Below are 227,698 nucleotides of genomic sequence, written 5' to 3' on the forward strand. Positions count from 1 at the left end.
CGCCCCTTCTGCGCAGCAAGCGAGAGCACGTCCCGACGTGCCACGCGCGCAAGCACGGCCAGCGGTGCGCAGCACCGACCGACGGCGCGGCTTAGCCGCGACGCCTCTTCTGCGCAGCAAGCGAGAGCACGTCCCGACGTGCCACGCGCGCAAGCACGGCCAGCAGTGCGCAGCACCGTCTGACGGCGCGGCTTAGCCGCGACGCCCCTTCTGTTTTCCTGAACGTATTCTGGTAGCCGCGAAGCATCTCGCTCGCGGAGCCCCCCCCAGCTCCCCCCCCAGCCCAGGAGAGAAGTAGAGCACCAACCACAAACCTGTCCTACGCCCCCCACATCGTGCATACCGACACCGATGCCAGCCACAGCGCCGATCCCCGCAAACACCCCCCTGACGTCGGCCGTCCGCGCCCCTATGTGGAGACCGATGGAACGCCTCCACTTCCTCCACTTCGATGCCGCCCGTGGCTGATTCGTTCGACCTTGGCGAGCCGCCCCAGCCGGTGAAGGCGGAGGCGTACCGCGTCCTGGCGCGCAAGTACCGGCCGCAGACGTTCGCGGAGCTGATCGGCCAGGACGCGATGGTCACCACGCTGGGCAACGCCATCGCGCGCGACCGGCTGGCGCATGCGTTCCTGATGACCGGCGTTCGCGGGGTCGGCAAAACCTCGACCGCTCGCCTGATCGCGAAGGCGCTGAATTGCATCGGACCGGACGGGCAGGGCGGCCCGACGATCGACCCGTGCGGCGTCTGCGAACCGTGTCGCGCCATTGCCGAGGGCCGGCATATCGACGTGATCGAGATGGACGCCGCCAGCCACACCGGCGTCGACGACGTGCGCGAGATCATCGACGCGTCGCGCTATGCCGCCGTTTCCGCGCGCTTCAAGATCTACATCGTGGACGAGGTCCACATGCTCTCCAAGAACGCCTTCAACGCACTGTTGAAGACGCTGGAGGAGCCGCCCGCGCACGTGAAGTTCCTGTTCGCGACGACCGAGGTGAACAAGGTCCCGATCACCGTCCTGTCTCGCTGCCAGCGATTCGACCTGCGCCGCATCCCTGCCGATAAGCTCGCGAAGCATTTCGCGGAGGTCTGCGAGAAGGAAGGCGTCGCTGCCGAATCGGAGGCGCTGGCGCTGATCGCGCGCGCGGCGGAGGGTTCCGCGCGCGACGGCCTGTCGATCCTCGATCAAGCGATCGCGCATGCTGGGCTGGAGGGTGGTGGCGTCACCGCCGATGCCGTCCGCCAGATGCTCGGGCTGTCGGATCGCGGCGCGGTGCGCGACCTGTTCGCGATGCTGCTGGCGGGCGACTCGGCCGGTGCGCTCGGCTCGCTGCGTCGCCAGTACGATTACGGCGTCGATCCCGTCGCGGTGCTGCGCGCGCTGCTGGAAACGGTGCACGGCGTGACGCTGTCCAAGGTTGGCGGCACCGACGATCTCGCGCAGGCGGTGGAGGAACGCGCCGCGCGCACGGACTGGGCCGCGAACCTGTCTTTCCCGGCACTGCACAGGCTGTGGCAGTTGCTGCTCAAGGGCCATGACGAGGTCGCGCATGCGGCGCTGCCGATCGAGGCGGCGGAGATGGCGCTGCTGCGCGTCATCCACGCCTCCAGCCTGCCCGATCCGGGCGAACTCGCCCGCCGTCTGGCCGGAGCACCCGAGGCTGCCCCGACGCAGGCTCCTGCACCGGTGCCGGCCGCGCCGCCGCCACCGGCATCGTTGGTGCCCGCCGACTTCGCCGCGCTGGTCGACGCGCTGGACGGGGGCGGCCAACTCGCGCTGGCGGCGCGATTGCGGCACGGCGCGCGGCTGGTCCGCTATGCGCCGCCGGAGATCGTCTTCAGCGGCTCACGGCCGATCGCCACCGACACGCTGGCGGAACTCGCCGCCGCGCTGAAGTGTATGACGAAACAGGTGTGGAAGCTGTCGCTGGACGATGTCCCCGGCGAGCCCACGCTGAACGAGCGCCAGCTCGCGGCCGACGCGGCGGAGCGGCAGGCGATGCTCGACACCCCGCTCGTCCGCGCCGCGCTGGCCGCGTTTCCGGGCGCCGAACTCGAATGGCCCAACCAACGGAGCACCGCATGAAGAACATCGACGAAATCCTGGCGATGGCCGCCAACGTCCAGCAGGAACTCGAAAAGGCGCAGGCGAACCTCGATACCATCGAGGTCGAGGGTGCGTCGGGTGGCGGTCTGGTCAAGGTCAAGGCATCGGCCAAGGGCCGGATCATCGGCATCGCCATCGACGATTCGCTGATGCAGCCGTCCGAGAAGGGCATGCTGGAGGATCTGCTCGCCGCTGCGTTCAACGACGCGCGGGCAAAGGCCGATGCGGTTTCCGGCACCGAAATGTCGAAGATGACCAGCGGTTTGCCCCTGCCGCCGGGTTTCAAGCTGCCGTTCTGATCCCGCGTTCCGACCCAAAACGGGGCGGTCGTTACGCTACGGGAACAGCCTGTGCGGGTGCGGCGTTGGAGGCCGCACCAGTAACAGGGAGAGTATCATGGCAGACGAACGCATTGTGAGCAGCGACGCGGCACCTCACACGACCGTCATCGAACGGCGCGGCGGCGGTGGCACCGCGATGATCGCGGTCGTGTTGCTGATCGCCGTCCTGATCGGCGGTTTCTATCTGTTCAGCCGCCAGGGCGCGCAGAACAGCAAGGACGCCGCAATCACCTCTGCGGCGAAGAGCGTCGGCGGCGCGGCCGACAAGGTCGGCGACGCGGTCGGGTCGGGCAAGGAATAAGGAGAAGAGGGAGCGGCCGACGCCGCTCCCTCCGAACCCGTCAGGCGAAGGCGATCTTCGCCGACCGACGACGCAGCGCTCCGCCGGCGAGGCCGACACCGGCGATCATCATTGCCCAGCTGGCCGGCTCCGGCACGCCCGGCGTCGGCGTGAACGTCGTGATGACGAACTGCGAACCGTCCGTGCCCAGCGCCTGGAAAACGCCCAGGCCACGCAGGCCGTTGCTGAAGTCGGCATAACCGGTCGACCCGATCAGCTCGTTGCCGAACACTGTCGCCTGGCTCGGGCTGTCGACATCGATATCCCACACGAACGACTCACCGACGGCAAAATTCGAGAAGGTGAACGCCAGGCTGGTCGCGCCGTCGGCGAACGACGACGGCCCGGTATAGCCCGTCGTCGCGGCACTGCCGCCAGCCGGGTTGAACGCCACCGAATTGTCGAAGCCGAAGCCGCCATTGACCGTGTCGAAGCCGAACGGCGAGATCAGGCTGATGCCGAAACCCACGACGGTTTCGCCGCCGGTCGAGGTGTTGCTGATCGTGAACGGCTGCGAGAACGTGTCGCCGACGATCTGGAACGTCAGACCGCCATCCGCAGCGGCCGGCGATGCCGCAGCGACGGCGGCAAAAAACAACATAGATGAAAGTGTCGTACGCATGATGATTTCCCCTGTTCGAGTCGCAAAGCAACTCGCAAGGACCGGTACTCCTCAATTGCGACATAACGAAGTACTATTTCGTTGCGGATGCAGACCTCATCGAGTCTAGGGGCGAAGGCAAGAGTCCATGCCATTGCGCCGCACCACACCGATATAGCGGCTCAAAACATTTCCGTGCCGCCGCACGAATCCTCTCGGAGAAATCGCGGCACGCTTCTTCGGCAGCGGTAATACCGCAGCAATTCTCGCTGCTTCTGTCGGTGACAGTTTTGTGGCGTCGTGCCCGAAATACCGGATCGCCCCGGCATTCGCGCCATAGGTTCCGATGCCGGTTTCGGCGATGTTCAGATACACTTCCATGATCCGCCGCTTGCCCCACAGCGTTTCGATCAGCACGGTGAAATAGGCCTCCAGCGCCTTGCGGATATAACCGCCGCCCTGAAACAGGAACGCATTCTTGGCGGTCTGCTGGCTGATCGTCGAACCGCCGCGGATGCGTCCGCCCTGTGCGTTGCGCCATGCCGCATTGGCGATCGCGCCGAAGTCGAAGCCGTGATGCGCGCAGAAGCCGGAATCCTCGCCCGCAATCGCCGCCCGCGCCATGTCGGGGTCCATCTCCGACAGCGCCATCCAGTCCTTCGTGACGCTGCGCCCGCCAACGACATCGCCCAGCATCGTGAAGGTGAAGGGCGGCGGCACGAACCGGTACACGCCGACCCAAAGGACGGACACCGCGACGAAGATCAGTGTGGCCTTCAGCAGCCAGCGCAGGACGATAAACATCGCCGCTCCTTAGGATGCGGCGCTGCTATCCGCCAACTATGGCGTCTGCCGCGGCGATACCGGTCGCATAGGCACCGTGCGCGGTGGAGAAGTCGGCCGTCGAACATGCTTCGCCCGCGAAGAAGATGCGATCCTCGACGAATTCGGCCAACACCGCCCGCTCGCCGGCCCGCCCGACGCGGGCATGGCTGTAGCTGCCGCCGATCCACGCCTCCCGCCGCCAGCGCGTTGCGGCGAGCGGCGTCAAGCGCCTTCGCCAGCCGCTGCCGAGCAAAGCGACCAGTTCGTCCACCGCGAACGCCGTCGCGGCCTGCTCGTCCTCCAGCGCCTCCGCACAGGGGCCGCCGAAGAAGCTCTCGATCACCGGCCAGCCGAACGGCGACAGCCGGTGGCTCGCTGTGCAGGCGCGGTGCGGATTGCCGATCAGGTGCGCATTCGCCGGCCATTCCGGGCCGTCCACCGCCAGGATGACCTTGTCCGCCAGTCCCAGCGGCAGCGCAGCGGCGGCGTGATGCTTCGCGGGTAGGGGAGGGTCGAACACCAGCCGTTCCTCGGCCAGTACCGTCGTCGGAACGCAGACGACGACGCGGTCCGCCTCGATCGTCCCGTCGGGCGTTTCCAGCTTCAGAACGCGCCCGCGTCGGTCGATCCGCGTGACCGGGGTATTCAGCCGCACGGGCACGGCACCCGCATGATCGACGATCAGCGTCCCATACCCCTCGCGCACGGTCCAGTTGTCGTCGGTGGCGGCGTCTTCATACGCCGCCCAGTCGTGCAACGACACGTCCTTCAGCGCCGCGCCATTGGCATAGCCGGAGATCGCGTCGATCATCGTTCGGGCAGGATCGTCGGCAGCGATAAAGTCCGATAGCGGCCTGTCGGGGCCTCCCAGCGCCGTATGCGCGGCGGCCTCCCAACGCTGCCACGCCTCGCCGAACGCTCGCTGCTCGTCCGGCGGATAGCCGAGGTCGCGCCACTGCACGCCCCAGTTCGGTGAAGACCGGTCTACTGTGAAACCGGCCGCGTCGGCGATGCCCGTCCACGGATTGCGCGTCGCCGAATGCAGCCAGCCACACCCAAGGTCCAGGGTCATTCCACCGAAGCGCGCACTTCGGGCCCGTCCGCCGAGCTGCGCCCGCGCCTCGACGATCAGGACGTCCCCACCGGCATCGTGTAGCCGCCGCGCCGCGCCGATGCCCGCGGCACCGCCCCCGACGACGACAATCCGCACGTCGGGGGCCGCCCTTCAGGCCGCGAGCAGCCGCTTCTCGCCAGCGATCCGCATCATCGCTTTCTGGAGCTTCTCGAACGCGCGCACCTCGATCTGCCGCACGCGCTCGCGGCTGACGCCATAGACCTGTGACAGCTCTTCCAGCGTCTTCGGGTCGTCAGTCAGGCGACGCTCGGTCAGGATATGCTTCTCACGGTCGTTCAGATCGTCCATCGCCGATACCAGCATGTCATGGCGGACATCCGCCTCCTGCTGGTCGGCGACGACCTTGTCCTGCAACGGCGCGTCGTCCTGCAGCCAGTCCTGCCACTGACCCTCGCCATCCTCGCGCATCGGCACGTTGAGCGACGTGTCGCCGCCCATCGCCATGCGCCGGTTCATGCTGACCACGTCGCTTTCGGCCACGCCGAGATCGGTCGCGATCTTCGTGACGTCCTCCGGCTTCAGATCGCCGTCCTCGAACGCGTCGAGTTTGGACTTCATCCGGCGCAGGTTGAAGAACAGCTTCTTCTGCGCCGCGGTGGTGCCCATCTTCACCAGGCTCCACGACCGCAGGATATATTCCTGGATCGAGGCGCGGATCCACCACATCGCATAGGTGGCGAGGCGGAAGCCGCGATCGGGCTCGAACTTCTTCACGCCCTGCATCAGGCCGATATTGCCCTCGGAGATCAGCTCCGACGTGGGCAAGCCATAGCCGCGATAACCCATGGCGATCTTCGCCACGAGGCGCAGATGGCTGGTCACGAGCTGCGCCGCCGCCTCCGTGTCGCCATGCTCCTGAAACCGTTTGGCGAGCATATACTCCTGCTCCGGCTGGAGCAGCGGAAACTTGCGAATCTCGGCGAGATAGCGGTTGAGGCTCTGCTCCCCGCCCAGAGCAGGAATCGTCGCCGGGACGTTGCTGCCTTTTGCCATGATTGCATTCCCTTTCGTCGAAGGACGTGTCCGCCGCATCGCAGCGCGAAACGTCTGGTCTATACGTGGAGCTGGGTGAACAGTTCCTGCATATCGGGCGGCATGGCGCTGTCGAACGCCAGTCGTGAACGGCTGATCGGATGGATGAACCCCAGGTGCGCGGCGTGCAAGGCCTGCCGCCGGAACCCCAGCGTTTCCAGCAAGGTCCGGATCGTGCCCTTGGCCTTGCCGTACACCGGGTCGCCGAGCAGTGCGTGGCCGATCGACGCCATGTGCACGCGAACCTGATGCGTCCGCCCGGTTTCCAGCCGACATTCGACCAGCGCCGCGCCGCTCAGTGGCTCCATCGTCGTGTAATGCGTCACCGCCCGCTTGCCGTTCGCGACGATCGCGATCTTCTTGCGGTTCTGCGGACTTCGCGCGAGCGGGGCATCCACGGTTCCCGCCGCAGGGCGTGGGATACCACCGGTGATCGCACGGTAGCGACGATCGATGCTGTGGTCGGCGAACTGCTTCGCCAGCCCCTCGTGCGCGCGGTCGGTCTTGGCCGCGATCATCAGGCCGGACGTATCCTTGTCGATCCGGTGAACGATGCCTGGCCGCGCCACGCCGCCGATTCCCGACAGCGATCCGTGACAATGATGCAGCAGCGCGTTGACCAGCGTGCCGTCGAGGTTGCCGGCCGCCGGATGCACGACCAATCCCGCCGGCTTGTTGACGACGATCAGATGCTCGTCCTCATACGCGACGACGAGCGGAATATCCTGCGCTTCGTTATGCGCCGGTGTCGGGTCGGGGACCGCCACCGCGAACAGCGCCCCCGCGCTCGCCCGTTTCGCCGGATCGCGCGCCAGCAGCCCTTCGTGGGACACCGATCCACCCGCGATCAGCACCTTCAGCCGCTCCCGCGACAGCGTCGGCACCGCGTCGGCCAGCGCGCGATCCAGCCGCCAACCATCCGCCGCCGGTGCGATCCTCGCTTCGATGATGGAAACCCCCCGGTTCATGTCGTAGCGAGATATGAATGGAGGTCCGGATTTCAAGCGAATTACTCGATCGAATCGTCATCGAAACGATCGAATCGCCCCATCGCGAGGTGTGCGGCCTGCTGCTGGGCGAGGGCGACCACATCGACGCCGTGCAGTCCTGCCGTAATGTCGCCGCCGATCCGGCAACCCGGTTCGAGATCGATCCCGCGCAACTGCTCGCCGCGCATCGTGCGGCGCGGGCGGGGGGGCCTGCGATCGTCGGCCACTATCACTCGCACCCGACCGGCGTCGCGGCACCGTCGCGACAGGATGCGCGCGATGCCGCCCCCGACGGATCATTGTGGCTGATCGCCGCGGGCAGCACCGTCACCGCATGGCGCGCCGGCGTCGATGGAGAGGTTCACCACCGTTTCACGCCTGTCGTCTTGCGCGTCGCGACGCGGGGCGGCATCAGGGCCCACGGTAATTAGGGAAGACAGCATGACCATCAGCCCGGTCGATTTCGCGAGCCTGCTCTGTTCGCGCCTGTGCCACGACCTGCTGTCGCCGGTCGGCGCGCTCAACAACGGGCTGGAGCTGCTCGCGGACGAAACCGATCCCGCGATGCGAGAGCGTTGTATGGAGCTGCTGGCGGAGAGCGCACGGACATCGGCCAACAAGCTCAAGTTCTTCCGGCTGGCGTTCGGCGCAGCCGGCGGCTTCGGCGATGCCGTCGACCCGCGCGAGGCCAAGAACGCGATCGAGGGACTGCTGAGCGATGCCAAGCGCACCACGCTCGGCTGGATGGTCGAACTCGACACGATGCCGAAGCCGGCGGTGAAGGTCCTGCTCAACCTCGCGCTGATCGCCAACGAAGCGCTGGTCCGCGGCGGCACGCTGGATGTGGGCGCGGAGGAGAATGCCGGCCAGCTTGAGATCGTCGTGAAGATCGAGGGACCGCGAATCATCCTCGACCCCGAACTGCGCCGGATGCTGACCAACGGGCTCGGCGAGGAGCCGGTCGCGGCCCGCACCGCCGCCGCTTTCCTGGTCAACACGCTCGCCCACGAATCGGGCGGGGCGGTGCTGGTGTCGGAGCCGGCGGAGAATGTCATGATCTTCGGCGCGGCGATGCGGGCGCGCTGACAACGAATTCCGGAGCTCCTCCAGCGCACTAGCGCCGGGTAAAGTCCGTATTAACGCATTTCGGGCACACCGGGGGTCGAGCAAACCCCGGGAGCCTCATGGACGACCTGCTGCAAGAATTCATCGCCGAGACGCGCGAGACGCTGGAAGCGCTCTCGGGCGAGATCGTGCTGTGGGAAGCGCAGCCGGCGGATCGCGCGCGACTGGATGCGATCTTTCGCTTCGTCCACACCGTGAAGGGCAGTTGCGGCTTCCTCGACCTGCCGCGCCTCGGCCGGCTCGCCCACTCGGCGGAGGATGTGCTGGCCGCCGTTCGTGACGGCAAGCGCACGCCCGACACCGCGCTCGTCAACGCCGTCCTCGCGATCGTCGACCGGATCGGCGAGCTGACGGAGGCGATCGCGGCGGGCGTTCCGCTCGACGACACCACCGAAGACCTGCTGATCGCCGCGCTGGCGGAGGACGCCGCGCCCCGCAAGCCTGCCACGCCCCCCGCGCCTCAGGGGCAAACGATCGCCGGCACGCCGCAGTCCCGGATCGCGAATCGCAGCGTGCGGCTGGGCGTCGAGCTGCTCGACCGGATGATGGCGGGCATGTCCGAAATGGTGCTGGCCCGCAACGAATTGGCCCGCCGCCTGCGCGACGCCGCGCCCGATCCCCGTGTCGAAGGAGCGCTGGAACGACTGTCGCTGACCGTCGCGGAGATGCGCGACACGATCACCCGGACGCGCATGCAACGGATCGAGGCGCTGTTCTCCGCCATCCCGCGCATGGTCCGCGATACCGCCGCGCCACTGGGTAAGCAGGTGACGCTCGCGATCGAGGGCTCGGACGTCGAACTCGATCGCGAGATGATCGAGTTGCTGCGCGATCCGCTCGTCCACATCATCCGCAACTCTGTCGATCACGGCATCGAACTGCCGTCGGAACGTCGACTAGCGGGGAAGAAGGAGAATGGGCGGCTCGTCGTCTCCGCGCGCCAGTCGGGCAACCGCATCCTGATCGAAATCGCCGACGACGGCCGCGGCATCGACGTGGCCCGCGTCGTCGCCAAGGCGGTGAAGAGCGGCCTGTACACCGAGAACGACGTCGCGCGCATGGACGAGGTTCAGCGGCTGGAGTTGATCTACTGTCCCGGCCTGTCGAGCCGCGACACCGTCACCGCGACATCGGGTCGCGGCGTCGGCATGGATGTGGTCCGCGCCAATATCGAACAGATCGGCGGGCGGATCGCGCTGCGCAACACCCCCGGTCGCGGGCTGATCATCACGCTTCAGGTGCCGCTGACGCTCACGATCATCCCGACGATCGTCGTCGCGGTCGGGGCGCAGCGGTTCGCGCTGCCGCGACAGTCGGTGGAGGAGATCGTGTCGCTGAACGGGGGTGCGGTCCGCATCGATCCGCTCGGCGACGCGCGCGTCGCGACCGTCCGCGGCCAGCGCCTGCCGCTCGTCGCGCTGGGCGATCTGCTCGACATCCCGACCGAGGACCCCCGCGTCCTCGTCATCATGGCGACCCGCGAGGGCAATTTCGCGATGGCGATCGACGCCGTGCTCGACACCGAGGAACTGGTGGTAAAGCCGGCCGCGCCTGCGGTGATGGCCAGCGGCCTCTATGCCGGCCAGACGCTGCCCGACAGCGGCCTGCCGCTGTTGCTGCTCGACAGTGGCGGGATCGCCGCCGTCGCCGGCCTGCGGTTCGCACCGACGATGAACGACGCCGCGGACGCGGTGCACGCGGTCGAGGAAGCGGGTATCACCGCCCTGCTGTTCGACGATCTCGACGGCGCCCGCCGGGCGATCGCGCTCGGCGTGGTCGATCGCGTCGAAACCGCGCCCTTCGCGCTGATCCGCACCACCGGTGGCCGTCGCCATCTGACGGTCGAGGGCGGTGTCATCCCGCTGATCGCGGTCGCGGAGCCGACCGGAGGGGAGGGGGTCGCGGTGCTGCGGTTGACCGATGGGTTCGCCGAAATCGGCTATGCCATTGCCGAACCGCACGAAATCGTCACGCTGCCCGCTGCGATCGCACCAGCGCGCGATCGGCCCGGCATCGTCGGCGTTGCTGTGATCGACGGCGAGCAGATCGAGTTGATCGACCCGCATGCTCTGTTCGCGGGCGAGGCCCCGGTTTCGACGGAACGCCCGCTCTGCCTGCTGCGCTGCGACGGCAGCGGCTGGATGGACACGTTCCTGCGGCCGGTGCTGGAGGCGTCGGGCTACCGCTGCGCCTTATGGTCGGACGGCAACCCGAATCAGCCCGGCGCGATCACGCTGACGATGGACGATTGTCCTGCGGACGTGCCGCTCGACGCAGTACTGACTCTCCGTCGTCAAGTCGCCGCGACACCGGGCAGCACGAGCATCTACCGCTATGACCGGACCGCGCTGATCGCGGCGTTGGAATCGCGCCTGACCCGTGCGGGTGGCAGCAAGAGGAATGCGGCATGAGCGAGTTGTTCCTGATCGCGCACGTCGCCGGTCGCGCCATCGCGATCGACGCCGACCAGGTCGCCTCCGTCGTCGACATCGGCCAGGTGGTGTCGGTGCCCCGCGCGTCCGGCGTCGTGCGCGGCCTCGCCGCCCTGCGCAGCCGGGTCGTCACCGTCATCGATACCCAGGCCGCGCTCGGCCACGGAGCGGCGGGTACGCCCGGTCGTGCCGTGATCGCCTGCTTCGACGGGCATTTCTACGCGTTCCTCGTCGATGCGCTGGAGGATGTCGCGCCGTTCGAGCGTACGCACCTGTCGTCGGGCATGGCGCTCGATCACGGCTGGGGCAGCTGTGCGGCCGGGGTGATCGAGCGCGACGGCGAGCCGCTGCTGATCGTCGACCTCGTCCGCCTCGTGCCGATGCCGATCGCTGCCTGAACGTCCCTAACACCGTCCTCACGCGCGATTAATCCAGCGCTTACGCTTTGCTGTCATACCGTCATTCGAGTTTGCGGAAGGCCTATCTCCCATGAAAACCTGTCTAGTTGTCGACGATTCGAAGGTGATCCGAAAGGTCGCCCGTCATATTCTCGAGACGCTCGATTTTCAGGTCAGCGAAGCGTGCGATGGTCGCGAGGCGCTCGACGCCTGCAACGCGTCGCCGCCCGACGTGATCCTGCTCGACTGGAACATGCCCGTGATGAGCGGCATGGATTTCCTGCGTGCGCTGCGCGAGTCGAACGTGCCGACACGGCCCAAGGTCGTGTTCTGCACCACCGAGAACGGCATGGCGTACATCCGCGCTGCGATCGAGGCCGGTGCCGACGAATACGTCATGAAGCCGTTCGATCGCGACACGATCGAAAGCAAGCTGCAGATCGTCGGCCTCGCCTGATTCCTGCGGCGCGCGCGTCATGGCCTCCGTCCTCCCCCACGTCGTCGACGACACCCGGCGAGTCCTGATCGTCGACGATTCGGTCGTCGCGCGGGCGGTGATCGGCGGCTTGATCGCCTCCGGCCCGCGGTTCGCGGTGGCGGGAGCGGTGGGAACGGTCGCGGCGGCGCTTGCCTTCCTGGCCGATCAGTCGGTCGACGTCATCCTGCTCGATATTCAGCTTCCGGGCGTCGACGGACTGACGGCGCTTCCCGACCTGCTCGCCGCCTCCGACGGCGCGAAGATCGTCGTGGTGTCGTCCTCGGCGGGGGACGGGGCGGCCGACACGATCCGGGCGCTGGCGCTCGGTGCGGCCGACACGCTGGAAAAGCCCACCACCAGCGGCATGTCCGCCCGATTCGGTGCGGCGCTGAACGAGCGGCTGGAGCGGCTGTTCGATACGCCGGCTCCGCGTCTGCCGCTCCCGTGGCCGACCCCGTCACCGGCGATACCCGCCGCGCGGCCCGGCGTCGGCGACGACTTCGACCTCGTCGCGATCGGTGCCTCCACCGGCGGTATCCATGCGCTCGGCCAGTTGCTGAAGGCGCTGCCCGCCAGCTTGCAGCTACCGATCCTCGTCACGCAGCATCTGCCGGCATCGTTCATGCCCTATTTCGCCGCGCAGCTCGCCGTGCTGGCCGACCGACCCTGCGACGTCGCGACGGAGCGGCTCCGTATCCGGCCTGGCCGGATCGTCGTCGCGCCCGGCGACGGCCATATGCGCTGCGTCGCGCTGGGCGAGGGGCAGGCGGCGGTTCGCCTGTCGACGGAACCCGCCGTCAGCCATTGCATGCCGTCCGTCGACCCGATGCTGGCGTCGCTGGCGGACATCTACGGCCCGCGCCTGCTCGCGGTCGTGCTGAGCGGCATGGGCCGCGACGGTGCGGAGGGCGCACGCCGGGTCCGCGATGCGGGCGGGTGCGTCGTCGTGCAGGATCAAGCCACGTCGGTCGTGTGGGGCATGCCCGGCGCGGTCGCGGCGCAGGGCATCGCCCACGCCATCCTTCCCCCCGACGAGATCGGCAAGCTGATCGGTACGAGGCGTCGCGTATGATCGAATCCCACCTCGCTATCGCCAATCCGGCGGTACACCCCGGCGCCAGCGGGGCCGGCGCCAGTGCCGGCACGCTGACCGTGCTCGCCCGCCTGCTGGAGGCCCGCACCGGCCAGCAGATTGCCAGTTCGCGCGCCTGGCGCCTCGACGTGGCGCTCAAGCCGCTGTTGCGCGACCGCGAGATCGATACGCTCGATCAGCTCGTCGACACGTTGCTCGACGGCAGCGATCACGGGCTCGGCGACCGCATCATCGATGCGCTCGTCAACGGAGAAAGCTCGTTCTTCCGCGATCAGCCGGTGTTCGACACCATCGCACAGGCCTTGACCGCCATCGCCCCGGATCACCGCGGCCGTGTCTGGAGCGCAGGATGCGCGACCGGGCAGGAGCCGCTATCGCTGGCGATGATGTTCGCCGAGGCTGCGGGTGAAGGATCGCCGCCCGAACTCGTTGCGACTGACGTGTCGGAGGCGGCGCTCGCCCGCGCCCGGAGCGGTCGCTACAATCAGTTCGAGATCCAGCGCGGCCTGCCGGTGCGCCGCATGATGCGCTGGTTCGACAGCGACGGAACGGACTGGACCGCCAAGCCCGAGCTGACCCGGCTGATCCAGTATCGCCAGTCCAACCTCGTGACCGATCCCGCTCCCGGCGGCCGGTTCGACATCATCCTGTGCCGCAATGTCCTGTTCTACCTCGCGGCCGGTGCGAAGGCGAAGGTGTTCGCCAGCCTCGCGGCGGCACTGCGGCCGGGTGGGCTGCTGGTCCTCGGCGCGGGCGAGACGGTGATCGGCCAGACCGACCTGTTCATGCCCAGCACGCGCTATCGCGGTTTCTACGAACACACGGATACGAAGCGCCGCATCAAGGGCTGATCCGTCCGGAGGCTTGCCCGCGATCCCGCTTTGCGCCAACGCTGCTCCCCGATCCGCGGAGCGCAGCCTTTGAACATCATCGACACGCCGTCGCCCAATTTCGACGACCGCACGGCGCCGATCTCGATGCTGGTGCTGCACTATACGGGCATGCAGACCGCCGAGGCCGCGATCGACCGGCTGCGCGACCCGGCCGCCAAGGTATCCTGCCACTATCTCGTCGCCGAGGACGGGACGATCCTGCGCATGGTCGGCGAGGAGTGCCGCGCCTGGCATGCCGGCCGCTCGCACTGGCGCGAGATCGATGATTGCAACGACGCCAGCATCGGCATCGAGATCGTCAATCCCGGCCACGACTGGGGCTATCGGCCTTTCCCGAACGAGCAGATAGATGCGTTGATCCCGCTCGTCGCGGACATCGTCAAACGGCACAAGATCACGCGCGGCAACGTCGTCGGGCATTCCGACATTGCACCCGCCCGAAAACGCGATCCGGGCGAGCTGTTCCCGTGGCACAGCCTCGCGCGGCTACGCCTGGCGCTACCGCGCCCGACGAAGAACCTGCTCGACCCGCAATGGACGGAGGCCGGCTTCTGCCTCGCGCTCGAACGCTTCGGCTACGACGTGTCGGACCGGATGGCGGCGATCATGGCCTTCCAGCGCCGTTTCCGCCCGGAACTGGTCGATGGCGAGATCGACGCGGAATGCCGCATGATCCTGCTCGCATTGCTGCTTCCCAAACCGCAGGGCGACGAGTAGGGCCGCGCCAGCGCCAGAGGGTCGGGCGGCCGCGGCTTCTCCTTTATGGGGGAAGGCGAGGAAAGTCCGGGCTCCATGGAACGACGGTGCCGGGTAACGCCCGGCGGGGGCGACCCCAGGGACAGTGCCACAGAGAGCAGACCGCCTAATCCTTTCGGGGACGAAGCCTTCGGGCGGGCAAGGGTGAAAGGGTGCGGCAAGAGCGCACCGCGCGACCGGTAACGGAAGCGGCATGGTAAACCCCACCGGGAGCAAGATCGAATAGGGACGGCATATGGGCCTCGTTCCGGCTCGTCGTCCGGGTTGATTGCTGGAGGCGGCGCGCAAGCGTCGTCGTAGAGGAATGGTCGCCTATCCCGCTCGCGCGGGTGGACAGAACCCGGCTTACAGACCCTCTGGCGCGATCCCTCCGCACGCGGCATGACCCCGTTCGACGGTTTGGGGGAAGCGCGATGCGGACGGGTTTGACGATGGTGGCCGGTGCGATGCTGGCCACGGCGGCGGTCGCGCAACAGCCGCCCGCGACCACAGTGCAGCAGGATTTCGTCGCCGCTATCGCACTGGACGAAGCCGCAAATTACACTGGTGCCCTCGCGGCGTGGACCGCGCTGGAGGCGAAGACCAAGCCCGGATCGCGCAGCCGTGCCATCGTCATGGCCCGCAAGGCCGATTCGCTCTACCGCCTGTTTCGCTACGACGAGGCGGCCGCGGCGGCCAAGGCCAGCCTCGCCGGCCTGCCGGTTGACGACGCGACATTGCGCGACGATCTGCGCCGGACGTGGTTCATCGTCGGCACGATCGCCGCGAGCACGCTCGATTATGCCGGCGCGGTACCGGCCTTCGCGAAGGCGGAAACTTTCGCGGACACGCCCGGCGGCAAGCTCGGGCCTCTGCTCGCGCTGGTGGACGCTCAGACGTTTGTCGATCCCGCCGCCGCGACCGCATCGCTGGCGCGCGCGGAGACGGTGCTGGCATCCGCTAACTTCGACGCGGATACCCGCGGGTTCGTCGGGCGGCGGCGAACGGTGCTGCTGTTGAACACCGGCGATCTCGCAGGCGCGAAGACCAGCGCTATGGCGACCGTCAAGGCGCTGGGCGGGCTGACCGAAAAGACGAGCGGTCTGGATGCGCAAGCCCGGTCCGATGCGGCGCTGACCCTGATCCTCAACGGCCAGCCCGACAGTGCGCGCGAATATATGGCGATGACCGGTGCAGGTCGCCTCGCCAAGGGGCGGTTCGATCCCGGAGCGCAGATGCAGTCGCCGGATTGCGGCGGAGAGGCCGGCCTGAAGCCGTCGGACGTTGCGGTCGTCGAATTCAACATCGCGCCGGAGGGGCGCGTCACCGGCGTGGCGCCGATCTATGCGGCTGGCGGTGGCCGCGTCGCGCTGGAATTCGCGCGCGCCGTTCAGGGTTGGTCGTGGTCCCCCGCCGAGATGGCTGAAATCCCCGCCTTCTTCCGCTCGAACGTCCGGGTCGAGATGCGCTGCTCGACCACGTTCGAGCGCCCCTCGATCGGCGACGGGCTCGATGCCGGTCTCGAACAATGGCTGACCGAAAAGCGCGTTGCAGTTCCGGCGACACCGGGCGGCGGCGATGCACAGGCGCTTCCGGCACAACGGGCTGCGCTCACGACGGCGGAATCCGGCGGACCGACGTCGCTCGCCACGCTGGCCGCGCTGTACCGCCTCGCCAACAACCGGGCGGTCGGCCGGGAGGAGCGTGCCAAGCTGTATGCGCGCGCCTTCACGATCGCCGTCACCAATGACGCACCCGTCGAACCGCGACTGGCACTCGACCTGCCCGCCCGCACCGAGGCGCTGGTCGATCGCTGGAAGCCCGAGGCGTATCGCCGCGCTGTTCAGCCTATGCTGTCCGAAGCGCCGTACGCCGCCGATCCCCAGGCGCGTGCCGCGATCCGGCTGACGCTCGCCGACGACGCTCGCCCGGGCCGCGCGACCGACGCGCAGACGCTGGTGCTGCTCCGTCAGGTCGCCGACGATGCCGCGCTGAAACCGAACGATCCGCTCCGGGTCGGTGCACTCGTCCGCATCGCCTCGATCGAGGAGCGCAACGGGCGGGCGGATGTCGCCCGCGCATCCTTCGCGTCGTCGGGTCTGACGGCCGACCAGTGCGCCATCCTCGACGCGCCGCCGAAGATGCTGCGCTCCGCCGGCGCGGAAGCCTTTCCGATGGAGGCCTTACGCTGGGGGTTCGAAGGTTGGACGCTGGTCCAGTTCGACATCGCAGCGGACGGCTCGACGAAAGCGACCCGCACGCTGCTCAGCTATCCGCCCTTCATCTTCTCCAAGGCGGGCAGCGACCTGATCGTCGGTGCGAAGTTCGCGAAGACCTATCGCCCCGACGGCGGTCTGGGATGTGGCGGCAGTACGAGGCGGATCGTGTTCGGCCTGCCCAAATGACGCGGGCGGCGTAGCGCCCGGACCGCGGCGCGACCGAGCCTACACCAGTGCCAATCGACATTCAGTGACTGGAGTGCATGTCGCCGTCACGCATCGTCGCCCTGAAATTGTTCGGTGACTATCCCTTATAGACATGTACCGATCATGTGTCCCTGCGAAGGCGGGGACCCAGTACCGGGCTCCCGCCTTCGCGGGAGAACGTGGGATGCCGCGCCGGCGCCTGTCCCTGTCCCTGTCCTAAGGATAAGTACTGACGTGTTCCGGGGTCCACCCCGCGCCGAAACTCGGAGTTGCATTCACTATTCGCGTCGTAAGCCGCCCGGTGGAACCCCGGAACACGTCCGGGGTGGCAACGATGTGCTGAATGTCGATCGGTCCTGCGTGCTGGCTCACACCAGAACGGTCGCCGGCCTACCCACCTCGTCCAGCTTGGTATGCCGGTCGATCTCCATCAGCGGCTTCAGCAGGCCGTCGCGGATGTCGTAGACCCAGCCGTGCAGCGTCAGGTCGCGCCCCGCCGCAAAGGCGTTCCGGATCGTGTCGATGCGCGCCAGATGCAGCAACTGGTCGCGCACGTTCATCTCCACCAGCCGGTCCACCCGCTGCGCCTCCGGCAGCGTGTCGAGCTCGTCCGCGTGATCGCGCGCCACGTCGCGGGCATTCTCCAGCCAGGTCTCGAGCGCACCCGTAACACCGCCGTGCAGCGCATCGTGGATGCCGGTACAGCCGTGATGCCCGCAGATGACGATGTTGGGCACCTGCAACACATCGACCGCATATTGCAGGACCGACAACAGGTTCAGATCGTCGTCATGGACCAGATTGCCGATGTTGCGGTGGATATACATCCGTCCGGGCAGCGACTGCGTCTTCTGTTCCGGGCTGACGCGGCTGTCCGAACAGCCGATCCACAGGAATTGCGGCTTCTGCCCCGCCACCTGCCGCGTGAAGAACTCCGGGTTCTCATCGGTCAGCTCGTTCGCCCAGGCCTTGTTGGCGAGCAGCAGCTGCTTGGATTCCCTCATGAATACAGGACCTCTGACACGGGGGCGTTGATCTTTCTCACCGTCCGGCCGGCAACGTCGCCGCGGACCGTGATGTGGATGTTGCGGAAGCTGGCGTTCTTGATGAACGCATTGATGACGTCGATATTGTCGAGATCGACATAATTCGTCGATGTCAGGTCGATCATCAGATTGGCACCGTCCGGCACCTTGGCCAGATCCTTCTGCAATTCGTACTTGTGGATGAAGTACAGGTTGCGCCGTGCCCTAACGAGCCAGTCGTCGCCGTCGTTCGCGACGGTGATCGCGGTGCGGAAATTGCGCGCGATGACGAAGCCGAACCCGACGACCATGCCGATCAGGATCCCCTCCAGCAGGTCGGTGAACAGGATCGCGACGACGGTCACGACCAGCGGCACGAACTGGGTATAGCCCTGCTTCCAGCGTTCGGCGAACAGTTTGGGTTTGGCCAGTTTGTACCCCGTCGCGATCAGCACGGCAGCCAGCGCGGACAGCGGGATCAGGTTCAGCATTGTCGGGATCAGCGCCACCGACAGCAGAAGCCATGTGCCGTGCAGCAGCGTCGACAGCTTGCTCTCCGCGCCCGAATCGACGTTGGCGGAGGAGCGGACGATCACCGACGTGACCGGCAGGCCGCCGATCAGGCCAGACACGATATTGCCGCCGCCCTGCGCCATCAGCTCCCAGTTCTTGTCGGTCGTGCGGCGCTTCGGATCGATCTCGTCCACCGCCTTCACGCTCAACAGCGACTCGAGGCTGGCGACGATCGCCAGCGTACCTGCCGCCATCCACACCGCGCCGTTGCCGATCTGGCCGAAGTCCGGGAAGCTGAACAGCGCGATGAACTCGGACGCGTTCGCCGCCTGCGGCACCTGCACCAGATGCTTGGTACCGAGCTGCCACTCCGGCTTCACCGCACCCAGCAGCATGTTGCCCAGCACGCCGATCAGCACGACGACCAGCGGCCCCGGCACGAAGCGGAGCGGACCCTCTTTCGGCCTCGCGCCGTCCCACCAGAACAGGAAGGCAAGGCTGACCGCGGCGATCAGCACCGCGCCGGGCGTGATCGCTCCGCTCAGGCTGTCGACGATGCGCGTGAAGGTGTTGATGCCGTCACCCGTCGAGAATTCGAAAATGCCTTCCGCTTCCGCGTCATAGCCGACCGCGTGAGGCACCTGCTTCAGGATCAGGATCAGCCCTATCGCCGCCAGCATGCCGGTGATGACCGACGACGGCACGAACTCGGCCAGGATGCCCGCCTTGGTGAAGGAGAAGGCGAGCTGGAGGATACCCGCCAGCAACACCGCCAGCGTAAACGCCTGAAACGTCGGCAGGCTCTCGATCGCGCCGAGCACGATGACGGTCAGGCCGGCAGCGGGGCCGCTGACCGACAGCGGCGACTTCGACAGCGATCCGACGACGATACCGCCGACGATGCCCGCGATCAGCCCGGCGAACAGCGGCGCGCCGGACGCCAGCGCGACACCGAGACACAGGGGCAGCGCGACGAGAAAGACGACGATCGATGCCGGGATATCCGCGCGGGCCGTGGAGAGCAGGGAAGGCCGGGCAGGGGGTGCGCCGGTATGAAGGTCTGTGGACGGCACCGATGTTCCTGTTCGCTAGGGTGTCAGGACTATGTCCGGATTGGACATGAAGCTAACATGACGTCGGCGTCATAAAGATAGCACCAGTGAGATCAACCGCCCTTTGCACGAGACGAGTTGCTGCGGCGCAGCAGCTTTGCGGGCGCAGGAGCAGCAGACTGGCAAGCCAGAGGTTGCGCCGGTCCGAAGGCGGCCTATGTCGGTCGTTCATGGCTTACCGCCCGACACGATCGAACGACTGGGGATTTCCACGCTGGCGCGGCTACGGCTCCGGCCGCGATGCGAAGCCGGTGCGGCTCTGCGACCGGCACGGGTGCGAGGAGCCGGGCGATTGCCCCGCGCCCAAGTCTCCCAACAACCCCGAACGGTGGTATTTCTGCCGCGAGCACGCTGCCGAGTACAATCGCGGCTGGGACTATTTTCAGGGCCTGTCCGCCGAGGAAGCCGCCGAGCGCGAGGCGGAGGAGTCGCGCGGGGCGGCCGGCTACGAACGGTCGCGCCATTATGCTTGGAGCGGTCCCGGCGACGGCACCCGCTCACGCGACGAACTGCGCGCGCTGGCGGCGCTGGGTCTGGATGACGAGGCGACGTTCGACGACATCCGCGCGGCGTGGCGTCGGATGGCCAAGGAGAACCACCCCGACGTGCGCCCCGGCGATCCCGACGCCGCCGTGCGCTTCCAGGCCGTGCAGGCCGCCTACGAAGTACTTCGCTCCGCCGAGGAACGGCGCAGCCCGGCGTGAAGGTCGCGAAAAGCGACTGGCAGGGCGTCATCCTCGTCTGCGGCAAATGCAGCCGCAAGGTCGATGGCGGCTTCGGGCCCAAGGGCCGCACCCCGCTCGCCAAGCTGTTGCGCAAGCTCGCGGGCAAGGGGCGCAAGGCCCGCGCGGGCGTGGTCGAAAGCCGCTGCCTGAAACTCTGCCCCAAGAACGCCGTCACCGTTGTCGACTCGCGCCGTCCCGGCGAATGGCTGGTGATCGCCCCCGGCGAACCGATCGACGAACTGGCGGCGAGGGTAGGGCTGGGCTGAAGCGTCCGCGCCTCAGGCTAAACCACGCCGCACCACCCCGGCGAAGACCGGGGTCCGGTTGCGGCATCCGGCGTGAGTCTCATCACCTTCGCTGAAGCTGAACCCTGGCGTTCACCGGGGAGGGCAAATGAATACCAGCACGGACCGGTCTCAACCGTACCGCGCCGCCGTCTCCCGGATCAGCGCGATCATGTTCGGAATGCCCTGCGTCCGGTTCGAACTCAGCTGGTTCTTCAGATCGAACGGCGCAAGCTCGCCCTCGATATCCGTCGACAGTATTTCCCCGGCGGGCCGGTCCTGCACCGTCAGAAGCACCAGAGCGATGATGCCCTTGGTGATCGCCGCGTTCGAATCCGCCAGAAAGTGCAGCCGGCCCGACTCCGGTGCCACCGGGTAGACCCACACCGCCGCGGAACACCCCTTCACCAGCGTCGTATCGGTCTTCAGCGCCGCCGGCATCTCTTCCAGTTCGCGGCCCAGATCGATCAGCAGGCGGTACCGATCGTCGGGTTCGAGAAACTCATATTCTTCGCGGACATCGCTGAGGCTGGTCATCCCCGCCGCCTAGCCCTCCCGCCGACCCCGTACAACTACAGGTCGACGCCGGCCGCGATCGCCTCCAGCTTCTTGATGCGTTCGCGCAGGTCGGCGATCTCGATCCGTGCGCCGGCGGTCGGCACCGGAGCATCGCCCGGCATGCGGTCCAGTTCGCTGGCCTTCAGCGCCAGCCAGCCGCGCCAGCCGGCAAGGCCGCCGAGAACGACCATGCCCGTGCCCGCCAGTGCGGAGAGCGAGAGGGTGACGGTGACGAAGGGATCGACCATGATGGCACTCCTTTCAACGGTCGCGCAGCCGTTCGATCTCACGATCGAGACCGATGCTGCCATGATTGTCGGTGACGACGCGCTCCAGCACGGACACGCGCTCCTTCAGTTGCCGGATTTCGTCCGTCGCGGCCCTCAGCGCCTCGATGCTCTGCGGGTCGGACCCCGGCGTCCGGGCATGCGCCGCGTGGCGACCCGACAGGACTTTACCGATGGTGGCGATCAGGACGATCAGGACGACCATCGCATAAGGTGACATGTCGTATATCCTCAGTTCAGCGGCGACTTGGTCGGGGCGGGATCGCGCAAGTCCTCGATCTGGTCGGCCAGGGCGGTGCCCCGGTCGGTCACGATCCGCTCCAGCACGCGGATGCGCTCTTCCAACCGATCGTTCTTCGAGGCGTTCAGCGCGGCCTGCTCGTTCAGCGTCGTGGCCAGCCGCTCCTTGTGCCTGAGCCACGTTTTGAAGATCTCCAGTCCGATCCCGAGGATCACCGGCAGGCCGATCACCACGAAGGCGATCGCGAACACGGTGAAGCCGTTGATCATGAAAAAGTCGGTCATGCCTCGATCCTCAATCGCTCGATTTCACGGGCGGTGCGGGTGCCGGGATCGGTGGCGATCTGCTCCATGACGGCGATCCGCTCCTGCAAGCGGTCGATCTGCTGCGACCGGCGCTCGTTCTCGTTGTCGAGCAGCTCGACGCCGCGACGTGCCACCAGATCGGGTGCGGTCATCGCCTGCTTCACCTTGCGGCGGCCGTACCACTGGACCGCCAGCGTGATGACGGCGCCGACGAGCATGAAAAACACATGATCGGGTCCCATTGGTCTTCCCCTATTGTCGTTGGTGCGCGCCCTAGCGATCCCGCAGCGCGTCGATCTCGCGGGCAGTCCGCTCGGCGGGGTCGGTGGCGATGCGCTCCAGCACCGCGATCCGCTCTTCCAGCCGGCTGACCTGCCCGGTCAGCTTCTCGTTCTCGTTGGTCAGCAGCATGATCTTGCGATCGTCGTCGATGTCGCCATCGGTATGATGACCCGTCATCCAGTTCATGCCGCCGTGCCGCTTGTGCCGGCGCCCGCCGAACCCGCCCCAGTCGTTGGTCGGTTCGTAGCCATGCTTGGCGCGGATCCAGTTGTTCACGATCCAGCCGCCCGTCGATATCGCGATGATCGCGAGGACGAAGAAAGGTCCACCCCAGTCCATCGTATCTCTCCCCTGTTGAGCCGGCGCCTAGCGCAGCCGCTCGATCTCGTCGGCCAGCGCGGTGTTGCGGCTGGTGAAGTGGGTCTCCATGTCGGCCAGCCGGCGGTCGATATCGCGCAGCTTGCTGCGGACTTCGGCACTCGACCGCTTCGGGTTGCTGCGCACGCCCTGCCAGAACTTGGCGTCCTCGCGGGTTTCGTACAGGCCGATCGGCTTCGCCTCGGCGACCCACGCGATCACCCAATAGGCCATGATGAGCCACCATTGTTGGGCCACGACGGTGAGGGCGGCGAGTCCGAGGCGGACCCAGAGCGCTTCGACCCCCGTGTAATCGGCGATCCCGGCGCATACGCCCTTGTACTTGGCATTCTGCTTGTCGAGGTAGAAACGGGTACGGGCAGCCATGTCACATGCTCCGGTTGGAGTTGCGGTCGGTGGTGTAGCGTGACGACGGCAGCGGCTGCGTCGCCTGCGGGGCGTTCAGGCCCGGCTTCCAGTCGGGGTTGTCCGCTGCGACGATGCGCTCGACGGTCTGCACCCGTTCCTCCAGCCGGCGGGCGAGATTGTACATCTCGTCCAGCATCTGTTCGTCCTCGGTCGTGATCTTGGGGGCCTGCTTCCACTTCGTCACATAGTGCATGATGAGCCAGGGCAGGCCGACCAGCGCGCACAGGATCGCGACCAATCCTTCGATATCCATCTCAACCCTCCCGGTTGGTGTTGCCGCCGGAGTTGCCGGACAGCCGCAGCTTCAGCGCGGCCAGTTCGGCATCCACCTTGTCGCTCTGGCGCAACTCGTTGATCTCTTCGTCCAGCGTCTTCGACACGCCCAGACCCATCGCTTCCGCGCGGCCCTCGGCCTCGTCGGCGCGGCGTTCCAGTTCGCCGAAGCGGCTGAACGCCTCCTGCGTCTTCGGCCCGGCATACATATCGCGCATGCGGAAACGGTTGTTCGCCGTCTCCAGCCGTGTCTGGATGTTGGACTGCTTGTTCCGCGCCTCGCGCAGGCGGCCCTGCAATTTGGCGATGTCCTCTTCCGACGCGCGCAGCGCATCGTCGAGCACCTGAACCTCGGCGCGCAGCTGGTCGGCCATATCGGCCGCCTTCTGCCGCTCGACCAGAGCGGCTTTCGCCAGGTCCTCGCGGTCCTTGCTCAGCGCGAGTTCGGCCTTCTCGGTCCAGTTGGCCTGAAGGCCGTCGAGCTTCGAAATGTGGCGACGCATCTCCTTTTGATCGGCGATCGTCCGGGCGGCAGAGGCGCGCACCTCGACCAGCGTTTCCTCCATTTCGAGGATGATCATGCGGATCATCTTCGCCGGGTCTTCGGCCTTCTCCAGAAGGTCGGCGAAGTTGGCGGCGACGATGTCGCGGGTTCGGGAAAAGATGCCCATCGAATACTCCTGAGGGACGCGGAAGGCGTTCATCCCCTTATGCCATGAAGCGGACGGTGTGTGCGACCGCAGACTTGCCCGCGCCGTTCGCCGTTGCGCTGGCGGGGCCCACCGCGGACAGAACGCAGGTGGCGCTCATCACGACAGTCAGGGCGAGCGCTGCAAACTTCTGGAACATGATGATCTCCGTTTTCGAACCTGTGGACCACCGTATCGGCGGTATGTCAGGGTCATTGCAGCCTCCGTGCCAATTTCGAAAATGGCGGATTTCCGCCGCTTACCCGATAAATCGTCGGCCATCTGGCGTTCAGAACTTGCCAAGTGTCGGGATTTTGCGCCAACCATCGGCTATGGAGCGAACCAGTCAGGTTATCGGCCAATCGGGGGCCTTTCTCGACGCGCTCGAACGCGCCAGCCGCGCCGCCGCGCTCGACCGTCCGGTGCTCGTCATCGGCGAGCGCGGGACGGGCAAGGAACTCGTGGCGGAGCGTCTTCACCGACTCAGCCCGCGCTGGGATCAGCCGCTCGTCGTGATGAATTGCGCTGCCCTCCCGGAGACGCTGATCGAAGCCGAGTTGTTCGGTCATGAGGCAGGCGCCTTCACCGGGGCGACCAAGGCGCGGACGGGCCGGTTCGAGGAAGCGGACGGCGGCACGCTGTTCCTCGACGAACTCGGCACGCTGTCGATGGGCGCGCAGGAACGCCTGCTGCGCGCGGTCGAATATGGCGAGATCACGCGGATCGGGTCCTCGCGTCCATTGCGGGTCGATGTACGCATCGTCGCGGCGACCAACGAGCATCTGCCCGACAAGGTCGACGCTCATGAATTCCGCGCCGATCTGCTCGACCGGCTGTCGTTCGAGGTCGTGACGCTCCCGCCGCTGCGCAGTCGGCAGAGCGACATCATGGTCCTTGCCGACCATTTCGCGCGCCGCATGGCCGCCGAACTCGGCTGGGACCGCTGGGTCGGGTTTGGCCCTGCCGCGACGGAGCAGCTCACCAAGTATCGCTGGCCCGGCAACGTCCGTGAATTGCGCAACGTCGTCGAGCGCGCCGTCTATCGCTGGGATGCGGATGGCCCGGTCGATCACATCGACATCGATCCCTTCGCCTCGCCCTATCGCCCGCAAGGCCGGGGCGGCGCGACCGTGGCGCCGCCCGCGAAATCGACCGCCCCGGCCGCCGCCGAGGGTCAGGACGAGGAAGTCGTGGCTTGCAATGTTGGACCATCCGACTTCAAGAGCAGGGTGGCCTTGTTCGAACGCGACCTGCTCAGCCGCGCGCTGGCGGAGAACCGCTTCAACCAGCGTCAGACTGCGGAGGCCTTGGGCCTCTCCTACGACCAGTTGCGCCACGCCTTGCGGCGGCACGACCTGATCGGTGCGACCGGGTAGCGAACTTGTGGAGCGGACACGCGTTATGGGCCTAACCTTAGCCTAACCTTCCGCAGCTTTTCCCAATGTTTTCAATGGAGACGTACATGGCCTTCGAATTGCCCCCGCTGCCTTACGACTATGACGCGCTGGAGCCGACCATCTCCAAGGAGACGATGACGGTCCACCACGACAAGCACCACAAGGCCTACACCGACAAGCTCAATGAGGGCGTCGAGAAGGACGCGTCGCTCGCCGGCAAGTCGATCGAGGACATCCTCGCCACCGTGTCGAGCCAGCCACCGCTGATCCGCAACAATGGCGGCGGCTATTGGAACCACGACTTCTTCTGGAAGACGATGAAGAAGGGCGGCGGCACGCCGTCCGGCAAGCTCGCCGAGGCGATCGATCGCGATTTCGGTGGCGTCGACAAGCTGAAGGAAGAGTTCAACACCAAGGGCGTGGGCCAGTTCGGCTCGGGCTGGGCATGGCTGATCGCCGACGACAGCGGCAAGCTGAAGATTACCTCCACCCCCAATCAGGACAATCCCCTGATGGACGTGGTGCAGGACCGCGGCACGCCCCTGCTCGGCAACGACGTGTGGGAGCACGCCTACTATCTGACCTACAAGAATGATCGCGCCGCCTATCTGAAGGCGTGGTGGGACGTGGTCGACTGGGACACCGTCGGCCAGCGCTACGACGCAGTGGCGTGACCCTGCTCCCCTCCCGCATCGGGAGGGGACCGGACCCGAAAAGAAGCGGCCACGGGCGAGATGCTCGTGGCCGCTTCTTCGTGGGGCGACGATCGGTGGTTGTTGGACCTAGCGCTGGATCAGGTGATTGCGGATCAGCGTCTTCAGCGCCTCCTCCGCACCGATGGTGTCGGCGTGCGAGGTTTGCAGCCATTCGCGCTCCAGCGTCGGCAGGTCCCGCGTGCCGTCCAACAGCATCAGGAACGCGCGCGCCGCCACGTCGTCCAACTTCAACATGCTGTGATCCAGCGTGACGACCACCTCCTGGCTACCCCTCACCATCGCCCGTGCCAGCGGACTGGCGCATGGCTCTGCCGACGCCGTCGCCGCAGCAGCCGGTGCGCTATGCGTCATGATGGCACCGGCCTTGTAGAGTTCGACCAGCGCCAGCAGCCGTTCGTCATCGTCGGCGGCGATATGGTCGGCGATACGAACGTAAGCAGGCAATCCCGCCGCTGCCGCCGCGATCACCGCGGAGACCTGATCGTCGCCCACGGTGAACCCACCCTTCGGCATCTCGAAGCGACCCTGTCCGATGGGTATCGCTTCGGTGCTCACCCACAGGCCATGCACCGCCGCGCTGTCCAGCCGACGTGCCGGACCCGCCTCCGTTCGCACGAACATCGACTGCGCGAAGAACCGCTGAAGCTCATAGTCCAGCGCCTGCGCCCGCCGGACGATCGCCGACTCGTCGGTCGCCGTCTCGTCCTCGTCGTCCAGCAGCATCCCGCTACCCAGCATCGCCGGCTGAGTTTCGTTGAGATAGGATAGCCCATGCGCGTTGGCGACCGCGACGACATCCTTCAGCGCCTGCGGCTCGAACACCTCGCCGAGTTCATCGTGATGCAGCACCTCGGGTTGCTTGCGCAGGATGGCCCGCGCTTCCTCGCGCAAAGACCCGATGCCGGGAAGGTCCGGGTCGCGCGGTTGTCCGAACCGCGAAAGGTAGGAGCGGGCGCTGGACAGCCGCTTCTGTAGGTCGTCGATCCCCTCCACATGGTGCAGCACCATGTCGCGCAACGCCAGCCGCAGATATCCTCCCGGAAGCGCGTTGTAACTGATGTAAGCGACACCGTTCGGGCTGAGCGTCCGGCCGATCAGCTTCATGATCGCGGTCCGCACCACGGCTGGAACCCAGGCATACACACCGTGCGCGATGATATAGTCGAACGTCTGGTCCAACGTCTCCGCCTCGGCGACGATATCGCCGACGCGAACCTCGACGTTCGGCAGTGCCAGCCGCTTCGCCAGCAACTGCCCCCGTTCGACGGGCGCCGCCGCCAGGTCGATGCTGACGAACTGCGCCTCCGGATACGCCACGGCCAGCGCGATCAGGTTCAACGCGTCGCCTCCGCCCAATTCGAGAACCCGCGCCGTTGCGATCGGCGGCGGGCTCATTCCATGCAGGGTCGCCGTCGTCGCCATCCTGTCCGGATGCGTCGATGCGATGATCGTCGTCGGATAACCGATGACGTCGTAGGCGTTGGTGCTCACGTCGGGCCTTCACCAGAGATCGGAACGACGCCGTCGGCAACACCGACGGCGCGCTTGCATCGTTGGACTGTCAGCCTTCGCGGACAAATTCGACCCGGCGGTTGCCGGCGGCGCGGGGCGTCAGGCCCGGCTTGGGCTTGTCGAAGCCGAAGCCGCGCGCGTCCAGCCGCTGCGCCTCGACACCCTGAGTGACGAGATAGTCGACGACCGACTGGGCACGCCGCTGAGACAAATCGCGGTTGAACTCGCGGTTGCCGACGGCGTCCGTGTGACCCTCGATCGCGAAGCGCATCGGCGCGAGCTGCGGCGACTTCATCGCGGCGGCGAAGGCGCGTGCCTCCGCCTTGGCCTGCGGGGTCATGTCGGCCGAGCCCATGTTGAAGGTGACCAGCATGTCCAGCCCCGATCCCGAGCGGCGCGCCGGCTGGCGCGTCGCGACCGGCCGGCGGCGTACCGGCGCCTCCGCGCGCACGGTGGCAGCCACAGGTGCGGCCGCCGGGCGAGCACCCGAAGGACGGGCGAGGCTGAACGCCTTCTCGTCACCCACCTTGATCTTGCCGTTCACGGGCGGCGGCGGCGCGTCGCAGGTATTTGTGACAGCGCAGATAATTTCGTCGGGCGTGTTCTTGGCCTGCTGAGCATCGGCACCTGCGGCGAACAAGGTTGCCGCGGTCATCGTCACGATCATCGTCGAAGCGCGCATGATGAAATCCCCCTAAGAATACAATGAAGTCTTGTCGTCCGACCGAGTCGGGTTGCGCCGAATATTAGCCGAGTGCTTGGTCGCGTACAATCGCGCCGACGAGCGTCGACAACAGGGCATCGCCGCCGCCGTTATTGCCTAACGGCACGCGACGGCTACACACGACGCAGTGCGGACACGCGGATTCGCCCGTCAGTTCGCCGATCCGAAGAGTGCCATGCCGCTGATCCTGACGCTTTGCCCCACCACGACCGGCCTCGTCCTGCCGCCCTGTCGCATCGGCACCGTCGACATCGTCATCGGCAGCGGTGTGGACGTCGATGTGCGCTTGCCGGATTCGCAGGGTAAGATCGCGCCGCGCCAGTGCCAGATCGGCTGCCGCGAGGGCGTATACCTCATCGTCGATCTCGGCGGCTTCGGCACACGGCTTAACGACCGGCCGCTGGATCGCCCCCAGAGGCTTTCGCCCGGCGACCGCATCGGTGTCGGCCCCTACGAACTGGCGGTCGCACCGGCGGATGCAGCGCCGAGCGGGGGGCAGGCGGGCGGCCCCGCTGACGCCCTGCTCGCGGCGGCGGGGCTCGCGCGCGGCAAGGTGGCGGGCGACGATACCGCGATCGTCCGGACGGCCGGCGTACTGCTGCGTACGCTGGTCGACGGGATGGTCTCGCTGCTCGCCGCCCGCGCGCGCGCGAAGGCGGAGATGGGGGCGGAGGCGACGGCGCTGGCGATCGGGGCGGGCAATCCGATGAAGCTGGCCCGCGACGGCGAGCAGGCGCTGGCGCTGCTGCTCGCCCCCGCCACCCGGGGCGTGATGCCGGCACAGGCGGCGGTCGCCGACGCGTTCGGCGATCTGGAGGCGCATCAGGCGGCGACCCTGCGCGCGATGCAGGGAGCGATGGCCGCGACGCTCGACCGCTTCTCACCGACCGCGATCCGCGCCCGCGCCGACCGCCACGGCCTGTTGTCGCGCGTCCTGCCCGGATCACGCGACGCCGCCCTGTGGCAGGCCTATGAACGCGAGTTCGACGGCGTCGCCAAAACGTCGGGCGAGGATTTCGTCGATACCTTCGCCCGCGAATTCCGCGACGCCTATCAGCGGATCAGTTCGGCAGCTCGTCCACCATCTTGAACCACACCATTTCCGCGCGCCAGCCGCCCTTGGCCGCGGCATCGGCGAAGCGCTTCCGCCATTCCGGGCTGCGCGCGCCGGCTCCCGTCGCGACGAGATCGTCGGAAAAGCCGCCCGTCCCGGTCAGCAACAGAATGCCCGACCAGCCGGCGGCATCGGCATCGGCCTGGATGCGGTACTTGCCCCCACCCAGGTCGGCGACCGGAAAGCCCGGCTTTTCCATCGCCTTGAACATCGCCGCATTCTCGATCAGCGGCGAGATGATGCCCTTGGGATCGAGGCCGTAGAGCGCAAAGTCCTTCACGTCCGTGCCCAGCGTCAGGTTCAGCACGGTGCGTGCCGCGATCTTGCCCGCATATTCGCCGTCGCTGAGCTTGCTCATCTCGAAATGCCGTTGCGGCACGGCGAGGTGCGTCGTCGTATCGCTGCTGCGGATCGCGCGGAACGCATCGAGCGAGCTGCACGCTTCCGCCGCGATCGGTGCGACTTCCGCGAAGTCGACGCTGGCGACGCTCGCGCCGGTCTTCTGCACGGCTTGCGACACGGCCGCTTCCGCCTGGATCGGCTGCCCCGCGACACCCGCCAGCGCCAGCGTTACGCCATCGGCGGTCGTCAACGCCTGGGTCACGTCGAGCCAGCTACAGCCCACCGTCGGCAGCACCGTCGTCACCGCGGCGCGCGCAGTGGCAGCCGCCGAGACGGATGGAGCGACCGCAGCGGGCTTCGTCGCCTCGGGCGCAGCCCCGCCGCCGCCACCGCCGAACGCGATGAACCCCACCGTACCGAGCAACGCCGCCGCCGCGACACCGCCGCCGACATAGTATTTGAGCGCGCCGTTCGGCTTCGTCGCCACAAGCGGGGTAGGCGGAGGCTTGACCGGCTCGCGCGGCAGGACTGGCGCTGCCGCACCGCCGCCCAACAGGTCGAGCACCGCATCCATCGACCGCAAGCGCTCCGCCGGGTTCGCCGCCAGCATCGCCGCCAGCACGCCGCGCAACGGCTCGTCCATCTCGGACAGGTCGATGCCCTTGCGCCGCTTGTCGATCGCATCGACGAAGCTGCCGCCGAGATCGACGTTGCGTCCCCGCGCGACCGCGAGGATCACGAGCGCGAGACTGTACACGTCCGACCACGGTCCGACCTCGCGATCGAAATCGCCGAGCTGTTCGGGCGCGACATAGGACAATTTCCCGGCGAAGCCGTCGCCGATGATCGTCTTCGATCCGGGATCGAGATCCTTGGCGATGCCGAAGTCGATGATCCGCGCGCGATCGAGGCGGCCGTCCTCCAGCAGCACGTTGTCGGGCGAAATGTCGCGGTGGATCGCCCCCAACATATGCGCCGCCCGCAACCCCTCCGCCAGACAGCGGAGCATGCCGATCAGCGTGGGCAGGTCGGCCTTTTCACGCCCCAATACGTCCGACAGGTTGGCGCCATCGACGAACTCGGTAACGATGTACAGCACGCCGAGCTGTGGCTCCTGCGCCAGCACGCGGTACTGCACCAGCGCCGGGTGCGACAGTCGCGTCAGCGTCTTCGCCTCCTTGCGGAACATCGCCTGGATGTTCGGATCGGCGGCGAGCGCAGGCAACATCACCTTGATCGCGACGCGTTCGTCGCTCGTGATGTTTACGCCCTCGAACACCTCGCCCATGCCGCCGCGCGCGATGAAGCGCTTGACCTCGAAGATGTGGTTCAGGACATCGCCGACCTGAATGCGATCACCGTCGAGGCGCGGCGCCATCGGGGCGAACGACGTGCCGAGCGACGTCACGCCGGGTGGCGGTGCGGCTGGCGGAGCAGGGATCGGGGGCGCGATCGGTGGGGTCCCGCCACCGGACGGCATGAACACGGTGCGGTCGTCGTCCGGCGGGCCGTTGTCGTCGGTCATATTACGGCATCCGCAGGCTGGAAGATGAGCGCCGTCGTCTCGTCGAGGGCGACCGTCACGATCGTGACGTTGTCCGGTGCGCCGCGCGCCAGACAATGACGGATCAGCGTCGCCGGTACGTCCGGCTGCGCGCGATCCAGCACCGCGGCGATCTCGTCGTCGGTCAGCACGCCGTGCAGCCCGTCGCTGCACAGCAGGAACACGTCGCCGTCCGCCGCCGTGTCGATCACGCTGGCGACCTCGACCGAGGGTTCGACGCCGACGGCGCGCGACAGCACGTGCCCCATCGGGTGCCCCGCCGCCGCTTCGGGTGCGATCAGGCCGCGGTCGATCATCTCCTGCACTTGGCTATGGTCGCGCGTCAGCCGGTGCAGGCGACCCGCGCGCAGCAGATACGCGCGGCTGTCGCCTGCCCACAGCACGCCGAATCGCCGTCCGACGATAGCCAGCGCTACGATGGTGGAACCCATCCGCGCGCCCGCAGCGAGCGATTCCGAGTGGATTGCGCCATTCGCTGCCAAAATCGCGCGGGTCGCATCGTCCAGCAGCGTTTCCAGATCGCCGCGCCGGCCGACCCCCGCCAGCGCTCCGGCGATGGTCCGCGACGCGCGGTCGCCGGCCGACAGCCCGCCCATACCGTCCGCGACCGCCCACAGGCCGACCTGACCATCGGCATGCCAGCTGTCTTCGTTCAGCCGGCGAACCGCGCCGACATCGCTGCCGGCCCGCCACTCGGTTCGCAACGCAGTCATCGCGCGGCCATGCCTGATCCCCCAAATCCCCGCATGAGCGGTAGCCCGCGTCAGACGGCGGTGCAATCCGCTCGATACCGCCGCCCGACCGCGCTATTGGGTTACCGGGGGGACTATTCGATGGCAGATGACGGCGGCACGCAATCGTTCGATCCGCGCAGCTGGGTGAAGCCCGCGGCGCCGCCGCCGATCACGCCGCCTCCTTCGCCGCCACCACTGCCACCGGGACGGCGGACGCCCATGCTGGCGCTCGGCGGTGCCGCCGCGTTGATCGCGGTTGGCGGCGGAGCGGCGTGGCTGTCGCGCGGGAAGCCCGTGGTCGAGGCGGCGGCTCCCGCCGTCGTCGCCGCCGCCAAGTCGGGGCCGGCGCAACCGGGTACGATGCGCCGCACGCTCGTACTGTCGGGCCCGCAGGACTTGAAACCTGCGCTGATCGCGAGCGGCATCCCCGCCGCCAGCGCCGACGCGGCAGTGGCGGCGACGGCGGGCGCGCTGAAGCCGGGCGAGATTCGCGCGGTCATCACGCTGACGCCGGGCGCGGACGGCCCGACGCTGACCAAGCTGGAGGCATCGAACCCCGACAGTTCCGGCATCGTCGTCAGCGCGGACGGGCAGGGGGGCTTCACCGCCTCGCGCATCGCGGCGAACCTGACCAGCCGCGTGATCGTGAAGCGCGGGACGATGGACGCCGACAGCTTCTATTCGTCGGCGGTCGCGGCGGGGATCACCGACAGCCTGATCCCCGATTTTGCGCAGGCGCTGGCGTTCGACTTCGACTTCCAGCGCGAGGTTCACAAGGGCGACGTGTTCGAGGCCGCGTTCGAGCAGGAGACGGACCCCAACGGCAACCCCGTCGGGCCGCCGAAACTGCTCTACGCCGCGCTGACGACCGCGGACAAATCGGCCGCCGTCTATCGCTTCGCGCCGTCGGGCGAGGCGGCGGGCTGGTTCGACGCCAGCGGACGCAGCATCGTCCGCGCGCTGCTGCGGACCCCGGTGGAGGCGGCTCGGGTGTCGTCCAGCTTCGGCTTCCGCATCCACCCTATCCTGGGCTTCGCCAAGCTGCACAAGGGCACCGACTTCGCCGCGCCCACGGGTACGCCGATCTTCGCCAGCGGCGACGGTCAGGTGGAGTTCGCCGGGCCGAAGGGGCCGAACGGCAATTTCGTCAAGCTGCGCCACGACAATGGCTGGGAGACGCTCTACCTTCACATGAACCGTTTCGGCGACGGCATCGCCACCGGCGTCCGCGTCGCGCAGGGCCAGCGGATCGGCGAGGTCGGCACGACCGGTCGCTCGACCGGCCCGCACCTTCACTACGAATTGCACATCGACGGCCAGCCGGTCGACCCGATGAGCGTCAAGACGGAAAGCGGGAAAACGCTGGCGGGATCGGCGTTGCAGGCGTTCACGAAGGAACGCGACCGCATCGACGTCAGCCGGACGCGGGAGGCGAGCTGACCGCGCCGACCGGCGGCTTCCGCCACGCAATCAGTGGCACGATCAGCGCCGCCAGCACCAGCGTCACGCCGACGCTGGCGTTCAGCCCCTCGGCCGACCCGCCCCACCACCGGCTGCCGACGAGGTCGAGGTTCATGATCGCGCCGAAGCTGCCGACCCCGGGATTGGGATCGAGCCCGAACAGCACGATCTCCGCCCAGTTCCAGCCGGCATGCGCCGCCGCCGCAGCCAGCACGCCCCCGGTCCGGACCGCGATCAAGCCGAACAGCGCACCCGCCAGGAAGATATTGAGCAAGGTCATCGGGCTGCGCGCGCCGCCCGCGATGTGCAGCGCCGCAAACGCTAGCGCCGCGACGATCACGCCGGCGGCCTTGCCCCAGCCGCGTGTCAGCGCAGGCTGCAACCAGCCGCGAAAATACACCTCCTCCGCGGTCGACTGGACAACGACGCCGAGCGTACCGATCAGCAGCAGGCCGATGCCGTGTCCGCTACCCGCCTGACCCGGCTGCACCAGCCCGGCGATCATCGCCAGCAGCATCGCCAGCGTCAGCCCGCCCATCCCGACCGCCAGACCCGCCCCGGCGGCAACGCCGTTACCGATCGCCAGCCGCCGCCGCTCGACCGCCAGCCCGATCAGCGCCACCGCGATCAGCAGCCCGAACAGGACGAGCGTGAACACCGCCTCAATGCCCGCATCGCCCAGCGCCGCGAACCACGGGAAGGTCATTGCCGCGCCGAACCCCGTCTGCGCCACCAGCACCAGCACCGCCGCTGCGACGCACGCCGCGATCAGTGTCGCGAGCGCCCGCACCGGGGCATTCACTTGGCGGCCACGCGGGTCTTCGCCTGCGAACCTGTGGACAGCATCGTCTTGCTCGCATCGCCGACGAGGAAATACGCGCCCCAGAAATACGGGTGCGAATAGTCCGGCTTGGCGATCGTGATCCGTTGCGCCGACCGCAGAGCCGCACCGATCGTCGCGGTGCGTCCGGTCGCGTAGAAGGTGCGGATGAAGGCGTCCGTCTCCGCGGACGCCGGCACGTTCCAGTAGGTCGCCAGCACCGCGCGGGCGTTGGCGGTGATGAACGCGCGGACCAGCCCGTCGAGCGTCGCCGCCGACTCGTCCTGCCCCGACAGCCGCCCGCCGAGCTGCGACACACCGCTGGCGGTGTCGCAGGCGGACAGCACGACCAGATTGGCATTCAGCCGCAATCCGGCAATCTCGGAAAAGGTCAGCAGCCCGTCCGAGGGGTAATCGCCCGCGTCCGCCGGGGGATCAAGCGAGGTCACCAGCGACGGCGGAATACGATGACAGTCGACCCGCATTTCCGGCAGGCCATGCGTGGCGAAGTGGATGACCTGATAGCGATCGAACTCGCCCCGCTGTCCCTCCGTCACCAACGCCGCATCGTTGAAGGCGCGACCGGTGATTTCGGGCGCGTTCGGGACGCCCAGCGCGGTTGCGGCGATGCTGATCTCCGCCGCGCTGACAGGCCGGTTGGCGTTCATGATCTGCGCCAGCTCGCCGTAGCTGATGTCGCACCCCTGTCCGAAGCTGATCCGACGGCTGGTCAGTGCCGCCGACAGCGTCGCCGCCGGCGCATTCTGGCCGAAACCGATGAAGGGGTTCGCCGCCGTCGACTCCGGCAAGGCGCGCGAGATCAGGAACGAACGCGCCGATAACGCACCCGACAGTTGCGCCTGCGCGCCCAGAAACGCCACCTTGCTATAGTCGTTCGGCTGCGTCGCCCGCGTCGCGACATAGCTTCTGACGCTGGCGAGATCGGTGACGAGCACGCCGGCGGGCAGATTTTCCAGCGGCCCGGACGGATCGACCACGATTGCGTCCGCCTTCAGCAGCGCCGGCTCGGCCGGCCCCGCGATGAGCTTGAACAATGTAAACGCGGCAGGCACGTCGAAGAAGGGGAGGCTGCCGCTGTCGTTCCGGATCGAGGTCCGCACCTTCGCCGCGATCCCGTCGACCTCCGGCACGGTGGCGGCGAGCGCGTAGACATAGGCCCGCTCGCGATCGATCACGATGCCATAGGTACGGCTGCGCAGCCGCGTGACCTTCAGATAGGCTTCGCCCGGCTGGAGCGCGCTTTGCACCTCGGCGATCGTTGCTGGCCGATCATCGACCGCGCGATAGCGCTGGTCCGCCGCCAGCGTGGCGTTGACGCTCGCCAGTTGAACCTCGGCGGCACTGCGTTCCTGTTCCAGCGCGCGTGCTTCCTCGGGAGTGGCGGTCGCGAGTTGATAGCGGATGCGGACGACCTGCCGCTCCAGTTCGGCGCGGTCGCGCACCTTCGCGCCCAGCGGGCCGTCGGCGGTCACGATCCGCTGCAACTGCGCGACCTGACGCGCGATCGCCGGCTCCCCCACCGCCTGGATGGCGCGGAAGAACCGCTCCTCCACTGCCGAGATCGGGGCTGCGGCATCGCGGTCCGCCAGCAGGTCGAGATAGGTTTCCATCGCCGGCGGCACGATGCCGCCCGCTGCGCTGGAGGCGATCAGCGCTTCGACGGACGCGTCGAAGTCGGCCAGCACCTTGGTCTGGTCGGCGCCCGGCTGGCGCGCGAAGAGGCTGGCGCGTTCGAGACCGGTTTCCGCGATCAGGGGGCCGGTCGCGCCGCCGGGCGTCTGTTGCCCGACACCGCCGCGAGCGCCGGCACGGGGCGCCAGCAGGCAGGTTCGCGGGTCTTCCGGCGCGACGTTCTGGAGCGTCGCCAGCGCGCAGTCGAAATGCGTCAGTGCCGGCCCGATCCGCCCCGCGCGGGCTTCGACGCGGCCGAACTGGCGCTGGATGCGCGCCTTGATCGGGATGATCGCCGACGGATCGACGCTCCGCTGGAGTTGCGTGACGTTCACGACCGCGCGTTCCAGCGCAGCGCGCGCCCGCGCGGTGTCGTTCGTGGCAAGATAGGCGACACTGCGCGCCCATTGCCGCTGCGCCTCCAGCAGCAGGCGCGACAGTTGCGCATTATCGCCCGTTGCGATCGATGCCGTCGCGCCGTTGCCGGCGCTCGGCTGGTTGAGGTCGGCAAGCACTGCCGGGTCCTTCAACGGCTGCCCCGCCGATTCACCGCCGCCCAGCGCATCGACCGCCGCCTTGAAGTCGCGCCGGTTGATCAGATCCAGACCGCGATACGTCGCCCGCTTCGATTCGAGAAAGGCCGCGCGGTCGATGTTGGGCTGCTGCGCCAGCAATGCGCCCGCGCGCTCCAGATGCTCGCTCGCGGCATCGAACTGGCTGATGTTCGAATCCGCCAGCCCCGCTTCCAGCTCCAACTCGACCCGGTTCAGCGACGGGGTGCTCGCCGGCAATCGGCTGAGTGCGTCGTTCAGCAGGCGCGATGCCTCCACGTACACGCCGCGCTGGTTGAGCGCGATGCCCGTCTGGAGCGCGGCGGTCGGGTCGATCTCGCTGAACGTAGCGGTGGATGCTGCCGCTTTCGGGGCGGCCGGCACCTGCGCCACGGGGATCGACGCGACGACCGCCACGTCGCGACTGGCAGGCGGCGGCGCGACGCCGGCCGCCGTGCGCAGCGCCGCCTCCAGCGGCCCGAGCGCCGTCGCGGACGCCGCCCCCAGATACTGGACTCCGCCACGCTCGAACCGGATCGTCGTCACCGGCAGGCCGAGAGTGGCATCGATGCAGGCGCGGGCCTCGACTGGCCCCACACCCTCCATCGCCACGGTCACGGCCGCACCGCAGCGCGTCGTGTCGACCGCAGGAATCGCGACGCCCCGCACCGCCAGCACCGAACCCTGCGGACGGCTGGCCGCAACGCCGCGACAAGTGATCGACCACGCGCGGTCGAACAGGCTGCCAATTCGTGCGTCGTTCCACGCCCGCGTCGCCGCACACGGCTCGCCGTTCGCGTCGCGACCCAGCACGAAGCTTTCCGGCGGCACCGTCATCCGCGCCTGAAGCGGGGCGGAACCGGGAATTGCGCCACCCAGCGCCGCCAGCGCGGCCAGACCGTGACGAACGTCGACGCGCTTCACTTGGCATCTCCCACGGGCGGGCAGGGGGTCGCGGCGGTTCCGCACTCCTGATCGGTGCTCGGCACGTAGCCGCCGATGTCGGAGAACAGCGCTTCGTTGTTCGTGCCCACCAGCGGATCGAACGGCAGCGACAGGTCGTCCGCGGTGCGGAAGATTTCCGAACGGCTGGTGTCGAAGATGTTCAGCGATGCCTGCGCTATCGAGGACGACAGGCATCCTCCGCCCGCCGACCCGATCACGCAGCCATTGGCGCGGCTGTTCGTGCGGCTGACCGCCGCATCGACGGCGATCGCGTCGCCGCCCAGCAGCGACGTCGCGGTGCTGCCGATACCGTTGATCGTGCCGAACAGCGCGAACGCGTTCGGTGTCGCTCCGCCGTTCGCCACCAGTTGCAGCGCACCGCTCGTCGGCGCACCGGGCGTCGTCCCGAGCACCGCGCCCGCCGTATCGCCGGCGCGCGCGGTATTCTGGAACAGCGCATAGTGCGAATAGCGGACGATCAGCGACCGTGCGGTCAGCAGGACCGGGTCCGTATAGCCGGGCTGGCCGGTGAAGGATGCGTTGTACAGGGTGCTGTTCGGCTGCGCGACATAACGGCTCGCGACCTGATCGGTGCCCAGCGGGGTACCGCCGTTGGCGAGGCCGATCGCCGACAGGAAATCGGCATCCAGCCCAACGCCGATCCGGTCCGCTCGCAGATCGAGCGTGGCATCGCCGACGAGCAGGCGGCCACCGCCGCCCTGCGTCGCAGCGATCCGGATCACGCCGGCCCGACCGCCCGACCCGTCCGCCGCCGCAACACCGTCGCCTCCCAGAACGATCTGCCGGGTCGCTCCCGACCCGAGCGTCGTCATGCGTCCCAGCACGTCGAGCCGGCCCCCCGTCCGAACCTCGAACCGGTTCGCGCCGGTGGCAGTGCCGATCGCCAGCGCGCCGATACGGACATCGCGGCCGCGCGAATCCATGACGAACGTGGTGGCCGCCAGCCGACCGACTTCCGCCGTCGAGAGATCGAAGCGACGCCCCGCGAGATCGAACTCCGCCCGATTGTCGGCGGGCGAGTCCCCCAGTCGCGTCGCGCCGCTCGCCGCGATGTTCGTCAGGCGGATCGTGTCGGCCGTCACTCCGCCCGCCAGCGTGACATCCTGGGCGGACACCGCGATCGTCCTGCCCGTTGCGGCGACGGTGCCCAGCGCAGCCGTTTCACCAGCAGCGATCGTCACGTCGCCCCCGACGGCCCGAACGGAACTCGCCCCCGCCAGCGCGATGTCACCGCTCGACGTCAGCGTCACGCCGAGTGCGCCGGACGCCAAATTCAGGGCCGCGCCACCGGTGATCGCGCCGCCACGCGCCGTGATCGTCACGCGGCCGTTCGCCGTCTGGCGGGCGGTCGCCGCTGACCCGAGCGCTACGTTGGCCGCATCGATCGCGTAATCGCCACCCGCGCTCAGATCGCCCGCGACGCTCACGAGCCCGTTTGCGGCCAGATTGACGTTCGCCGCGACCGATGCCGTGCCCAGCGCGAGGTCGCCGCCCGTGGCGGTCAGCGTCATGCCGCCACGCGCGGCCGTCGCGCTGCCGATCGCGACGCTACTGCCGGTCGCCGTCAGCGTCTGTCCGGCGATCAGCGTGGTCGCCGTCGTGGCCCCCCCCGATCGTGTCCGAACGCCACCCGTAGAGTCCGCCGTGCCGATCGCGAGCGCGCCGCCTGCGGTCAGCGCCGCATCCCCTGCGACCGTAAGGCTGCCGATCGACGTCGATCCGCCGCTGGTAATCACGGCGTCGCTGCCGCTCCGGGCGGTGACGAGGCGCGCATCCCCGGTGCTGGTCACGGTCAGCGCACCACTCGTGACGCCGTCGTTCAGCGTCAGCGCACCGACGCGGATCGTGGCCGTCGAAGCGCTGCGCAGGCGGTCGATCGTCGCCGTACCACCGGCGTCGATCGTTATCGCCCCGGTCGTCGTCGTCACGTCGCCCGCGGTCAACGTCCGCCCGGTCGCCACGGTCAGGTCGCTGCCGGTCGCGATCGTGCCGAGGCTCATGTCCCGCGCCGCATTCAGCGTGGTCGTCGTGCCGGCCGACGCTGTCCCCACGGTAAGATCGCTGCCGGCGCGGATGTCGATCGCACGCGCGGCCGCCAATGTCGTAGCGGCCAGGGCATCCGAGGCGAGCAGGGTGATCGCCCCCCCATCCGCCCGGACGTTGCCCAAACGCGCCGCGCCAGCCGTCGCGGTCAGCGCCACGTTCCCAGTCGTCGCATGCGCAGCATCGATCGACAGGTTGCCGGCATCGGCCGACAGGCTTCCACCCGATGTCAGATCCCCCGCCGTCAGCGTCAGCGCGCGAAGCATCGTCGCGGAACCGCTGCTGAGCGTCCCGATCGCCAGCGCACCCGCGCCGGCAATCGCCTGCGCCGTCGTACCGGCGCTACCCGACGTCAGGGTCAGGTTGCCGCGCGTCGCCGTCAGATCGATCGCGCCGGTCCGCGCCGTCGCGTTGCGGATGTCGATCGCGCCGCCGCGCATCGTGAGGTCGTTGGCAGCGATGATCGAATCCGCGACGATCGCGTCGCCTGCGGTCAGCCGCACGCCGGCGCCCCGCGATTCGAGCGAGCCGATCGCGGCGCTGGTTCCCGCCGTTAGACGGACATCGCCGCCAGTAAACCCCTGCGTCAGGCGGACATCGCCGACGCTCGCGATCGTCAGCGTTCCCGCCGTATCCACCGACCCGATCGGCACGCGGTTCGCCGAAACGTCGACGGCCCCGGTGCCGGTCGCTGCCCCGATCGTGGCAAGCCCGTTGCTCGCCGTCACGCTCGTCGTACCGCCTGCGCGGGTCGTGCTCACCGTCAGGTCACCGGCGGTCGCCGTCAGGCGCAGCGCGCCGCGTTCTGCTGTTACGGTGTCGATGGCGACGCTGCCGCCCCCGACATCGATGGAGTCCACCGCATGCAGCGTCGTTGCGAGCACGTCGCCATCTGCGGCGATCGTCAGGCTGCCGCCGGTATCGATGCTGCCGATCGCCGCCCGAGCCGCGCGGATGTCCGCCGCGCCGCCGCTGGTCAGGGACCCGATCGTCACAAGTCCGCGGCCCGCAGCGATGGTCGTCGCTCCACTCGACCGTCCCACGCCCAAGGTCAGATTGCCGGTCGTCGCGATCAGCCGCAACGTGCCTGTGGTTGCCGCTGCCGAGCCGATGTCCAAGACACCTGCCGACGCCTCCAGATCGCCGGCCGCCGTCAGCCGCGTCGCGTCCAGAGCACCGGCCGCCGCAATTAGCAGCGGGCCGGCGATGTCCGCCGTTCCGATCGCCATGTTGCCGCCGGCGGAGAGCGATGTGGCGGAGCCTGCCGTGACGGTTTGCAGGCGACTGGCGGCCGCGCTGACCGTCGTGAGTGAACTCCCCGCGACCAGGGTCGTCGCGTCGATTCGGTCGGCATCGAGGACCATCGACGTGCCGCTCGTCAACGAGTCGATGCCGGCCAGCCCGCTTGCCGTGATCGAGACGCTCGATCCCGCTATCCCCGTGCCCAGCACCGCATCGCCGCTCCGGGCGATCATCGTCAGCATACCAGTGCGGGCCAGACCGCTGGTCAGGTCGATCGATCGCGCGGACACCGCAAGATCGGTGCCCGCATCGGCCGTGCCGAGCAGAGCGGCCCCCGCCGCATCCACTGTAGTAGTGCGAGCCGAGGTCAGCGTCGTGCGGGTCCCGCCGATGATGCCCCCGATGTCGCCGTCGGCGTTCGAGATCACGATGCCGCCGGTTCGGCTGACGGCGCGGTCCAGCCCGATCGTACCGACGCCGCCGATGAACGGGACGCCCAGTCCGCTGCGCAGGCCAATATCGCCAGCGGCATCGATCGATTCCACCACGATGCCCACCGACGCTGTGCCGGCCACGTTGCGACGCGCCGTCACGGACAAGTCGCCCGCCAGACTCGTGATCGTCGCGGCCATGACATCGCGGCCCGCTATCGCCACATCACCCTGGCCGGCGACGGTCGCCAGCCGGACGACGCCCGCGCTTGGCACCGCCTCATTGGTCGCGACTGTCACGGTTCCACCGCTGCTTGCCAGCGTGGCCGAACCGAAGCCGCTTCCGCGGGATCGACCCGTGATGTCGCTCGTCGAAGTCGCGACGATCGCTGCTGTCGCCGCCGCGCGGTCGATCCGCAGGTCGCCCACGGCGTCCAGCATGATCGAACCGGCGGCCGCGTCGATCGATCCGACTTCCAGCGTGCCACCCGTGCTGCGCAACGTCGCACCGGTTCCGGCCCGCGCCGCGCCGATCACGGCGCTCGCGCCGCTAACGTCGATCATGCCCCCCGACAGCAGGTCGGTCGCGGTAAGAGCACCGTCACTCGCAAGGCGGATATCGCCGCCACTGACCATTGTTGCGACGGCCAGCGGCGCACCCGCAACCCCGATGTCCAGCGTGTCAACGACCGTCACGTTGCCGAGCGATACCGGTCCGTCGTGACGGAGCGTCGTGGCGGTCAGACCCGGATCGTAGGACACCAGTGATCGCGCATCGACCCGGTCGAGCGAGATCGTGTCGCCAGACCCGGCGGCGATGCGGATCGCCGCCACCCGCGCCGGACCGCCCGCGGCGAGCGAACGGCCCGCAGCGAAGTCTATCCCCGCCGACGATCGCAAAATGAGGTCGCCGCCGCTGCCGTCGATGTCGGAGGCGAGCGTCAGCCCGCTGCGCCCGACGATCGCACCGCCCTGCGACAGGATGTCGATCCCACCGGTCGCCGTCTGGTCGATTGCGATCCCGGTCAAGCCCAGCGTCACCGATCGTCCGGTCACGCCGTACAGCCGGCCGGCGCTCACCGTGTCGATCATTGCAGCGTCGCTGCCGGCGGTCACCATCACCGCGTCACCACTGATTGCGCCGAGTTGCGCCGTCCCGAACGCGGAAACGGCGACATCGCCGCTCGCGGTCAGCCTTGCCCCATCGTAACTGGTCAGCAATCGGCCGTCGGTGGCGGGTGCAGGGCGGGCGAGCCCACTTACCGCGCCCCCGGCGGTAATCAGGATGGCGCCGGTGGTCGCGTCTACGCTGCCGAGCCGCGCGTCGCCCGCCGCCTCGATCGTCGCCGCGCCGCCACGTGCCGTCAGTGCCGTCGTGACGATGTTGCCGCTGCCGATCGTCCTCAGCGTCGTCACCCCGCTTGCCGACCCGTCCGCCAGGACGATCCCCGCCACGCTGGTCTGCGTGCGATTCGCCGCGGTCATCGTCAGCGCCCCGCCGCGCGCCGTCGCCGTTCCGACGCGGATGGCGCCTGCGGACACCGCGTTGAGCGGATCGCCGGCCACGATCGTCACCGATCCGCCGGCGTCTACGGAGGCCGCGTCCAGAAGCGCTCCCGTCGACACCAGTACGTCGCGCGCGTCCGACCGCAGCAGTGTGGCGGTGGTGGCCCCCGATACATTGGTGACGAGCGTTCCTGAAGTGCTCGTCACGGACCCGAGTGCGGCATCGGTGGTGCTGCCGATCGTGATGTCGGAACCGGTGGTCAACGTTCCAAGCACGCGCAGCGCACCGGTCGTCCCGCTTTTGTCGAGAACCGCGGTCGTGCCGGCTGTGCCGCTGCCCAATTGCAAGTCGCGCGCCGTCGCGGTCAGCGTCAATGCCGTACCCGCCGTCGCCGTCCCGATCGAAAGCCCTCCCGCCGAGGCGTTGGCGGACCGATCCGCGGCGCCTCCGAACGTGCCGGACGTCAGCGACGTGAGCGTCAGATCGGTCGCGGCCCGTATGTCGGCACGCGCGCCGGCGGAGACCACGCCGACACCCGCGATGCCGCCATCCTGCGCGATCAGCGTTACGGCGCCGGTCGGGCTCACCGCCGCTCCGCTACCCAAGAAAGTGATGTCGCCACGCGCGGTGACCGCCACGTCGCCGTCGGCCTGAAGACGCCCGCGCACGGTCACGTCGCTACCCGCGCCGGTCGTGGTCAGACCTAGCCCTTCTCCGACGCCGCTGACGGTGATGGCACGGGTCAAAATGTCGCCCGACGTACTCGCCTGCAACGCGCGGGTCAGCGTCACCGGACCATTCAGGTCGATCGTCCCCGTCGTCGTCAGGGGTGAGAACACCGTCCCGCCCGCATCGACCGACAGGAGCGCCCGGGCATCCACAGCGCCGAGCCGCAACGTTCCTCCCGGCGATCCCAATCTGATCCCGATGTCACCCGTGCGACCGACGCCGCCCGAAACCAGCGTGTCCGGCGCGAACAGGATGTCGCCGCCCGTGGCATCGAGCACCAGCGATCCCGCGCCGCCACCCGCGGCGCTCAGGGCCAGCGACGCTTGCCCGACGATCGATCCGTCGCGGGCGGTGATCGCGATATTGCGAAGGGCGGTCTGCGTGACGGGCGTGCCGGCGCCCAGCAGGACGCTTGCGCCCTCCACGGCGTAATCGCGGCCCGCTGCGATGCTGCCGGTGACGCTTGCCTGCGTATTGCCGCGGACGAGCAGGTCGCCGCCGATCGCAGTAGAGCTGCCCAGCAGCGCAGTCGTCCCCTCGGCCATCAGCCTAGCGCTACCGGCTCGAGCCTCGATGCTGTCGATCGCGAAGCTATTGGACGTGACGGTCAGGTCGCTCGCCGCGATCAGGCGCGCGGCGGTGACCGCCCCGCCCGCGGTGACGACGGCGTCGGCGTTCACGCTCTCCAGCGTCGCGATATCGATTCCGCCGGCGGCTTGCGCGGTCACGCCCGTGCCACCGCGATAGGTGCCGGTCAGCGACAGGCTGTCCCCCGCGTCGAGCAGGGTCGTCGTACCCGACCGGCCGCTTCCCAACTGCAAGGCGCCACCCGCGCGACTGGTCAGCACCAGCGCGCCGGTGTCGGCGATGGCCGACCCGATCGCGACGCTGGCGCCGGCTCCCGACAGAGTCGTGGCAGCGTTCAGCGTCGTCGCGGTCAGTCGGCCGGCGGCATCGATGTCGATCGCGCCGGCATCGATCCGGCCGATCACCGCCGCACCGGCTGCGTTCAACGTCGCCGCCCCGGCCGCGAAGCCGTCGGTCAGTCGCAAACTGCCCAGCGGATCGCTCGTCGTGATCGCAAGGTCGGTGCCGAGCGCATCCACCGTCCCCAGGTTCGTGCCGGTACCGTTGACGGTCACACTCGTGCCGCCGGTAACCGCGGCGGCCGTTACCACGCCGCCGCTGGCCGACAGCCCCACCGAGCCCGATGTCGCGGCCGCGCTACCGATAATCAGGTCGCCGGTCGCCGCGGTCAGCGACAATGCGCCGGCGCTCGCCGTGGCCGTGCCGGCGTCGATGGCGGCGGCACCGACGGTGACGCCCGTGGCCCCCCGAATCGCGGCCAGCAGGGCAGGGCCTGTCACCGTGACGTCCAGGGCACCCCCGGCCGTCAACGTCGCCCGCGTGCCGGCACCGACCCCCGAAACCGCGCCTCCCAGCACGCTCAGGTCGCTGCCCGCCAAACTGGTCACCGCCGTGTCGACGCGGGTCGCAACGGCACCGTTCAACGTCATCGCGCCCGCGGAGCTCGCCGAGCCGATCGCGAGTGTCCCGCCGCTCGACACCAGCGACATCGTCCCGCCGGTCGTGATCGCGCTGGTGCCGGTGATATCTCCCGATGCGGTGCCGGTGATGGCACCGGAGGACTCGAGGGTCGCGAACGCCAGCGCACCGGCACCGGCGTTCAACGCCGTTCCGCCCACGCCGGCGACCGCGGTCCCCAGCGATACCCCGCCCGCCGTCGCCGTGACCCCGACCGAGTTGCCCGTCGCCGACCCGAGCAGGACGTCGCCGGTGAGCGAAGTGGCCAGAATGGCCTGGCTCGCCGCGAGCGAGGACGCGAACGGGGCTGCCCCGCTACCGCCGCCGATGCCGCCATTGCTCGCCAGCCGGATCGCGCCACCCGCGCCGGCCGCCGTCAATCCGCTGTTGAGCGCTGCGCCGCCCAGCGCCAGCGATACGGTGCCGCTGTTCGCCGCCAGCGGCGCTCCGCCGGGACCGCTGGCAAATGTGACACGCGCATCGGCAGCGTTGTCGCGGCCGGCGATCAGCACGATGCCACGGTCCGTCGCGACCGCCGTCGTCGCCGTGACGGCCGAACTCATGTCGAGCACGGCATCGGTCACCGTCTGCCGAGTCGCGGCTACGAACAGTGCCGACCGTCCGCCGATCGTACCGCTCACGACCATCGGGCCGTTCGTCGTGACGCCGCCGGTTGTCACGGTGCCCAGCGATGTGCCCTCCCGCACGGTGAAGCCGAGCGGGTTGGCGGCATCGTAGGTCAGGGTCACGTCGCTCGCCGCGACGAGCGCCACGTCGCCGGCCGCCGCGATCGTGCCGGCGCTGTCGATGCGCGCGCCGATCAGTGCGACTAGGCCAAGCTGGTCCGCCGCGAGCCCCGTGCTCGTCAGGTTGGCCGACGATGCGACGGTGATCCCCGCCGTGTTGCCGGGATCGGCGAAGATGTAATTGCCCGCCGCAAAGTTCGTGTCGCTGATCGCCAGCGTGCTCGCGATCAGTCCGCCGACGTTGACGACGGCATTGTTGCCGAACACGATGCCCGAGGGGTTGACGATGTACACCGCGATATTGGCGGCACCGTTAAGTGTGCCGTCGATCTGGCTTCGCGGGACGATCCCCAGCAGCCCGGTCACCCGGTTCAGCATCGTCATTCTCGATCCCGCGGCGGGGCCGGTCCGCGCATCCGAGATCGTCACCGTCTGGCCGGTACCGATGTTGAAGCTCTGCCAATCGATGATCGTGCCGGTCTGCGTCACGCCGATGGCATCGGTAGCTACGCCCGGAGTAACGCCGGTGGGGCTACCGATCAGCGTGCCGACCGGTGCCACGACGGGCAGATCCTGCGCCCGGGCAGCCGTCGCCGCGAAGGCAGCAAGACAGCCGCCCAACGCGGTCGTCAGCACCAACCGACCGCGCAGACGCCCAGGGAGGCGGAGCGGGGTGGGGGCGGGCCGGCTGCGGGTCATGGGATAATCCTTGGGTTTGCGCCGTCTGAGTGGTGGGTGATCGGGATTACCGTGGTCGCGGGGTCAGCTGCGCCGTCACCGACAGCAACACGCGGTCGGTCGGTCGACCGCGGTCGAACGTCAGCGCGCGGTCGAGCGCATGCGCGTAGCCGATGTCCATCAGCATCTTGCCCGGCAGCGACACGCGCAGCCCGCCGCCGATCGAGCGCAGCTTGCGATCCGTTTCCGTCGAGAAGCTGTCGAGATTCGTCAGCCACACCGTATCCGCGAACCCGTAGAATTGCAGCGGCACCGGCGAGGTCTGGAACAGGTCGGCGCGCAGTTCGGTATGGATGCCTGCCGCGCGATCGCCGGTATTGGCGCCCGGATCATAGCCGCGTCCGACCGTCAGGTTACCGATCGCGAACTCCTCGAAATTCAGGAGCGGTCGGTCGGTATATTGCGCGCGGACATTGGTAACGGTGCTGAACACCCGCCCGGCCCGCAGCAACAGGTCGAGGTCGGCGCGCACCACGGTCGCCTTCGGGTCGCCCTCGAACCGGGAAGGCGTGTAGCCGCCGGTCGAAATCGCGCCGAGCCTCGTCGCGTTGAGAACGCCGAAGCCCTGCCGGACCTCCGCCGAAGCGCCGATCGCGAACGCGTCCAGCCCGTCCGGCCGCCGTCCGCGCAGATTGCCGTCCAGCCGCACGAACCCCACCCGCAACCGGTCACGGTTCAGCGGTGAGGAGTCGCCGTCGCCGTAAACCCGCGTCCGCTGCTCGATCACCTCCGCGCCGCCGGTCACCGACAGGTTGCGCCGCACCGTCCGCAGCACCGGCAGCGTCACGTCCAGCCCGCCGATGAACGAGCGCGACCGCAGGTCCAGCGGTCCCAGGTCGGGCCGCGACCACGCATAGGTGCTCCGCACGCCCAGCGTCAGGCCCTGGTTCCCGATCGGGAATATGTAGCCGCCCTGGACGACCTGCTGCTCGTCGAAATCGATCGTCGAGGACGCGCCGACATAGACGATGTCGCCGGCGGTCAGCACCGAATAGGTTTCTCCGCGCAGATAGGCGGTACCGCGTCCGATCTGGCGCGACCCGTAGTTCTGGATGTTGCCGATGATCGCGAAGTTCTGCGTCGCGACCACGACGTCGCCGATCACGTCGCCCGGCGCCGAGCCCGCGGGACGCAGCGACAGCCGCACGTCGAGGCCGGGGATGTCGCCCACCAGCAACAGGATGCGCTCGGCATCCCGCTCGTTGATCGGGTCGAGCGCGCGGATCTGGGCGATTCGCGCGGCTAGCACGTCGCGGTAGCGGCCGGCCTCGCCGTGGATGCGGATTTCGGTGATCCGGGCCATCACCACCGCCAGCGTCAGCTCGCCGGTCGTGATCTCCTGCGGCGGAATCTGGACGGAAGCGACATACCCCGATGCCCGCAGCGCTGCATTGGCCGCATCGCGGATCGCGCAGACGTTCGCGATCGGTTGCTCGCCTTTCGTCGCGGGCACGATCGGCGCGAGAATGGCGGCGATCGCGGGCGGCAGCGTGTCACGACCCGCCGGGACGAAAGCCACGCGGTCGATCGTCACCTTCAACGGTGATGTCGCCAGCGCACACGGCGGACGACCAAACGCCTCGCTGCCGTCGACGCTGACGCTGGTGCCGGTCGGGGCGCTTTGCGGTCCGGGCTGCTCCACCTGTTGCCGCGTGGGAAGCCCGGTCGGGGTGGTCGGCTGCGGCGTGGTCTGCGCGCCCAGGCCAGCGGGACCCGCGATCAACGCAACTCCCAGGCCGATGCGACACGCACGGCGCCCGTCGACACGCCTCATCGCGAGCGCCGCCGGCGCCCGATCCTTATAGAGTCCCCACCCCATCGAATCCCCCTGCGCGGCTTTTACATCCCGAACCTCATGCCGCCAAGCGCAAAACTTGGTCGTTATTTCGGGATGCTCTTGTGTTTGCTTGATGTCGCCGTCGAACCTTTTGGCAACGCAGCATGATTGTTAGGCGGGGTGCCGGGCATCTATAGGTCGCGCATGATCGATTCCGCCACCGCTCGCGACGCCTCTCCCATCACTGCTGCTGCCGCCCTGACCGGCGTCCGCATCCTCGACCTGTCGCGTGTTCTCGCGGGTCCCTGGGCGACGCAGATGCTCGCCGACCTCGGCGCGGACGTGGTGAAGGTCGAGGCACCCGGCCGCGGCGACGACACGCGAGCGTGGGGCCCTCCGTTCCTGACGGACAGCGACGGGAACGAGGATTTGGGTGAGAGCGCCTATTACCTGTCGTGCAACCGCAACAAGCGGTCGATCGCGATCGACCTCGCCGATCCGTCCGGTGCGGCACTCGTCCGCGATTTGGCGATGCGGGCGGACGTCGTGGTCGAGAACTTCAAGGTCGGCGGGCTCGCCAAATACGGGCTCGACTTCGCCAGCCTGTCGCGCCTGAATCCGAAGCTCGTCTATTGTTCGATCACCGGCTTCGGCCAGACCGGCCCGTACCGCGACCGCCCCGGCTACGACTTCGTGGCGCAGGGAATGGGCGGCTTCATGAGCATTACCGGCGAGGAGGGCGGCCAGCCGCTGCGCGCCGGCGTCGCGATGGCCGACCTTTCCACGGGTCTCTATGCGGCGGTCAGCATCCTCGCGGCGCTGCGTCATGCGGAGCGGACGGGAGAGGGGCAGCATATCGATCTCGCGCTGCTCGATACGCAGGTGGCCATGCTCGCCAATCAGGCGATGAACTGGCTGGTCGGCGGCATCGATCCCGGCCGTCTCGGTAACCGTCACCCCACCGTCGTGCCCTACACCACGTTCGACGTGGCGGACGGCACGATCGTCATCGCGGTCGGCAACGATCGGCAGTTCCGGCTGCTCTGCGCGGAGATGGGCGTGCCCGACCTCGCCGACGACCCGCGCTTCGTCACCGCCCGCGCGCGCCAGATCAACCGCGACGCGATCGAGTCCATCATCCGCGACCATGTCCGCACGTTTCCGGGCGAGGCGCTGGTCGAACGCCTCGTGGCGGCGGGTATTCCGGCCGGGCCGGTAAACACGATCGGCGAGGTCTTCGCCGATCCCGTCATCGCCGCGCGCGGCACCGTCCACCATTTCGAGCGCGAAGACGGCGCAACGATCCCCAGCGTCGCCTTCCCGGCCAAACTCTCCGCCACCCCCGCCACCTTCCGCCGCCGCCCGCCGCGGGTGGGGGAGAATGCGGCCGACATCCTCGCAGACTGGCTCGACCTTGACGAAGCCACCGCCACCCCTGATCGGGGCGATCGGGGAGAGACGCGTTGAACAGCTACGACATCGTCATCGTCGGCGCGGGCCATGCCGGCGCGCAAGCCGCCATCGCGCTGCGCCAGCGCAAGTTTGCCGGCAGCATCGCGATCCTCGGGGAGGAACCCGAACTTCCGTACGAGCGCCCGCCGCTCTCCAAGGACTATCTCGCTGGCGACAAGCCGTTCGAACGCCTGCTGATCCGCCCCGCGGCCTTTTGGCCCGAGCGCGCAATCGACATGCTGCTGGGCCACCGCGTCGTCGCCGTCGAACCCGCCGCCCGGACCGTCACGACCGCCGATGGTGCAGTCGTCGGCTATGGCGAACTGATCTGGGCGACGGGCGGCCACGCCCGCCGATTGAGCTGCGCCGGCCACGATCTCGCGGGCGTCCACTCCGTGCGCAGCCGCACCGATGTCGATCGCATGGTGGCAGAACTCGCCGGAACGACCCGCATCGCGGTGATCGGCGGCGGCTATATCGGACTGGAGGCCGCCGCCGTCCTGTCGAAGCTCGGCAAGCAGGTGACCGTCTTCGAAGCGCAGGACCGCGTCCTTGCCCGTGTCGCCGGTGTTGCCCTGTCGCGCTTCTTCGAAGCCGAGCACCGTGCCCACGGCGTCGACATCCGTCTTGGTGTCGGGGTCGATTGCATCGTCGAGGAGGCGGGTCGCGCAGTCGGGGTGCGGCTTACCGGCGGAGAGGTCGTGCCCGCGGAGATGGTCATCGTCGGCGTCGGCATCGTCCCCGCTGTCCAACCGTTGCTCGACGCGGGCGCGGAGGGCGGCAACGGTGTAGCGGTCGACGCCCACTGCGCCACCAGCCTGTCGCACGTCCACGCGATCGGCGACTGCGCGCTTCACGCCAGCGTGTTCGCGGACGGCCTGCCGATCCGGCTCGAATCCGTCCAGAACGCCAACGATCAGGCGACCGTCGTCGCCAAGGTACTGACCGGCACGCCCGAACCCTATGCGGCGGTGCCGTGGTTCTGGTCGAACCAGCACGACCTGAAGCTCCAGACCGTCGGCCTCTCGACTGGTCACGACGCCGAAGTGCTCCGCGGCGATCCCGCGACGCGCAGCTTCACAATCGTCTACCTGAAGGCCGGTCGCGTCGTCGCGCTGGACTGCGTCAACGCGGTGAAGGACTATGTGCAGGGCAGGGCACTGGTCCTCGCCGGCGCGGCGATCCCGCCGGATCGGCTCGCCGATGCGAGCGTGCCGTTGAAGGACATGGCGCCCTAGCCGATCACGCCTCGGGCGGCGCCATCACCTCGATCACGCCCGCTGCGATTCGCGCCGTGATCGGCGTCTTCGCCAGCACCTCGCCATCGATCGAGATCGGCAGGCGCGGCTCGGTGTCGATATGCACTTCCTTGCCGGAGAAGCTGATCGTGTCATGATGCCGCGCCTCGTGCCCGAAGAAGCTCAGCGCCCAGTTCTTCACAAGCCCGCGCTTGTAGTGGCCGCGCACCGCCTGCACGACGATCTCGCCCGAATTCACCGACGCCTCGTCCACCAGCCAGGTGCCGCCATGATAGGGGCCGTTCGAAATCCGGACTTCCACCACCCGCATCTTCCGCTTGGTCGTGCCGTCGTCGACGTGCAGGATGAAGGGGCGGAACTTGGCGAACTGGTAACTGGCCCAGCCGAGATAGCCGACCATACCCAGCACTTTCTTCAACCCGTGCGGTACCGTCTCGGCGATCTGCGGGCTGATCCCCATCGCCGCGCAATTCGCGAAATAATCGCCGTCGATCATGCCCAGATCGATGCGCCGCGTATGGCCGGCGCGGATCACCTCCACCGCGCCTTCGATCGTCAGCGGAATACCGAGCGTTCGCGAAAAGCTGTTGGCGGTGCCCAGCGGCAACACGCCTAATATGACATCATGCCCCACCATCAGGTCCACAAGCCCGCTGATCGTGCCGTCGCCACCGCCCAGGATCAGCAGGTCGGGTTTGGCGGCCAGAACGTCGCGGACGGTCGATTCCAGCTTCTTCGGATCGTCGACTGCGCGCGCGTCGACCTCGTACGGCAGTCCCTGCATCGCCGCGCACGCCCGTTTGAACAGTTTCTGCCCCTTGCGGGACTTGGCGTTGACGACCATCGCGGCCGACCTGATTTCCCGCATTCGATACGCTCCCGCAACCAACGCCGCCAACGCTTGCGACCGCGCGTTCGATCCCGCAAAGCGTGCGGCATGTCGTCCTATCCCGCCGTCCGCCTTCGCCGCACCCGCGCCTCCGGCTGGAGCCGCCGCCTCCACGCGGAAAACACACTCACGCCCGCCGACCTGATCTGGCCGCTGTTCGTGACCGAGGGGCAGGGGATGGAGGAGCCGATCAAGAGCCTGCCCGGCGTCTCGCGCTGGTCGGTGGACGGCATCGTCGCCCGCGGTCGTGAGGCGCGCGACCTCGGCATCCCGTGCGTCGCGCTCTTCCCCAACACGCCGGCTCATCTGCGCAGCGACGACGGACGCGAAGCGCTGGACCCCGACAACCTCATGTGCCGCGCCGTCCGGGCGCTGAAGGATGCGGTGCCGGAGGTCGGCGTACTGACCGACGTCGCGCTCGATCCCTACACCAGCCACGGCCATGACGGGCTGGTCGACGCAGCCGGCTATGTCGTCAACGACACGACCGCGGACGTGCTGATCGGGCAGGCGCTGGTGCAGGCGGAGGCGGGGGCCGACATCGTCGCGCCGTCCGACATGATGGACGGTCGCATCGGCCTGATCCGTGCGGCGCTGGAGCAGGGCGGACACCACAATGTCCAGATCATGAGCTACGCCGCCAAATATGCGTCCGCCTTCTACGGCCCGTTTCGCGACGCGGTCGGCTCGCGCGGGCTGCTGAAGGGCGACAAGAAGACGTACCAGATGGACTCCGCCAACGCCGAAGAGGCCTTGCGCGAAGTCGCGCTCGATCTAGCGGAGGGGGCGGACACGATCATGGTCAAGCCGGGCCTGCCCTATCTCGACATCGTCCGCGCGGTGAAGACCCGGTTCGAGGTACCCGTCTTCGCCTATCAGGTCAGCGGCGAATACGCGATGATCGAGGCCTCCGCCGCGGTCGGTGCTGGCGACCGCGACGCGCTGGTGCTGGAGACGCTGATGGCGTTCAAGCGGGCCGGCTGCTCGGGCGTGCTGACCTATTACGCCGCGCATGCCGCGCGGCTGCTGAGCGCATGATCGTCGTAGCCCGATGACCGCCCGCGTCTCCGGTACCACGCCGCTCGGCCGCGGGCTGTTCGTCGCGACGATCCTGGCCGGATCGTTCCTGTTGTTCCTCGTCCAGCCGATGGTGGCGCGGATGGCGCTGCCGCGGCTGGGCGGGGCGCCCGCCGTGTGGAATTCGGCGATGCTGGTCTATCAGGCGCTGCTGCTCGGCGGCTACGCTTATGCCCACGCGCTGGGCCGGGTCCGGCCGCGGATGCAGGCGACGATCCACATCGCGGTGCTGCTGATTGCCGCTTTGTGGCTGCCGATCGGGCTGATGTCCGCCGACTTGCCGCCCGACGCGCAGCCGGCGGTGTGGGTGCCGTGGCTGCTGCTCGGGTCGATCGGGCCGCTGTTCTTCGCCGTCTCCGCACAGGCCCCGCTGATCCAGCGCTGGTTCTCGCTGGCGAGCGGCGGGCGCGATCCGTACGCGCTCTACGCCGCCTCCAACTTCGGCAGCTTCGCGGGCCTGATCGCCTATCCGTTGCTGGTCGAGCCCGGCCTGGCGCTGCACTGGCAAAGCCTGATGTGGAGCGGCGGCTACGTCCTCGTCATCGCGCTCGTCTTGGCCTGCGCCAGCATGCTCCCGCGGATCTCGGCGGAGGCGCATGTCCGCGCCGAAAGCCCGGCTCCGGCGCGCGCGTCCGTCCTCCGCTGGATCGTGCTCGCACTGGTGCCGTCCGGCCTGATGCTCGCGACCTCGACCTACATCACGACCGACATCGTCGCGATGCCGTTATTGTGGGTGCTGCCGCTCGGGCTGTATCTGCTCAGCTTCACGATCGCCTTCGCCGACAACCGCGCGCCGGCCGACCTCATCACCCGCATCGCGCCGGTCACGATCCTGCTGTTCGGCGGCGTGATGATGGCCGGGTACAATCAGGGCCCGTGGTTCAGCCTCGGCGTGTCGCTGCTCCTGTTGTTCATGGTGTCGGTCGCGCTGCACACCGCGATGTACCGGTCGCGCCCCGCGCCTGATCGTCTCACCGGCTTCTACCTCGCCATGTCGCTCGGCGGCGCGCTCGGCGGTGTGTTCGCCGGCCTGCTCGCGCCGGTGCTGTTCGACTGGACCTACGAATACCCGATTCTGATCCTCGCCGCCGGTGCGCTCGCGCCGCAGACCTTCCTGACGCACGGCATCCGCAACGTCTGGCATGTCGGCGCGACACGGCGCATCGCCTTCCTGACGGTGGCGCTGGCGATCGGCATCCTCATCCTGCTCCGCTTCAACGGCCCCGCGGCGCTGTTCGGGGAGGGGCATGACGGCTTCGCGTTCATCATCATCGCCGCGATCGGACTCGCGACGATTGGCTTCCGCCCCGCCTATCTCTGCGTCCTCGCCGCGGCATTGATGATCTTCGGCGGCTATCGCTCGATCAGCCTCTCGCTCGATCCCGGCGCCCGCACCCGCAGCTATTTCGGCGTCTATACCGTCCGCGGCGACGGCAACGTGCGCGAGCTCGACCACGGCACCACCGTCCATGGCATCCAGTTGCGCGGCAGCGTCGCGCGCGAGAAGACGCCGACGACCTACTATGCGCCCGGCTCCGGCGTGGGTCAGGCGATGCTCGCCGCCCCCGCAATCTACGGCGCCGGCGCGCGGATCGGCGTGGTCGGCCTCGGCACCGGCACGCTGTCCTGCTATGCCCGGCCCGGCCAAAGCTGGCGCTTCTACGAGATCGATCCCGCCGTCATCCGCATCGCGCGCGATACCGGCCAGTTCACCTATCTGTCGCGCTGCCTGCCCAACCCCACCATCCGTCTCGGCGATGCCCGCCTCAGCCTCGCGGCGGAACAGGAGTCGTCGCTCGACCTGCTCGCCCTCGACGCGTTCTCGTCGGACGCGGTGCCGATGCACCTGATGACGCGGGAGGCGTTCGCGACCTATTCGCGCGTCCTGTCGCCGCGCGGGCTGCTGCTGGTCCACATCTCCAACCGCTTCCTCGATCTGGAGCCGGTGGTCGCCGCCGCCGCCAAAGCCGGGGGCTGGCATAGCGCGGTGATGAACTACCGCCCGTCCGCACTGGCCCGCGACGCCTCGTCGTCGCTTTGGGTGGCGCTGTCCCGCGACCCGGCCGTGCTCAAGACCCTGCGCGGGCAGGAGCCGGACTGGCGAGACATCCAGCCGCGGCCCGGCATGACTGCGTGGACCGACGATTATTCGACGATACTGCCGCTATTGAAGCATTTCTGAAGCGTATCAGGCCGCCGGCAGGGTCGCCTGCAGGCGGTCGATCGTCGCGCTCTGGCGCTGTCCCTCGGCGGCGATCCGCTGCTGCACCGCGTCCAGCGTCGGATAGGCCGGCTCCAGCGCCGCCGCCCGCCCGCTCGCCAGATCGCCGGCCTCGCTCGCCAGCGCGTTCGCCTGCGCGCGCAAGTCGTCAAGCAGCCCCAGCGCGGTCTGCGCGTCGAGCCACGCATCGCTTCCCACCGCGCGACCCTTCGCCGTGCGCGCCGCGGTTTCTGCCCGCGCAGCATCCCGGTCGAAACCGCGCGTCACCGCCGCCAGCCGCGTCGTCAGGTCCGCGACCTTCGCGTCCAGCGCCGGATCGGCCTTCAGCGGTTCGGGCGGCGGCGGCGCAGGCTCCGCAAACCCGATCTTCTCCGTCGGTCGCACCGCCAGCGAGGGGTAGACGCTCGCGTCGCGCGCACAGGCGCCGAGCGAGACGAGCGACGACGCGAGCAGCAGCGCGGTGAAGACCTGTTTCATGGCGCCACCCCTAGAAGCGCGACTTTTTGCGCGCAACGGACTTGCCACCCCAGCGAACTCTGCTAAGAGCGCACCTCCATTGTGCGCCCGTAGCTCAGCTGGATAGAGCATCAGACTACGAATCTGAGGGTCGGACGTTCGAATCGTTCCGGGCGCACCATTGGAAACTCCTGAAAAAGCCGGACCGGCGACGGTCCGGCTTTTCGCATATCGGGCCTATCGCGATCCCGCCCGCCCGCTATCCTCCCGCAAAAGCACGGAGAGGATCATGACCGACCATCCCGCCCCCGGCCCGCTGCGGCTGGCGCAAACCTATGCCGCCGGCCTGATGGGTCGTCGCGCGACGGTGCCGTTCCGCATGGACGAACTGGAATTACGGGCGGAGGCGACGATGACGCCCGAGGCGTTCGGCTATCTCCGCTCCGCCGGCGCCGAGGCCACCGCCCGCGCCAACAGAAACGCGCTCGACGCGGTGAAGCTCGTCCCTCGCATGCTCCGCAACGTGGCGAAACGCGATTTGGCGGTGGACCTGTTCGGTCGCCGCCTGCCGGCCCCGGTGCTGCTCGCGCCGATCGGCGTTCAGAACCTGGCACATCCCGACGCCGACCTCGCCACCGCCAAGGGAGCGGCGGCGCGAAATGTGCCGATGATCTTCTCCAATCAGGCTTCGGTCGCGATGGAGGACTGCGCCGCCGCGATGGGTGATGCGCCGCGCTGGTTCCAGCTTTACTGGACCCGCTCCGACGCCTTGGCCGAGTCGCTCGTCCGCCGCGCCGAGGCCTGTGGGTGCGATGCTATCGTGGTGACGCTCGACACAACGATGCTCGGCTGGCGGCCGGTCGACCTCGGTCACGGCTTCCTGCCGTTCCTGAATGGGCAGGGGATCGCGCAATATGTCAGCGATCCGGTCTTCCGCAGCATGCTCGCCAAGTCGCCGGAAGAGGAGCCGCTCGCCGCCGCGCAACTGTTCACGCAAATCTATTCCGATCCCAGCGTCGACTGGACCCGGCTGCGCAAGATCCGCGAATGGACGCGATTGCCGGTGGTCCTGAAGGGCATCCAGCACCCCGCCGACGCGCAACGCGCCGCAGAGGAAGGGTGGGACGGCATCGTCGTCTCCAACCACGGCGGCCGGCAGGTCGACGGCGCGGTGGGCTCCGCGACGCAGCTTGCCGCCTGCGTCGATGCCGTGGCGGGGAGGGCGCGCGTCCTGTTCGACAGCGGCATCCGCGGCGGCGCCGATATCGCCAAGGCGCTCGCGCTCGGTGCGGACGCGGTGCTGCTCGGCCGACCCTATATCTGGGGACTGGCCATCGACGGTGCGGACGGAGTCACGTCGGTCATCGACAATGTCATCGCCGAACTCGACCTCACGCTCGGCCTGATCGGATGCCGCTCCGTCGTCGAACTCGGCCGAGAATATCTGGCGTGATCTGACCCGACCCTCGCGGCACCGCCTACACGAAACGATTACAGCCGCGGTGCACGCCGCCGGCTAGAATGCTGCCAACGCTTTAGGAGAAGCAGTGATGGTCGATCCAATCACGGGCACACAGGTCCGCCCCTCGACGGCTCCGGCAACCGCCGCAAGCTCGAAGACCGATACGGTCGCCCAGATCAAGGCGCATCTCGACGGTACCGGCTTCCTCGGCGTCCAGACCGACGGTGACATCGCCGCGATCAAGGACCTTCTCACCGCACTTTCGCCCGCCGATGCGAAGCGCGTCGTCGCCGACCTTCAGCGGTCGGGAACGCTGGACACGGTCGCGGCTGCCTTGACGGACGATACGATGCTGGTCGGCTCCGGCCTGTCCGCATCGGATCGTCAGGGGTTCTTCGCCAGCATGGCCAAGTCGCTCGACGGCCCCGGCCTCGCTTCGCTCAGCCGTGCCTTCGGCAAGGTCGACCAGGGTGACGGTGCGACCGGTGGCAAGCCGGACGGTACGGACGGTGCGACCTATGCCCGCGAACTCGGCCACGCGGTGGCGTCGCACGCGACGGTCGCGGCAAAGGTCGATTTCGTCGGTGCCCTGGCGAAGGACACGACCGCGACCGGTCACGACTCGCAATTCGCGGCCACCAGTTTCGGCGGCACGATCCACATCGGCAACGCGCAGGCGCGGGCTTCGGGAGAGGTGCTCGCGTCGCTGCGTGGCGGCGCCGCCGAACGCGGCTTCGCGTCCCTGACGGGCGAGCAGCAGAAGGCGGTGTTCACCGCCGCGATCGGCGCGCGCCTGTCCGCCGGCAACGGTCAGGGTCCGGCCGGCAACCCGGACTATGACATCACCCTGTTCCGCGACCTCTCAAAGGCCGCGGCGACGATGGGCGATCCGCACAACAAGGCGCAGGTGTTCGCGGCCGGTGCCGACGTGCTGCGCGGCGAGCGGATCGACAACCAGCTCGGCGCGACCCTGCTCGGGGTGCGTGCGGACCCGGCGAACAAGGCGTGCGCCGGCATGGCGAACAGTCTGGCGACGATCATCGACAGCGATCCCAGCCGCATCATCAACGATTTGGCGAGCTTCAAGACGCCGGCGGCGGGGTCCGGGGACATCTCGACGTGGCAGGGCAGCGCCGTCGCGGCCTATACGAAGCAGATGGTGCTCAACGGTGACGCCGGACAGGCGCGCCTTGGTCAGCAGGTCGCGCTGGTCGCGGCGGGCTCGAACGGGGCGACGAATGCGACCGCCGCTTTCAACGCGGAGGTGGATGGCCATTACCAGACGGCGACCGGCCTCGGTTACCTGACCGGCGCCGTCTCGGCCTCGGTCAAATCGATCGACAGCGACGCCGCCAAGCAGCGCGAACTCGCCACCAATATCTTCCAGGCGGGGCTGAGCCTCGTCGACAAGGCCGACGTGACCGGACCGGCGGCGTCGCTGGCGAAGGATTGGCTCGGTTCGGCGATCAGCTCGCTGTCGGGCACCGGCGGTACGGGCGACATCGTCGCGCGGTTGACGGACGCGGCGGTTCCGACCGACACGCGTGGCTATGTATCCGCCGAGTCCAATCCGCTCTCCGCTTTCCGCAGCGCCGTCACCACTGTGTCCACGGATGCGACGCCGTAATCGGATGATCCTCGTCCGGTCGGCGATATCGATAGGGGCGCTGGCGCTGGCGGCATGCCAGCCGCCGGCCCCGATCGACGGTCCCCCCGATCCGGCCGGTGCGCGCGACGACGCCTATCTTCCGTTCACGGAGCCGTTACGATCCGAACTGGTCGGCGCGACCGTCGCGGTCCTGCGGACGCTGAAGCCGGATCACCGTTGCGTCGACAGCCGTATTCTCAGGGTTCCGGTCGCGGAGGCACCTGCCGTGGTCGCCCATTATCGTCGGGCGTTGCCGAACTGGAAGCCGCTGGCGCTGACATCGCCGTCGCGTACGCAGGTCGCCGGCCTGACGAACGGGCAGGCGGTGTTCGCGATCGTGCAACCGGCGGGCTCGCAGGACGGCTATGCCGGTCTGGGCATCGTCACCGATACCGCCTGGGATGCGGACTCGAAACAGCGGGTCGCGGAATGCCTGCGGTAGCGGCCGGCGGACACCGACCGCTCCCGGATCAGGCCGCCCGGCCCAGCGCGATGTAGCGCTGCAAATGCTCGTCCTGATCGCCCAACTGGTGATCGATCATCGTCAACCGCTTGGCATAGTGGGACAGCGGCAATTCCCACGTCATGCCGATGCCGCCGTGAAGCTGGATCGCTTCCTCCGCCACCAGTTGTCCCGTCGCGCCGACCGTGTATTTCGCCGCCGCCAAAGCCCGCTCGACACCCGGCTTTCCGAACGCATCCGCCGCGTTGATGACGGCGGACCGCGCCTGCTCCACCTCCAGCAGCACCGTCGCGATGCGATGTTGCAGCGCCTGGAACTTGCCGATCGGCACGCCGAACTGCTTGCGCGTCTGGAGGTATTCGATTGTCGCGGTCTTCGCGACGTCCATCGCGCCCAGCGCTTCCGCCGAGAGCGCCAGCAGCCCCGCCGCCTCCGCCGCCGCGATCGCCGCTTCGGCATCGCCGCCGACCGGAGCCGCCACGCGCACGCCGTTCAGCCGAACCTCGCCCGCGCGTCCGCCGTCGACGGTGTTGTAGCCGTGGATCGCCAGCCCCTCCGCGCCCTTCGACACGAGGAACAGCGCCATGCCCGCGTCGGTCTGCGCCGACACCAGCAACACGTCCGCCGCCTCCGCCTGCGCTACGACCGCCTTCGCACCCGTCAACGACCAACCGTCGCCATCTCTCACCGCCCTGGTCGCCAGCGCCTCGCCCGGCGCACGATCCTGCGGCTCGGCATGCGCGAACGCCGCGATCGTCGTACCCGCGACGATCCCCTCCGGCACCGCGTCGGCTATAGCCAGTGCGCGGCCGACCATCAGCGTGCCGAGGAACGGCTCCACCGCCAGCGCCCTGCCGAGTTCCTCGAACACGACCATGATGTCGAAGCCGCTGCCGCCGAACCCGCCGACATCCTCCCCGAACAGCGCGCCTGCGATGCCCAGTTCGCCGAGCCCCGCCCAGACCTCGGGCGAATACCCCGTCTCGCCGTACGCGACTCTGTTGCGTGCATCGACCGGCGCCGCGTCCGCCAGATAGCGGCGCAGCGTGTCGGCCAGCATCTGCCGGTCCTCGCTATGCTGAAAATCCATCAGAGCCCCACGATCATCTTGGAAATGATGTTCTTCTGCACTTCGTTCGATCCCCCGAAGATCGACAGCTTGCGCATGTTGAAATAGGTCGGCGCGGCGGCCCCGGCATCCTCAGGTCCGACCGGCTCGCCGTTGTAACCATCCTCCAGCGCCTCCGGGATGAACGGAATCGCATAGGCACCGTAGGCGCGGCGGGAGAGGGCGGTAATGGCCTGACGAATCTCCGTCCCCTTGATCTTCAACATCGAGCTTTCCGCGCCCGGCGCACCGCCGCCCGCCGCCGCCGCGACGACGCGCATGTTGGTCGTCGCCATATTGGCGAGGTCGATCTCTATCCGCGCCATCCGCGCCGCGAACAGCGGGTCGTCGGTCAGCGGCTTGCCGCCCCGCGTGATCTTGCCCGCGACGCTTCGCAATCGGTCGAACGCCGCCGCCGACGATCCGACCCCCGCAATGTTGGTCCGCTCATAGGTCAGCAGGTACTTGGCATAGGTCCAGCCCTTGTTCTCCTGCCCGACGAGGTTCTCCACCGGCACGCGCACGTCGGTGAAGAACACCTCGTTCACCTCGGCGTCGCCGTCCAGCAGCACGATCGGGCGCACTTCGATACCCTGCGACTTCATGTCGATCAGCAGGAACGAGATGCCCTCCTGTGCCTTCGCCGTAGGATCGGTGCGGACGAGGCAGAAGATCCAGTCTGCGAACTGGCCCAGCGTCGTCCACGTCTTCTGGCCGTTGACGACGTAATGATCGCCGTCCCGCACCGCGCTCGTCTTCAGGCTGGCGAGGTCCGATCCCGCGCCCGGCTCCGAATACCCCTGACACCACCAGTCGGTGCCATCCAGAATGCGCGGCAGGTAATGCTGCTTCTGCTCCTCGCTGCCGTATTTGATGAGCACGGGGGCGAGCATGCTCAGCCCGAACGGCACGATCCGCGGCGCGTTCGCCCGCGCCATCTCGTCCTCGAAGATCGAACGTTGCACCACGGTCCAGCCCGGCCCGCCATATTGCTCGGGCCAATGGCTCGCCAGCCAGCCGCGCGCATTCAGGATCGCGTGCCATTCGACCATGTCGTCCCTGGTCAGCGACAGCCCGTGCGCAACCTTGTTCGACAGCCGCGCGGGCAGCTTCTCCTTCAGGAAGCTGCGTACCTCATCGCGGAAAGCCTCTTCCTCGGGCGTGAAGCTGAGGTCCATCATCCGTCTCCATATCTTCTACGGCTGGCATATCACGCCCGGGTCCGGACGCAAACGCTTCCATACCGAATGTTCGAGAATTGCGATCGTTGCGTGCGATCGGCCGACCTGTCACGATGTTCATCAAAGGGGTGTCGAATGAGTGAGTGGCAGGCGGCCGTGGCAGCAATGCGCCGCGGCGATACGGTGGGTGCTGCGGGGTGTGCGATCGTCCTGGGCGCGCGGGGGCGCGTCGGCTCCGCCTTCGCGCGCCGGCTCCATGACGACGGCTTTCTGGTGCTGACCGATCCCGCCGCGGTCGCGCGGGCTGCGGCACCGACGTACCTGTTCGACTGCGCCTATGCCGACGGGGACCCTGCCGGCCATGTCGAGCGCGTCGTCCGCCACTTGGCAGACTGGCGCGACTATGCGGGCATCTTCGTGCCCTCGTCCGCGTGGATCGACACCGATAGTGATTATGCTCGCGCCAAGCGTGCGGTCGAGGCGCTGGTCGCCTTCTACGTCGCGCTCGGCGCACCGATCGTCACCGATCGCATCGGCTACTTCCCCGGCGACGGCGCGCAGCCTGATGCCAACGAGCCGATGATCGACCGGCTGGTCGACGGCGACACGCTCTATGCGCGCGTGATGGCTAGGCTGTACCAGCCCGCGCGATGACGTTTAGCACCCGCTTCGCCAATTCCGGCCGGCAGATCAGCAGGTCGGGCAGCAACGGGTCCGCGCAATTGTAGACCAAGGGACTGCCGTCGATCCGCGACGCGTGCAGTCCCGCCGCCAGCGCGACCGCAGCCGGCGCGCAATTGTCCCATTCATACTGGCCGCCGGCGTGGAGGTAGATGTCGGCGCGCCCGTCCACGACCGCCATTGCCTTCGCCCCGGCCGATCCCATGCCCAGCATCTCGGCATCCAGCGCAGTCGCCACCCGTAGGGCGATGTCCGGGCACCGCGTCCGGCTGACGACGACGCGCGGCCGGGCGGGCAGGGGAGGCAATACGGCGCGCGCATGATCGGTGCACCAGACGCGGCCCCATTGCGGCACCGCTACCGCGCCGAACGCCGGCCGACCGTCGATCGCCAGCCCGATATGGACCGCCCAGTCGTCCAGCCCATCGGCATAGTCGCGCGTCCCGTCGAGCGGATCGACGATCCACACCCGTCGCGCTCCGCACCGCGCCCGATCGTCCAGGCTTTCCTCCGACAGGATGAAGTCGTCCGGCCGTGTCTCTGCCAGCCGCCGCAGGATCAGCGCGTTCGCCTCGCGGTCGCCGCGATCGCCCAGCGCCCGGCCCGTCTCCGCACCCTCGGCCCGGATCGCGCGCAGCAGGTCGCCCGCCTCGGCCGCGATGGCGACCGCGAGTTCGGTATCGGTCACAGTTCATGGCTCCACACGCCGACGACATACTCCACGATCCGCTCGGCCGCAGCTTCGGGAGTTTCGCGCGTCGTGTCGATCTTGATCTCCGGCCGCTCCGGCGCTTCATAGGGGCTGGAGATGCCGGTGAAGTCCCGAATCTCGCCCGCCCGCGCCTTGGCGTACAGACCCTTGGGGTCGCGTTCCTCCGCCGTCGCCAGCGGCGTATCGACGAAGATCTCGACGAACTCGCCCTCCGGCAGGCGCGACCGCACCATCGCCCGTTCCGCGCGGAACGGCGAGATGAACGCGGTCAGCACGATCAGCCCGGCATCCGCCATCAACCGCGCGACTTCGCCGATCCGCCGGATATTCTCGATCCGCCCCGCATCCGAGAAGTCGAGATCGCGGTTCAGCCCGTGCCGGATATTGTCGCCGTCCAGCAGGAAGCTGTGCTTGCCCAGCGCGTGCAGCTTCTTCTCGACCAGATTGGCGATCGTCGACTTGCCCGATCCCGACAGGCCGGTGAACCACAGAACGCGCGGCGACTGCCCCTTCTGCTGCGCATGCGCCTCCCGCGTCACATCCACCGACTGCCAGTGCACGTCGGTGGCCCGCGCCAGCGCATGCTGCACCATCCCCGCCGCGACCGTCGCGTTGCTCGCGCGATCGATCAGGATGAAGCCGCCCAGATCGGCACCCTCCTCATACGGTTCGAACACGATCGGCCGGTCGGTATAGACCTCCGCGACGCCGATATCGTTCAGCGCCAGCGTCGTCGCCGCCACCTCCGCCTGCGTGTTCACGTCGACGGTATGGCGCGGCGGCTGCACCGTAGCATTGACCATCTGCGTACCCAGCTTCAGCCAGTATCCGCGACCGGGAACGAGCGGCTGGTCCGCCATCCACACGATCGTCGCGAGCATCTGGTCCGCCACCTGCGGCGGTCCTTCCGCCGCGGCGATCACGTCGCCGCGCGAACAATCCACCTCGTCCGCCAGCACCAACGTCACCGACTCGCCCGCCGTCGCATGCCCGCGCTCGCCGTCGGCGGTCAGCACGCGCGCGACCGACGTGTTGCGCCCGGACGGTACCACGCGCACCCGGTCGCCGACCGCCACGCCGCCGCTCGCGATCATCCCCGAAAAGCCGCGGAAGTCGAGATCGGGCCGGTTCACCCACTGCACCGGCAGCCGGAACGGCCGCGCCGCCGCGCGATCGGTGTCGACCGGGATCGCCTCCAGATGCGCCAACAGCGTCGGGCCTTCGTACCAGTCCATCGCCGGCGAGGGCGTTGCGACATTTTCCCCCGTCAGTCCGGACAGCGGGATCGCCGCAAATCGTTCGATCTCGATGCCCTTGGCGAACTCGGCGTAATCGGCGACGATCGCCTCGAACCGTGCGCGGTCATGGCCGATCAGGTCCATCTTGTTGACCGCCAGCACGATCTCGCGAATGCCGACCAGATGCGCCAGCCAGCTATGCCGCCGCGTCTGCGTCAGCACGCCCTTGCGCGCGTCGATCAGGATCACCGCGCAATCGGCGGTCGATGCGCCCGTAACCATGTTGCGCGTATATTGCTCGTGCCCCGGCGTGTCCGCGACGATGAACTTGCGTTTCTCGGTCGCGAAGAACCGGTACGCGACGTCGATCGTAATGCCCTGCTCGCGCTCGGCCGCCAGCCCGTCGACCAGCAGGGCGAAGTCGATATTCGCCCCCTGCGTCCCCATCCGCGCCGAGTCCGCCTCCAGCGCCGCGAGCTGATCCTCGAAGATCGTCTTCGAATCGTACAGCAGGCGGCCGATCAGCGTCGACTTGCCGTCGTCCACCGATCCGCAGGTGATGAATCGTAGCATCGTCTTGGCGGCGTGCCCGGCGAGATAGGCGTCGATATCCTCGCCGATCAGCGCCTCGGGTGTGTAGGCGCTCACTCTGCTCCCTCCCTCTCGGGGACGAACGCTTGCATCGGCGCACCCATCAGAAATACCCCTCGCGCTTCTTCTTCTCCATGCTGGCCGCCTGATCGTGATCGATCGCACGTCCCTGCCGCTCGGAGGTCGTCGTCAGCAGCATTTCCTGGATCACCGCCGACAGCGTATCCGCCCGGCTCTCCACCGCGCCGGTCAACGGGTAGCAGCCGAGCGTGCGAAACCGGATCGATCGCTCCACCGGCAGCTCCCCCGGCTTGAGCCGGAAGCGATCGTCATCGACCATCAGCAACATGCCGTCGCGTTCGACGGTCGGACGAGGGGCAGCAAAGTATAGCGGCACGATCTCGATCCCCTCGGCCAGGATGTATTGCCAGATGTCGAGTTCGGTCCAGTTCGACAGAGGGAACACGCGCAGGCTTTCGCCCCGGTTCAGGCGCGCATTGTACAGCCGCCACAATTCGGGGCGCTGCGCCTTCGGGTCCCAGCCGTGACTGGCCGACCGGAACGAAAAGATGCGCTCCTTCGCGCGGCTCTTCTCCTCGTCGCGCCGCGCGCCGCCGAACGCCGCGTCGTAACCGCCCGCGGTCAGCGCCTGCTTCAGCCCCTCCGTCTTCCACAGGTCGGTGTGCCGCCCGCCATGATCGAACGGATTGATCCCCGCCGCCACGGCGTCCGGGTTCTTGTGGACGATCAGCTCCATGCCGGCGTCCGCCGCCGCCTTGTCGCGCAGGTCGTACATCGCCCTGAACTTCCACGTCGTATCGACATGCAGCAGGGGAAAGGGGGGGCGGCCCGGCGCGAACGCCTTCTTCGCCAGATGCAGCATCACCGCGGAATCCTTGCCGACGGAATACAGCATCACCGGCCGCTCCGCCTCGGCGACGACCTCGCGCAGGATGTGGATGCTTTCGGCTTCGAGCCGTTGAAGGTGGGTGAGCGTACTCATCGACGCTTCAGATAGTCACGTCGCCGCGCCGTGCGACCAACTTATCCTGTCAGTCGCAATAGTCCGCCCGTTCGCGCTCCAGCGAGTCGAGGATGCGCGCGCCCGCCATGAACACCGCGACGGGGCACAGCGCGAACAGCATCACGCCGCCCCACCCAGGATACTGGTTCATGTAATGCACGCCACGCTCCGCCGCGCCGTTGGCGAGGCCGTAGATCACGAGGAACGCCTCGAACTTGGTCTTGATGACGAACAGCCGGGCGAAGCGGGACCACATGCCCGAAACATAGCAAGGTTGGGGCCAATGGCGGAAGAGCGTCGGTTTGCCGCGGGCGAAGATGGTTACCCGTAAGTTAATCCGACACATTCAGCGGGATCGAGATCGTCCCGGCATCGACGATCATCGGAGCGTGACGATATCGCATCGAGCCGACGGACCCGGTCGCCCTGAGCCTGTCCCGATCCGTTTGCCCTGAGCTTGTCGAAGGGCGCAGTTGTCGTCCTTGCGTCGGCGGGCCCGGCACGAACGGGTTCAAGCCGATGTCCGCACCCTTGAAACGCTATAGCATGCGGTACCGTGGACGCGGGGCGAGCCCGGCTCGAATGACCGCTGAGCGATCCATCAACGGGTGATCGTCGCGACCAGACCGTCACACCAGTTCGGCCAGACCCAACGCCTCCAGCAACGCCGCCCGCGCCGCTTCGACCGCCGCCATCAGCGCAGGATCATGCAAACCGTCCGCCGCGATCTCCTCCGGCCAATGCGCCTCGATCACCGCCGCGATCCGGTCCAGTCGGGCATGGTCCACCAGAAACCGCGGATCGACCAGCGCCGGATCGGCCACTACGCGCAGCCGCAGACACGCCGGCCCGCCACCGTTCGCCATCGACTCGCGAACGTCGACCACCTCGACGCGGCGGATCGGGCCGTTACCGGCGACATGCTCCATCAGCCACGACCATACGGGCGGCGTTTCCCGCGCCTCGCCGGGCACGATCAGCGACATGCTTCCATCGGGCAGCGTCACCAGCTGCGCGTTGAAAAGATAGCTGGAAATCGCATCCGCCAGCGATACCCGGGCCGTCGGCACCTCCACGATCTCCACCGCCGGCAGCGCCGCACGCAAATCTGCGTAGAAGCCGTCACGATCCGCGAACGCCTGTTCATGCGCGAACAGCACCCGCTCGTTCGCCACCGCGACGACATCGTTGTGGAACGCGCCCGCCGCGATCGCCGCTTCCGACTGTTCGACGAACAGCGCGTGACGGACACCGTGCCGCCGCGCGACAGCCGCGCTCGCATCGCGGTGCTGGCGTGCAGGAAAGGGCCCGCCGCTGCGCCCGTAGACGAAGACCTCGACGCCCGCCTCGCCATGCCGCTCGCACAGCCGCATGTGATTGGCCGCGCCCTCGTCCCCGAACGGGGCCGGCACCGGGCCATGCACCACGAACGACGGATCGGCGAACGCGACGCGCAACTGCGCCAGCGTCGCCGGCCATTCGTGGCTGCGATGCGGCATCGTCACCAGATTGGCGACGGTGAGGTGACACTGTCCGTCCGTGCAGTCGGTGGCGGGCGACACCGTCGCCGCATTCGCCGCCCACATCGCCGACGCCGACATCGCCTGCGCCAGAAGATGCGGTTCGGCTGCTTCTACATCGCTCGCCAGCGCCGCCAGCCAGCCACGATCGGGCCGCGGGTGCGGCAGCAATATACCCTGCACCACTCCAAGATCGAGGTTCGCGCGCATCTTGGCGATGCCCTGCAACGCCGCCGCGCGCGGCCGCGACACCAGCCCGGCGTTCCGCGTCGCCGCCAGATTGCCCGGACTCAGGCCGGCATAATTGTGGCTCGGGCCGACGATCCCGTCGAAATTGATCTCCCGCATCACAGCCGCCCGACATGCGTGACGTGGTCGTCCTCACCGACGCCCAGCGCACTTGCCGCTTCGACAGACAGCACAATCCCGTCCGCCGCCTCGCGTACCAGCCCGAACGTGCAGCGGAAATCCGCCATGTGCCCGCACGCGACCAGCGCCTCCGCGCCGCCGTCGCGATCGACCGCGATGATCCGGCTCGCCCGTGCCTCCCGGATCGACCGGACGGCATCGGTCCGCGCCGTCATCGTCGGTCCCCCATCGAAGATGTCGCAGTAATTCTCGTACGCGAAGCCTTCGTTCTCCAGCATCCGCATCGCCGCCCGACCGCTGGGGTGGGGCAGGCCGATTACCGATCGCGCATGATCCGACAGCATCGCGGTGTAGATCGGGTGCTTCGGCATCAGGTCGGCGATGAACTGGTGGCCGTTCGTCGCATTGAACTGGTCGGCATCCTGAAAATTCATCCCGAAGAACCGCCCCGCCAGCCCGTCCCAGAACGGCGATCCGCCCGCCTCGTCGATCACCCCGCGCAACTCCGCCAAAATGCGATCCGCGAACCGCTTCCGGTGCATCGCGATGAACAGATAGCGCGCCCGGGCCAGCAACAGCCCCAGGCCACCCGCGCGCTCGCCCGGATGCAGGAACAGGCCGCCGACCTCCGACGCCCCCTCCAGATCGGTGGTCAGCGTCAGCATCTCGGCGCGGAACGTCCGCCCCAGTTCCTTGCTTGCCTGCGTCAGCGTTCCCAGCCGATAGCTGTAGAAGGGGTGACGCTGCCCGACCCGCGTGAAGATCTGGCACGTGCCCCGGACCTCGCCCGTCGCGACATCCTCCAGCACCAGCACGAACAACTCGTCCTCGATCGCCTCGTCCTGCCGCGCGAACGCCTCGTGACTGCGGTCCAGCTTCGCCTTCAGCGCGCGGCGGTCGGGCGGCAGGTTCGTGAAGCCGCCCCCGGTCAGCTTCGCCATCTCGTACAGGTGCTGAAGATCGTCGTCGGTCGCGGCGCGGATGCGGTGGCTCATGTCGGCAGCCTAGCCGCGATCCGCAGCATCGTCACGGCGGTCAGCGCGGCCCGTTCGATCAGGCTGTCGACCAGCAGGAACTCGTCGCTGGAATGGATCGCACCGCCGCGCACGCCCATCGTGTCGACCACCGGCACGCCCGCCGCGGCAATGTTGTTGCCGTCGCACACCCCGCCGGTGTCCCGCCAGCCGACCGCGATGCCCAGCGATCCTGCCGCATCCTCGATCACCGCCTGCAACGCTTCCGCCCCCGCATCCACCGGCTTGGGCGGGCGATTGAAGCCGCCATGCACCGCCACTGAGACGCCACGTCGGCCCGCGACTTCCGCCGTCACCCGGTCCACCACCGCCTGCGCCCGCGCGATCGCACCGGCATCGCGCGGGCGGAAGTTCACGCGCAGCACGGCCAGTTCGGGCACGACGTTGTTCGGCCCGCCGCCCTCGATCCGCGCCGGATTGACCCACAGCCCGTCGCCGCGCGCATCCGCCAGCCGAACCGCGATCTCCGACGCCGCGACGATCGCGTTGCGGCCCTCTTCGGGATTGCGCCCGGCATGCGCGCTCCGGCCACGCACCACGATCGAGAAATTGCCCGTACCGCCGCGTGCGCCGACCAGCGTGCCGTCCGCCAGCGCCGGCTCATATCCCAACGCGGCGACCTTGCCCGCCGCCACCTTCGCGATCAGCGCGGCCGACGACAGCGATCCGGTCTCCTCGTCCGAATTGATGAGCACGTCATACCCCAGCGCGCAGCCACCCTCCGCCTCGATCGCGGTCAGCGCCGCCAGCATTGCCGCCAGCCCGCCCTTCATGTCGGCCACGCCCGGCCCTACCAGCACCCCCGGCTCGCGCCAGTGCAGCGTCTGGAACGCGTGGTCCGCGCCGTACACGGTGTCCATATGCCCCATCAGCAGCACGCGCCGCCCGGCGTCCGGGCGTACCCGCACCAGCAGATGCCGCCCATGCGCCAGCGGCGACACGATCCCGTCCGCCGCCACGCTCTCGACCGGCGCCGGCTCGATCAGCGACACGTCGCCCGGCAGCACCGCGAACGCATCCGCCAGCACGGTGGCCATCCGCGCCAGCCCGTCGAGATTGCGCGTGCCACTATTGATGGCCGCCCAATGCTCGACCTGCGCCAGCATCGCCGCCGCATCCAGCCGGGCCACGACGGCCTGCTCGTTCGAAGTCATCCCCACCATCGGCGGGGATGTACCGACGTCAGAAGGAATAGACCAGCGACGCCCGGCTGATCGTGTCGGTGGTCTTGCGCCCGGCGGGCGGCATGCTCTCGTACTGGACGTTGTACGACAGCTGCGCCGACAGCGGCCCGATCAGCTTCGCCTGCACCGCGCTGTTGGTGTTCACCGTCGAATTGAACCGCTGCACATAGGCCGATGCGGTCTGGGTAAAGCCCAGCCCCGGCAGGATGCGGATCCGGAAATCGATCGTACCGCGCCCGGCGACGCTCGACTGCACCGTCCCGTCGGTGAAGGCGGTGTGCCGGTACGCCGGCCCCAGCTCCACATCGAGCTGCATGTTCGCTTGCTTGATCGCGCTGTACCCGGCACCGCCCGACACCGACACACGGTCGTAATAGCCGAGGAACTTGTCGCTTTCATACTGCGCCGCCCCGTACGCATAGGCGCGGTCGCCGAACTTGTAGTTCGGTTCGTAGCTGGCGAGGTAGTGCTCGCGCGTCGTGATGCCCAGGCTTTCCTGATAATCCGCCTGCGCGCGGAACTTGTGCCGCCATTGCAGCCCCTCGCGCGTCAGGTCGACGACCGCGCTGCCGCCCGCCGTCTCCGAATTGCCCGTCGAAACGAAGCCGCCGAGCTCGGCCTTGCCCGTCCACAACGTCAGGAAGCTCGCCTGCCGGATCACCCGTTCGCGTGCCGCCGCGCGGTCCGCACGCCACTTGTTCGCGATCGCCAGCACCGCGTCGCCGCTCAGCGGATCGGCCGAGCGCGCGTACTTCACGATCGTCGACACCTCGCCCTCGTTGCCCGAATCCAGCGCGGCATCCAGCATCGCCCGGATATTCTCCGGGATCATCGCCCCCGCCGCCGTCTGCTGCGGGGCGGGAGCCGGCGCCGACACATCGACCGCGGCGCTCATCAGAAGGGCGAGGGTAAGCACGCTTGTCCTACTATAACATTGTCGCCGGCTCGCAACCGTCTCTGGGCGATCCGCTTTTCGACCTTCTAGGGCTATGCGCCCAGATGCCCCGCGAACGCGGCCAGCACATCCTCGTACAGCTGCCGCTTGAACGGCACGATGACTCGCGGCAACTCCGCCGGCTTGATCCAGCGCCACGCGCGGAACTCCGGATGCGGCGTACGGATGTCGACGTCGCTGTCCTCGCCCAGAAAACGGAACAGGAACCAGCGTTGCACCTGCCCGCGCCACTTGCCCTTCCAAACCTTGCCGATCAGCTCCGGCGGCAGGTCGTAGGTGAACTCGCCCGGCGCCTCCGCGACCAGTTCGACCTTGTCGGGCGCAACGCCGGTTTCCTCCCATAGCTCCCGCGTCGCCGCAGTCAGGGCATCCTCGCCGGGATCGATCCCGCCCTGCGGCATCTGCCACGCCTCCAGCGTCGAATCGAGCCGCTGCCCGACGAACACCAGCCCCTCGCGATTGACCAGCATCACGCCCGCGCAAGGGCGATAGGGCAGGTCGCTCACGATCCCGCCGCCTGCCGCATGACGCGGTCGCCTTCCATCTCGACGATCATCGCCTTCACCGCCAGCAGGAAGCCCGCGACATCGGCCTGCGACGAGGGGATCGCCTTGCGGACGTTCAGGAAGCCGTGGATGTTGCCCACCGCTTCCCGGTACACCACCGGCACCCCCGCCTGCGCCAGTGCCGCGACATAGGCACGCCCTTGATCGCGGATCGGGTCGAGGCTTGCGGTGATGACGACGGCCGGCGGCATGCCCGCCATGTCCTGATGCAGCGGTGACGACCGCGCATGATGCAGGTCCGCCGCGTAGGCATCCTGAAACCACAGCAGCGTCTCGCGATCGAGCAGATAGCCCTTCGAGAACGCCCGCACCGACGCATAGTCGCCGCCCGTCATGTCCGCCGCCGGATAGAGCGGCGCCTGCACGATCACCGGCACCCTGGCCGGCCGGTCGCGCAGGCTCATCGCGGTGACGATCGTCAGATTGCCGCCCGCACTGTCCCCGCACAGCACCAGCGCCGTGACGCTCCGGCCCAACTCGTCGGGGCTGTCCGCCACCCACCGTGCCGCCGCCTCCGCATCGTCCGGTGCGGCCGGCCATTTCGCTTCCGGTGCCAGCCGGTAGTCGACCGCGATCACCGGGATATCCAGCACGCGCGCAATTTCCGCACAGGCGCTGGCGTGGCTCTCGAGATCGCCGATCACGAAGCCGCCGCCGTGATAGAAGACCATTGCCGGGCCCGGCACGCGCGTCTCCCGCGCGTCGAACAGCCTCGCCTTCATCGGTCCGCCGGGGCCGGGGATCCTCAGGTCGCGCATCACCGCCAGCGCGCCGACCGGCGGCTCCGCCACGCCCGGCATCGCCGAATACACCGAACGCGCGGCGGGCGGTTCCAGCTGATGGGTCCGCGGGCCGGGCAGGTTGTTCAGATACTCCAGGAACTTGCTCACGTCCGGGCGGACATACGGGCTCGGGTCGGTCATTCCTGCTCCTCGCGCTTCTGGCGTGTCGATCCTACCTAGGGGGCGTGATCCATGTCGTCCATCACCCCGCCTATGTCGCGCCCGCACCCGCCCGCTCCACCTATCGCTGGGGCAAGAACGGCCTGATCCGCGACCTGCTGCGCGAAGGCGGCGGAGCACTGACGTGGCACACGCCCGACCCGATGCCGGTCCGCTGGCTGGAGGCGACGCACGACTCCGAATACGTGGCGGAGGTGCTGGAGGCCCGCGTGCCGCCCTCGAAGACGCGCCGCATCGGCTTCCCGATAACGCCGGAGGTCGCCACCCGCGCCGCCGCGGTGCCGGGCGGGACGTGGCTCGCCGCGCACCTCGCGCTGGAACACGGCTTTGCGGCCAATACGGCGGGCGGCAGCCACCACGCGCTGCACGACACGGGTGCCGGATACTGTATCTTCAACGATCTGGCGGTCGCCGCGACGCGTTTGATCGAGGAGCGCACCGTCGCCCGTATCCTGATCGTCGATGTCGACGTCCATCAGGGCGACGGCACCGCCGCGCTCACCGCCGGGCATCCTCAGATCGCGACCTATTCGATCCACGCCGACAAGAACTTCCCGGCACGCAAGGCACGTTCGACGCTCGACGTGCCGCTGGCGGACGGGATCGGCGACGACGACTATTGCGCGACGCTGGAGACGACGTTGTCCCCGCTGCTCGACGGCTTCGCGCCCGACCTGATCCTGTATCAGGCCGGTGTCGATCCGTTCGCCGACGACCGCCTCGGCCGCCTGTCGCTCAGTCTGGCGGGGCTCGAACGCCGCGAACGGCTGGTGGCGCGGCTGGTGTCCGACCGCGGCATCCCGCTCGCGAGCACCGTCGGCGGTGGCTACGGCGACGACGCGCTGGAGATTGCCCACCGCCACGTCGCCGCGATCATGACGCTGGGCGATGCGCTGTCCTACAGGTCCGCTCTCGTGTAAGGACAGCAGGATCAGGGGTTTACGGCCGGACTCCGGGTGGTCGTGAAAAGCCGCATTGGACTAACCTTAGCCTAACTTTCCGAAGCATCGGGGAGGGTCAGGCGGGACAGCGATCGGGAACGCCACCACCCGCCGGAGCGTACGTCCTGCCGATGCAGACTCCCGTAATCCTCTGGCTCCGCCAGGACCTTCGCCTCCACGATCAACCCGCCCTGATCGCCGCCGCCCATGAAGGCCCGGTGATTCCGGTCTATATCCTCGACGACGACACTCCCGGCGAATGGCGGATCGGCGGCGCGCAGCGCTGGTGGCTCCATCACAGCCTGACCGCGCTGGCGGAGGCGCTGGCGGAAAAGGGCAGCCGCCTGATCCTCCGCCGCGGCAAGGCCGTCGAGGTTCTGGACGCGCTAATGCAGGATACCGGTGCCGACACGATCCACGCCATCCGCCACTACGAGCCGTGGTGGCGCAAGGCAGAGGCGGCGCTCGGCGATAAACTTTACCTGCATGACGGCAACCACCTCGCGCGGCCCGAGGATGTCCGCACCGGCTCCGGTGGTCAATTCCGCATCTATTCCTCCTTCTGGAAGGCGCTCCAGAACCACCTCCCGCCGGAACATCCCCATCCGGCTCCGCGCGATATCCCCGCACCGGCGACATGGCCGAAGTCGGAGACGCTCGCCAACTGGGACCTGCTGCCGACCAAGCCCGACTGGTCTCCCGGCTTCGACGAGGATTGGGTGCCCGGCGAGGACGAAGCGCTCCACCGGCTGAAGACATTCGCGAAAAAGGCCGACGCCTACGACACCGCCCGCAACATGCCGTCGGAGGAGGGCAGCTCGCGCCTGTCGCCGCATCTGCATTTCGGCGAAGTCTCCCCGCGCACCGTCTGGCACGCCACGTCCGGTACGACCTATCACAAGGAACTGGCGTGGCGGGACTTCACCGATGGCGTCGTCCTAGCGCTGCCCGGCTACGCCACCGATAACGGCCGCCCCAAATACGATGCGCTGAAATGGCGCACCGGCAAGGACGCGGCATCGGACCTGAAGGCCTGGCAGACCGGCCATACCGGCTACCCGATCGTCGACGCCGGCATGCGCCAGCTTTGGACCAGCGGTTGGATGCACAACCGCGTCCGGATGATCACCGCCAGTTTCCTCATCAAGCATTTGCTGATCGACTGGCGGGAGGGGGAGCGCTGGTTCTGGGACTGTCTGATCGATGCCGATTACGGCAACAATTCCGTCAACTGGCAATGGGTCGCCGGCACCGGCGTCGACTCGAATATGTTCAGCCGCATCATGGCGCCGCTGACGCAGTCCGAAAAGTTCGACGCCGCCGATTACATCCGCCGCTGGGTCCCCGAACTCGCCAAGGTGCCGGACGCCGCGATCCACGATCCCGAAGCCGCCGGCTGCCTGCCCAGAGGCTATCCGCCGAAGATCATCGGCCACCGCGAAGCCCGCGAACGTGCATTGGCAGCGGCGGCGGCGCTGTAGGGCTTCCCTCCGGCGGTCCGCCGGTGCAAAGGCGCGCCGCATGGAAGCAGGGGGCATCCACCTTCATCGTCGCAGCCGGACGGCGCGCCTGATCGCGCGGCCGTTTCACCGGCTGCTCGACCGTATCGATCGCGGACTGGAATGCGGGGCGATCGAGGCGCAGTTGCCGGACGGCACCGCGCGCCTGATCGGTGGTCGCGCCGACGGTCCGGTGGCGATCGTCGCCGTTCACCGCTGGCGCGCGCTCGTCCGCCTCGCGACCGCGGGGTCGGTCGGCTGGTACGAGGGGTGGGAAGCCGGCGACTGGTCGAGCCCCGATCCCGTACCCCTGTTCGATCTGTTCATGCGTAACCGCGTCGCACTGGGTCGGGCCGCGCGTTCGGGCGGTGTGGCACGGCTGGCGGCGCGGGCGTGGCATCACCTCCGCCGCAATCACCGCGCCGGCTCGCGCCGGAACATCGCCGCGCATTACGACCTCGGCAACGATTTCTACCGCGAGTGGCTGGACGACAGCCTGACCTATTCCAGCGCGCTCTTCGGGCAAGGCGATACGCTGGAACAGGCGCAGGCCCGCAAGCTCATGGCCGTGCTCAATCGCACCGGGACGAAGCCGGGCGATACGATCCTGGAGATCGGCTGCGGCTGGGGATCGTTCGCGGCGCTCGCATCAGGGCAGGGACGCAGCGTCCACGCGCTGACCCTGTCGACCGAGCAGAAGGCGATGCTCGACGCCCGCGACCTGCCCGGCGTCACCGTCTCGCTGACCGATTACCGCGACACCGCGGGGCGCTTTGACGCGGTCGCCAGCATCGAAATGGTGGAGGCGGTGGGGCAGGCTTACTGGCCCGCCTATCTCGATACTATCGCCCGCGTTCTGAAGCCGGGCGGGCGTGCCGCGATCCAGTATATCGCCATCGCCGGCGACGTGTTCGACGCTTATGCCAGCAGCGTCGACTTCATCCAGCGCCACGTCTTCCCCGGCGGAATGCTGCTCTCCGAAACCCGATTCCGCGCACTGGCGGAAGCACGCGGCCTGTCATGGCAGGACACGCGTCATTTCGGCTTCGATTACGCGGAGACGCTGCGCCTGTGGCGCGAACGCTTCGACGCTGCGGAGAGGGAAGGGCGCTTGCCCGCCCGCCTCGACGCCCGCTTCCGCCGCCTCTGGCGCTATTACCTGATGTATTGCGAAGGCGGCTTTCGCGGCGGCGGCATCACCGTCGCGCAGGTCACGCTCGTCCGGGAATGACGCTCAGGCGCTGACCCGTTCGCGGTGGCCGTCCGCGAAGCCGTCGACCGCCAGTGCGACGATCGCTTCGGCCACCACCTCCGGCGCCTTGACCGACGCCGGGTCCTCGCCCGGATAGGCACGCGCACGCATCTTCGTGCGGGTCGCGCCCGGATCGACGATCGCGGTGCGGACGCGGCTCATCTCCGCCACCTCGTCACCATACGCGCCCAGCAGCGTCTCGAACGCTGCCTTCGACGCGCCGTAAGCACCCCAGAAAGCACGCGGCGTCTGCGCCACGCTGGAGGTGACGCCGATCACGCGGCCGTGTTCCGCACGGCGCAGCATCGGGTCGAACGCCGCGATCATCGCCGCCTGCGCGCTGACGTTGAGCGTCAGCACCTGTGCGAACTCCTTGGGATCGATCGACGGCACCGACGCGAGGCTGCCGAGCATGGCCGCGTTCAGGACCATCACGTCCAGCGCCTGCCAGCGCTCGCCGACTGCCGTCGCCAGCTTGGCGATCGAATCGGTCTGCGTCAGGTCGAGTGGCGCGATCGTCGCCGACCCGCCGGCGTCGAAGATCGCCTGCTCGACCTCCTCCAGTCCCGCCGCGGTGCGTGCGGTGATGACGACGTGCGCGCCGCGTGCCGCCAACGCCTTTGCGGTCGCGGCACCGATGCCGCGGCTGGCGCCGGTGACGAGCGCCAGCCGGTTCTCGAGTGTCTTGTCCATGTTCGGTCCGGTCAGTTGACGCGTTCGGCCAGCAGCGCGAACTGATCGACCTCGGCGCTTTCGTCCTGGTCGGTCAGGGTGGTGGGATAATCGCCCGTGAAGCAGGCGTCGCAATACCGCGGCCGCGCATCGCGCTGCGCCTCGCCCAGCGCCTTGTACAGGCCGTCGATCGACACGAAGGCCAGGCTGTCGGCGTGGATGAAGTCGGTCATGCCGCCGATGTCCAGCTTGTGCGCCAACAGCTTGGTCCGCTCCGGCGTGTCGACGCCGTAGAAGCAGCTGTGCTTGGTCGGCGGCGACGCGATGCGCAGGTGAACTTCCGCCGCGCCGGCATCGCGCATCATCTGCACGATCTTGAGGGATGTCGTGCCGCGGACGATCGAATCGTCCACCAGGATCACACGCTTGCCCTCGATCAGCGCCCGGTTCGCATTGTGCTTGAGTTTGACCCCGAGGTGGCGAACATTGTCGCCCGGCGAGATGAAGGTCCGACCCACATAATGCGAGCGGATGATGCCCAGTTCGAACGGAATGCCCGACGCCTGCGCATAGCCGATCGCCGCGGGTACGCCCGAGTCGGGCACCGGTATGACGAGGTCCGCTTCGACCGGCGATTCCGCCGCCAGCTGAGCACCGATCTCTTTACGTACCGAATACACGGAGTGATCGTCGACGATGGAATCGGGTCGCGAGAAATAGACCCACTCGAAGATGCAGGGACGCGGGGCCTGTTGCTTGAACGGGTGGATCGAACGCACCTCGGTGCCCTGCACGATCACCAATTCGCCCGGCTCTACGGCACGTTCGAAGGTCGCGCCGCAGACGTCGAGCGCGACCGTCTCGCTTGCGAAGATGATCGCATCGCCCAGCCGGCCCATCACCAGCGGCCGGATACCGAGCGGATCGCGGCAGGCGATCATCCCTTCCGGCGTCATCACCAGCAGCGAATACGCCCCCTCGACCTGCTTCAGCGCATCGATGAACCGGTCGAGCAAGGTGCGGTAGTTGGACGTGGCGACGAGATGGATGATCGTCTCGGTATCGCTGGTCGATTGGAAGATCGATCCACGGCGGACGAGATCGCGACGGAGCTTCATCGCGTTCGAGATGTTGCCGTTGTGCGCGACCGCGAATCCGCCCGACTGAAGCTCCGCATACAAGGGCTGCACGTTACGCAGCGCCGTCTCGCCGGTGGTCGAGTAACGGACATGGCCCGTCGCGACGCTGCCGGGCAGGCTGCGGATCACGGAATCGCTGTCGAAATTGCCGGCGACGTGGCCCATCGCGCGATGCGTATGGAAATGGTGGCCGTCGAAGCTGGTGATCCCCGCCGCCTCCTGGCCGCGGTGCTGCAGCGCGTGCAGCCCGAGCGCCACCAGCGCCGCGGCGCTGTCGCTGCCGGAAACGCCGAAGATGCCGCACTCTTCGCGCAGCTTGTCGTCATCGAATGGGTGGGTGGTCAGCATGATGTCCGCAGGTCCGCCGGCTGTGTGGCCGGGCATATAGGGACGCTAACATGGTTTGTCGCCCCGCCCGTGGAGCGCTTCGTCGAAAGGATCGTTATGGGCGGCCGAAGGAGAGGTGTCATGGCACGCGATCACGGTCCCCAGATCAAGGACGATGGGCTTTACGAGGACCTGCTGAAGCAGGGCAATTCGAAAGAAAAGGCGGCGAGGATCGCCAATGCCAAGGCCGCTGGAACGATCGACCACCGCAGCACGCACCTCGAGGATCGAACCAAGGCGGAACTGATGGACGAGGCGAAGGAGATCGGGATCGAAGGCCGATCCAAGCTGGACAAAGCCGCGCTGGTGAAGGCGATCCGCGACCATCGCTGAGATAGCGACAAAGCTGGCGGGCGATCCCGCATCTACGCTACGCCGCGCCGATGACCGACCGCGACGCCACGCTCCGCCTTGATCCCCGCTATGACGAGCACGGCCTCGTTACCGCCGTCGTCAGCGACCGGGCAGGTGCGCTGCTGATGGTCGCGCACATGAACGCGGATGCGCTGGCGGCGACGCAGGCGAGCGGCGAAGCGACCTTTTGGTCGCGCAGTCGACAGCGCTTGTGGAAGAAGGGCGAAACGTCCGGCAACGTCCTGGCGGTCGTCGAGATGCGGATCGACTGCGATCAGGACGCGCTGTGGTTGATTTGCGACGCGGCGGGCCCAGCCTGCCACACCGGCGCGACGAGTTGCTTCTACCGCCGGGTGGAGGGCGACGCGCTGGTTCCGATCGCATGAGAGTGAGCATTGCGCTGGCGCTGGCGATCGCGGGGTGCAGCGGCGAAGCGCCCGACCGATCACCTGATACGCCCGGATCGAAGCTGGAAGCTGTTGCCCTCGAGCAGGGCCTGATCGTTGATCCCGCAACCGCCACGCTGGGCGGTTCATGGGCGCGCGACTCGGATCGGCTGTGCGTCGTCGGCGAAGAGCGTGGTGATCAACGGATCGGCATCGTCACCGATTACGGCGAAGGACAGGCGTGCAGCGCGACTGGTCTTGTTCGTCGCTTGGGCGAAAGACTCGACGTCGAGCTTCGCGACGGGTGCCGGTTCGATGCGCGGTTCGAAGGCGACCGCATCGTATTTCCCGCCGAGGTCCCCGCGTCCTGTACCAGTTTGTGTACGGGTAGAGCGTCGCTTGCAGCGATCCGCGTCGAGAGGCTCAGCACGTCCGTGTCGGAGGCGCGCACGTTGCGGGATCGCGACGGGGCACCGCTCTGCGGCGATTCTTGACGTTGACGTAAGGGTAAGCTAAATTTGGGGACATGGTGCAGGCTGCTTCCTACGCGCCGATCGCGGCTCATCCCGATCGGCAGACCTTCTCGATCTCCGACTTGTCGGCGGAATTCGGGATCACCGCTCGCGCGCTGCGGTTCTACGAGGACGAGGGGCTGATCGCGCCGGAGCGACGCGGCACCCAGCGGATCTATTCGCAGCGCGATCGTGCGCGACTGGCGTGGATCCTGCGCGGCAAGCGCGTGGGCTTCTCGCTGGGCGAAATTCGCGAGATGATTGACCTCTATGACTTCGGCGACGGACGCCGGTTGCAGCGTCAGGTCACAATCGAACGTTGTCGCGCACGGATCGCGACGCTGGAAGCGCAACGCCGCGATATCGATGCCGCGATCACCGAGTTGACCAACTTCGTGGCGGTCGTCGAACCCGCCAGCGATAACGACAACAAGACCAAGGACTGAGAGAGATGCCGCAGTACACGCCCCCCGTCCGCGATACGCGTTTCGTGCTGGAGCACGTCGTCGGCCTCGATCGGCATGCCGATGTGGAGGGTTTCGCCAATGCCACGCCCGATACGGTCGACGCCGTGCTGGAAGAGGGCGGCCGCTTCGTCGCGGAGGTGCTGTTCCCGCTGAACCAGATCGGCGACCTGCACGGCTGCACCCGCGCCGACGACGGCAGCGTCACGGCACCGCCGGGCTTCAAGGACGCGTATCGCCAGTTCGTCGAGTCGGGCTGGGGCACGCTCAGCGCGCCGGAGGCGTTCGGTGGGCAGGGGATGCCGCACGTCGTCTCGACCGCGTTTCAGGAATACATGATCTCCGCCAACATGGCCTTCGCCATGTATCCCGGCCTGGCTCACGGGGCGATCGCGGCGCTGGTGGTGAAGGGTAGCCCTGAACAGCATGCCAAGTATCTGCCCCGCATGGTGTCCGGCGAATGGGGCGGCACGATGAACCTGACGGAGCCGCAGTGCGGCACCGACCTGGGCCTGATCCGCACCCGCGCGGAGCCGCAGGCGGACGGCAGCTACAGCATCAGCGGCACCAAGATCTTCATCTCGGCGGGCGAGCACGACCTGACCGACAACATCATCCACCTCGTCCTCGCCAAGACACCCGGCGCACCGGACAGCAGCAAGGGCATCTCGCTGTTCGTCGTGCCGAAGGTGATGGTGGAGGACGATGGTTCGCTCGGCGCGCGCAACGCGGTGACGTGCGGCTCGATCGAACACAAGATGGGCATCCACGGCAATTCGACCTGCGTCATGAACTATGACGGCGCGACCGGTTGGCTGGTCGGCGAGGAGATGAAGGGGCTGGCCGCAATGTTCATCATGATGAACGCGGCGCGGCTCGGAGTCGGTCTGCAGGGGCTGGCGGTAGCCGAAACCGCATACCAGAACGCGGTCCATTACGCCCGGGACAGACGCCAGGGCCGCGCGCTAACTGGTCCGGCCGAGCCTAACGAAAAGGCAGACACGCTGTTCGTGCATCCCGACGTTCGCCGGATGCTGATGGAGGCGAAGGCGTGGACGGAGGGTCTGCGAGCCCTGTGCCTGTGGGGCGCGCTTCAGGTGGACCTGGAGCACAAGGCGGGTACCGATGAGGAGCGCCAGATCGCAGCGGACCTGATCGGCCTGCTGACCCCGGTCATCAAGGGCGTCGGCACCGACAAGGGATACGAGATCGCCACGACGGCGCAGCAGGTTTACGGCGGCCACGGCTACATTCGCGAATGGGGTATGGAGCAATATGTCCGCGATGCCCGCATCGCCCAGATATACGAGGGGACGAACGGCGTGCAGGCGATGGACCTCGTCGGCCGCAAGTTGGCGCAAAACGGGGGTCGCGCGGTGCAGGCGTTGTTCCGCATCGTGACGGAGGAAATCGCGGCGGCCAAAAGCGACGCAGCGACTGCCGACTATGCGACCCGGCTGGAGCGCGCGCTAAACGAGCTTCAGGCGGCGACGATGTGGTTCATGGCGAACGGCATGAAGGACCCGAACAACGTCGGCGCCGGCGCGACCGCGTACATGCACCTGATGGGTTTGGTCGCGACAGGCCTGATGTGGCTGCGCATGGTCGTGGCCGCGACGGCACTGAAAACGGCGGGTGAGGGCGATGCCGCCTTCCTCGACGCCAAGCTGGTCACCGCCCGGTTCTTTGCTGAGCGTATTCTGCCGGACGCGGGCGCGCTGCGCCGCAAGATCGAGGGCGGTGCCGAGGCGGTGATGGCGTTGCCGGAGGAGATGTTCCTCGCAGCTTGATGCGGGTGAGGAGCAGCCGGTGCGAGGTGTAGCTCGGCTTTGGCGTCGAACTTGGCCATGTATCGCTAGAGAGCGTCATCAGCGAAAGCTGATATCGTCCAGTGGCTTGCCGGCTTGCACCGTCGCGGAAAATGCCAGCTTTCGCTGAAACCGCGGAGGGGCGGGGACGGCACCAGCTTTGTCGGAATAGTGGGTCGGGGCGTTGCCTGGACTATTCCCGAGACTGGCCGATCTGCGCTGTCGTAGAAGCTCCCAGCCTCTGCTGGGCTGACGCAGGGGGCGGGGACGGGGCGCCGGACTTGGTCGGGGTCGCGCGTGATGTGGGGCGAGAAGCTTCGGGTGCCGTTGCGTCCTTCGCGGCTGTGGGCCGCACCGGCTTCGTCGCGTCATTGCCGGTCGAACGACGTACGCCGGTCAGGTCCGACACGGTTCTGGTCGGTGACGGCTGCGGGGTCGGCGTTGCGGTCGGTGCCGGACCCGCCGCCGGCAGCGTCAGGACCTGCTGGCGCATGCAACTCCGCGGATCGGGGCGCTTGACGATACGGCAATTCCACAGCGTCCGTTCGAACCCGAAACCTCGATCGCGCAGGTAGCTGAAGGTCATCGTCGCGACCTGTTCGGGCTCCAGCGGTAGGGCCGTCGGTGTCTTCTCCGTCCAGGCGGAAAACTTGCAGACCGGTCGATCGCCGCAGGCTTGTGTCGCCAGTTGCGGCCAAGCCTCTGGTGCCATACCTGCGGGCAACGTCACGAGGAACGTCGTCGGATCGCTTGCCAGAGGTTGGGGAGCATCCTTGCCCAACACAGCGGCACTTTCGGCCAATGCGCTCGTCGCCTCCGCCAGCGCCGCTGCGGTCTTGTGCGCGTCCGAGAACGGGGCAAGGGCGGCGATCACCGGCTCTGCGCCGGCGATGCCGCGATTGAAAGCGGGTGGCGTGCCCCACCAGCCCGACCAGCGGAAGAACAAGTGGCTGTGGACGGCGGCGATCTTATCGAGGCTCGACTGCCAATAGGGCACCACCCAGTCGGTATGATAATGCGTGGCATAGCCGACCTTGCGGTAGACGGTGCCCGACAATGCCGCGGCGGCTATCTTGCGCGCGGCGGTCCACAGCGCCTCGGGCGGCGTCCAGCGGGTCAGGGCACCGTCGCAGCTAAAGCTGAACTGGCAACCGGTGCGCCGCTCCTGACCCTCGAACACGACGCCGCACACGGTCTTCGGGAAGGCGGGGTGGCGGATGCGATTGATGACGACCTGCGCCACCGCGCGTTGCCCCTCCGGGTCCGCGCCGGCCTCGTACAAGAGCGCGGTGGCGAGGCAATCGGTCGCGCGGGCGCGGTTCTCGGCGTCTTCCGGGAGGCGGAACGGGCGCGCAGCCGGGATCGGATCGCGCGAGAACGGCACCGATGCGTTGAAGGCACGGGCTTCGTTGGCCGGCAAGTCGACGAACTCGACCGGCTCGACCGGCGGCAGCACCGTCTGCGGCACGACCTTGGTTGCGAGGCGCAGTTTCGGCGCGCGGACGTGGGGGATCGTCGGCGCGTTCAGTACGACCAGCGTCGGGATCGCCAGCGCCAGCACGGCGACGATCAGCAGGACGGCCCGGAGCAATGCTCCAGGCGCAGCTTGAGGTGTCACTGTTCGGGCAGGAAGTCCGGGACCGACAGATACCGCTCACCCGTGTCGTAGTTGAAGCCGAGCACGCGCACATCGTCGGGCAGATCGGGTAGTTTCTGCAGGATCGCCGCCAGCGTTGCACCGGACGAGATGCCGACCAGCATGCCTTCTTCACGCGCAGCGCGGCGGGCCATGTCCTTGGCCACGTTAGCATCGACCTCGATCACGCCGTCCAGCGTCTGCGTGTGCAGGTTGGCGGGGATAAAGCCCGCGCCGATGCCCTGAATCGGGTGCGGCCCCGGCTGGCCGCCGGCGATCACCGGGCTGGCGGCGGGTTCGACGGCATAGACCTTCAGGTTGGGCCAGACCTTCTTCAGCGTCTCCGCGACACCGGTGATGTGGCCGCCGGTCCCGACGCCGGTGATGATGACGTCGATCGGGGTGTCGGCGAAATCCTCCAGAATTTCCTGCGCGGTGGTGCGGGTATGGATCTCGATGTTCGCGGGGTTCTCGAACTGCTGCGGCATCCACGCGCCGGGTGTTTCCCCGACGATCTCCAGCGCGCGTTCGATCGCGCCCTTCATGCCCTTTTCACGCGGCGTCAGGTCGAAGCTGGCGCCGTAGGCCAGCATCAGGCGGCGACGCTCCAGAGACATCGACTCGGGCATGACGAGGATGAGCTTGTAACCCTTGACCGCCGCGACCAGTGCGAGGCCGATGCCGGTGTTGCCGCTGGTCGGTTCGACGATCGTGCCGCCGGGCTTCAGGTCACCGGAAGCCTCCGCCGCCTCGACCATCGCCAGCGCGATGCGGTCCTTGATCGAGCCGCCGGGGTTCGACCGTTCCGACTTGATCCACACTTCGGAATTCGGGAACAGGCGCTGGACGCGGATGTGCGGCGTGCGACCGATCGTGTCGAGGATCGTGTTGGCCTTCATGGCTGGGCTACTCCGTGCTGCGGTTCGATGGCGAGATTGTCTGGCGGGTCAAAGGTCCGCGCGCGCTTCAGTTCCGGGAACAGCCGCGCCCACAGAAGTGTGACGGCGATCGCGCCGACGCCGCCGAACACGACCGCGCCGACCGGCCCGAGCAGGGAGGCGAGGAGGCCGCTCTCCGCCTCGCCGAGTTCGTTGCTGGCGGAGATCGTCAGCTGCGACACGGCGCTGACACGGCCGCGCATGTGATCGGGAGTGTGGAGCTGGATCAACGAGGAGCGGACATAGACCGAAACCATGTCGGCACAGCCGGCGACGACCAGCGCGACGAGGCTCAGCCAGAAATTGGTCGAGAGCCCGAACGTCAGGATCGCGAGGCCGAACACGACCACGGCGATCAGCATCTTCACGCCGACATTCGACGTCATTGGCCGGATCGAGAAGAAGATCGCGGTGGACGCAGCGCCGATACCCATGCCGGCGGCGAGGAAGCCCAGCCCCTGCGACCCGACGTGCAGGATGTCGCGGGCATAGATCGGCAGCAGTGCGGTTGCGCCGGCCAGCAGTACCGCGAACAGGTCCAGCGTGATCGCCGCCAGCACCAGCCGGTTGCGGCGGACATAGGCGAAGCCTTCGAGGATGCGGATCAGCGGCCGGCGGTCGGTCTGCGCAGGTGGCTGCGGTACCGGGCCGATCAGGAAGATCGCGCCGAGCGCCACCACGAACAGTGCCGATATGGTGCCATAGGCGACGTCGGGATGGATCGCGAACAGCAATCCGCCAACCGACGGGCCTGCGATCGTACCGACCTGCCACGCGATCGAACTCACTGCGATTGCGGTAGGCAGCGACTCGCGCGGCACGAGATTGGGGGCGAGCGCGGAATAGGCGGGGCCGGAGAAGGCGCGGGCGATGCCGATGAAGATCGCGGCCCCGAACAATGCCGGCAGCCCCAGCATCCCCGCCCAGGTGAAGACGCCGAGCGTCCCCGCGGTCAGCACCAGCAGTCCGGTGGTGAAGCGCACGATCCAGCGCCGGTCGACACTGTCCGCGACCAGTCCGACCAGCGGCGTCAGCAGGAACAGCGGCACGAACTGCGCGACGCCGATCATGCCGAGCAGGAACGCCGCCTCCCGGATCGACATCGTTTCGCGCGCCAGGCTGTACACTTGCCAGCCGATCACGATCGCCAGCGCGCTGAGCGCGACCGTTCCGGTGAACCTTGACAACCAATAGGCGCGGAAGTTGGCGATCCGGAGCGGGTGGAGCGGTTTATCCATCGATCACGGGCTGTAGTCGCCCGGCCGAGCGGCGCGCAAGCCGACTTCCTGTATCGATCGCCCAAGCGCGGATTGATGTTGCAGCGCGACCGGTTCTATAGGCACCCCCTGATCCCTTACGGAAACGAGGAAGTTTCGTGGCCAAAGCCCCCGCTCGCGCGATTGCCGACCCACCCATTCCCAACCGCGAGCGCCCGGGCGAACCGCTCCCGTTCGAAGCGACGAAGGAGCAGTTGCTCGATTTCTACAAACAGATGCTGCTGATCCGCCGCTTCGAGGAAAAGGCCGGACAGCTTTACGGCCTCGGCCTGATCGGTGGTTTCTGCCACCTGTATATCGGTCAGGAGGCGGTCGCGGTCGGTCTTCAGTCGGCGCTCGACGGCGACAAGGACTCGGTCATCACCGGATACCGCGACCACGGCCACATGCTCGCCTACGGCATCGATCCGCAGGTCATCATGGCCGAACTCACGGGGCGTGCCGCCGGCATCTCCAAGGGCAAGGGCGGGTCGATGCACATGTTCTCGACCGAGAAGCGCTTCTATGGCGGGCACGGCATCGTCGGCGCTCAGGTGTCGCTGGGCGCCGGCCTCGCGTTCAAGCACAAATACAGCGGCGACGGCGGCGTCTGCATGGCGTATTTCGGCGACGGCGCGGCTAACCAGGGCCAGGTCTACGAAGCGTTCAACATGGCCGAGCTGTGGAAGCTGCCGATCATCTTCGTGATCGAAAACAACCAGTATGCGATGGGCACCAGTGTGAACCGCGCCTCCGCCGAGGATCAGCTTTATCGTCGCGGCGAGAGTTTCCGCATTCCCGGCATTCAGGTCGACGGCATGGACGTGCTGGCGTGCCGCGGTGCCGCCGAGACGGCGCTGGAGTGGGTGCGCGCGGGCAAGGGTCCGGTCATCCTCGAGATGAAGACCTATCGCTATCGCGGTCACTCGATGTCTGACCCGGCCAAGTATCGCAGCCGCGAGGAAGTGCAGGCGGTGCGCGACAAGTCCGATCCGATCGAACACGTGAAGCAGTTGCTCGCGGCGCAGGGCGTGAAGGAGGAGGATCTGAAGACCGTCGAACAGGCGATCCGCAAGACCGTCAACGAAGCGGCGGATTTCGCCGAAAGCACGCCCGAGCCGGATCCGGCCGAGCTGTATACCGACGTGCTGGTGGAGACGTACTGAGATGCCGATCGAGATCAAGATGCCCGCGCTGTCCCCGACGATGGAGGAAGGCACGCTGGCGAAATGGCTGGTCAAGGAAGGCGATAGCGTCAAATCCGGCGACATCATGGCCGAGATCGAGACTGACAAGGCCACGATGGAGTTTGAAGCCGTCGACGAAGGCACGGTCGCGCGGATCGTCATCGCCGAGGGTACCGATAACGTGAAGGTCGGCACCGTCATCATGACGCTGGCCGCTGAGGGCGAGGACGCCTCTGCGGCACCCGCCGCGCCCGCGACCAAGGACGACAGCCCGAGCCCGGACGCCAAGGCCGACGAACGGAAGCCGGCCGATACCGTCGAAGACTCCGCGCATCCCGCGCAGGAGAAGGTCGACACCGGCGTGCGCCAGATGTTCGAGGCGGCTGGCCACACCGCCGAGATTACCGACCCGCAGGTGCCCGAGGGCACCGAAATGGTGAAGACCACGGTTCGGGAGGCGTTGCGCGATGCGATGGCCGAAGAGATGCGCGCTGACGATCGCGTGTTCGTGATGGGCGAGGAAGTCGCGCAGTATCAGGGCGCGTACAAGGTCACGCAGGGATTGCTGGACGAGTTCGGCGACCGTCGCGTCATCGACACGCCAATCACCGAATACGGCTTCGCCGGCGTCGGCACGGGCGCGGCGATGGGCGGACTGAGGCCGATCGTCGAGTTCATGACGTTCAACTTCGCGATGCAGGCGATCGACCACATCATCAATTCGGCCGCCAAGACCAACTATATGTCCGGCGGTCAGATGCGCTGCCCGATCGTGTTCCGCGGCCCCAACGGCGCGGCCAGCCGCGTCGGTGCGCAGCACTCGCAGAATTACGGCCCGTGGTACGCCAGCGTCCCCGGCCTGATCGTCATCGCACCGTATGACGCGGCCGATGCGAAGGGCTTGTTGAAGGCGGCGATCCGCAGCGGCGACCCGGTCGTGTTCCTGGAAAACGAGCTGCTCTACGGCCGCAGCTTCGACGTTCCCAAGGTGGACGACTGGGTTCTGCCGATCGGTAAGGCGCGGATCATGAAGCCGGGCAAGGACGTTACGATCGTCAGCTATTCGATTGGCGTCGGGCTGTCGCTCGAAGCCGCTGACAAGCTGGCGGATGAGGGCATCGATGCGGAGGTCATCGACCTGCGCACGCTGCGGCCGCTCGACACGAAGGCCGTGCTCAAGTCGCTGGCGAAGACGAACCGGCTGGTCGTGGTCGAGGAGGCTTGGGCGACCTGCTCGATCGCGTCCGAGATCGCGGCGGTGGTGATGGAGGAGGGCTTCGACGATCTCGACGCTCCCGTCCTGCGCGTGACGAACGAGGATGTGCCGCTGCCCTATGCCGCCAATCTCGAAAAGCTGGCCCTGATCGACTCCGCCCGCATCGTCGCGGCGGTGAAGAAGGTCTGCTATCGCTAAACGCGACTGCTCGATCGGTAGCGCAAAAACCCCCGCCGGCGACAGCGGGGGTTTTTCGTTGCGCGTATCCTATCAGCGAATGATCGTGGGTGTCTGGGTCGCCTGACGGAAGAGGTTCTGCATGGCGGCGTGGATCGTGGGTTCGTCGGAAGCCTCGAAGAACCAGCCAGGACTCGCGCATTTTTCGAGATTGGGTTTGATATCTTTCGCGATGGGCTGCACCAGTTTGATGTATTCGTCGCGCAACGCGGTACTATTGGGCTTCGTGGGATCGGCCTTTGTCGGGAGAAAAGTCGTGTAGACGATCCCGACCGTCACCCCTTTTTGTTTGTAGGCGTCGCAGCTGGCGGGATTGATCGGCGCTGTGCAGTGACCGTAGGTGCAGTTGCCTTCGATATCGGTGACGCCGTCCGTGACCATGAAAAAGAACTTACGGGCCTTCGCCTGCGTCGTCCCGTCATCGACGCTGGTGCTCGTAGCCTTGATATAGGGCAGAACAAAATTGGCGGTGGTCGGCAAATCCGTGTCGCCGAAGCCGATCGCCCCATCATTGTCGCTGAGCGTGAGCGAGCTGACCTTGCTGCGCACGCTGGCGAGATCGGTCGTCAGCTTTACGTATTCGTCGACGCCTATGTTCCAGCGGCCGGAGTTCTTCCCAATCCGGTAGAGGCCGAACTGATAGGTCTGGTCGTTGCCTTGGCCGGCAACGGCCGTATCGATCATGTCCATCGTGGCTTCGCGCAGTACGTCGATTCGCATCTTGGCATCCACCATATGCGCGATTTGCTCCATCGAGTATCTCTCGTTGGGATCTTTGGCGTGACAGCCGAACTGACAACCTCGATTATTATAGAACTTGGTTGCATTCCAGAGTTTCAGCGCTTCGGCATCCGTCGCGGCCAAGCCCATCGACTGCGAAGTATCAAGCGCGAGATGGATGTCGATGTATGGCGCGATCGTGGTCTTGGCGGTCGCGGAGCCGCCGATGTCCAGCGTGGCTTTGCCAAGAATGCCCGAGAAGCCGTTGGCGGACGTCGCATTGTACGTGACCACGACGGTCCTGCTGAGCGGGCGCGAAAATGGCACGATTGGTGTGCCACTGGCCGGACAGACGATCGTGACCGGGATACCGATCGGCAGCGTGTCGGTGACCGTGATCGTCAGGCCGGACGCACGCGTCGTGTCGATCGCCAAGCCGGGGATGGCGGTGGACTGACTTTCGAACGTACTGCGCGCGGCCTTGCACGCCACATCCATCGTGTTCTTCATCATCGGCGCAGTGACGCCGGCGAGCGACGCCGCATCGGTCACCGCGTTGAGCCGTGTCTGAAGCCGCATCGCGCCCGCGTAATCGATGCCCATGCCCGTCGCGAAGGTGAGCGGGATCATGGAGAAGGCGAAGATCATCAGCATGTTGCCACGCCGGTCCCGGCGCAGCTCGGCCAGGCGGCGAAGGATCGCGTGCGTCAGCATGTCGAGCAATCCACGTAAGTCGATTTGCGGGGAACCATGAACAGCGACTGGGTGAAGTTGATCGGCCAGGCGAACTGGCCGCCGATCGGGCGATAGTCGTACGCGACTTCGCCAAGCACATAGTAGCTGTTGGCGATCCTCATTGCGGCGGGCAGACCGGTGAAGGTGCCGGTCGGGCGCTCGACCCCATTCTTGGTGACGCTCCAGACCACGGTGACGTTTCTGGCGGCATCGACCTTGATCAGGCTGACGCGGGACTGGGCCGCCACGACGTCATACGGGGCCATGATCTGGGTCGACGCGTCAAGGATCGTACCGACCTCCGCCGCACTGATCGTGTCGTAGCGCGACACGAGATCGGCGATGGAGCGCGCGACGATCGTTACGCGTCTTTGACATGCGGAGGCTTGGGTCAGCTGATACCCGCCGAGAAACAGCGTGATCAGGATCGGCAGGACCATCGCGAATTCGACCATCGCCATCCCGCGGGCATTATTGCGCAGCGAGCGGATCATGACCGGTAAGGCTCCGACTTGAACACCATCGTGCCGATCAACAGGCGCTTGCCCCGACCGGCGTTGGAGAAGTCGAGGCTCAGCGGACCGAGCTGCACGTTCCAGAAGTACATGAGCCGGACGATCATGATCGACTGGCTGCCGCCCGAATTGAACTGCCACGCGTTCGAAACCGTGCCGTCGGGATTATAGGTGATGCCGGGCGTGTCGGTGTCGATATTGGAGAAGTCGGTGGCGGTTCGCACGTCGACGATCAGGTTGTTGCAGTCGAAGATGCGCGGCATCTGTCCGCAGGCGTAGGTGCGGAACTGGGCGGCGCTCATCGCTGCCTGCTTGGCTTGCCCGGTCATGATGTAGCGAGCGCCGGCCTCCGCGCCGGTCTGGAGAGCCTGCTGCGCGAAGAAGATCAGGACGGTCTGTGCACAGGCGATCAACAATGCGAAGAAGGCGGAAGCACAGATCGCGAATTCTACCGCCACCGCCCCGCGGCGGTCTGCAAGCAGACCCTTGCGGGGGAACCACCCAAGGGGGTTCGTGAGAAACGGGCGGAAGTACATGAGTCCGCCTTATCCTGTGTTAGTAAAGATTCGGTTCGAAAGCCTCATCCTTCAGGAAAACATGAACTACGGTCAGAATAGCCAAGTTGATGCAACGCACGCCGCTGATATCGCGCGACGTTTGACCATGGCGCATATGCCGGTCGCCCGACGCCCGGCAGTGGAGGCGGTCTTGGCGCTCGACAGCGCGTTGGGTCAAATCCTGCGCACGACTCGCGAGCCGATGATCGGACAGATGCGACTGACGTGGTGGCATGGGGCGCTGAGCGACCTTGACGACAAGGCACCGCCTGCGCAGCCGGTGTTGCAGGGGTTGGCGACGGACGCGCTGCCTGCGGGTGTGTCCGGGGCTAAGCTCGCCGCGATGGTGGAGGGGTGGGAGGTGCTCCTGGAACCCGACCTGGACGCGCCGGCGCTGAACCGGTTTGCGGAGGAGCGCGGTGGTCGGCTGTTCCAGCTGCTCGCGACGATCGTGGCTCCCGGAGAAGGGGATCGGCGCGGAGCCACTATGGCGGGCGAGGGATGGGCGTTAGCCGATCTCGTACCGCGGCTGACGGATCAGCTCGCGTCGGCCAAGGCACGGACACTGGCTGAACAGCGATTTGACGCCGCGTTCTCAATGCGCTGGCCAAGACGTTTGCGACCATTGGCAACGCTGGCACTCGTGGCGCGGGCTGCACTGGCCGCCCCCGACAGGCTTCCCGGTCCTGCGCTGGCGTTCCGTTTGATCCGGCACCGACTGACAGGGACGTAGCGCACTCAAGAAAACTGCTTTAGCCTGCGCATCTTTGATGTGGGGGTGGTCTGATGTGGCGATACATGGCGGGCGGTGTGGCCGGGCTGGCGGCGTTGGCGGCGGGCGTGATGGCGTGGGATCGCGGCGGCGCTGCGTCGGAGCGGTTACTGCCGTCCGCGCCCGCGGCGCAAAGCCGGGCCGCGGCAACCGACACCGCCCCGGTCCCGGAGGCGACGGCTGAAACGCGCGAGCAGAAAAGGTTCGGACGGTATGACAAGGACCGCGACGGCGATGTCACGCGCGACGAATATTTGGCACAGCGGCGCAAGGCGTACGCCAAACTCGACGTGGACGGTGATGGCAAACTGTCGTTCGACGAATGGGCGGTGAAGGCAGCCACCAAGTTCGCCACTGCCGATCGTGACAAATCCGGCGGCATGACCGCCGCCGAATTCGCCACGACTGCGGTCAAGCGGAAGCCGAAACTGCGCTGTCCTCCCGCTGGGGAGCGGGAGCCGGCGGCGGAGGAGAGTTGAGCCATTCCGCCAGTGCGGCCCGGCCCCGGTCGGTATACATGCGCTTGCGATCCGCCTTCTTTGTTCGGCCGGGGATCGGCGGAAACAGGCCGAAATTGACGTTCATCGGCTGGTACGTCTCCGCCTCAGCGCCACCGGTGATATGGCCGAGCAGCGCGCCGAGCGCAGTCTCCACCGGCGGCGGCGGCAAGGTTTCTCCACGCAACTCCGCCGCCGCGAACCGCCCCGCGAGCAGGCCGATCGCCGCACTCTCGATATAGCCCTCGCACCCGGTGATCTGCCCGGCAAAGCGGATGTTGGGGCGGGATTTCAGCCGCAACGTCGGGTCGAGCAGTTCAGGCGAGCGGATGAAGGTGTTGCGGTGGAGCCCGCCCAGCCGCGCGAACTCCGCGTTCTGCAGGCCGGGGATGGTGCGGAACAGGCGCACCTGCTCGGAATGCCTGAGCTTGGTCTGGAACCCGACGATGTTCCACAACGTGCCTTGCGCATTATCCTGCCGCAACTGAACGACGGCATACGGCCAGCGGCCGGTCCGCGGATCGTCGAGGCCGACGGGCTTCATCGGGCCGTAGCGCAGCGTGTCGACGCCGCGTTCGGCCATCACCTCGATCGGCATGCACCCCTCGAAATAGGGCGTGTCCTTTTCCCAGTCCTTGAACGGGGTCTTTTCGCCCTCGACCAGGCCGGTGTGGAAGGCGAGATACTCGTCCTTCGTCATCGGGCAGTTGATGTAATCCTTCGTCTCGCCTTTGTCCCAGCGGCTGGCGAACCATGCCACGTCCATGTCGATGCTGTCGCGGTGGACGATCGGCGCGAGCGCGTCGAAAAAGGCGAGCGACTCCTTGCCCGTCGCGGCGCCGATCGCCTCCGCCAGCGAGGCGGCGGTGAGGGGGCCGGTGGCGAGGATCGTCGGCCCGTCCGGTAGCGTGTCGATCCGCTCACGGACCAGCGTAACGTTCGGATGATCGGCAAGCGCGGCGGTCACGCCGGCGGAATAGCCGTCGCGGTCGACCGCCAGCGCGGAGCCGGCGGGAACGCGATGCTTGTCCGCCTCGCGCAGGATCAGCGAGCCGAGGCCGCGCATCTCCTGATGTAACAGGCCAACGGCATTGGCCTCGGCATCATCGGAGCGGAAGCTGTTGGAGCAGACGAGTTCGGCGAGATCATCGGTCTGGTGGGCGGGTGTCCGCTCACCCGAGCCGCGCATTTCGGACAGGCGGACGCGAACGCCGGCCTCCGCCAGTTGCCAAGCGGCTTCGGACCCGGCGAGGCCGCCGCCGACGATGTGAATGTCGTGTGTCATGCCCGTCGTTCACCGCGATTGGTCCCAAAAGTCACGGGAAAACGCATGCAGCCGGGACCGATCGCTATGTCCGCCGCAGATGGATCGGCGCGGGAGCCAGGCGGCCAAGGTGGTTGAGCCGAGGCGTGTTCGTTGCCATCTCCGGACCATGAAGGTCTTCACCATCGGGTACGAAGCGACGACCGTCGCCGACTTCATCGCGGCGCTGGCGGCGGCGGGGGTCGAGCGGGTGATCGATGTCCGTGCACTGCCATTGTCCCGGCGGCCGGGCTTTTCCAAGTCGTCGCTCGCGGCGTCGCTGGGAGAGGCGGGGATCGAATATCGGCACCTTCGCGCATTGGGTACGCCCAAGCGGGGACGGGATGCGGCCAAGAAGGGCGATGTGGCAACGTTGGAGGCCGTCTACGCCGAACAGCTGGAACTGCCGGAGGCTCAGGCCGAGGCGGCGGTGATGCTCGCGCTGGCCGCCGAACGCCCCAGCGCGCTGGTATGTTACGAGCGTGATCCATGCCACTGCCACCGCACGCTGCTGATCGCGGCGATGCGGGGCGAGGTGGCGGACGGTATCGAGGTGGTGGACCTGTTCGCCTGACACGATCAGGCGGCAGGCTTCTTCGCCTTCGGTCCCGGCTTCGGTTTGCGTTTCGGCTTCTTCCGCTTGCCGCTGTCGCGGGAGGCGACGAACAGCCCGCCCGCGACGGCAGCGAGCCCAAGCCCCAGACCGGCGGCGAGCGCGATCAGGCCCATGTTTGGCGACTTGCCGGCGGGCGGGGTGGCGGCGACGCGCGGATCACCCGGCGGCGGTGCGTGCTCGGTGTGGGGCTTGGGTGGTGTCTGGAGCGGGTAGGGCGACTGATTGCCGGCGGGGACGGGAGGTGTGTGGGTCATGCAGGCCAAACCGGCGAAGGCGCGGTTCGGTTGCGCGCAGGCTTCAACCCGCGACGGGCAATTTCACCAAGCCATCGTCATCACGTTCGAGCGGCCCATAAGCGATGACCGTTTCCAGGAGCAGCGGGCCGTAAAGATGCGGGAAGAGCTGGCCGCCACGGCTTTCCTCCCACTTCAGCGATGCGTCGAAACTGCCGAGATCGACGGCAGCGACGTACAGGTCGTGCTGCCCGGCGAAATGCTTGTCGACCGTTTCCGTCAGTTGATCGGCGGTGGAGAGGTGGATGTAACCGTCCGCCACATCCACCGGTGCGCCGTCGAACCGGCCGTCCCGCTCCAGCGTCGCCATCTGGTCGGCGGTCAGCACCTTGTACGCCGTCTGGGTCGTCATTCCGCGTCGTCCCCGTCGTCAGTCTCGTCGACCTGCTCGTCCAGCGTCTGCGGGCCCGTACCATCGTCCAGCGTCAGCGCATCGTCGGCGGGTGCGGCGGGGCTGGCCGACAGTTCGTCGGCGACGATTGCCTCGGCTTCGTTCTCCGGCTCCTCCTCCTCGTCGATGCGCGCGGCGGAGACGACATGTTCGCCCTTGCCGACGCTGAACAGGGTGACGCCCTGCGTGTTGCGGCCGGTGACGCGGGTATCTCCGACCGACAGGCGGATCAGCTTCGCCTGATCGGTGACCAGCATCAGCTGCTCGCCCGAATGCGCAGGGAAGCTGGCGACGACCGGGCCGTTGCGGTCGGAGGTGACGATGTTGGTAATGCCCTGACCGCCGCGATTGGTGCGGCGATATTCGTAGGCGGAGGTGCGCTTGCCATAGCCGTTGGCGGTGACGGTGAGGATGAACTCCTCCGCTGCTTCGAACTCGGCCATGCGATCGGGTTCGAGGGTGATCTCGCGCTCGCCCTCCTTCCACGGCGCGGCCTTTAGATAGGCCTCGCGCTCGGCCGGCGTCGCGTCGAAGCCGCGCAGGACGGAGAGCGAGATGACCTCGTCTCCGTCCGCCAGGCGCGCACCACGAACGCCGGTCGAATCGCGGCTCTGGAACTCACGCACGTCGGTGGCGGAGAAGCGGATCGCGCGCCCCTGACGCGTCGCGAGCAGGACGTCGTCCTCCTCGGTCAGCAGCGATACGCCGATCAGGCGATCGTCGGAGCCTTCGTCGAAGCGCATCGCGAGCTTGCCGGAGGTGCGAATGCTCGCGAACGCGTCCATGCTGTTGCGGCGCACCGACCCCTTCGCGGTGGCGAACATGACGTGCAGGTCGCCCCAGCGCAGCTCGTCCTCTGGTAGCGGCAGGACGGTGGAGATCGTCTCTCCCGGTGCCAGCGGCAGCAGGTTGACCATCGGTCGGCCGCGGGTGGCCGGGCCCCCCTCGGGCAGGCGCCAGACCTTCAGGCGGTACACCTTGCCGGCGGTCGAGAAGAACAGGACGGGCGTGTGCGTCGAGGTGACGAACAGGCTGGTGACGGCATCCTCGTCTTTCGTCGCCATGCCGGCGCGGCCCTTGCCGCCGCGGCGCTGCGAGCGGAAGGTGTCGAGCGGGGTACGCTTGATATACCCCTCCATCGTCACGGTGACGACCATGTCCTCACGCTCGATCAGGTCCTCGTCGTCGATACCATCGGCGGCGGCGGCGATCTCCGTGCGGCGCGGCGTCGCGAACTGGTCGCGGATCGCCTTCAACTCGCCGCGCATGACCTCGTACAGCTTCACGCGATTGGCGAGGATTTCGAGCAACTCGCCGATCGAGTCGGCCAGCGTCTTCAACTCGTCGCCGATTTCGTCACGGCCGAGCGCGGTGAGGCGGTGGAGACGCAGGTCGAGGATCGCGCGGACCTGTGCATCGGACAGGCGATAGACGTCGCCGACATGGTCGACCTCGACCGCCTCGACCAGCCGCAGGTACGGCGCGATCTCCGCGACCGGCCATTCGCGCGCCAGCAACGCCATGCGCGCGGCGGTGGGGCTGGACGATCCGCGGATGATCCGCACCATTTCGTCCAGGTTAGTGACGGCGATGACGAGGCCCAGCAACAGGTGCGCGCGGTCCCGCGCCTTCGCCAGTTCGAACTTCGAGCGGCGGGTGATGACCTGCTCGCGGAAGTCGATGAACGCGGCGATGATATCGCGCAGGTTGAGCAGTTCTGGCCGACCGCCGCGGATCGCGAGCATGTTGGCGGGAAACGACCCCTGTGCGGGCGTGTGCCGCCACAGCTGGTTGAGCACGACCTCCGCCGTGGCATCACGCTTCAGATCGATGACGATCCGCACGCCCTCGCGGTTCGACTCGTCGCGAATGTCGCTGACGCCTTCGATCCGCTTTTCCTTGGCGGCCTCGGCGATCTTTTCGACCAGCGCGTTCTTGCCCTGCTGGTACGGGATTTCGGTGAGGATGATCGACTGGCGATCGCCGCTCTTCGTCTCGATCTTGTAGCGCGAGCGGACGATGATCGAGCCGCGGCCGGTGCTGTACGCGGAGCGCGCACCGGCGCGGCCGAGGATGATCGCGCCGGTCGGGAAGTCCGGACCCGGAACGATCTCGGTCAGTTCCTCCGACGTGATCGCGCCATTGTCGAGGTATGCGAAGCACGCATCGATGACTTCGCCCAGATTGTGCGGCGGGATGTTGGTCGCCATGCCGACCGCGATGCCGCCGGCGCCATTGACCAGCAGGTTCGGGAACTGCGCGGGCAGCACCGACGGCTCGCGCTCCGAACCGTCATAGTTCGGCGTGAAATCGACCGTATCCTTGTCGAGCCCGTCGAGCAGCGAATTGGCGACCTTGGCCAGCCGCGCCTCGGTGTAGCGCATCGCGGCGGGCGGATCGGGATCCATCGAGCCGAAGTTGCCCTGACCGTCGATCAGCGGCACCCGCATCGACCAGTCCTGCGCCATCCGCGCGAGGGCGTCGTAGATCGCGCTGTCGCCGTGCGGGTGGTATTTACCCATCACGTCACCGACGATGCGCGCCGACTTGCGATACGCCTTGCCCGCGACGAAGCCGCTTTCGTACGCCGAGTAGAGGATGCGGCGATGCACCGGCTTCAGTCCGTCGCGAACGTCGGGCAGCGCGCGCGCGACGATGACGCTCATCGCATAGTCGAGGTAGCTCGACTTCATCTCGTCGACGATGGAGATCGTCGGCATGCCATCGGGATTGGCGGGAGGATCGGCGAGGACGATGTCGTCGGCCAAGGTCAGTATCCGGATCGTTACAGGGGTGTGGCAGTCCTAGGTCGTCCGGCAGCCATTGTCCACGCGTGCGCGCGCGTGCGAGGTGCGGATCGGAATCGTTCGGCCCACGCACGCGTACGGGGAGGCGCGTGCGTGGGCGGTGGGGAACGGGGTAGGTCTTCAGCCCTTGCAGGCGGCCTTCGCCTTGTTGCCGGGCTTGCGGCAGTCGTAGGTCACGGTCTTGCCGGTCGATGTCTTGGTCGTGACCATGCGGCCGCCCGGCGTGTGCACGACGGCGGCGGTGCGCGTTGCGGTGGCGACGCGCGCCGAAGTCGGCTTGCCGGCGACCTTGGTCGTGACCGCGCGCTGTTTGGTGACGACGTGGGCGGTGGTAGCGGGATGCGCCGCCTGCGGAGTGGCGGCAGCCACGGCGGCGGCTCCCGACGCGATCGACGCAGCGGCGAGCAGGGCGAAGGGGAGCGACTTGGTCATCGAAGCGATCCTTGTTCCGGTTGGATAAGGCGACGACGCCGCCGGGAGAACGACGCCGTCTAGGGCCCCTATCGGCTCCGGCGGATGGCGGGTGCTTGGCGGGGAGGTGACAAAATGGTCACGAGTGCAGGTGTTTAGGACGCGTGTGAGCCGTTGCCCGCACCTCCACCCGGCGGAGGCCGGGGTCCAGTTGCCGGCGGCTTCGTGCACCTCTCGACGTTTGCCGAGCTTGAACGCCGGCACCCGCCGGAGGGGTTTATGTTGATGCACTAAGCGAGACGGCCGATGCGCTTCGTCATGCCCGGGCCTGTCCAGGCATCCACGGTGCCGCGTATTCGTCGATCGTTTTTCGCGGGCGGGTGGATGCCGGGACAAACCCGGCATGACGGGGAAGGGCGCCCGTTACGGCGTGACTTCCTTGCCCTCCCAGTCGAACAGCTTGCCCGTGTCCGGCGCCTTCAGCGCGTCGAGTACGTCGAGCAACTGCACCGCGGCGCGAGATGGCGTGAAGAGCTGGTCGGCGCGGACGTTGCCCTGAAACGGCTTCGACAGCGCCGTGTCGACGGTCCCCGGGTGCAGCCCGACGACGATGCTGCGATCGTTCCGCCGTTTTTCCTCGATCGACACGGTGCGGACGAACTGGTTGAGCGCGGCCTTCGCCATGCGATAGCCATACCAACCACCCAGCCGGTTATCGCCGATACTGCCGACCCGCGCGGACAGGGCTGCGAACACGCAGCGGCCCGTCTTCGGCATCTTCGGCAGCAGGTGCTTGGCGACGAGCGCCGGGCCGATCGTGTTGATCGCATATTGGCGCATCAGCCATTCGGCGTCGAGCGCGGCGAGCCCCTTTTCGGGCGATCGCTCGTCCTCGTGCAGCAGACCGGTGGCGAGGAAGACCAGGGTCGGTGGCGTCGTCAGCGACGCGGCGGCGGCGGCGATGCTCGCCTCGTCGGTCAGGTCGAGATGGTCAGGCCCGATGAAGCTGCGGGCGAAGCCGCGGACGGCAATTTCCTCGTCCCGCAGCGCCTCGACCATTGCTGCGCCGATGCCGCCAGACGCCCCTATGACGATCGCCGTCATCGCGAAAATCTCCATCGGGTGTCGTCGCTCTCGTCCGCGACGAAGCGATAGCCATCGGTGTCGAAGCCCTTCATCGCCTCGACATCGGCGACGCGGTGCTCGACCAGCCAGCGCGCCATCATCCCTCGCGCCGTCTTCGCGTGGAAGCTGACGAACCGGTCGCCGTCGCGGAAATCCACGGCGATCACGCGGACATCGGCGGGCAACCGGCCCTCTACCGCCGCCCAATATTCCTGGCTGGCGAGATTGAGGACTGTGCCGGAACCTTCCTTTTCCAGATCCCCGGCGAGCGCATCGGCGATGCGATCCTGCCACCAGTCGGTCAGCTTCGCCTTTCGCGGTGCCCAGCGAGTGCCCATCTCCAACCGGTAGGGCTTCATCGCGTCGAGTGGCCGCAACAGCCCGTAAAGCCCCGACAACATACGCAGATGGTCCTGAGCGTAATCGACCGACGCCTCGTCGAGCGTGGCGGCATCCAGCCCGGTATAGACGTCGCCGGCGAAGGCGTAGAGCGCCGGCCGTTCCTGTGCGCCAGCGAAGTCGCGGAATCGATCGGCGTTCAGCTTCGCCAACGCGGGCGAGATATGCATCAACTCGCGCAGACGCTTCTGCGGCAGCCGCGCCGCGGATCGGGCGAGGCTGGCCGCCTCCTCCGCGAAGCGGGGCTTCGTCGGCGTGACCGGCGGCAGCTTCGTGTCGTAGTCCAGCGTTTTGGCGGGCGAGATGACGGCGATCATCGTCGGCGGTTAGCGGGGGTGGCGCGTCGGTTCAATCGGAGCCTTGAAGCGGGTGTTCAATCGCGGTTCAGCGCATTTCCCGGAAGGAACCAACATCCTCGCACTTGCTTGAAGGGGTGAGGCGGCATCGTTAATGACGCTTGCCACGCGACCCTTCCGGTCGGCAGATACGGTCAAACGGGGCTTAAATGCCCGATTGGAGAGACTTTCCCGATGAAGACGATCTCGAAGCTCGCGCTGGTGCTGGCGCTGACCGGTGTCAGCGGCCTTTCCCTGACGGTGCCCGCATCAGCGGCCAAGAAGGAAGAGAAGGCCGGCCCGAAGTACAGCCCGGAGGTCATGAAGGCCGCGCAGGTCGCGCAGCCGGCGATCGCCGCGAAGGATTTCGCCACCGCCGAAACCGCGCTGGGTCAGGTCGACGCCGCAGTGAAGACCGACGACGACAAGTATCTCGCCGCCGCTCTGCGCTACGACATGGAGAACCAGAAGCTGGTTCAGCAGCAGACCGCGAACCCGAATGCGCCGCTGAACGAGACCGCGCTGGCTGGACCGCTCGACGCGCTGATCGCCAATCCGCAGACGCCCGCCGCCGACAAGGCGAAGTACGCGTATCGCCGCGGCGCGCTGGCCTATAACGGCAAGCAGTACCCCGTCGCGCTCCAGTATTTCGCCCAGGCGAAGCAGCTCGGCTACACCGATCCGAACCTGAATCTTCAGATCACGCAGGCGAAGGTCAGCAGCGGTGACGTGGCCGGTGGCCTCGCCGACCTTCAGGAATCGATCAAGGCGCAGGTCGCCGCCGGTCAGAAGCCGCCGGAGGATTATTTCCGTTACGGCATCGCGCGTGCCAACCAGGCGAAGCTGCCGACGACCGGCGACTGGCTGCGTAGCTACGTCACCGCCTATCCAACGGCGAAGAACTGGCGCGACGTGATCGTGACCTACGGTCTGTCGGGGAATTCGATCGCCAAGCTGACCGACCCCCAGAAGATCGACCTGTTCCGCCTGATGCGCCAGACCAAGTCGCTGGCGGACCAGAACGACTATCTGGAATATGCCGACGACGTGCAGCGCCGCGGCCTGCCGAACGAGGCGCAGACCGTGCTGAAGGAAGGCATGGCGAACGGCAAGATCCCGGCCGGCAATACGCAGGCGAAGGATCTGCTGGCGGCGGCGACGACCTCGATCAAGGCGGACGGCCCGATCGCGCCGCAGGAGAAGCGCGCGACGGCGGCGGCGGACGGCAAGATCGCCGTTGCGACGGCGGATGGCTATCTGGGTCTGGAAAACTACACCAAGGCGGCGGAGCTGTACCGTCTGGCGCTGACCAAGGGCGGCGTTGATGCGGACGAGGTCAATACGCGTCTCGGTATCGCACTGGTCCGCGGCGGTGACCGCGAGGGCGCGAAGGCGGCGTTCGGGGCCGTCAAGGGCGCCCCGCGCACCGGCATCGCGCAGCTCTGGACCGCGTATCTGGAGGCTCCGGCGCCCGCCGCCTGAGCTGTCCGACTGGGCATTTAAAAGGGGACGGCAGCGATGCCGTCCCCTTTTTGCTGCCCGTTAGGGGCGTCCTATTCCTGCGGCACCGGCACGCCGGAAACCGACTTGGCGGTGCGGATCGTCAGCGAGGTCTTGACGCTGGCGACGTTCGGGGCCGGCGTGAGCTGCGTCGTCAACAGTTCCTGGAAACTCTTGAGGTCGGCAGCGACGATCTTCAGGATGAAGTCGATCTCGCCGTTCAGCATGTGGCATTCGCGGACTTCGGGGATCGCAGCGACGTGGTTCTCGAACGCGGTCAGGTCCGCCTCCGCTTGGCTGCGCAGCGACACCATTGCGAAGACGGTGATCGGGAAACCGAGCCGGGTCGCATCGAGGTCGGCATGATAGCCGCGGATGGCGCCGGCTTCCTCCAGCGCGCGGACGCGACGCAGGCAGGGCGGGGCCGTCAGCCCGACGCGATCCGCCAGCTCGACATTGGTCATGCGACCGTCCGCCTGTAGAAACGACAGGATCTGGCGGTCGATGCGGTCGAGAGACATACTGATACACTCCGTCAATCGTTCGATTCGGGTTATAAAGCCCCCTTTAGCGATAATATTGTTGCCAACAACCGCAATTGTCCCACTATGTGACGTGCCGAAATGGATCGTTCCGCAACGTCAGGATCATCGTTAAGGAAACGTTACGAACAAGCCTCCCGCCGTCTGGACCTCCATTTGCGCTTCGACGACAGCCTCCGCACCGTCCTATCCGCCGACATGGCGACCGGTTTTGGTGCGTCCGCGGCGTGGCGGCAACTGGTCGATTTGATGGGGCGCGGCCGGATTGCGGCGGACGATGCCGGATTGGCGCGCTTGCAAATGCTCCGGCCCGATGTGCCGATGAGCGTGCGTGCCGCGAGCGGGCGGGCACTGGCGTTCACCCGTCCTCCCGCCGAGCTCGTCGCGCTGTTCGCGGAGGACGAGCTGATGGTCGCCGCGCCGGTACTGCGGATGGCGGAATTGGATGCCGCTGCGTGGCTCGCACTGCTTCCGCGCCTGACGCCGCCGGGCCGCGCGGTGCTGCGCGGCCGACGCGATCTGCCCGCCCAGGTCGTGCGCGGGCTGGAGAGCTTCGGCAGCGTCGACTTCACGCTCGCCGATCAGCGACCCGTCGCTTCGGCTTCGCCGACGATCGTACCCGACGCTCCGCTGTCGCCCACCCCGTTCGTGATGCTGGGTGATGTCGCGCGTGGCTTGCCGCTGGTCGCCGAGGCGCTCCGCCGCGCGGAGGAGCCTCTGGTTGCGGATCCGGAACCCAGCTTCGCGATCAGCGACATCGTCGCACGGATCGATGCGTTTCGACGCGAACATCCGGCACCCGAGCAGGTAGAGGCTATCGCAGCGCCTGCCGGCTTCCGCTTCCTCACCGACGCCACCGGCGTGATCCGCTGGGTCGATGGCGTCGGTCGCGCTGGACTGGTCGGGGTCGGGCTGGCCCGACCGGGCCGGCAGGGGATGGTCAAGGTCGACGCCGGCATCGCCGCCGCACTGCGCCGCCGTGCACGCTTCGCCGACTTGCGATTGGAGATCGAAGGCGCAAGCGACGCGGCCGGGTCCTGGCGCGTCGCAGGCATGCCCGATTTCGACCGCGGCACCGGCCGGTTCACCGGTTTCGCGGGCACTGCCCGCCGCCCGTTCCGCCACGAAAGCGCTGCTCCGGTCGAGCCGCGCCGCTCGCCGGCCTCGGACTCGCTGCGTCAGTTGGTGCATGAACTGCGGACGCCAGCCAACGCCGTCGCCGGCTTTTCGGAACTCATTTCCGCGCAACTGATGGGGCCGGTGCCGGAAACCTACCGCCAGCGGGCGGAACGGATCGGACAGCAGGCATCGGACCTGATCGCGGCGATCGACGATCTCGATACCGCCGCCCGCTTGGATAGCGCGGCGCTCGACTTGCGGCCCGCCGCTGTCGCGCTGCTTCCACTCGTGAAGCGGATCGCCGACGATCTCGACGCGCTGATCTCGACGCGGGGTGCGGTGCTGGCGTTCGATCTAGCCGACCTGACGCTGGACGCTGACGAACCCGCCGTCGAGCGCATTTTGGCCCGGCTGATCGCCACGCTGGTGGCGGCGACGGGCGCGGGGGAGCGGATCGGCGTCAGCGCGATCGCGGCGGGCGCGACGGCGTTAATCCTGATCGACCGCCCCCGGGCGCTCCGCGATCTGGTGGGGGAGGCGCTGTTCCGCCTGGACGATGGCGGCGACGCGGATGACATGGGCGCACCGTTGCTGGGGGCCGGCTTCACGCTGCGACTGGTCCGCAATCTCGCGGCGGAACTGGGCGGCTCGCTGACGATCGGCGCCGACCGCCTGACGCTGTCGCTGCCGGCGGTGCGGGACGCAGCCCTCGGGGATCCGGCGGTTCGCGACGAGGTCGTGGGACATGCCCCTTCGGGACAGGCGTCATCCGAACTACGGTGAGCGACGCGCCGTTCCGGGTGGCCGCAGCTCGTCCGGAGGAGCGGATCGCGTGGCCGAAGTCGTTCGGCACGCGGTTTTTGGTGACCGTGGACGTCGAGGAGGAGTTCGACTGGTCCGCCCCGCTCGATCGTATGCAGCGCGCGACGACCGCGCTGTCGGCGCTCCCCGACGCGCACCGCCGCTTTGCCGGCCGCGGCGTCGCGCCGGTGTACCTGATCGACCACCCCGTCGCGACCGATCCCGCCGCCGCACCGATGCTGCGCGAGATGCTGGCGGACGGACGGTCTGCGATCGGCGCGCAACTGCACGGCTGGGTCAATCCCCCCTTCGACGAACCCGATGCCGCCGCCGCCAGCTATCCGGGGATGCTGCCGGAGGCGCAGGAGGCGGCGAAGCTCGACGTGCTGACCGCCGCGATCGTCGCGGCGACGGGTGCGCGGCCGCTGGGCTATCGCGCGGGACGCTACGGTATCGGACCCCGCACGTTGCGGCTGCTCGCGACGCGCGGCTACCGCGTCGATAGCTCGATGCGCAGCGGCTATGATTATGCTGGGCAGGGTGGCCCCGATTTCACCGCGGTCGGCCCGCATGCGTTCCGGCGCGAGGACATGCTCGAACTGCCGCTGACGACCGTCTTCACGGGCGCGGCGCGGGCAGGGGGCGCCCGCCTGCACCGCGGGCTTGGCCGCTATGGGCGCGGCGCGTTCGCCCGCGCGGGCTTGCTCCAGCGCGTGGCGTTGACGCCCGAGGACATGCCGGTGGCGGCGGCGATCGCGGCGATCGACAGGGCGACGGCCGATGGCGTGCGGCTATTGACGCTGTCCTTCCACTCGCCGTCGCTGGTGCCGGGGCACACGCCCTACGTTCGCGACAGTGCCGATCTGGCTGCGTTCCATGATTGGTGGGATCGGGTGTTCGCACACCTCGACCACCGAGGCATCGCGCCCACGACCTTGGCGGAGGTAATCGCCGCCGCCGATTAAGCGGTCACGATCTGCCCCTCCGCAACCACGACCGGCCACGGCGTCAGCCGTTGCCCCGTGCACGGCCCGCCGACGCATTCGCCCGTGTCGATCCTGAACAGAGCCGAATGCCAGCTGCACGCGATCAGCGAGCCATCGGGCGTCAGATACTGGTCAAGCTGCTGCGCCATCGGCACGCCCATGTGCGGGCACCGATCGACATAGCCGAATACGGCCTCGCCCCGCCGCACGACGAAACCGTGGAAGCGCCCGGCACGAAGTTGCAGCACGAAATTGCGCGCCGCGCCGTCCGCGATCGTCGCCAGCGACCCCAACCCCACGCCCGCGGGCGTCGCGAATACCCTCTCGTCGCTCATAGGGGAGGGGTGGCGACGCGCATCGACGCTGTCAAACGACGATGCAGCTTGCCTTACCCGCCCCTTGGTGGCTAGGGCCACTCAGCGTCGGGGAGTGGCGCAGTCCGGTAGCGCGCCTGCTTTGGGAGCAGGATGTCGCAGGTTCGAATCCTGTCTCCCCGACCACTTTTCAAATATTCCTCCAACGACGTTTCGGGGGCGATTTATAGGCGGTTTACATCGAAGCGCGGCAGCGTGCATCGCGCCGGCCTAGCTCTTGGCGCGCTAACGCGCTTCAATCTGTGGCCCGGAGCGTGTCTCCGACGTAGGCAGACGCCCTTTGTTCGACCATGATGAGCGGTTTGAGACCAAGTTTCTGCGTGCCTTCGGGAGACGCTATGTTCGGCACGCCAAACTCTTGATCCTGTGGCGGTCGTTTAGGCCGGCTACCACTTAAGGTTTCTGTCAGAACCAGCCGAACCAAATCTCGGGCAGCCGTTAAATCGACCGGTCCGTTGATCGGCGCGTATGATCCCTCTGCATGACGGAAAGAGTTGGCTGTCCGCTTGGTTCTCTCAAGCTTGGCTTTAAGTGCAGGAAAGGACCTAAAAAACTTAGATTCGTTGCCATAATAACGTTTTAACGCCTCGATCGTTTTGTAGATTTCGAACCACCCACCCTCGGCGGAGAGTTCCGATGCGGCGATACGAAGTGGTGCGCTTGCACGGGCCGCGTCGACGAGATCTTTGAATTCAGCTGGCGAGGCATACTCGGCGGGATTGGTCCGGACATAGATACTAGATGAAGTTCGCTGCTGATCTATAAATCCATCTGCTCTAGAGAAAAATAGGGTCCCAAAACTGATCCTGAGCGAGCGATCTAGGACGTAAAGGCAACTTCGTAAAAGCGCTAGATCTTCCTCTGCGATCGTTTTTGCTTCCGAGTGTTCAGATGTAGCATCCCACCGGGAGCTCCGGAGGACTTTGCAGTCATCGAGGAGGGAAACAAAAAAGTCGTCAGGCGCACGTATCGAGCCATTGATTTTGTCTACCAGATTCGAAATATCAGCATCATAGCCAACTAGCTCGAACCCCCAATTCGAATAGAGCACGTTCATCGGCTTAGCTCCTACCACTGCACAGTAGGTGCCACCCTATACGTTTTAATTTGCTTAGCAAAGTTTGGGTTCCGCTGCACATCAGTCAGCAACAAGGAAGATTCTAGCCTTTCGCCGTGAAATAAAAAGCCTTGTCGGAATGACGGCTCTTTGTCTTGTTGCACTCATTGATCGAAATCAGCCGCACGTAACGGCTGTACGAGGATATCTCGGCCCGCTCTCACCCCCGCTTCGCGGATCGTAGACGCTCGATTCCCGGCGGACTAAGCTCTGCCGATGGCTCCCTTTGACGACTCCGCTGATCCCGAACTTGGTGCGGCGTGCAACCGGCTGGCAGCGTGGGTCGAGCCGCTGCCGGCTGGCGTCCTCATCGATGCGGGGTCCGGTCTCAACGAGCGCGATCTGGCGCTCATCCTTCGGCACCTGCACCGCACTCGGCTTGAGGGCTCGACCGACACTTCAGCCAGGGAGGAGGGGCGACGGTCCGGGCGTTCATCGGTTCCAATTACCGCCCGGGACTGATCCCGTCGTTCCACTGCATCCCGGCACGCGGAGGATCACGTGCGGCACGCCTTCGTCCAGATCCCGGCATCCGCCCTCCCGTGTGTCCCACATCGGTGGCGCGGCGCATCTGTACGCGTGGACCGATTTGGGGTATGCCTTCATGCGATGTTAAGCTTCGGATCACGCACGGCAGCCATGGTCTTGGCAACGACCGGCTTTGCCGTGGTCGGCCTGGCTATGCCCGCGGTGGCCGCAGCCGCCGTCGACAGGCCGAAGCCGGTCGCGGCGGTGCCGTGTGAGCGGGGCATCGATACCGCGGCCTGCCGTGCGATCGAGGACCGGCATGTGTCGGGTGTCCGGCTTCGCCGCGAGGGCGATCAGTTGACCTTCATGCGTGCCGGCGATGCGCCCGGCGTGGATGTCGCCTTCTCCGGCAAGGGCGCAGACCGCGTCGACGACGGCGACGCCAAGCTGGTCGGATCGCTGTTCCCCAATTCCGGCATCAAGGCTGGATCGTTCACCGGCACGATCACGAACGCCGCGAACCAGACGTTCGACTTCGCCGTCGCGACAGCGCCCAGCGTATCCGGAACGATCGCCGCGGTGCCGGAGCCGGCGGGCTGGGCGACGATGATCCTGGGCGTGGGGCTGCTGGGGGGCGTGCTGCGACGCCGTATCCGCCTGTCGGAGGCGCGCTTCGCGGAGAAGCTGCGCCGGATCGAGGCTGGCGAGAGCCTGTAGCGCGCCTGGCACGTGCCCATCACGCGATCGTTCGGGAAACCGCCGTCAGCGATGCCGGCGGTCTTTTTTTGCGCGGGCGACTGCGCTACCGCCGTCCGCGGTGGGGCCTGTAGCTCAATGGTTAGAGCTGGCCGCTCATAACGGCTAGGTTGCGGGTTCGAGTCCTGCCGGGCCCACCAACTTCCTTCTGATGCGCTACGACAACGGCACTGGAGCCGCTCGACGGGGCCGGCGTCCCTCGCCGTGCCCACACTGCACACGCACGAAAAAGGGCGCCTCCCACCGGAAGCGCCCCCTCGACGTGCAGTCGTACCGGGTCCGGGGACCCGATGCGGCATTACTGCATGTTGTCTGCCTTCTCGTCGGCTGCGTCACGGACGTTGTCCGCTGCCGAGTTCATGTTGTCGGCGGCGTTCTCAAGCGCACCGGCAGCCATCGAGTTGGAGCTGTTGTCGGCCATGGCGTCCATGTTGTCGGCAGCCATTTCCATGTTGTCCGCCATCATGTCGGCGTTGTTCTCGACGGCAGCCGCCTCAGGCGACTTCGAGCAAGCCGCCACGGACATCAGGCCGGCGGCAGCGAGAACGAAAGCGATCTTCTTCATTCAAATGCTCCCAAGCATAGCAATCCTCGCGGCCGACCCGATCGCCGTCGCGAGCCGGTGTGCATAGCGGACCGGTCCCCCCGGTCAATGCACAATTCATCGCAGCGCAACCTTGCCGACACCGTTTCGCCGCATTTCCATTTAACCGCGCGGGGTTACCGGCCCGATCTCTTCCGGTGCGTTGGCGACGATCGACAGCATCGTGGTCCATGCGGCGACGTTCTGCTGCAACTGCGCCGGATCGATCCGGTCCAGCGTATCCTCCGGCGTGTGATGCCAGTCGAAATAGCGCAGGCCCGACTGGTTGAGGTCCACGCCCGCGACGCCGGTGCGGATCACCGGGCCGATATCGGTGCCATCCCCCGCCAGCGCGGTGCCGCGGACGATACCGAGCGGGGCGAGCGCCATCGCCAGCCGGTCGCCGACCGGCTTGGCGGCGCCGGCGAAGTTCGTCTCCACCCGCCACACGCGGTCCGCGCCGAAATCGCTTTCGCTGGCGGTGGCGTGGCGTTCGCCCTTGTGCGCCTCGGCATAGGCCTGCCCGCCATAGCCGCCGGTCTCCTCGTCGCCGAACCACACGACGCGGATCGTGCGCCGCGGCCGGCCGGCGTCCATCACCAGCTTGGCCGCTGCGGCGGTGATCGCGATCCCCGACGCGTCGTCGATCGCACCGGTGCCGAGTTCCCAACTGTCGAGGTGACCGCCGACCAGCACGATGCCGGCATCGCGGTCCGTGCCCGGCACCTCCGCGACGACATTGCCCGACTGGCGATCGCCGACGAAGCGCGGCGTCAGCACGAGGCGCAGCGTCACGGGCTTGCCCAGCTTCACCATGCGTTCGAGGTTCTCGGCGTCGGCCACAGACAGCGCGGCGGCGGGGATAGGGGTGACGCCGGCTTCGAAGTTGGTCGTCCCAGCATGCGGCCCGCGGCCGTGATCGGTGCCGATGGAGCGGATGACGAGCGCCGCCGCGCCCTTCTTGGCGGCGACATTGGGGCCCACGAAGCGCGCCGAACCCTGGCTGCCATAGCTGGAGCCGTCCTGCGTCGGCTGCATCGTGTTGGAGACGAACGCGATCTTGCCGCGCAGACTGCCCTCCGGCGCGAGCAGCAGATCGTTCAACGTCGCGAAGTACACGACCGGCGCGGTCAGGCCGTTCGCCGGTGTCGCACCGGAATTACCCAGCGCGGTCAGGCGCAGCGGCTGTGGATAGGGGGCAACGACCTCGCCGGTTTCGGCTCCACGCTCCCACACATTGTGCAGCGTGTACGGTTCGATCCGGACGTTCCTGAACCCCATCGCCTTCAGTCGCGCCACCGACCATTCGCGCGCGCGCGCCTGCGCCGCAGAGCCGCCGGGCGGACGTGGGCCGATCTCGGTCGTCAGTCCCTCGACGATCGAATAGGCACTAGTGTCCGCCAGCGCCTTGTCCCGCAGCGTGGCGATCTTTGCGTCGAGGACGACCGGTGTGGGCGTGCTGCGCTGCGCCTGTAGCGGCATGGCGGTGCCGAACAGCGCGAGCAATAGGGCAGGGCGTCGACGGATCATGCGAACTTTTCCTCTGGGTATGCCGGTAGCCTAGCGACCACCGCCTCGAGACGCCACCGCTCGACACCGGTGAAATAAAAGATCCATAAAGTTCACCAGTGAGAGCAATTACCACTGGACTCGCGCCGGTCTTGCATGAAGTATACGTTATACGAGAGATTGGGAGGGGGGAGCGAATATGAAGCGGAGTGCCATTCTCGCAGGTACGGCCATGCTTGCCGTATTGAGCGGATGTAAGGACGATGCGGATCAGCCGGCGCCCGCGATCGGCCTTTCCAGCTTCACGCGTACCGCTGCCGATACGACGGCGTTCGGCTGCCAGGCACGATCGACCCGTTTGCCCTGGGGCACGCTGGAGGCGCGGACTTGGACGCCGCGGCTGGCTTCGCAACCGGCAAACCCGGCAGGCAGTTTGGCGCAGGCCTATGGACCGCCATTCTCGGCTCGCCTGATCCAGGCCTATGCCGACAATTTCGGTGAAGAACGCCGCACCGTTATTCTCGAACTGGAAGATGGCTGCCGCCGGCAGTTCCGCGCCGATTCCCTGTCGGATGCCGACAACGCGATAATTTCCGCCGAGATGGCGCGCCATCCCTATGCACCAGACCCGGCGACCTATCGCATCCAGTATTCCAGTCCGTTGACCTCGCCGGAGCTGGTCCGCAGCGGCGAGTTGCGGCTGCTGGAGACCCAGCATTTCGCCATTTGGTACGGCAACGGCGACGATAGTCGCTACGATTTCCATCGCACCGTTACGGCGCAGGGGCGGACCAAGGCCGAGGCGCTCCGTGATATCGCGGATCAGATCGAGCGGCAGTGGCTCATCAACCGCGACGTGATCGGCGCACCGATGCCGTTCGCCGACAGCGCCGACAAGCAGAAGCTGAACATCTTCATCTGCGGTACGGGTCGGCCGAATGCGGGGGGCGATCTCAACGAGTGTGGGGCCTCTGCCGGCGAGTCCATGGGCATCTCGGGCTGGGGACTCGGCAAGGGATCGATGGTGCTTGCGCACGAGTTCGGCCACATGATCGAGTTTTTCACAGGCGGTTTCCGCGGCCGGGCGGAGGCTGGGCCGATCTGGGAAACCGGTGCCGAATGGACGGCATTCGCGGTCAGCCCGCATTTCAATGCGTCCCGCTATTATATGGACAATCTCGAGAACGGGCCCCTGTTCTCGATGTCGCGCTATGAAGCGTATCCCTTCATGAACTACCTCTACGAAAACGACCGCACGCGGGCGCTGACGTGGAACGCGTGGAGGACATCGGTTCAGGCAGGTGCCTGGTCCAACCTGACGAAGGACTTCGTCGAAACCCTGGTCCCGCTGGGACAGAAGACCGGGGCCTATCCGCAGGGATATGTTTCGTTCGCGGACGATATGGGATGGTACGGTGCCCGGCTAGTGACGATGGACTTCTTCAACCAGCGCAACATGCGTGACGGTCTTCGCCCGACGCCGACCACGAACTCGCTGGCGCATCTTTACACGCCGCTGGCGGGTGGCTCGCAGCCGTCCGTATACGCTTCGCCGCGCGAACGCCCGCTTTTGCAATGGGGTACCCATCTCGTCCCGCTGACCGCGGGGGGCACCACGGTCAAGGTCACCCTGACCGGCAGGACGACAGCGACTTCGGCGGCGTGGCGGTTCAGTATCGTTGCGGTAAAGGACGGCGACGTTCCGGTCTATTCCGCGCTCGGCAAGGCCGCGGGGACGGCGAGCGGCAGTACGTCGCTGGCTGTTCCGTCGGGCACCAAACTGTATCTCGCGGTCACCGCGACGCCGTATCGCTACGAATCGCTCGGCTGGCAGAAGAACGACGACCCGCCGAAGGGAACGCAGTTTCCGTATAGCGTGAAGATCGAGGGTGCGCTCCCGCGGACCGGTCCCGTCCAGGCATGCGATCCGGAGATGGAGCCGGGTACGTGGTCGATGAACTACCGCCTGAACGGCAACACGGATGAGCCGAAACCCTGCTCATGAACGCCGCGGCCCTTTATGCGCCGCCAGTACCGCGACGAATGAAGGGCCGGATTGAATCGCAATACGGGTCGCCAGAACGGTCAGCCCCAAAGACAGGAAGACATAGAATGACGATGATGACGAAACTGGCCTTCGCAGTCGCACTGTTGGGATCGGCGCCTATGGCACAGGCCGCTACGCTGAATATCGGCCCTGTCCGGGGCGAAGCTTACGGCACCCAGGGCACGACCGGCAACACCGTGCTGACCTACAATCTGGGCGCCAACGCCCATGTCACGAACATCGCCTATACCCTGACGTTGACCGCGCTCGTGCCCAGTTGGCGTTGGGACCACGTGATCCGGTTCGGCGGCAGCAGCTCCTACGATGTCGAATTCAAGCCAGCCTATGATCTGCAACAGCCCGGAACCGATACGTTCACGGGCACCATGGACCTTGCGGCGGCGGGGATGGATTTTTTCCTGATGGGAGACGGCGTGTTCAAGCTGGAGTTCCTGGACTCGTTCGAAACGCGTGGCCTTACCGCCGTCTGGGATGATGTCAGGATCGGCGTGACCTATCAGCCCGGTATCGGCGCGGTCCCGGAGCCTGCGGCATGGGCGCTGATGATCGTCGGCGTCGGTGCGATCGGCGGGCGGATGCGCCGGCGGCCGCGGAGGACGGTGTCGTTCGCCTGACCAGAAAGGGCCGCGGCTTCGATGAAGCCGCGGCCCTTTTGCTACCGCTCTGCGACGCGGGCCGTGAACGCGCAGCGTGTCAGCGGGTCAGCTTCTTGTACGCCAATCGCGTCGGACGATCGGCGGCGTCGCCCAGACGACGGCGCTTGTCCTCTTCGTAGCTCTCGTAATTGCCTTCGAACCACTCGACATGGCTGTCGCCCTCGAACGCCAGGATGTGCGTGCAGAGGCGATCGAGGAAGAAGCGATCGTGGCTGATGACCACGGCGCAGCCCGCGAACGTCTCGAGCGCCTCCTCGAGCGCGCGCAGCGTCTCGACGTCGAGATCGTTGGTCGGTTCGTCGAGCAGCAGGACGTTGCCGCCCTCCTTCAGCATCTTGGCCATGTGAACGCGGTTGCGCTCACCGCCCGACAATTGGCCGACCTTTTTCTGCTGGTCGGGACCGCGGAAGTTGAACGCGCCGACATAGGCGCGCGTGCCCATCTCCTGCTTGCCGAAGCGGAAGATCTCCAGCTCGTCGGAGATTTCCTGCCAGACGTTCTTGTTCGGATCGAGGTCGTCGCGGCTCTGGTCGACATAGCCGAGCTTCACCGTCGATCCGACTTCGATCGTGCCCTCGTCCGGTTTCTCCTGACCCGTGATGAGCTTGAACAGCGTCGACTTGCCCGCACCGTTCGGCCCGATCACCCCGACGATCCCGCCTGGGGGCAGGGTGAAATCCAGCCCGTCGAACAGCAGCTTGTCGCCATACGCCTTGGTCAGGCCCTTCGCCTCGATGACCTTGCCGCCGAGGCGTGAGGGAAGCTGGATCAGGATCGCGGCCTTGCCGGCGACGCGGCTCTCCTGCTTCTCCATCAGCTCGTCGAACGCACGGATACGCGCCTTGGACTTGGTCTGGCGGGCTTTCGGAGTCTGACGCATCCAAGCCAGTTCGTCGGCGATCGCCTTCTGCTTGCCGGCCTCCTCGCGCTCTTCCTGCTCCAGCCGCTTGGCCTTCTTCTCCAGATAGCCGGAATAGTTGGACTCGTAGGTGTAGTAACGGCCGCGATCCAGTTCGAGCACCCAGTTGACGACGTTATCGAGGAAGTAGCGGTCGTGCGTCACGAGGATGACGTTGCCGGTATATTCCTTCAGGTAGTTTTCCAGCCACGACACGCTTTCGGCGTCGAGATGGTTGGTCGGCTCGTCGAGCAGCAGGATGTCCGGCTTCTCCAGCAGCAGCTTGCAGAGTGCGACGCGCCGCTTCTCACCGCCGGACAGGTTCGTGACGGCGGAGTCGCCGGGCGGGCAGCGCAACGCTTCCATCGCCTGCTCCAGCTGGCTGTCGAGCGACCAGCCGTCGACCGCGTCGATCTTGGCCTGAAGCTCGCCCATCTCCTCCATCAGCGCGTCGAAATCGGTGTCGTCCTGCGGATCGCCCATCTCGGCCGAGATCGCGTTGAACCGGTCGACCAGATCCGCGACCGGGCGAACGCCGTCCTTGACGTTGCCCATCACGTCCTTGGTCGGATCGAGCTGCGGCTCCTGCGCCAGATACCCGACACGGATGCCTTCGGCGGCCCAGGCCTCGCCGACGAAATCGGGGTCCATACCGGCCATGATCTTCATCAGGGTCGACTTGCCCGAACCGTTCGGGCCGATGATCGCGATCTTCGCCGACGGGATGAACTGCAGGTGGATGTTGTTCAGGACGGGCTTGTTCGCGCCCGGGAAGGTCTTGGTCAGACCCTTCATGACGTAGGTGTACTGGACGGCCATGCTGGCACGCGCTCCGTATTCGAGAAGTGGCGGAAGTGTTGCGCGCGAGATAGCGACGGCGCGGGTTTTTGGCAACGCAGGGGCGGGGTGGAACCCTAGCGCACCCGCTTCACGTATAACCGCCCACCTTCGCGCGATTCCGACTGGAAGTTGGGCACCGCCCTGATGAGATCGGCCAGATTGCGATAGCCATAGTTGCGCGCATCGAAGCTCGACCGGTTGGCGGCCAGCTGCCCCATCGCCGACAGGCTGACGAAGCCCTTGTCGTCGCGCTTGGTCGCGTCATAGGCGTCGATCAGCAGCTTCAGCAGGTCCTCGCCCACCGGTGCCTTGGCCTTTGGCGCGGCGCGACCGGCGATGGCGGGGGGCAGCGACTGCTCGATCGGCACGTCTTCCGATGTCGGCGGTGTGGCGGCGGCCGGGGCAGGGCGCTCGGTCAGCAGCGCACCGACATCGATGAAGCGCGTACACGCCTGCCGAAACCCCTCCGGCGTCTTCGATCCGCCGAAACCGTAGACGGGCAGCCCGTCCTGCCGGATCCGCATGGCGAGAGGCATGAAGTCGCTGTCGGACGACATGATCCCGAACCCCTCGACGCGACCGCGGAACAACAAGTCCATCGCGTCGATCGTCATCTTCATGTCGGTCGCGTTCTTCCCCTTCGTCAGGTCGAATTGCTGCTGCGGTTCGATGCCGTGGCGGATCGCCATGTCCTGCCACGGCTTCAGCCCGGATTTGGTCCAGTTGCCGTAGACGCGCCGGACGTTGACGGTGCCGAGCTCCGCCAGCACCGTCAGCACGGGGTCGAGGGTCGAAGCGGACGCATTGTCGGCGTCGATCAACAGGGCGATGTTGCGGGTGGAGGTGTCTTCCATCCCGCCCTTGTCGCCGACCCGGCCCGCTCCCGCAAGGCGACCGCACGATCAGGCTCTATTTCGCTTCGAAAGCTGTGATGATGCGATCGCCGTTCGGGCACTGGGGGAAAACATGATGGCCGACGACTTCGATCTAACGGACGCCAAGGGCTCCGTCGGCAAGCTGTTGAACTTCGATCACATGATCGGTCCATCGCTCATCCGCGTCATCTATTTTTCCGGATTGGTGCTGGTCGTGGTCTATGCGGTCGGCGGACTGGGCACGACGGCCTATTTTCCGGTCGCGGGTCTGCTCGGCAGCCCTGGCGGAGCGATCCTGCTAGTATTCGGCGCGGTGATGTGGCGCTTCACCTGCGAGTTGTGGGTGCTGATGTTCAAGATCCACGATCGGATCGGCGAAATCCGGGACCGCCTGCCGCCGCGCTGAGGGCGCACGGCGGCAGACTGGACGGCTATTGCCGGTCCGGGCCGCGGGTCGAGGGGCGCGCCTGCCCGGTGTCGATGTCGTCCTGCTTGGTCGCGCGGGTGTGGCCCTGTGGATCGGCGGTAGCGCGGGTCAGGTCGTCGCGGCTGCCGACATCACGGGCGAGCGCGCCGCCGCCGCCACTGCCGCCGGTGTTGCCAGTCGGCTGACCGCCGTCCGCGGAGTCGGTCACGGCCTGCTCGATCATTTCGTGATCGTCGGTGTCGCGCGCGGTGGTGGTGCGGGGATTTTCGGCCATTTCTCGTCTCCTTCGAGCGAATTAACGGCCAGCTCTCCCGCCGCGTTCCTCATTCGGTCGGGTAGGAGAGGGCGATCACCTCATACTCGCGCGCACCTGCGGGCAACTCGACGCGGCGCACATCGCCTACCGCCGCCCCCCGCAGCGCGCGGGCCAGAGGTGCATTCCAGCCGATCCGCCCGGCCCCCGCATCCGTCTCGTCGTCGCCGACCAGCGTCAGGACGCGCTCGTGCTCGTCCTCGTCGGCGATCGTGATCGTCGCGCCGAACAACGCGCGGCTGCGGTCCTCCTGCCGGGCGGGATCGACGACCTTGGCCGCCTTCATCCGCTTCGCCAGCCAACCGAGCCGCCTGTCGATCTCGCGCAGGCGTTTGCGCCCGTAGATATAGTCGCCATTCTCCGACCGGTCGCCGTTGCCCGCGGCCCAACTGATCGTCTCCACCAGCGCGGGGCGTTCCGTGGCGAACAGCTGTTCGTATTCCGCGCGCAGGGCGGCGTATCCGGCGGGAGTAATGTAGTTGGGGCGGTCCATGCCGCGTTCCTACGCGGACCGCCGCATTCATCAACCCGGGCGGTTCTTGCCCAGATACCAGCTCAGTCGCGTCGTGCCGCGGCTCTGCGCGCGTGCCGGGTTCATCAGGTCGTACACGACCGCATTCTCCAGCACGCGTTGAACATAGTTGCGCGTCTCGGTGTAGGGGATCGCCTCCACCCAATCGACCCACTCGATCGCCCCCGTACGGGGGTCGCCGAACTGGCGCAGCCACTTGTTCACGTTGCCGCCGCCCGCATTGTACGCGGCGATCGCCAGCGGATAGCTGCCGTAATTGTTGAAGACGCGCTGGAAATAGCTCGATCCCAGCATGATCGACAGGTTGGGATCGGTGGTCAGCTGATCGGGCGAATAGCTCAACCCCATCTTGCCCGCCTGCTCGCGCGCGGTGGCCGGCATCAACTGCATCAGCCCGCGCGCACCCGCGCCGCTGATCGCCGCCCGGTCGAACTGGCTCTCCTGCCGCGCGATGGCGTGGATCAGCGTCCACTGGCCCTCATATCCGCTCGGCACCGGCACCGTGGGGAAGCCCGCGGCGGAATACTCCGTCAGGCCGTTCTGCATTGCACTGCGGCCGACCATCACCGCCAGATCGGGGCGCGCGATCTGCCGCGACAGGTCGGCGGTCAGCCAATGATCGGTATCGGTCGTCGCATCCGCCGCGATCTGGCGGACGAAGGCGGTCTGATCCTTCCAGTCGCCGATCTGGCCGAGGAAGCGCACCGCCTGCACGGTCTCGCGCGCGGCGAAGGCGTCGCGCTGCGCCTGCGCGATCAACGGCACCGGCGGAGCCGGCGGCGCGACCAGCGCCTGTCCGGTCCGCTCCAGCGCCAATTGCCCGTAATATTGGTCGCGATAACCCGCCGCCTGAGCGTAGTATCCCGCCGCCTGAGTCGCTAGTCCGGCTGCCTCCGCGGCGCGTCCGGCCCAGTAGAAGCCCTTGGCACGGGTCTGTGGCGCCATGCTGCCACGGCCGTATCGCTCGAACAGCGGCATCGCGTCGGCGGGGCGGCCGAGCTGCTTCATCGCCGTCTGCCCGGCCAGCCACACCAGCGACGTGTAATCGTCGCGCTCGCCATACGGCTTCTTCGAGACGTCGGTGCCGGCCGGATACGCGTCGTCGACCTGCCGCGCGATGTCGTAGGCCACCTGCCACTGGTTGTCCGCCGCTGCTCCGCGGGCGTTGACCAACAGCACCTCGTACCACTTTTCGACGTTACCCGGCCGCTGCGCCAGTGCCGGCCGCGACGCGAGATAGGGCCGCACGCTGGGGCTCAAGGTGTTGCGCAGCCACGTCGCGCGGTCCGCGACATAGCCCGGATCGTTGGCGTACAGCGCCTGCGTTGCCGCGGAGATCGCCGCCGCGTCGGGCGCCTTCGTCCGGAACGCCAGCCTTGCCGCAAAGATCGGGCGCTGCGCGGCGCTGGTATAGCCCAGTTGGCGCTGCGCCGTGCCGGTAGCGTCCTGCCACAGCAGCGCGTCCATCCGCGCGTCGTGGTCTTCGGGCGTCAGCGCGCCGGCGAACTGCGTCAGCACCAGACCCTCGTCCTGCGTCGACAGTGACCCCATCCGCCACGCCGCTTTCGCTGCGGCATTCGCGCCCGCGATGTCGCCGCTGGCCGCCAGCGCGCGGGCCAGCGCGACGTTGCCGGTGGCCGATTGCGGCGGATAGCGGCGGAAGAATGCGACGACGTTGCCCGGCGCGGCGGTCTGCGCCTGACGCTCCGCCGCGCGACGGTTCGCGGTCTCGCCCGGCCAGCCCGGATGCGCCATGACGAACCCGGCATAGCTGTCGAACGGCAGCGCGTCGGTCTGCTGCAACGCCCGCCACTGCGCGATCGCGGAGGCCAGCGCCGGATTGCCGATCGCCGGCCGAGCTTGCGGAGAGGCCGGCGTCACCCCGGCCGCAGTGGCGGCGGCGCGGTTCGCGGCCTCCACGCTGGCGCGCTCGATCTGCTCCTGCGTCTGGGGCAGGCCGGCGGTACCGGCGAACAGGGCGAGGAGGACGGTCGACTTCAGGGATGCGATCATGTGGACAATGTAGGGCCACGACCCGTATCTGTCCTGAACGAATTGACGCCGACCGGCGCGAAGAAGGTCATTTTTCCCATGTTTTCCGGATCGATCCCTGCTCTCGTCACGCCGTTCGATTCGAGCGGTGCCTTTGACGAGGCGGCATTTCGCGATCTGGTCGAGTGGCAGATCGCGGAAGGCTCGTCCGGTCTCGTCGCCTGTGGCACCACTGGGGAGGCGGCGACGCTGACCAAGGACGAGCATTTCGAGGTCGTTCGCGTCTGCGTCGATCAGGCGAAGGGCCGCGTGCCGGTGATCGCGGGGGCGGGATCGAACGACACCCGGGTCGCAGCCACCAACCTCGTGGCCGCGAAGGACGCCGGGGCCGACGCCGCGCTGATGGTGCCCCCCTATTACAACCGGCCGGGGCAGGAGGGGATCTTCCGCCATTTCGAGGCTCTGGCGGCCGACACGCCGCTGCCGATCATCCTCTACAACGTGCCCGGCCGCACCGTCACCGACATCCTGCCGGCAACGGTGATCCGCATCGTGCAGGCATTTCCGGCGGTATTCGTCGGGATCAAGGACGCCAGCGGCGTCCTGCCGCGCGTGACGCAACACCGGCTGGCGCTCGGTAGCGGCTTCGCGCAGTTGTCGGGCAACGACGATCTGGCGCTGGCCTATAATGCGCTCGGTGGAACAGGCTGTATTTCGGTAACGGCCAATGCCGCGCCGCGGCTCTGCGCCGAGTTCCAGGCGGCCTGCGCGCGCGGGGATCATGATGCGGCATTGGCGCTGCACGACCGGCTATATGCCTTGCACGATGCGATGTTCGTCGACGCCTCGCCGGGCCCGGTCAAGTACGCGATGACACGGGTCCGGCCCGGCTTTCCGCCGCACCTGCGCCTGCCGATGACGCCCGCGGGCGATGCGGCGACGACGGCCGTGGACGAGGGGCTGGCGACGGCCGGGATCGCCTAACTCACGTCCCGTTTCGGGACATGACTGATGGCTCCAGAAAATAATCGAGGTTACCTAGGAACTTTAACAACCTGAAAACGTACCGCTTCCAAGTCGTTAACAGGAGGTTAACGGCTTCAGGGAGAGTACCGCTTATGAAGACCTACATCCTCGCCGCCGTTGCGGCGGCCGGTTGCATCGCGGCGTCGCCGTCGTTCGCACAGACCACGGTGAACTTCGATCAGAGCACCGATACGAGCTTCTACACCACCCAGGGCCTCGTCCTGAACGACTTCACCATCCTGCCGGACACGTTCGGCGGCGCAGTGAACGTTCCGTCGAGCCCGAACTACGCCAACGTCAATTCGAGCGGCTCGACGATCAGCTTCGTCGATCCGACGACGGGTCGCGCCACGACCTCGAACGGCTTCGGCCTGACGGTCGCTGGTCTGAACGCTAGCGGTGGGTATTTCGCCGGCGGTACGCTGACGTTCCTCGACGCAGCCGGCGCGACGCTCGGCACGCAGTTCTTCGCGCCGGTCGGACCGAGCGAAGGCCGTTCGCCGATCGAATACTCGAACATCTTCAGCAACATCTCGCTGATCACCTTCACCCGCGCAGAGAACCAGAACGGCCCCGCGCTGTTCCCGATCGACAACGTCACCTTCTCGCTGAACGCTGCGGGCGCGGTGCCGGAGCCGGCGGCATGGGCTCTGATGATCCTGGGTGTCGGCATGGTCGGCGGCTCGATGCGCCGTCGGACCATGACGGTCCGCTACGCGCGCTAAGCGCTCACGCGAACATCGTTGCGGACGGCCCCCGGTGCAGGCGCACCGGGGGCCGTTTGCGTATCGGCCGCGCCACGATGCCGTGGCCGCGGGCCGGATCGTGCGATCGCCGCTTCCCAGCGGGGCAGCCGCTGCCTACATCGGACTTCCATGTCGCGTCCCAAACCTGCAACCTTCGACAAGAAGAAGATCGTCGCCGAGAACCGCAAGGCTCGCTTCGAATACAGCATCGAACAGGTGTTCGAGGCCGGCATCGCGCTGACCGGCACCGAGGTGAAGTCGCTCCGCTTCGGCGAGGGATCGATCGCCGAAAGCTATGCCGAGGTGAAGGAGTCGGAGATCTGGCTGGTCAACGCCAACGTCCCCGAATTCAGCCACGGCAACCGCTTCAATCACGAGGCGAAGCGGCCCCGTAAATTGCTCCTTCATGAGCGCGAGATAAACAAGCTCCACGGCGCGGTTGCGCGGGAGGGCATGACGCTCGTCCCGCTGTCCGTGTACTTCAACAGTCGGGGGAGGGCGAAGGTGGAGCTGGCGTTGGCCAAGGGCCGCAAGGATCACGACAAGCGCGCCGCCATCAAGGAGCGCGAGTGGAAGCGAGAGGCCGGGCGCATCATGCGCGAGCGCGGCTGATGGCGCGCGGACCGGACGTCGTAGCCGCACCGACCGTCTGGCAGCGTTCGGCAGCGTGGTGCCACCGCAACCTGCCGACGCGTGAGTCGATGGAGCGCAACCGCATGCTGCGCCCCGTCGCGCACCGGGTACTCGCGCCCGAACTGTGGCGCTTCACCCGCCGGTCGGTGCCGCGCGGCGTTGCATTGGGGATGGTCGCCGGCTTCCTGTTCCCGGTCGCGCAGATCGCCATCGCCGCGATTTTCGCCCTGCCTTTCCGTGCCAACGTGCCCGTCGCCGCGCTGACGACATTCATCACTAACCCGCTGACCACGCCGATCCTGTGGATCATGGCGTATCAGATCGGCGCGTGGCTGCTGCGGACCGACGTGCCCATCCTCACCCAACCCGCGGCGGAGGCAGCGACCGGCTGGTTGCAATGGGCGACGCAGGCTTTGCACTGGCTCTGGGACAAGGGGCCGGCCTTCGGTCTCGGCCTGATCGTGATGACGGCGGCCGCGTCGGTCCTCGGCTATGCGCTGTCGGCGCTCGGCTGGCGGCTCTGGATCGCGCGCAAATGGCGGCACCGCCACGATCGCCACAAGCCGGTCTGACCTCGCCACCACATTACGTGTTATTTAATTTCGTCCTGTTTGACGGGCCGTCCTGGAAGAGTAAGACACCGCGCATTCACAGCCTTCAAGGGATGTTAGATGCGTAAGCCGGTCATTGGTTTCGTTCTGTTCGCTTCCACGGTATCCTCTCTTGCCATAGCCCAAACCACCCCGGCCCGTCAGGCGGAGCAAACGCGCACCGTCGCGCAGACCGCACAGGGTCCGGTCGCTCCCGCCTCCGCCGACAAGCCGCAACTCGGCACCTTCGGGTTCGATATGGCCGGCCGCGACATGGCGGTTCAGCCCGGTGCCGACTTCTTCGACTATGCCAACGGCACGTGGTTCAAGAACACGGAGATCCCCGCCGATCGCTCCACCTACGGCATGTTCCACGTCTTGCAGGACCTGTCGCTGACTCGCACGCGCGGCATTCTGGAGGATGCGTCGAAGCGTTCCGGCGACAAGATCGGCGATTATTACGCCAGCTTCATGGATCAGGCCGCTGCCGATGCGAAGGGCGTCACGCCGGTCAAGCCGTGGCTGGCATCGGTCAAGGCCGCGCCGACCAAGGACGCGCTGCTGCTCGAAATGGCGAAGCTTCAGCGTCAGGGTGTCGGCGGACTTTTCGGCATGGGCGTCGGCCCGGATGACAAGGACCCGAACACCTACGCGGTCAGCTTCGGTCAGGCCGGTCTCGGTCTTCCCGATCGCGACTATTATCTGAAAGACGACGCGAAGCTCGCTGCCGTCCGCACGGCTTATCAGGCCTATGTCGCGAAGATGCTCGGCTTCGCCGGCGAGCCGGGCGCGGAGGCGCGCGCCGCTGCGGTCGTGAACCTCGAAAAGGCGATCGCGACGGCGCACTGGACGCGCATCGAAAGCCGCGACGCGGACAAGACCTACAATCGCTGGACCGCCGCCGACTTCGCCACAAAGGCACCCGGCATCGCCTGGGCACCGTACATGACGGCGCTCGGCGTCGCCGGTCGCCCTTATTATATCGTGTCGCAGCCGAGCGCCGTGACGGGTGAGGCGAAGGTTTTCGCCGACGCGCCTCTGGCCGTGCTGCGCGACTACGCCGCGTTGCGCGTGATGCGGGCTTTCGCGCCCTATCTGTCGAACGACATCGAAAAGGCGAACTTCGCCTTCTACGGCACGACCCTGTCGGGCGCGCCGCAGCAGCAGGATCGCTGGAAGCGTGGCGTCGGCACCGTCTCAGGCGGACTGGGCGAGGCGATCGGCCAGCAATATGTCGCGAAATACTTCCCGCCCGAGTCCAAGGCGGCGATCGACGCGCTGGTCAAGAACGTCATCGTCGCGATGGGCGATCGTCTCGACAAGCTGGAGTGGATGGCGCCCGAAACCAAGGCCAAGGCGCGCCGGAAGCTCGCCGCCTTCACCCCGAAGATCGGCTATCCCGAGACGTGGCGCGACTATTCGGCGCTCCAGATCAAGCGCGACGACCTCGTCGGCAACGTCGCGCGCGCCAACGCCTTCGATTTCCAGCGCGATCTGAACAAGCTCGGCCGGCCGATCGATCGCGGCGAGTGGTTCATGACGCCGATGACGATCAACGCCTACGCCAACCCGGTGATGAACGAGATCGTGTTCCCCGCCGCGATCCTCCAGCCGCCCTTCTTCGACCCGAAGGCGGACCCGGCGGTGAACTATGGCGGCATCGGCGCGGTGATCGGCCACGAGATCAGCCACCATTTCGACGACCAGGGCCGCAAATATGACGAGACCGGCAAACTGACCGACTGGTGGACACCGCAGGACGTAACCCGCTTCAAAGCCTTCACCGATGCACTGGTGGCGCAGTATGATGCGTACGAGCCTTTGCCGGGCCAGCACATTCAGGGCGGCCTGACACTGGGTGAGAACATCGCCGATCTCGCCGGGCTGACGGTGGCGCTCGACGCGTACCACCGCTCGCTCGGCGGCAAGCCCGCGCCGGTGATCGACGGCACGACGGGCGACCAGCGCTTCTATTACGGCTGGGCGCAGGTGTGGCGGATCAAGTTTCGCGAGCAGGCGCTGCAACAGACGTTGCTGTCCGACCCGCACTCGCCGGGCCATTACCGCGCGTGGACGGTCCGTAACCTCGATCCCTGGTATGCGGCCTTCGGTGCCAAGCCGGGGCAGGCGATGTATCTGCCGCCCGCCCAGCGCATCCGCATCTGGTGATGCCGCTATCCCCTTCCGCGGACCTCCGCGGAAGGGGATATGCTTGACGAGCCCTCTACTTCCGCCCGAAGGCTGGCGCGATGACATCCCTCGGCCTGTCCCCCGTCCGTCTCGCTGCGCTGATCGCTGTCGCTGCCGGCATCGCGGCGGCGGTGCTGGTGCTGCTGCTGACCGGAAGCTGGATCGCAGCGGCGGGCTTTCTCGGCGGTGCGGTAGTGCTGATCGGGATCGCCGCGGTGTGGCGACTGCTTGCTCCGCCCCGCGCGCCGGAGGGCAGGGCGGTCGACTGGAACATCACGCGCGCCGTTGCCGCCGCTAGCACGGATGCCGTCGCGGTCACCGATCGCGCCGGACGGCTGGTGTGCGCCAACGATGCCTATGAACATCTGTTCGGCGACTTTCCCACGCCGCCCGCGCTGCCGATCGGGGAGAGTGGGGTCGACGCGCTCAGCCACGCGGGGCGGCTCGCGTGGCGGGACGGGACCGCTACGATCGATCGGCTGGTGGTCGAGGGCAGCGTGATGATCGCCAGCGTCACCCGCGCCGGCGAAGAAGCGGACATGCTCGTCTGGCGCTTCGCCGCCGCGCCGGAGCAGGATGTCACCACCACCGCCGAGCAATTGATCGCGGGCGAGTCCGGTGAGCGACTGGGGCAGGTCGGGATCATGGCCGCGCTGCTACATAGCGATGGCCGGGTCCGTGCCGCCAATCGCGCGCTGACGCTCCGCGCGACAGGTGGCGAGGCGACGATCCGCCACCGCGACTTCGCGCACTTCCTGATCACCGACAGCCGCGGACTGCTGCGGTTCGAGCGCGAGGGGCTGGAGGGCACGCCGCTGCGCCTGTTGCAGGTGCCGTTCCTGGAGGGCGACGATTCCCCGATCCTGATCGTCCTGCTCGACGACCGCGAGGATGCGCCCGCGATCGGCGCGTCGGCGTCGGCGCATGTCCGCAGCCTGGTTTCGCTGATGCCGTTCGGCATGGCGCTGGTCGATCGCGACGGGCGCTTCCTGCAGATGAACGATTCGTTCGTCCGCGCCGCCTCCGTCGATCCGCATGCGCCGCCGCTCTATCCCGGTGATCTCGTGGTGCGGGAGGACAAGGCGGCGGTGGCTGACGCGATCCGCCGGTTCGCGGGCGGGGCGACGCACTCGGCCGACATGGCGGTGCGGCTGAAGGATCATCCCGACGAGCCGGTCGCGTTGACGATCGCCGGCGCACGGGGGCTGGGCGATGCCGCGGTGCTGCTGAGCCTGAAGGACAATAGCGAGGAGAGCCGCCTGAAGCGCGAGGTGGCGCAGGCGACTAAGATGCAGGCGGTCGGCCAGCTCGCCGGCGGCGTCGCACATGATTTCAACAACATCCTGACGGCGATCCTCGGCCATTGCGACCTGATGCTGATGCGCCACTCGCCCGGCGACAGCGATTATGACGACATCCAGCAGATCCGCACCAACTCCAACCGCGCCGCCGGCCTGACCCGCCAGTTGCTCGCGTTCAGCCGCCAGCAGACGCTGCGCCCACAGGTGTTGCAGCTGCCGGACGTCGTGTCCGAGGTGTCGAACCTGCTCAAGCGGCTGATGGGCGAGACGGTGAAGCTCGACGTCACGCATGGCCGCAACCTGGGGCCCGTCCGCGCCGATCCGGGGCAGTTGGAGCAGGTCGTCGTCAACCTCGCGGTCAATGCGCGCGACGCGATCATGACCGCGCACCCGCGCGGCGGCGGCACGCTGACGATCCAGACCCGCTCCGTGACCGCGGCCGAGGTTCGCGCGATGGGGTCCGACATCCTGCCCGCCGCTGACTATACGACGCTATCGGTCACCGATACCGGCACCGGCATCCCCGCCGACATCCTGCCGAAGATCTTCGAGCCGTTCTTCACGACGAAGGAACTCGGCAAGGGCACGGGGCTGGGCCTCTCGACGGTGTATGGCATCGTCAAGCAGTCGGGCGGCTGGATCTTCGCGGACTCGCGGCCGGGGCAGGGTGCCACCTTCACCATGTACCTCCCCGTCCACACCGCACCGGAGGCACCCGTTCTCCCGACCAAGCCAGCGATCCGCGAGATGCCGAAGAGCGAGGCGTGGGCGCAGGGCACCGTGCTGCTGGTCGAGGACGAGGACATGGTCCGCGCGGTCGCCGAGCGCGCGCTCGCGCGGCAGGGCTATACCGTGGTCACCGCCGATAATGGTGAGGCGGCGCTGGAGGTGCTGGATCGGATTGATCGTCCCGATCTGCTGATTTCCGACGTGGTGATGCCGACGATGGACGGCCCGACGATGGTCCGCCACGCCCGCGAACGCTATCCCGACCTGCCTGTGCTGTTCATGTCCGGCTATGCGGAGGAGCAGCTGCGCAAATCGATCGATCTCGATAACGTCGCATTCCTACCTAAGCCCTTCTCCGTGCAGCAATTATGGGAAGCCGCTCGGGATGCGCTCGGCAATCGGTGACGTGCGTTACCGGGGCGGCGCGCAACCGTTGCGTCACCGTCCCAATCAAGGCTAAGGCATCAGGCGATGACTGCCCCGAAGCACATCCTCATCGTTGAGGACGAACCCCTGATCGCCATGATGCTCGAGGATTTCCTCGAGGTGCTCGACCAGAGCGTCGCCGGCAGCGTCGACAGCGTGGCGACCGCACTGGGCCGGATTGACGGTGGCGGCATCGACGCCGCGATCCTCGACGTCAACCTGCGCGGCGGTGAGAAGATCACTCCCGTCGCCGAAGCGCTCGACGCGGCCGGAATCCCCTTCGTGTTCGCGACCGGCGGCAGCGACGACAGCGTCGACCAGCGCTTCCGCGACCGCCCGGTCCTGCAAAAGCCGTTCACGATGGACGGCGTCGCGAAAGCCCTCGCCGCATTGTAATCCGTTGCGATCGCCCGCGTTGGCGGCGATCCTCGCTCATCACAAATACCGCGCACGTAAAAAAGGCCCCCACCACAAGGGTGGAGGCCGCAAGTTGAGCCGTCGCTCGGGGGAACGACGGCTGTCCTTGAAAAAGTAGGTTGGGGTGAGCGGCCCGGCGTCTAGACGCTGGGCCGCGCGACGATCCTCAGAGCCGGAGCGAAATGCCCGCCACGATCTGGCGACCCAGCAGGTCGTATCCCTGGATTGTATTCGTCCGCAGCAGACCGATCCGCTCGCGGCTGTTCGGCACCAACGGCGGATCACGATCAAGGATGTTATTGGCCGTCAGGCGGAACGTCATGCGCTTTGCGATGTCAAAGCTCAGCGACAGATCGAACCAGTTGAACGCACCGATACCCGGATAATCCGTCCACTTGGTATCCGCCGGTTGCGCGGGAACACCACGATCGGCCGGTGCGAACGTCCCCAATGGCATGCCCGCGCGGTGACGCCAGTTCAGTGACACGTTGGTGACGCGATCCGCTGACGTCCAGGTCGTCCGGAACTGATGCGCCCATCGCGGCATGCTTTCGCCGCACCCGTAACCGAAATATCCTACGCAGTTCCGGGGAATGGCGACGGGGGATGCCTGTCCTCCGACCAAGGTCATCAACGTGCCGTTGAAGTTCAGATTGACCCTACCGTATGCGCCAAGGCCAAGATCATACTGCCCCTGAAAGTCGATGCCGTGTGAATTCGTCCGATAGGCGTTCCGCACCCCGCGCGCGACATAGCCGCTCGTCGGATTGCGTCCGAAGGCACTGAACAGAGTAAACGTTCCAGGGTTACGCACCACGCCCTGGCAGAAATACTCCAGCCCACTCGTCAGACACTCGTTCAGATAATCCTGAGGCTGAACGAAGGCGAGTTCGTCGCGGACATCGATCTTCCACCTGTCGATCGACATTGTAAGACCCGGCAGGAAGCGCGGGCGGAGGACGACGCCGAAAGTAGTGGTGTACCCGGTTTCCGGGGTAACGGGGAACCCGTTCTGCCGTACGGTGCACGCATCGTCAGGGCAGATCAGCGTTGCGCTGCCATAAAGGTTGTCTGGAAGACCGGTGTTACGACACTGCGCCGCCGTGAAGATCGGCGCGAGACGAGCGCCGTTGGGATCGGCTGGATTACGTCGCGTCGAACAAGGCTCAGCATAAAAACCTTGTTCGCTGAACACATCCAGAGCGTTGGTAGCCGTGCTCGCGTCGGGCGCACGCTGCGACTTGTTGTATGAACCGCGGAATGTGACGTCGGGTATCGGCCCCCAGAGGCCCTCGAGCTTCCAGGTGTCGAAGTGGCCCCGGAGACGATTATACTTCGACAAACGATAGCCGCCGTTGACCTGGAGAATGTCGGCCCACGGCCGGTCTTCAATCAAGGGCGCCTGTACTTCGATGTTCGTCTCGAGGATGTTCTGGGTGAAGCTCACGTCCTCGCCACCTTGCGCCGCACGGAATGCGGCGTTCGCGCTGCGGCTATCCCGTTCGTCACGGTACTCCGCTCCCAGTGCGATCGCGACGCCCTGCTTGGCGAGTGGCGAGGTGATCCCATACTTGCCAAGATCTCCGCTGATCGTGCCGAGGAACTGCATAAGGCGCGGAGTACGGATTTCGGCGATTGCGTTGGAGTTGAACAGGTACGCGCCGAGAGCGGGATCGCTGTTGTAAGGGGTGAAGGCGTTGAACGGAACGCAGTCGCCGCCCACGCGGCATGTCGGGCGCCCGTTCACCGTGATCACGTCGAGCGCGTTGTTGATCCGGTCGTAGTCGACGAACGGCGTGCCGTAGTTCTCGATCTGTGACCGTGAGATCATACCCGCCAAGTCGTAGGTCCAAGTACCGTCTCCGGTGCGTCCTCGGAATCCACTGGTGATGCGATAGCTCTGGTTGAGGAAGCGCGTCTGCCTCGGAGGCAGTCCATCGAACCGATAGCGGACGTCGATCGGCGCAAACGCCCCCGCGACGCCAGCCGACCTGCCGCAGAGAACGGTCGCCTGCGCGGCGGAGAGGAACGGGTTATCGCAATTCACCTGAAACGGCGGCTCGCCATAGTTCAGGTGGCTTTCGTTGCGGTTGAGCACAGAGTTTGAAGAGGTATCGCTGTAGGCGAGCGCGCTCGCATAGAACTCGATCTGATCGCTGATCTGGGCAGTCAGGAATCCACCCGTATTCCACCGCTCGAACCGACGCTGATAGGAATTATCGTCGAAGGGATTGGCAGAGGTTCCGGGTGCCGAATTGATCGGAATGAAGGTGCTGGAACCGGTGGGATCGTTGACCAGAAGCTGCCCTGCGCGCGCCCCGGCCCTTGGGATGATCGTTCCGACACCAGTATAGCTGGCACGCAGACAGGCCGGGGCGGCGTCACGGCTAGATTTGGTGATTTCGCAGGCGGAGTGCGACCGGTTGCCGAACGGCAGCACGTCCGACTTCGCGTAGTTCAAATAGGTGCTGATGTTCACGCGGTTGTCGAACAGGTTGACACCTGCCGCGATCGTCACATTCGCACGCGCCCCGTCGTTGGTCCAACCCGGCTTGAAGTTCAACCCGGCGGCCCGCGCGGTGCGGGCGACGACACCGTCTCGGTTGTCATGGTTGAAGAAGCTGTAATTGCCGTCGATGCGGACGCCCTCGAAGTTCTTCTTGAGGATGAAGTTGACGACGCCCGACACGGCGTCCGAGCCGTAACCCGACGACGCACCGCCGGACAGAACGTCGACCCGCTCGGTGAGCATCGTCGGCACGATGCCGACGTCGATCGTGTTGGGCAGCCCGAAGCGCAGCCCGTCGATCAACATCAACGTGCGCTCATAGCCAAGACTGCGGAGCTTGATCCGCTGCCTTCCCTGCGAGTCGTCCAGATTCTGCTCGGAATTCACCTGCACCTGCGGCAGGCGATTCAGCACCTCTTCGATCGTCGTCGCCCCCTGCGCGGCGATCTCGGCTGCCGTCGTCGTGACGATCGGGGCGGCCGACTTGTTGTTGGGCCGCGTGATGCGCGTGCCGGTGACGATGATCTCGTCGGGACGGGCGGTGCGGGCGTCGTCGTCCTGATCGGCGATCAGCTTCGCGTCCGCGACCGGATCGCCCGGTACCGACGGCGCCGTCTCTGCCGTCTGTGCCCAGGCCGGCGTCGCCGCCACCGCGACGAGACAACTCGTCGCCATCAACCTCATGATCGTCTTCACGTCGTTTCCCCCCTTCGGATCGACGCCCGCATCGCGGTGCGCCGATCCAGCGACCGCCCCCTGCGGCCGCTTGATCCGTCAACTTCGCCTGAGACTGTCGGCCGGCACGATCGTCGTCGCGCCGTCGCCGTCCGTCATTGCGTAAGTAAATCCCGGTTGCAGCGCGAACGCGCCGACGCCGCCATGGCGATCGATCGCCAGGAAGCCGACCTGCGCGTCCCGCACGGCGTCGCCGCGCAGTCGCACGATATGCTCCACCGCTTCCCGACAGGCCGCCTTGGCGCCCATCCCGCCGCGCATGGACGCGACGACGCGCGCCGTGCCTGCGATCCGTGTGACCTCTTCCCCGACACCCGTCGCGGTGGCCGCGCCGACGCCGGCCTCCACGAACAGGCCGGACCCGACCTGCGGACTGTCGCCCACCCGGCCCCGCATCTTGAAAGCCATGCCCGATGTCGTGCACGCTCCGGCGAACCGGCCGTCCGGGCCGCGTCCGATGATGCCGATCGTGTCGTGATCCAGCGCCGATCCGCGCGTCCCGCCGATGCGGTTCTCGATATTCGCTTCCGGTTTGTAGCGCGCGGTCTTCAGCCACTCGCGCCACGCCTTCTTCGACTCCGGTGTCAGCAGGTTACGGGTGGGGAAGCCCTGCGCCAGCGCGAATTGCTTCGCGCCCGGTCCGACCAGGAAGGTGTGCGGCGTCTTGTCCATCACCGCACGGGCGACGGACACCGCGTGCATCACGTCCTCCAGTGCGGCGACCGCGCCGACATGGCCGCGGTCGTCCATGATGACGGCGTCGAGCGTGACATGGCCGTCGCGATCGGGATAACCACTATAGCCCACCGAATGATTCGAGGGGTCCGCCTCCGGCACGCGAGCGCCCGCTTCGATCGCGTCGAGCAGCGTGCCGCCGGCCTTCAGACGTGCGATCGCCGCCGCATTGGCGGCGGCCCCAAAATCCCATGTCGACACGATGACGGTGCCGCCCGACGGTGTATCCGCCGCTCCCGCCCGGGTGCCCCCCAGCACCGCGAGCGGGAGCGTTCCGAAGGCCGCACCCAGCAGAACGCCACGGCGGGCAAGGCCGCTCACGCCGGCATCTCCCTCGTTGCGGCGCTCGGCCAGATCATTACCCCTGTTCCCCCTGCCAAGGTCGTTGACCCGATCATTGATATACATTGGTTCTATCCTTTCAAGAGAAGAAGCCTGTTTCACATAACAAAAGTGACGGAGAGTTCATGGAGGCGGGTCGATGGCACGCACCATGAAAGAAGCTTGCGCCACGGACCCTCGGCGCGACATAGGCTGTCGCCATGACTCAGTTCGATAAGGCCCGGCTCCCCAGCCGTCATGTCTCCGTCGGTCCGGAACGCGCTCCGCACCGCTCCTATTACTACGCGATGGGAATCACCGAGGAGGAGATTGCGCGTCCGTTCGTCGCACTGGCCTCGGCCGGCAACAACTCCGCACCGTGCAACACCACGCTCGATGGGCAGGCGGATGCGGCGCAGGCGGGCGTGATCCAGGGCGGCGGCCTGCCGCGGCGCTTCAACACCATCACCGTTACCGACGGCATCGCGATGGGTCATCAGGGCATGAAGGCGTCGCTGGTCAGCCGCGAGGTGATCGCGGACTCGGTCGAACTATCGGTGCGCGGCCACTGTTACGACGCGCTGGTGGGCTTTGCTGGGTGCGACAAGTCGCTGCCGGGCATGATGATGGCGATGCTCCGCCTGAACATTCCGTCGATCTTCGTCTATGGCGGATCGATCCTGCCCGGCCGGTACAAGGAGCGCGACGTGACCGTCGTCGACGTGTTCGAGGTCGTCGGAAAATACGCCGCCGGCGCCTGCCCGATCGAGGAGGTCCACGCGCTGGAGAAGGTCGCCTGCCCCGGACACGGCGCGTGCGGGGGGCAGTTCACCGCGAACACGATGGCCTGCGTCGGCGAGGCGATCGGCCTGTCCCTGCCCAACAGCAACATGGTGCCGGCGCCCTATTCCACGCGAGAGCAGATCGCGGTGGCGGCGGGTGCGCAGGTGATGGAACTGGTTGCCCGCAACCTCCGCCCGCGCGACATCTGCACGCGCGAAGCCTTCATCAACGCCGCGCGCGTGGTGGCCGCCACCGGCGGCTCGACCAACGCCGCGCTGCATCTGCCGGCGATGGCGAGCGAGGCGGGCATCGATTTCGACCTGTTCGACGTGGCCGAGGCGTTCAAGTCCACGCCCTATATCGCCGACCTGAAGCCCGGCGGGCAGTATGTCGCAAAGGATATGTATGAGGCCGGCGGCGTCTACATGCTGATGAAGACGATGCTGGCCGGCGGACTGCTGAACGGCGACTGCATCACCGTGACCGGCAGGACGCTGGGCGAGAATATCGATCAGGTGACGTGGAATCCCGACCAGAAGGTCATCTACGACGTCAAGACGCCGCTCAGCCCGACCGGCGGGGTCGTCGGCCTGCGCGGCAGCCTCGCCCCCGATGGCGCGATCGTGAAGGTCGCCGGCATGCATCGCCTCCAGTTCGAGGGCCCTGCGCGCTGTTTCGACTGCGAGGAGGATGCCTTCGCCGCCGTCGAGGCCCGCTCGATCGTCGAGGGCGCAGTCGTCATCATCCGCTACGAAGGTCCGAAGGGTGGACCCGGCATGCGCGAGATGCTGTCGACCACCGCGGCGCTCTACGGACTGGGCATGGGCGAGAAGGTGGCGCTCATCACCGATGGCCGTTTCTCGGGCGCGACGCGTGGCTTCTGCATTGGCCATGTCGGCCCCGAAGCGGCGGAGGGTGGCCCGATCGCCCTGGTCGAGGACGGCGACACGATCCGTATCGACGCGGAGGACGGGACGATCGACCTGCTGGTCGAGGATGCCATACTCGCGGAACGCCGCGCCCGCTGGCAGCCGCGCACCAACGACTATCAATCGGGCGTGCTGTGGCGCTACGCCCGCAACGTCGGCCCGGCGTACAAGGGCGCGCTGACTCATCCGGGCGCGCAGGCGGAGACGCATGTCTATGCCGACATCTGAGATGTTTGGCCCCGAACGCGGGCATCCAGTGAGGCAGGCAGGGCTGCGGGCGGACGACCAATCGCAGTACTCCCGTCTGCGCGGAAGCATTGGGCCGGGGGTCGCCGCCCTTATGCTCGTTGCGTGCAGCCAAGGCAGCACCACCGACACGGAGGTACTGGCCAATGCGGAGGCGCAGCAGGGTGTCGCCGCGGCGGAGGATGGCCGCATCCTTTGCGCGCGCGGCAACGCTCCGCTCGCGCGCAGTTGCACCGTCGAACAGACGCAGGGCGAAGCGGGGAGGGACGGCACCGTCCTGACGCTGCGCCACCCGGACGGCGCGTTCCGGCGCTTCACCGTCACCACCGACGGCCGCGGCGTCATTCCTGCCGACGGCGCGGAGGATGCGAAGGTATCGATCGTCGAGCCCGGCGTGATCGAGGTGGACGTCGCCGGTGATCGCTACCGCTTGCCGGCCACGGTGAAGGCGAACCCGTGATCCCGCTCGCCGGGCGCCCGATCCTCACCGCCGTGCAGATGTGGGTGGCGGAAGCGGCGCATGGCGACCTCGCGGGATTGATGGAGCAGGCAGGGCAGGGGATAGCGACCGCCGTCCGCCGCCTCGCAACGGGGGCGGAGGTGCTCATCCTCTGCGGCCCCGGCAACAATGGCGGCGATGGCTATGTCGCGGCGCGTCGGCTTGCGGAGTCGGGGCACCCGGTGCGCGTGGCCGCGTCCGCTCCACCCGCCACCGATCTCGCGCGCGCCGCTGCCGACCGCTGGATCGGCGCGGTCGAGCGGCTGGCGGATGCCGCGCCCGCACCGATCCTCGTCGACTCGCTGTTCGGCACCGGCCTGTCGCGCCCGCTCGCCGACGATGTCGCGCACCATCTTCACCGGCTGGCCGCATCCGCGCGCCTGTTGATCGCGGTCGACCTGCCCAGCGGCGTCGCCACCGACGACGGCAGCGTCCTGACCGAACCGCCCGCCGCCGACCTGACGCTGGCGCTCGGCCACGCCAAGCCCGCACACCTCCTCCAGCCCGCCGCCCGCTACAGCCGTAACGCTCGCATCATCGACATCCTGGCTCCCTCCGGGAAAGTGAAGGGTGAGGGCAGCACAACCTTCGTCCTGTCGACCCCCGATCTCCCAGAACCCGGGCCCGACTCGCACAAGTTCACCCGCGGCATGGTCGCGGTCGTCGCGGGTGCGATGCCGGGCGCGAGCGATCTCGCCAGTCTTGCCGCGATGCATGCCGGCGCGGGCTACGTCCTGCATCTCGGCGACGCCGACGGCATCCCGCACGCGCTGGTCCGCAAGACCTACAGCGACGCCGCACTCGACGATCCCCGCATCGGCGCGGTCGTGATCGGCCCCGGCCTCGGCCGCGACGATACCGCCCGCGCGCGCCTCGCCGCCGCGCTCGCCAGCCGCCGTCCGCTGGTGATCGACGGCGACGCGCTGCATCTGTTCGACCCCGACGCATCGCGCCATGCGCCGGCGATCCTCACACCCCATGCCGGCGAGTTCAAGGCGCTGTTCGGCCACACCCATTCGAGCAAGATCGACCGTGCCCGCGCCGCCTCCGCCCGCGCCGACGCCATCGTGATCTACAAAGGCCCCGACACCGTCATCGCCGTACCCGACGGCCGCGCGGTGGTTGCCGGCGACGCCAGCGACTGGCTCTCCACCGCCGGCACCGGCGACGTGCTGGCCGGCGCGACCGGGGCGATGCTGGCGAGCGGCCTCGATCCGTTCGCCGCCGCCTGCGCCGCGGTATGGCTGCACGGCGAGGCCGCACGCCTTTGCGGACGGTCCTTCATTGCCGACGACCTCGCCGCCGCGCTATCGCGCGTCCGATGAGCACCATCCTCCGCGTCGCCGCGCCCGGCGACGGCGTCGCCGACGACGGCCGCCACGCCCCCTTCGCCGCCCCCGGCGACACGCTGACCGACAGTTTCGAGGTCATTCCCGGCCCGCACCATCAGGTGCCGCCATGCCGCCATTTCCCGCAATGCGGCGGCTGTCAGCTCCAGCATCTCGACGAGGAGAGCTATGCCGGCTTCGTCACCGACCGTATCGCATCGGCGCTGGACGGGCAGGGGCTGAGCGCCCCCATCCGCCCGGCAATCGTCTCGCCGCCCAATACCCGCCGCCGCGCGACTCTGCACGCGGAACGCGGGGTGCTCGGCTTCACCGCAGAGGGCAGTCACCGCGTCGTCGACATGCGCGAATGCCACATCCTCGCGCCCGAACTGTTCGCGCTCGTCGCGCCGTTGCGCGCGCTGTTCCAGAAGCTGGGCCTCAAGCGTCGCGCCGACGTCCACCTGACGCTCTCCGATCAGGGGCCCGACGTTCTCGTCAGCGGCTTCGCGCCGGAGGGACTGGCCGCCGCCGAGGCGCTGACCAGCTTCTGCGACCGGCACAAGGTCGCGCGCTTCTGCGTCGACGACGGCCAAGGCCCCGAAGCGCGCTGGGAGCCGCAACCGGTGACGATCACGCTCGGCGGCATCCCCGTCGCGCTGCCCCCCGGATCGTTCCTGCAAGCCACGCGCGAGGGGGAGGACGCGCTGGTCGCCGCCGTCCGCGAAGCGACGGCCGGAGCGCGCACCGTCGCCGACCTGTTCGCCGGGCTCGGCACCTTCGCGCTCGCGTTGCCGTCCAAGGTCTATGCGGCGGAGGGCGCGCGCGACGCGCTGATGGGGCTGAAGGCCGCTGCGCACGCCCGTCAGCTGCCGGTGTTCACCGAGCATCGCGACCTCTATCGCCGGCCCCTGACGGTGGCGGAACTCGATCGCTTCGATGCGATCGTCATCGACCCGCCCCGCGCGGGCGCGCGCGAACAGGCCGCCGCGCTCGCCGCCTGCAAGACGCCGCGTCTCGCCTATGTCTCCTGTAACCCCGCGACGTTCGCCCGCGATGCGAAGTCGATGGTCGAGGAGGGCTGGCGCATCGACTGGGTCCAGCCGGTCGGCCAGTTCCGCTGGTCCACCCACGTCGAACTCGCAGCCTGCCTGAGTCGCTAATTCGAAAACCAACCGATCCTGTCGGGAAGATTGTTCACGCAAGACGCAAAGACGGGGAAGCCTTCTGGATATTCAGGCCGAAAGAATCCTCAAAACGTTGGCGGACCGTTCCTCTTCCTGTCCGCGCGTCCGCGCGAAACTCGCAGCGTGGTCACATCGGCTTGATCCGTTCGTGCTGAGCCTGTCGAAGCACAGATCATGCGCGAGCCCCTCGACAAGGTTGGTGCGCGCCGATCGGATGGGCCAACGTCACGTCGTTACGCTGTCGGGATACACCGCCCCGACAAAGAACAACCCGTCCGGCGGCGCATTCAGGCCCAGCCGCGACCGATCCCGCGCCGCCAGCGCAGCCCCGACATCGTCCACCGCCCATCGTCCCATGCCGACCAGCGCCAGACACCCGACCATCGACCGCACCTGATGATGCAGAAACGACCGCGCCGCCGCCTTCACCGCGAGCCGCTCGCCGACCCGCTCAACCGCGAGCACGTCCAGCGTCCGCACCGGGCTGTCCGCCTGACAATGCGCCGACCGGAAGGTGGTGAAGTCATGCCGCCCCACCAGCATCGCCGCCGCGCGCGCCATTGCCTCCTCGTCCAGCGGCTGCGGGACCTGCCATGCCAGCCCGGCCTCCCATGTCAGCGGCGCCCGCCGGTTGACGATCCGGTACTCATACGCCCGCCCGATGCAGGAGAAGCGCGCATGCCAGTCGGCCGCGACCTCCTCGCACGCCAGCACCGCCACCGGATGCGGCCGCAGCCGCGCATTCAGCGCCTCCATCAGGCGGAACGCCGCGAAGGGCTTCGCGACATCGCAATGCGCCCGCATCGCCAGCCCATGCACGCCGGCATCGGTCCGGCCCGCGGCGTGCACCGCCACCTCTTCGCCAGTTACCGCGAACGCCGCCGCCTCCAGCGCACCCTGAACCGACGGTCCGTGCGACTGCCGCTGCCAGCCCATGAAGGGCCGGCCGTCAAACTCCACCGTCAGCGCGAACCGCTTCAAAGCTGGGTCCCGACGGGGATCGGAAAGCCCCGCAACAGATCGTCGGCAGAGGTCACCCCGCGCCCGGCCCGCTGCACCAGCGTCGGCCGGATCGCGCCCGACCCGCACGCGATCGTCAGCGCGTCGTCCAGGGCGGTGCCGGGGGCTATGCCGACCCCGTCATCCCCGCTCTCCCCGTCACAGCCGCCGTCACCCCAGCGAACGCTGGGGTCTCGCGCGGCAGGCGTCTCGCTCTCCCCGGAAAGACCCCAGTTTTCGCCGGGGAGACTGGCGGAGTGACCCGGATCGACAAGCGCGGGGCTTGCACCCACCACCGCCGCCAGCACCTTGACCCGCTCTCCCCCGATCTCGAACCAGGCCCCCGGTGCCGGGTTCATCGCCCGCACCAGCCGTTCGACCTCCACAGCACTTCGCGAGAAGTCGATCCGCGCCTCGGCCTTGTCGATCTTCGCCGCATAGGTGACGCCGTCCTCCGGCTGCGGCACGGGCGGGTGCCCGGCAAGGTCACCCAGCACTGCGACCATCAACCGCGCGCCGAGCGTCGCTAGTTCGACGGTCAATTCGCCGGCCGTCTTGGCGTCGATCGGGGTCTGCCCCTCCAGCCGTACGGGACCGGTATCCAGCCCGGCTTCCATCTGCATGATCCCGACGCCCGTCTCGGCATCGCCCGCCAGGATCGCCCGCTGCACCGGCGCCGCCCCGCGCCACCGCGGCAACAGCGATCCGTGCACGTTCAGGCAGCCATGCACCGGCGCATCCAGTACCGCGCGCGGCAGGATCAGCCCGTACGCCGCGACGACCGCGACATCGGCGTTCCAGCCCGCGAACTCCGCCTGCGCCTCCGCGGTCCGGAGCGACACCGGCGTCCGCACCGCGATGCCGAGCACCTCGGCGCGTCGCTGCACCGGCGAGGCGACCAATTCGCGTCCGCGTCGTCCGCCCGGTCGCGGCGGTTGGCTGTATATTGCCACCACGTCGTGTCCGGCCGCGACCAGCGCGTCGAGCGTCGGCACCGCAAACTCCGGCGTTCCCATGAAAACGATCCGCATGGGCACGCTCTCGACACGCTGGCGGAGGCGGACGCAACCCCCTATCTGTTCCCGACATGGCCTCTCCCGAGATCGAAGCATTGACCCAGGCGCTCGCCCGCCTGCCCGGGCTCGGCCCCCGATCCGCCCGTCGCGCGGTGCTGCATCTGCTCAAGAAGCGGGAGGCGGCGCTCGGTCCGTTGCTGACCGCGCTGGCTGCGGTCGAGGAGCGGCTGGCGACCTGCTCCACCTGCGGCAACGTCGACACCACCGATCCCTGCTCGATCTGCGCCGACCAGCGCCGCGACGCGCGCGCGTTGTGCGTGGTGGAGGAGGTGGCCGACCTCTGGGCGCTCGACCGCTCGCGCCTGTTCCCCGGCCGCTTCCACGTGCTCGGCGGCCGGCTGTCCGCGCTCGAAGGTGTTCGCCCCGAGGACCTGTCGATCGACGCGCTCGTCCGCCGCATCGAACAGGGCGGCATCGACGAGGTCGTGCTGGCGATGAACGCCACGCTGGAGGGGCAGACGACCGCCCACTATCTTGCCGAGCGGATCGAGCGCTTCCCGGTGCGCGTCACCCAGCTCGCCCACGGCCTGCCGGTCGGCGGCGAACTCGACTATCTCGACGAAGGCACGCTGGCGCAGGCGCTCAGAGCGCGGCGCCCCGTATCCTGACCGACGCGCGTCGACGGATCGCGCCGCCGACCATCCCGAACCCGGCGATCATCAGCGCCCAGCTCGCCGGCTCGGGAACCGTTGCGGCGTCGGTGATGGCGATCGAATAGCGGCTGTTGAGCGTCTTGCCCGTCGATGCGCCCAAAGCGTCGTCGGGATCGTTGCCGACCACATTCGTCGTCAGGTCGCCGACGAACATGCTGTAGCGACCCGCACCCAGCGTCACCGTCGAGGCGAACGGGCCAGCGATCCGGCCGCTGTCGAACAGCGCAGCGCCACCGCTGCCCGTAATGCCGATCCTCTGCCCCAGCGGCACCGCGTCTTCGCCGCTGGTCGCGACCGTTCCGGTCAGCGCGATGTCGGACCGCGTCGTCAGCACGAAATCGTAGAACAGCACGCCGACCGCTACCGCGACGGCGGTGCCCGGTCCGGTATAGCCCGTCGCCTGATCGAAGGCGATCGTCGCCGACGCGGACGACGTGAACTCCGCGATGATGCTGGACGCAGCACGGGCGGTCGAGGATGTTCCGATCCGGCTGGCCGCGTCGACGATCGACAGCGTTCCGGGGGCGGTGATCCCGTCATTGATCGACGACACGTCGGGACCGCCACCATCGACCCGCACGACGATGTTGGTGGCCCCCGTGGCGCGTTCGAAGATCACCGCCGCCGTGGCCGTACCCGGGACCACGACCGACGCTGCGCTCATGGCCGCAAGCTGGAATAGCGTGTTCATTGATGAAACCCCTTTGCACGGCCGCCTACAAATGATCGTGTACCGGGTAAAGCAGGATGATCGCGTCCGGTCCCGGAACGGGGCATGCTTGACGGTTCGGCGGTTCGTCGGCATCCGGCGCGCATGACCGTCCTCACCATTCTCGAAGTTCCCGATCCCGGCCTCCGCGCCGTCGCCGCACCGGTGGAGACCGTCGACGACACCGTCCGCACCCTCGTCGCCGACATGACCGAGACGATGTACGCCGCGCACGGCATCGGCCTCGCTGCGACGCAGGTCGGCGTCGAGCGCCGCGTCGTCGTCATCGATCTTCAGTCGGAGGAGGACGAGGAGGGCAAGCCGGTCCGCGACCCGCATGCCTATATCAACCCCGAACTCCTGTCGGTCAGCGAGGATGTCGCCCGCTACAACGAGGGCTGCCTGTCGATCCCGGAGCAATATGCCGAGGTCGAGCGCCCCGCGCGCTGCCGGGTCCGCTGGCTCGATCTCGACGGCCAGACGCACGAAGAGGAACTGGACGGACTGCTCTCGACCTGCATGCAGCATGAGATCGACCATCTCGACGGCATCCTCTTCATCGACCACATTTCCCGCCTGAAGCGCGACATGCTCATGAAAAAGCTGACGAAGATGCGCCGCAACGCCTGACGCGGTTTTGCGCTGTCGCACCGGCGGCGTTCCTGCTACGTTCCCTGCGCCTGTCCGATGTCGGATGGGTCGCGTCCCTGCATGCCGCGAACGAAAGACGAAACGATGCGCCAGACCCTCCACTTCATCCACTTCGGGGCCTGACGCATGACCCCGGACCTTCTGATCGTCGGCATCCTCGCGGTGCTGGTCGGCCTCGCGGTCGGCTGGATCGTCGCCAGCCGCAGTGTCGCCAAGCTCGCCAGCGACCTCGCCGTCGCCAACACCCGCGCTGCCGATCTCGACATCGTCCGGCAGGCGCGTGACGCGGTCGAGCGCGAACGCAACGACGCGCTGCAGGAACTCGCCTGGCACCGCGCACAGGCGGCCGAACGCATTGCCGCGCACGAAGCGGTCGTCGATCAGCTGGAGCAGGCCCGCGGCGCAATGCAGGACCTTGCCTCCTTGCGCGCGCAGAGCGAGGAGCGTCAGGCCGCCGCCGAGCAGACGATCCGCCACCTCGTAGAAGCGCGCGAGGTGATGACCGCGCAATTCGGTGCCGCCGCCGCGCGCGCGCTGGAGGGCGCTCAGGCGCAGTTCCTCGAACGTGCCCAGGCCCGCTTCACCGAATCCGAGCATACGTCGGGCCAGCGCCTCGCCGCGCTGCTGCAACCGGTCCACGACCGCCTGCAACGCTACGAGGAAGGCGTCGGCAAGGCGGAGGCGGAGCGTCGCGACGCATTTGGCAATCTCACCGGACTGATGGAATCGATGCGCGTCGGGCAGGAGACCGTCCGCAACGAGGCGTCGAAGCTGGTCAACGCGCTGCGCAACGCCCCCAAGGCACGCGGTCGCTGGGGCGAGCAGCAATTGCGCAACGTACTGGAAAATTGCGGCCTTTCAGAACACACCGACTTCCAGACCGAGGTCAGCGTGTCGGACGGGGAGGGTGGTCGCCTCCGCCCCGACGCGATCGTCCGCGTGCCCGGTGGCAAGTCACTGGTGATCGACGCCAAGGTGTCGCTCAACGACTATCAGGACGCGTTCGGCGCGGTCGACGATACCGAACGGCAACTCGGGCTCTCGCGCCACGCCGCCTCGATGCGCGCGCACGTCAACGGGCTCGGCAACAAGAGCTACTGGAACCAGCTCGACGACGCCCCCGATTATGTCGTTATGTTCGTCCCCGGCGAACATTTCCTGTCCGCCGCGCTGGAGCATGACCCGACCCTCTGGGACTTCGCCTTCGACAAGCGCGTGCTGCTCGCCACCCCGACCAACCTCATCGCCATCGCCCGCACCGTCTCGGCCGTCTGGCGACAGGAAAAGCTGGCCAAGCAGGCGGAGGAGATCGGAGCGCTTGGGAAGGAGCTTTACATCCGCCTATCCAAGATGGGCGAGCACATCACCAAGCTCGGCCGCAACCTCGAAACCGCAAACACCGCCTACAACGCATTTGTCGGCAGCCTCGAAAGCCAGGTCCTGACCTCCGCGAAGCGGTTCGAGGCGCTGAATATCGATACGGCCGGCAAGACGATCGAACCGTTGCCGCTGGTCGAGAGCAGCCCGCGCCCGCTCGCCAAACTCATCAGCGCGGTGGAATAGGGATGGCGCGGGGCCGTCACACCACGCTCCCGCCACCCTATCTCAAGCGCGTGTGGATCGACCCGGACGCCTTGGTCGATCACGCCGCCTACCCGTTCTGCCTGCCGCTGTTCGCGCGCGGGCCGTTCGAGCTGCAATTCGACGCACCCGTCACGATCCTCGTCGGCGAGAACGGCGTCGGCAAATCGACGCTGCTCGAAGGGATCGCCGTCCTTGCCGGCTTCGACGAGGGCGGCGGCGGCCCCGGCTACCGCGCGGTCGATCACAGCACTGCGATCGAACGCGGCGGCGGCGACCTGGCCCGTGCGTTAAAGGCCGCATGGCTGCCCCGGATCGGGCAGGGCTGGTTCTTCCGCGCGGAGAGTTTCTTCACCGTCGCCCGATATCTGGACGCGGCCGGCAGTCCGTCAGCGGATTTCCTGTCCCACTCCCACGGCGAAGGCTTCCTGCGCTTCTTCGAGGAACGCTGTACCCGCCCCGGTCTATTCATCTTCGACGAACCCGAGTCCGCGCTGTCGCCCAAACGCCAGTTCGACTTCCTGAAACTGCTGCGACGCATGCAGAACGAGAGCCGGACGCAGGTCATCATGGCGACCCACTCGCCCATCCTGATGGCGCTGCCGGGCGCGGCGCTGCTCCAGATGTCGCGCGGCGGCCTTGACGCGGTGGAGCTGAAGGAAACCGACCATTATCGCCTGACCCGCGAATTCATCCTCGACCCGCACGGCATCACCGCGGCGATGCTGGACGAGTAATTACCCCCGCTGCTGCGCCAGCACCTCGTACGCCATCACCGCGGTCGCGACGGCGGCGTTCAGGCTGTCCGCCTTGCCCAGCATCGGGATCTTGACCAGCAAATCGCACGCCGCGGCATAGCCATCGGGCATCCCCTGCGCCTCGTTGCCCGTCAGCAGAAAGGTCGGCGCGGCGTATTCAGCGGCACGGTAGTCATCTTCAGTGTCGAGGCTCAGGCCCACCAACTGCCCCGGCCCCTTTCGCAGCCACACGAGGAAATCCCCCCACTCGCACCGCACGACCGGCACCGTGAACAGCGCCCCCATGCTCGCGCGGACCGCCTCGACGGAAAACGGGTCGACGCACTCGCCGACCAGGATCAGCCCCCCCGCACCGACCGCGTCGCCGGTGCGCAGGATCGTGCCGAGATTGCCTGGATCGCGCAGACGCTCCGCGACCAGCCAGATGCCTGCCTGCGTCCGGTCGAGATCGGCCAGGCCGATCTCGAACTCCTCGAACACCCCGACTACCGCCTGCGGGTTATCCTTGCCCGACAATTTCGACAGGATATCCGGCGTCGTCTCGATCGCGTCGCCGCCGGCGCGTTCGACCTCGTCGACCAGCGTGCGGACCAGCGGATGCCCCGCGCTCGCCGCGGCGAAGAACAGCATCACCGGCAGCCGCCCGGCCTCGCGCGCCTCGGTCAGGATGCGCAGTCCCTCGGCCAGAAATCGCCGCTGCTCCCGCCGGTGACGCTTGTCGCGCAGGTCGCGGACGCTCTTCACGAGCGGGTTGGTATAGGCGGTGATCTGGCGCGGCATGACGGTGACGATCGGAGAGGTCAGTCCTCGCCGAACTTGGCCTCGACCAGTTCGGCAAGCTTGCCGACCGCTTCCTCGGCGCCGTCGCCGGTCGCGCGAATCGTGATGCTGTCGCCCATCGCGGCGCCCAGCATCATCAGCCCCATGATCGACGTGCCCGTCACCGACCCGTCGTCCTTGCAGACATGGACCTCGCACGGCAGCGCGGCGGCGAGCGTCACGAACTTGGCGGAGGCGCGCGCGTGGAGCCCGCGGCGGTTGGTGATCTGTACCGTGCGCTGCACGCTCATGCCGCGGCCTCTCCCAGAACCTCGGACGCCACCGAAATATATTTACGACCCGCCTCGCGCGCGGCGGCGACCGCATCGACCACCTTCATGGATTTGCGCGCGGAGCCCAGCCGGATCAGCATCGGCAGGTTCATGCCCGCGATCACCTCGACCCGGCCACGTTCCATCAGGCTGATCGCGAGATTGGACGGGGTGCCGCCGAACAGGTCGGTCAGCACGATCACGCCGCGACCGGCATCGACCGCCGCGATCGCCGTCGCGATGTCGGCGCGGCGTTCCTCCATATCGTCGTCCGGACCGATCGCGATCGTCGCCACACGCTCCTGCGGGCCGACGACGTGCACCATCGCGGTCACGAACTCGTCCGCGAGTCGCCCGTGGGTCACAAGAACCAACCCGATCATAAACTGGCTATTCTATCCTTGCCGACGCAACCGTGGACCCTCCAGCGAGTCCTGCGGTGCCGCCTCCAAATCACGATGCCGGACCGTGGGGGAAAATCCGCGTCCGCGCAAGAAGCCGCCGATCCGTTCGGCGACATGGACCGACCGGTGTCTCCCTCCGGTACACCCGATCGCCACTGTTACGTACGCCTTCCCCTCCGCGCGGTAGCGGGGGATCAGCAGCGCCAGCAGCCCTTCGATCCGCGATACTGCCTCCTCGTACGCCCGGTCCGCGGCAACATAATCGGCCACCGCCGCGTCCAGCCCGGTGCCCGGCCGCAGGTCCGGCACCCAGTGCGGGTTGCGCAGGAATCGCATGTCGAACACCAGATCGGCATCGCGGGGCAGGCCGCGCGAAAAACCGAACGACACCACCGACAGCACCGGCTCGCCGCCCTGCTCGTCGCCGAACGACCGCCGCACCTGCAAGCCCAATGCGTGCGCGTTCAGGCTGGTCGTGTCGATCAGGCGGTTGGCGAAATCCCGCAAGGGCGCGAGCAACTCGCGTTCATACGCGATCCCGTCCGCCGCCGGGCGATCGAGCGCCAGCGGATGCCGCCGCCGCGTTTCCGAATAGCGCCGCTCCAGTTCCGCGCCGGCGCAGTCGAGGAACAGCATCCCGACCTCCAGCCCGTGATCCTCACGCATCCGCCCGATCCGGTCGACGATCCGCGCCGGATCGAAGTCGCGTGTCCGCGCACCGATCCCCAGCGCCAGCCGCTGCCGCCGCCCGTCCACACCCGCGGGCAGCGGCGCGTCGAGCAGCCGGTCGAGCAGCACGAGCGGCAGATTGTCGACAACCTCCCAGCCCAGATCCTCCAGCGTCTTCAACACCGTCGACTTGCCGGCTCCGGACAGGCCGGTGACGAGCAGGACTTCCTGGCTCATGCTGCCTGACTCATGCTGGTTGTGTCCCGCCCAATTCGCGTCGCAACGCCATCTCCAGCTTGATCGGCGCGCTGGCCTCGAACGGCGCGAGCGCCACCTGCGGCACCTCGACGCCGGCGAGCCGTCGCGCCCGCCGCTCGGGCATCCGCAGCACGTCGTCGTCGATCCGCACGATCAGCACCACCGGCACATCCTCGACATGCGGCATCGGCAGAATGCCGAGTCCGCGCACCTCGATCCGTCCGGCGATCGTCGCGGGCGGTCGCGCCAGCAAGCGCCCGTCACGCCGGACGAGGAGGGTATAATCGTCACTGACCAGCACCGCACCACGATCGATCAGTCTCAGCGCGAGATCGGATTTGCCGCTGCCCGACCTGCCCTCGATCAACACGGCATGGCCCTCGATCGCAATGCTCGTCGCGTGCAGCGTCTCGGACGACAGCGAAGTCATGGCAGCATCCTCAAGTCGCGTCGGCGAGCGGCAGGCGAACGACGAACCGCGCGCCGGCGACGCCGTTCCCGCGCGCCTCTACCGCGATCGTGCCGCCATGCCCATCAACGATCGCCCGCGCGATGGCGAGGCCCAGGCCGGAATGCTGCCCGAACGCCTCGCCGGCCGGCCGGATCGACTGGAACCGGCGGAAGATCGCCTCGCGCTCCTCCTCCGGTACGCCCGGCCCGTCATCCTCGACCGCGACCACCAGCTCGTCGCCATCGGCCTCCGCGGCGATCGTCACCAGCCCGTCATCGGGAGAGAAGGACACGGCATTGTCGAGCAGGTTCTCGAATACCCGCTCCAGCCGCATGCCTTCCCCCAGCGCCACCAGCGGCTCGTCATGATCGTCCAGCCGGAACCGTACGCCGCGCTCCGCCCCGCGCGCCTCGCGCTGGTCGAGCAGGCCGGCGATCATCCGGCCGATGTCGACCGGCTCGAACTTGGCGCGGCTGAGCTGCGCGTCGAGCCGCGACGCTTCCGAGATATCGGTGATCAGCCGATCGAGCCGGCGCACATCGTCCTGCACGATTGCCAGCAACTGCGCCTGAAAGCCCGGGTCTTTGACGCTCGCCAGCCCATCGACGGCGGAGCGCAGGCTGGCGAGGGGGTTCTTCAATTCGTGGGTGACGTCCGCCGCGAACGCCTCGGTCGCGTCGATCCTGACCCGCAGCGCGCTGCTCATATCCGACAGTGCCCGTGCGAGCATCCCCAGCTCGTCGCGCCGCGACGGCAGGCGGGGCACCACCACCTCGCGCGCACGTCCCCGCCGGACCCGTACGGCGGCCCGCGCCAGCCGCCGCAGCGGCCGCACGATCGTCCGCGCCAGGAACAGCGACAGCAGCACCGACACGAGGGTCACGACCAGCAGCACGACGCTGAGGCGGAACCGCTCGATCCGCACCGTCTGCGTGATGTCGCGCGCATTGACCGTGGTCAGCACGGCGGTGCCGCGCGTCAGCGGAGCCGCGGCGGTGATGACCGGCGTCCGGTCCGGCGCGCGCCAGACCGTCGCGGCGACGCCGGTGCCGGCCAGCGCCAGCTTCACCTCGTCCCAGCCGGTCGGGGCGGTGCGGTCGCGGTACAGGGGAGGGCGGGGCGCGGCGACGACGGTGTCGATCACTCCGTCCAGGAACCGCGCGATCCGCTGGTCGTACCAGTCGCGGTCGGGGTCCTGGAGCACGAAGTTGCGCAGGCCCAGCCGCCTGCTGTCCGCGAACGTGCCGTCGGCGCCCACCAGCCTCAGTCGCGCCCCGGTTTCCGTCGCCAGCCGCAGGATCAACGCGTCGCGATCGTCCGGCCGACCCGCGCGGATCGCCTCCGCAATCAGCCGCGCCTCGCGCGTGGCTTGCTCGACCCGGCTGTCGACCACCCGGCTGCGATACGAATCGAGATAGAAGAACCCGCCCGCCAGCATCAGCAGCGCGATGATGTTCACGGCCAGGATCCGCTGCGTCAGCGAAATCCGCCCCGACCAGCGCAGCGACAATTCGTGCGTATCGTCCGGGCCGTCACCATCCATCTCGGACGGCCGCACGCTATTCCTCGGAGAAGCGATAACCGGCACCGTAGAGCGTTTCGATCGCGTCGAACTCCGGATCGATCTGGCGGAACTTGCGGCGGACGCGCTTGATGTGGCTGTCGATCGTGCGATCGTCGACGTAGATGTCGTCCTGATAGGCGGCATCCATCAACTGGTTGCGCGTCTTCACGATGCCCGGCCGCTGCGCCAGCGTTTCAAGGATCAGGAACTCGGTCACGGTCAGCGTCACCGCCTGTCCGTCCCACGTCGTGCGGTGCCGCGCCGGGTCCATCGCCAGCCGGCCGCGCTCCAGCGGCTTGGCCGCCGCCTCGGCCTCGCCGGTCGGCAGGATCGCCTCCGTCCGGCGCAGGATGGCGCGGACGCGGGCGATCAGCAGCCGCTGGCTGAACGGCTTGGCGATGTAATCGTCCGCGCCCATCGCCAGCCCCAGCGCCTCGTCCAGTTCATCGTCCTTGCTGGTCAGGAAGATGACCGGCATCGCGCTCTTCTCGCGCAGGCGGCGCAGCAGCTCCAGCCCGTCCATTCGCGGCATCTTGATGTCGAAGATCGCCAGATCGGCCGGGTTCTCCAGCAGCGCCTTCAGCGCCGCCTCGCTATCGGCATAGACCCGCGTCAGGAAACCCTCCGCCTGAAGGGCGATCGACACCGAGGTCAGGATGTTGCGATCGTCGTCGACGAGCGCGATGGTGGCCGTCATGATCCCGCCCGGATGTGTCAGGGACACTCCGCCTAGTCCAAACCGGGACACGCCTCAACATAAGCTAGACAACACGCGTTTGACGGTCTCCCCGTCGCTGCCTATGCGATGGGACCTAGGCATACGTATGCGGCGAAGACCGCGACGTGGGTAGGGAAAAGGACAGGATCTTGAACGAACGCATCCCGGAATCGGGCCTCGAGGCGCAGGGTATCGAAACGCGCGCCGACCTCCACTGGAACCTCGTGACCGCGCGGCTGGTCGAGGCCTCCGTCGCCCGCAAGGAAGGCAAGCTCTCTGCCGACGGCCCGCTGGTGGTCGAAACCGGCGCGCACACCGGTCGCTCCGCGCAGGACAAGTTCATCGTCCGCGACGCCGAGACGGAGGATACCGTCTGGTGGGGCAAGTCGAACAAGGCGATGACGCCCGAGCATTTCGCCGCGCTGAAGGCCGATTTCTTCACCGCACTGAAGCGTCGCGAGGACCTGTACGTGCAGGACCTGTACGGCGGGTCGCAGCCGGGCAACCGCGTCCGCGTCCGCGTCGTCAACGAACTCGCGTGGCACAATCTGTTCATCCGCACGATGCTGGTCCGCCCGGAGGAGCATGAACTGCGCGGCTTCCGGCCCGATTACACGATCATCGACCTGCCCAGCTTCCGCGCCGATCCGTCGCGCCACGGTACGCGGTCGGATACGGTGATCGCGGTCAACCTGACCGAGAAGCTGATCCTGATCGGCGGCACGCGCTACGCGGGCGAGATGAAGAAGTCGGTGTTCGGCCTGCTCAACTATCTGCTGCCGCCGAAGGGCGTGATGCCGATGCACTGTTCCGCCAACATGGGCGCCGACGGTCGTACCGCGGTGTTTTTCGGTCTGTCCGGCACTGGCAAGACGACGCTCAGCGCCGATGCCAGCCGCACGCTGATCGGCGACGACGAGCATGGCTGGTCCGACGACGCGGTCTTCAACTTCGAAGGCGGCTGCTACGCCAAGATGATCCGCCTGTCCGCCGATGCGGAGCCGGAGATTTTCGCGACGACCAAGCGGTTCGGCACCGTGCTCGAAAACGTCGTCATGGACCCGGTCACGCGTCAGCTCGACTTGCACGACAACAGCCTCGCGGAGAATAGCCGCGGCGCCTACCCGATCGACTTCATCCCGAACGCGTCGGAGGAGAATATGGGCGGCGTGCCGTCCAACATCGTCATGCTGACGGCCGATGCGTACGGCGTGCTGCCGCCGATCGCCAAGCTGACCCCCGACCAGGCTATGTATCACTTCCTGTCGGGGTACACCGCACGCGTGGCGGGGACGGAGATCGGCGTGACCGAGCCGGACGCGACCTTCTCGACCTGCTTCGGCGCGCCGTTCATGCCGCGGCATCCCTCGATCTACGGCAATCTGCTCAAAGAGCGGATCGCCCGCGGCAATGTCGATTGCTGGCTGGTCAACACCGGCTGGACCGGCGGGAAGTACGGCGTCGGCAATCGGATGCCGATCAAGGCCACCCGCGCGCTGCTCAACGCCGCGCTCGACGGCAGCCTGAACGATGCCGAGTTCCGCACCGATCCGAACTTCGGCTTCAAGGTGCCCGTCGCGGTGCCGGGTGTCGATACGGCGATGCTCGACCCTCGCGAGACGTGGGCCGACAAGGCGGCATATGACGCCACCGCCGCCAAGCTGGTCGACCTGTTCGTCGAGAACTTCGCGCAGTTCGCGGATCATGTCGACGAAGGCGTGCGCCAGTCCGCTCCGAAGATCGCCGCCTGAACCAACCCTTCCTTCCTCTCCCGTTGGGAGAGGAAGGAAGGCACGGAGCGCCGGACGGGTGAGGGTCACTGCGGCGGAAGCATTTCCACCAGCGCGACCCCATGCTCGACCCGCACCACCCGCACCCGCGTGCCGGCCGCCGCATCCGGCCCTCGCGCCGGCCACGATCCGTCGCCCACGCGAACCCGCCCGTGGCCGTCGACGATCGCCACCTCCACCGTCACCGTCTCGCCGATCATTCGCGCCGCACGGTCGTTCAACCGCACGTCGCCTCCACCGACCGGATAGTCGGTGTACCAGCGCCGCCCGATCAGCACCGTCACCACGCTCCACACCGCAAAACTGCCGACCTGCGCCGCGCCGGGCAATTCCGGCAGCGCCCAGGTGGCGATGCCGGTGATCGCCGCCGCGATCGCGACGAACACCAGGAACACGCCCGGGATCAGCAGTTCGGCGATCCCCAGTACCAGCGCCGCCGCGAGCCACGCCCCAGCGGGTCCGCCGATGGCGTCAAGACTCACGGCTTGGGCAGTTCAAACGGCCCCCGCTTGGGCGCGGATGCCTCCGCCTTGGTGTTGCGCTCGCCCAGTGCATCCTTCGCCAATTCGCCGATCCCGCCCAGCGTGCCCATCAATTGCGTCGCCTCGACCGGGAACAGGATGGTCTTGGCGTTCGGGCTGGTGGCGAACTTGCCGATCGCCTCGACATATTTCTGCGCGATGAAATAGTTGATCGCCTGCGTACCGCCCGACTCGATCGCGTCGGACACGACCTGCGTCGCCTTGGCTTCCGCCTCCGCCGCCCGCTCGCGCGCTTCGGAGTCGCGAAACGCCGACTCACGACGGCCCTCGGCTTCCAGAATGCGCGCCTGCTTCTGGCCCTCGGCGCGCAAAATCTCCGACGCGCGCGTGCCCTCGGCTTCGAGGATGTTGGCACGCTTCTCGCGCTCCGCCTTCATCTGCCGGCCCATCGCGGTGACGATATCGGCGGGCGGACGGATATCCTTGATCTCGACGCGCGTGATCTTCACGCCCCACGGCACCGTCGCGTGATCGACCACCGACAACAGCCGCGCATTGATCTCGTCCCGCTTCGACAGCGTCTCGTCGAGGTCCATCGACCCCATCACCGTGCGCAGGTTCGTCGTCGTCAGTTGCAACAGCGCCACATACAGGTCCGACACCTCGTACGCCGCCTTCGCGGCATCCAGCACCTGGAAGAACACCACGCCATCCGTGGATACGATGGCGTTGTCCTTGGTGATGATCTCCTGTCCGGGGATATCGATCACCTGCTCCATCATGTTCACCTTGCGGCCGACACGGTAGAAGAACGCCGGGTAGAAGTTGAAACCGGGCGCGGCGGTGGTCGTGTACCGCCCGAAATGCTCGATCGTGTACTGATAGCCCTGCCGCACGATCTTGATGCTCGTGAACAGATACAGAAGCACCAGCATCAGCCCCAGTGCGGCGACGGTCAGGCCCATCGGTCGATCCCCTCGTTGATGCCGACACCCTAGCGATACAGGCGTCGCGGGGCTACATGGCCCGCAACCCATTTAGCAGGACGCCCATGACCATCCGCCTCGGCCTCACCTTCGACGATGTCCTTCTGGTCCCCGCGGAGTCGGACGTGCTGCCGAGCGAGGCGGATACTCGCACCCGCGTGACGCGCGGTATCGCGTTGAATATCCCGGTATTGTCCGCCGCGATGGATACGGTGACGGAGGCGGACATGGCGATCGTCATGGCCCAGCTCGGCGGCATCGGCGTGCTGCACCGCAACCTGACCGTCGAGGAACAGGTCGCCGCGGTGCGTCAGGTGAAGCGCTTTGAAAGCGGCATGGTCGTCAACCCCTACACGATCGCGCCGACCGCGACGCTCGCCGAAGCACAGGCGCTGATGGCCCGCCACCGGATCAGCGGTATTCCCGTCGTGGAGGCGAACGGTCGCCTCGTCGGCATCCTCACCAACCGCGACGTGCGCTTCGCCGAAAACCCGAAGCAACCCGTCGCCGAACTGATGACGCGCGACAATCTCGCGACCGTGTCGACCGGTGTCGGGCAGGAGGAGGCGCGCCGCCTGCTCCACCAGCGCCGCATCGAAAAGCTGCTGGTCGTCGACGACAACTACGCCTGCGTCGGCCTCATCACCGTCAAGGATATCGAAAAGGCGGTGACCTATCCCACCGCCACCAAGGACGCCGCCGGCCGCCTGCGCGTCGCCGCCGCCACCACGGTCGGCGACAAGGGCTTCGCGCGCACCGAGGCTTTGGTCGATGCCGAATGCGACCTCATCATCATTGACACCGCGCATGGTCATAATCGCGAAGTCGCCGCCGCCGTCGCCCGCGTGAAGAAGCTGTCCAACTCGGTTCAGGTCGTCGCCGGCAACGTCGCGACGGGCGAGGCCACGAAGGCGCTGATCGACGCGGGCGCGGACGGGATCAAGGTCGGCATCGGCCCCGGATCGATCTGCACCACGCGCGTCGTCGCCGGCGTCGGTGTGCCGCAGTTGACCGCCGTGATGGATTGCGCCGAGGAAGGTGCGAAGGCCGGCGTGCCGGTGATCGCCGACGGTGGCCTGCGCACGTCGGGCGATCTCGCCAAGGCGCTGGCCGCCGGCGCGTCCACCTGCATGGTCGGATCGCTGCTCGCGGGCACCGAGGAAGCACCGGGCGAGACGTTCCTGTATCAGGGTCGCGCCTACAAGTCGTACCGCGGCATGGGCTCGGTCGGCGCGATGGGCCGCGGCTCGGCGGATCGCTATTTCCAGGGCGATATCAAGGACCAGATGAAGCTGGTGCCCGAGGGGATCGAGGGTCAGGTCGCCTTCAAGGGCCCCGCGCGCGACGTCATCCACCAGCTCGTCGGCGGTGTGAAGGCGGCGATGGGATACACCGGATCGCGCACCATCCCGGACCTCCAGAGCCGCGCGCAGTTCGTCCAGATCACCGGCGCGGGCCTGAAGGAAAGCCACGTCCACGACGTGACGATCACGCGCGAGGCCCCGAATTATCCGACGCGCTGATGCTCAGCGGGACGATCGGCGCTGTCCTACACGGTGCCGATCTGTCACGGGTTGCGGCATGAGCGTGCGTGCGAGGGCAGCGTATCGTCATGCCGGGAATATACTGGGAATGGCAGGCGGTCAGAGACGCCAACTCTTCCAACGGTCCACCGCGTTTTCGCGGACCAACCGCTCCGCACATCCCTTCGCGAAACGTCGCGTTGGACTAACCTTAGGCTAACCTTCCGATGACTCCCGCTGCCAGAACCCAGGCCGCGATCGACCTGCTCGATCAGATCATCACCGCCGCCCGCAAGGGCGGTGCGGCGGCCGACACGCTCGCGACGCGGTTCTTCGCCCAGCGTCGGTATGCCGGATCGAAGGACCGCCGGGCCGTCCGCGAACTCGTCTACGCCGCGATCCGCCGCGCCGGCGACCTTCCGGTGAGCGGCCGCGCCGCCATGCTGGCGCTGACCGACGAGGACACGGACCTCGCCGCCACGTTCGACGGCTCGCCCTACGGCCCCGCGCCGATCGATGCTGGCGAACCGCGCGCCACAAGCGGCATCGCGCCGGCTTGGCTGGAGGCGTCGCTCGCCAAATCCGACGTGCCGCTGCAATCGCTGGTCGACCGCGCGCCGCTCGATATCCGCGCCAACAGCCTCAAGCCGGCGCCCGACCTTCCCGACGCCGTCGAACTCCGCGTCAGCGGCGGCTGGCGATTGCCGTCCGGCACCAATATCGAACAACTGCCCGCCTTCGCCGACGGCGCGATCGAGGTGCAGGACGAGGGCAGCCAGATCGTCGGCCTCGCGCTGCCGGCACAACCGGGCATGAACATCGTCGACCTGTGCGCGGGCGCCGGCGGCAAGACGCTGGCGCTGGCGGCGCGCATGAACAACGAGGGCGTACTGATCGCCTGCGACACCGAACGGACCCGCCTGTCGCGCCTGGCCCCGCGCGCCGAGCGCGCCGGCGTATCGATCGTCCGCACCCGCCTGCTCAACCCCGGCCAGGAAGCCGATATGCTGGCCGACCTCGTCGGGCAGGCGGACGGCGTGCTGGTCGATGCGCCCTGCTCGGGCACCGGCACATGGCGCCGCAATCCGGAGGCGCGCTGGCGGCTGACGCCCGATCGCCTGACCAAGCTGCAGGCATTGCAGGCGCACGTCCTCGATCTCGGCGCGGCCTTGGTGAAGCCCGGTGGCCACCTCGTCTACATCGTCTGCTCGCTCCTCGACGACGAGGGCGCGGGGCAGGTGGACGCCTTCCTCGCCCGCCATTCCGGCTGGACCGTGGACCTGCTCGGCCTGCCGGCCGGGCGTCCGCGCGGGGAGGGGCTGCGGCTCGATCCCGGCACGGATGGCACGGACGGGTTTTTTGTCGCGCGCCTCCGGGCTGCGTGGTAGCCGTCGTCACAATGTCGCCTTCGGAGACGATCATGCGTGTTTCGTGCCTCGCCTTTGCCGGTCTGCTGGCAACCGTGAGCCTGTCCACTTCGCTCAGCGGGCAGCGGCCCGACGACCAGATCGACGCGCGGTCGATGCAGTTGCTGACCGAGGGGCGCGCGGCCAAGGCCGCCGGCAATCTCGACGGCGCGACCGACCTGCTCGAAACCGCCGTCGCAGTCGATCCGCGCAACCGCGGCGCGTTCGTCGCGCTGGCCGAGGTCGCCGACGCCCGCGACCTGCCGGGCAAGGCGATCCGCCTCTACCGCGAGGCGTTGCTGCTGGAGCCGAACGACCGCGCCGCGCTGGCCGGGCAGGGGACCGCGCTGGTCCACAAGGGCGCCCTGACTCAAGCGCGCGCCAACCTCATGAAGCTCAAGACGCTCTGCAAGGGCCAGTGCCCCGAAGCGACGACGCTGGCCGCCGCCATCCAGAAGGGCCCGCCGATCACCACAGCACAGGTCGATCCGAAACCCGGCGTGTCCAAGGAATAGTCACAGCAGCGCGGCGATCACCCCAGAACCCGCGCGACCTCCACGAACTCCGACACCGACACCGTCTCGGCGCGGCGTGTCGCCTCGATCCCTACTGTATTCAGAGCGTCCAGCGCGCCCGGCACCCCCTTCAGGCTCTGCCGCAACATTTTGCGCCGCTGCCCGAACGCCGCCGCCGTCACCCGCTCCAACGTCGCCAGCCGCACGCCAGCGGGCGGCTCGACCGGCACGATGTGGACCACCGCGGACATGACCTTCGGCGGCGGGGTAAAGGCCGACCGGTGCACCGGCATCGCGATCCGCGGCACGCTCCGCCACTGCGCCAGCACCGCCAGCCGGCCGTAAGCCGGGCTGTCGAGGCCGGCCACGATCCGGTCCGCGACTTCCTTCTGGAACATCAGCGTGCAACTCTGCCACCACGGCTGCCACTCTGCGGAAAGCCACCCGATCAGCAGCGCGGTGCCGACATTATAGGGGAGATTGCTGACGATATGCGGCTTGCCCTCGAACAGCGTCGGCATGTCGATCGTCAGCGCATCGCCCTCGATCACGCGCAGCCGCCCCGGAAACGCTTCACCCAGTTCGGCCAGCGCCGGCATGCAACGCGCGTCCCGCTCGATCGCCGTCACCCGAGCGCCTGCCTTCAGCAGCGCCCGCGTCAGCCCGCCCGGACCTGGCCCGACCTCCAGCACCTCGGCGTCCGTCAGGTCGCCCGGCACCGCCGCGATGCGGTCGAGCAACTGCCCGTCGAACAGGAAATTCTGGCCCAACGCCTTCGACGCCGACAGGCCGTGGCGCGCGATCACGTCGCGCAGCGGCGGCAACGGGGTGAGGGGGGTCATATCCCCGACGCGGCGCGGCGGTCCGCGGCCTCCGCTGCCATCGCGATCGCTGCGATCATCGCACCCGGCTCCGCGCGGTTTTGTCCGGCGATGGCGAAGGCGGTGCCGTGGTCGGGCGACGTCCGTACGATCGGCAGGCCCAGCGTCATGTTCACCCCGTCGTCGAAGAACAGCGTCTTGATCGGCACCAGCGCCTGATCGTGGTAACAGCACAGCGCCGCATCGTACCGCGCCCGCGCTCTCGGGTGGAACAGTGTGTCCGCCGCATAGGGCCCGGTCACGTCCAGCCCCTCCGCCACCAGCTGCGCGATCGCCGGCTCCAGCACCTCGATCTCCTCGCGTCCCAGCGCACCGCTCTCCCCCGCATGCGGGTTCAGCCCGGCGACCGCCAGCCGTGGCCGCTCGATCCCGAAATTGCGCGTCAGCCCCCGCGCCGTCGCCCGAGCCTTCGCCAGCACGAGGTCTACCGTGATCAGGTCCGGCACCGCAGAGAGCGGCACATGCGTGGTCATCGGCACGACGCGCAGGTCCGGTCCGGCCAGCATCATCACCGCGTTCTCGCCAGCGATGCCGCACCGCTCCGCCACGAATTCGGTCTGGCCCGGATATTCGAAGCCGATCGCATACAGGTGGATCTTCGCGACAGGCCCGGTCACCAGCGCTCGTGCCGCCCCCGACCGCACCAGCCCGACCGCCAGCTCCAGCGATTGCAACGCACAGCGCGCACCCTCCACATCGGGTACGCCCGGCGTGATCTCGCCCGCATCGTGGACGGTCAGCACCGGCAGGGCTCGATCGAACGCGTCCAGCGCCGCCTGCGGATCGTCGATCTCCGCAATCGGTCCGGCCCAGACGCGGGCGATCGACCGCGCATCACCGACGACGAAGAACGGCGGCAAACCGCGCGACGCCCGCGCATCCCACGCCTTGGCGACGATCTCCGGCCCGACGCCGGCCGGATCGCCGATCGACACCGCGAGCGGAGTCACGCCCGCGGCCTCAGCGATACTCGACGACGGCGTCGCGTCGCAGATCGCGCAGCTTCTGCTGCGCGCGCAGGTTGACGCGCTGCGACTGAAGCTGGTTCTCGACCTGATCGCTCGTCGGCAACTGCCCGCTCTTGGGATCGTCGCGACCACACAGCACCAGCGCGCGCACGCCCTGTTCGGGCGAGCCGAATGGCGGCGTCGACTGACCGATCTGCAACTTCAGCATGATATCGCCCAGCTGCGGCGGCAGGTCGCGGACGCGCACCGTGTCGTTGTCGACGACTTCGGCGCCGACGCTGCCGGCCACCTTTGCGACCGTACCGCAACCCTGGATGTTCGCCAGCGCCTTGGTAAACGCCTCTGCGCGCTGAGTCGCCTGCGCCTGCGTGGTGCCGTCCGGGAAGCGTAACGTCAGCTGCTTCAGGCTCAGCTTCGCATCGCGCGGATCGGCGGTCAGCACCTGCCGCTTGTCGGTCAGGTACAGGATCGATACGCCGCCGGGTACCTCGATCGGTCCGGCGACCTGCCCGACCTGCATCTGCTGCGCCGCCGCTGCCAGTTCGGCCGGCAGCACCGCGGTGCGGACCCAGCCGAGGTCGCCCCCGACCGCACGCGTCGACGCTTCGGAGAATTGCCGCGCGAAATACTCGAACGGCTGCTGGCCTTTCTGGATTTCGGTGATGATCCCACGCGCGTTGGTCACGACCTGCTGCGCCGTGGCATCGTTCGCCGACAGGTAGATCTCGCGGAGGTTATATTCCTCGGTACCCTTGCTGGCCTCCAGCCGGTCGAGGATCGCCTTTACTTCCTGATCGCCGATGTTGACGAACGGCTCGACCTTGCGACGCAGGAACCGCTGCCACGCGAGTTCGCCCTCGATCTGGCGCTTCAGCGACTTTTCCGATGATCCCGCCTCGCGCAGGAATGCCGCCATCTGCTGCGGGTTGCGATTGAAGTTGCGGGCGACCCGGTCGTAGCTCTGGTCAATCTCCGGCTTGGTGATCGTGATGTCGTTCGTTCGCGCTTCCTGGATCTGGAGCGTCTCGTCGATCAACTGGCGGAGCACCTGCAACTTCAGCCGCTCGCGATCCTCGGCGCTAACCTGTCCGCTGTTGTTCGCGGCCAGCACCAGTCCGACGCGCTGATCGACATCGGTTCCGGTGATGACCGTGTTGTTGACGATCGCGGTCGGCTTGCGGACATTGGGATCGAATTTGCCGAAGATCTGGAGGTTGGCGGGAATATCCAGCGGCGCCTGCGGCACGCTGTTGTCCTGGACGGTCTGTGCGACCGCGCCTGCGGCCACGGCGGCGATGCCCATCAGGCTACCCGCCAGGAGGGTCCAACGACGATGCTGATTCACTCGGCCTACCTGTCCCACTTGCGCGATCATCTCGAAAGACGACGCGACTACCCCGGCGATACTGAACCCGCGCTTAGCGGCCGAGGTTCGTCAACGCCAGCGTCAACAGGAAGTTGTTCCCCTTCCGCGCATCGCCGATCTGCCGGTAATCGCGCCGCCACGTCACGCCCAGCCGTATGCAGTCGTCCTCATACTGCACGCCCAGCCGGTGACGGATCGGATCGAAACCGTCGGCCAGCGACAGCACGTCCTCGTCGCGATTCGTCAGATCGACGATCGCCGAGCCGAACACCGACCAGAAGCGTGCGATCTGAACCCGGCCACCAACGCGAACCTCCTCGCGGTCGCGCAGATCCTCGGTCTGGTCGATGTCGCGGTTCAGCTTCAGATAGCCGACCAACGCGTAGGTTGAACGACTGCCGACGGTCGCATCCACCTCGTTCCGGCGCACCCGGAAGCTGTCTTTGTCCAGACGGTAGCGATGCACAATCGACACGAAGTCCCGGAACCGCGCCTCGGTCCGTCCCGTGTAGTCGGAGAACCGGTCGCTCAGCCCGGTACCGTCCGGCAGGATCGTCGCGCGCGTCGACAGCCGGTAACTCTGGCCGAAGACCGTATCCAGGCTGAAGCCCGGCAGGTCGAGCGCGTACTCCGCACCGTAGGTGGCGCGCGACGAATCCTCGAACCGGTCGTACCCGGGGAAACGGTTGAGCGCGAACAGGTTGGTGTCGTCGAGGTCGACCGCGCGCGAATCCTCATTCGGGATCGACAGGTTCTTGATCCGCGGTGCCGCCACCAGTTGCACGCGCGGGGTCAGCCGCTGCGTCCCTCCCAAGAAACTGCCGACGAACGGCCACTTCACGTCCGCCGCCAGCGCCCCGATCGCCCGGCCCTGAAACCCTTCTGTGCCGCGATAGGTGACGACCGCGGTCGAGAGCGTATCGTTGGTGTTGTAGGCATCACCCCGCGCAAAGGCGGTGAACGTCACCTCCTGCCCCCAGTTGGTCAGCCGCCGGACGTCCCATTGCAGGCTGGCGAACGCGCGCTGCGTGTCCTGTCCGTCCGTCCGCGTCAGCGCGAGGCTGTTGACCTGCAACTGGATGCGCCCGCCCAGCAGCGGATCGGCGAAGCGGCGACGATAGTCGATCTCGGGCAGCGCGATCGGCTGAAGGCCCTGCCTGTCATTAACGCGCAGCGTCTGCACAGCCCAGCCGCTGATCGCGAAATAGCTGTCGGTGCCGATCCGCTGCAACGTCGCCGTATTCCGCAGCCGGTCGTCGCGCGAAATATCGTACCGGCGCAGGAACGTGCGGTCGGTCGCCAGCCGCAGCGATCCGCTCGCGCTCCACTCCGGTGTGAACTGGTACCGTGCAACACCGTCGATATAGCCGCGCAGTGCCATCTCGGTATCGGTCGGATCGACCGTGTTCAGGTCGTCGCTCCGCCGGCTTTCGGTGACATAGCCATGCAGCCGGAACGCCCCCCGCTCCGACAGTTGCGAGTAATCCGCCTCCGCCATCGGCAGCACGCTGGAATAGATATGCGGCGTCAGCGTCAGGCCGCGATTGGGCGCGAGCTTGATGAAATAGGGCGTCGCCAGTTCCAGCCCGTTGACCCGGCTATAGCTGAACTGCGGGCTGAGAAGGCCGCTGTCGCTCGACCCGCCGACCGGATGCGAAAAGCGCGGCAGCGGCAGCGCGGGCAGGCCGAACAGGTCCAGCCGCCCACCGGCGTAATAGACGCGCTGCCTGTCCGGCCGATACGTCACCTTGATCGCGGTGATCTTCCAGCTCGGCTCCTTCGGGCAGCCTTTGGACGTCTCGACCGCGCAGGGCGTGTAGGCGGCGGTCTCCAGCGTAACGGTGCCGTCCTCCGACCGCGTACCCTTCGCGGCCGCGAGCCGTCCGCCCTGTTCCAGGACGACGAGCATGTTGTCGACCACGCCGTCCTTCAGCGTGTCGGTCAGGTCGATGCGGTCGCCGTAAGCGATATCGCCCTGCGGATTGGTGACGGCGATATCGCCGGTCGCCACGACCTTGCCCGTCTTGCGGTTCCAGACCACCTGATCGGCGCGCAATCGTTGCCCCTGGCGGATCATCCGCACGTCGCCCTTGGCGGTGACGATATCGCCCTCGGAGTCATACTCCAGCGCGCCGGCGGCGAACTGCACCTGATCGTCGGCGGCGGGCGGGGCGCCCGCGATAGGATCGCCGGTCGGCGGCGCGACAGGGCGGTCCTGAAGGTCCTGCGCGGTCGCGCTGGTGGTCAGGCCGACCGCGCATGCCATCACGGCACACCCAGCGAACAGGTCGATACGCGGCAAGAAACCCGTCCCCTTCAACACGTCGACGCGGGCCTCCTGACAGGACAGCGACACGCTCTGCGCCTATCGCACCCCGCGCGGTCCCGCAACGTCGTGCTTTATCGCCCGCTGCCGTCCCGGCCACGCCGCGCTTGTCATCCCCCTCCGCAATCCTAGATGTGATGTTCATCAACCGAGGACTTCATGCAGATTCATTTCGCGCCCGCTGCGGCCGCCGATGCGGCCATTCTCGTCATCCCCGTCGAGAAGGACGCGCTGGCCCGAACCCGGTGGACCGGCGACGCCACGCGTCGCGTCGCGGAGGCGGCCTCATCCGCGTCGCGCTTTTCGGGTGAAGCGGGCTCCACCGTCGAGCTGTTCGTCAGTGCGGGAGAGGCCGAAACCGTCCGGCACATCCTGCTCGTCGGCGTCGGCAACGACGAAACCGGCTGGCGGAAGGCGGGTGGCGCGATCGTGGCGAAGCTGCTGACCTCCGGTGCGACGGAGGCGACCGTCGACCTGTCGGCGCTGGCGAACGCGCCGTCGCCAGCGGCGGTGGCGAAGCTGGCCGCAACCGCGGCGCAGCGCGCGTGGCGGCATGATGTGTACCGGACCAAGCTGGCCGAAACCGCCAAGCCGACGCTCACCGCGCTGACCATCGCCGGCGCGCCCGAGGGTACGGACGCGGCGTGGCTGCATCAGGATGCACTGACCAAGGGGCTCGCGCTCACCCGCACGCTCGTCGCGGAGCCGGCGAACATCATCTACCCCGAAACCTTCGTCGAGCGTGTCCGCGCCGATGTCGAGGGGCTGGGGCTGGAAATCACCGTCCTTGACGAGGATGCGATGCGCGAGCTGGGCATGGGCTCGCTGCTGTCGGTCAGCCTCGGCTCGGCACGCGAGGCCCGCGTCCTCGCCTTGCGCTGGAACGGAGCGGGGGAGGGCGATCCCGACCTCGCGCTGGTGGGCAAGGGTGTCACATTCGACACCGGCGGCATCTCGATCAAGCCGGCCGCCGGTATGGAGGACATGAAGTGGGACATGGGCGGCGCCGGGGCCGTCGTCGGCGCGATGCGCGCGCTCGCCACGCGCAAGGCGAAGGCGAACGTGGTCGGCGTCTGCGGGCTGGTCGAGAATATGCCGGATGGCCTCGCCACGCGCCCCGGTGACGTCGTGACGTCGATGTCCGGCCAGACGATCGAGGTGTTGAACACCGACGCCGAGGGCCGGCTGGTCCTTGCCGACGCCATCACCTGGACGCAGCGCACGTTCCGCCCGAAGACGATCGTCGATCTCGCGACGCTGACCGGCGCGATGATCGTCGCGCTCGGCAACGAATATGGCGGGCTGTTCTCCAACGACGACGATCTCGCCGCGCAGCTCGCCGCAGCGGGTCTGGCGACCGACGACAAGCTCTGGCGGTTCCCGCTGTCGGCGACCTACGACAAGCTGATCGACAGCCCGATCGCCGACATGAAGAATGTCGGCCCGCGCGGTGGCGGATCGATCACCGCGGCGCAGTTCATCAAGCGCTTCGTCGACGAGGGCGTGAAGTGGGCGCACCTCGACATTGCCGGCATGGTCTGGTCCGACAAGCCCGGCCCCGGCTACGACAAGGGCGCAACGGGTTACGGTGTGAAGCTGCTCGACCGCTTCGTGGCGGACAATTTCGAAAAGTAGGGGCGTACGCTCCGGCGCTCGGCGCGAACGGGAAGGGGATAGTCCGTGATCCGTCCGCGCCGAGCCGACTTGAAGGCAGCGCGATCGGCTCCACCTGCAAATCCAAGCGTCATGCCGGCACAGGCCGGGCATGACGGCGGGTATCTTCCCGCCACGCCACGCCGCCGCTAGACCGCCCGCATGCAGGTCGACTTCTACCATCTCACCGCCACTCCGCTCGACCGCGCGCTTCCCCAGATCGCGGAGAAGGTGGTGGCGAGCGGTGGGCGCCTGTTGATCGTCGCGAGCGAGCCTGCCCAGCGTGACGCGCTCGACCGCCTGCTGTGGAGCTACGCACCGACCAGCTTCCTTCCACACGCACAACTGGGACAGGCGGATGATACCGTTCAGCCGGTACTGATCGCGCCCGACGTCAACGCGGCCAATCGTGCGCGCAACGTCGCGCTGGTCGATGGCGTCTGGCGCGACGACGCGCTCGATTTCGATCGCGCCTTCCATTTCTTCGACGACGATCGCATCCGCGAGGCACGGTTGGCGTGGAAAGCGCTCGCCGATCGCGAGGGCGTCCAGCGCCGCTATTGGAAGCAGAACGACGCGGGGCGCTGGGAACAGGCCGCCTGACCAGCGGGTGTTGTTGCCTTCCGCTCCGCCCCCGACTAGGGGCGACGCGACTTTCCTCCCCATCAGACAGGAGCCCGTGACCGTCATGGCCGCGAACCGTACCTTTTCGATCATCAAGCCCGACGCCACGCGTCGCAACATCACCGGCGCCGTCACCAAGATGCTGGAGGAAGCCGGTCTGCGCGTCGTCGCGTCCAAGCGCATCCAGATGAGCCGCGAGCAGGCCGAGGGCTTCTACGCCGTTCACCGCGAGCGTCCGTTCTTCAACGATCTGGTCGAATTCATGATCTCCGGCCCGGTCGTCGTGCAGGTGCTGGAGGGCGAGAACGCCATGCAGCGCAACCGCGACATCATGGGCGCGACCAACCCCGCCAATGCCGAGCCGGGCACGATCCGCAAGGAACTGGCCGAGTCGATCGAGGCGAACACCGTCCACGGTTCGGATTCGGACGAAAATGCCGAGATCGAGATCGCGTACTTCTTCAAGCCGGAAGAGATCGTCGGCTGATGCCGTGCCGGCTGCGACGGGCGGAGGCAGGCGATGCGCCGGCCCTGTCGCTCGTTGCGGCCGCCAGCTTCCTCGAGACGTTCGCCGGCACCCTGTCCGGCGACGACATCGTCGCGCACGTGACGAACAAGAGCGCACCCGCGATGTTCGCCCGCTGGATCGCCGATCCCGTCAGCATCGCGACGCTCGCGACCCATCCGGACGGCGATGCGCCCGTAGGTTACACCGTCCTGACCACGCCCGACGCGGTTGGCGACATCATGCCGGGCGACATTGAATTGCGCCGCATCTACACGCTATCGACGGCGCGCGGCACGGGGCTGGGATCGGCGCTGATGGACCGCGCGATCACAGATGCCCGCGCCCTCGGCCACACCCGCATGCTGCTGGGCGTCCTCGCGACCAATCACCGCGCCTGCGCCTTTTACGAGCGGCAAGGATTCAGCGTCGTCGCCGATCGCCGCTTCAAGGTCGGCGCGACCTGGCACGACGACCGCGTCTACGCGCGGGCTCTGACTGGAAGCTCGTCCGGGTAACGATGATCGGGGGCCACGGCTCGATGTCGAAGCATCAGCGCAACGCCGTCACCTCGAGCATCGGGTGACATTCATAAACACCGAGGCCGGCCTTCATCAGCGGATCGTCCGCGAGCAGTGCGGTGATCTCTTCGTCGTCCGACAGGGTGTAGAGTGCCACGCCGTACGCGCCGTTCGGGTCCAGCACCGGCCCGCACGCCACGATCCGGCGCTTTTTCGCCAGCCCCTGCTGCCAATAGCGCTGCATCATCAGCAGCTCGACTTCCACGGCTGACAGCGTGTCTAGGAAGTCCGAACGCGGCGGAATATACTTGCAGAAAAAGTGGTTCATGTGAATTCCGGGCATGGCGTTGTTGAGGACGTCTTTATGGCGCACCCGGGCGGTAAAAACCGCCGACGAGAGCAAATGTTGTCAATGTTTATCGAGCCTTAACTTACATGGGTTTATAAGGCGCAGTGTTCATTCGTGGAATATGTGCTCAGCGTGACAGCGCCATTTAGGTCGGCGGCTGTTTCCGCCCGACCAACACTCACCTTCGTCCGTTTTCGCAATGATGCTAATCCGAGCGTTCCGTTTGCAGGGCGGCGGAGGCGTACGCTCCCAATGCTCGCGGGAAGTTGATACTCGCTCTTCGCGGGAGTGCGGCGCAAATACAACATGTCAATAGGAAAGGTGTGTAGTCGTTGAGCGATTCGACTTTGAACCTCGATCTGAACGACATAGCCCGATCCGATGGTCGCGGAGCCTTGCGTAGGTCGGCGATCTGGCGGCCGCAACCGCGCTTCGTTCACGAGATCACCACCACTCTGCAACTCGACGCCGTCAACGATGCCGGCGGTATCGCCGTGCAGTTCGAACCAACACCCAGAAGTGCGGTTCATCTGGCATTCGAGGGTAGCCAAAGCGAGACGCTCAGCATCTGGACGACGCGAGCCCACCACGGCTTCATCAGTCGCCCGAAGCTCGCGGCCGATCTCATCACCATCCGCTTCGTGCGGACCGGCTTCATGCTTCGCGACGACAAGCGCGGCGAAGGAACGGTCGTGGGGTTCGATCAGGCGATGTGCGCGTCCTTTGGGGAAATGCACCACGAGCAGGCGTCAGCTGGATTCTCGGCTACGACGGCGAGCATCGGCCGTGACGCCGTCGAACGCGCCTGCCGAACGCTAAGCGGTTCGGAGTCCGTCCTTCTCCCTCGGTTCCTATCGGTCGTCGATGCAAATAGTCCCGGTCTGGCAGCGTTGCGACAGACGCTGGCTGTCCTGCAGGACCAACTTGTCCGCCGGATCGATAACGACCTGACCGTGCCGTTGCTTCAGGAGCTTCTCGTCTACCAGTTCGTCAGTGCGTGGCCGTCGAGCGGCGGGTCGATGACGCCGAAGCCGGCGGACATCTCGGTCAGACCGATCAAGCTCGCACTGGACTTCATCGAAGCGAACCTCCGCCGGGCGATCCGGATATCCGATATCGCGCACGCCGCCGGCCTCAATGCTCGCGCCTTGCAGACCGGTTTCAGGCGGCATGTCGGGTGCAGTCCCGTGCAATACCTCATCTCGCGCCGGTTGGATCGGGTGCATGCGGCCTTGCAACTCGAAAGCGACCTCAGCATTCAGGATATCGCCACCATCTGGGGCTTCACGCATATGAGCGACTTCGGCCGGCGTTATCGTCAAAGGTTCGGACGTTCGCCTCGCGATACCGTCAAGCCAATCCGGCAGTAGTTTACGCCGGCGTTACCGGATTCAAATCTTCTCGCGCGCCCACAAGGCATCGACCCGCGCCTGATTACCGCCGCGTTCACGGAGGCGCATGCCTTCGAGTCGCAACGTCCGACCGCGCAGCACGCGTCCCTCGGTCCGCCAGATCAGGTCATAGATCGCCGTCGACGTGCGCGCCGCATCGCCGTCCCAGTACCGCACTGTCAGCAGCACCGGCAGCCGCCCGGCGCGATCGTCCGCACCGCCGTCGGTCAGCTTCAGTATCGGCGCTTCGATCGCATTCACATCGATGGCGATATCCGCGACCGGCCGCTCCGGCGCGACACCCAGCGCCTTGGGGAACAGCACCGCCAGATCCTGCAAGTCGTGCTTTTCGTCCTTGATCGCCAGGCGCTTGCCGCCATCCTCGACCGTTGCGACCAGATCGACGCGGGCTCGCTCGCGCGCTTCGCTCGATTTGTCGGCGACCCGCGCTTCCTGATCGGCGCGCCGGTCGGCCCAGCCGGTGTAGAAGGTCAGGCCGGCGATCACGACGCCCGCAACCGCGACGACTTCCGCCAGCGTCACCCAGCGGCGGCGGGTCGCCTGTTCCGACGTCTCGCTCACCGGCCACCCGCTTCCAGCAAGCGGGCGGGGGCGGCCAGTTCCCAGCTTCGCGCGATACGATCGTCAACCAGCGCCCAGTCGACATCGCCCGACAGGGTCACGTCGACCCATCCGGAAGCAGGCGGCGAACGGGTGTCGGGCGCCGCCTCCGGCAGCATCGCCCGCTCGTCGTCACCGCTCGTCCGCACGCACATGACGTACAGCCCATCGCCGTGACGATCGTCGCGAACCTGTGCAAACAACTCACCGTCCACAAAGAAACCGACCCCCCCATCACTCGGCCGCTCCTCCGTCTCGGGCAGGCTCAACCCGGTTTCACGGATACGATCGATGGGCGTCATCACAAACTCCGACAGGATGCGCGGGTATAACGCATGTTCGGCCGACAGGACCCGTGCCGCCAGCGTCTCGGCGTCGTCGTCCTGCAACACCGCCACCCGCGATTGCCCCAGCACCGCGCCGCCGTCCAGTTCCTCGGTCACGACGTGCACCGAACAGCCCGCGTGCTCGTCACCGGCCGCGATCGCCCGTGCGTGGGTGTCGAGGCCTTTGTAGAGGGGCAGCAGTGAGGGATGTATGTTGACGATCCGTCCGCGCCAGCGCGCGACAAAGTCGTCGGAAATCAGGCGCATATAGCCGGCAAGCGCGATCGTCCCGACCTCTGCCTTGCGCAGTGCCGCGTCGAGTTGCGCCTCGTACGCCGCTTTTCCGATCCCTTTCGGGCTCAACGAAAACGTCGCAAGCCCACGTTCGCGCGCCCAGACCAGGCCGGCAGCTTCCGGCTTGTCGGAGGCGACCAGCACCACCTCGTAACCACGCGCCTGCTCCACAAGCGCCATCATGTTCGATCCCCGACCGGAGATCAGGATGGCGACGCGCTGGTTATTGGACATGGCTCGCCGTCCAGTCGCCACGGGCGCTCCAGGTTTCGGCGGAGCCGCGCACGGTGCAGCCGCGTTGTCCCGCCTCGATCCGGCCGATCGTCGCGACGCTCTCGCCGGCGGCGATCAACGCCGCCGTGACGGTGTCCGACTCATCGGCGGCAACGATCACGGCCATGCCGATTCCGCAGTTGAAGGTGCGCGCCATCTCTTCCGGCTCGATCGCTCCCTGCGCCTGCAGATACGCCATCAGCCGCGGCTGCTCCCAAGCGTCCGCATCGATAACGGCATGCGCTTCCGCCGGCAGAACGCGCGGGATATTCTCCAGCAGCCCGCCGCCCGTGATATGCGCCAAACCCTTGATCCGTCCCTCGCGCAGCAGCGGCAGCAGGCTCGCGACGTAGATTCGCGTCGGCGCCATCAAATGGTCGATCAGCAGCCTGTCCGCGTCGAAAAGCGCCGGACGGTCCAGCTTCCATCCCTTGTCCGCCGCCAGTCGCCGCACCAGCGAGAAGCCGTTGGAATGCACGCCGCTGGACGCCAGCCCCAGCACCACGTCGCCAGCCGCAATCGTCTGACCGGTCAGCAACCGATCGCGCTCGACCGCGCCGACGCAGAAGCCCGCCAGATCGTAATCTCCGGGTGCGTACATACCTGGCATTTCCGCCGTCTCCCCGCCGATCAGCGCGCAGCCTGCCTGCCGGCATCCTTCCGCGATCGAGGCGATCACGCGTTCGGCGATCCCCGCCTCCAGCTTGCCGCTGGCATAATAATCGAGGAAGAACAGCGGCTCCGCACCCTGCACGATCAGGTCGTTCGCACACATTGCGACCAGATCGACCCCGACGCCCTCATGCCGGTCCCACTCGATCGCCAGCTTCAGCTTCGTGCCGACGCCGTCGTTCGCCGCGACCAGCAGCGGATCGACGAAGCCTGCCGCCTTCAGATCGAACAGCCCGCCGAATCCCCCGAGATCGGCATCCGCTCCAGCGCGCCGGGTCGAGCGGGCGAGGGGGCCGATGGCGCGCACCAGCGCATTACCGGCAGCGATCGAAACGCCGGCATCGGCGTAGGTGTAGGAGGGGTTCTCGCTCATACCGATGCGCCTAGCCACATCGCGCTTGGATTTCCACGCCCGCTTCTGCAAAAGGCGCGGCACCATGCGCCGCTCCATCGCTCTTGCCGCCGTAGCCGCGCTCGCTCTCGCTTCCGCCACGGTTGCGCAGATGGACGATACCGGTCGCGGCGTCGCGCCGGTCGACAGCGCCGGCGCGTTCGAAGTTTCCGGCGTCACCGTCGATGTCGCCGCGAAGACCGCGGACGGTGCGCGGCTGGGCGGCTGGCGGCTGGCGCAGAGGAAGGCGTGGGTGCAGCTCTCGCGACGGCTCGGCGGCGGCGGAGGACTGGTGTCGGACGGCACGCTCGACCAGCTCGTGTCGGGGATCGTGGTCGAGAACGAGCAGATCGGCCCGACGCGCTACATCGCACGACTGGGCGTGCTGTTCGACCGGGGGCGCACGGGCGCGGTTCTGGGCATCGCAACCTCCGCCGGCCGCTCGACGCCGATGCTCGTCATACCGGTTCTCTGGTCCGGCGGGATCGGTCAGGTGTTCGAGCAGCGGACGCCGTGGCAGGAAGCGTGGGCGCGGTTTCGCACCGGCAACTCTTCGGTCGATTACATCAGGCCATCCGGAACGGGTGCCGACCCGCTGCTGCTGAACGTCGGCCAGATCCAGCGGCCCGGTCGCGGCTGGTGGCGGACGATCATCGACCAGTATGGTGCATCGGACGTGCTGATCCCCACGGTCCGGTTGACGCGGCAATATCCCGGCGGGCCCGTGATCGGCGCGTTCGAGGCGCGGCATGGCCCGGACAACGACCTGATCGGGCGGTTTCTGCTGCGAGTCGGCACGTCGGCGGGTGTCCCGCAACTGCTCGACGCCGGTGTGCAGCGGCTCGACGCGATCTATCAGCAGGCGCTGCGCAGCGGCCGGCTGGAGCCGGACGTCGCCCTGTCGCCGCCGCCGAAGCCGGCGGACACGCAGGCGCCGGTTCCCACCGGTGACATCGACACGGTCATGGCCAATCTGGGCACGCCCGCCATCGGCGCCGGCGCGACGCTGACGATCCAGTTCGACACGCCCGGCACCGCCAGTGTCGCCAACACGGAGGCGCTGGTGCGCGCGACTCCCGGCGTGCGGTCGGCGGCGACGACCAGTCTCGCGCTTGGCGGCGTATCGCTGATGCGCGTCGTGACGGACGGCGGGGCGGCAGCGCTCACCGCCGCGCTGGAGGCGCGCGGCTATCAGGTGCAGGGCGCGGGCGACACGCTCCGCATCCGTCGCGCGCCGCAGGTCGTACCGCCCGACGTGCCAGCGGACAGCCAGACGGCCGGTTGAGGGCGTGGCGCGCAGCCTCTTCCCCAGCCAGATGGCCTTGCCGCTGGCGCTCCCCGCCGACCCCCGCGACGATTCGTTTCTCGTGACGCCATCGAATGCGCGCGCCGTTCACCTGCTGGAGCGCTGGGGCTCGTGGCAGGTGCGCGTCGCGATCCTCACCGGCCCGCGCCGCTCGGGCCGCAGCACGCTCGCTCGCCTGTTCGCCGCGAAAAGCGGCGGCGCTATCATGGACGATGCTCATGCGACGTCGGAGGAAGCGCTGTTCCACGCCTGGAATGCCGCGCAATCGAGCGGCCGGCCGTTGCTGCTGGTCACCGACGCGCCGCCGCCCTTGTGGGACGTCGCGCTTCCCGATCTGCGCTCACGCCTTGCCGCCAGCGTGCATGTCGAAGTCGGCCCGCCGGACGATGCGCTGGTGCGGTCGCTGCTCGACTATCGCCTCAATCGGCTGGGTCTCGATGCGCGACCGGACCTCGTCGACTGGCTGTCTTCCCGGATCGAACGCAGTCATCTGGCGGTCGAGCGGACGGTTGATGCGCTCGACCAGGCCTGTGCGGAACGTCGCAAGCGCCTGACCATTCCGCTTGCCCGAGCCACCCTGATCGATGCCGGCCTGATCGCCGGCAAACCGGAGATGCCATGACCCGCCCAGCGCATATCGTGACGATCGCGGAGGCCGATGACGACGCATTCGTCGCCGAGCCGAACGACCGCTACTTCAACCGCGAACTGTCGTGGCTGGCGTTCAACCGTCGTGTGCTGGAAGAAGCGTGCAATTCTGCGCACCCGCTGCTGGAACGGCTGCGCTTCCTGTCGATTTGCGGGTCGAATCTCGACGAATTCTTCATGGTCCGCGTCGCGGGGTTGAAAGGCCAGCAGAAACAGGATGTCGAGCGGCGCTCCGCCGACGGCCTGACACCGGGGCAGCAGCTCGGTGCGATCGTCGCGGAGGCCGACCGGTTGATGGAGAGCCAGCAGGCGGTGTGGGGGGACCTGCGGGTGCTGCTCGACCAGGCCGGTCTGTTCATCCTCCGCCGCGACGCGATCGACGGCGAGGCCGACGAGTGGCTTGCGACGCATTTCCGTGAACAGATCTTTCCGATCCTGACGCCGCAGGCGCTCGACCCCGCCCATCCATTCCCCTTCATCCCGAACAAGGGGCTGTCGGTCATCTTCGATCTGGAGCGGAAATCCGATAAGGAGCCGATCCGCGAGATCGTCATGCTGCCCGCGACGATGCCGCGCTTCGTCCGCCTGCCGGGTGACCAGGCGCGGTACGTCTCCGTCGAGACGATCGTGAAGCGGTTCGCGCCCGTGCTCTTCCCCGGTTACGAGGTCCACGGTGCCGCTGCCTTCCGCGTCCTGCGCGATAGCGATATCGAGATCGAGGAAGAGGCGGAGGACCTCGTCCGCTATTTCGCCAACGCGATCAAGCGCCGCCGACGTGGACGTGTCATCCGACTGGAGCTGGAAACCGGCATGCCCGACGCGCTGGAAGGCCTGTTGAAGGAGGAACTCGGCGGCAGCGACACGATCGTCACCGAGAGTGGCAACCTGCTCGGCATCACCGACCTCGACATGCTGGTCGACGAGGACCGGCCCGACCTGAAGTTTACGCCATTCACCCCGCGATTTCCCGAGCGAATCCGTGAGTTTGGCGGCGATTGCTTCGCCGCGATCAGCGCCAAGGACATCGTCGTCCATCACCCCTATGAGACGTTCGAGGTGGTGCTTGCCTTCCTGAAGCAGGCTGCGAACGATCCCGACGTGGTGGCGATCAAGCAGACGCTGTATCGCGCGGGTAAGCAATCCGCCGTCATCAACGCGCTGATCGCCGCGGCGGAGGCGGGCAAGTCCGTCACCGCCGTCGTCGAGCTGAAGGCGCGCTTCGACGAGGAACAGAACCTCGTCTGGGCTTCGGCGCTGGAGCGCGCCGGCGTGCAGGTCGTCTATGGCTTCATCGACTGGAAGACTCATGCCAAGGTGTCGCTGGTGGTGCGCCGCGAAAGCGGCGGTTTTCGCACCTACTGCCATTTCGGGACCGGCAACTATCACCCAGTGACGGCAAAGATTTACACCGATCTCAGCTACTTCACGGCCGATCCTGTGATCGGGCACGATGCCGCGCAGATGTTCAACTACGTCACCGGCTATGTCGAGCCTCAGGATATGAAGATCGTCAGCCTGTCGCCCGGCGACCTCCGCCAGCGGCTGCTGCGGCTGATCGACGCGGAGATCGTGCATGCGCAGGCGGGGCGACCCGCCTCGATCTGGGCGAAGATGAACAGCCTGGTCGATCCCGCGCTGATCGACAAACTGTACGAAGCATCGGGCGCGGGGGTGGAGGTCGACCTCATCATCCGTGGCATCTGCTGCCTCCGCCCGCAGGTGCCCGGCCTGTCCGACAACATCCACGTCAAATCGATCGTCGGCCGCTTTCTCGAACACAGCCGCATCTGCGTCTTCGGCAACGGCAAGACGCTGCCCAATGACGGCGCCAAGCTGTACATTTCGTCCGCCGACTGGATGCCGCGCAATTTCGACCGGCGAGTCGAATATATGCTGCCGATCACGAATCCGACCGTCCACGACCAGATCCTCGATCAGGTCATGGTCGCCAATCTGCTGGATAACGAGCAGAGCTGGATACTGGGGCCGGACGGTGACTACACGCGCGTCGATCCGGGCGACAAGCCGTTCAACCTGCACCGGTACTTCATGACGAACCCGTCGCTGTCCGGGCGTGGTGCGGCCCTGCAGAAGGTGCCGACGCTGTCGCTGCGGGCGGCGCCGTGAACATCTTCGGCAAGCGTTCGGATCCGTCGCGTACGGCGATCGTCGACATCGGCTCCAACTCGGTGCGGCTCGTCGTCTATCAGGGACCGGCGCGACTGCCGGCGACCCTGTTCAACGAAAAGGTGATGGCCGGGCTTGGCCGTGGTCTTGCACAGACCGGGCGGATGGAGCCGGGCGCGCTGGCCGCAGCGCAAGTCGCCCTCGCGCGTTTCGCTGCGGTGACGCGCGAGATGGAGGTGGCGACCGTCCGCACCGTCGCGACCGCCGCCGTACGCGATGCGGCGAACGGGCCGGAACTGATCCAGGCAGCCGAGTCGCTGGGCCTGAATGTCGAAATCCTGTCGGGGGAGCAGGAGGCGCTGGGGGCCGGCTACGGCGTCCTGTCCGGCATGCCCGCCGCCGACGGGGTGGTCGGCGATCTGGGCGGCGGCAGCCTCGAACTCGTGCGCGTGCGCGGCGGCGAGGTCGAGGACCGCGTGTCGTTCCCGCTCGGCGTCCTGCGCATCGCGGGCACCCGCGGCAAGCCGCTGGAGAAGCGGGTCACCGACCTTATCGCCACGGCAGGTTGGCGAAGCCGGGGCAGGGGGCTGCCCTTCTATCTCGTCGGCGGATCGTGGCGGGCGCTCGGGCGGTTGCACATGGGGTTGTCGGACTACCCGCTGCCGGTCGTCCACCAGTACGAACTGTTACCCGCGACGATCGCGTCCCTCGCCGCACAGCTTCCCGGCATGACCAAGCAACAGTTGCGCGACATCCCCGGCCTGTCCGCCGGACGCGCCGCGACGCTGGCCGATGCCGCCGCGCTGCTGGAGATCGTCATCCGCGAACTCGGGTCGACCGGTTCCGTCATTTCCGCGTTCGGTCTGCGTGAGGGGCTGTTGTTCGAGATGCTGGACGCCAAAACGCGCGCGCTCGACCCGCTGATCGTCGCCGCGCGGGAGGAAGGGCGGCTGCTGGGACGGTTCCCCGAACATGGCGACCTGCTCGACCGTTGGATCGCGCCACTGTTCGGGCACGAATCGCCTGCGCAGGCGCGTATCCGCCACGCCGCCTGCCTGCTCGCGGACGTGGGCTGGCACGCGAACCCCGAATTCCGCGCCGAACGCGGTGTCGAGGTCGCCTTACATGGCAATTGGGTGGCGATCGATGCCCGCGAACGCGCGCAACTGGCGCAGGCGCTGTTCACCAGTCTGGGGGGCGGCACGATCTCGCCGGAGCCGCTGTCACGCCTCGCCGATCCGCGATCGCTGGCAACCGCTGTCGCGTGGGGGCTCGCGATCCGGCTTGGCCAGCGTCTGTCCGCCGGTCTCGCCGGTCCGCTTCAGCGCACCCGCCTGACCGGCGATGCCGGGATCGTTGCGCTCACGCTGCCGAACGACGACCGCGCGTTGTACGGCGAAACCGTGGAAAAGCGTCACGCGGCGCTGGCCGCGCTGCTCGGTCGCAAGCCGGTCCTCGGCTAGGCGGCTTTTACCCGCAGCGGAGTCCGTCGATCCGTCCGCCATCGTCCAGCACGACGTTCAGCCGATCCTCGCGCAGGTCCATCGTCGCCGCCTCGTCCGGCCGCAGCACGCGCAGGATGCGCGCATTCGTCCGCGCCTGCATCTCGTCGCGCCTCTCGCTGTCGAACTTCGTGCCGACGAAGCGCATGCGGACCTGTTCGTCGACCACGCAGGGGCCGGTGGGCTGCGGCGCGGGCGGCATCGTCGTGCATCCGGCCAGCAGAACCGCCACCGACACCGGCAGCATCAACACGCTCCTCATGCGACTTCCTCCTCGGTTCGCGTCATCTTCAAGCGGCCGTTGATCACCGCGAAGGCCAGCCGCCCCTCGACCAGATCGACCGCGTCGCGCCCGAACTGGTCGTAGCGCCAGCCCTCCAGCATTGGCAGCCCGGTGCGAACCCCGGCGGCCAGCGCCTCCAGCTCGTCGGACCGCGCCAGCAGCTTCGACGCGATGTCGATGTCACGCGACCGGATTTTCAGCAGCAGCTTGAGCAGGTCCGCAACCAGCGATCCTTCCTTGCCCAGCCCCGGCTTGCGATCGTCGCGCGGCGGCAGCTCATCCCCGTCGAGCGGCGTCGCTCCCTCGATCGCCGCCATCAATCGCGCACCGATGTCGTTGCCGGCCCATGTCGCGGACAGGCCGCGCACTCGCGCCAGATCGGCCTGCTTGCGCGGTGGATGGCTGGCGAGATCACCCAGCGTTTCGTCCTTGACGATGCGGCCGCGCGGCAGGTCCTTCGCCTGCGCCTCCAGTTCGCGCCAGCGCGCGATCGCCTTCAGCCGGCCGAGCATGTCCGGCTTGCGGCCTGACACGCGGACGCGCTTCCACGCGACATCGGGGTCGTTGGCGTAATTGGCGGGATCGCCCAGTCGCTCCATCTCCTGATCCAGCCACGCACCACGCCCGGTTTTGCGCAGCCGCTCCAGCATCTTCGGGAAGATCGCGGCGAGGTGTGTCACGTCGCCGATCGCATATTCGATCTGGCGCGCGTCGAGCGGCCGCCGTGCCCAGTCGGTGAAACGTGCGCCCTTGTCGATCTGGATGCCCAGCCAGCTGTCGACCAGATTCGAATAGCCAATCTGCTCCCCCTGGCCGAGCGCCATGGCCGCGACCTGCGTGTCGAACAGCGGATGCGGCGTCTTGCCCGTCAGATTGTACACGATTTCGAGGTCTTGCCCGCCGGCGTGGAAAACCTTCAGCACGTCCTCGTTATTGACCATCAGTTCGAGCAGCGGCGTCATGTCCAGCCCCGGCGCCTTGGGATCGATCGCCGCCGCTTCGTTCACGTCGGCGATCTGGATCAGGCACAGTTCGGGGTAATAGGTGCTCTCCCGCATGAACTCCGTATCGACCGTGACGAAGTCGGCCTGAGCGAGGCGGTGGCAGAGATTGGCGAGTGTCGCGCTGTCGGTAATCAACGGATGGATATGCATCGTCCGGTTCATAGCGAGGGTCGCGCGGGTTGACAAAGAGGGATAGGGAAGGGAAGCGCCCTCCACCTATTCCAGCCGCCACCCCGGCGAAGGCCGGGGTCCAGTTGCGAGCAGCCCGAGACTGGACCCCGGCCTTCGCCGGGGTGGCGCGTATGCGAGATGAAACCCATGCACGCCTATCGCTCCCACACCTGCGCCCAGCTCACCGCCGCGGACGTCGGCCAGACCGTCCGCCTGTCGGGCTGGATCCACCGCAAGCGCGATCATGGCGGCGTGCTCTTCGTCGACCTGCGTGATCATTACGGCATCACGCAAGTTGTCGCCGATGCCGATTCGCCCGCGCTGCCGGTGCTGGAAGCGGCGCGAACCGAGTCGGTCATCACCATCGACGGCATCGTGAAGGCGCGCGCGGAGGGCACCGCCAACGCCAACCTCGCCACGGGCGCGATCGAGGTCTTCGCCCGCGCGGTGACGGTGCAGAGCGTCGCGCAGGAACTGCCGCTGCCCGTCGCCGGGGACGCTGAATATCCGGAGGACATCCGTCTCCGCTATCGCTTCCTCGATCTGCGTCGCGAGCGGCTGCACGCCAACATCATGCTTCGCAGTCAGGTGATCGCCAGCGTCCGCCAGCGGATGATCGGGCAGGGCTTTACCGAATTCCAGACGCCGATCCTGACCGCCTCGTCGCCGGAGGGTGCGCGCGATTATCTCGTTCCCAGCCGCGTCCATCCGGGGAAGTTCTACGCGCTGCCGCAGGCGCCGCAGATGTTCAAGCAGTTGCTGATGGTCGCGGGCTTCGATCGCTATTTCCAGATCGCGCCCTGCTTCCGCGACGAGGACGCGCGTGCCGATCGTTCGCCGGGCGAGTTTTATCAGCTCGACTTCGAGATGAGCTTCGTCACGCAAGAGGATGTATTCCAGGCGATCGAGCCCGTGCTGCATGGGCTGTTCGAAGAGTTCGCCGACTGGCAAGGCAAGGGGCGTCAGGTTTCGGCATTGCCGTTCCGCCGCATCCCGTACCTGGAATCGATGCTGAAGTACGGCAACGACAAGCCGGACCTCCGCAACCCGATCCTCATCAGCGACGTCAGCGAGCATTTCACCGGCTCCGGCTTCGGTCGCTTCGCCTCGATCGTCGAAGCTGGCGACGTCGTTCGTGCGATCCCGGCACCGACGACGGCGGACAAGAGCCGCAAGTTCTTCGACGATATGAACGCCTGGGCGCAATCGGAGGGGTTCGCCGGCCTCGGCTATGCGACCCGCAAGGGCGGCGAGTGGGGCGGCCCGATCGCCAAGAACCACGGTGAAGAGGGTATGGCGAAGCTGGCCGCGGCACTTGATCTCGGTCCCGACGACGGCGTGTTCTTCGCCGCGGGCAAGGAAGCTCAGGCCGCCAAGCTCGCGGGCCTCGCGCGCACGCGGGTCGGCGAGACGCTCGGCCTGATCGATCCGAACCGCTTCGAATTCTGCTGGATCGTCGACTTCCCGATGTTCGAATATGACGAGGACGCGAAGAAGGTCGACTTCAGCCACAATCCGTTTTCGATGCCGCAAGGCGAGATGGAGGCGCTGGAAACCAAGGACCCACTCGACATCCTCGCCTACCAGTACGACATCGTCTGCAACGGCGTGGAGCTGTCGTCCGGCGCGATCCGGAACCATCGTCCGGAAATCATGTACAAGGCGTTCGAGATCGCCGGCTACACGCAGGCCGATGTCGATACGAACTTCGCGGGCATGATCAATGCCTTCAAGTTCGGCGCGCCTCCGCACGGCGGCTCCGCTCCAGGCATTGATCGCATGGTGATGCTGCTGGCGGGCGAGCCGAACATTCGCGAGGTCGTCGTCTTCCCGATGAACCAGAAAGCGGAGGACCTGATGATGGGCGCGCCCAACTTCGCCAGCGCCAAGCAGCTTCGCGAACTCAACCTCCGCTCGACCGCAGAGACGAAGAAGGACATCGACAAGGCCGTTGCGCCGAACGCGGGGTGAAGAAACGGCCCGGCGGGGTGGACCGCCGGGCCTGATCGTTCAGGCGGCCTCGAACGCGTCGTTGTCCTGCAACACCTTCAGCTTCCCGTCGGCGATTGCGAAGACGGCGCCGTGAATCTTTAGCGATCCGTCGGCGACACGTTCCTGAATGAACGGGAATGTCTGAAGGTTGGCGATCGACACGCGGACGCACTCTTGCTCTAGCGCCGTCTGCCCTTCGGCACCGGTGCCGTGCTCGGCCACCACCTTTTCGCGCGCACCGTCGAGCAGCGTGATCCAGTCCTTCACGAAGCCACCATCGCCGTGGCTCGACTGCGCCAGGCTCTGCGTCAGTGCGGCATTGACGCCGCCGCATGCGCCGTGGCCCAGCACGACGATCTCCGCCACCTTGAGCTTCGTGACGGCGAATTCCACTGCCGCCGACACGCCGTGATAGCCGCCGCCCGTTTCATACGGGGGGACAAGGTTGGCGACGTTGCGCACGACGAACACTTCGCCCGGGTGCGTGCCGAAGATCGTTGCCGGATCGACGCGGCTGTCGGAGCACGCGATGACCATCACTTTCGGCGACTGGCCCGACGCGAGTTCCGTCCACCGCTCGCGCTCGGTCAGCCATTCCGTACCACGGAACTTGTAGTAACCCTCGATCAGGTCGGAAAAGTCGGTCATCTGCACTGAAGCTCCATCTTGGGCCGAATCGGCCGTTGGCATCCTAACCGGTGTTGGTCCGTCCGGTTCCTGGCTTGCGATGCGCCGTTACCGCATTGCGACAAATAATGACAAGTCTGTCATGTTCCGGGTCGCCGGATGCACTTTCATGTGACATTTGGCCGGCGCGATCCTATCTGCACCTCATGAACGACATGACGCCGCTCGCCCCGATGGATGGTCGCCCGGAACGCGTCCGCAAGCCCGACTGGATCCGGGTAAAAGCCCCGACGAGCGCCGGCTTCGCCGCCACGCGCGAACTGATGCGCTCGAAAAGCCTGACCACCGTCTGTGAAGAGGCGGCGTGCCCGAACATAGGCGAATGCTGGTCGAAGAAACATGCGACGGTCATGATCCTGGGCGACACGTGCACCCGCGCCTGCGCCTTCTGCAACGTCAAGACGGGTATGCCGCGCGCGGTCGACGCGCGGGAGCCGCAGAACGTCGCGGAGGCGGCGGCGCAGATGGGGCTGCAGCATATCGTCGTCACCTCCGTCGATCGCGACGACCTCCCCGATGGCGGCGCGTCGCAGTTCGTGAAGGTGATCCACGCGATCCGTGCCGCCAACCCCACCACCACGATAGAGATTCTGACTCCCGACTTTCGTAACAAGGCGCAGGCGGCGATCGAGTCGATCGTCGAGGCGCGACCCGATGTCTACAATCACAATCTCGAAACCGTGCCCCGCCTGTATCCGACGATCCGCCCCGGTGCGCGCTACTACGCGTCTCTGCGGCTGCTCGAATCGGTCAAGCGCCATGACCCCTCGATCTTCACCAAGTCCGGCGTGATGCTGGGCTTGGGCGAGGAGCGGCTGGAGGTGCATCAGGTGATGGACGACATGCGCTCGGCGGACATCGATTTCCTGACGATGGGGCAGTACCTCCAGCCAACGCCGCGCCATGCGAAGGTTGCGGAGTTCGTCACGCCCAAGGCGTTCGACGCCTATGCCGGCATTGCACGCGCGAAGGGCTTCCTGCTCGTCGCGTCGTCCCCGCTGACCCGGTCGAGCTACCACGCCGGCGACGATTTCGCGAAATTGCGCGCGGCGCGCGAGGCGAAGCTGGCACCACGGCCGCGGGCCGTGATCGCGGTATGAACGCCTATGCCTAAGCATCAGGAAACGCGGCATCTTCCGTACAGTGCGGAGCAGATGTTCGACCTCGTCGCCGACGTGAAGCGCTATCCCGAATTCCTACCCTGGGTCACCGCGATGCGCGTCCGCAAGGACGGCGAGACGGAGACGCTGGCCGACATGATCGTCGGCTTCAAAGGGCTGCGCGAGACGTTCACCAGCCGCGTCGAGAAGGCGCGGCCGGAAACGATCCGCGTCGACTATGTTGAAGGCCCGCTCAAATACCTCCGCAACGACTGGCGCTTCCGGCCGGAGGCGCAGGGTTGTGCCGTCGACTTCGCGGTCGATTTCCAGTTCAAAAACCGCGTGTTCGAAATGCTTGCTGGGCAGGTGTTCGGCACCGCTCTCCGCCGCATGATCGGCGCGTTCGAAGATCGCGCCGCCGTCCTTTACGGTGCCTCCGGCTCCGGCTCCGGCGGCATCAGCAGTTCGAGCGCGCACAGCGCCGCCTGAAGCCGCACGCCGCCCCGCCCGGTATCCGGGAACAGCCGGCGGTCGGCATGCACGTCGTTGGGATCGCTGTCCTTTTCGGCTCGCGCGAAGACCACGGTACCGACCGGCTTCTTCTCGCTGCCGCCACCCGGCCCCGCGACGCCGGTGATCGCCACCGCGACATCCGCGCCGGTCTTTTCGACGGCGCCACGCGCCATGCCCCACGCGACCGCGATCGACACCGCGCCGAACGTCTCGACCAGGTCGCGGCCGACCTTCAGCAGATCGGTTTTCGCCTCGTCCGAATAGGTGACGATCGACGCGACGAACACGTCCGACGATCCCGGCACCTCGGTCAGCGCCGCCGCGACGAGGCCCCCGGTGCAACTCTCGGCGACTGCGATCCTGCGTCCCGCCTTGCGGTTCGCCTCGACGACGCGCTGCGCCGACTCGACGAGCTGCGCGGGGAGGAGCGTGTCCGTCACGCTGCCGGGCACATCGGCAGGGCGGGGACGCCGGACTTGCCGCCGCCGCGCTCGTTCATCTTCAGATACTGGAGCACCGTGACAACGATGCTCGCCGTGTTACGCGCTGGCAGTGGCTCCAGTTGCGTGACGAGCCGGTCGATCGTGCCGCAATCGTTCAGGTCGATGCGCCCGACGATCAGCGGCACAACGATGCTGGTCAGCACCGGCCGCGCATAGTCGGACGCCAGCAACAGGTCGGCGGCCGGATCGCTCAACTTGATGATCGCCGACTTGGCACTCGGCCACGCCCGGTCGGCGGCTTGTTGATATTTCAGGATCAGCGGCCCGTCGGGACGACGGATCAGGCTGGCGGCGGGCAGGCGCGCCGTGCACACGCGGCCCGTCTCGCGGATGATCTCCGGCAAGGCCACGAGCGCGAGCGACTCCGCCTCCGCATTGTTGAGGCAGGGCTTCGCCTGCGCCGCCGCGGGTGCGGCGAGCAGCGCCATCGTCACGAACATGGTCGTAAGGCGCATCATGCCTGTCCTCCACGGCCGACGCGGGGCAGGCTGATCGTGGCGATCGCCTGCGCGGCGATGCCTTCTTCGCGGCCCGTGAAGCCCAGCCGCTCGGTGGTCGTCGCCTTGACGCTGACCCGGTCGGGGGTCAGGTTCAGGATGTCGGCGATGCGCGCGACCATCGCCGCCCGGTGCGGCCCGATCTTCGGCGCCTCGCACAGGATGGTCAGGTCGACGAAGTCGATGCGACCACCCTTGTCGGCGACCAGCTTCGCCGCATGCGCCAGAAACTGGTCCGATGCCGCGCCGCGCCACTGCGGATCGCTCGGCGGGAAATGCGTGCCGATGTCGCCCGCCGCGATCGTGCCCAGTACGGCATCAGTCAGCGCGTGCAGCACGACGTCGGCGTCGCTATGCCCCGACAGCCCCCGGTCATGCGGGATCAGCACGCCGCCAAGCCACAATTCCTCGCCCGCCTCCAGCCGGTGGACGTCGAAGCCGCTGGCGGAACGGCTTTCCCATGCGACGCGCGCCTCGGCGGCCGCGAAATCATCGGGATAGGTGATCTTGTCGAGCATCGCGTCGCCCTGCACCAACGCGACGCGTCCGCCAAGCCGTCGCACCATCTGCGCGTCGTCGGTCGCCTCTTCGTCGGCGGGCCAGCCGGCGTGCGCGGCGCGCAGCACGTTGACGCGAAAGCCCTGCGGGGTCTGCACGCGGTACAACCCGGCGCGCGGTACGGCCTCGCCCAGCAAGGCGTCGCCGCGCACCAGCGTGTCGGCCACGGCCAGCACCGGCGTCGCGCCGTCATGATCGTCCAGCGCGGCCAAGACGCGGGCAATGACCGCGGGCGACAGGAACGGCCGGGCCGCGTCGTGGACCAGCACCCGCTCCACATCGGCAGACAGGGCGGCCAATCCATTCGCGACCGACCCGCGCCGTGTCGGGCCCCCCTCGACCAGCCGCACATCGGCCCCAAGCGCCGATCGCGCCAGCGCGCTTTGGCCGGGGCCAATCACCACCACCAACTCATCGACGTGACCGGCCAGCGCGGCGAAGGCATGCGCAACCAGCGGCCGGCCCGCGACTGCTGCGAACTGTTTGGGGACGCCGCCCCCCGCCCGGGTGCCGGACCCGGCGGCGACGATCAGTGCTGCGGTGCGATGACGGAGCATCGGGCAGCGGTAGCGCGCACCGCGGACGACCGCCAGCCTTGCGTCGAGAGGCCCTTTCCGCTAAGCAGTGCCCGATTTTCAGGCACATGCAAAAGCTTTCCCCCATCCAGATCGGACCCGTCCGGATCGATTGTCCCGTTGTGCTCGCGCCGATGACGGGCGTGACCGATATGCCGTTCCGCACCCTCGTGCGTCGCTATGGCTCGGGGCTCAACGTCACGGAGATGATCGCCAGCCAGGCAGCCATTCGCGAGACTCGTCAATCGATCCAAAAGGCCGCATGGCATCTGTCCGAAGAACCCGTTTCGATGCAGCTGGTCGGCTGCACCCCTTACGAGATGGGCGAAGCGGCCAAGCTGGCGGAGGATCGCGGCGCGGCGATCATTGACATCAACATGGGCTGCCCGGTCCGCAAGGTGACGAACGGCGACGCCGGATCGGCGCTGATGCGCGACCTGAAGCTGGCCGCGCAATTGATCGATGCGGTCGTGAAGGCGGTCTCCGCGCCGGTGACGCTGAAGATGCGCATGGGTTGGTGCCACGACAGCCTCAACGCGCCCGAACTCGCCCGCATCGCCGAGGATCTCGGCGCGAAGATGATTACGGTCCACGGTCGCACCCGCAACCAGATGTACAAGGGGCAGGCCGACTGGCGCTTCATCGCGAACGTCAAGCAGGCGGTGTCCATCCCGGTCATCGCGAACGGCGACATCAACTCGATCGAGGACGCTGAGGCTGCGCTCGAACAGTCGGGTGCGGATGGGCTGATGATCGGGCGCGGCGCGTACGGGCGTCCGTGGTTGCTCGGGCAGGTGATGGAATGGCTCGACACCGGCCGGCGCCGTCCCGATCCCGACCTCGACGAGCAATACCGTGTTATCACCGAACATTACGACGCGATGCTGGAGCATTACGGCACCGTCACCGGGGTCAACATGGCACGCAAGCATATCGGCTGGTACACCAAGGGGCTGACCGGATCGGCCGAGTTCCGCAACGCCGTGAACCAGGAGCCGGATGCGAACCGGGTCAAGGCGATGCTCGCAGAGTTCTACGCCCCTTGGCGTCGCCTTGCCGCAGCCTGATGGGCGACCCGGCGGAGGGCAGGGTCGGCCCGGCTTCGGCGATCTGTTCGCGGCCTTGCCGGTCGCGGTCGTCGTCATCGACCCCGACGATCGCATCGCTCACGCGAATGCGCTGGCCGAGCAACTGCTGAACCTGTCCGAGCGCGTCATGCGCGGGCAACCGCTGACCGCGATCCTGCCTCCGCCCGAAGCGACTCATGACCGGGGCGGCTATGGCTATGCCGTCTACGATACGGAGATCGCGACGGCTCGGGGCGTCCGCATCCGCGTCGATTTCGTGGAAGCGGCCGTCGCGGATCATCCCGGCTGGCGGACGATCACGCTGCATACCGCTGCCGGCTCCCACCGGCTCGGCCACACCGCCGACCGGATCGGTGGCGCGCGCGCGGCCGAAGGGGCGGCGGCGATGCTGGCCCACGAGATTCGCAATCCCCTGTCCGGCATTCGCGGTGCCGCGCAATTGCTGGGGCCAAGCGAACTCACGCATCTGATCGTTACCGAGGTCGATCGCATCGCCGCACTGATCGACCGGATGCAGGAGTTCGGCGACACCCGGCCCCTGCCGCTGACCGCCGAGAACATCTACCCGCTGCTCGATCATGCCCGTGCCGTCGCGCTGGCCGGTTTCGCGCGCGGCGTGGCGATCGAGGAACGCTTCGATCCCTCGCTTCCGCCGGCGCTGATCAACCGCGATGCGCTGACCCAGGTCATCATCAACTTGTTGAAGAACGCCCGCGAGGCCGTTCGTAATGAGCGTAATCCCCGGCTGGTGATGAGCACCGCCTATCGCCACGGCATCACCCGCAGCGCCGCGACGGGCCAACCGCGCGTGCCGCTGCCGATCGAGATCTGTGTCATCGATAACGGGCCCGGCGCGCCCGCCGACATCGCCGACCATCTGTTCGAACCGTTCGTATCCGGCCGTCGGGAGGGGCAGGGGCTCGGCCTCGCGCTCGTCGACAAGCTGGTCCGCGATATGGGCGGGATCGTCCAATATGCGCGGGAGGGCACGCCGGAGGCGACGGTGCTGCGCCTGCTCCTGCCGAGAGGAACGATATGAGCCGTGTCCTGCTGGTCGATGACGATGCCGCAATCCGCACCGTCGTCGCGCAGGCGCTCCGCCGCGCCGGCCATATCGTTACCACCGCCGACAGCCTCGCGCAGCTCGACCGCGCGATCGCCACCGAAGTACCGGACGTGCTCATCACCGACGTGATCCTGCCGGACGGTGACGGCATCGACCATGTCCGCAGCCTGCTGACGCTGCACCCGAACTTGCCGGTGATCGTGCTGTCCGCACAGAACACGCTGACCACCGCTGTCCGTGCGGCCGACCTTCAAGCCTATGATTATTTGCCCAAACCCTTCGATCTGGACGTGCTGGCACGAGCCGTCGACGGTGCGCTGACTCGCGGCAAGGGGACCGCGGAAGATTCTGTGGCAGAGGATGCGACGCTGCCGCTGCTCGGGCGATCGGCGGCGATGCAGGACGTCTATCGCGTGATCGCCCGCGTGGTCTCGACCGACCTGACCGTTCTGGTCTCCGGCGAGTCGGGCACCGGCAAGGAACTGGTCGCCCGCGCGATCCATGATCTCGGCAGCCGTCGTGCCGCGCCGTTCGTCGCGATCAACATGGCCGCGATCCCGCGCGAACTGATCGAGGCGGAGCTTTTCGGGCATGAACGCGGCGCCTTTACGGGCGCGGCCGCACGCAACGCCGGCCGCTTCGAGCAGGCATCGGGCGGCACGCTGTTCCTCGACGAGATCGGCGACATGCCGATGGAGGCGCAGACGCGGCTGCTCCGCGTTCTCCAGACCGGCGAGTTCACCACCGTCGGCGGCGCGCGGACGATCCGCGCCGATGTTCGCATCGTCGCCGCGACCAACCGCAACCTCGCCGATCAGGTCGCGGCGGGGCTGTTCCGGGAGGATTTGTTCTACCGCCTGAACGTGGTGCCGCTCAGCCTTCCGCCGCTGCGTGAGCGTGGTGACGATGTCGTGATCCTCGCCCGCCACTTCCTCGACGCCGCCGCCGCCGAAGGGCTGCCGCGCCGCCAGCTCGCCGCCGACGCTGCCGAGGTGCTGCGTGCGCACGATTGGCCGGGCAACGTCCGCGAACTGGAGAACCTGATGCGCCGGCTGGCGGTGCTGACCCGCGACGAGGTGGTCGGCGCGGACGCGATCACGGCGATTCACGGCACCCGCGTCAGCGCAGCGCCGCAGGTCAGCGTCGACTTCGATGAGGCCGTCCGCACGCTGGTCGGCCGGATCGCGCGCGAGCGGCCGGAGGCGCTGGAGGACGGCACGCTCTACGATCGCGTCATTGCGGAGGTGGAACGCCCGCTGATCGAGACTATGCTGGCACGGCACGGCCAGAACCAGCTTCGTGCGGCGCGGGCGCTGGGCATCAACCGGAATACGCTGCGCAAACGGCTCGACGCCTTGGGGCTTGATCCGCGTAAGCCCTGATCGCGAAAAGCTGCGTCTCACCAAGATTGTGGTTTTCATGCAACGGTCGACCTTGTAGGGCGGCCATAATGATCGCCACCGCGACGCCGTTCCAGCTCGATGACACGCCCTCGCGGCGGTTTCGGGTGACGCCTGCGGTAGAGGTTGCGGTGCTGGTGCTCGCGGTGTCGATCGCCGTTGCCAGCTACTTCATCCTGTCGGGCTTCGATGCCCCCGAACGGCTGATCGCGCCGCCGCTGGTCGCGCTTCTGCTGGTCGCCAACCTCGTCCCCGGTATCGCGCTGCTGATGCTGCTCGGCCGTCGCATCGCCCTGCGCCGCGCCGCCCGGTCACCCGTCGGGGGGGAGGGTCGACTGCACGTTCGACTGGTCGCCATCTTCTCCGTCATGGCCGCCGTCCCGATGCTGCTCGTCACCATCTTCGCGTCGCTGCTGTTCCAGTACGGCGTGCAGTTCTGGTATTCGGATCAGGCGCGCAGCATGCTGAGCAACGCCACTGGCCTAGCGCAGACGTCTTACGACCAGATGCTGCGCCGCTGGCAGGAGGCAGCGACGACGATGGCGGATGATACCGCTGCGTTCCTGCGCGAGCAGAATGTGCAAAGCCCTCAATTTCCCGCCTTCTTTCTCCAGCAAGTCTATTATCGCAGTTTGTCGGACGGCATATTGTTCGCGGTGTCACCCCGGGCCGGGTATCAGACCCTCGCGACCATCAACCCCGACCTCATCGATCTCGACGATCAGGTTACCGCCAAGGACCTCGCGAGCCTCAATCCGAAGCAACCCAGCATCACGACGGTCCGCAGTAATCGCATCCAAACGCTGACGAAGCTGCCCGGCGACAACAATCTATACCTCTTCACCGCGACGGCCGCCGACCTGCGGACCGCTGAGCAGCAAAAACGCCGCGGCGTCGCAGTGCAGGCAAGTTACCGTACCCTGCTGGCGCAAGCGCGCAGTCTTCAGCTGAAATTCAACGCCGCCCTGCTCGCGATATCGTTCCTCATTGTCGGCGTGGCGGTCTGGATCGCCTTGAACGTCGCGGATCGCCTCGTCCGGCCGGTTGGCGAACTCGTCGCTGCCGCGCGCCGGGTTGCGGACGGGGACCTCGCGGCGCGTGTTCCCGATCCGCGCAGCCGCGACGAGGTCGGCACGCTCGCCCGCGCGTTCAACCAGATGACCGGCCGGATCGAGGCGCAGAACGGCACGCTGCTGTCGGTCAACGAACAGCTCGAAAGCCGGCGCGCACTGATCGAGGCGGTCATGGCAGGCGTCTCCGCCGGCGTCGTCGCGACCGGGCCGGACCGCAGTGTCAGCATCGCCAACGCCTCCGCCGTCCGCCTGCTCGGCCGCCCCGGCGAGGACGGCGTCGTCGGCCAGCCGCTGCGTCACATCGCGCCCGAACTCGATGCGCTGGTCGATGCCGGCGCGCGCGAGGCGGTGGTGCAGGTGGGGGAGGGGGCGGATGCCCGCACACTGGCGGTGCGCATCGCGCATATCGACCGCGGACCGATCCTGACCTTCGACGACGTGACGCAGCAACTGGTGGATCAACGCCGCGCCGCCTGGTCCGACGTCGCCCGCCGCATCGCGCACGAGATCAAGAACCCCCTGACCCCGATCCAGCTTGCCGCGGAACGGCTCCAGCGACGCTATGGCAGCAAGATCGAGAATGACGATGGTACTTTCGCTCGCCTGACGGAGACGATCGTCCGGCAGGTCGGCGACCTCCGTCGGATGGTCGATGAGTTCTCGTCCTTTGCGCGCATGCCCAAGCCGGTGTTCCGCGAGGAATCGCTGATCGACGCTGCGCACGAGGCGCTGTTCCTGCACGAGGTTGCGCACCCGAACGTCCGCTTCGCGCTGGTTCACGACGATCCGCCCCCAGGCCTCGTCTGCGATCGTCGCCAGATCGGGCAGGCGCTGACCAATATCGTCAAGAACGCCGTCGAGGCGATCGAAGCCACCGGGCGCGATGGTGGTGAGGTGACGATGACGCTGGGCGAGGACGGGGGCACCGTCATCGTCTCCGTCGCCGACGACGGCGTCGGCCTGCCCGCCGCGCGCGAACGCATCGTCGAGCCGTATATGACGACCCGCGCGCGGGGCACCGGCCTGGGCCTCGCGATCGTCAAGAAGATCGTCGAGGAGCATCTCGGCACGATCGAGTTCGCCGACCGAGACGGTGGCGGCACGATCGTGACGATGCGGTTCGACGCCGCCGGCCTGTCGCGGCTCGATCAGGGGGCGACCACACCGGAGCCGGCCGGGGAGGGCCAGCTTGCATCGCTGACTTCACACCGAACATGAACAACTGGCGGACATAGTATAATGGCGCTCGACATCCTGGTCGTTGACGATGAGACGGACATCCGCGAACTGGTCGCGGGTGTGCTGGAGGACGAGGGCTACGGCACGCGTGGCGCCGCGCACAGCGATGCCGCGCTGGAGGCGATCGCCGAACGCCGGCCGTCGTTGGTGCTGCTCGATGTCTGGCTGCAGGGGTCGCGGCTCGACGGACTGGAGCTGCTCGACGAGATCAAGCGCCGCGACGCGTCGATTCCGGTGCTCGTCATCTCCGGTCACGGCAGCATCGACACCGCCGTTGCCGCGATCCGCAAGGGCGCGGTCGATTTCATCGAGAAGCCGTTCGAGGCCGAACGCCTGCTGCTGATGGTCGCGCGCGCAACCGAGACGGAGCGGCTGCGTCGCGAAGTCGCATCGCTGCGCGCCTATGCCGGTCGCGATACCGACCTTACGGGCAGCTCCGCCGCGATCAACGGCGTCCGCGCGACGTTGAAGCGCGTCGCGGCGACCGGTAGCCGGGTGCTGATCGTCGGCCCCGCCGGAGTCGGCAAGGAAGTCGCGGCGCGGCTGCTGCACGGCTGGAGCCAACGAACCGCGGCACCGTTCGTGATCGTGTCGGCGGCGAACATGACCCCTGAACGCGTCGAGGAGGAGTTGTTCGGGGTGGAGGAGGGCGGCGACCTCGTCCGACCGGGGCTGCTCGAACAGGCACATGGTGGTACCCTGTTCCTCGACGAGATCGCCGACATGCCGGTGGCGACGCAGGCGCGCATCCTGCGCGTGCTGACCGACCAGAGCTTCACCCGAGTCGGCGGCAGCCGCGTGGTGAAGGTCGACGTGCGGGTCGTCTCCGCCACCTCGCGCAACCTGACCGAAGAGATCGCCGAGGGGCGATTCCGCGAAGACCTGTATTACCGCCTGAACGTCGTTCCGGTGATCCTGCCGCCGCTTGCGGATCGGCGGGAGGACATCCCGCCCCTGGTCCAGCATTTCATCGCGCACTATGCCGCCGAGCGTCGGGTTCCGACTCCGGAAATCGCGCCGGATGCGATGGTTGCGCTGCAATCCTATGAATGGCCGGGCAATGTCCGCCAGCTTCGCAACGTTGTGGAGCGGACCGTCATCATGGCTCCCGGCGATCGCATCGGCCGGATCGATCTCGATCTGCTGCCCGCCGAAGTGCTCGGGCAGGGTGCCGGTAGCGGCGGCGGATCGACCGCGATTATGGGCGCACCCCTGCGGGAGGCACGGGAGTCATTCGAGCGGGAATATCTTCGCGTCCAGATCCGTCGCTTCTCCGGCAATATCTCGCGCACCGCTAGTTTCATCGGCATGGAACGCTCCGCCTTGCATCGCAAACTGAAGTTGCTGGGCATTACGGAAACACGCGAGGACTGACCTGAATTGGTGAAGTGACGGTAAAAACGCCTTCCATCTCGGTCGCACGACCTTCACTTCTCGGGTGGTCGTCGCCATAACGGGATGGCCGGACGCAGCGTCCGGTTTCCGACGCCGGAAAACGGCGCATCGCGGGGCATCGCTCCGCCAACAAGAAGGGTGCCGCATGGCCGAAAAACAGACCTCCCTTCAGGACCTGTTCCTGAATGCCCTCCGCCGTTCCAAGACACCGGTGACGATGTTCCTGGTGAAGGGCGTGAAGCTTCAGGGCATCGTCACCTGGTTTGACAATTTTTCCGTGCTCCTGCGCCGCGACGGGCAGTCGCAGCTGATCTACAAGCATGCGATCTCCACGATCATGCCGGGTGGCACGTTCGATCTCGATCCGATCCTCGACAGCATCGGCGAAGCGCAGCGCAAGTCGCCGCTGTTGCAGGAGTTGTTCTTGAACGCGGTCCGCAAGTCCGAGGACAGCGTGACGATGTTCCTCATCAACGGCGTCATGCTGCAGGGCCAGATCGCAGGGTTCGACCTGTTCTGCATGCTGCTCCAGCGCGAGGGTATGGTGCAGCTCGTCTACAAGCATGCGGTGTCGACGATCCAGCCGGCGCGCGCGCTGAACCTGTCGGACGAGCAAAACGAGCCGGTCGAGGATTGAGGAAAGCGTCTTGAGCACAGGGTTCGATCGCGATCGTGACGACGTCGCCCGCGGCGCGCGCGCCGTCGTCGTGTTGCCGGACCGCGGCGACTCGTCGCGCGACGTGGATGCGCGGCTGGAGGAATGTGCCGGCCTCGCCGCAGCGATCGGGCTGGAGGTCGTGGATCGCGTGGCGCTTCGCGTCCGGACACCGCGACCTGCTACGCTGATCGGCAGCGGCCAGATGGAAGAGCTGGCGACCCGCGTAACGATGGAGGAGGCGACGCTGGTCGTCTTCGATGCGGCATTAACGCCGGTGCAGCAGCGCAATCTGGAAACCGGGCTGTCCGCCAAGGTCATCGATCGCACTGGCTTGATCCTCGAAATCTTCGGCGAACGCGCTGCAACGGCCGAGGGGCGGTTGCAAGTCGAACTCGCGCATCTCGACTATCAAGCGGGACGGCTGGTGCGAAGCTGGACCCACCTCGAGCGGCAACGTGGTGGCTTCGGCTTCCTTGGCGGCCCGGGCGAGACGCAGATTGAGGCCGACCGTCGCATGATCCGTGACCGCATGGCACGGCTGCGACGCGAGCTGGAGCAGGTCAGCCGGACCCGTGGGCTCCACCGCGACCGTCGGCAACGCGCGCCGTGGCCGGTGATCGCGCTGGTCGGATACACTAACGCTGGCAAGTCCACGCTGTTCAACCGCCTGACCGGGGCGGATGTGATGGCGGAGAACCTGCTGTTCGCGACGCTCGACCCGACCCTACGGCAGATTTCCCTGCCCGGTATCGACAAGGCGATCCTGTCCGACACCGTCGGCTTCGTGTCCGACCTGCCGACGCAACTCGTCGCCGCGTTCAAGGCGACGCTGGAAGAGGTGGTGTCGGCCGACCTGCTGATCCACGTGCGCGACATTGCGCACCCCGATACCGAGGCGCAGCGCGCCGACGTGGAGGCGGTGCTGGAGGAGATCGGCGTCACCGCGTTGACGCCGCGGTTCGAGGCCTGGAACAAGCTCGACCTGCTCGACGCGGACCGCCGTTCGGATGCGCTGGAGCAAGCTGCCCGGCGCAGCGACGTGAAGGTGATTTCGGCGCTGACCGGGGAGGGGGTGGACGATCTGTCGACGGCGGTCGCCGCACGGCTGACGGAGGGGCATCGCCGCTACACGATCACGCTGGACAGCTCGGACGGGGCAGGCGCTGCGTGGCTGCACGCCAATGGCGAAGTGCTGGCGCAGGCGACGGAAGGCGATTCGACGACATTCGATGTCCGGCTCGGCGAAGAGGATTACGCCCGGTTCAACCGTCGCTTCGCTTGACTGCGGCCCACAGCTCTTCCTTCTGGTCGAGCGACAGTTCCACGAACGCCGAACCGCCCAACGACTCCATACCGGCGAAACGCCGCTCGAACTTGCCGTTGGCATCGCGTAACGCCGCTTCGGCGTCGATACCCTTGTGACGTGCATAGTTGACGACGCTGAACAACAGATCGCCGACTTCTTCCGCCAGCGTGTCGGGCGTCGCCTGATCGATCTCGGCGAGTTCCTCGTCGATCTTGGCGCGCGGCCCTGCGGCGTCCGGCCAGTCGAAGCCGACACGGGCCGCACGCTTCTGTAGCTTCTCGGCCCGGCTGAGCGCCGGCAGACCGAGCGCGACACCCGCCAGCGCCCCTGCGTCGGCAGCGCGTTCCGCCGCCTTCATCCCGTCCCAATCGGGGCGACCCTGCGCTGTACCGAAGATGTGTGGATGACGGCGTTCCATCTTGTCGGCGATCGCCGTGGCGACATCGTCAAAGGCGAACAGGCCGTCTTCCTCGGCGATCCGGCTTTGGAACACGACCTGGAGCAGCAGGTCGCCGAGTTCGTCGCGGACATCCTCCACCGAACCGCGGGCGACGGCGTCCGCCACCTCGTACGCTTCCTCGATCGTATAGGGCGCGATCGTCGACCAGCTTTGCGCGATGTCCCAATCGCAGCCGCCGTTCGGATCGCGAAGCCTCGCCATGATCGCAAGCAACCTCTCAACCGGCCGACGAGAGTCGTTGATAATATGCATTATGTAAAACTACGCTTCGTTTGGCTGCAGGATTAGGATACGTCCCTCGACGCGCCACGAGGCCAGCCGCGACAGGAAGTTCATGCCGATGATGTCCTGATCGCCAAACGCCTCCGACACCACGGCAGCGATGTCGGTAACGGTGACGCTGCCGACCTTGAGCGTCTTGATCGTCACGCGGTGAGCGACGATGCGGCCGTTGGCGGTGTCGATCATCACCGGGAATGCGCTCTCGTTCAGGTCCAGCCCGGCGGCCTTGGCGGTCGCGACCGACAGCGCGATCGTCGTCGCGCCGCTGTCGACCAGCATCGGCGCGCGCACGCCGTTGATCGACGTGACGGCGTGGAAATGCCCATCCTCGCCCATACCGATCCGGGTTTCCGAACCGCTGATCTCCTGATCGTCCAGGACGCGGCTTAGCGACGGCAATTTGTCGCGCTGACTTACGAGCAACAGCCCGACCGCGAAGATGCCGATCCACGCCGCCGCCATCTTCATCGTCTGCCCGAGCGGCGGCCGCCGTGCGATGAGGCCGGACAAGGGCAGCAGGATCATCAGCCCGTAGAACAGCATGTCCACGGACCGCTCGCTCACAAGACCAGTCCGTCATAGCCCGGCTCGACACCCGCCGGCAGCGCCGCCGCCAGCGTCGCGTAGTCGAGCGTGTGATCCATATGCACGGTCGCCGCCCGCGTCGGCTTCAGCTCCGCGATCCAGTCCACTGCCTGTGCGACGGTCGGGTGCGTCGGGTGCGGCTCGTGGCGCAGCGCGTCGATGATCAGCACGTCCAGGTCCTGATACAGCGTGCGCATAGCGCCGGTCATGGCGCTGAGATCGGTGGCATATCCGATCCGCTTACCGCCCGCATCGAAGCGTAGCCCGGCGCTGGTGATGCGCCCGTGCGGCTGGTCCGCGACCGCAAGGTCAATTCCGCCGATCGTCAGCCGGTCCGGCAAGATGTCCGCCGCGACCGTCGCCGGATAGCCGCCCTTGCCCGCGAACACATAGGCGAACCGATCCTTCAGCACCGCCAGAGTGGGACCCCGCGCGTAGCCGGGCACAGGGTGGCCGAGCACATGATAGAGCTGCCGCAGGTCGTCAATTCCGTGGCAGTGATCGGCGTGGTCGTGGGTCCAGATCACCGCGTCGATCCGCCCGACATCCGCCGCCAGCAGCTGCTCGCGCATGTCGGGACTGGTATCGACGAGGATGCGCGTGTCCTCATGCTCGACGACGATCGACGCGCGCGAGCGGCGGTTGCGCGGATCGCTCGGGTCGCACGCTCCCCATTCGTTGCCGATCCGCGGCACGCCGGTCGACGTGCCGGAGCCGAGGATGGTCACCTTCACGCGCGGGTCTTGGCGAACAGCGCGTGAAAGTTCTGCGCCGTCCGCTCCGCCAGCATCGTCGGATCGTCACCGCGCAGCTTGGCGACGAACGCCAGCGTGTCGGCCACGAACGCCGGCTCGCCCGGCTTGCCCCGATGCGGCACGGGCGCCAGGAACGGCGCATCGGTCTCGACCAGCAGCCGCTCGACCGGCAAATCGCGCGCCGTCGCCTGAAGGTCGACGGCATTCTTGAACGTCACGATTCCCGAAATCGAGATATAAAACCCTAAATCCAGCGCCGTGTCGGCAAATGCTCGGCTAGCGGTGAAGCAGTGGATGACGCCGGGATAGGCCCCCTTCCCCATTTCGTCCGCCAGGATCGCGGCAGTATCATCCTCCGCATCACGCGTATGGACGATCAGCGGCAGGCCGGTATCGCGACACGCGGCGATATGGGCGCGGAAACTGGCCTGCTGCCGTTCGCGATCCGAATGCTCGTAGTAGTAATCGAGGCCGGATTCGCCGATGCCGACCACCCGAGGATGTGCGGCCCGCTCGACCAGCTTGGCGGTGTCGATATGCGAATGCTGGTCGGCCTCGTGCGGATGGATGCCGACCGTCGCCCAGACATCGGGCTCGCGTTCCGCGGTCGCGAGCACGGCGTCCCACTCGCTTTCGCGCGTCGCGATGTTGAGCATCGCCGTCACCCCGCGCGCACGGGCCCGCGCCAGCACCGCCGGCTGGTCCTCGACCAACCCCTTGTAGTTCAGGTGGCAGTGGCTGTCGGCGAGCATCAGGCGACCTCCGCCGGCAACTCCAGCCGGGGGAAAGCGGGAGTCGGTGCGGCGAGGCGGAAACAGCTGACAACCTGTGCCGGGTACCATCCGTCATCGTCGATCGCCGCATGATCGCGGGCGTCCGCGCCCAGCAGGTCGAGGATCGTCGCTGCGCCCGTCGGCACCACCGGCAGGATCGCGATCGCCAGCATCCGAATTGCGCGGACCAGCGTGCCGAGCACGGCGTGCATCCGCTCCGGATCGGTCTTGCGGAGCGACCACGGCGCCTGCACGTCGATATACTGGTTACAGGCATAGACGCCGCGCATCCACGCCTCGATACCCTGGCTGAGCGACAGGTCTCCGAACGCCGCCTTCAACGCGGCGCACGCCACGACGACTTCCTCGATCAGGACAGCATCGGCATCGTCGCGCCGGCCGGGATCGGGAAATGCGCCTTCCAGATTCTTGGCGATGAACGACAAGGTCCGCTGGGCGAGGTTGCCGAACGCGTTTGCCAGTTCGGCGTTGACGCGCGTGACGATCGCCTCGGGCGAATAGGAGCCGTCCTGCCCGAAACTGACCTCGCGCAGGAAGAAATAGCGGAGGGCGTCGATCCCGAACGCGTCCGCCAGCGCCATCGGATCGACGACGTTGCCGACCGATTTCGACATCTTCTCGCCGCGGCTGAGCAGGAAGCCGTGGCCGAACACGCTCTTGGGCAGCGGGATCTTCGCCGACATCAGGAACGCCGGCCAGTACACCGCGTGAAACCGGACGATGTCCTTGCCGATCAGGTGCAGGTCCGCGGGCCAGAACCGCGCGTTCGGCGCGCCCGTATCGGGATAGCCCGTGCCGGTCAGATAGTTGGTCAGCGCATCGACCCACACATACATGACGTGCCCCGGGCTGCCCGGCACCGGCACGCCCCAGTCGAAGCTGGTCCGCGAGACCGACAGGTCCGACAATCCGCCCTCGACAAAGCGCATCACCTCGTTGCGGCGGCTGTCCGGTCGGATGAAGTCCGGTTCGGCTGCGTAAAGGTCGAGCAGCGGCTGCTGATATTTCGACAGCCGGAAAAACCACGTCTCCTCGGCGGTCCACTCGACCGGCGTGCCCTGCGGCGACAAGCGATCATCGCCCTCCCCCGTCAGTTCCTTTTCGTCGTAGAACGCTTCGTCGCGAACGGAATACCAGCCCTCATACCGGTCGAGATACAGGTCGCCCGAATCCACCATCGCCTGCCAGATAGCTTGGCTTGCGGCGTAGTGGTCCGTATCCACCGTCCGGATGAACCGATCGTACGAGATGTGAAAGCGATCTGCCATCTCGCTGAAATGCGATGACATTTCATCAGCGAAGGCACGGGTCTCCAGCCCCCTCGCCCGTGCCGCCTGTGCCATTTTCAGCCCGTGTTCGTCCGTACCGGTCTGGAACAGCACGTCGCGTCCGGCCTGCCGCTGAAAGCGGGCAATGACGTCGGCGGCGACCATCTCGTACGCATGGCCGATATGCGGCCGCCCGTTGGGATAGTGGATCGCGGTGGTAATATAGAAGGGGTCACCCATAGTGGCTGTCCCTACGGCGCAGGTCCCGCACTGGCAATGTCCGAACCACGCGTCGGTGTGTACATCGGCGCGGGATCAGGCGGCGTGCAGCCTCGCGACGATCCCCGCCATCTCGAACACCGTTCCGCTCGCATCGAGCGACAGGCCGCGGGCCGCCCCGGCCAGATCGCGCGCGGCGGCATGGGCGTCGAGCGCGGTCCGCAACGGCTCGCCCGACCGCGCCTTCGCCGCGCCGGCGATGAAGGCCGGAACGCGGTCGAGGAACGCTTCGTAACGGGCCTGCGCCGGCTTGCCCGCCAGTTGCCTCGCCAGTGCCGCACGTCGACCATTGTCGGGATCGCCGTCGGCCGCGATCGCGGCGATCGCCTGATCCACCTTGGCGAGATCGAGGCCCGCGAAGCGCAGGCCGCGCCCCGGCGCGCCGTCCGCGGCGGTGACCAGCGCGGCGATTTCCGCCTCGTCCGCCTCGGGCAATTGCGCGCGCAGAACGGTCGCAACCTCCGCGTCGGTCAGTCGCTCGAATCGCAGCAACCTGCACCGGGACCGGATCGTCGGCAGCAGCTTGCCGGGTGCATGACTGACCAGCAGGAAGATCGTGCCGACCGGCGGTTCCTCCAGGTTCTTGAGCAAGGCGTTTGCGCCGTTGCGCTCCAGATCGTCGATCGCGTCGATCACGACCACGCGACGGCTGCTCATCGCGGGCGCGGTGGCGAACATCGGCTGGAGCGTGCGGACCTGCGCGATCGTGATCGACCGCGCCAGCTCCGGCTTGTCCGGGTCCTTCTGCAACCGCTCCAGCAGCCGGTAATCGGGATGCGAGCCCGCGGCGAACAGCGACGCGGTACGATGGCCGTCGGGTACCGCGAACCCCCGCGGCAGCGACGGATCGACCGCCTCCGCCAGCATCCGCAGTGCCGCGGCGCGGGCGAAGCTGGCTTTGCCAACTCCCTCCGGCCCCGCGATCAGCCACGCATGATGCAACGCGCCACTATCCAGCGCCGCGCGGAAGCTCGCCTGCGCCGCCGCGTTGCCGAGGGGTGACGTCACCGCGTCACCCGAAGAACGAGGTCAGCCCGTTCCAGGCGCGACGGAAGAAGCCCGCTTCTCCGACATCGGCCGCCGCGACCAGCGGCAGGCGCTGTTCGGGCACGTCCGGTGAGGAGACGACGAGGTCGGCGATGTGCTGACCCGCCTTGATCGGCGCCTTGATCGGGCCGCTATACACGACGCGAGCCTTCAGTTCGGGGGCGAGGCCGGCGGGCAACGTCACCGTCAGAGCCTTGGGCGCGACAAGGCCGACGGTGGACGAATCGCCCATCTGGACGTCGGCGGTTTCGACCTGCTTGCCCTTCGCAGCGATCGGCTTGGCCTGCCACGCGCGGAAACCCCAATCCATCATCCGCACCGACTCCTCGGCACGCTGTCCGAAGGTGTTCAGTCCGGCGACAACCATGACGAGACGTCGGCCATTCTGCTCCGCCGAGCCGGTGAAGCCGTAACCTGCCTCGTCGGTATGGCCGGTCTTCAGGCCGTCAGCGCCGGCGACGCGGCCCAGCAACGGATCGCGATTGGCCTGCGTGATCTCCGCGCCGCCCATCGTCTTGCCCCAGGTGAAGTCCCGGCGCGAATAGAACTGCTTGTAGAGTTGCGGGAAGTTGGTGATCGTCGCGTCCGCCAGTTCGGCCAGATCATGCGCCGTGACGAAGGTCACGCCATTGTCGGGCCAGCCGTTCGAGGTGCCGAAATGGCTGTTCTTCAGACCAATCTGTCCCGCCATCCGGTTCATGCGTTCGGTGAACGACTGTTCGGAGCCGGAGATATGTTCCGCCAGCACGACGCACGCGTCGTTCCCCGACAGCGTGACGATCCCGTAAAGCAGGTTGGCGACGCTGACCTGCTCGTTCGCCGACAGGAACATCGTCGATCCCGCCGCCGGGCCGTGCCAGCGCTGCCACGTCTCCGGACGCACCGTGACCATGTCCGTCAGCTTCAGCTCGCCGCGCTTGACGAGGTCGAACGCGACATAGACCGTCATCATCTTCGCCATCGATGCGGGCGGCATGCGGCGATCGGCGTCGCGCGCGAACAGCACCGCGCCCGTCGACAAATCCTTCAGATACGCGATCGGCGCGGGCGTCTGGAACTGCGGCGCGGCCGCGATCGAGGGCACGGCCAGCGCCGCGAGAGTAAGCGGTGCGGCGAACGGAGCGAGGTAAAGCCTGGTCATGTCACGGTCCTTAGCCGCGCTTCGCGGCGACGTCAGCCCTCCACCGCATCGGCGAGCAGGCCCACCGACAGGGCGTAGAAATTCGAACAATTATAATCGAGGATGACGCGGTAATTGCCGGTCAGCAGGTACGCCGTCGCACCCTCTCCGTCGGGCTCCATCAGCGTCGCCTGAACATCGTCCGCCGGGAAGGCGCGCCCCTGCGGCAGGATACCGAGCGCGCGCCACTCCGCCATCGAGCGCCAGCCGCTGTGCCGCTGGAACACGCGCGGGCAGCGCGGGCTGACCAATGCGTTGCGGATCGCGCTGCGGTCGAACGTCGACGGCACCGACACCGCTACGCCCCAGGGCTGCCCCGGCCGCCAGCCGGCATTGGCGAAGTAGTTGGCGATCGAGGCCAGCGTATCCGGCTGGCTCGACCAGATGTCCGCGCGGCCATCGCCATCACCGTCGCGGGCGAGGCGCAGATAGATCGACGGCAGGAACTGCGGATTGCCGGTCGCCCCCGCCCAGCTGCCCTTCAACTGCGATCGGGGCACGCCGCGGTCGATCATCTTCAGCGCCGCGATCAACTCGCCCTCGAACAGCGCGCGGCGGCGCCCCTCATACGCCAGGCTGGCGAGCGACCGGATCAGGTCGAAATTGCCGGTATAGCTGCCGTAGTTCGTCTCGTGGCCCCAGATCGCGACCATGATCGATTCGGGCACGCCGGTCTGTTGCTCGATGCTCGACAGCCGGCTGCGCTGCGCCTGATAGACATTCCGGCCACGCCCGATCCTCGCCGCGTCGACATGCTGCGCGCGGTAGGGCGCGAAGGGAGAGAAGCTGGTGCTCTGCGGGTTCCCCGGCTGGCCGCGATCGAGGTCGATGACACGGGTATTGACGGTCAGCCCCATGAACTCGCGATCGACAGTGGCAGGGTTCACCCCCTGCGCCACCGCCCGCACCTTCACTTGCGCCAGATACGCGTCGAACGCCGCATCCTGCGCCGCGACGGGCGTGACGTTGGCCATAACGGCGATGACGGCCAGCGCCGCTTTCTGTCCCCACATCCCGTCGTAATCACGGGTAAAGCCGGTTGGGACAACCCCCGATCGTCGACGGGCTTGCACGGGCCGGCGCGTACGCTATCGGGGGCGCACCGGAGAGATGGCCGAGTGGTTTAAGGCAGCGGTCTTGAAAACCGCCGTGGGTTCACGCCCACCGTGGGTTCGAATCCCACTCTCTCCGCCAACCGTTCTTACCGATAATGAAAAAGGCCGGGCACCCTGTCGGGTACCCGGCCATTTCGGTGCAAGCCGTAAGACTTACTTGCGGAGCGTGAGCCCGCCGCCGAAGCGCTTGTTGAAACGGGCGACCTGGCCACCCGTGTCGAGCATGGTGCCACGACCGCCGGTCCATGCCGGATGCGCGAGCGGATCGATGTCGAGCGTCATCGTGTCGCCTTCCTTGCCCCAGGTGGAGCGGGTCTCGAACACGGTGCCGTCCGTCATCTGGACCTTGATCATGTGGTAGTCGGGGTGGGTATCGGCCTTCATGGGTCACGCTCCTGATGTGGCTGGTTCCGACCAGCCCGAAGAACAAGGCGCGGCCCTTATCGGGCCGCGCCGTCGATGTCAAAGCTTAGTCTAAGGCCAGGCCTATGCGGTCTTGGGCGGGTCGGCGATCATCGCTGTGAACTGCGCCTCGGCAACGACTTGGCCATCGATCTTCGCACGACCCGCGAACTTGCAGACGCTGCCCCGCTTCTGCACGAACTCCGCCTCCAGATGCAGGAGGACGCCCGGTTCGACCGGCTTGCGGAACTTCGCGCCGTCGATCGCCATGAAATAGACGAGCTTGCCCGAGCCGGCGAGGCCGAGACTCTCGACGGCGAGGATGCCCGCCGCCTGCGCCAGCGCCTCGACGATCAGCACGCCCGGCATGATCGGCCGACCGGGGAAATGTCCCTGGAAGAACTGCTCGTTGATCGTCACCGCCTTGATCGCGACGATCCGCTCGTCCTTCACCAGCTCGGCGACGCGGTCGACGAGCAGCATCGGATAGCGATGCGGCAACGCCGCCATGACGTGCCCGATGTCGAGCGTCGTCATGGCGGTGCTGGCCGGCGCGGACGCCGTGTCGCTCACCGGCCGGTGTTGGCCGGACGCGCCGCCGGCGTGGTCGGACGCGCGGCGGGCGTCGTCGCGGCGGGAGCGGCACCGGCTGCGGGCGCGGCGGCACCCTGCTGCTGGCCCGGCTGCCAATTGGCGGGCGGCGTGATGCCCACGGTCGGGACCAGACGATCGAGCTCGGTCGTGATCGCCGCGGTCACGTCGGACGCCGGCGCGGCGAACAGCGCCGCGTCGGGACGCACGAGCAGCGACACGTTGCGCGCACGCACGACGGCCTGAACGGCCTCCGGCAGCCGGCCCGAGATCTGCTCTACCACATAGGCCTGCGCACGCTGTGCCGGCAGGGTGATGCGGCCCAGTTCCTGCTGGGCGGCCTGCTCGCGGGTCTGGATCTGCTGTGCCTGCGTCTGCAAGGCGGCCTGATTGGCGTTCGGGGCCGCGCGGGCGGTGTTGAACGCCGTCACGAGCGGCTGAAGCTCACGGCCGATCGCCTCGCGACGGGCGTTCGCCTGATCGATCTGCGCCTTGTAGGTCGTCTCGATCTGGGTGCGGGCGGTGGCCCATGCGCGCGAATTGGCGACCGCCTGATCCGGGTTGGCGACGGCGACGGTCTGCGCCGAGGTCGAGGTGCCGACGGCGATCGCGGGAACCGCGACCACAGCGGCCAGCAGCAGCTTCTTGAAATTGGTCATCAGAACGAAGTCCCTACGTTGAAGGTGATGAGTTTGTCGTCGTCGCCCCGCTGCTTGACGAGCGCCTTTGCGATATCGATGCGGAGCGGGCCGAAGGGCGAAGTCCAGTTCACGCCAAAGCCGACCGAGATACGCGGCTTGGCAGAATTGCCGAGGAACTGCTCGGAGAATGGCGGGGTGATAATGGCGATGTTGTTCGACGAGCCGGTGCAGGCACCACCGACCGTTGCCGAGTACCCCGTCTGACACGTGGTCTGCCGGCCGCCGTTGACCGTGTCGGTTGCGGCAACGGTGTAGAGCGGGAAGCCCCCCGACGTCACCGGATTTCCGATCAGCGTGGGCGACCCATCCGGGTTGAAGCGCGGGTTGCCGCTCGCATCGACAGCCTGCTGGAACGTCGTCGTGGGCTGCGGCCTGGTAACACCGAACAGGCTGCCCGCCTGAACATAGACGGTCGGACGCAGGCCGAGTTCGCGGGCACCCGCACCCAGCGGCAGCTCCAGTTCGGCACGCGCCAAATAATAGGCCCGCCCGCCAAGCGCGTCGTCCTGAATCTGATTGCGGTCGGTCTGCAATGCCTGCGTACCGTCGGCATTGGTGATGTACGGAATGCGCAGGATCCGCGGCCCAACGCCGCGGATGTCGAATCCGCGGAAGTTAGGCTCGCCGAGATAAAAGCGATCGATGATGCGGACCTTGTCGATACCGATCCCGCGGCTCCGTTCCAGCGACTTGATGTAGCCGCCCTCGCCTTGAAGCGAGAATACGAAGCCCGACCCCAGACCGTAGTATTTCGCCGCCTGCGCAGTGGTCTTGATGTACTTCACGTCGCCGCCCAAGCCCGCGAAATCCTGGCTGAACGAAAAGCGCGTACCGGCGGTCGGCCGCAAGCCGCTGTTGAGGCTGTTGTAGATCAGCGAATAGCCGACCGACGACGTCCACCGGTTCCCCAGCGAATCGCAGAGGTAACGGCCCGCCAGCGATGGGTTGCACGACCCGTCCGCATTCAGGAACGAACTCGCCAACCCGACCTCGTCGTACGACAGCTTATACCGGCCGGCGAGCTGCCAATATTCGGTCAGCGGCACGCCAGCACGAAGCTGGAAACCGGTCGACACCTGACTGAACGTCGTGTTGCGGTCACTACCGATATAGTTGAACTGGTTGTAATCCTGGCGAAACACGTCGAACCCGACCGCGATGTTCTTGTCGAACAGGTATGGCTCGGTGAAGCCCGCCTGGATCGACTTCGAATAGGTCGAGTAGTTGACACCGAAGCTGAGCGTCTGACCCTTGCCGCGGAAATTGTTCTGCGTGACGTTGGCCTGAATGATGAACCGTTCGAGGCTGGAAAAGCCCGCCGACAGCTGAAGCTCACCAGTCGACTTCTCCTCGACCGGTGCCTCCAGCACGACGCGGTCCGGGGCGCTGCCCGGCGTCTGCTTGATCTCGAACTTGTCCTGGAAGAAGCCCAGTGAATTGACGCGGTCCTGCGAACGCTTGACCTGGAACGTGTTGAACGCGTCACCTTCCCCGAGACGAATCTCGCGACGGATAACCTTATCCTGGGTCTGCGTATTACCGTTGATCTCGATCCGGTCGACATAGGTGCGCTGCGCCTGACCGATGTGGAAATTGATCCCCATAGTCAGCGTGTCCTTGTCCCGCTGATACTCGGGATCGACCTGCGTGAACGCGTACCCGAACAGTCCAGCTGCCTGGCTCAGGCTGTCCAGCGCATCCTCGACCAACTTGGCGTTGTACCAGTCGCCCTTCTTGATCGGCAGCGACGCCGCGAGCTTCGTATTGTCGAAATCGCGGATTTCGCTGTCGACGGAGACGTCGCCGAACTTGTAGCGCGATCCCTCCTCGACGACGTAGGTGATGATGAAATCGCGCTTGTCCGGGGTCAGTTCGGCCACGGCGCTCGTCACGCGGAAATCGGCATAGCCCTGCGTCAGATAGAATTGGCGCAGCTTCTGCTGGTCGTAGTTCAGCCGATCCTGATCGTACGTCGTGTTCGACGACAGCAGGCGGAACCAGCGCGACTGCTTGGTCGCCATCTCGCCGCGAAGCTGATCGTCGGTGAACTGCTCGTTGCCGAGGATGTTGATCTGGCGGACCTTCGACTTGGCCCCCTCCGCGATCTCGAACACCACGTCGACGCGGTTCTGATCCAGGCTGACCTGCTTGGGCTCGACGATCGCGGCGAAGCGACCCTGCCGGCGGTACAACTCGACAATGCGCCCGACATCGGCACGGACCGCAGTGCGCGTGAAGATCTGGCGAGGCGCGAGCTTGATCTCTTTCGTGATCTTGTCGCTCTTGATCGCCTTGTTACCCTCCAGGATCACCCGGTTGATGATCGGATTCTCGCGGATGCGCAGGACGATGTCGCCCGTTTCCACCCCGGAGATCGAATAGTCCGCAAACAGGTCCGAAGCCGCCAGGTCGACCAGCGCCTGATCCAGCGAGGCGGCGGTGTACGGCGCTCCGACCTTCAGCTTCGTATAGGAGAGGACCGTGTCGGCCTCGATCCGCTGCGATCCCTCGACCCGCAGCGTACGGATCGTTCCCGCGGCCGTTGCGGGAACGGTTGCGACTGGAGCGACAGGCGGAACGGCCTGACGGGTGCCGGCGGGCGGCACTGCCTGACGCGTGCGCGCCTGACCCGCGGGGCGGGCCTGAGCATAGGCCACGCCTGCCAGCATGGATGTCGCCAGCAGGGACGCGCCGATGCCGACGACCTTGAAACCGTTATTCTTCACACACCCACCCCGAAAGATACGCCGGCCCCTGCGCGGGTCGCCCTGCCCCAGACTTGTCACCCGATCAAGTCTGGTCACCCGATCAGGCCGGCGATGCCGCGCCACAGCCCGAAGGCACCGAGATCGTTGAACGTCACGAGGATCATCAACGCCAGGATCGCCGCCATGCCGCCGCGGAACGCCCATTCCTGCACCGCGATGCTGACCGGCCGCCGCCGGACCGCTTCGATCGCATAGAATAGAAGGTGGCCGCCATCGAGCATCGGCACTGGCAGTAAGTTGATGAACCCGAGATTGATGGAGACGAGCGCGATCAGGCCGATGAAGGCCGGCCAGCCGAGCGACATCTGTTCGCCCGACACTTTCGCGATGCGGATCGGCCCACCCAGTTCGTCGACGGAGCGGCGACCCGTAATGATCTGCCCCAGCGTGTCGAGCGTGCCCCGGACGATGTCGCCAACCTGACGCGCCCCGACCAGCGGTGCCTCCAGCAGCGATACGGGCTGGTATTCGGCCGGCGGACTGGCGATGCCGATCCGGCCGATCCGATATGCGTTGCCGAAGCGGTCCTTCTCGGTGACGACGCCGATCGCCAGCGTCGTGCTGCCGCGCGTGCCGCCGCGCTCGTAGGTCACGGACACGGTTTCCGCCGGCCGCAGCATCGCGAACTGCGCGATATCGGCGAAGCTTTCCATCGCGCGTCCCTCTAGCGCGATCAGGCGGTCGCCCGCCTTCAATCCCGCCACAGCGGCGGGGCTGCGCTGCACGACATCACCCACCACTGGCGGCGCAGTACGGGCGCCGTAGAAATGCGCGAAGCCTGCGAGGATCAGGATCGCGGCCAGAAAATTGACGAACGGCCCCGCCGCCACGATGATCGCACGCTGCCACACGGGCTTGGCCTGGAAGGTCCGCGCCCGTTCCTCCGCCGGCAGCGCCAGCCACTCCGCCGTCGGCTGGCTGGCTGGCGTCATGTCGCCTGCGAAGCGGACATAGCCGCCGAGCGGAAGCCAGCCGAGTTTCCAGCGAGTGCCACGCGCGTCGGTCCAGCCGGCGACCTCGTTGCCGAAACCGATCGAAAACGCCTCCGCTTTCACGCCGAACCAGCGGCCGGCGAGGTAATGGCCCATCTCATGAATGAAGACGAGCGGGCCGATGACGCCGACGAAGGCGAGGAGGGTGAGCGGAACGCCCGGGGTATCGATCAAGCCAAATCCTCTATGCGCCGACCCGCGTGACCGGTGTCGCCTGGCATCGTTCGCCCGCAATAACTCTCGCCTCGGCGTCGATCGCGAGAACCGCGTCGAGCGCCGCCGGCGCGGGCGGGTCGTAACGGTCGAGGATATCGCTGACGATTGCGGCGATTTCGAGGAAGCCGATTTGCCCGGCAAGGAAGGCAGCGACCGCGACCTCGTTGACCGCGTTCAGGATTGCCGGGCGCGCACCGCCGGCCTTCAGTACGTCGCGGGCGAGCCGCAACGCCGGAAAGCGATCCTGGTCAGGAGCGGCGAAGTCGAGACGCCCGAGCTTGACGAGGTCGAGCGGTTCCATTGGCGTCGCCATCCGCTCGGGCCAGGCTAGGCAGTGGGCGATCGGCACGCGCATGTCGCTCGGGCCGAGCTGTGCGAGCATCGATCCGTCGATATAGTCGACTGCCGAATGGATCACCGATTGCGGGTGGATGACGATCTCGATGCAGTCGGGATCGACCGGGAACAGCCGCGCGGCCTCGATCAGTTCCAATCCCTTGTTCATCATCGTCGCTGAGTCGACGCTGATCTTCGCACCCATCGACCAGTTCGGGTGCGCGACCGCCTGCTCGGGCGTAACCGCCGCCATCGCTTCGCGCGACCATTCCCGGAACGGTCCACCGCTTGCTGTCAGGACGATGCGGCGAACGGCGCGCGCGTCTTTGGCGGCGAGACACTGGAAGATGGCGTTGTGCTCGCTGTCGGCCGGCAGCAGTGTCGCACCCGCGGCCTTGGCGGCAGCGAGCACGATCTCACCGGCGGAGACCAAAGGCTCCTTGTTGGCGAGGACAACGGTGCCCCCCTGCCCAACCGCGGCCATCACCGGCTCCAGTCCCGCACAACCGACGATCGCCGCCATCGTCCAGTCGGCGCCCGAAGCCGCCGCGGCAATCACCGCATCGCGGCCGCCTTCGACTCGCGTCGCCGTGCCGGCGAGTGCGTCGCGCAATGCCGGCAGGCAGGCTGCATCGGCAACGACGGCCAGTTCGGCGTTCGTGCGGCGCGCGGCTGCGGCGAGGCGATCGACATCGCAATTCGCCGTCAGCGCACGGACGCGGAACCGCTCCGGCTCGCGCTCGATCAGGTCGAGCGTCGACGTGCCGACCGAACCGGTCGCGCCCAGAACGGATACGGTCTTCACGCCAGCAGCGTCAGCAGCATCGCGATGGGCAGCACCGGCACCACGCCATCCAGCCGGTCGAGCACGCCGCCGTGACCGGGTAGGATGTTCCCCGAGTCCTTGACGCCGGCGCGACGCTTGAGGGCGCTTTCGAACAGGTCGCCGGCCTGGGCCAGAACCGCCAGCACGGGCGTCGCGAGGACCAGCATCGGCGACAGGCCATAACCGACTTGGATCGCATAGGCGACCAAGCTCGCCAGCAGGACTCCTCCGATCAATCCCGACCAGGTCTTCGCAGGGCTGATCGCGGGTGCCAGTTTCGGGCCTCCCAACGACCGCCCGGCGAAAAATGCGCCGATGTCGGTCGCCCAGACGAGAGACAACGCCCATAGTGCGGAAACCAAGCCTGTGTCGGGCTGCTCCCGGATCAGCAGCAGCGCGAACACCGGCAGTCCGCAATACAGCGTCCCCGCCGCCAACCGGGCGTTGCGCGTGACGATCGCCACAAAGAAGAACGCCGCTCCGAGCACGCCCAGCACGAAGAAATGCGGTCCTGCCGCCAGCGGCGACATCAGCGCCAGCGGTACGGACAGCGCGAATTGGCTCATCCGCTTGGTCTTGCGGTCGACCTTCGTCAGATCGGCCCACTCCGCCATCATGAACAGGCACACGATCACGGCCAGCAACCACATGCCGACGCCGCCAAGCAGGAGAGCCACCAGCGCAACCGCGATCATGCCGATGCTGGCGATCATGCGGAGACGTAGGTTTGATGGCGTCCGCAGCTTTGCGTCGGGCGTGGCCATCGCGGCAGGATCGTGCGGACTGTCGCTCACAGGCCGCCGTAACGCCGCTGACGGCGCGCGAACACCGCTACCGCGTCGCTGAGCGCCTGACCGTCGAAGTCCGGCCACAAGGTGTCGACGAACAGCAGTTCCGCATAGGCCGACTGCCACAACAGGAAGTTCGAGAGACGTTGCTCGCCAGACGTACGGATGACGAGGTCGAGCGGCGGCAAGCCAGCCGTATCGAGCTCGGCCTCGATCGCCGCCTCGTCGATCTTCTCAGCGGGCATCCGCGCCGCCAGCCGCCGCGCAACCCCCGCAAGCTCGGCCTGCGCACCGTAGTTCAACGCGATCGCCAACAGTGGCCCGGTGTTCGACGCGGTGCGCGCTATCGCATCGTCCACCAACGCAACGAGGTCGGGCGAGAATGCCCGATAGTCACCGATCACGCGCAGCCGGACATTCTCTCGCGACAGTTCTGCGAGGTCAGAGCGAATGAACAGCCGCAACAACCCCATCAGGTCGCTGACCTCCTCCGCCGGGCGACGCCAGTTTTCGGAGGAGAAGGCGTAAAGCGTCAGCGCCTCTATGCCCATATCGCGTGCCGCACGCGTCACGCGCCGGACCGCTTCCACTCCGGCGCGGTGGCCGGCGAGGCGCGGCAGGTGCCGCTGTTTCGCCCAGCGACCGTTGCCGTCCATGATGATCGCGACGTGACGCGGCACGCCCGCCTGCCCGTCGGTAACGATGGGCAGCTTCACGGCCGGGGACGCCAGGGCACCCGATGGGCTCACTTGCCCAGGATTTCCTTTTCCTTCGAGGCCGAGGCGGCGTCGATATCGGCGATGGTTTTGTCGGTGATCTTCTGAAGCTCAGTTTCGTGCCGCTTGCGCTCGTCCTCGCCAAAGACGTTCTTCTTCTCGTCGACCTTCAAGCTGTCCATGCCGTCGCGGCGGACATTGCGCGCGGCGATCCGTGCCTTCTCGGCATACTGGCTGGCGAGCTTCGCGAGCTCCTTACGGCGCTCCTCCGTCAGGTCCGGGATCGGCAGGCGCAGCGTCTGTCCGTCGTTGATCGGGTTCAGACCCAGCCCGGCCGAACGGATCGCCTTTTCAACGGGACCGACATTCGACTTGTCCCAGACCTGCACCGACAGCATCCGCGGCTCCGGTGCCGACACCGTCGCAACCTGCGACAGCGGCATATGGCTGCCGTAGACCTCGACGTTGACGGGATCGAGCAACGTCGTCGACGCGCGTCCCGTGCGCAGACCGCCGAGATCGTGCTTGAGCGCGTCGACCGCACCGGTCATGCGGCGCTGGATATCGGCCTTGTCATAGGCGGGCATCAGTTCGTCTCCTGGTTCTGCACGATCGTCGAGATGCCGTCACCGGCCAGCACGGCAGCGAAATTGCCGTGCTGACGAATATTGAACACCACGATCGGAATGTCGTTGTCGCGACACAGCGCGATGGCCGATGCGTCCATGACCTTCAGGTCGTCCGACAGCACTTTGGAATAGCTGACCGTGTCGTAGCGCGTTGCGGTAGGTACCTTCTTCGGGTCGGCATCATAGACGCCGTCGACCGAGGTACCCTTGAACAGCGCATCGCATTTCATCTCGGCGGCACGCAGGGCAGCGCCCGAGTCGGTCGTGAAGAACGGACTACCGACGCCCGCCGCGAAGATCACGACACGACCCTTTTCCAGGTGGCGCTCGGCGCGGCGGCGGATGAACGGCTCGCAGACGCTGGCCATCGGAATCGCCGACTGAACGCGCGTATCCACACCGATCTGCTCCAAGGCATTCTGAACCGCGAGCGCGTTCATGACGGTGGCGAGCATACCCATGTAATCGGCTGTCGCCCGCTCGATGCCCTTGGCTGCGGCGGACAGCCCGCGAAAGATATTGCCACCACCGACGACGACGCAGAGCTCATATCCCTGCGCCCGGACATCGGCGATTTCCTGCGCGACACGCGCTGTCGTTTCCGGGTCGATGGCGAGACCGCCCTCGCCCATCAGGACTTCGCCCGACAGCTTCAACAGGATGCGTTTGAATTCTGACATGATACTCGAAATGCTGTGTAAGCGGCGCAGACCTTAGGCGGGGGGGCATCGCGGGGCAACCCGACGCCGTCGTCTGCACCGGAAAATCACGGGCGGCATCATCGGCGACCGAGCCGATCGAAGCACCTTATCGTGACGAAGGGCGGCGGCCGGCTTCATCGCCGGTCGCCGCCCCTTGTAATCACAGGGCCGCCGTTCCCGCTGCGCGGGAGAGGCTTACCCTTATGCCGTCGGCTGCGGAACGCCCGAGACTGCCGCGACTTCTGCGGCGAAGTCGGAAGCTTCCTTCTCGATGCCCTCACCCAGCTGGAAGCGGACGTAGTCCTTCAGCACGATCGTGGCGCCGGCGTCCTTGCCCGCCTTCGCTACGACGTCGCTGATCTTGGTCTTGCCGTCCATGACGAAGAGCTGACTGACCAGCGCATGCTCCTTGCGGTACTTGGCGATCGAGCCTTCGACCATCTTCGCGACGATCTCGGCGGGCTTGCCGCTCTCGCCGGCCTTCTCGGCGGCAATGGCGCGCTCGCGTTCGATCTCGCCCTCGTCGAGATCCTCTTCGTTAAGGGCCTTCGGGAATGCGGCAGCGATGTGCATCGCGAGCTGCTTGCCGAGCGCCTGAAGCACATCGTCCGCTGCGTCAGACTCAAGCGCAACAAGCACGCCGATCTTGCCCAGACCCGGGGACTGCTGGTTGTGAACGTAGGACACGACCGCGCCCTTCGACACTTCGAGGCGCTTGGCGCGACGAAGCGACTGGTTCTCACCGATCGTCGCAACGTTGTTGGTCAGCACGTCGGCGACGGTGGTGCCCGATGGCATCGCCTCACCCTTCAGCGCGTCGATGTCATCGCCGGTCGCCAATGCGATCTGGGTGACTTCGCGGACGAAATCCTGGAACTGATCGTTCTTGGCAACAAAATCCGTTTCCGAGTTCACCTCAACCGCAGCACCCTTCGTGCCCGATGTCGCGACGCCGACCAGACCCTCGGCCGCGGTGCGGCTCGATTTCTTCTGCGCGGCTGCGAGACCCTTCGTACGCAGCCAATCGAGCGCGGCGTCCATGTCGCCAGCGGTTTCGTTCAGTGCCTTCTTGCAGTCCATCATGCCCGCGCCGCTCTTCTCGCGCAGGTCCTTGACCATCGCTGCCGTGATATCGGCCATTGTCGTGATCCTTCTCATTGTCCGAATATGTTTGCGGGCGGGGTGGAGCATCATGCCCCGCCCCGCCCGCTAGACTTCGTGCGTGACGGTTACGCGTCGATCTGGCGCTCGGCCTCCACGGCCTGACCCGCATCGGCGCTCGACACAGGGTCGGTGCCGGCGTCGGCCGCCGGGGTCTCGATCGCCTGCTCTTCCGCCGGCGGCTCCATCATGGCACCGATATCGGCACCCGAGCGGCGCTGCTGCTCCTGGCCGCCACGCGTCGCGGCGATCGCGATCGCCTCGCAATACAAGCGGATAGCGCGGGCGGCGTCGTCGTTCGCGGGAACCGGGAAGGCGATGCCGTCCGGCGACACGTTCGAATCGAGGATCGCCACGACGGGAATACCCAGCGTGTTGGCTTCCTTGATCGCCAGCTCTTCCTTGTTCGCGTCGATCACGAACATGACATCAGGAACGCCGCCCATGTCACGAATGCCGCCCAGCGACATTTCGAGCTTGTCACGCTCGCGCGTCAACTGAAGGACTTCCTTCTTGGTCAGCCCGTGGGTATCGCCGGAAAGCTGCTCTTCCAGCGTCTTCAAGCGCTTGATCGAGTTTGAGATCGTCTTCCAGTTGGTGAGCATGCCGCCCAGCCAGCGGTGGTTGACGAAATGCTGGCCCGAGCGACGCGCCGCATCCGCGATCGGCTCCTGCGCCTGGCGCTTGGTGCCGACGAACAGGACCTTGCCGCCGCCCGCAACCGACGACGACACGAATTCCAGCGCGCGCGCGAAGAGCGGCACCGTCTGAGACAGATCGAGGATGTGGACGCCGTTGCGATCGCCGAAGATGTAAGGCTTCATCTTCGGGTTCCAGCGATGGGTCTGATGACCGAAGTGCGCGCCGGTTTCGATGAGCTGCTGCATGGAGACGACAGGAGCCGCCATAATGAAATTCCTTTGCCGGTTATGCCTCTGGGAAGCGGATGACGCAGCCTGAAAGGCCGACGCACCGGTATGTGGTGCTTCCCATGCGGAGTTGAGGCGAGCCGCTTAAACGCGATCGGCTTACAACGCAATATGAGAACATTTCACGTACGGGCTCTTGACGATAGAACGCTACAGGAACATAAGCGGCTCAGATCGGAACACCGGTCGACGGGATTAACTCATGTCGTTCGGCGGAAGCAAAACGGTGTGGGCCAGCAGCAGTTTTCGGAACCGAACGAATCCCGACCGGTTGAGTTCGATCGAGGGGTTCGCATGGAGGCGGACATGGTGATGATCGTGGTGAGTGCGCTATTATTCTCGTCGGCCCTGGCCGTCTCGGTAGCTGTGATCGCATTGGCGATCGGTCCGCAGTGGCGTCGTATCGCGCGCATGGCGATCGGGCATGTGGAGCCGTCGTTCGCGCCATTGGAGACGTTGGCGTTGGCCGAGCGTCGCATCGCCGTCAGGCGGTGGGCGTCGACTCCGGTGCCTTCGCCGATTCGGCGGCTGCGCGAAGTCGCCTGACCTTGGCGTAGCTTGCGACGCTGAACGGGATAAGCGCGACATAGATCACGCTGATGATGCTGAGCGTGTGCCACGGCGCGGTTACGAGCGCCGCTCCCAACAACACGACGACCGCCAGCGCTTCGAACCGGATGCGGCGTCGGAGTCGCATCGAGCTCCACGAGAATGTGGCGACGCTCGACACCATTAGCGTCGCGACCAGTACCGTCCAAGGTGCAACCAGGTACGGCGAGGCGAAAAGCGGTTCACCGGACCATAGCCAGATGAACAGGGGCAGCAACGCCAGGCCGGCGCCGGCTGGTGCGGGTACGCCGGTCAGGAAGCCGGCGGATTTATGCGGTTGCTCCGTCTCGTCGATCTGGGCGTTGAAGCGTGCCAGCCGAAGCGCGCAGAACACAGCGAGGATGAGCGACGCCATCCAGCCGAACCGCGGCAATGCGGACAGCGACCATAGATACAGGATCAATGCCGGGGCGACCCCGAAGGATATTGCATCGGACAGGGAGTCGAGCTCGGCGCCGAAGCGGCTTTCGCCGTGCAGCAACCGTGCGATACGCCCATCGATGCCATCGAGGACGCCGGCAACCATGATCATCGCCGCCGCCATTTCCCAATTCCCGCCGATCGCGAAGCGCACGCCAGACAAGCCAGAGCACAAGGCGAGTGCGGTCACCGCATTGGGCGCGATCGCCCGCAGCGGCAGTCCGCGCGGTGCGCGCCGGACGCGACGACGTTCTGGCCGGAACGCCATCAGCGGAATGCCGGGCGGTTGGCGGTCGCAGGCCGAACCCTCACTGTGCGATCCCGAACGCAGCGACGCCACCGACACGGCCCAGGACTGTCTCGCCAGCGATCGAGCGCTGCCCGAGGGCCACCTGTGGCGCGCAGTCGTCAGGAAGGTAGACATCGACGCGGCTGCCGAAGCGGATCAGACCAACGCGCTGACCGACGGCGACCATGTCCCCCGGCTTGACGAAGCCTACGATGCGGCGTGCGACAAGGCCGGCGATCTGCGTGAAGCCGATCTTGCGGCCGTCCCGGCCCTCAACGACGAAGTGTTGGCGCTCGTTTTCGTCGGAAGCCTTGTCGAGGTCGGCGTTGAGGAACTTCCCAGAGATATAGACGACCTGCCGGATCGTGCCAGCGATGGGGGTGCGATTGATATGCACGTCGAACACCGACATGAAAATAGACACTCGCACCAGCGGCGCTTCGCCGAGTTCGCCGACGAGTTCGCGGGGGATAGCGACGCGCTGGATCATCGTCACCAGCCCATCGGCGGGCGCGACGATCAGGTCTTCGCCTTGTGGTGTGGTGCGGATGGGGTCCCGGAAGAAAGCGGCGACCCAGATGGTCAGCCCGACCAGCGGCCAGAACAGAACGTTGGAGACGATCGTCAGCAGCAGGGTGATCCCGGTAGAAATCGCGACGTACTTGCGACCTTCCGGGTGGACGGCGGGGAATCGCCACTTCACCGTGGAGGTGACGAGGGGCGGTTTGTCGAGTGAGGTCATGGCGGGGGTCTACCGGCCAACACTTCGCCTGACAATCGCGCCGCCGCACCCGGTAGGTTCGGCAGCGCGATCTGATCAGCCGAACGCCACCGCAGTCCGGCGGCGGCGATAGCGAAGCGCGCCGCCGGTCAGCGCAACACCGACGATCATCATCGCCCACGTCATCGGCTCCGGCACCGCGGCCAGACCGAGCTGGTCCGTCAGGCCGCGGCTGATGGCGCGGTGAATCTGAGTCGTGGGATGAACGACGTCGAAATACACGAAGCCGCTGCACGAGGGCGCTGCGCCCGGCACCTGCAGACAGGCGCGGCGTGTGTCGAGCGTTGCCGGCAGGCCGAACCTTGCCGGATCGGCGTAGATGGTATTTTGAAAGTCGAACAGGTCGAAGAACTGCGCATTGCTGCCGCTCGACTGCGCGAAGTCGCCGACCAGCGCCTCGAAGTCATCGTTCAAGCCGCTGGACAGGCTGGTGACCCTCGCCGACAGGCCGGGGATCGGAAGCTGGGTCACGGCGGGAATCTGGCCGATATCGGGCAAGCCGGTGACGATGAAGTTGCGCGCACCGCGAGCGTAGAGCGCCGTCAGCCCCGCTGTCATGGCGTCGAGCGTGGCGGCGAAATCGGGGACGTAGCCCGGGATCGTGGCCAGGCTGGGTATCTGCGACCGGATGTCGTTGCCGCCGAGCGTGATGAGCACGAGCGATTGCGAGTCGAAGCGCGCGGTGCCGATATCGTACAGGCCGATCTGCTCGGCGAAGCTTGGGCTGGCATCGCCGGACATCTCGCGCGCCTGGGCGCCACCGACGGAATAGTTGCGGCCGCCATAGGCCGATGCGACGGCGGGGCCGCCGTCGACCGCGCGGCCGAGATAATCGGCGAAGGTGTAGCCGTTGGAAAAGCGGCCCTGGAAATATCCCGCTGCCGCCGGAGCCGGATCGGCGCCGCCGACGGCGCGGCGGAATGCCTGGGCGTTACCGGCATCCACGAGGCTGTCGCCGAATACGAACAGGTTGCTGTAGCTCTGTGCCGACGCCGGTGAGGCCAAGGTCAGCGCCGCGGCGACGAGCGCGCAGCCAAGATACTTCGACGCCATGATTCTCTCCCATCTTATTATCGTTGTCGCCCCGTTTACCATCATCCCTTCACAGCGGGAACGCCATACCGCCGACTGAGGTCGACGCCCGACGTTTACAGGCCGCGACCCGCATCCTAGACGGCGCGCAACCCCATCAGCTTCGAAGGACGAGACCGCATGGCCAAGATCAAGGTGAAGACGCCCGTCGTGGAGATCGACGGCGACGAGATGACGCGGATCATCTGGGAATGGATCCGGGAGCGCCTCATCAAGCCGTATCTCGACATCGAACTCGATTATTACGACCTCGGGATCGAGCACCGCGACGCGACCGACGATCAGGTGACGATCGATGCCGCAAAGGCCACGCAGAAGTACGGCGTTGCGGTGAAGTGCGCGACGATCACTCCGGACGAGGCGCGCGTCGAGGAGTTCGGCCTGAAGAAGATGTGGAAGTCGCCCAACGGCACGATCCGCAACATCCTGGGCGGTGTCGTGTTCCGCGAGCCGATCGTCATCAAGAACGTGCCTCGCCTGATTCCCGGCTGGACGCACCCGATCGTCGTTGGCCGTCATGCGTTCGGCGATCAGTACAAGGCGACCGATTTCAAGGTGCCGGGTGCCGGCAAGCTGACGATGAAGTGGGTCGGCGAGGACGGTCAGCAGATCGAGCACGAGGTGTTCGACTTCCCCGCCGCCGGCGTGGCGATGGGCATGTACAACCTCGACGAGTCGATCCGCGACTTCGCCCGCGCGTCGATGCACTATGGCCTGAACCTGAAATGGCCGGTGTATCTGTCCACCAAGAACACCATCCTGAAGGCCTATGACGGTCGCTTCAAGGACCTGTTCGCAGAGATCTTCGAGGCGGAGTTCAAGGACAAGTTCAAGGAAGCGGGCATCGTCTACGAGCATCGCCTGATCGACGACATGGTCGCATCCGCGCTGAAGTGGAGCGGCGAGTTCGTGTGGGCGTGCAAGAACTATGACGGCGACGTTCAGTCGGATCAGGTCGCGCAGGGCTTCGGCTCACTCGGCCTGATGACGTCGGTGCTGCTGACGCCGGACGGCAAGACCGTCGAGGCGGAAGCGGCGCACGGGACCGTGACGCGGCATTATCGCCAGCATGAGCAGGGCAAGGCCACCTCAACCAACCCGATCGCGTCGATCTTCGCGTGGACCGGCGGCCTGAAGTATCGCGGCAAGTTCGACGATACGCCGGAGGTGACCCGGTTCGCCGAGACGCTGGAGCGCGTCTGCATCCAGACGGTCGAGAACGGCCATATGACCAAGGATCTGGCGATCCTGATCGGCCCGGATCAGCCCTGGATGACGACGGAGCAGTTCTTCGAGCAGGTTCGCCAGAACCTCGAAGAAAAGATGGCGGTCGCCGCCTGATCGGGCGGGCGGAGCGGGTTCGAGCCTGCTCCGCCCTATCGCAGGCTGCGTGCGACGGCTGCCGCGCGGAGGTATTGCCAGTAGATGGCGCAGCCGAGCAGATGGACCACGAACGGCAGTCGGGTAATCCGCCAGAAATCCACGCGGGCGAACGCCAGCCAGACGAAGCCGATACTGAACAGGCACGCCAGCACCGACAGGACCAGCGACAGCGGCGTGGTCCCTACCCCGACCCGGACCGGCACACTGCCGCCGTATCGGAACAGATACGCAAAGCTCGCGGCCATCCATGTCCCGAGCCACATCGGCGACGTCATGAGCAGCGCCACCATCAGCATGCCGGGGCCATCAGGGCTGGTGCCTCCCTCCGCATAGTAGAGCCTGCTGTGCCAGATCACGAGCGGCAGTACGGCGATGCCGAGCAGCAGGCCTGCCGTCCAGAGCGTCGATGCGGAGCCTGGGGTTCGTAGCGTCATGCCGTTGGTATGCCCTGACCTCCGGCATTGCGCGAGAGCATCCCTTCAAATCCGACGTGGAGGTCGATCAAGCCTAGCCTCATCCGTGATCGGCTGGTTAAGTCGCCGGCATGGCACTCAGGTTGGACAATGAAGGTTTTTCGGACGCGCTGGTGATCCTCGGCGCGGCCGGGTTGGTGATCCCGGCGTTCGCGCGGTTCCGGATCAGCCCCGTGATCGGGTTCATTCTGGTCGGCGTTGCGGTGGGCCCGGCCGGGCTGGGGCAGCTGACGGCGTTGTTCCCGTGGCTCTATTACGTGACGATCAGCGACCCGGCGTCGATCGAGCCGTTCGCCGAATTCGGCATCATCCTGCTGCTTTTCTCGATCGGGTTGGAACTGTCGTTCCGGCGGTTATGGGGCATGCGGCAACTGGTGTTCGGCACCGGTGCCGCGGAGCTGTTCGGATCGGCCGCACTGATCGCGATCGCGCTTCATTTCATAGGGCAGGATTGGGCGGGTGCCGCCGGGCTCGGGCTGGCCTTGGCACTGTCGTCGACGGCGCTGGTGCTGCCGCTGGTCGGGACGACGAGCCCGGTCGGCCGCGGGGCGTTCGGCATGTTGCTGTTCGAGGATCTGGCGCTGGTGCCGATCATCTTCGCACTCGGCGCGATGGCACCGACCGCGAGTGCCGAGGGGTGGAGCGGGATTGCCGGTGTCGCGCTGCGCGGAGGTGCAACGGTCGTTGTCATGTATCTGGGGGGGCGAATCGTGCTGCCGCGACTGTTCGCCCAAGCGGCGCGCACGAAGAGCCCGGAGCTGTTTCTGGCGGCATCGCTGCTGGTCGTGATCGTCGCGTCGGTCGCGACGACCGCGGCAGGGCTGTCGCCGATCGTCGGTGCGCTCCTCGCCGGGCTGCTGATCGCCGAGACGGAGTATCATAGCGAGGTCGAGGTGATGACCGCGCCGTTCAAGGGGCTGGCACTGGGCGTGTTCCTGATCACGGTGGGCATGAGCCTGGACCTGAGATTGATCGGGCAGAACTGGCCGGGGCTGTTGCTGGCGGTGACGGGGGTGGTCGCGGTCAAGGCGGTCGTGACGTACCTGCTGCTTCGGGTGGGGCATGCACGCGCGGGCGTGGCGGCGGAGACGGGGCTGCTGATGGGCAGCCCGTCGGAGACGACGCTGATCGTGCTGGGCACGGCCGCGCAGGCGCAATTGATCCTGCCGTCGACCGCCGCGTTCTGGCAGACCGTGACCGCGATCGGCCTGACGATCACGCCGCTGCTGGCCAAGGTCGGGCGGATCGCGGCGCGCCGGATCGAGGCGCGCGATATCGCCTCCGCGGTACCGGACGTGGACGACGGTGGCAGCCGAACAGTGCTGATCGGGTTCGGCCGGGTCGGGCGGATGATCGCCGACATGCTCGCGACACACGGGCAACCGTATATCGCGGTCGAGGCCGACATCGACGCGGTGTCGCGGGCGCGGGCGGAGGGGTATCCGGTGCTGTTCGGCGACGTGGCGCGCGGCGAGTTGATCGACCGGTTGAAGCTGACGGAATCACGAGCGCTGGTACTGACGATGGACGATCCCGTGCTGACGGCGCGCTTGACGCGACGGTTGCGCGCGGCGGCCCCTGCCCTGACGATCATCGCGCGCGCGCGGGATGCCGGGCATGCGGCGGAACTGTACCGGGCGGGTGTGACGGATGCGGTGCCGGAGACGCTGGAGAGTTCGCTGCAACTGTCGGAGGCGGTGCTGGTAGATCTGGGGGTAGCGATGGGTCCGGTGATCGCGTCGATCCACGAAAAGCGCGACGAACTGCGGCAGTTGATCCGGCGCGAGGCGGCGATGGAGCGCGAGCCGCGAATCCGGCGGGTGCGCCGGACGAGCGATCTCGTTTGATCGCTATTTAGGCTTGTACCAACCGAACGGGAGCAGGCGGTCGGCCAGCGCCTGCGCCTGTTTCGTATTGCCCTGACGCAGCATGGCGGCGACCTGTGCAGCGCTGCGCTGGACGATGCGATCGAGCGGGGTGGGCGTGGGCGCGCGGGCTGCGGCCTCCACCAGGGTACGGCCGCGGGGATCGTCGGCGTCGAGTTCGATCAGCATCAGCCCGGCGAGCCCGGAGAACATCGCGCGGTTGCCGCCGAGCGTCACCGCTTTTTCGATCGCGGCGATGCCGGTGCCGCGTTGCGCCCCGACGACTCGGCCGACCAGCCGGCCGACGCGGTTGATGACGCCGAGATGCCAGGCACCATAGCCGAGCTGTGCCTCCGGATTGCGCGGATAGCGGGCGCAAACCGTTTCGAACTCCTTGCGCGCGGCGGTCGCCTCCGACCGGCTGCCGGTCAGCTTCGCGCGGTACCCCAGCGCGACGGCGGCGAGCACGGCGGCATCCTCATCCTCGGGATGGGCCACGGCGAAGGCGCGGACCCGGTCGACCTTCACCAGCGCGACGTCCCGGCTACGATCCTCGAAGGCCGCCTGCGTCAGGACGTCGCGGGCGGACTGGGCGACGGCGGGGGCCGCGAGCGTCATGCAGGCCACGACGCCCGAACCGATCCACCATCCCCGCATTCGCATCCCTCGCGTCAAAGTTTCGTCACCCAAGCCGAACCATCGGGGTTGCGAGAAGGATGCCTGACGCGGATCAGGACGCAAGCGCCGCGCGGATGGCGTCGAGCGCAGCCGCGGCCTTGTCACCGTCGGGACCACCACCCTGTGCCATATCGGGACGCCCGCCGCCGCCCTTGCCGCCGACCGCAGCGACCGCGACCTGCAGCAGTTCCACCGCGTTGCGGGTGGCGACGAGGTCAGCGGTCACGCCGACCGCAATCGAGGCGCGACCGTCATTGACCGCGACGATGGCGGCTACGCCGGAGCCGAGCCGCTGCTTCGCCTCGTCCACCGCGCCGCGCAGCCCCTTGGCATCGAACCCGTCGAGCACCTGACCGATGAAGGCGGTGCCGGCGACATCCTCCGGCCCGGCAGGCGCGCCGGCACCGCCGCCGGTCGCGATCGCCTTCTTCGCCTCGGCCAGTTCGCGCTCCAGCCGCTTGCGGTCGTCGAGCAGTGCGGCGACGCGCGCGGGGACTTCGTCCGGGGTGGTGCGGAGAGTCGCGGCGGCTTCGCGCAGCACCTCGTCGCGGTGCGAGAACCATGCGCGGGCGGCTTCGCCGGTCAGCGCCTCGACACGGCGGACGCCGGACGACACGGCGCCCTCGCCGATCACCTTGAACAGGCCGATCTCGCCCAGCGCGCCGACATGCGTGCCGCCGCAGAGTTCGAGGCTGTAGGTACCCTCGTCGTCCTGTCCCATCGACACGACGCGAACCTCGTCGCCGTACTTCTCGCCGAACAGCGCCATCGCGCCTTCGGCGATGGCTTCGTCGGGCGTCATGAGGCGAGTGACGACGGGACCGTTGCCGCGCACCTGCTCGTTCACACGCGTCTCGACCTCGGCGATGTCCGCCGGGGTCACGGCGACCGGCTGCGAGAAGTCGAAGCGCAGGCGGTCGGGTGCGACCAGCGAACCCTTCTGCGCGACGTGCGTGCCGAGCCGCTGCCGCAGCGCCTCGTGCAGCAGGTGCGTCGCGGAGTGGTTGGCGCGGATTGCGGCGCGGCGGGTGAGATCGATCGCCAGCTTCACGGCGTCGCCCACCCTGATCTCGCCAGACTGAATGTCGGCGTGATGGACCCAGATGCGGCCGAGTTGCTTCGTGGTATCGGTGACGACCGCGTGCAGGCCGGCGTCGCTCGACACGGTGCCGGCGTCGCCGACCTGACCGCCAGATTCGGCGTAGAACGGCGTCTGGTTGACGACGATCGCCACGCTTTCGCCAGCGGTCGCATGATCGACGCGCGCGCCGTCGCGGATCAGCGCGACGACTTCCGCCTCGCCGGTGTCGTTGGCGTAGCCGGTGAATTCGGTCGAGCCGGACTGTTCGGCGATGTCGAACCACAGGTCGTCGGACGCCTTCGCGCCGGAGCCCTTCCATGCGGCGCGGGCGGCGCGCTTCTGTTCGGCCATCGCCGCGTCGAAACCGGCGCGGTCGACCGCGAGCCCTTGCGCGCGCAGGGCGTCCTCGGTCAGGTCGTACGGGAAGCCGTAGGTGTCGTAGAGCTTGAACGCGGTTTCACCGGCCAGCGTGCCGCCCTCGGCCAATCCCGCCGTCGCCTCGTCGAGCAGCTTCAGGCCGCGGTCGAGCGTCTGGCGGAAGCGCGTTTCCTCCTGCTGGAGCGTCGCCTCGATCAACGGCTGGGCGCGGACGAGCTCGGGGAAGGCCGCGCCCATTTCGGCGACCAGCGCCGGGACGAGCCGGTGCATCAACGGCTCCTTCGCGCCGATCAGATGCGCGTGGCGCATCGCACGCCGCATGATGCGGCGCAGGACATAGCCCCTGCCCTCGTTCGCCGGCAACACACCGTCCGCGACGAGGAATCCGGCCGAGCGCAGATGGTCGGCGATGACGCGGTGCGACGCCTTCCATTCGCCGTCGGGCGCGGTGTGGGTGAGCGCGGTCGAGGCGGCGATCAGCGCCCTGAACGTGTCGGTGTCGTAATTGTCGGGGACGCCCTGCATCACAGCGGCGACACGTTCGAGGCCCATGCCGGTGTCGATCGACTTCTTCGGCAGTTCGCCGACGATCTCATTCGCGTCCTGCTCATATTGCATGAACACGAGGTTCCAGATCTCGACGAAGCGGTCGCCGTCCTCGTCCGGCGAGCCGGGAGGGCCACCAGCGATGTGGTCGCCGTGGTCGAAGAAGATTTCCGAACAGGGACCACAGGGGCCGCTGTCGCCCATCGCCCAGAAATTGTCCTTGGTCGGGATACGGATGATGCGGTGATCGGGCAGGCCGGCAATCTTCTTCCAGAGATCGAACGCCTCGTCGTCGGTGTGGTACACGGTAGCCGTCAGGCGATCCGGGTCGAGGCCCCATTCCTTCGTCAGCAGGGTCCAGGCGTGGACGATCGCCTGTTCCTTGAAATAGTCGCCGAACGAGAAATTGCCGAGCATTTCGAAGAAGGTGTGGTGCCTCGCGGTGTAGCCGACATTGTCGAGATCGTTGTGCTTGCCGCCCGCGCGCACGCATTTCTGCGACGAGGTGGCGGTGACGTAGGGTCGCGTCTCGAGGCCGGTGAACACGTTCTTGAACGGGACCATGCCCGCGTTGACGAACATCAGCGTCGGATCGTTCTGCGGCACCAGCGGCGCGGACGGCACGATCCGGTGCCCGGTCGAGCCGAAGTAATCGAGGAAGCCGCGGCGGATGTCGTTCGTGGATGTCATGGGGCAGCGGCTTAGGCGAGCGACGGGATCGGCTCAAGCGCCCGATTCGCGAGGGACGACACACCGAAGTGGAGGAAGTGGAGGCGCTGGATGGGTGTCCTCCACTTCAACGCGGTGGGGCAGTTGGTGGGCGATGTTTGCTGTAGCGGCGCGAGGGCGGGCATGGCGTCGTTGTAGGGGAAGGGGGGTGTGTAGGACAGGATGGGAGGCCGACGCATCCTGTTCGTCTCGCTCAGGGATCGAGCGTAGTGGTGGTGAGCTCATATTGAGAGAGGTGGTTTGGGGCCTGTCTCTCGATGCGCCGTCTCGACGGGCTCGACGGCTACTCGAGACCAACGGAGGGTGGGAGAGGACAGGTTCACGGTGAGCCACCCCCCGGCTCGATCACCCGCGCCGCATCAGACCGGCGCGTCGAGCGACCGGGGTGGCTCGCTGAACCACTTCGGGCCGGTCGGGGTCATGTGGAAACAGTCCTCCAGCCGGACGCCGAACTTGCCGGGCAGGTACAGGCCGGGTTCGTCGGAGAAGCACATGCCGGCTGCCAGCGGCGTCGCCTCGCCGTGGACGAAGTTGACCGGTTCGTGGCCGTCCATGCCGATGCCGTGGCCGGTGCGATGCGAGAGGCCCGGCAGGCGGTAGCCGGGGCCGTAGCCGGCGCCTTCGTAATAGCGGCGGACAGCGTCGTCGACGCTGCCGGCGGGAGCGCCGATCTTTGCAGCGGCGAAGGCGATCTGCTGACCGCGCGCGACCGTGTCCCAGACCTTGCGCTGTTCCGGCGTGGCAATGCCGTGGACCCAGGTGCGCGACACGTCCGACTGGTAGCCCAGGACGGTGCAGCCGCAATCCATCAGCACGACCTGTCCGTCTGAAACGCGGATGACCTCCCGGCTGCCGTGCGGCAGGGCGGCGGCGGGGCCGATCAGGGCGAGCGCGAATTCGGGACTGCCACCGAGCTTGCGCGTCGCGGCGTTCATCAGCGCGCCGATCTCCGCGCCGGTCATGCCCGCCTCCACGCGCGGATGCGTCCAGCGATAGGCGGCGATCGTCACGTCGGTGGCGACCTGCATCAGCGCGATCTCCGCCGGGGTCTTGACCATGCGACAGCCGCGCACGACCGGGTTGGCGCTGGTCAGGCGGGCGCGGGGGAGTGCGGCGGCAAGCGCCTCGACCGCGAAGAAGCGGACGGTTTCCTCGATGCCGATCGGGCGCGTGCCGAGGCGGCGATCGGTCAGGAAGCCGGCGACGGTGCGCAGCGGGTCCTGATCTTCCTGCCACACGCGTACGTCCGCCGGGATGGCGAGCGTCTGGCGGACGGACGGCTCCTCGAAGAAGGGCGTAACGATGCAGGGGCGGCCCTCCACCGGGATGACGACCGCGGTCAGCCGTTCGCTGCGGCCCCAGCGGACGCCGGTGAAATAGGTCATCGACGATCCCGATTCGATCAGGATCGCGCCGAGGCCGTTCGCCTTCATCAGCGCCTGCGCGCGCGTCAGGCGGCCGGCATATTCGGTGGCGCCGATCGGTACCGCGCCCGTCGTGAGATCGCGCAACTGCGACAGGTCCGGCTCGGCGGCGCGCAGCACGCCGGTGACGGACAGGAACGGCAGCGCGGTGCCGGCGGCGAGCAGATGGCGACGGGTCAGGAACATGATCGAGGTGGGTAGGCCCCTTGACCGCGCCGCCGCAATCCCCTTCCCTTCCCGGCACGTATCGGGAGTTCGGAATGGCCATGCGCCTCACTTACTGGATTTTGGGCGCGCTCGTTCTGGGGCTGGTCGTCGGTTGGGGGCTGCATGTCGCGATCGACGACGGCAGCGCGGCGTCGGCTGAACGGCTGACGACGATCGCGGGATATTTCTCGATCCTGACGACGCTGTTCCTGCGCCTTATCAAGATGATCATCGCGCCTTTGGTGTTTTCGACGCTGGTCGTCGGCATCGCGCATATGGGCGACACGGCGGCCCTGGGGCGCGTGGGGCTGAAGAGTCTGGGCTGGTTCGTGACCGCCAGCCTGTTGTCGCTGACGCTGGGGCTGATCCTGGTCAATGTGCTGCAACCGGGTGTCGGGCTGGCGCTGCCGTTGCCGCCGGCCACGGCGGACGCCGGTCTGGCGCGGGCGGCGTTCGATCTGAAGACGTTCGTCAGCCACATCGTGCCGGCGTCGATGGTCGAGGCAATGGCAACGAACGAGATTCTGCAGATCGTCGTCTTCTCCGTCTTCGTCGGCGTCGCGATCACGGCCGTCGGCGAGAAGGCTGCGCCGCTGGTGCGCGCGGTCGAGGCGCTGGTTGCGGTGATGTTGCAGATCACCAATTACGTCATGCGGTTCGCGCCGATCGCGGTGTTTGCGGCGGTCGCCTCGACGCTCGCCGAGCGTGGTCCGGGCGTGCTCGGCGACCTCGCCTATTTCATGGGGTCGTTCTATCTCGGGCTGGCGCTGCTGTGGCTGATGCTGATCGGCATCGCGTTCGTGCTGCTCGGGCCGCGCACGCGGTTCCTGGTGCGGTATATCCGCGATCCGCTGATCCTCGCCTTCTCGACCGCATCGTCGGAGGCGGCGTATCCGCGGACGCTGGAGGCGCTGGACAAGTTCGGGGTGCCGCCGCGGATCGCCAGCTTCGTGCTGCCGCTCGGCTATTCGTTCAACCTCGACGGATCGATGATGTACATGACGTTCGCGTCGCTGTTCATCGCGCAGGCGTACGGCATCCATCTGTCGATCGGCGAGCAGATCACGATGCTGCTGGTGTTGATGGTGACGTCGAAGGGCATTGCCGGCGTGCCGCGAGCGTCGCTGGTGGTGATCGCGGGGACGCTGTCGCTGTTCAAGATCCCGGAGGCGGGATTGCTGCTGATCCTGGCGGTGGATCATTTTCTGGACATGGGCCGGTCCGCCACGAACGTCATCGGCAACGCCATCGCGGCGTCGGTGGTGGCGAAGTGGGAGGGTGGCCTCGATCCGCGGGAGGACCCGGATGTTATCGCGGCCACCGCCCCGGCGGGACATGGTCCGGCGGTGGCGGTGGAGCGGTTCGAGGACATCGCGCCGCGATCGTGACGGCTCAGGCGTAGCGGTAGGGGCCGCCCTCTTTCAGTGCCGCCTGATAGGCCGGGCGGGCGTGGATCTTGTCGAGCCACGCGATCGTCGCCGGGCGGCTGGCGTCGAGGCCGGCGCGGTTGCGGGCGGCCTCCAGCGGAAAGCTCATCATGATGTCGGCGGCGGAGATGACGTCGCCGGCGAACCACGGGCGTTGCGACAGTTCGCTTTCGACATAATCGAGGTGGCGGTCGACCATCGGCTGGATGCGCCCGGCGATCTTGCCGCCGACCAGCGGGATGCGGCCGATGATCAGCTTCACGAGCAGCGGGGGCATCAGGGACCCCTCCGCATAGTGCAGCCAGAAGCGGTAGCGCAGTACGGCCTCGCGATGAGCGGGCGGGCCGAGGCGGCCGTCCGCCTTTTCGACCAGATATTCAACGATCGCGCCGGTTTCCGCGACAACGACCCCGTCGTCCTCGATCACCGGCGACTTGCCGAGCGGGTGGACGCGGCGGAGTTCGGGCGGGGCGAGCATCGTCTTGGGATCGCGGGCGTAGCGCTTCACCTCGTAGGGGAGGCCAAGCTCCTCGAGCATCCAGAGGATGCGCTGCGATCGGGAATTTTCGAGGTGGTGGACGATGATGGTCATGATGGCTCCCCTGCCTGTGCGCGCCAGATCCATGCCGATGCTGGCAGGACGACGCGGTTGTCGAGGACGTAACGCGCGAGGGCGTCGGACAGACGCGCGAGCAGGCGGTCGCGGTCGGCGGGGCCGGCGTCGGCGATGCTGCGCGAGAGGGGGCCGATGCGCGTGAGGAAGGACGTTGCGTCGGCGACGGGGTCTTCGCCCTCGCCCGCGACATAGTCGAAGTCGATCGACGCGGCGGTAACTGCGCTCCAGCCCGTCCGGGTCAGCAAGTCGTAGACGAACTCCATGTTCGCAAAGGCGAACGGACCGCGTGCGTAGCCGGCGGGATCGGAAAGGGCTTCGCCGGTGACCTGCTCGACCAGCGCGGCGGCGAAAGCGTTGCGGGAGCGGTCGCGAAAGCAGGAGAAAACGAGTGGCGCGCCGGGGTTTGCGGCTTGTCGGAGGCGGGTGAAGGCGGCGGCGGGGTCGGCGAAGAACATGACGCCGTGGCGGGAGTAGAGGAGGTCGAACCCGCCCGGCAGCGGATCGGTCGCGGCGTCGGCGACGTGGAAGGTGGCGGTGCGGACCCGAGCTTTGGCGATGGCGATCAGCGGTTCGGACAGGTCGATGCCGGTGATGCGGAGCTCCGGGCGGGCGGCGGCGATCGTGGCGCTGGTGGCCCCTGCCCCACAACCGATATCGAGGGCGGTGCCCGTTGCCGGGGCCGCAGCGAGGACAGCGGCATTAAGGTGGCGGGCGAGGTCGGCGAGACTGCGATCGGTGCGGCGATGCTCGGCGGCCCAGACGTCGCCGACGCGGGTTTGCCAGTCGGTGGTCGTGGTCATCGGGCGGGCCTTTGTCGGGGGTTGGGATGAACCGTCGCGTCGCGTCGCGCCGCTACGTGCGGCGACGGTGGAAGGGGGATAGTTCGTTATGCCGGGCTTATTCCGGCATCTACCGCGCCCCGCAACTCGATGCACGTGACCTGCGATACCGTGGATGCCGGGACGAGCCCCGCAGGACGGCGGTGGAGAGGGTTGAACGGCGGCTGGGCGCACGTTCGGCCCTTTCCGGTACCGGGCTCCCGCCTGCGCGGGAGCACGGCGGTGGGTGCGGAGCGTGGCACCAAAGTGGAGGAAGTGGAGGCGTCGGCGGGGTCCTCCACTTCACTTCAACGAAAATGGGGGCCGCCGTTGCCGGCAGCCCCCCGATCGACACGCCGACGACGCGGCCGATTCAAATATCGTCGTCCTCGCCGGGGCCGACCATCAGTTCCTCGGCGACCTTGTCGGTGCGCTGGCGAATCGCCTTTTCGAGGCGGGCGGCGAGTTCCGGATTGTCGCGAAGATAGGTCTTGGCGTTCTCACGACCCTGACCGATGCGGATCGAGTCGTAGCTGAACCACGAACCCGACTTCTCGACGAGGCCAGCCTTGACGCCGAGATCGAGGATCTCGCCGATTTTGGAGATGCCCTCGCCGTACATGATGTCGAATTCGACCTGCTTGAACGGCGGCGCGACCTTGTTCTTCACCACCTTCACGCGGGTGGCGTTGCCGACGATGTCTTCCTTGTCCTTGATCTGCCCGGTGCGACGGATGTCGAGGCGGACCGAGGCGTAGAACTTCAGGGCGTTGCCGCCCGTCGTCGTCTCCGGATTGCCGTACATCACGCCGATCTTCATGCGTAGCTGGTTGATGAAGATGACCATGCAGCGCGAGCGGCTGATCGAGCCGGTGAGCTTGCGCAGCGATTGCGACATCAGGCGGGCCTGAAGGCCGACATGGCTGTCACCCATCTCGCCCTCGATCTCCGCGCGCGGCACGAGTGCGGCGACCGAGTCGACGACGAGCACGTCGATCGCGTTGGAGCGGACGAGCGTGTCGACGATCTCCAGCGCCTGCTCACCGGTATCCGGCTGCGACACAATCAGCTCGTCGATGTTGACGCCCAGCTTCTTGGCGTAAACCGGGTCGAGCGCGTGTTCCGCATCGACGAAAGCGGCGGTGCCACCACCGCGCTGCGCCTCGGCAATGACATGCAGCGCAAGCGTGGTCTTGCCCGAGGATTCAGGGCCGTAGACCTCGATCACGCGGCCGCGAGGCAGGCCGCCGACGCCAAGGGCGATGTCGAGGCCGAGCGAGCCGGTGGAGATCGTTTCGACCTGCATCGTCTCTTTCGAGCCGAGCCTCATCGCGGAGCCCTTGCCGAAGGCACGGTCGATCTGGGCCAGCGCGGCGTCGAGCGCCTTCTGCCGGTCTGCGTTAGCGGTTGCCATGCCGGTATCGATCACTTTCAGATTGGCGGCCATCAGGGGCTCCCATCGCTAGAGCAAGCGCGTGGCGGGGGCAACGCGTCTGCTTCCATGTATATGGTTTGTTCTCGTGGAACAAGATGGGAACTCGAAGAAGTTTCGTTTGTGCGACGCGGATAAGACAGGAAGGAATTTGTTTGTGGGCTGCGCGTGGCTCGTTCTCCGCGTCATCGCGGCGTGGCTTTTCAGGTCATGATCGAGGCGAGCGACCACCAGCCTCTCGCAGCGGCCGCAGTGGCGGCCGTGTCGCGAGCTTCGGGCGTGTCGAACAGCGCGAAGCACGTGGCGCCGGACCCGGACATGCGCGACAGGATTGCGCCGGGAGCGGCGTCGAGCAGTGTGCGGACTTCGCCGATGACGGGGGCGAGCGACCGGGCCGGCGATTCCAGGTCGTTGCGGGCGGCGCGGGCGCGATCGAGCAACGGCCCCTCCCCCAGCGCGCCGCGATCGATGCCGTCCCAGCCGGCGAAGACGGCGGCGGTGGAGACGGCGACGTTCGGGTTGACGAGCAGCAGCGGCGTGCCGGGCGCGCCCTCGATCGGGACCAGCGCCTCGCCTTTGCCGGTGCCAAGCGTGGTGCGGCCGAGCAGGCAGGCGGGCACGTCTGCGCCGAGATGTTCGGCGATCGCGAACAGCGCGGGGGCGTGCGGGTCGATCCCGGTCAAGCGGGCCAGCGCGCGCAACGTCGCGGCGGCGTCCGCCGAACCGCCGCCGATGCCGGACGCGATGGGGAGGTTCTTCGTGAGCGTGATCGCGACGGGGGGCGTGGGCTGGTGGTGGCGGAAGGCGTCGCGGGCGTCGGTTACGAGGTTGGTGGGCGCCTTTCCATTCCCCGAGGGGGACCGAAGGGCTTGGGCGAAGGGGCCGGTCATGTCGAACCGGTCCTCGGCCGCTTCCTCGACGGTGATCGTGTCGCCGTCGGCGGCGAAGGCGAAGAGGGTTTCGAGTTCGTGATAGCCGTCCGGCCGGCGGCGGCGGACGTGGAGCGCGAGGTTGATCTTGGCGGGGGCGGATTCGACGATCATCGCGCGGGTGATGCGGCAGGGGCGGTTCGGGGGCAAGACTGGTTTGGGTAGGCTGGAAGTTGGTGTTTGTCAGGATCCAGACCACATGCTCTGCGTCAACCCTGTCGCACTCCACACCCGACCCACCCCGGCGAAGGCCCGGGGGTACAGTTTCCGCGCCGCTCGTGAGACTCAGAGCCTTTGCTGCAACTGGACCCCGGCCTCCGCCGGGGTGGGACGGTGAAGTGGACAGATTTATGTTCAGCAAGATAGCGTTGGGCCCCCGCCTGCGCGGGGCACGGGTAGTGAAATCAAGCGGCTAACGGGCCGCCGGTCCGTTCTCGATCTTGGCTGTGAGCCGGCCGAGCGTGCGCGGTTCGGCGACGATTGCGGCGGCGCGCCAGGCGTAGCGCGCTTCGTAGCGGCGGCCGGTTGCCCAATAGGCGTCGCCGAGATGGTCGGCGATGTCGGCATCGGCCGGGCTGTCCCGGGCGGCGCGTTCCAGCAGCGGCAGCGCGCGGGCAGTGTCGCCGGCGCGAAGATACGCCCAGCCGAGCGAGTCGGTGATGGCGGCGTCTTCGGGTTCCAGCGAGTGCGCCTTTTCGAGCATCCTGGTGGCGGCGGCCACGTCCTCGCCGCGATCGACGAGGCCGTAGCCGAGGAAGTTGAGGACGAGCGGCTGGTCCGGCGCGAGCGCAACCGCACGGCGCAGGGCGCGGCGCGCGTCCTTCCACCGGTCCGCAGCGTCGAGCGCGGTGGCGTAGCGGAGCCACGCGTTCCAGCGTTTGGCGATGCGCGGGTCGTCCAGCACGCGGGCGCAGATCGGCGCGGCCTCCGCGGGGCGATCCGCCTCGACCAGCAGGTCGGCGAGGCGGACGCGGTCGACGAACGTCGCGTCGGGTGCGGCGGCGCGGGTGCGGGCTACGGCGAGCGCCTCGGGCTTGCGGTCGCTGCCGTCGAGCAGCGCGATCCGGGCCTCCAGCATGTCGCTCGCCAGCGGATCGTCGGCGGGGATCGCGGCGAGGTTCGCCAGCGCCGCATCGGAGTCGCCAGCGCGGGCCAGCTGGTTGGCGAGGATCAGCCGCGCGCGAGCATAGCCGGGATCGGCATCGAGCGCGGCGCGGGCGAGCGAAAGGGACAAGGTGCTGGCCTGTTCGCCGCGGCCGAGTTCTTCGGCGAGACGCAGGAACAGGCGCGAGACACCGAACGCTGGAGATGCACGCTGGCCGGCGGGGAGCGACTGGCCCGACCCGAGGAGCGCCTGTGCACGGGCCGGTTCTCCCAACCCGACG

212 protein-coding genes, 4 tRNA genes and 1 other RNA gene (1 of these 217 cut by a window edge) are annotated in these 227,698 nt (G+C 67.2%); 93 read left to right on the plus strand and 124 right to left on the minus strand.

Annotated elements, in window-relative coordinates; translation table 11 throughout:
• Positions 1–460 precede the first annotated feature (460 nt).
• The 3 genes from ILT43_RS00005 to ILT43_RS00015 all read left to right on the plus strand — a co-directional run bounded on the left by ILT43_RS00005 (position 461) and on the right by ILT43_RS00015 (position 2,752).
• The gene (locus ILT43_RS00005; RefSeq protein WP_204192927.1) at positions 461–2,089 is read left to right on the plus strand and encodes a DNA polymerase III subunit gamma/tau; all 1,629 of its coding nucleotides are present in this window, start codon (positions 461–463) and stop codon (positions 2,087–2,089) included.
• Positions 2,086–2,409 (plus strand): YbaB/EbfC family nucleoid-associated protein, encoded by a 324-nt coding sequence (locus tag ILT43_RS00010; protein WP_055847587.1) that lies wholly within the window; start codon positions 2,086–2,088, stop codon positions 2,407–2,409. The genes ILT43_RS00005 and ILT43_RS00010 overlap by 4 nt, the downstream gene beginning before the upstream one ends.
• 97 nt (positions 2,410–2,506) lie before the next feature.
• Positions 2,507–2,752, plus strand: coding sequence for a hypothetical protein (locus ILT43_RS00015; protein WP_204192930.1), 246 nt, complete (start codon positions 2,507–2,509; stop codon positions 2,750–2,752).
• A gap of 40 nt (positions 2,753–2,792) precedes the next feature.
• Here ILT43_RS00015 and ILT43_RS00020 read toward each other — a convergent pair whose 3' ends face one another.
• The 5 genes from ILT43_RS00020 to ILT43_RS00040 form a co-directional block, all read right to left on the minus strand.
• The gene (locus ILT43_RS00020; RefSeq protein ID WP_204192933.1) at positions 2,793–3,392 is read right to left on the minus strand and encodes a PEPxxWA-CTERM sorting domain-containing protein; all 600 of its coding nucleotides are present in this window, start codon (positions 3,390–3,392) and stop codon (positions 2,793–2,795) included.
• 126 nt (positions 3,393–3,518) lie between these two features.
• The gene (gene mtgA / locus ILT43_RS00025; protein WP_204192935.1) at positions 3,519–4,196 is read right to left on the minus strand and encodes a monofunctional biosynthetic peptidoglycan transglycosylase; all 678 of its coding nucleotides are present in this window, start codon (positions 4,194–4,196) and stop codon (positions 3,519–3,521) included.
• Positions 4,197–4,221: 25 nt separating this feature from the next.
• Positions 4,222–5,427 carry an FAD-dependent oxidoreductase gene (locus ILT43_RS00030; protein ID WP_204192938.1) on the minus strand — a complete coding sequence of 402 codons (1,206 nt, stop codon included), beginning with the start codon at positions 5,425–5,427 and terminating at the stop codon, positions 4,222–4,224.
• A 15-nt stretch (positions 5,428–5,442) separates the two neighbouring features.
• Positions 5,443–6,345 (minus strand): RNA polymerase sigma factor RpoH, encoded by a 903-nt coding sequence (gene rpoH / locus ILT43_RS00035; protein ID WP_204192941.1) that lies wholly within the window; start codon positions 6,343–6,345, stop codon positions 5,443–5,445.
• A gap of 59 nt (positions 6,346–6,404) precedes the next feature.
• The gene (locus ILT43_RS00040) at positions 6,405–7,352 is read right to left on the minus strand and encodes an RluA family pseudouridine synthase (protein WP_204192944.1); all 948 of its coding nucleotides are present in this window, start codon (positions 7,350–7,352) and stop codon (positions 6,405–6,407) included.
• A gap of 17 nt (positions 7,353–7,369) precedes the next feature.
• Here ILT43_RS00040 and ILT43_RS00045 point away from each other — a divergent pair, with 17 nt between their 5' ends.
• The 10 genes from ILT43_RS00045 to ILT43_RS00090 all read left to right on the plus strand — a co-directional run bounded on the left by ILT43_RS00045 (position 7,370) and on the right by ILT43_RS00090 (position 16,932).
• Positions 7,370–7,804: a M67 family metallopeptidase gene (locus ILT43_RS00045; protein WP_204192947.1), complete on the plus strand. Its 435-nt coding sequence runs from the start codon at positions 7,370–7,372 to the stop codon at positions 7,802–7,804.
• A gap of 10 nt (positions 7,805–7,814) precedes the next feature.
• A complete protein-coding gene (locus ILT43_RS00050) occupies positions 7,815–8,459 on the plus strand; it encodes a histidine phosphotransferase family protein (RefSeq protein WP_204192950.1) in 645 nt (214 codons plus the stop codon).
• A gap of 98 nt (positions 8,460–8,557) precedes the next feature.
• A complete protein-coding gene (locus tag ILT43_RS00055) occupies positions 8,558–10,909 on the plus strand; it encodes a chemotaxis protein CheA (RefSeq protein ID WP_204192953.1) in 2,352 nt (783 codons plus the stop codon).
• Positions 10,906–11,328, plus strand: coding sequence for a chemotaxis protein CheW (locus tag ILT43_RS00060; protein WP_204192955.1), 423 nt, complete (start codon positions 10,906–10,908; stop codon positions 11,326–11,328). Before ILT43_RS00055 ends, ILT43_RS00060 begins: the two co-directional genes overlap by 4 nt.
• A gap of 91 nt (positions 11,329–11,419) precedes the next feature.
• Positions 11,420–11,785 carry a response regulator gene (locus ILT43_RS00065; RefSeq protein WP_211534330.1) on the plus strand — a complete coding sequence of 122 codons (366 nt, stop codon included), beginning with the start codon at positions 11,420–11,422 and terminating at the stop codon, positions 11,783–11,785.
• A 19-nt stretch (positions 11,786–11,804) separates the two neighbouring features.
• On the plus strand, positions 11,805–12,878 hold the full coding sequence (locus ILT43_RS00070; protein WP_204192960.1) for a chemotaxis protein CheB: 1,074 nt from the start codon (positions 11,805–11,807) through the stop codon (positions 12,876–12,878).
• Positions 12,875–13,750 carry a CheR family methyltransferase gene (locus ILT43_RS00075; RefSeq protein WP_204192963.1) on the plus strand — a complete coding sequence of 292 codons (876 nt, stop codon included), beginning with the start codon at positions 12,875–12,877 and terminating at the stop codon, positions 13,748–13,750. The genes ILT43_RS00070 and ILT43_RS00075 overlap by 4 nt, the downstream gene beginning before the upstream one ends.
• A 69-nt stretch (positions 13,751–13,819) precedes the next feature.
• Positions 13,820–14,509, plus strand: a complete 690-nt coding sequence (locus ILT43_RS00080) for an N-acetylmuramoyl-L-alanine amidase (protein ID WP_204192965.1) — start codon at positions 13,820–13,822, stop codon at positions 14,507–14,509.
• A 13-nt stretch (positions 14,510–14,522) separates the two neighbouring features.
• An RNA gene (gene rnpB, locus ILT43_RS00085) (RNase P RNA component class A) lies at positions 14,523–14,912 on the plus strand.
• Between the two features lie 49 nt (positions 14,913–14,961).
• Entirely contained in the window at positions 14,962–16,932 is a 1,971-nt protein-coding gene (locus tag ILT43_RS00090; RefSeq protein WP_204192968.1) for a hypothetical protein, read from the plus strand.
• 389 nt (positions 16,933–17,321) lie between these two features.
• Here the strand turns inward: ILT43_RS00090 and ILT43_RS00095 are convergent, their stop codons facing one another.
• Together ILT43_RS00095 and ILT43_RS00100 are read right to left on the minus strand one after the other, a co-directional pair.
• Positions 17,322–17,957: a carbonic anhydrase gene (locus tag ILT43_RS00095; RefSeq protein ID WP_204192971.1), complete on the minus strand. Its 636-nt coding sequence runs from the start codon at positions 17,955–17,957 to the stop codon at positions 17,322–17,324.
• Positions 17,954–19,564 (minus strand): SulP family inorganic anion transporter, encoded by a 1,611-nt coding sequence (locus tag ILT43_RS00100; protein ID WP_204192974.1) that lies wholly within the window; start codon positions 19,562–19,564, stop codon positions 17,954–17,956. Before ILT43_RS00100 ends, ILT43_RS00095 begins: the two co-directional genes overlap by 4 nt.
• 209 nt (positions 19,565–19,773) lie before the next feature.
• On the opposite strand from ILT43_RS00100, the gene ILT43_RS00105 reads away from it, so the two are divergent.
• On the plus strand, positions 19,774–20,307 hold the full coding sequence (locus ILT43_RS00105; RefSeq protein ID WP_204192977.1) for a J domain-containing protein: 534 nt from the start codon (positions 19,774–19,776) through the stop codon (positions 20,305–20,307).
• Positions 20,304–20,594 (plus strand): hypothetical protein, encoded by a 291-nt coding sequence (locus tag ILT43_RS00110; protein WP_204192980.1) that lies wholly within the window; start codon positions 20,304–20,306, stop codon positions 20,592–20,594. The genes ILT43_RS00105 and ILT43_RS00110 overlap by 4 nt, the downstream gene beginning before the upstream one ends.
• A gap of 150 nt (positions 20,595–20,744) precedes the next feature.
• Here the strand turns inward: ILT43_RS00110 and ILT43_RS00115 are convergent, their stop codons facing one another.
• Genes ILT43_RS00115 through ILT43_RS00160 form a run of 10 tightly spaced genes read right to left on the minus strand, consistent with a single transcriptional unit; the run spans position 20,745 to position 24,193 of the window.
• Positions 20,745–21,149: a SufE family protein gene (locus ILT43_RS00115; RefSeq protein WP_204192983.1), complete on the minus strand. Its 405-nt coding sequence runs from the start codon at positions 21,147–21,149 to the stop codon at positions 20,745–20,747.
• Positions 21,150–21,184: 35 nt separating this feature from the next.
• Positions 21,185–21,418: a hypothetical protein gene (locus ILT43_RS00120; RefSeq protein ID WP_055847528.1), complete on the minus strand. Its 234-nt coding sequence runs from the start codon at positions 21,416–21,418 to the stop codon at positions 21,185–21,187.
• A gap of 13 nt (positions 21,419–21,431) precedes the next feature.
• Positions 21,432–21,677, minus strand: a complete 246-nt coding sequence (locus tag ILT43_RS00125; protein WP_204192986.1) for a hypothetical protein — start codon at positions 21,675–21,677, stop codon at positions 21,432–21,434.
• Between the two features lie 11 nt (positions 21,678–21,688).
• Positions 21,689–21,982 (minus strand): hypothetical protein, encoded by a 294-nt coding sequence (locus ILT43_RS00130; protein ID WP_204192988.1) that lies wholly within the window; start codon positions 21,980–21,982, stop codon positions 21,689–21,691.
• The gene (locus ILT43_RS00135; RefSeq protein ID WP_204192991.1) at positions 21,979–22,221 is read right to left on the minus strand and encodes a hypothetical protein; all 243 of its coding nucleotides are present in this window, start codon (positions 22,219–22,221) and stop codon (positions 21,979–21,981) included. Before ILT43_RS00135 ends, ILT43_RS00130 begins: the two co-directional genes overlap by 4 nt.
• Before the next feature lie 55 nt (positions 22,222–22,276).
• Positions 22,277–22,624, minus strand: a complete 348-nt coding sequence (locus tag ILT43_RS00140; RefSeq protein WP_204192994.1) for a hypothetical protein — start codon at positions 22,622–22,624, stop codon at positions 22,277–22,279.
• 27 nt (positions 22,625–22,651) lie between these two features.
• Positions 22,652–23,029, minus strand: a complete 378-nt coding sequence (pspC, locus tag ILT43_RS00145) for an envelope stress response membrane protein PspC (RefSeq protein WP_204193000.1) — start codon at positions 23,027–23,029, stop codon at positions 22,652–22,654.
• A gap of 1 nt (position 23,030) precedes the next feature.
• A complete protein-coding gene (gene pspB, locus ILT43_RS00150; protein ID WP_204193002.1) occupies positions 23,031–23,324 on the minus strand; it encodes an envelope stress response membrane protein PspB in 294 nt (97 codons plus the stop codon).
• A gap of 1 nt (position 23,325) precedes the next feature.
• The gene (gene pspA / locus ILT43_RS00155; RefSeq protein WP_204193005.1) at positions 23,326–24,015 is read right to left on the minus strand and encodes a phage shock protein PspA; all 690 of its coding nucleotides are present in this window, start codon (positions 24,013–24,015) and stop codon (positions 23,326–23,328) included.
• A 37-nt stretch (positions 24,016–24,052) separates the two neighbouring features.
• Positions 24,053–24,193: a hypothetical protein gene (locus tag ILT43_RS00160; protein ID WP_204193008.1), complete on the minus strand. Its 141-nt coding sequence runs from the start codon at positions 24,191–24,193 to the stop codon at positions 24,053–24,055.
• A 172-nt stretch (positions 24,194–24,365) separates the two neighbouring features.
• On the opposite strand from ILT43_RS00160, the gene pspF reads away from it, so the two are divergent.
• On the plus strand, positions 24,366–25,409 hold the full coding sequence (pspF, locus tag ILT43_RS00165) for a phage shock protein operon transcriptional activator (protein ID WP_204193011.1): 1,044 nt from the start codon (positions 24,366–24,368) through the stop codon (positions 25,407–25,409).
• Positions 25,410–25,495: 86 nt separating this feature from the next.
• Positions 25,496–26,104 carry a superoxide dismutase gene (locus tag ILT43_RS00170; RefSeq protein WP_204193013.1) on the plus strand — a complete coding sequence of 203 codons (609 nt, stop codon included), beginning with the start codon at positions 25,496–25,498 and terminating at the stop codon, positions 26,102–26,104.
• A 108-nt stretch (positions 26,105–26,212) separates the two neighbouring features.
• Here ILT43_RS00170 and ILT43_RS00175 read toward each other — a convergent pair whose 3' ends face one another.
• Positions 26,213–27,637, minus strand: a complete 1,425-nt coding sequence (locus ILT43_RS00175) for a methyltransferase domain-containing protein (protein ID WP_204193016.1) — start codon at positions 27,635–27,637, stop codon at positions 26,213–26,215.
• 70 nt (positions 27,638–27,707) lie between these two features.
• Positions 27,708–28,340, minus strand: a complete 633-nt coding sequence (locus tag ILT43_RS00180; RefSeq protein ID WP_204193019.1) for an OmpA family protein — start codon at positions 28,338–28,340, stop codon at positions 27,708–27,710.
• Between the two features lie 169 nt (positions 28,341–28,509).
• Here ILT43_RS00180 and tagH point away from each other — a divergent pair, with 169 nt between their 5' ends.
• Entirely contained in the window at positions 28,510–29,472 is a 963-nt protein-coding gene (gene tagH / locus ILT43_RS00185; protein ID WP_204193022.1) for a type VI secretion system-associated FHA domain protein TagH, read from the plus strand.
• Here tagH and ILT43_RS00190 read toward each other — a convergent pair.
• A complete protein-coding gene (locus tag ILT43_RS00190) occupies positions 29,444–31,363 on the minus strand; it encodes a serine/threonine-protein kinase (RefSeq protein WP_204193024.1) in 1,920 nt (639 codons plus the stop codon). The two genes, tagH and ILT43_RS00190, sit on opposite strands and share 29 nt — an antisense overlap.
• Positions 31,360–32,115, minus strand: a complete 756-nt coding sequence (locus tag ILT43_RS00195) for a PP2C family protein-serine/threonine phosphatase (RefSeq protein WP_204193027.1) — start codon at positions 32,113–32,115, stop codon at positions 31,360–31,362. Before ILT43_RS00195 ends, ILT43_RS00190 begins: the two co-directional genes overlap by 4 nt.
• A gap of 120 nt (positions 32,116–32,235) precedes the next feature.
• Here ILT43_RS00195 and ILT43_RS00200 point away from each other — a divergent pair, with 120 nt between their 5' ends.
• Positions 32,236–33,576 (plus strand): M23 family metallopeptidase, encoded by a 1,341-nt coding sequence (locus tag ILT43_RS00200; RefSeq protein WP_204193040.1) that lies wholly within the window; start codon positions 32,236–32,238, stop codon positions 33,574–33,576.
• Here the strand turns inward: ILT43_RS00200 and ILT43_RS00205 are convergent.
• From ILT43_RS00205 to ILT43_RS00220, 4 genes are read right to left on the minus strand one after another with little or no spacing between them, the layout of a single operon-like run.
• A complete protein-coding gene (locus ILT43_RS00205) occupies positions 33,551–34,387 on the minus strand; it encodes a CPBP family glutamic-type intramembrane protease (RefSeq protein ID WP_204193043.1) in 837 nt (278 codons plus the stop codon). The two genes, ILT43_RS00200 and ILT43_RS00205, sit on opposite strands and share 26 nt — an antisense overlap.
• 8 nt (positions 34,388–34,395) lie before the next feature.
• On the minus strand, positions 34,396–37,584 hold the full coding sequence (locus tag ILT43_RS19745; RefSeq protein ID WP_204193045.1) for a CHAT domain-containing protein: 3,189 nt from the start codon (positions 37,582–37,584) through the stop codon (positions 34,396–34,398).
• A complete protein-coding gene (locus ILT43_RS00215; protein ID WP_204193048.1) occupies positions 37,581–46,568 on the minus strand; it encodes a two-partner secretion domain-containing protein in 8,988 nt (2,995 codons plus the stop codon). Before ILT43_RS00215 ends, ILT43_RS19745 begins: the two co-directional genes overlap by 4 nt.
• Before the next feature lie 46 nt (positions 46,569–46,614).
• Positions 46,615–48,330, minus strand: a complete 1,716-nt coding sequence (locus ILT43_RS00220; protein WP_204193051.1) for a ShlB/FhaC/HecB family hemolysin secretion/activation protein — start codon at positions 48,328–48,330, stop codon at positions 46,615–46,617.
• A 258-nt stretch (positions 48,331–48,588) separates the two neighbouring features.
• Here ILT43_RS00220 and ILT43_RS00225 point away from each other — a divergent pair, with 258 nt between their 5' ends.
• Together ILT43_RS00225 and ILT43_RS00230 are read left to right on the plus strand one after the other, a co-directional pair.
• Positions 48,589–49,851 carry a CaiB/BaiF CoA transferase family protein gene (locus ILT43_RS00225; RefSeq protein WP_204193053.1) on the plus strand — a complete coding sequence of 421 codons (1,263 nt, stop codon included), beginning with the start codon at positions 48,589–48,591 and terminating at the stop codon, positions 49,849–49,851.
• Positions 49,848–51,074: an NAD(P)/FAD-dependent oxidoreductase gene (locus ILT43_RS00230; protein WP_204193056.1), complete on the plus strand. Its 1,227-nt coding sequence runs from the start codon at positions 49,848–49,850 to the stop codon at positions 51,072–51,074. The genes ILT43_RS00225 and ILT43_RS00230 overlap by 4 nt, the downstream gene beginning before the upstream one ends.
• A gap of 4 nt (positions 51,075–51,078) precedes the next feature.
• Here the strand turns inward: ILT43_RS00230 and ILT43_RS00235 are convergent, their stop codons facing one another.
• Positions 51,079–51,963 (minus strand): diacylglycerol/lipid kinase family protein, encoded by an 885-nt coding sequence (locus ILT43_RS00235; RefSeq protein ID WP_204193070.1) that lies wholly within the window; start codon positions 51,961–51,963, stop codon positions 51,079–51,081.
• Between the two features lie 69 nt (positions 51,964–52,032).
• On the opposite strand from ILT43_RS00235, the gene hemB reads away from it, so the two are divergent.
• Positions 52,033–53,022, plus strand: a complete 990-nt coding sequence (gene hemB, locus ILT43_RS00240; protein ID WP_204193073.1) for a porphobilinogen synthase — start codon at positions 52,033–52,035, stop codon at positions 53,020–53,022.
• A 13-nt stretch (positions 53,023–53,035) separates the two neighbouring features.
• Positions 53,036–55,243, plus strand: coding sequence for a fused MFS/spermidine synthase (locus ILT43_RS00245; protein WP_204193076.1), 2,208 nt, complete (start codon positions 53,036–53,038; stop codon positions 55,241–55,243).
• 6 nt (positions 55,244–55,249) lie between these two features.
• On the opposite strand, the gene ILT43_RS00250 is transcribed toward ILT43_RS00245, so the two are convergent.
• Positions 55,250–55,759, minus strand: coding sequence for a hypothetical protein (locus ILT43_RS00250; protein ID WP_204193078.1), 510 nt, complete (start codon positions 55,757–55,759; stop codon positions 55,250–55,252).
• Between the two features lie 83 nt (positions 55,760–55,842).
• On the opposite strand from ILT43_RS00250, the gene ILT43_RS00255 reads away from it, so the two are divergent.
• The 4 genes from ILT43_RS00255 (at position 55,843) to ILT43_RS00270 (ending at position 59,290) form a co-directional block, all read left to right on the plus strand.
• Positions 55,843–55,919: transfer RNA gene (locus ILT43_RS00255), tRNA-Arg, on the plus strand.
• 108 nt (positions 55,920–56,027) lie between these two features.
• A complete protein-coding gene (locus tag ILT43_RS00260; RefSeq protein ID WP_204193081.1) occupies positions 56,028–57,191 on the plus strand; it encodes an alpha-hydroxy-acid oxidizing protein in 1,164 nt (387 codons plus the stop codon).
• 97 nt (positions 57,192–57,288) lie between these two features.
• On the plus strand, positions 57,289–58,827 hold the full coding sequence (locus tag ILT43_RS00265) for a hypothetical protein (protein ID WP_204193084.1): 1,539 nt from the start codon (positions 57,289–57,291) through the stop codon (positions 58,825–58,827).
• Positions 58,828–58,831: 4 nt separating this feature from the next.
• On the plus strand, positions 58,832–59,290 hold the full coding sequence (locus ILT43_RS00270) for a hypothetical protein (protein WP_204193086.1): 459 nt from the start codon (positions 58,832–58,834) through the stop codon (positions 59,288–59,290).
• A 28-nt stretch (positions 59,291–59,318) separates the two neighbouring features.
• On the opposite strand, the gene ILT43_RS00275 is transcribed toward ILT43_RS00270, so the two are convergent.
• Positions 59,319–60,401: an acyl-CoA dehydrogenase family protein gene (locus ILT43_RS00275; protein WP_204193089.1), complete on the minus strand. Its 1,083-nt coding sequence runs from the start codon at positions 60,399–60,401 to the stop codon at positions 59,319–59,321.
• Positions 60,401–61,597: an acyl-CoA dehydrogenase family protein gene (locus tag ILT43_RS00280; RefSeq protein WP_211534364.1), complete on the minus strand. Its 1,197-nt coding sequence runs from the start codon at positions 61,595–61,597 to the stop codon at positions 60,401–60,403. The genes ILT43_RS00275 and ILT43_RS00280 overlap by 1 nt, the downstream gene beginning before the upstream one ends.
• Positions 61,598–61,735: 138 nt before the next feature.
• Here ILT43_RS00280 and ILT43_RS00285 point away from each other — a divergent pair, with 138 nt between their 5' ends.
• Entirely contained in the window at positions 61,736–62,254 is a 519-nt protein-coding gene (locus tag ILT43_RS00285; RefSeq protein WP_204193094.1) for a hypothetical protein, read from the plus strand.
• Here the strand turns inward: ILT43_RS00285 and ILT43_RS00290 are convergent.
• The 10 genes from ILT43_RS00290 to ILT43_RS00335 all read right to left on the minus strand — a co-directional run bounded on the left by ILT43_RS00290 (position 62,229) and on the right by ILT43_RS00335 (position 72,397).
• On the minus strand, positions 62,229–62,969 hold the full coding sequence (locus ILT43_RS00290) for an inositol monophosphatase family protein (protein ID WP_204193097.1): 741 nt from the start codon (positions 62,967–62,969) through the stop codon (positions 62,229–62,231). The genes ILT43_RS00285 and ILT43_RS00290 overlap by 26 nt on opposite strands.
• Complete coding sequence (gene cysN / locus ILT43_RS00295; protein WP_211534331.1) at positions 62,966–64,879, minus strand: sulfate adenylyltransferase subunit CysN; 1,914 nt, start codon at positions 64,877–64,879, stop codon at positions 62,966–62,968. Before cysN ends, ILT43_RS00290 begins: the two co-directional genes overlap by 4 nt.
• A 46-nt stretch (positions 64,880–64,925) precedes the next feature.
• Positions 64,926–65,825: a sulfate adenylyltransferase subunit CysD gene (gene cysD, locus ILT43_RS00300; protein ID WP_204193100.1), complete on the minus strand. Its 900-nt coding sequence runs from the start codon at positions 65,823–65,825 to the stop codon at positions 64,926–64,928.
• A gap of 49 nt (positions 65,826–65,874) precedes the next feature.
• Positions 65,875–66,102, minus strand: a complete 228-nt coding sequence (locus tag ILT43_RS00305; RefSeq protein WP_204193103.1) for a hypothetical protein — start codon at positions 66,100–66,102, stop codon at positions 65,875–65,877.
• 373 nt (positions 66,103–66,475) lie between these two features.
• Positions 66,476–67,714 (minus strand): N-succinylarginine dihydrolase, encoded by a 1,239-nt coding sequence (locus ILT43_RS00310; RefSeq protein ID WP_204193106.1) that lies wholly within the window; start codon positions 67,712–67,714, stop codon positions 66,476–66,478.
• Positions 67,714–68,730 carry an arginine N-succinyltransferase gene (locus tag ILT43_RS00315; RefSeq protein ID WP_204193109.1) on the minus strand — a complete coding sequence of 339 codons (1,017 nt, stop codon included), beginning with the start codon at positions 68,728–68,730 and terminating at the stop codon, positions 67,714–67,716. The genes ILT43_RS00310 and ILT43_RS00315 overlap by 1 nt, the downstream gene beginning before the upstream one ends.
• Positions 68,727–69,932 carry a hydrolase gene (locus ILT43_RS00320; RefSeq protein WP_204193112.1) on the minus strand — a complete coding sequence of 402 codons (1,206 nt, stop codon included), beginning with the start codon at positions 69,930–69,932 and terminating at the stop codon, positions 68,727–68,729. Before ILT43_RS00320 ends, ILT43_RS00315 begins: the two co-directional genes overlap by 4 nt.
• Positions 69,933–69,951: 19 nt before the next feature.
• On the minus strand, positions 69,952–70,869 hold the full coding sequence (locus tag ILT43_RS00325) for a DUF481 domain-containing protein (RefSeq protein ID WP_204193114.1): 918 nt from the start codon (positions 70,867–70,869) through the stop codon (positions 69,952–69,954).
• Positions 70,870–70,940: 71 nt separating this feature from the next.
• Positions 70,941–71,414, minus strand: coding sequence for an RNA pyrophosphohydrolase (locus ILT43_RS00330; RefSeq protein WP_211534333.1), 474 nt, complete (start codon positions 71,412–71,414; stop codon positions 70,941–70,943).
• A complete protein-coding gene (locus ILT43_RS00335; RefSeq protein WP_204193116.1) occupies positions 71,411–72,397 on the minus strand; it encodes an alpha/beta hydrolase in 987 nt (328 codons plus the stop codon). Before ILT43_RS00335 ends, ILT43_RS00330 begins: the two co-directional genes overlap by 4 nt.
• Before the next feature lie 44 nt (positions 72,398–72,441).
• Between ILT43_RS00335 and ILT43_RS00340 the strand changes: the two genes are divergently transcribed.
• The 3 genes from ILT43_RS00340 (at position 72,442) to ILT43_RS00350 (ending at position 76,107) form a co-directional block, all read left to right on the plus strand.
• Positions 72,442–73,356 carry an arginase family protein gene (locus tag ILT43_RS00340; protein WP_204193119.1) on the plus strand — a complete coding sequence of 305 codons (915 nt, stop codon included), beginning with the start codon at positions 72,442–72,444 and terminating at the stop codon, positions 73,354–73,356.
• Between the two features lie 152 nt (positions 73,357–73,508).
• Complete coding sequence (locus ILT43_RS00345; protein WP_204193121.1) at positions 73,509–74,858, plus strand: cryptochrome/photolyase family protein; 1,350 nt, start codon at positions 73,509–73,511, stop codon at positions 74,856–74,858.
• 40 nt (positions 74,859–74,898) lie between these two features.
• The gene (locus tag ILT43_RS00350) at positions 74,899–76,107 is read left to right on the plus strand and encodes an SAM-dependent methyltransferase (RefSeq protein WP_204193124.1); all 1,209 of its coding nucleotides are present in this window, start codon (positions 74,899–74,901) and stop codon (positions 76,105–76,107) included.
• A 3-nt stretch (positions 76,108–76,110) separates the two neighbouring features.
• Here the strand turns inward: ILT43_RS00350 and ILT43_RS00355 are convergent, their stop codons facing one another.
• Complete coding sequence (locus tag ILT43_RS00355) at positions 76,111–76,821, minus strand: SDR family NAD(P)-dependent oxidoreductase (protein ID WP_204193126.1); 711 nt, start codon at positions 76,819–76,821, stop codon at positions 76,111–76,113.
• Positions 76,822–76,832: 11 nt separating this feature from the next.
• Positions 76,833–78,287, minus strand: a complete 1,455-nt coding sequence (gene purF / locus ILT43_RS00360; protein WP_204196055.1) for an amidophosphoribosyltransferase — start codon at positions 78,285–78,287, stop codon at positions 76,833–76,835.
• Between the two features lie 120 nt (positions 78,288–78,407).
• On the opposite strand from purF, the gene ILT43_RS00365 reads away from it, so the two are divergent.
• Genes ILT43_RS00365 through ILT43_RS00385 form a run of 5 tightly spaced genes read left to right on the plus strand, consistent with a single transcriptional unit; the run spans position 78,408 to position 81,832 of the window.
• Positions 78,408–78,659: a DUF7218 family protein gene (locus ILT43_RS00365; RefSeq protein WP_204193129.1), complete on the plus strand. Its 252-nt coding sequence runs from the start codon at positions 78,408–78,410 to the stop codon at positions 78,657–78,659.
• A 50-nt stretch (positions 78,660–78,709) separates the two neighbouring features.
• Positions 78,710–79,066, plus strand: coding sequence for a phosphoribosyl-AMP cyclohydrolase (gene hisI / locus ILT43_RS00370; RefSeq protein WP_204193132.1), 357 nt, complete (start codon positions 78,710–78,712; stop codon positions 79,064–79,066).
• A gap of 2 nt (positions 79,067–79,068) precedes the next feature.
• Positions 79,069–79,560, plus strand: coding sequence for a hypothetical protein (locus tag ILT43_RS00375; protein WP_204193135.1), 492 nt, complete (start codon positions 79,069–79,071; stop codon positions 79,558–79,560).
• Between the two features lie 32 nt (positions 79,561–79,592).
• A complete protein-coding gene (locus ILT43_RS00380) occupies positions 79,593–80,024 on the plus strand; it encodes a MerR family transcriptional regulator (RefSeq protein ID WP_204193137.1) in 432 nt (143 codons plus the stop codon).
• Between the two features lie 5 nt (positions 80,025–80,029).
• Positions 80,030–81,832 (plus strand): acyl-CoA dehydrogenase C-terminal domain-containing protein, encoded by a 1,803-nt coding sequence (locus tag ILT43_RS00385; protein WP_204193140.1) that lies wholly within the window; start codon positions 80,030–80,032, stop codon positions 81,830–81,832.
• Between the two features lie 211 nt (positions 81,833–82,043).
• Here ILT43_RS00385 and ILT43_RS00390 read toward each other — a convergent pair whose 3' ends face one another.
• The 3 genes from ILT43_RS00390 to ILT43_RS00400 are packed head-to-tail and all read right to left on the minus strand — an operon-like array spanning position 82,044 to position 85,662.
• Positions 82,044–83,441, minus strand: coding sequence for a cell wall hydrolase (locus ILT43_RS00390; protein ID WP_204193142.1), 1,398 nt, complete (start codon positions 83,439–83,441; stop codon positions 82,044–82,046).
• A 23-nt stretch (positions 83,442–83,464) separates the two neighbouring features.
• Positions 83,465–84,385 (minus strand): cysteine synthase A, encoded by a 921-nt coding sequence (gene cysK / locus ILT43_RS00395; RefSeq protein WP_204193145.1) that lies wholly within the window; start codon positions 84,383–84,385, stop codon positions 83,465–83,467.
• Positions 84,382–85,662: an MFS transporter gene (locus ILT43_RS00400; RefSeq protein WP_204193148.1), complete on the minus strand. Its 1,281-nt coding sequence runs from the start codon at positions 85,660–85,662 to the stop codon at positions 84,382–84,384. The genes cysK and ILT43_RS00400 overlap by 4 nt, the downstream gene beginning before the upstream one ends.
• 137 nt (positions 85,663–85,799) lie before the next feature.
• Between ILT43_RS00400 and pdhA the strand changes: the two genes are divergently transcribed.
• Positions 85,800–86,846, plus strand: a complete 1,047-nt coding sequence (pdhA, locus tag ILT43_RS00405; protein WP_343283940.1) for a pyruvate dehydrogenase (acetyl-transferring) E1 component subunit alpha — start codon at positions 85,800–85,802, stop codon at positions 86,844–86,846.
• Position 86,847: 1 nt separating this feature from the next.
• Entirely contained in the window at positions 86,848–88,281 is a 1,434-nt protein-coding gene (locus ILT43_RS00410; RefSeq protein WP_204193151.1) for a pyruvate dehydrogenase complex E1 component subunit beta, read from the plus strand.
• A gap of 72 nt (positions 88,282–88,353) precedes the next feature.
• Here the strand turns inward: ILT43_RS00410 and ILT43_RS00415 are convergent, their stop codons facing one another.
• From ILT43_RS00415 to ILT43_RS00425, 3 genes are read right to left on the minus strand one after another with little or no spacing between them, the layout of a single operon-like run.
• Positions 88,354–89,754 carry a TadE/TadG family type IV pilus assembly protein gene (locus ILT43_RS00415; RefSeq protein ID WP_204193153.1) on the minus strand — a complete coding sequence of 467 codons (1,401 nt, stop codon included), beginning with the start codon at positions 89,752–89,754 and terminating at the stop codon, positions 88,354–88,356.
• On the minus strand, positions 89,748–90,269 hold the full coding sequence (locus ILT43_RS00420; protein WP_204193155.1) for a TadE/TadG family type IV pilus assembly protein: 522 nt from the start codon (positions 90,267–90,269) through the stop codon (positions 89,748–89,750). Before ILT43_RS00420 ends, ILT43_RS00415 begins: the two co-directional genes overlap by 7 nt.
• Positions 90,266–90,748: a TadE/TadG family type IV pilus assembly protein gene (locus ILT43_RS00425; RefSeq protein WP_204193158.1), complete on the minus strand. Its 483-nt coding sequence runs from the start codon at positions 90,746–90,748 to the stop codon at positions 90,266–90,268. The genes ILT43_RS00420 and ILT43_RS00425 overlap by 4 nt, the downstream gene beginning before the upstream one ends.
• A 76-nt stretch (positions 90,749–90,824) precedes the next feature.
• On the opposite strand from ILT43_RS00425, the gene ILT43_RS00430 reads away from it, so the two are divergent.
• Both ILT43_RS00430 and ILT43_RS00435 read left to right on the plus strand, forming a co-directional pair.
• Positions 90,825–91,580, plus strand: coding sequence for a squalene/phytoene synthase family protein (locus tag ILT43_RS00430; RefSeq protein ID WP_204193160.1), 756 nt, complete (start codon positions 90,825–90,827; stop codon positions 91,578–91,580).
• Between the two features lie 53 nt (positions 91,581–91,633).
• Positions 91,634–92,098, plus strand: a complete 465-nt coding sequence (locus ILT43_RS00435) for an EF-hand domain-containing protein (RefSeq protein ID WP_239473837.1) — start codon at positions 91,634–91,636, stop codon at positions 92,096–92,098.
• On the opposite strand, the gene trmFO is transcribed toward ILT43_RS00435, so the two are convergent.
• Positions 92,031–93,401 carry a methylenetetrahydrofolate--tRNA-(uracil(54)-C(5))-methyltransferase (FADH(2)-oxidizing) TrmFO gene (gene trmFO, locus ILT43_RS00440; RefSeq protein ID WP_204193164.1) on the minus strand — a complete coding sequence of 457 codons (1,371 nt, stop codon included), beginning with the start codon at positions 93,399–93,401 and terminating at the stop codon, positions 92,031–92,033. The genes ILT43_RS00435 and trmFO overlap by 68 nt on opposite strands.
• Before the next feature lie 148 nt (positions 93,402–93,549).
• Between trmFO and ILT43_RS00445 the strand changes: the two genes are divergently transcribed.
• Entirely contained in the window at positions 93,550–93,993 is a 444-nt protein-coding gene (locus ILT43_RS00445; RefSeq protein WP_204193166.1) for a DUF488 domain-containing protein, read from the plus strand.
• A 5-nt stretch (positions 93,994–93,998) separates the two neighbouring features.
• Here the strand turns inward: ILT43_RS00445 and ILT43_RS00450 are convergent, their stop codons facing one another.
• The 6 genes from ILT43_RS00450 to yaaA form a co-directional block, all read right to left on the minus strand.
• Entirely contained in the window at positions 93,999–94,289 is a 291-nt protein-coding gene (locus tag ILT43_RS00450) for a hypothetical protein (protein ID WP_204193168.1), read from the minus strand.
• Between the two features lie 43 nt (positions 94,290–94,332).
• Positions 94,333–94,680: a DUF952 domain-containing protein gene (locus ILT43_RS00455; RefSeq protein ID WP_204193169.1), complete on the minus strand. Its 348-nt coding sequence runs from the start codon at positions 94,678–94,680 to the stop codon at positions 94,333–94,335.
• Positions 94,677–97,487, minus strand: a complete 2,811-nt coding sequence (gyrA, locus tag ILT43_RS00460) for a DNA gyrase subunit A (protein WP_425530279.1) — start codon at positions 97,485–97,487, stop codon at positions 94,677–94,679. Before gyrA ends, ILT43_RS00455 begins: the two co-directional genes overlap by 4 nt.
• A 159-nt stretch (positions 97,488–97,646) precedes the next feature.
• Entirely contained in the window at positions 97,647–97,958 is a 312-nt protein-coding gene (locus ILT43_RS00465) for a hypothetical protein (RefSeq protein WP_204193171.1), read from the minus strand.
• A gap of 402 nt (positions 97,959–98,360) precedes the next feature.
• Entirely contained in the window at positions 98,361–99,041 is a 681-nt protein-coding gene (locus ILT43_RS00470) for an SDR family NAD(P)-dependent oxidoreductase (RefSeq protein ID WP_204193173.1), read from the minus strand.
• The gene (gene yaaA / locus ILT43_RS00475) at positions 99,038–99,778 is read right to left on the minus strand and encodes a peroxide stress protein YaaA (protein ID WP_204193175.1); all 741 of its coding nucleotides are present in this window, start codon (positions 99,776–99,778) and stop codon (positions 99,038–99,040) included. Before yaaA ends, ILT43_RS00470 begins: the two co-directional genes overlap by 4 nt.
• A gap of 213 nt (positions 99,779–99,991) precedes the next feature.
• On the opposite strand from yaaA, the gene ILT43_RS00480 reads away from it, so the two are divergent.
• Positions 99,992–101,278 (plus strand): hypothetical protein, encoded by a 1,287-nt coding sequence (locus ILT43_RS00480; RefSeq protein ID WP_204193177.1) that lies wholly within the window; start codon positions 99,992–99,994, stop codon positions 101,276–101,278.
• Between the two features lie 71 nt (positions 101,279–101,349).
• On the opposite strand, the gene ILT43_RS00485 is transcribed toward ILT43_RS00480, so the two are convergent.
• Positions 101,350–101,817, minus strand: a complete 468-nt coding sequence (locus tag ILT43_RS00485; RefSeq protein ID WP_204193179.1) for an Lrp/AsnC family transcriptional regulator — start codon at positions 101,815–101,817, stop codon at positions 101,350–101,352.
• A 219-nt stretch (positions 101,818–102,036) separates the two neighbouring features.
• Here ILT43_RS00485 and ILT43_RS00490 point away from each other — a divergent pair, with 219 nt between their 5' ends.
• Positions 102,037–103,740 carry a sensor histidine kinase gene (locus tag ILT43_RS00490; protein WP_204193181.1) on the plus strand — a complete coding sequence of 568 codons (1,704 nt, stop codon included), beginning with the start codon at positions 102,037–102,039 and terminating at the stop codon, positions 103,738–103,740.
• Entirely contained in the window at positions 103,737–104,723 is a 987-nt protein-coding gene (locus tag ILT43_RS00495; protein WP_204193182.1) for a polysaccharide deacetylase family protein, read from the plus strand. The genes ILT43_RS00490 and ILT43_RS00495 overlap by 4 nt, the downstream gene beginning before the upstream one ends.
• Here ILT43_RS00495 and ILT43_RS00500 read toward each other — a convergent pair.
• Positions 104,720–105,079 (minus strand): Rieske (2Fe-2S) protein, encoded by a 360-nt coding sequence (locus tag ILT43_RS00500; protein ID WP_204193184.1) that lies wholly within the window; start codon positions 105,077–105,079, stop codon positions 104,720–104,722. The genes ILT43_RS00495 and ILT43_RS00500 overlap by 4 nt on opposite strands.
• A gap of 88 nt (positions 105,080–105,167) precedes the next feature.
• On the opposite strand from ILT43_RS00500, the gene ILT43_RS00505 reads away from it, so the two are divergent.
• Positions 105,168–105,244 (plus strand) — tRNA-Pro (locus ILT43_RS00505).
• Between the two features lie 109 nt (positions 105,245–105,353).
• On the opposite strand, the gene ILT43_RS00510 is transcribed toward ILT43_RS00505, so the two are convergent.
• Complete coding sequence (locus tag ILT43_RS00510) at positions 105,354–106,175, minus strand: hypothetical protein (RefSeq protein ID WP_204193185.1); 822 nt, start codon at positions 106,173–106,175, stop codon at positions 105,354–105,356.
• Between the two features lie 750 nt (positions 106,176–106,925).
• On the opposite strand from ILT43_RS00510, the gene ILT43_RS19630 reads away from it, so the two are divergent.
• The gene (locus ILT43_RS19630; protein WP_204193186.1) at positions 106,926–107,420 is read left to right on the plus strand and encodes a PEPxxWA-CTERM sorting domain-containing protein; all 495 of its coding nucleotides are present in this window, start codon (positions 106,926–106,928) and stop codon (positions 107,418–107,420) included.
• Between the two features lie 103 nt (positions 107,421–107,523).
• Positions 107,524–107,599, plus strand: a tRNA-Ile gene (locus ILT43_RS00520).
• Positions 107,600–107,757: 158 nt separating this feature from the next.
• Here the strand turns inward: ILT43_RS00520 and ILT43_RS00525 are convergent.
• Both ILT43_RS00525 and ILT43_RS00530 read right to left on the minus strand, forming a co-directional pair.
• Entirely contained in the window at positions 107,758–108,024 is a 267-nt protein-coding gene (locus tag ILT43_RS00525; protein WP_204193187.1) for a hypothetical protein, read from the minus strand.
• A gap of 141 nt (positions 108,025–108,165) precedes the next feature.
• Entirely contained in the window at positions 108,166–109,572 is a 1,407-nt protein-coding gene (locus tag ILT43_RS00530; RefSeq protein ID WP_204193188.1) for a M20/M25/M40 family metallo-hydrolase, read from the minus strand.
• A gap of 178 nt (positions 109,573–109,750) precedes the next feature.
• Here ILT43_RS00530 and ILT43_RS00535 point away from each other — a divergent pair, with 178 nt between their 5' ends.
• Complete coding sequence (locus ILT43_RS00535; protein WP_204193190.1) at positions 109,751–111,556, plus strand: DUF6055 domain-containing protein; 1,806 nt, start codon at positions 109,751–109,753, stop codon at positions 111,554–111,556.
• A complete protein-coding gene (locus tag ILT43_RS00540; RefSeq protein ID WP_204193191.1) occupies positions 111,553–112,233 on the plus strand; it encodes a PEPxxWA-CTERM sorting domain-containing protein in 681 nt (226 codons plus the stop codon). The genes ILT43_RS00535 and ILT43_RS00540 overlap by 4 nt, the downstream gene beginning before the upstream one ends.
• A gap of 79 nt (positions 112,234–112,312) precedes the next feature.
• Here ILT43_RS00540 and ettA read toward each other — a convergent pair whose 3' ends face one another.
• Positions 112,313–113,992, minus strand: a complete 1,680-nt coding sequence (gene ettA, locus ILT43_RS00545) for an energy-dependent translational throttle protein EttA (protein ID WP_204193193.1) — start codon at positions 113,990–113,992, stop codon at positions 112,313–112,315.
• Positions 113,993–114,087: 95 nt separating this feature from the next.
• Complete coding sequence (locus ILT43_RS00550) at positions 114,088–114,867, minus strand: NYN domain-containing protein (RefSeq protein WP_204193194.1); 780 nt, start codon at positions 114,865–114,867, stop codon at positions 114,088–114,090.
• 112 nt (positions 114,868–114,979) lie between these two features.
• Here ILT43_RS00550 and ILT43_RS00555 point away from each other — a divergent pair, with 112 nt between their 5' ends.
• Positions 114,980–115,294, plus strand: a complete 315-nt coding sequence (locus ILT43_RS00555) for a DUF4282 domain-containing protein (RefSeq protein ID WP_204193196.1) — start codon at positions 114,980–114,982, stop codon at positions 115,292–115,294.
• A 25-nt stretch (positions 115,295–115,319) separates the two neighbouring features.
• Here ILT43_RS00555 and ILT43_RS00560 read toward each other — a convergent pair whose 3' ends face one another.
• From ILT43_RS00560 to ILT43_RS00570, 3 genes are read right to left on the minus strand one after another with little or no spacing between them, the layout of a single operon-like run.
• Positions 115,320–115,589, minus strand: a complete 270-nt coding sequence (locus tag ILT43_RS00560; protein WP_204193197.1) for a hypothetical protein — start codon at positions 115,587–115,589, stop codon at positions 115,320–115,322.
• Between the two features lie 49 nt (positions 115,590–115,638).
• Positions 115,639–116,121 carry a GreA/GreB family elongation factor gene (locus ILT43_RS00565; RefSeq protein ID WP_204193198.1) on the minus strand — a complete coding sequence of 161 codons (483 nt, stop codon included), beginning with the start codon at positions 116,119–116,121 and terminating at the stop codon, positions 115,639–115,641.
• A 30-nt stretch (positions 116,122–116,151) separates the two neighbouring features.
• The gene (locus ILT43_RS00570; RefSeq protein ID WP_204193199.1) at positions 116,152–118,173 is read right to left on the minus strand and encodes a lytic transglycosylase domain-containing protein; all 2,022 of its coding nucleotides are present in this window, start codon (positions 118,171–118,173) and stop codon (positions 116,152–116,154) included.
• A 78-nt stretch (positions 118,174–118,251) separates the two neighbouring features.
• Between ILT43_RS00570 and dapA the strand changes: the two genes are divergently transcribed.
• The 7 genes from dapA to ILT43_RS00605 all read left to right on the plus strand — a co-directional run bounded on the left by dapA (position 118,252) and on the right by ILT43_RS00605 (position 126,189).
• Positions 118,252–119,136 carry a 4-hydroxy-tetrahydrodipicolinate synthase gene (gene dapA, locus ILT43_RS00575; protein WP_204196058.1) on the plus strand — a complete coding sequence of 295 codons (885 nt, stop codon included), beginning with the start codon at positions 118,252–118,254 and terminating at the stop codon, positions 119,134–119,136.
• Between the two features lie 134 nt (positions 119,137–119,270).
• Positions 119,271–119,903 carry a PEPxxWA-CTERM sorting domain-containing protein gene (locus ILT43_RS00580; protein WP_204193200.1) on the plus strand — a complete coding sequence of 211 codons (633 nt, stop codon included), beginning with the start codon at positions 119,271–119,273 and terminating at the stop codon, positions 119,901–119,903.
• 150 nt (positions 119,904–120,053) lie between these two features.
• On the plus strand, positions 120,054–120,536 hold the full coding sequence (gene smpB, locus ILT43_RS00585; RefSeq protein ID WP_055843293.1) for an SsrA-binding protein SmpB: 483 nt from the start codon (positions 120,054–120,056) through the stop codon (positions 120,534–120,536).
• Positions 120,536–121,129, plus strand: coding sequence for a DUF2062 domain-containing protein (locus ILT43_RS00590; RefSeq protein ID WP_204193201.1), 594 nt, complete (start codon positions 120,536–120,538; stop codon positions 121,127–121,129). Before smpB ends, ILT43_RS00590 begins: the two co-directional genes overlap by 1 nt.
• Before the next feature lie 99 nt (positions 121,130–121,228).
• Entirely contained in the window at positions 121,229–123,316 is a 2,088-nt protein-coding gene (locus ILT43_RS00595; RefSeq protein WP_204193202.1) for a M13 family metallopeptidase, read from the plus strand.
• 80 nt (positions 123,317–123,396) lie between these two features.
• Entirely contained in the window at positions 123,397–125,772 is a 2,376-nt protein-coding gene (locus ILT43_RS00600) for a hybrid sensor histidine kinase/response regulator (RefSeq protein WP_204193204.1), read from the plus strand.
• A gap of 66 nt (positions 125,773–125,838) precedes the next feature.
• Complete coding sequence (locus tag ILT43_RS00605) at positions 125,839–126,189, plus strand: response regulator (protein ID WP_204193205.1); 351 nt, start codon at positions 125,839–125,841, stop codon at positions 126,187–126,189.
• A 187-nt stretch (positions 126,190–126,376) separates the two neighbouring features.
• On the opposite strand, the gene ILT43_RS00610 is transcribed toward ILT43_RS00605, so the two are convergent.
• Positions 126,377–129,403 carry a TonB-dependent receptor plug domain-containing protein gene (locus tag ILT43_RS00610; protein WP_343283948.1) on the minus strand — a complete coding sequence of 1,009 codons (3,027 nt, stop codon included), beginning with the start codon at positions 129,401–129,403 and terminating at the stop codon, positions 126,377–126,379.
• Positions 129,404–129,493: 90 nt separating this feature from the next.
• The gene (locus tag ILT43_RS00615) at positions 129,494–130,510 is read right to left on the minus strand and encodes a glycosylasparaginase (RefSeq protein WP_204193209.1); all 1,017 of its coding nucleotides are present in this window, start codon (positions 130,508–130,510) and stop codon (positions 129,494–129,496) included.
• Between the two features lie 221 nt (positions 130,511–130,731).
• Between ILT43_RS00615 and ilvD the strand changes: the two genes are divergently transcribed.
• From ilvD to ILT43_RS00635, 4 genes are all read left to right on the plus strand, one after another.
• Complete coding sequence (ilvD, locus tag ILT43_RS00620) at positions 130,732–132,450, plus strand: dihydroxy-acid dehydratase (RefSeq protein WP_204193211.1); 1,719 nt, start codon at positions 130,732–130,734, stop codon at positions 132,448–132,450.
• 112 nt (positions 132,451–132,562) lie between these two features.
• On the plus strand, positions 132,563–132,928 hold the full coding sequence (locus tag ILT43_RS00625) for a hypothetical protein (RefSeq protein ID WP_204193213.1): 366 nt from the start codon (positions 132,563–132,565) through the stop codon (positions 132,926–132,928).
• Complete coding sequence (locus tag ILT43_RS00630; RefSeq protein WP_204193215.1) at positions 132,925–134,292, plus strand: NAD(P)H-hydrate dehydratase; 1,368 nt, start codon at positions 132,925–132,927, stop codon at positions 134,290–134,292. The genes ILT43_RS00625 and ILT43_RS00630 overlap by 4 nt, the downstream gene beginning before the upstream one ends.
• Positions 134,289–135,455 carry a class I SAM-dependent RNA methyltransferase gene (locus ILT43_RS00635; protein ID WP_204193216.1) on the plus strand — a complete coding sequence of 389 codons (1,167 nt, stop codon included), beginning with the start codon at positions 134,289–134,291 and terminating at the stop codon, positions 135,453–135,455. Before ILT43_RS00630 ends, ILT43_RS00635 begins: the two co-directional genes overlap by 4 nt.
• A gap of 249 nt (positions 135,456–135,704) precedes the next feature.
• Here the strand turns inward: ILT43_RS00635 and truA are convergent, their stop codons facing one another.
• Complete coding sequence (gene truA / locus ILT43_RS00640) at positions 135,705–136,460, minus strand: tRNA pseudouridine(38-40) synthase TruA (RefSeq protein WP_204193218.1); 756 nt, start codon at positions 136,458–136,460, stop codon at positions 135,705–135,707.
• Positions 136,457–137,509, minus strand: a complete 1,053-nt coding sequence (gene fmt, locus ILT43_RS00645; protein ID WP_204193219.1) for a methionyl-tRNA formyltransferase — start codon at positions 137,507–137,509, stop codon at positions 136,457–136,459. Before fmt ends, truA begins: the two co-directional genes overlap by 4 nt.
• A 56-nt stretch (positions 137,510–137,565) precedes the next feature.
• On the opposite strand from fmt, the gene recR reads away from it, so the two are divergent.
• Complete coding sequence (recR, locus tag ILT43_RS00650; RefSeq protein WP_204193221.1) at positions 137,566–138,162, plus strand: recombination mediator RecR; 597 nt, start codon at positions 137,566–137,568, stop codon at positions 138,160–138,162.
• Here recR and ILT43_RS00655 read toward each other — a convergent pair.
• Positions 138,137–138,898, minus strand: coding sequence for a PEPxxWA-CTERM sorting domain-containing protein (locus ILT43_RS00655; RefSeq protein WP_204193223.1), 762 nt, complete (start codon positions 138,896–138,898; stop codon positions 138,137–138,139). The genes recR and ILT43_RS00655 overlap by 26 nt on opposite strands.
• Before the next feature lie 123 nt (positions 138,899–139,021).
• Here ILT43_RS00655 and def point away from each other — a divergent pair, with 123 nt between their 5' ends.
• The 3 genes from def (at position 139,022) to ILT43_RS00670 (ending at position 141,885) form a co-directional block, all read left to right on the plus strand.
• On the plus strand, positions 139,022–139,546 hold the full coding sequence (def, locus tag ILT43_RS00660; protein ID WP_211534337.1) for a peptide deformylase: 525 nt from the start codon (positions 139,022–139,024) through the stop codon (positions 139,544–139,546).
• A gap of 147 nt (positions 139,547–139,693) precedes the next feature.
• Positions 139,694–141,130, plus strand: a complete 1,437-nt coding sequence (locus ILT43_RS00665; RefSeq protein ID WP_204193226.1) for a DNA recombination protein RmuC — start codon at positions 139,694–139,696, stop codon at positions 141,128–141,130.
• 2 nt (positions 141,131–141,132) lie between these two features.
• Positions 141,133–141,885, plus strand: coding sequence for an AAA family ATPase (locus ILT43_RS00670; protein WP_204193227.1), 753 nt, complete (start codon positions 141,133–141,135; stop codon positions 141,883–141,885).
• Here the strand turns inward: ILT43_RS00670 and ILT43_RS00675 are convergent, their stop codons facing one another.
• Genes ILT43_RS00675 through ILT43_RS00705 form a run of 7 tightly spaced genes read right to left on the minus strand, consistent with a single transcriptional unit; the run spans position 141,886 to position 147,040 of the window.
• Entirely contained in the window at positions 141,886–142,686 is an 801-nt protein-coding gene (locus ILT43_RS00675) for a TrmH family RNA methyltransferase (protein WP_204193229.1), read from the minus strand.
• A gap of 20 nt (positions 142,687–142,706) precedes the next feature.
• The gene (locus ILT43_RS00680) at positions 142,707–142,976 is read right to left on the minus strand and encodes an HPr family phosphocarrier protein (protein ID WP_204193231.1); all 270 of its coding nucleotides are present in this window, start codon (positions 142,974–142,976) and stop codon (positions 142,707–142,709) included.
• Complete coding sequence (locus ILT43_RS00685; RefSeq protein ID WP_204193233.1) at positions 142,973–143,380, minus strand: PTS sugar transporter subunit IIA; 408 nt, start codon at positions 143,378–143,380, stop codon at positions 142,973–142,975. Before ILT43_RS00685 ends, ILT43_RS00680 begins: the two co-directional genes overlap by 4 nt.
• A 12-nt stretch (positions 143,381–143,392) precedes the next feature.
• Complete coding sequence (gene rapZ, locus ILT43_RS00690; RefSeq protein ID WP_204193234.1) at positions 143,393–144,307, minus strand: RNase adapter RapZ; 915 nt, start codon at positions 144,305–144,307, stop codon at positions 143,393–143,395.
• Positions 144,308–144,317: 10 nt separating this feature from the next.
• Positions 144,318–144,758 carry an HPr kinase/phosphorylase gene (locus ILT43_RS00695; RefSeq protein WP_204193236.1) on the minus strand — a complete coding sequence of 147 codons (441 nt, stop codon included), beginning with the start codon at positions 144,756–144,758 and terminating at the stop codon, positions 144,318–144,320.
• 10 nt (positions 144,759–144,768) lie between these two features.
• On the minus strand, positions 144,769–146,322 hold the full coding sequence (locus tag ILT43_RS00700; RefSeq protein WP_239473915.1) for a sensor histidine kinase: 1,554 nt from the start codon (positions 146,320–146,322) through the stop codon (positions 144,769–144,771).
• A gap of 16 nt (positions 146,323–146,338) precedes the next feature.
• A complete protein-coding gene (locus ILT43_RS00705) occupies positions 146,339–147,040 on the minus strand; it encodes a response regulator transcription factor (protein WP_204193239.1) in 702 nt (233 codons plus the stop codon).
• Between the two features lie 170 nt (positions 147,041–147,210).
• Here ILT43_RS00705 and ILT43_RS00710 point away from each other — a divergent pair, with 170 nt between their 5' ends.
• A complete protein-coding gene (locus ILT43_RS00710) occupies positions 147,211–148,812 on the plus strand; it encodes a phosphoenolpyruvate carboxykinase (protein ID WP_204193240.1) in 1,602 nt (533 codons plus the stop codon).
• Positions 148,813–148,877: 65 nt separating this feature from the next.
• On the opposite strand, the gene ILT43_RS00715 is transcribed toward ILT43_RS00710, so the two are convergent.
• Together ILT43_RS00715 and ILT43_RS00720 are read right to left on the minus strand one after the other, a co-directional pair.
• A complete protein-coding gene (locus tag ILT43_RS00715; protein ID WP_204193241.1) occupies positions 148,878–149,333 on the minus strand; it encodes an NfeD family protein in 456 nt (151 codons plus the stop codon).
• On the minus strand, positions 149,330–150,298 hold the full coding sequence (locus tag ILT43_RS00720; protein ID WP_204193242.1) for an SPFH domain-containing protein: 969 nt from the start codon (positions 150,296–150,298) through the stop codon (positions 149,330–149,332). The genes ILT43_RS00715 and ILT43_RS00720 overlap by 4 nt, the downstream gene beginning before the upstream one ends.
• Before the next feature lie 86 nt (positions 150,299–150,384).
• Here ILT43_RS00720 and guaB point away from each other — a divergent pair, with 86 nt between their 5' ends.
• From guaB to ILT43_RS00735, 3 genes are all read left to right on the plus strand, one after another.
• A complete protein-coding gene (gene guaB / locus ILT43_RS00725; RefSeq protein ID WP_204193245.1) occupies positions 150,385–151,842 on the plus strand; it encodes an IMP dehydrogenase in 1,458 nt (485 codons plus the stop codon).
• A 227-nt stretch (positions 151,843–152,069) separates the two neighbouring features.
• Complete coding sequence (locus ILT43_RS00730; RefSeq protein ID WP_204193246.1) at positions 152,070–153,230, plus strand: RsmB/NOP family class I SAM-dependent RNA methyltransferase; 1,161 nt, start codon at positions 152,070–152,072, stop codon at positions 153,228–153,230.
• Between the two features lie 32 nt (positions 153,231–153,262).
• Complete coding sequence (locus ILT43_RS00735; RefSeq protein ID WP_204193248.1) at positions 153,263–153,763, plus strand: tetratricopeptide repeat protein; 501 nt, start codon at positions 153,263–153,265, stop codon at positions 153,761–153,763.
• Positions 153,764–153,780: 17 nt separating this feature from the next.
• On the opposite strand, the gene rsmA is transcribed toward ILT43_RS00735, so the two are convergent.
• From rsmA to ILT43_RS00755, 4 genes are read right to left on the minus strand one after another with little or no spacing between them, the layout of a single operon-like run.
• Complete coding sequence (gene rsmA / locus ILT43_RS00740; protein WP_204193249.1) at positions 153,781–154,605, minus strand: 16S rRNA (adenine(1518)-N(6)/adenine(1519)-N(6))-dimethyltransferase RsmA; 825 nt, start codon at positions 154,603–154,605, stop codon at positions 153,781–153,783.
• Positions 154,602–155,594, minus strand: coding sequence for a 4-hydroxythreonine-4-phosphate dehydrogenase PdxA (gene pdxA, locus ILT43_RS00745; RefSeq protein ID WP_204193250.1), 993 nt, complete (start codon positions 155,592–155,594; stop codon positions 154,602–154,604). The genes rsmA and pdxA overlap by 4 nt, the downstream gene beginning before the upstream one ends.
• A 10-nt stretch (positions 155,595–155,604) precedes the next feature.
• The gene (locus ILT43_RS00750; protein ID WP_425530280.1) at positions 155,605–156,987 is read right to left on the minus strand and encodes a peptidylprolyl isomerase; all 1,383 of its coding nucleotides are present in this window, start codon (positions 156,985–156,987) and stop codon (positions 155,605–155,607) included.
• A gap of 43 nt (positions 156,988–157,030) precedes the next feature.
• On the minus strand, positions 157,031–159,244 hold the full coding sequence (locus ILT43_RS00755) for an LPS-assembly protein LptD (protein ID WP_239473919.1): 2,214 nt from the start codon (positions 159,242–159,244) through the stop codon (positions 157,031–157,033).
• 219 nt (positions 159,245–159,463) lie between these two features.
• On the opposite strand from ILT43_RS00755, the gene ILT43_RS00760 reads away from it, so the two are divergent.
• The 4 genes from ILT43_RS00760 (at position 159,464) to ILT43_RS00775 (ending at position 162,604) form a co-directional block, all read left to right on the plus strand.
• Complete coding sequence (locus ILT43_RS00760; RefSeq protein ID WP_204193253.1) at positions 159,464–160,939, plus strand: leucyl aminopeptidase; 1,476 nt, start codon at positions 159,464–159,466, stop codon at positions 160,937–160,939.
• A 180-nt stretch (positions 160,940–161,119) separates the two neighbouring features.
• Positions 161,120–161,560, plus strand: a complete 441-nt coding sequence (locus ILT43_RS00765; protein WP_204193254.1) for a DNA polymerase III subunit chi — start codon at positions 161,120–161,122, stop codon at positions 161,558–161,560.
• An 85-nt stretch (positions 161,561–161,645) separates the two neighbouring features.
• Positions 161,646–162,068 carry a nucleoside-diphosphate kinase gene (ndk, locus tag ILT43_RS00770; protein ID WP_055843352.1) on the plus strand — a complete coding sequence of 141 codons (423 nt, stop codon included), beginning with the start codon at positions 161,646–161,648 and terminating at the stop codon, positions 162,066–162,068.
• Positions 162,068–162,604: a GNAT family N-acetyltransferase gene (locus ILT43_RS00775; RefSeq protein WP_204193255.1), complete on the plus strand. Its 537-nt coding sequence runs from the start codon at positions 162,068–162,070 to the stop codon at positions 162,602–162,604. Before ndk ends, ILT43_RS00775 begins: the two co-directional genes overlap by 1 nt.
• 34 nt (positions 162,605–162,638) lie before the next feature.
• Here ILT43_RS00775 and ILT43_RS00780 read toward each other — a convergent pair whose 3' ends face one another.
• On the minus strand, positions 162,639–162,980 hold the full coding sequence (locus ILT43_RS00780) for a YciI family protein (protein ID WP_204193256.1): 342 nt from the start codon (positions 162,978–162,980) through the stop codon (positions 162,639–162,641).
• Positions 162,981–163,303: 323 nt separating this feature from the next.
• On the opposite strand from ILT43_RS00780, the gene ILT43_RS00785 reads away from it, so the two are divergent.
• A complete protein-coding gene (locus ILT43_RS00785) occupies positions 163,304–164,326 on the plus strand; it encodes an AraC family transcriptional regulator (protein WP_204193257.1) in 1,023 nt (340 codons plus the stop codon).
• 21 nt (positions 164,327–164,347) lie between these two features.
• Here the strand turns inward: ILT43_RS00785 and ILT43_RS00790 are convergent, their stop codons facing one another.
• From ILT43_RS00790 to purM, 3 genes are read right to left on the minus strand one after another with little or no spacing between them, the layout of a single operon-like run.
• Positions 164,348–164,929, minus strand: coding sequence for a hypothetical protein (locus tag ILT43_RS00790; protein ID WP_204193259.1), 582 nt, complete (start codon positions 164,927–164,929; stop codon positions 164,348–164,350).
• A complete protein-coding gene (gene purN, locus ILT43_RS00795) occupies positions 164,926–165,822 on the minus strand; it encodes a phosphoribosylglycinamide formyltransferase (protein ID WP_204193260.1) in 897 nt (298 codons plus the stop codon). The genes ILT43_RS00790 and purN overlap by 4 nt, the downstream gene beginning before the upstream one ends.
• Entirely contained in the window at positions 165,812–166,906 is a 1,095-nt protein-coding gene (gene purM / locus ILT43_RS00800) for a phosphoribosylformylglycinamidine cyclo-ligase (protein ID WP_204193262.1), read from the minus strand. The genes purN and purM overlap by 11 nt, the downstream gene beginning before the upstream one ends.
• Positions 166,907–166,970: 64 nt before the next feature.
• Here purM and ILT43_RS00805 point away from each other — a divergent pair, with 64 nt between their 5' ends.
• From ILT43_RS00805 to ILT43_RS00820, 4 genes are read left to right on the plus strand one after another with little or no spacing between them, the layout of a single operon-like run.
• Positions 166,971–168,209 carry a hypothetical protein gene (locus ILT43_RS00805; RefSeq protein ID WP_204193264.1) on the plus strand — a complete coding sequence of 413 codons (1,239 nt, stop codon included), beginning with the start codon at positions 166,971–166,973 and terminating at the stop codon, positions 168,207–168,209.
• A 31-nt stretch (positions 168,210–168,240) separates the two neighbouring features.
• Positions 168,241–168,852, plus strand: coding sequence for an HdaA/DnaA family protein (locus ILT43_RS00810; RefSeq protein ID WP_239473922.1), 612 nt, complete (start codon positions 168,241–168,243; stop codon positions 168,850–168,852).
• Positions 168,849–171,005 carry an RNA degradosome polyphosphate kinase gene (locus tag ILT43_RS00815; protein ID WP_204193267.1) on the plus strand — a complete coding sequence of 719 codons (2,157 nt, stop codon included), beginning with the start codon at positions 168,849–168,851 and terminating at the stop codon, positions 171,003–171,005. Before ILT43_RS00810 ends, ILT43_RS00815 begins: the two co-directional genes overlap by 4 nt.
• Positions 171,002–172,468, plus strand: a complete 1,467-nt coding sequence (locus ILT43_RS00820) for a Ppx/GppA phosphatase family protein (RefSeq protein ID WP_204193268.1) — start codon at positions 171,002–171,004, stop codon at positions 172,466–172,468. The genes ILT43_RS00815 and ILT43_RS00820 overlap by 4 nt, the downstream gene beginning before the upstream one ends.
• Before the next feature lie 7 nt (positions 172,469–172,475).
• Here ILT43_RS00820 and ILT43_RS00825 read toward each other — a convergent pair whose 3' ends face one another.
• Both ILT43_RS00825 and rnd read right to left on the minus strand, forming a co-directional pair.
• Positions 172,476–172,769 carry an I78 family peptidase inhibitor gene (locus ILT43_RS00825; RefSeq protein ID WP_204193270.1) on the minus strand — a complete coding sequence of 98 codons (294 nt, stop codon included), beginning with the start codon at positions 172,767–172,769 and terminating at the stop codon, positions 172,476–172,478.
• A complete protein-coding gene (gene rnd / locus ILT43_RS00830; RefSeq protein ID WP_204193271.1) occupies positions 172,766–173,944 on the minus strand; it encodes a ribonuclease D in 1,179 nt (392 codons plus the stop codon). The genes ILT43_RS00825 and rnd overlap by 4 nt, the downstream gene beginning before the upstream one ends.
• 168 nt (positions 173,945–174,112) lie before the next feature.
• Between rnd and aspS the strand changes: the two genes are divergently transcribed.
• Positions 174,113–175,936 (plus strand): aspartate--tRNA ligase, encoded by a 1,824-nt coding sequence (gene aspS, locus ILT43_RS00835; RefSeq protein WP_204193273.1) that lies wholly within the window; start codon positions 174,113–174,115, stop codon positions 175,934–175,936.
• A gap of 39 nt (positions 175,937–175,975) precedes the next feature.
• Here the strand turns inward: aspS and ILT43_RS00840 are convergent, their stop codons facing one another.
• Positions 175,976–176,605 carry a carbonic anhydrase gene (locus tag ILT43_RS00840; RefSeq protein WP_204193275.1) on the minus strand — a complete coding sequence of 210 codons (630 nt, stop codon included), beginning with the start codon at positions 176,603–176,605 and terminating at the stop codon, positions 175,976–175,978.
• A 185-nt stretch (positions 176,606–176,790) separates the two neighbouring features.
• Between ILT43_RS00840 and lipA the strand changes: the two genes are divergently transcribed.
• Both lipA and ILT43_RS00850 read left to right on the plus strand, forming a co-directional pair.
• Positions 176,791–177,744, plus strand: coding sequence for a lipoyl synthase (lipA, locus tag ILT43_RS00845; RefSeq protein WP_211534338.1), 954 nt, complete (start codon positions 176,791–176,793; stop codon positions 177,742–177,744).
• A 6-nt stretch (positions 177,745–177,750) separates the two neighbouring features.
• Positions 177,751–178,233 carry a type II toxin-antitoxin system RatA family toxin gene (locus ILT43_RS00850; RefSeq protein ID WP_204193276.1) on the plus strand — a complete coding sequence of 161 codons (483 nt, stop codon included), beginning with the start codon at positions 177,751–177,753 and terminating at the stop codon, positions 178,231–178,233.
• Here ILT43_RS00850 and ILT43_RS00855 read toward each other — a convergent pair.
• The 3 genes from ILT43_RS00855 to ILT43_RS00865 are packed head-to-tail and all read right to left on the minus strand — an operon-like array spanning position 178,170 to position 180,372.
• Positions 178,170–178,697, minus strand: a complete 528-nt coding sequence (locus ILT43_RS00855) for a nicotinamide-nucleotide amidohydrolase family protein (RefSeq protein ID WP_204193278.1) — start codon at positions 178,695–178,697, stop codon at positions 178,170–178,172. The genes ILT43_RS00850 and ILT43_RS00855 overlap by 64 nt on opposite strands.
• On the minus strand, positions 178,694–179,218 hold the full coding sequence (locus tag ILT43_RS00860; protein ID WP_204193280.1) for a hypothetical protein: 525 nt from the start codon (positions 179,216–179,218) through the stop codon (positions 178,694–178,696). The genes ILT43_RS00855 and ILT43_RS00860 overlap by 4 nt, the downstream gene beginning before the upstream one ends.
• Entirely contained in the window at positions 179,215–180,372 is a 1,158-nt protein-coding gene (locus tag ILT43_RS00865; RefSeq protein ID WP_204193282.1) for a bifunctional 2-C-methyl-D-erythritol 4-phosphate cytidylyltransferase/2-C-methyl-D-erythritol 2,4-cyclodiphosphate synthase, read from the minus strand. The genes ILT43_RS00860 and ILT43_RS00865 overlap by 4 nt, the downstream gene beginning before the upstream one ends.
• A gap of 86 nt (positions 180,373–180,458) precedes the next feature.
• Between ILT43_RS00865 and dusB the strand changes: the two genes are divergently transcribed.
• From dusB to hflX, 7 genes are all read left to right on the plus strand, one after another.
• Positions 180,459–181,457, plus strand: coding sequence for a tRNA dihydrouridine synthase DusB (dusB, locus tag ILT43_RS00870; RefSeq protein WP_204193284.1), 999 nt, complete (start codon positions 180,459–180,461; stop codon positions 181,455–181,457).
• Positions 181,444–182,517: a two-component system sensor histidine kinase NtrB gene (locus ILT43_RS00875; protein WP_204193286.1), complete on the plus strand. Its 1,074-nt coding sequence runs from the start codon at positions 181,444–181,446 to the stop codon at positions 182,515–182,517. The genes dusB and ILT43_RS00875 overlap by 14 nt, the downstream gene beginning before the upstream one ends.
• Entirely contained in the window at positions 182,514–183,926 is a 1,413-nt protein-coding gene (ntrC, locus tag ILT43_RS00880; RefSeq protein ID WP_204193288.1) for a nitrogen regulation protein NR(I), read from the plus strand. The genes ILT43_RS00875 and ntrC overlap by 4 nt, the downstream gene beginning before the upstream one ends.
• Positions 183,927–183,994: 68 nt before the next feature.
• Positions 183,995–186,235: a sensor histidine kinase NtrY-like gene (locus ILT43_RS00885; RefSeq protein WP_204193290.1), complete on the plus strand. Its 2,241-nt coding sequence runs from the start codon at positions 183,995–183,997 to the stop codon at positions 186,233–186,235.
• Positions 186,236–186,256: 21 nt separating this feature from the next.
• A complete protein-coding gene (gene ntrX / locus ILT43_RS00890) occupies positions 186,257–187,630 on the plus strand; it encodes a nitrogen assimilation response regulator NtrX (protein ID WP_204193292.1) in 1,374 nt (457 codons plus the stop codon).
• A gap of 64 nt (positions 187,631–187,694) precedes the next feature.
• The gene (hfq, locus tag ILT43_RS00895; RefSeq protein ID WP_318293449.1) at positions 187,695–188,288 is read left to right on the plus strand and encodes an RNA chaperone Hfq; all 594 of its coding nucleotides are present in this window, start codon (positions 187,695–187,697) and stop codon (positions 188,286–188,288) included.
• Positions 188,289–188,298: 10 nt separating this feature from the next.
• Positions 188,299–189,591, plus strand: coding sequence for a GTPase HflX (gene hflX / locus ILT43_RS00900; protein WP_204193296.1), 1,293 nt, complete (start codon positions 188,299–188,301; stop codon positions 189,589–189,591).
• Here the strand turns inward: hflX and mazG are convergent.
• From mazG to ILT43_RS00940, 8 genes are all read right to left on the minus strand, one after another.
• Positions 189,572–190,276 (minus strand): nucleoside triphosphate pyrophosphohydrolase, encoded by a 705-nt coding sequence (gene mazG / locus ILT43_RS00905; protein WP_239473839.1) that lies wholly within the window; start codon positions 190,274–190,276, stop codon positions 189,572–189,574. The genes hflX and mazG overlap by 20 nt on opposite strands.
• A gap of 60 nt (positions 190,277–190,336) precedes the next feature.
• Positions 190,337–190,921, minus strand: a complete 585-nt coding sequence (locus ILT43_RS19750) for a TIGR02281 family clan AA aspartic protease (RefSeq protein WP_204193300.1) — start codon at positions 190,919–190,921, stop codon at positions 190,337–190,339.
• Complete coding sequence (locus tag ILT43_RS00915; protein ID WP_204193302.1) at positions 190,918–191,676, minus strand: MBL fold metallo-hydrolase; 759 nt, start codon at positions 191,674–191,676, stop codon at positions 190,918–190,920. The genes ILT43_RS19750 and ILT43_RS00915 overlap by 4 nt, the downstream gene beginning before the upstream one ends.
• Positions 191,673–192,449 carry a TatD family hydrolase gene (locus tag ILT43_RS00920; protein ID WP_204193303.1) on the minus strand — a complete coding sequence of 259 codons (777 nt, stop codon included), beginning with the start codon at positions 192,447–192,449 and terminating at the stop codon, positions 191,673–191,675. The genes ILT43_RS00915 and ILT43_RS00920 overlap by 4 nt, the downstream gene beginning before the upstream one ends.
• Entirely contained in the window at positions 192,449–193,999 is a 1,551-nt protein-coding gene (gene metG, locus ILT43_RS00925) for a methionine--tRNA ligase (protein ID WP_204193305.1), read from the minus strand. The genes ILT43_RS00920 and metG overlap by 1 nt, the downstream gene beginning before the upstream one ends.
• A gap of 75 nt (positions 194,000–194,074) precedes the next feature.
• Entirely contained in the window at positions 194,075–195,046 is a 972-nt protein-coding gene (locus tag ILT43_RS00930; protein ID WP_204193307.1) for an AAA family ATPase, read from the minus strand.
• Between the two features lie 4 nt (positions 195,047–195,050).
• Entirely contained in the window at positions 195,051–196,226 is a 1,176-nt protein-coding gene (locus ILT43_RS00935) for a D-alanyl-D-alanine carboxypeptidase family protein (RefSeq protein ID WP_204193308.1), read from the minus strand.
• A 32-nt stretch (positions 196,227–196,258) separates the two neighbouring features.
• Entirely contained in the window at positions 196,259–197,278 is a 1,020-nt protein-coding gene (locus ILT43_RS00940; protein WP_204193310.1) for a lytic murein transglycosylase, read from the minus strand.
• Between the two features lie 91 nt (positions 197,279–197,369).
• Between ILT43_RS00940 and ILT43_RS00945 the strand changes: the two genes are divergently transcribed.
• A tRNA-Ser gene (locus ILT43_RS00945) sits at positions 197,370–197,459 on the plus strand.
• Between the two features lie 74 nt (positions 197,460–197,533).
• On the opposite strand, the gene rpmE is transcribed toward ILT43_RS00945, so the two are convergent.
• The 12 genes from rpmE to rpsB all read right to left on the minus strand — a co-directional run bounded on the left by rpmE (position 197,534) and on the right by rpsB (position 209,115).
• Positions 197,534–197,764: a 50S ribosomal protein L31 gene (rpmE, locus tag ILT43_RS00950; protein WP_204193312.1), complete on the minus strand. Its 231-nt coding sequence runs from the start codon at positions 197,762–197,764 to the stop codon at positions 197,534–197,536.
• A 102-nt stretch (positions 197,765–197,866) separates the two neighbouring features.
• Positions 197,867–198,319, minus strand: coding sequence for a 3-hydroxyacyl-ACP dehydratase FabZ (fabZ, locus tag ILT43_RS00955; RefSeq protein ID WP_204196060.1), 453 nt, complete (start codon positions 198,317–198,319; stop codon positions 197,867–197,869).
• Between the two features lie 32 nt (positions 198,320–198,351).
• Complete coding sequence (locus tag ILT43_RS00960) at positions 198,352–199,032, minus strand: OmpH family outer membrane protein (RefSeq protein WP_204193314.1); 681 nt, start codon at positions 199,030–199,032, stop codon at positions 198,352–198,354.
• The gene (gene bamA, locus ILT43_RS00965; RefSeq protein ID WP_239473930.1) at positions 199,032–201,743 is read right to left on the minus strand and encodes an outer membrane protein assembly factor BamA; all 2,712 of its coding nucleotides are present in this window, start codon (positions 201,741–201,743) and stop codon (positions 199,032–199,034) included. The genes ILT43_RS00960 and bamA overlap by 1 nt, the downstream gene beginning before the upstream one ends.
• Before the next feature lie 131 nt (positions 201,744–201,874).
• Positions 201,875–203,008, minus strand: a complete 1,134-nt coding sequence (rseP, locus tag ILT43_RS00970) for an RIP metalloprotease RseP (protein WP_204193317.1) — start codon at positions 203,006–203,008, stop codon at positions 201,875–201,877.
• A 10-nt stretch (positions 203,009–203,018) separates the two neighbouring features.
• Positions 203,019–204,191: a 1-deoxy-D-xylulose-5-phosphate reductoisomerase gene (locus tag ILT43_RS00975; protein WP_204193319.1), complete on the minus strand. Its 1,173-nt coding sequence runs from the start codon at positions 204,189–204,191 to the stop codon at positions 203,019–203,021.
• The gene (locus ILT43_RS00980; protein ID WP_204193320.1) at positions 204,188–204,925 is read right to left on the minus strand and encodes a phosphatidate cytidylyltransferase; all 738 of its coding nucleotides are present in this window, start codon (positions 204,923–204,925) and stop codon (positions 204,188–204,190) included. Before ILT43_RS00980 ends, ILT43_RS00975 begins: the two co-directional genes overlap by 4 nt.
• Before the next feature lie 77 nt (positions 204,926–205,002).
• On the minus strand, positions 205,003–205,716 hold the full coding sequence (locus tag ILT43_RS00985) for an isoprenyl transferase (RefSeq protein ID WP_343283941.1): 714 nt from the start codon (positions 205,714–205,716) through the stop codon (positions 205,003–205,005).
• Positions 205,717–205,745: 29 nt separating this feature from the next.
• Positions 205,746–206,303, minus strand: a complete 558-nt coding sequence (gene frr, locus ILT43_RS00990) for a ribosome recycling factor (RefSeq protein WP_204193322.1) — start codon at positions 206,301–206,303, stop codon at positions 205,746–205,748.
• Complete coding sequence (pyrH, locus tag ILT43_RS00995; protein WP_204193324.1) at positions 206,303–207,025, minus strand: UMP kinase; 723 nt, start codon at positions 207,023–207,025, stop codon at positions 206,303–206,305. The genes frr and pyrH overlap by 1 nt, the downstream gene beginning before the upstream one ends.
• Before the next feature lie 222 nt (positions 207,026–207,247).
• Positions 207,248–208,186 carry a translation elongation factor Ts gene (gene tsf / locus ILT43_RS01000; RefSeq protein WP_204193326.1) on the minus strand — a complete coding sequence of 313 codons (939 nt, stop codon included), beginning with the start codon at positions 208,184–208,186 and terminating at the stop codon, positions 207,248–207,250.
• An 89-nt stretch (positions 208,187–208,275) separates the two neighbouring features.
• A complete protein-coding gene (rpsB, locus tag ILT43_RS01005) occupies positions 208,276–209,115 on the minus strand; it encodes a 30S ribosomal protein S2 (protein ID WP_204193328.1) in 840 nt (279 codons plus the stop codon).
• A gap of 327 nt (positions 209,116–209,442) precedes the next feature.
• Here rpsB and ILT43_RS01010 point away from each other — a divergent pair, with 327 nt between their 5' ends.
• The gene (locus ILT43_RS01010) at positions 209,443–209,682 is read left to right on the plus strand and encodes a hypothetical protein (protein ID WP_204193329.1); all 240 of its coding nucleotides are present in this window, start codon (positions 209,443–209,445) and stop codon (positions 209,680–209,682) included.
• On the opposite strand, the gene ILT43_RS01015 is transcribed toward ILT43_RS01010, so the two are convergent.
• The 3 genes from ILT43_RS01015 to ILT43_RS01025 all read right to left on the minus strand — a co-directional run bounded on the left by ILT43_RS01015 (position 209,621) and on the right by ILT43_RS01025 (position 212,288).
• Complete coding sequence (locus ILT43_RS01015) at positions 209,621–210,433, minus strand: CDP-alcohol phosphatidyltransferase family protein (RefSeq protein ID WP_204193331.1); 813 nt, start codon at positions 210,431–210,433, stop codon at positions 209,621–209,623. The two genes, ILT43_RS01010 and ILT43_RS01015, sit on opposite strands and share 62 nt — an antisense overlap.
• Before the next feature lie 40 nt (positions 210,434–210,473).
• Positions 210,474–211,196, minus strand: coding sequence for a phosphatidylserine decarboxylase (locus ILT43_RS01020; RefSeq protein WP_204193333.1), 723 nt, complete (start codon positions 211,194–211,196; stop codon positions 210,474–210,476).
• A gap of 75 nt (positions 211,197–211,271) precedes the next feature.
• A complete protein-coding gene (locus ILT43_RS01025; RefSeq protein WP_204193335.1) occupies positions 211,272–212,288 on the minus strand; it encodes an SGNH/GDSL hydrolase family protein in 1,017 nt (338 codons plus the stop codon).
• A 159-nt stretch (positions 212,289–212,447) separates the two neighbouring features.
• Here ILT43_RS01025 and ILT43_RS01030 point away from each other — a divergent pair, with 159 nt between their 5' ends.
• A complete protein-coding gene (locus ILT43_RS01030) occupies positions 212,448–213,668 on the plus strand; it encodes an NADP-dependent isocitrate dehydrogenase (RefSeq protein ID WP_204193336.1) in 1,221 nt (406 codons plus the stop codon).
• Between the two features lie 35 nt (positions 213,669–213,703).
• Here ILT43_RS01030 and ILT43_RS01035 read toward each other — a convergent pair whose 3' ends face one another.
• Positions 213,704–214,144, minus strand: a complete 441-nt coding sequence (locus tag ILT43_RS01035; RefSeq protein WP_204193338.1) for a hypothetical protein — start codon at positions 214,142–214,144, stop codon at positions 213,704–213,706.
• A 110-nt stretch (positions 214,145–214,254) separates the two neighbouring features.
• Between ILT43_RS01035 and ILT43_RS01040 the strand changes: the two genes are divergently transcribed.
• Positions 214,255–216,030 (plus strand): cation:proton antiporter domain-containing protein, encoded by a 1,776-nt coding sequence (locus ILT43_RS01040; RefSeq protein WP_204193340.1) that lies wholly within the window; start codon positions 214,255–214,257, stop codon positions 216,028–216,030.
• A 3-nt stretch (positions 216,031–216,033) separates the two neighbouring features.
• On the opposite strand, the gene ILT43_RS01045 is transcribed toward ILT43_RS01040, so the two are convergent.
• The 3 genes from ILT43_RS01045 to ILT43_RS01055 form a co-directional block, all read right to left on the minus strand.
• Positions 216,034–216,705 carry a hypothetical protein gene (locus ILT43_RS01045; protein ID WP_204193341.1) on the minus strand — a complete coding sequence of 224 codons (672 nt, stop codon included), beginning with the start codon at positions 216,703–216,705 and terminating at the stop codon, positions 216,034–216,036.
• A 73-nt stretch (positions 216,706–216,778) separates the two neighbouring features.
• Positions 216,779–219,421 (minus strand): alanine--tRNA ligase, encoded by a 2,643-nt coding sequence (gene alaS / locus ILT43_RS01050; RefSeq protein WP_204193342.1) that lies wholly within the window; start codon positions 219,419–219,421, stop codon positions 216,779–216,781.
• Positions 219,422–219,819: 398 nt separating this feature from the next.
• Positions 219,820–221,070, minus strand: a complete 1,251-nt coding sequence (locus ILT43_RS01055; protein WP_204193344.1) for a M24 family metallopeptidase — start codon at positions 221,068–221,070, stop codon at positions 219,820–219,822.
• 74 nt (positions 221,071–221,144) lie between these two features.
• Between ILT43_RS01055 and ILT43_RS01060 the strand changes: the two genes are divergently transcribed.
• Positions 221,145–222,479, plus strand: a complete 1,335-nt coding sequence (locus ILT43_RS01060; RefSeq protein ID WP_204193345.1) for a dicarboxylate/amino acid:cation symporter — start codon at positions 221,145–221,147, stop codon at positions 222,477–222,479.
• Positions 222,480–222,483: 4 nt separating this feature from the next.
• Here ILT43_RS01060 and ILT43_RS01065 read toward each other — a convergent pair whose 3' ends face one another.
• The 5 genes from ILT43_RS01065 to ILT43_RS19755 form a co-directional block, all read right to left on the minus strand.
• The gene (locus ILT43_RS01065; RefSeq protein WP_204193347.1) at positions 222,484–223,110 is read right to left on the minus strand and encodes a glutathione S-transferase family protein; all 627 of its coding nucleotides are present in this window, start codon (positions 223,108–223,110) and stop codon (positions 222,484–222,486) included.
• Positions 223,107–223,934 (minus strand): class I SAM-dependent methyltransferase, encoded by an 828-nt coding sequence (locus ILT43_RS01070; RefSeq protein ID WP_204193348.1) that lies wholly within the window; start codon positions 223,932–223,934, stop codon positions 223,107–223,109. Before ILT43_RS01070 ends, ILT43_RS01065 begins: the two co-directional genes overlap by 4 nt.
• Positions 223,935–224,325: 391 nt before the next feature.
• Positions 224,326–225,399: a recombinase RecA gene (recA, locus tag ILT43_RS01075; RefSeq protein ID WP_211534340.1), complete on the minus strand. Its 1,074-nt coding sequence runs from the start codon at positions 225,397–225,399 to the stop codon at positions 224,326–224,328.
• Positions 225,400–225,587: 188 nt separating this feature from the next.
• Positions 225,588–226,427 (minus strand): 4-(cytidine 5'-diphospho)-2-C-methyl-D-erythritol kinase, encoded by an 840-nt coding sequence (locus ILT43_RS01080; RefSeq protein ID WP_204193349.1) that lies wholly within the window; start codon positions 226,425–226,427, stop codon positions 225,588–225,590.
• Between the two features lie 298 nt (positions 226,428–226,725).
• Positions 226,726–227,698 carry the 3' portion of a tetratricopeptide repeat protein gene (locus ILT43_RS19755; protein ID WP_204193352.1) on the minus strand. The gene runs 593 nt beyond the window's last position, so the window shows 973 of its 1,566 coding nt (coding positions 594–1,566); the start codon falls outside the window, past its right edge; the stop codon is at positions 226,726–226,728.

The sequence above is a fragment of the Sphingomonas longa genome, from assembly GCF_016892685.1.
GTDB lineage: Bacteria > Pseudomonadota > Alphaproteobacteria > Sphingomonadales > Sphingomonadaceae > Sphingomonas > Sphingomonas longa.

Coding starts and splice junctions, on each gene's coding strand:
- ILT43_RS00010 (WP_055847587.1), top strand. CDS start 2,086: ATGAAGAACATCGACGAAATCCTGGCGATGGCCGCCAACGTCCAGCAG.
- ILT43_RS00015 (WP_204192930.1), top strand. CDS start 2,507: ATGGCAGACGAACGCATTGTGAGCAGCGACGCGGCACCTCACACGACC.
- ILT43_RS00020 (WP_204192933.1), bottom strand. CDS start 3,392: ATGTTGTTTTTTGCCGCCGTCGCTGCGGCATCGCCGGCCGCTGCGGAT.
- mtgA (WP_204192935.1), bottom strand. CDS start 4,196: ATGTTTATCGTCCTGCGCTGGCTGCTGAAGGCCACACTGATCTTCGTC.
- rpoH (WP_204192941.1), bottom strand. CDS start 6,345: ATGGCAAAAGGCAGCAACGTCCCGGCGACGATTCCTGCTCTGGGCGGG.
- ILT43_RS00040 (WP_204192944.1), bottom strand. CDS start 7,352: ATGAACCGGGGGGTTTCCATCATCGAAGCGAGGATCGCACCGGCGGCG.
- ILT43_RS00045 (WP_204192947.1), top strand. CDS start 7,370: ATGGAGGTCCGGATTTCAAGCGAATTACTCGATCGAATCGTCATCGAA.
- ILT43_RS00050 (WP_204192950.1), top strand. CDS start 7,815: ATGACCATCAGCCCGGTCGATTTCGCGAGCCTGCTCTGTTCGCGCCTG.
- ILT43_RS00055 (WP_204192953.1), top strand. CDS start 8,558: ATGGACGACCTGCTGCAAGAATTCATCGCCGAGACGCGCGAGACGCTG.
- ILT43_RS00060 (WP_204192955.1), top strand. CDS start 10,906: ATGAGCGAGTTGTTCCTGATCGCGCACGTCGCCGGTCGCGCCATCGCG.
- ILT43_RS00065 (WP_211534330.1), top strand. CDS start 11,420: ATGAAAACCTGTCTAGTTGTCGACGATTCGAAGGTGATCCGAAAGGTC.
- ILT43_RS00070 (WP_204192960.1), top strand. CDS start 11,805: ATGGCCTCCGTCCTCCCCCACGTCGTCGACGACACCCGGCGAGTCCTG.
- ILT43_RS00075 (WP_204192963.1), top strand. CDS start 12,875: ATGATCGAATCCCACCTCGCTATCGCCAATCCGGCGGTACACCCCGGC.
- ILT43_RS00090 (WP_204192968.1), top strand. CDS start 14,962: ATGCGGACGGGTTTGACGATGGTGGCCGGTGCGATGCTGGCCACGGCG.
- ILT43_RS00095 (WP_204192971.1), bottom strand. CDS start 17,957: ATGAGGGAATCCAAGCAGCTGCTGCTCGCCAACAAGGCCTGGGCGAAC.
- ILT43_RS00105 (WP_204192977.1), top strand. CDS start 19,774: ATGGCTTACCGCCCGACACGATCGAACGACTGGGGATTTCCACGCTGG.
- ILT43_RS00115 (WP_204192983.1), bottom strand. CDS start 21,149: ATGACCAGCCTCAGCGATGTCCGCGAAGAATATGAGTTTCTCGAACCC.
- ILT43_RS00120 (WP_055847528.1), bottom strand. CDS start 21,418: ATGGTCGATCCCTTCGTCACCGTCACCCTCTCGCTCTCCGCACTGGCG.
- ILT43_RS00125 (WP_204192986.1), bottom strand. CDS start 21,677: ATGTCACCTTATGCGATGGTCGTCCTGATCGTCCTGATCGCCACCATC.
- ILT43_RS00130 (WP_204192988.1), bottom strand. CDS start 21,982: ATGACCGACTTTTTCATGATCAACGGCTTCACCGTGTTCGCGATCGCC.
- ILT43_RS00135 (WP_204192991.1), bottom strand. CDS start 22,221: ATGCTCGTCGGCGCCGTCATCACGCTGGCGGTCCAGTGGTACGGCCGC.
- ILT43_RS00140 (WP_204192994.1), bottom strand. CDS start 22,624: ATGGACTGGGGTGGACCTTTCTTCGTCCTCGCGATCATCGCGATATCG.
- pspC (WP_204193000.1), bottom strand. CDS start 23,029: ATGGCTGCCCGTACCCGTTTCTACCTCGACAAGCAGAATGCCAAGTAC.
- pspB (WP_204193002.1), bottom strand. CDS start 23,324: ATGGATATCGAAGGATTGGTCGCGATCCTGTGCGCGCTGGTCGGCCTG.
- pspA (WP_204193005.1), bottom strand. CDS start 24,015: ATGGGCATCTTTTCCCGAACCCGCGACATCGTCGCCGCCAACTTCGCC.
- ILT43_RS00160 (WP_204193008.1), bottom strand. CDS start 24,193: ATGTTCCAGAAGTTTGCAGCGCTCGCCCTGACTGTCGTGATGAGCGCC.
- pspF (WP_204193011.1), top strand. CDS start 24,366: ATGGAGCGAACCAGTCAGGTTATCGGCCAATCGGGGGCCTTTCTCGAC.
- ILT43_RS00170 (WP_204193013.1), top strand. CDS start 25,496: ATGGCCTTCGAATTGCCCCCGCTGCCTTACGACTATGACGCGCTGGAG.
- ILT43_RS00180 (WP_204193019.1), bottom strand. CDS start 28,340: ATGCGCGCTTCGACGATGATCGTGACGATGACCGCGGCAACCTTGTTC.
- ILT43_RS00190 (WP_204193024.1), bottom strand. CDS start 31,363: ATGACCGACGACAACGGCCCGCCGGACGACGACCGCACCGTGTTCATG.
- ILT43_RS00195 (WP_204193027.1), bottom strand. CDS start 32,115: ATGACTGCGTTGCGAACCGAGTGGCGGGCCGGCAGCGATGTCGGCGCG.
- ILT43_RS00200 (WP_204193040.1), top strand. CDS start 32,236: ATGGCAGATGACGGCGGCACGCAATCGTTCGATCCGCGCAGCTGGGTG.
- ILT43_RS00215 (WP_204193048.1), bottom strand. CDS start 46,568: ATGACCCGCAGCCGGCCCGCCCCCACCCCGCTCCGCCTCCCTGGGCGT.
- ILT43_RS00225 (WP_204193053.1), top strand. CDS start 48,589: ATGATCGATTCCGCCACCGCTCGCGACGCCTCTCCCATCACTGCTGCT.
- ILT43_RS00235 (WP_204193070.1), bottom strand. CDS start 51,963: ATGCGGGAAATCAGGTCGGCCGCGATGGTCGTCAACGCCAAGTCCCGC.
- hemB (WP_204193073.1), top strand. CDS start 52,033: ATGTCGTCCTATCCCGCCGTCCGCCTTCGCCGCACCCGCGCCTCCGGC.
- ILT43_RS00245 (WP_204193076.1), top strand. CDS start 53,036: ATGACCGCCCGCGTCTCCGGTACCACGCCGCTCGGCCGCGGGCTGTTC.
- ILT43_RS00250 (WP_204193078.1), bottom strand. CDS start 55,759: ATGAAACAGGTCTTCACCGCGCTGCTGCTCGCGTCGTCGCTCGTCTCG.
- ILT43_RS00260 (WP_204193081.1), top strand. CDS start 56,028: ATGACCGACCATCCCGCCCCCGGCCCGCTGCGGCTGGCGCAAACCTAT.
- ILT43_RS00265 (WP_204193084.1), top strand. CDS start 57,289: ATGGTCGATCCAATCACGGGCACACAGGTCCGCCCCTCGACGGCTCCG.
- ILT43_RS00270 (WP_204193086.1), top strand. CDS start 58,832: ATGATCCTCGTCCGGTCGGCGATATCGATAGGGGCGCTGGCGCTGGCG.
- ILT43_RS00275 (WP_204193089.1), bottom strand. CDS start 60,401: ATGGATTTTCAGCATAGCGAGGACCGGCAGATGCTGGCCGACACGCTG.
- ILT43_RS00280 (WP_211534364.1), bottom strand. CDS start 61,597: ATGGACCTCAGCTTCACGCCCGAGGAAGAGGCTTTCCGCGATGAGGTA.
- ILT43_RS00285 (WP_204193094.1), top strand. CDS start 61,736: ATGAGTGAGTGGCAGGCGGCCGTGGCAGCAATGCGCCGCGGCGATACG.
- cysD (WP_204193100.1), bottom strand. CDS start 65,825: ATGAGTACGCTCACCCACCTTCAACGGCTCGAAGCCGAAAGCATCCAC.
- ILT43_RS00305 (WP_204193103.1), bottom strand. CDS start 66,102: ATGTGGTCCCGCTTCGCCCGGCTGTTCGTCATCAAGACCAAGTTCGAG.
- ILT43_RS00310 (WP_204193106.1), bottom strand. CDS start 67,714: ATGCGGGAGATCAATTTCGACGGGATCGTCGGCCCGAGCCACAATTAT.
- ILT43_RS00315 (WP_204193109.1), bottom strand. CDS start 68,730: ATGAGCCACCGCATCCGCGCCGCGACCGACGACGATCTTCAGCACCTG.
- ILT43_RS00320 (WP_204193112.1), bottom strand. CDS start 69,932: ATGGTGGGGATGACTTCGAACGAGCAGGCCGTCGTGGCCCGGCTGGAT.
- ILT43_RS00335 (WP_204193116.1), bottom strand. CDS start 72,397: ATGACCGACCCGAGCCCGTATGTCCGCCCGGACGTGAGCAAGTTCCTG.
- ILT43_RS00345 (WP_204193121.1), top strand. CDS start 73,509: ATGCAGACTCCCGTAATCCTCTGGCTCCGCCAGGACCTTCGCCTCCAC.
- ILT43_RS00350 (WP_204193124.1), top strand. CDS start 74,899: ATGGAAGCAGGGGGCATCCACCTTCATCGTCGCAGCCGGACGGCGCGC.
- ILT43_RS00355 (WP_204193126.1), bottom strand. CDS start 76,821: ATGGACAAGACACTCGAGAACCGGCTGGCGCTCGTCACCGGCGCCAGC.
- purF (WP_204196055.1), bottom strand. CDS start 78,287: ATGCTGACCACCCACCCATTCGATGACGACAAGCTGCGCGAAGAGTGC.
- ILT43_RS00365 (WP_204193129.1), top strand. CDS start 78,408: ATGGCACGCGATCACGGTCCCCAGATCAAGGACGATGGGCTTTACGAG.
- hisI (WP_204193132.1), top strand. CDS start 78,710: ATGACCGACCGCGACGCCACGCTCCGCCTTGATCCCCGCTATGACGAG.
- ILT43_RS00380 (WP_204193137.1), top strand. CDS start 79,593: ATGGTGCAGGCTGCTTCCTACGCGCCGATCGCGGCTCATCCCGATCGG.
- ILT43_RS00385 (WP_204193140.1), top strand. CDS start 80,030: ATGCCGCAGTACACGCCCCCCGTCCGCGATACGCGTTTCGTGCTGGAG.
- cysK (WP_204193145.1), bottom strand. CDS start 84,385: ATGAAGGCCAACACGATCCTCGACACGATCGGTCGCACGCCGCACATC.
- ILT43_RS00400 (WP_204193148.1), bottom strand. CDS start 85,662: ATGGATAAACCGCTCCACCCGCTCCGGATCGCCAACTTCCGCGCCTAT.
- ILT43_RS00410 (WP_204193151.1), top strand. CDS start 86,848: ATGCCGATCGAGATCAAGATGCCCGCGCTGTCCCCGACGATGGAGGAA.
- ILT43_RS00415 (WP_204193153.1), bottom strand. CDS start 89,754: ATGCTGACGCACGCGATCCTTCGCCGCCTGGCCGAGCTGCGCCGGGAC.
- ILT43_RS00420 (WP_204193155.1), bottom strand. CDS start 90,269: ATGATCCGCTCGCTGCGCAATAATGCCCGCGGGATGGCGATGGTCGAA.
- ILT43_RS00430 (WP_204193160.1), top strand. CDS start 90,825: ATGAGTCCGCCTTATCCTGTGTTAGTAAAGATTCGGTTCGAAAGCCTC.
- ILT43_RS00435 (WP_239473837.1), top strand. CDS start 91,634: ATGTGGCGATACATGGCGGGCGGTGTGGCCGGGCTGGCGGCGTTGGCG.
- trmFO (WP_204193164.1), bottom strand. CDS start 93,401: ATGACACACGACATTCACATCGTCGGCGGCGGCCTCGCCGGGTCCGAA.
- ILT43_RS00445 (WP_204193166.1), top strand. CDS start 93,550: ATGAAGGTCTTCACCATCGGGTACGAAGCGACGACCGTCGCCGACTTC.
- ILT43_RS00450 (WP_204193168.1), bottom strand. CDS start 94,289: ATGACCCACACACCTCCCGTCCCCGCCGGCAATCAGTCGCCCTACCCG.
- ILT43_RS00455 (WP_204193169.1), bottom strand. CDS start 94,680: ATGACGACCCAGACGGCGTACAAGGTGCTGACCGCCGACCAGATGGCG.
- ILT43_RS00465 (WP_204193171.1), bottom strand. CDS start 97,958: ATGACCAAGTCGCTCCCCTTCGCCCTGCTCGCCGCTGCGTCGATCGCG.
- ILT43_RS00470 (WP_204193173.1), bottom strand. CDS start 99,041: ATGACGGCGATCGTCATAGGGGCGTCTGGCGGCATCGGCGCAGCAATG.
- yaaA (WP_204193175.1), bottom strand. CDS start 99,778: ATGATCGCCGTCATCTCGCCCGCCAAAACGCTGGACTACGACACGAAG.
- ILT43_RS00480 (WP_204193177.1), top strand. CDS start 99,992: ATGAAGACGATCTCGAAGCTCGCGCTGGTGCTGGCGCTGACCGGTGTC.
- ILT43_RS00485 (WP_204193179.1), bottom strand. CDS start 101,817: ATGTCTCTCGACCGCATCGACCGCCAGATCCTGTCGTTTCTACAGGCG.
- ILT43_RS00490 (WP_204193181.1), top strand. CDS start 102,037: ATGGCGACCGGTTTTGGTGCGTCCGCGGCGTGGCGGCAACTGGTCGAT.
- ILT43_RS00500 (WP_204193184.1), bottom strand. CDS start 105,079: ATGAGCGACGAGAGGGTATTCGCGACGCCCGCGGGCGTGGGGTTGGGG.
- ILT43_RS00510 (WP_204193185.1), bottom strand. CDS start 106,175: ATGAACGTGCTCTATTCGAATTGGGGGTTCGAGCTAGTTGGCTATGAT.
- ILT43_RS00525 (WP_204193187.1), bottom strand. CDS start 108,024: ATGAAGAAGATCGCTTTCGTTCTCGCTGCCGCCGGCCTGATGTCCGTG.
- ILT43_RS00530 (WP_204193188.1), bottom strand. CDS start 109,572: ATGATCCGTCGACGCCCTGCCCTATTGCTCGCGCTGTTCGGCACCGCC.
- ILT43_RS00535 (WP_204193190.1), top strand. CDS start 109,751: ATGAAGCGGAGTGCCATTCTCGCAGGTACGGCCATGCTTGCCGTATTG.
- ILT43_RS00540 (WP_204193191.1), top strand. CDS start 111,553: ATGAACGCCGCGGCCCTTTATGCGCCGCCAGTACCGCGACGAATGAAG.
- ettA (WP_204193193.1), bottom strand. CDS start 113,992: ATGGCCGTCCAGTACACCTACGTCATGAAGGGTCTGACCAAGACCTTC.
- ILT43_RS00550 (WP_204193194.1), bottom strand. CDS start 114,867: ATGGAAGACACCTCCACCCGCAACATCGCCCTGTTGATCGACGCCGAC.
- ILT43_RS00555 (WP_204193196.1), top strand. CDS start 114,980: ATGATGGCCGACGACTTCGATCTAACGGACGCCAAGGGCTCCGTCGGC.
- ILT43_RS00560 (WP_204193197.1), bottom strand. CDS start 115,589: ATGGCCGAAAATCCCCGCACCACCACCGCGCGCGACACCGACGATCAC.
- ILT43_RS00565 (WP_204193198.1), bottom strand. CDS start 116,121: ATGGACCGCCCCAACTACATTACTCCCGCCGGATACGCCGCCCTGCGC.
- ILT43_RS00570 (WP_204193199.1), bottom strand. CDS start 118,173: ATGATCGCATCCCTGAAGTCGACCGTCCTCCTCGCCCTGTTCGCCGGT.
- dapA (WP_204196058.1), top strand. CDS start 118,252: ATGTTTTCCGGATCGATCCCTGCTCTCGTCACGCCGTTCGATTCGAGC.
- ILT43_RS00580 (WP_204193200.1), top strand. CDS start 119,271: ATGAAGACCTACATCCTCGCCGCCGTTGCGGCGGCCGGTTGCATCGCG.
- smpB (WP_055843293.1), top strand. CDS start 120,054: ATGTCGCGTCCCAAACCTGCAACCTTCGACAAGAAGAAGATCGTCGCC.
- ILT43_RS00590 (WP_204193201.1), top strand. CDS start 120,536: ATGGCGCGCGGACCGGACGTCGTAGCCGCACCGACCGTCTGGCAGCGT.
- ILT43_RS00595 (WP_204193202.1), top strand. CDS start 121,229: ATGCGTAAGCCGGTCATTGGTTTCGTTCTGTTCGCTTCCACGGTATCC.
- ILT43_RS00600 (WP_204193204.1), top strand. CDS start 123,397: ATGACATCCCTCGGCCTGTCCCCCGTCCGTCTCGCTGCGCTGATCGCT.
- ILT43_RS00605 (WP_204193205.1), top strand. CDS start 125,839: ATGACTGCCCCGAAGCACATCCTCATCGTTGAGGACGAACCCCTGATC.
- ILT43_RS00610 (WP_343283948.1), bottom strand. CDS start 129,403: ATGAGGTTGATGGCGACGAGTTGTCTCGTCGCGGTGGCGGCGACGCCG.
- ilvD (WP_204193211.1), top strand. CDS start 130,732: ATGACTCAGTTCGATAAGGCCCGGCTCCCCAGCCGTCATGTCTCCGTC.
- ILT43_RS00625 (WP_204193213.1), top strand. CDS start 132,563: ATGCTCGTTGCGTGCAGCCAAGGCAGCACCACCGACACGGAGGTACTG.
- ILT43_RS00635 (WP_204193216.1), top strand. CDS start 134,289: ATGAGCACCATCCTCCGCGTCGCCGCGCCCGGCGACGGCGTCGCCGAC.
- fmt (WP_204193219.1), bottom strand. CDS start 137,509: ATGCGGATCGTTTTCATGGGAACGCCGGAGTTTGCGGTGCCGACGCTC.
- recR (WP_204193221.1), top strand. CDS start 137,566: ATGGCCTCTCCCGAGATCGAAGCATTGACCCAGGCGCTCGCCCGCCTG.
- ILT43_RS00655 (WP_204193223.1), bottom strand. CDS start 138,898: ATGAACACGCTATTCCAGCTTGCGGCCATGAGCGCAGCGTCGGTCGTG.
- def (WP_211534337.1), top strand. CDS start 139,022: ATGACCGTCCTCACCATTCTCGAAGTTCCCGATCCCGGCCTCCGCGCC.
- ILT43_RS00665 (WP_204193226.1), top strand. CDS start 139,694: ATGACCCCGGACCTTCTGATCGTCGGCATCCTCGCGGTGCTGGTCGGC.
- ILT43_RS00670 (WP_204193227.1), top strand. CDS start 141,133: ATGGCGCGGGGCCGTCACACCACGCTCCCGCCACCCTATCTCAAGCGC.
- ILT43_RS00675 (WP_204193229.1), bottom strand. CDS start 142,686: ATGCCGCGCCAGATCACCGCCTATACCAACCCGCTCGTGAAGAGCGTC.
- ILT43_RS00680 (WP_204193231.1), bottom strand. CDS start 142,976: ATGAGCGTGCAGCGCACGGTACAGATCACCAACCGCCGCGGGCTCCAC.
- ILT43_RS00685 (WP_204193233.1), bottom strand. CDS start 143,380: ATGATCGGGTTGGTTCTTGTGACCCACGGGCGACTCGCGGACGAGTTC.
- rapZ (WP_204193234.1), bottom strand. CDS start 144,307: ATGAGCCAGGAAGTCCTGCTCGTCACCGGCCTGTCCGGAGCCGGCAAG.
- ILT43_RS00695 (WP_204193236.1), bottom strand. CDS start 144,758: ATGACTTCGCTGTCGTCCGAGACGCTGCACGCGACGAGCATTGCGATC.
- ILT43_RS00700 (WP_239473915.1), bottom strand. CDS start 146,322: ATGGATGGTGACGGCCCGGACGATACGCACGAATTGTCGCTGCGCTGG.
- ILT43_RS00705 (WP_204193239.1), bottom strand. CDS start 147,040: ATGACGGCCACCATCGCGCTCGTCGACGACGATCGCAACATCCTGACC.
- ILT43_RS00720 (WP_204193242.1), bottom strand. CDS start 150,298: ATGGGCCTGACCGTCGCCGCACTGGGGCTGATGCTGGTGCTTCTGTAT.
- guaB (WP_204193245.1), top strand. CDS start 150,385: ATGACCATCCGCCTCGGCCTCACCTTCGACGATGTCCTTCTGGTCCCC.
- ILT43_RS00730 (WP_204193246.1), top strand. CDS start 152,070: ATGACTCCCGCTGCCAGAACCCAGGCCGCGATCGACCTGCTCGATCAG.
- ILT43_RS00735 (WP_204193248.1), top strand. CDS start 153,263: ATGCGTGTTTCGTGCCTCGCCTTTGCCGGTCTGCTGGCAACCGTGAGC.
- rsmA (WP_204193249.1), bottom strand. CDS start 154,605: ATGACCCCCCTCACCCCGTTGCCGCCGCTGCGCGACGTGATCGCGCGC.
- ILT43_RS00750 (WP_425530280.1), bottom strand. CDS start 156,987: ATGATCGCGCAAGTGGGACAGGTAGGCCGAGTGAATCAGCATCGTCGT.
- ILT43_RS00755 (WP_239473919.1), bottom strand. CDS start 159,244: ATGGCATGCGCGGTCGGCCTGACCACCAGCGCGACCGCGCAGGACCTT.
- ILT43_RS00760 (WP_204193253.1), top strand. CDS start 159,464: ATGCAGATTCATTTCGCGCCCGCTGCGGCCGCCGATGCGGCCATTCTC.
- ILT43_RS00765 (WP_204193254.1), top strand. CDS start 161,120: ATGCAGGTCGACTTCTACCATCTCACCGCCACTCCGCTCGACCGCGCG.
- ndk (WP_055843352.1), top strand. CDS start 161,646: ATGGCCGCGAACCGTACCTTTTCGATCATCAAGCCCGACGCCACGCGT.
- ILT43_RS00775 (WP_204193255.1), top strand. CDS start 162,068: ATGCCGTGCCGGCTGCGACGGGCGGAGGCAGGCGATGCGCCGGCCCTG.
- purN (WP_204193260.1), bottom strand. CDS start 165,822: ATGTCCAATAACCAGCGCGTCGCCATCCTGATCTCCGGTCGGGGATCG.
- purM (WP_204193262.1), bottom strand. CDS start 166,906: ATGAGCGAGAACCCCTCCTACACCTACGCCGATGCCGGCGTTTCGATC.
- ILT43_RS00805 (WP_204193264.1), top strand. CDS start 166,971: ATGCGCCGCTCCATCGCTCTTGCCGCCGTAGCCGCGCTCGCTCTCGCT.
- ILT43_RS00810 (WP_239473922.1), top strand. CDS start 168,241: ATGGCCTTGCCGCTGGCGCTCCCCGCCGACCCCCGCGACGATTCGTTT.
- ILT43_RS00815 (WP_204193267.1), top strand. CDS start 168,849: ATGACCCGCCCAGCGCATATCGTGACGATCGCGGAGGCCGATGACGAC.
- ILT43_RS00825 (WP_204193270.1), bottom strand. CDS start 172,769: ATGAGGAGCGTGTTGATGCTGCCGGTGTCGGTGGCGGTTCTGCTGGCC.
- rnd (WP_204193271.1), bottom strand. CDS start 173,944: ATGCATATCCATCCGTTGATTACCGACAGCGCGACACTCGCCAATCTC.
- aspS (WP_204193273.1), top strand. CDS start 174,113: ATGCACGCCTATCGCTCCCACACCTGCGCCCAGCTCACCGCCGCGGAC.
- ILT43_RS00840 (WP_204193275.1), bottom strand. CDS start 176,605: ATGACCGACTTTTCCGACCTGATCGAGGGTTACTACAAGTTCCGTGGT.
- lipA (WP_211534338.1), top strand. CDS start 176,791: ATGAACGACATGACGCCGCTCGCCCCGATGGATGGTCGCCCGGAACGC.
- ILT43_RS00850 (WP_204193276.1), top strand. CDS start 177,751: ATGCCTAAGCATCAGGAAACGCGGCATCTTCCGTACAGTGCGGAGCAG.
- ILT43_RS00860 (WP_204193280.1), bottom strand. CDS start 179,218: ATGATGCGCCTTACGACCATGTTCGTGACGATGGCGCTGCTCGCCGCA.
- ILT43_RS00865 (WP_204193282.1), bottom strand. CDS start 180,372: ATGCTCCGTCATCGCACCGCAGCACTGATCGTCGCCGCCGGGTCCGGC.
- dusB (WP_204193284.1), top strand. CDS start 180,459: ATGCAAAAGCTTTCCCCCATCCAGATCGGACCCGTCCGGATCGATTGT.
- ntrC (WP_204193288.1), top strand. CDS start 182,514: ATGAGCCGTGTCCTGCTGGTCGATGACGATGCCGCAATCCGCACCGTC.
- ILT43_RS00885 (WP_204193290.1), top strand. CDS start 183,995: ATGATCGCCACCGCGACGCCGTTCCAGCTCGATGACACGCCCTCGCGG.
- ntrX (WP_204193292.1), top strand. CDS start 186,257: ATGGCGCTCGACATCCTGGTCGTTGACGATGAGACGGACATCCGCGAA.
- mazG (WP_239473839.1), bottom strand. CDS start 190,276: ATGGCGAGGCTTCGCGATCCGAACGGCGGCTGCGATTGGGACATCGCG.
- ILT43_RS00920 (WP_204193303.1), bottom strand. CDS start 192,449: ATGCTCGCCGACAGCCACTGCCACCTGAACTACAAGGGGTTGGTCGAG.
- metG (WP_204193305.1), bottom strand. CDS start 193,999: ATGGGTGACCCCTTCTATATTACCACCGCGATCCACTATCCCAACGGG.
- ILT43_RS00935 (WP_204193308.1), bottom strand. CDS start 196,226: ATGACCAGGCTTTACCTCGCTCCGTTCGCCGCACCGCTTACTCTCGCG.
- ILT43_RS00940 (WP_204193310.1), bottom strand. CDS start 197,278: ATGTGGGGACAGAAAGCGGCGCTGGCCGTCATCGCCGTTATGGCCAAC.
- rpmE (WP_204193312.1), bottom strand. CDS start 197,764: ATGAAGGCCGATACCCACCCCGACTACCACATGATCAAGGTCCAGATG.
- fabZ (WP_204196060.1), bottom strand. CDS start 198,319: ATGACGACGCTCGACATCGGGCACGTCATGGCGGCGTTGCCGCATCGC.
- ILT43_RS00960 (WP_204193314.1), bottom strand. CDS start 199,032: ATGACCAATTTCAAGAAGCTGCTGCTGGCCGCTGTGGTCGCGGTTCCC.
- bamA (WP_239473930.1), bottom strand. CDS start 201,743: ATGCTGGCAGGCGTGGCCTATGCTCAGGCCCGCCCCGCGGGTCAGGCG.
- ILT43_RS00980 (WP_204193320.1), bottom strand. CDS start 204,925: ATGATCGCCAGCATCGGCATGATCGCGGTTGCGCTGGTGGCTCTCCTG.
- frr (WP_204193322.1), bottom strand. CDS start 206,303: ATGCCCGCCTATGACAAGGCCGATATCCAGCGCCGCATGACCGGTGCG.
- pyrH (WP_204193324.1), bottom strand. CDS start 207,025: ATGTCAGAATTCAAACGCATCCTGTTGAAGCTGTCGGGCGAAGTCCTG.
- tsf (WP_204193326.1), bottom strand. CDS start 208,186: ATGGCCGATATCACGGCAGCGATGGTCAAGGACCTGCGCGAGAAGAGC.
- rpsB (WP_204193328.1), bottom strand. CDS start 209,115: ATGGCGGCTCCTGTCGTCTCCATGCAGCAGCTCATCGAAACCGGCGCG.
- ILT43_RS01010 (WP_204193329.1), top strand. CDS start 209,443: ATGGTGATGATCGTGGTGAGTGCGCTATTATTCTCGTCGGCCCTGGCC.
- ILT43_RS01015 (WP_204193331.1), bottom strand. CDS start 210,433: ATGGCGTTCCGGCCAGAACGTCGTCGCGTCCGGCGCGCACCGCGCGGA.
- ILT43_RS01020 (WP_204193333.1), bottom strand. CDS start 211,196: ATGACCTCACTCGACAAACCGCCCCTCGTCACCTCCACGGTGAAGTGG.
- ILT43_RS01025 (WP_204193335.1), bottom strand. CDS start 212,288: ATGGCGTCGAAGTATCTTGGCTGCGCGCTCGTCGCCGCGGCGCTGACC.
- ILT43_RS01030 (WP_204193336.1), top strand. CDS start 212,448: ATGGCCAAGATCAAGGTGAAGACGCCCGTCGTGGAGATCGACGGCGAC.
- ILT43_RS01035 (WP_204193338.1), bottom strand. CDS start 214,144: ATGACGCTACGAACCCCAGGCTCCGCATCGACGCTCTGGACGGCAGGC.
- ILT43_RS01040 (WP_204193340.1), top strand. CDS start 214,255: ATGGCACTCAGGTTGGACAATGAAGGTTTTTCGGACGCGCTGGTGATC.
- ILT43_RS01045 (WP_204193341.1), bottom strand. CDS start 216,705: ATGCGGGGATGGTGGATCGGTTCGGGCGTCGTGGCCTGCATGACGCTC.
- alaS (WP_204193342.1), bottom strand. CDS start 219,421: ATGACATCCACGAACGACATCCGCCGCGGCTTCCTCGATTACTTCGGC.
- ILT43_RS01055 (WP_204193344.1), bottom strand. CDS start 221,070: ATGTTCCTGACCCGTCGCCATCTGCTCGCCGCCGGCACCGCGCTGCCG.
- ILT43_RS01060 (WP_204193345.1), top strand. CDS start 221,145: ATGGCCATGCGCCTCACTTACTGGATTTTGGGCGCGCTCGTTCTGGGG.
- ILT43_RS01065 (WP_204193347.1), bottom strand. CDS start 223,110: ATGACCATCATCGTCCACCACCTCGAAAATTCCCGATCGCAGCGCATC.
- ILT43_RS01070 (WP_204193348.1), bottom strand. CDS start 223,934: ATGACCACGACCACCGACTGGCAAACCCGCGTCGGCGACGTCTGGGCC.
- recA (WP_211534340.1), bottom strand. CDS start 225,399: ATGGCCGCCAATCTGAAAGTGATCGATACCGGCATGGCAACCGCTAAC.
- ILT43_RS01080 (WP_204193349.1), bottom strand. CDS start 226,427: ATGATCGTCGAATCCGCCCCCGCCAAGATCAACCTCGCGCTCCACGTC.